The sequence below is a fragment of the Mycolicibacterium tokaiense genome (genome assembly GCF_010725885.1).
In the GTDB taxonomy this organism is placed as follows: Bacteria; Actinomycetota; Actinomycetes; order Mycobacteriales; family Mycobacteriaceae; genus Mycobacterium; species Mycobacterium tokaiense.
The window spans coordinates 344,256-571,959 of the sequence record NZ_AP022600.1; the positions used below are offsets into that span (position 1 = coordinate 344,256).

223 protein-coding genes and 5 pseudogenes (2 of these 228 only partly in view) are annotated in these 227,704 nt (G+C 67.7%); 106 read left to right on the top strand and 122 right to left on the bottom strand.

What is annotated here, in order from left to right; all coding sequences use genetic code 11:
* Positions 1 to 1,062 carry the 3' portion of a glycogen synthase gene (glgA, locus tag G6N58_RS01610; protein ID WP_115280006.1) on the top strand. The gene continues 93 nt to the left of window position 1, outside the view, so 1,062 of the gene's 1,155 nt are visible here — the last part of the coding sequence; its start codon lies off the left edge, out of view; it ends in the stop codon at positions 1,060 to 1,062.
* 49 nt (positions 1,063 to 1,111) lie between these two features.
* Here the strand turns inward: glgA and G6N58_RS01615 are convergent, their stop codons facing one another.
* From G6N58_RS01615 to log, 7 genes are all read right to left on the bottom strand, one after another.
* Positions 1,112 to 1,279, bottom strand: a complete 168-nt coding sequence (locus tag G6N58_RS01615) for a DUF3117 domain-containing protein (RefSeq protein ID WP_068918317.1) — start codon at positions 1,277 to 1,279, stop codon at positions 1,112 to 1,114.
* A gap of 123 nt (positions 1,280 to 1,402) precedes the next feature.
* Complete coding sequence (locus G6N58_RS01620) at positions 1,403 to 1,969, bottom strand: DNA-3-methyladenine glycosylase I (RefSeq protein WP_115280005.1); 567 nt, start codon at positions 1,967 to 1,969, stop codon at positions 1,403 to 1,405.
* Complete coding sequence (locus tag G6N58_RS01625) at positions 1,962 to 2,279, bottom strand: DivIVA domain-containing protein (RefSeq protein ID WP_115280004.1); 318 nt, start codon at positions 2,277 to 2,279, stop codon at positions 1,962 to 1,964. The genes G6N58_RS01620 and G6N58_RS01625 overlap by 8 nt, the downstream gene beginning before the upstream one ends.
* A gap of 83 nt (positions 2,280 to 2,362) precedes the next feature.
* Positions 2,363 to 3,316, bottom strand: coding sequence for a glucosyl-3-phosphoglycerate synthase (locus G6N58_RS01630; protein ID WP_115280003.1), 954 nt, complete (start codon positions 3,314 to 3,316; stop codon positions 2,363 to 2,365).
* Positions 3,313 to 4,188: a dihydropteroate synthase gene (gene folP / locus G6N58_RS01635; protein WP_115280002.1), complete on the bottom strand. Its 876-nt coding sequence runs from the start codon at positions 4,186 to 4,188 to the stop codon at positions 3,313 to 3,315. Before folP ends, G6N58_RS01630 begins: the two co-directional genes overlap by 4 nt.
* A gap of 141 nt (positions 4,189 to 4,329) precedes the next feature.
* Positions 4,330 to 6,117, bottom strand: a complete 1,788-nt coding sequence (gene fadD6, locus G6N58_RS01640; RefSeq protein WP_115280001.1) for a long-chain-acyl-CoA synthetase FadD6 — start codon at positions 6,115 to 6,117, stop codon at positions 4,330 to 4,332.
* Positions 6,118 to 6,184: 67 nt separating this feature from the next.
* A complete protein-coding gene (gene log, locus G6N58_RS01645) occupies positions 6,185 to 6,748 on the bottom strand; it encodes a cytokinin riboside 5'-monophosphate phosphoribohydrolase (protein ID WP_178057582.1) in 564 nt (187 codons plus the stop codon).
* Between the two features lie 23 nt (positions 6,749 to 6,771).
* Between log and G6N58_RS01650 the strand changes: the two genes are divergently transcribed.
* Positions 6,772 to 7,791, top strand: a complete 1,020-nt coding sequence (locus G6N58_RS01650) for a hypothetical protein (RefSeq protein WP_115279999.1) — start codon at positions 6,772 to 6,774, stop codon at positions 7,789 to 7,791.
* Positions 7,763 to 8,602, top strand: a complete 840-nt coding sequence (locus tag G6N58_RS01655) for a helix-turn-helix domain-containing protein (protein WP_115279998.1) — start codon at positions 7,763 to 7,765, stop codon at positions 8,600 to 8,602. Before G6N58_RS01650 ends, G6N58_RS01655 begins: the two co-directional genes overlap by 29 nt.
* Here G6N58_RS01655 and G6N58_RS01660 read toward each other — a convergent pair.
* Positions 8,553 to 9,479, bottom strand: coding sequence for an LLM class F420-dependent oxidoreductase (locus G6N58_RS01660; RefSeq protein WP_115279997.1), 927 nt, complete (start codon positions 9,477 to 9,479; stop codon positions 8,553 to 8,555). The two genes, G6N58_RS01655 and G6N58_RS01660, sit on opposite strands and share 50 nt — an antisense overlap.
* Positions 9,480 to 9,608: 129 nt before the next feature.
* Here G6N58_RS01660 and G6N58_RS01665 point away from each other — a divergent pair, with 129 nt between their 5' ends.
* Genes G6N58_RS01665 through G6N58_RS01675 form a run of 3 tightly spaced genes read left to right on the top strand, consistent with a single transcriptional unit; the run spans position 9,609 to position 13,346 of the window.
* Entirely contained in the window at positions 9,609 to 10,214 is a 606-nt protein-coding gene (locus G6N58_RS01665) for a (2Fe-2S)-binding protein (protein WP_115279996.1), read from the top strand.
* A gap of 1 nt (position 10,215) precedes the next feature.
* Complete coding sequence (locus G6N58_RS01670; protein ID WP_115279995.1) at positions 10,216 to 11,193, top strand: FAD binding domain-containing protein; 978 nt, start codon at positions 10,216 to 10,218, stop codon at positions 11,191 to 11,193.
* On the top strand, positions 11,190 to 13,346 hold the full coding sequence (locus G6N58_RS01675) for a xanthine dehydrogenase family protein molybdopterin-binding subunit (protein ID WP_115279994.1): 2,157 nt from the start codon (positions 11,190 to 11,192) through the stop codon (positions 13,344 to 13,346). The genes G6N58_RS01670 and G6N58_RS01675 overlap by 4 nt, the downstream gene beginning before the upstream one ends.
* Here the strand turns inward: G6N58_RS01675 and dapE are convergent.
* Positions 13,324 to 14,400 carry a succinyl-diaminopimelate desuccinylase gene (gene dapE / locus G6N58_RS01680; protein ID WP_115279993.1) on the bottom strand — a complete coding sequence of 359 codons (1,077 nt, stop codon included), beginning with the start codon at positions 14,398 to 14,400 and terminating at the stop codon, positions 13,324 to 13,326. The genes G6N58_RS01675 and dapE overlap by 23 nt on opposite strands.
* 38 nt (positions 14,401 to 14,438) lie before the next feature.
* On the opposite strand from dapE, the gene dapD reads away from it, so the two are divergent.
* Positions 14,439 to 15,392: a 2,3,4,5-tetrahydropyridine-2,6-dicarboxylate N-succinyltransferase gene (gene dapD / locus G6N58_RS01685; RefSeq protein WP_115279992.1), complete on the top strand. Its 954-nt coding sequence runs from the start codon at positions 14,439 to 14,441 to the stop codon at positions 15,390 to 15,392.
* 91 nt (positions 15,393 to 15,483) lie between these two features.
* On the opposite strand, the gene G6N58_RS01690 is transcribed toward dapD, so the two are convergent.
* Both G6N58_RS01690 and G6N58_RS01695 read right to left on the bottom strand, forming a co-directional pair.
* Positions 15,484 to 15,828: a VOC family protein gene (locus G6N58_RS01690; RefSeq protein WP_115279991.1), complete on the bottom strand. Its 345-nt coding sequence runs from the start codon at positions 15,826 to 15,828 to the stop codon at positions 15,484 to 15,486.
* On the bottom strand, positions 15,825 to 17,225 hold the full coding sequence (locus G6N58_RS01695) for an acyl-CoA synthetase (RefSeq protein ID WP_115279990.1): 1,401 nt from the start codon (positions 17,223 to 17,225) through the stop codon (positions 15,825 to 15,827). The genes G6N58_RS01690 and G6N58_RS01695 overlap by 4 nt, the downstream gene beginning before the upstream one ends.
* Positions 17,226 to 17,256: 31 nt before the next feature.
* On the opposite strand from G6N58_RS01695, the gene G6N58_RS01700 reads away from it, so the two are divergent.
* The 3 genes from G6N58_RS01700 (at position 17,257) to G6N58_RS01710 (ending at position 20,177) form a co-directional block, all read left to right on the top strand.
* A complete protein-coding gene (locus G6N58_RS01700; protein ID WP_115279989.1) occupies positions 17,257 to 17,796 on the top strand; it encodes an NUDIX domain-containing protein in 540 nt (179 codons plus the stop codon).
* Between the two features lie 64 nt (positions 17,797 to 17,860).
* Positions 17,861 to 19,516: a nucleobase:cation symporter-2 family protein gene (locus G6N58_RS01705; RefSeq protein ID WP_115279988.1), complete on the top strand. Its 1,656-nt coding sequence runs from the start codon at positions 17,861 to 17,863 to the stop codon at positions 19,514 to 19,516.
* A gap of 151 nt (positions 19,517 to 19,667) precedes the next feature.
* Entirely contained in the window at positions 19,668 to 20,177 is a 510-nt protein-coding gene (locus tag G6N58_RS01710) for an Rv2253 family sensor-like surface protein (RefSeq protein ID WP_115279987.1), read from the top strand.
* Here the strand turns inward: G6N58_RS01710 and G6N58_RS01715 are convergent.
* The 3 genes from G6N58_RS01715 to pruA are packed head-to-tail and all read right to left on the bottom strand — an operon-like array spanning position 20,165 to position 23,635.
* Positions 20,165 to 21,031: an alpha/beta fold hydrolase gene (locus G6N58_RS01715; RefSeq protein ID WP_197746390.1), complete on the bottom strand. Its 867-nt coding sequence runs from the start codon at positions 21,029 to 21,031 to the stop codon at positions 20,165 to 20,167. The genes G6N58_RS01710 and G6N58_RS01715 overlap by 13 nt on opposite strands.
* Positions 21,032 to 21,044: 13 nt before the next feature.
* On the bottom strand, positions 21,045 to 22,007 hold the full coding sequence (locus G6N58_RS01720; RefSeq protein ID WP_115279986.1) for a proline dehydrogenase family protein: 963 nt from the start codon (positions 22,005 to 22,007) through the stop codon (positions 21,045 to 21,047).
* Complete coding sequence (gene pruA, locus G6N58_RS01725; protein WP_163907827.1) at positions 22,007 to 23,635, bottom strand: L-glutamate gamma-semialdehyde dehydrogenase; 1,629 nt, start codon at positions 23,633 to 23,635, stop codon at positions 22,007 to 22,009. Before pruA ends, G6N58_RS01720 begins: the two co-directional genes overlap by 1 nt.
* 81 nt (positions 23,636 to 23,716) lie before the next feature.
* Between pruA and G6N58_RS01730 the strand changes: the two genes are divergently transcribed.
* Positions 23,717 to 25,285 (top strand): PucR family transcriptional regulator, encoded by a 1,569-nt coding sequence (locus tag G6N58_RS01730; RefSeq protein ID WP_115279985.1) that lies wholly within the window; start codon positions 23,717 to 23,719, stop codon positions 25,283 to 25,285.
* On the opposite strand, the gene G6N58_RS01735 is transcribed toward G6N58_RS01730, so the two are convergent.
* Positions 25,278 to 25,862 carry an acyl-CoA-like ligand-binding transcription factor gene (locus tag G6N58_RS01735; protein WP_115279984.1) on the bottom strand — a complete coding sequence of 195 codons (585 nt, stop codon included), beginning with the start codon at positions 25,860 to 25,862 and terminating at the stop codon, positions 25,278 to 25,280. The genes G6N58_RS01730 and G6N58_RS01735 overlap by 8 nt on opposite strands.
* Before the next feature lie 127 nt (positions 25,863 to 25,989).
* On the opposite strand from G6N58_RS01735, the gene G6N58_RS01740 reads away from it, so the two are divergent.
* Positions 25,990 to 27,093 carry a sulfotransferase family protein gene (locus G6N58_RS01740; protein ID WP_115279983.1) on the top strand — a complete coding sequence of 368 codons (1,104 nt, stop codon included), beginning with the start codon at positions 25,990 to 25,992 and terminating at the stop codon, positions 27,091 to 27,093.
* Here G6N58_RS01740 and dapC read toward each other — a convergent pair.
* From dapC to G6N58_RS01780, 8 genes and pseudogenes are all read right to left on the bottom strand, one after another.
* Positions 27,086 to 28,180: a succinyldiaminopimelate transaminase gene (dapC, locus tag G6N58_RS01745; protein ID WP_172545118.1), complete on the bottom strand. Its 1,095-nt coding sequence runs from the start codon at positions 28,178 to 28,180 to the stop codon at positions 27,086 to 27,088. The two genes, G6N58_RS01740 and dapC, sit on opposite strands and share 8 nt — an antisense overlap.
* A gap of 13 nt (positions 28,181 to 28,193) precedes the next feature.
* The gene (fdxA, locus tag G6N58_RS01750) at positions 28,194 to 28,517 is read right to left on the bottom strand and encodes a ferredoxin (RefSeq protein ID WP_115279982.1); all 324 of its coding nucleotides are present in this window, start codon (positions 28,515 to 28,517) and stop codon (positions 28,194 to 28,196) included.
* A 234-nt stretch (positions 28,518 to 28,751) separates the two neighbouring features.
* Positions 28,752 to 29,294: a sigma-70 family RNA polymerase sigma factor gene (locus tag G6N58_RS01755; protein ID WP_115279981.1), complete on the bottom strand. Its 543-nt coding sequence runs from the start codon at positions 29,292 to 29,294 to the stop codon at positions 28,752 to 28,754.
* Positions 29,295 to 29,560: 266 nt separating this feature from the next.
* Positions 29,561 to 30,109, bottom strand: coding sequence for a hypothetical protein (locus G6N58_RS01760; RefSeq protein WP_115279980.1), 549 nt, complete (start codon positions 30,107 to 30,109; stop codon positions 29,561 to 29,563).
* A gap of 164 nt (positions 30,110 to 30,273) precedes the next feature.
* Complete coding sequence (locus tag G6N58_RS01765) at positions 30,274 to 31,125, bottom strand: MPT63 family protein (protein ID WP_147289397.1); 852 nt, start codon at positions 31,123 to 31,125, stop codon at positions 30,274 to 30,276.
* 164 nt (positions 31,126 to 31,289) lie between these two features.
* Positions 31,290 to 31,838, bottom strand: coding sequence for a YceI family protein (locus G6N58_RS01770; RefSeq protein WP_115279978.1), 549 nt, complete (start codon positions 31,836 to 31,838; stop codon positions 31,290 to 31,292).
* 95 nt (positions 31,839 to 31,933) lie between these two features.
* Positions 31,934 to 32,299 carry a hypothetical protein gene (locus tag G6N58_RS01775; protein WP_147289396.1) on the bottom strand — a complete coding sequence of 122 codons (366 nt, stop codon included), beginning with the start codon at positions 32,297 to 32,299 and terminating at the stop codon, positions 31,934 to 31,936.
* Between the two features lie 16 nt (positions 32,300 to 32,315).
* Positions 32,316 to 34,898 (bottom strand): annotated as a pseudogene (locus G6N58_RS01780) (bifunctional FO biosynthesis protein CofGH).
* Positions 34,899 to 35,137: 239 nt separating this feature from the next.
* Between G6N58_RS01780 and G6N58_RS01785 the strand changes: the two are divergent.
* Positions 35,138 to 36,721, top strand: coding sequence for a serine/threonine-protein phosphatase 4 regulatory subunit 2 (locus tag G6N58_RS01785; protein WP_115279975.1), 1,584 nt, complete (start codon positions 35,138 to 35,140; stop codon positions 36,719 to 36,721).
* Here G6N58_RS01785 and G6N58_RS01790 read toward each other — a convergent pair.
* Positions 36,707 to 37,174 carry a hypothetical protein gene (locus G6N58_RS01790; protein WP_115279974.1) on the bottom strand — a complete coding sequence of 156 codons (468 nt, stop codon included), beginning with the start codon at positions 37,172 to 37,174 and terminating at the stop codon, positions 36,707 to 36,709. The genes G6N58_RS01785 and G6N58_RS01790 overlap by 15 nt on opposite strands.
* A gap of 171 nt (positions 37,175 to 37,345) precedes the next feature.
* Entirely contained in the window at positions 37,346 to 38,248 is a 903-nt protein-coding gene (mshB, locus tag G6N58_RS01795; RefSeq protein WP_115279973.1) for an N-acetyl-1-D-myo-inositol-2-amino-2-deoxy-alpha-D-glucopyranoside deacetylase, read from the bottom strand.
* Between the two features lie 23 nt (positions 38,249 to 38,271).
* On the opposite strand from mshB, the gene G6N58_RS01800 reads away from it, so the two are divergent.
* Both G6N58_RS01800 and G6N58_RS01805 read left to right on the top strand, forming a co-directional pair.
* Positions 38,272 to 39,528, top strand: coding sequence for a chloride channel protein (locus tag G6N58_RS01800; protein WP_115279972.1), 1,257 nt, complete (start codon positions 38,272 to 38,274; stop codon positions 39,526 to 39,528).
* Between the two features lie 825 nt (positions 39,529 to 40,353).
* Positions 40,354 to 43,509, top strand: coding sequence for a hypothetical protein (locus G6N58_RS01805; RefSeq protein ID WP_147289395.1), 3,156 nt, complete (start codon positions 40,354 to 40,356; stop codon positions 43,507 to 43,509).
* A gap of 82 nt (positions 43,510 to 43,591) precedes the next feature.
* Here the strand turns inward: G6N58_RS01805 and G6N58_RS01810 are convergent, their stop codons facing one another.
* Both G6N58_RS01810 and typA read right to left on the bottom strand, forming a co-directional pair.
* A complete protein-coding gene (locus tag G6N58_RS01810) occupies positions 43,592 to 45,544 on the bottom strand; it encodes an ABC transporter family substrate-binding protein (protein ID WP_115279970.1) in 1,953 nt (650 codons plus the stop codon).
* 17 nt (positions 45,545 to 45,561) lie between these two features.
* The gene (gene typA / locus G6N58_RS01815) at positions 45,562 to 47,469 is read right to left on the bottom strand and encodes a translational GTPase TypA (RefSeq protein WP_115279969.1); all 1,908 of its coding nucleotides are present in this window, start codon (positions 47,467 to 47,469) and stop codon (positions 45,562 to 45,564) included.
* Between typA and G6N58_RS01820 the strand changes: the two genes are divergently transcribed.
* From G6N58_RS01820 to G6N58_RS01830, 3 genes are all read left to right on the top strand, one after another.
* Entirely contained in the window at positions 47,425 to 47,691 is a 267-nt protein-coding gene (locus G6N58_RS01820) for a hypothetical protein (RefSeq protein ID WP_163907760.1), read from the top strand. The two genes, typA and G6N58_RS01820, sit on opposite strands and share 45 nt — an antisense overlap.
* Positions 47,692 to 47,761: 70 nt before the next feature.
* On the top strand, positions 47,762 to 48,034 hold the full coding sequence (locus G6N58_RS01825) for a hypothetical protein (protein WP_115279968.1): 273 nt from the start codon (positions 47,762 to 47,764) through the stop codon (positions 48,032 to 48,034).
* A 135-nt stretch (positions 48,035 to 48,169) separates the two neighbouring features.
* Positions 48,170 to 49,777 carry a PE-PPE domain-containing protein gene (locus G6N58_RS01830; protein WP_115279967.1) on the top strand — a complete coding sequence of 536 codons (1,608 nt, stop codon included), beginning with the start codon at positions 48,170 to 48,172 and terminating at the stop codon, positions 49,775 to 49,777.
* Between the two features lie 58 nt (positions 49,778 to 49,835).
* On the opposite strand, the gene G6N58_RS01835 is transcribed toward G6N58_RS01830, so the two are convergent.
* From G6N58_RS01835 to G6N58_RS01845, 3 genes are all read right to left on the bottom strand, one after another.
* Positions 49,836 to 51,239 carry an HNH endonuclease signature motif containing protein gene (locus tag G6N58_RS01835; protein WP_115279966.1) on the bottom strand — a complete coding sequence of 468 codons (1,404 nt, stop codon included), beginning with the start codon at positions 51,237 to 51,239 and terminating at the stop codon, positions 49,836 to 49,838.
* A gap of 152 nt (positions 51,240 to 51,391) precedes the next feature.
* Positions 51,392 to 51,778 carry a (deoxy)nucleoside triphosphate pyrophosphohydrolase gene (locus tag G6N58_RS01840; RefSeq protein WP_115279965.1) on the bottom strand — a complete coding sequence of 129 codons (387 nt, stop codon included), beginning with the start codon at positions 51,776 to 51,778 and terminating at the stop codon, positions 51,392 to 51,394.
* On the bottom strand, positions 51,745 to 52,404 hold the full coding sequence (locus G6N58_RS01845) for a DUF3159 domain-containing protein (protein ID WP_163907829.1): 660 nt from the start codon (positions 52,402 to 52,404) through the stop codon (positions 51,745 to 51,747). Before G6N58_RS01845 ends, G6N58_RS01840 begins: the two co-directional genes overlap by 34 nt.
* A 56-nt stretch (positions 52,405 to 52,460) precedes the next feature.
* On the opposite strand from G6N58_RS01845, the gene G6N58_RS01850 reads away from it, so the two are divergent.
* Positions 52,461 to 52,760: a 4a-hydroxytetrahydrobiopterin dehydratase gene (locus tag G6N58_RS01850; RefSeq protein WP_115279962.1), complete on the top strand. Its 300-nt coding sequence runs from the start codon at positions 52,461 to 52,463 to the stop codon at positions 52,758 to 52,760.
* On the opposite strand, the gene G6N58_RS01855 is transcribed toward G6N58_RS01850, so the two are convergent.
* Positions 52,723 to 53,949, bottom strand: a complete 1,227-nt coding sequence (locus G6N58_RS01855; RefSeq protein ID WP_115279961.1) for a mannosyltransferase — start codon at positions 53,947 to 53,949, stop codon at positions 52,723 to 52,725. The two genes, G6N58_RS01850 and G6N58_RS01855, sit on opposite strands and share 38 nt — an antisense overlap.
* Positions 53,950 to 54,089: 140 nt before the next feature.
* On the opposite strand from G6N58_RS01855, the gene G6N58_RS01860 reads away from it, so the two are divergent.
* Both G6N58_RS01860 and G6N58_RS01865 read left to right on the top strand, forming a co-directional pair.
* Entirely contained in the window at positions 54,090 to 54,605 is a 516-nt protein-coding gene (locus tag G6N58_RS01860; protein ID WP_115279960.1) for a hypothetical protein, read from the top strand.
* Between the two features lie 32 nt (positions 54,606 to 54,637).
* A complete protein-coding gene (locus tag G6N58_RS01865) occupies positions 54,638 to 55,714 on the top strand; it encodes an Rv1157c family protein (RefSeq protein ID WP_115279959.1) in 1,077 nt (358 codons plus the stop codon).
* Between the two features lie 54 nt (positions 55,715 to 55,768).
* Here G6N58_RS01865 and G6N58_RS01870 read toward each other — a convergent pair whose 3' ends face one another.
* Positions 55,769 to 56,341: an HhH-GPD-type base excision DNA repair protein gene (locus G6N58_RS01870; RefSeq protein WP_115279958.1), complete on the bottom strand. Its 573-nt coding sequence runs from the start codon at positions 56,339 to 56,341 to the stop codon at positions 55,769 to 55,771.
* A gap of 285 nt (positions 56,342 to 56,626) precedes the next feature.
* Between G6N58_RS01870 and G6N58_RS01875 the strand changes: the two genes are divergently transcribed.
* The 11 genes and pseudogenes from G6N58_RS01875 to G6N58_RS01925 form a co-directional block, all read left to right on the top strand.
* Positions 56,627 to 56,893: a hypothetical protein gene (locus G6N58_RS01875; protein ID WP_163907763.1), complete on the top strand. Its 267-nt coding sequence runs from the start codon at positions 56,627 to 56,629 to the stop codon at positions 56,891 to 56,893.
* A 35-nt stretch (positions 56,894 to 56,928) separates the two neighbouring features.
* Positions 56,929 to 58,359, top strand: a complete 1,431-nt coding sequence (locus tag G6N58_RS01880; RefSeq protein WP_147289393.1) for a multicopper oxidase family protein — start codon at positions 56,929 to 56,931, stop codon at positions 58,357 to 58,359.
* A gap of 50 nt (positions 58,360 to 58,409) precedes the next feature.
* Positions 58,410 to 59,591, top strand: a complete 1,182-nt coding sequence (locus tag G6N58_RS01885; protein ID WP_115279956.1) for a sensor histidine kinase — start codon at positions 58,410 to 58,412, stop codon at positions 59,589 to 59,591.
* Between the two features lie 16 nt (positions 59,592 to 59,607).
* Positions 59,608 to 60,372 (top strand): LytR/AlgR family response regulator transcription factor, encoded by a 765-nt coding sequence (locus tag G6N58_RS01890; RefSeq protein WP_115279955.1) that lies wholly within the window; start codon positions 59,608 to 59,610, stop codon positions 60,370 to 60,372.
* A complete protein-coding gene (locus tag G6N58_RS01895; protein WP_115279954.1) occupies positions 60,365 to 60,745 on the top strand; it encodes a hypothetical protein in 381 nt (126 codons plus the stop codon). The genes G6N58_RS01890 and G6N58_RS01895 overlap by 8 nt, the downstream gene beginning before the upstream one ends.
* A complete protein-coding gene (locus G6N58_RS01900) occupies positions 60,742 to 62,451 on the top strand; it encodes a sodium/solute symporter (RefSeq protein ID WP_115279953.1) in 1,710 nt (569 codons plus the stop codon). Before G6N58_RS01895 ends, G6N58_RS01900 begins: the two co-directional genes overlap by 4 nt.
* A 20-nt stretch (positions 62,452 to 62,471) precedes the next feature.
* Positions 62,472 to 62,972 carry a GNAT family N-acetyltransferase gene (locus G6N58_RS01905; RefSeq protein WP_115279952.1) on the top strand — a complete coding sequence of 167 codons (501 nt, stop codon included), beginning with the start codon at positions 62,472 to 62,474 and terminating at the stop codon, positions 62,970 to 62,972.
* Between the two features lie 108 nt (positions 62,973 to 63,080).
* The gene (locus tag G6N58_RS01910) at positions 63,081 to 63,458 is read left to right on the top strand and encodes a DUF485 domain-containing protein (RefSeq protein WP_115279951.1); all 378 of its coding nucleotides are present in this window, start codon (positions 63,081 to 63,083) and stop codon (positions 63,456 to 63,458) included.
* Positions 63,455 to 65,083: a monocarboxylic acid transporter gene (locus G6N58_RS01915; protein WP_115279950.1), complete on the top strand. Its 1,629-nt coding sequence runs from the start codon at positions 63,455 to 63,457 to the stop codon at positions 65,081 to 65,083. The genes G6N58_RS01910 and G6N58_RS01915 overlap by 4 nt, the downstream gene beginning before the upstream one ends.
* A gap of 105 nt (positions 65,084 to 65,188) precedes the next feature.
* Entirely contained in the window at positions 65,189 to 66,388 is a 1,200-nt protein-coding gene (locus G6N58_RS01920) for an MFS transporter (RefSeq protein WP_264036354.1), read from the top strand.
* A gap of 156 nt (positions 66,389 to 66,544) precedes the next feature.
* Positions 66,545 to 67,705, top strand: a pseudogene (locus G6N58_RS01925) (acyltransferase family protein); the annotation flags it as partial.
* On the opposite strand, the gene G6N58_RS01930 reads toward G6N58_RS01925, so the two are convergent.
* Positions 67,701 to 67,874 (bottom strand): DUF5302 domain-containing protein, encoded by a 174-nt coding sequence (locus G6N58_RS01930; RefSeq protein ID WP_163907832.1) that lies wholly within the window; start codon positions 67,872 to 67,874, stop codon positions 67,701 to 67,703. The pseudogene G6N58_RS01925 and the gene G6N58_RS01930 sit on opposite strands and share 5 nt — an antisense overlap.
* A gap of 44 nt (positions 67,875 to 67,918) precedes the next feature.
* Positions 67,919 to 68,362, bottom strand: a complete 444-nt coding sequence (locus tag G6N58_RS01935) for a PPOX class F420-dependent oxidoreductase (protein ID WP_115279948.1) — start codon at positions 68,360 to 68,362, stop codon at positions 67,919 to 67,921.
* A gap of 40 nt (positions 68,363 to 68,402) precedes the next feature.
* On the opposite strand from G6N58_RS01935, the gene G6N58_RS01940 reads away from it, so the two are divergent.
* Positions 68,403 to 69,236, top strand: a complete 834-nt coding sequence (locus G6N58_RS01940; protein ID WP_115279947.1) for a class I SAM-dependent methyltransferase — start codon at positions 68,403 to 68,405, stop codon at positions 69,234 to 69,236.
* Positions 69,237 to 69,242: 6 nt separating this feature from the next.
* On the opposite strand, the gene G6N58_RS01945 is transcribed toward G6N58_RS01940, so the two are convergent.
* Positions 69,243 to 69,605, bottom strand: coding sequence for an Rv1152 family transcriptional regulator (locus tag G6N58_RS01945; RefSeq protein WP_174904653.1), 363 nt, complete (start codon positions 69,603 to 69,605; stop codon positions 69,243 to 69,245).
* 37 nt (positions 69,606 to 69,642) lie between these two features.
* Here G6N58_RS01945 and G6N58_RS01950 point away from each other — a divergent pair, with 37 nt between their 5' ends.
* Positions 69,643 to 70,380, top strand: coding sequence for an NAD-dependent deacylase (locus G6N58_RS01950; RefSeq protein WP_115279946.1), 738 nt, complete (start codon positions 69,643 to 69,645; stop codon positions 70,378 to 70,380).
* On the opposite strand, the gene G6N58_RS01955 is transcribed toward G6N58_RS01950, so the two are convergent.
* From G6N58_RS01955 to G6N58_RS01965, 3 genes are read right to left on the bottom strand one after another with little or no spacing between them, the layout of a single operon-like run.
* Positions 70,357 to 70,965 (bottom strand): class I SAM-dependent methyltransferase, encoded by a 609-nt coding sequence (locus G6N58_RS01955; protein ID WP_115279945.1) that lies wholly within the window; start codon positions 70,963 to 70,965, stop codon positions 70,357 to 70,359. The genes G6N58_RS01950 and G6N58_RS01955 overlap by 24 nt on opposite strands.
* Complete coding sequence (locus G6N58_RS01960) at positions 70,965 to 71,645, bottom strand: TetR/AcrR family transcriptional regulator (protein ID WP_115279944.1); 681 nt, start codon at positions 71,643 to 71,645, stop codon at positions 70,965 to 70,967. Before G6N58_RS01960 ends, G6N58_RS01955 begins: the two co-directional genes overlap by 1 nt.
* Complete coding sequence (locus G6N58_RS01965) at positions 71,646 to 73,916, bottom strand: MMPL family transporter (protein WP_115279943.1); 2,271 nt, start codon at positions 73,914 to 73,916, stop codon at positions 71,646 to 71,648.
* A 150-nt stretch (positions 73,917 to 74,066) separates the two neighbouring features.
* Between G6N58_RS01965 and G6N58_RS01970 the strand changes: the two genes are divergently transcribed.
* Together G6N58_RS01970 and G6N58_RS31015 are read left to right on the top strand one after the other, a co-directional pair.
* The gene (locus G6N58_RS01970) at positions 74,067 to 74,594 is read left to right on the top strand and encodes a DoxX family protein (RefSeq protein WP_115279942.1); all 528 of its coding nucleotides are present in this window, start codon (positions 74,067 to 74,069) and stop codon (positions 74,592 to 74,594) included.
* A 126-nt stretch (positions 74,595 to 74,720) separates the two neighbouring features.
* Positions 74,721 to 74,846 (top strand): hypothetical protein, encoded by a 126-nt coding sequence (locus G6N58_RS31015; protein WP_264034565.1) that lies wholly within the window; start codon positions 74,721 to 74,723, stop codon positions 74,844 to 74,846.
* 83 nt (positions 74,847 to 74,929) lie between these two features.
* On the opposite strand, the gene G6N58_RS01975 is transcribed toward G6N58_RS31015, so the two are convergent.
* The 3 genes from G6N58_RS01975 to G6N58_RS01985 all read right to left on the bottom strand — a co-directional run bounded on the left by G6N58_RS01975 (position 74,930) and on the right by G6N58_RS01985 (position 77,833).
* Positions 74,930 to 75,922, bottom strand: a complete 993-nt coding sequence (locus tag G6N58_RS01975; protein ID WP_115279941.1) for an NAD(P)H-dependent flavin oxidoreductase — start codon at positions 75,920 to 75,922, stop codon at positions 74,930 to 74,932.
* Complete coding sequence (locus G6N58_RS01980; RefSeq protein WP_115279940.1) at positions 75,919 to 76,671, bottom strand: 3-hydroxyacyl-CoA dehydrogenase; 753 nt, start codon at positions 76,669 to 76,671, stop codon at positions 75,919 to 75,921. Before G6N58_RS01980 ends, G6N58_RS01975 begins: the two co-directional genes overlap by 4 nt.
* A 73-nt stretch (positions 76,672 to 76,744) precedes the next feature.
* Positions 76,745 to 77,833 carry a CaiB/BaiF CoA transferase family protein gene (locus tag G6N58_RS01985; RefSeq protein ID WP_115279939.1) on the bottom strand — a complete coding sequence of 363 codons (1,089 nt, stop codon included), beginning with the start codon at positions 77,831 to 77,833 and terminating at the stop codon, positions 76,745 to 76,747.
* Between the two features lie 91 nt (positions 77,834 to 77,924).
* On the opposite strand from G6N58_RS01985, the gene G6N58_RS01990 reads away from it, so the two are divergent.
* Both G6N58_RS01990 and tet(V) read left to right on the top strand, forming a co-directional pair.
* A complete protein-coding gene (locus G6N58_RS01990; protein ID WP_115279938.1) occupies positions 77,925 to 78,728 on the top strand; it encodes an enoyl-CoA hydratase in 804 nt (267 codons plus the stop codon).
* A gap of 101 nt (positions 78,729 to 78,829) precedes the next feature.
* Positions 78,830 to 80,089 carry a tetracycline efflux MFS transporter Tet(V) gene (gene tet(V), locus G6N58_RS01995; RefSeq protein WP_115279937.1) on the top strand — a complete coding sequence of 420 codons (1,260 nt, stop codon included), beginning with the start codon at positions 78,830 to 78,832 and terminating at the stop codon, positions 80,087 to 80,089.
* A gap of 72 nt (positions 80,090 to 80,161) precedes the next feature.
* Here tet(V) and G6N58_RS02000 read toward each other — a convergent pair whose 3' ends face one another.
* From G6N58_RS02000 to G6N58_RS02015, 4 genes are read right to left on the bottom strand one after another with little or no spacing between them, the layout of a single operon-like run.
* Positions 80,162 to 80,878, bottom strand: coding sequence for a CPBP family intramembrane glutamic endopeptidase (locus G6N58_RS02000; protein ID WP_115279936.1), 717 nt, complete (start codon positions 80,876 to 80,878; stop codon positions 80,162 to 80,164).
* Complete coding sequence (locus tag G6N58_RS02005; RefSeq protein WP_163907834.1) at positions 80,875 to 82,029, bottom strand: NAD(P)H-binding protein; 1,155 nt, start codon at positions 82,027 to 82,029, stop codon at positions 80,875 to 80,877. The genes G6N58_RS02000 and G6N58_RS02005 overlap by 4 nt, the downstream gene beginning before the upstream one ends.
* A 43-nt stretch (positions 82,030 to 82,072) precedes the next feature.
* A complete protein-coding gene (locus tag G6N58_RS02010) occupies positions 82,073 to 82,606 on the bottom strand; it encodes a gamma carbonic anhydrase family protein (RefSeq protein WP_115279935.1) in 534 nt (177 codons plus the stop codon).
* A gap of 15 nt (positions 82,607 to 82,621) precedes the next feature.
* Positions 82,622 to 83,212 carry a TetR/AcrR family transcriptional regulator gene (locus G6N58_RS02015; protein WP_115279934.1) on the bottom strand — a complete coding sequence of 197 codons (591 nt, stop codon included), beginning with the start codon at positions 83,210 to 83,212 and terminating at the stop codon, positions 82,622 to 82,624.
* Positions 83,213 to 83,293: 81 nt separating this feature from the next.
* Between G6N58_RS02015 and G6N58_RS02020 the strand changes: the two genes are divergently transcribed.
* Positions 83,294 to 84,334 (top strand): aldo/keto reductase, encoded by a 1,041-nt coding sequence (locus tag G6N58_RS02020; RefSeq protein WP_115279933.1) that lies wholly within the window; start codon positions 83,294 to 83,296, stop codon positions 84,332 to 84,334.
* On the opposite strand, the gene G6N58_RS02025 is transcribed toward G6N58_RS02020, so the two are convergent.
* On the bottom strand, positions 84,331 to 85,290 hold the full coding sequence (locus tag G6N58_RS02025; protein ID WP_115281883.1) for a GlxA family transcriptional regulator: 960 nt from the start codon (positions 85,288 to 85,290) through the stop codon (positions 84,331 to 84,333). The genes G6N58_RS02020 and G6N58_RS02025 overlap by 4 nt on opposite strands.
* Positions 85,291 to 85,373: 83 nt before the next feature.
* Here G6N58_RS02025 and G6N58_RS02030 point away from each other — a divergent pair, with 83 nt between their 5' ends.
* Positions 85,374 to 86,633, top strand: a complete 1,260-nt coding sequence (locus G6N58_RS02030) for an MFS transporter (protein WP_115279932.1) — start codon at positions 85,374 to 85,376, stop codon at positions 86,631 to 86,633.
* Here G6N58_RS02030 and G6N58_RS02035 read toward each other — a convergent pair.
* Positions 86,618 to 87,763: an ABC transporter permease gene (locus G6N58_RS02035; protein ID WP_232067695.1), complete on the bottom strand. Its 1,146-nt coding sequence runs from the start codon at positions 87,761 to 87,763 to the stop codon at positions 86,618 to 86,620. The two genes, G6N58_RS02030 and G6N58_RS02035, sit on opposite strands and share 16 nt — an antisense overlap.
* A gap of 194 nt (positions 87,764 to 87,957) precedes the next feature.
* Here G6N58_RS02035 and G6N58_RS02040 point away from each other — a divergent pair, with 194 nt between their 5' ends.
* Positions 87,958 to 88,731 carry a fasciclin domain-containing protein gene (locus tag G6N58_RS02040; protein ID WP_163907836.1) on the top strand — a complete coding sequence of 258 codons (774 nt, stop codon included), beginning with the start codon at positions 87,958 to 87,960 and terminating at the stop codon, positions 88,729 to 88,731.
* 71 nt (positions 88,732 to 88,802) lie between these two features.
* On the opposite strand, the gene G6N58_RS02045 is transcribed toward G6N58_RS02040, so the two are convergent.
* Together G6N58_RS02045 and G6N58_RS02050 are read right to left on the bottom strand one after the other, a co-directional pair.
* Positions 88,803 to 89,600: a crotonase/enoyl-CoA hydratase family protein gene (locus G6N58_RS02045; protein ID WP_115279931.1), complete on the bottom strand. Its 798-nt coding sequence runs from the start codon at positions 89,598 to 89,600 to the stop codon at positions 88,803 to 88,805.
* Complete coding sequence (locus tag G6N58_RS02050; RefSeq protein WP_115279930.1) at positions 89,597 to 90,754, bottom strand: thiolase family protein; 1,158 nt, start codon at positions 90,752 to 90,754, stop codon at positions 89,597 to 89,599. Before G6N58_RS02050 ends, G6N58_RS02045 begins: the two co-directional genes overlap by 4 nt.
* Positions 90,755 to 90,912: 158 nt before the next feature.
* On the opposite strand from G6N58_RS02050, the gene G6N58_RS02055 reads away from it, so the two are divergent.
* Positions 90,913 to 91,557 (top strand): SDR family oxidoreductase, encoded by a 645-nt coding sequence (locus tag G6N58_RS02055; protein ID WP_115279929.1) that lies wholly within the window; start codon positions 90,913 to 90,915, stop codon positions 91,555 to 91,557.
* A gap of 40 nt (positions 91,558 to 91,597) precedes the next feature.
* Here G6N58_RS02055 and G6N58_RS02060 read toward each other — a convergent pair whose 3' ends face one another.
* Both G6N58_RS02060 and G6N58_RS02065 read right to left on the bottom strand, forming a co-directional pair.
* Positions 91,598 to 93,325 (bottom strand): DUF3556 domain-containing protein, encoded by a 1,728-nt coding sequence (locus G6N58_RS02060; RefSeq protein ID WP_115279928.1) that lies wholly within the window; start codon positions 93,323 to 93,325, stop codon positions 91,598 to 91,600.
* Between the two features lie 36 nt (positions 93,326 to 93,361).
* On the bottom strand, positions 93,362 to 94,069 hold the full coding sequence (locus G6N58_RS02065) for an NUDIX hydrolase (protein WP_197746391.1): 708 nt from the start codon (positions 94,067 to 94,069) through the stop codon (positions 93,362 to 93,364).
* Positions 94,070 to 94,153: 84 nt separating this feature from the next.
* Here G6N58_RS02065 and G6N58_RS02070 point away from each other — a divergent pair, with 84 nt between their 5' ends.
* From G6N58_RS02070 to G6N58_RS02100, 7 genes are all read left to right on the top strand, one after another.
* Positions 94,154 to 95,155: an SPFH domain-containing protein gene (locus tag G6N58_RS02070; protein WP_115279926.1), complete on the top strand. Its 1,002-nt coding sequence runs from the start codon at positions 94,154 to 94,156 to the stop codon at positions 95,153 to 95,155.
* Positions 95,152 to 96,042 (top strand): NAD(+)/NADH kinase, encoded by an 891-nt coding sequence (locus tag G6N58_RS02075; protein WP_115279925.1) that lies wholly within the window; start codon positions 95,152 to 95,154, stop codon positions 96,040 to 96,042. Before G6N58_RS02070 ends, G6N58_RS02075 begins: the two co-directional genes overlap by 4 nt.
* 12 nt (positions 96,043 to 96,054) lie before the next feature.
* Positions 96,055 to 97,560: a class I SAM-dependent methyltransferase gene (locus G6N58_RS02080; RefSeq protein ID WP_115279924.1), complete on the top strand. Its 1,506-nt coding sequence runs from the start codon at positions 96,055 to 96,057 to the stop codon at positions 97,558 to 97,560.
* Positions 97,561 to 97,683: 123 nt separating this feature from the next.
* Positions 97,684 to 98,025 carry a nuclear transport factor 2 family protein gene (locus G6N58_RS02085; protein WP_232067696.1) on the top strand — a complete coding sequence of 114 codons (342 nt, stop codon included), beginning with the start codon at positions 97,684 to 97,686 and terminating at the stop codon, positions 98,023 to 98,025.
* Positions 98,022 to 98,861 carry an SDR family NAD(P)-dependent oxidoreductase gene (locus tag G6N58_RS02090; protein WP_115279923.1) on the top strand — a complete coding sequence of 280 codons (840 nt, stop codon included), beginning with the start codon at positions 98,022 to 98,024 and terminating at the stop codon, positions 98,859 to 98,861. Before G6N58_RS02085 ends, G6N58_RS02090 begins: the two co-directional genes overlap by 4 nt.
* 109 nt (positions 98,862 to 98,970) lie before the next feature.
* Positions 98,971 to 99,396: a nuclear transport factor 2 family protein gene (locus G6N58_RS02095; RefSeq protein ID WP_115279922.1), complete on the top strand. Its 426-nt coding sequence runs from the start codon at positions 98,971 to 98,973 to the stop codon at positions 99,394 to 99,396.
* 10 nt (positions 99,397 to 99,406) lie between these two features.
* Positions 99,407 to 99,595, top strand: coding sequence for a hypothetical protein (locus G6N58_RS02100; protein ID WP_147289392.1), 189 nt, complete (start codon positions 99,407 to 99,409; stop codon positions 99,593 to 99,595).
* Positions 99,596 to 99,603: 8 nt separating this feature from the next.
* Here G6N58_RS02100 and G6N58_RS02105 read toward each other — a convergent pair whose 3' ends face one another.
* Positions 99,604 to 111,390 (bottom strand): scabin-related ADP-ribosyltransferase, encoded by an 11,787-nt coding sequence (locus tag G6N58_RS02105; RefSeq protein WP_163907765.1) that lies wholly within the window; start codon positions 111,388 to 111,390, stop codon positions 99,604 to 99,606.
* Between the two features lie 61 nt (positions 111,391 to 111,451).
* On the opposite strand from G6N58_RS02105, the gene G6N58_RS30670 reads away from it, so the two are divergent.
* On the top strand, positions 111,452 to 111,616 hold the full coding sequence (locus G6N58_RS30670) for a hypothetical protein (protein ID WP_232068179.1): 165 nt from the start codon (positions 111,452 to 111,454) through the stop codon (positions 111,614 to 111,616).
* Here the strand turns inward: G6N58_RS30670 and G6N58_RS31160 are convergent.
* Positions 111,562 to 112,569, bottom strand: a pseudogene (locus G6N58_RS31160) (NUDIX domain-containing protein); the annotation flags it as partial. The gene G6N58_RS30670 and the pseudogene G6N58_RS31160 overlap by 55 nt on opposite strands.
* A 490-nt stretch (positions 112,570 to 113,059) precedes the next feature.
* Here G6N58_RS31160 and G6N58_RS02115 point away from each other — a divergent pair.
* Both G6N58_RS02115 and G6N58_RS02120 read left to right on the top strand, forming a co-directional pair.
* Positions 113,060 to 113,296, top strand: a complete 237-nt coding sequence (locus tag G6N58_RS02115) for a hypothetical protein (protein WP_163907767.1) — start codon at positions 113,060 to 113,062, stop codon at positions 113,294 to 113,296.
* A 284-nt stretch (positions 113,297 to 113,580) separates the two neighbouring features.
* Positions 113,581 to 113,730, top strand: coding sequence for a hypothetical protein (locus tag G6N58_RS02120; RefSeq protein ID WP_163907769.1), 150 nt, complete (start codon positions 113,581 to 113,583; stop codon positions 113,728 to 113,730).
* 1,110 nt (positions 113,731 to 114,840) lie between these two features.
* On the opposite strand, the pseudogene G6N58_RS31385 reads toward G6N58_RS02120, so the two are convergent.
* The 13 genes and pseudogenes from G6N58_RS31385 to G6N58_RS02185 form a co-directional block, all read right to left on the bottom strand.
* A pseudogene (locus G6N58_RS31385) lies at positions 114,841 to 115,194 on the bottom strand (WXG100-like domain-containing protein); the annotation flags it as partial.
* Positions 115,195 to 115,243: 49 nt separating this feature from the next.
* On the bottom strand, positions 115,244 to 115,543 hold the full coding sequence (locus tag G6N58_RS02130) for a WXG100 family type VII secretion target (RefSeq protein WP_115279920.1): 300 nt from the start codon (positions 115,541 to 115,543) through the stop codon (positions 115,244 to 115,246).
* Between the two features lie 3 nt (positions 115,544 to 115,546).
* Positions 115,547 to 116,014 carry a YbaB/EbfC family nucleoid-associated protein gene (locus G6N58_RS02135; RefSeq protein ID WP_115279919.1) on the bottom strand — a complete coding sequence of 156 codons (468 nt, stop codon included), beginning with the start codon at positions 116,012 to 116,014 and terminating at the stop codon, positions 115,547 to 115,549.
* A 90-nt stretch (positions 116,015 to 116,104) separates the two neighbouring features.
* Entirely contained in the window at positions 116,105 to 116,893 is a 789-nt protein-coding gene (locus tag G6N58_RS02140) for an ESX secretion-associated protein EspG (RefSeq protein ID WP_147289388.1), read from the bottom strand.
* Entirely contained in the window at positions 116,893 to 119,154 is a 2,262-nt protein-coding gene (locus G6N58_RS02145) for a HEAT repeat domain-containing protein (protein ID WP_147289387.1), read from the bottom strand. Before G6N58_RS02145 ends, G6N58_RS02140 begins: the two co-directional genes overlap by 1 nt.
* 99 nt (positions 119,155 to 119,253) lie before the next feature.
* Positions 119,254 to 119,583: a hypothetical protein gene (locus tag G6N58_RS02150; protein ID WP_147289386.1), complete on the bottom strand. Its 330-nt coding sequence runs from the start codon at positions 119,581 to 119,583 to the stop codon at positions 119,254 to 119,256.
* 78 nt (positions 119,584 to 119,661) lie between these two features.
* A complete protein-coding gene (locus tag G6N58_RS02155; protein ID WP_115279915.1) occupies positions 119,662 to 119,949 on the bottom strand; it encodes a hypothetical protein in 288 nt (95 codons plus the stop codon).
* A 15-nt stretch (positions 119,950 to 119,964) separates the two neighbouring features.
* The gene (locus G6N58_RS02160; protein ID WP_163907838.1) at positions 119,965 to 120,234 is read right to left on the bottom strand and encodes a WXG100 family type VII secretion target; all 270 of its coding nucleotides are present in this window, start codon (positions 120,232 to 120,234) and stop codon (positions 119,965 to 119,967) included.
* Between the two features lie 56 nt (positions 120,235 to 120,290).
* The gene (locus tag G6N58_RS02165) at positions 120,291 to 121,115 is read right to left on the bottom strand and encodes an ESX secretion-associated protein EspG (protein WP_115279913.1); all 825 of its coding nucleotides are present in this window, start codon (positions 121,113 to 121,115) and stop codon (positions 120,291 to 120,293) included.
* Positions 121,112 to 122,200, bottom strand: a complete 1,089-nt coding sequence (locus G6N58_RS02170; protein WP_115279912.1) for a PPE domain-containing protein — start codon at positions 122,198 to 122,200, stop codon at positions 121,112 to 121,114. Before G6N58_RS02170 ends, G6N58_RS02165 begins: the two co-directional genes overlap by 4 nt.
* A 73-nt stretch (positions 122,201 to 122,273) precedes the next feature.
* Positions 122,274 to 122,570 carry a PE domain-containing protein gene (locus tag G6N58_RS02175; RefSeq protein ID WP_115279911.1) on the bottom strand — a complete coding sequence of 99 codons (297 nt, stop codon included), beginning with the start codon at positions 122,568 to 122,570 and terminating at the stop codon, positions 122,274 to 122,276.
* Positions 122,571 to 122,581: 11 nt separating this feature from the next.
* The gene (locus G6N58_RS02180) at positions 122,582 to 123,835 is read right to left on the bottom strand and encodes a WXG100 family type VII secretion target (protein WP_147289385.1); all 1,254 of its coding nucleotides are present in this window, start codon (positions 123,833 to 123,835) and stop codon (positions 122,582 to 122,584) included.
* Positions 123,836 to 123,850: 15 nt separating this feature from the next.
* On the bottom strand, positions 123,851 to 124,129 hold the full coding sequence (locus G6N58_RS02185; RefSeq protein WP_115279909.1) for a hypothetical protein: 279 nt from the start codon (positions 124,127 to 124,129) through the stop codon (positions 123,851 to 123,853).
* 191 nt (positions 124,130 to 124,320) lie between these two features.
* On the opposite strand from G6N58_RS02185, the gene eccA reads away from it, so the two are divergent.
* Both eccA and G6N58_RS02195 read left to right on the top strand, forming a co-directional pair.
* A complete protein-coding gene (gene eccA / locus G6N58_RS02190; RefSeq protein WP_115281880.1) occupies positions 124,321 to 126,132 on the top strand; it encodes a type VII secretion AAA-ATPase EccA in 1,812 nt (603 codons plus the stop codon).
* Between the two features lie 33 nt (positions 126,133 to 126,165).
* Positions 126,166 to 127,149: a MinD/ParA family ATP-binding protein gene (locus tag G6N58_RS02195; protein WP_115279908.1), complete on the top strand. Its 984-nt coding sequence runs from the start codon at positions 126,166 to 126,168 to the stop codon at positions 127,147 to 127,149.
* A 19-nt stretch (positions 127,150 to 127,168) separates the two neighbouring features.
* On the opposite strand, the gene G6N58_RS02200 is transcribed toward G6N58_RS02195, so the two are convergent.
* Positions 127,169 to 127,834 carry a DUF5336 domain-containing protein gene (locus G6N58_RS02200; protein ID WP_147289384.1) on the bottom strand — a complete coding sequence of 222 codons (666 nt, stop codon included), beginning with the start codon at positions 127,832 to 127,834 and terminating at the stop codon, positions 127,169 to 127,171.
* Between the two features lie 58 nt (positions 127,835 to 127,892).
* Positions 127,893 to 129,650 (bottom strand): type VII secretion protein EccE, encoded by a 1,758-nt coding sequence (gene eccE / locus G6N58_RS02205; protein ID WP_232067697.1) that lies wholly within the window; start codon positions 129,648 to 129,650, stop codon positions 127,893 to 127,895.
* 138 nt (positions 129,651 to 129,788) lie between these two features.
* Between eccE and eccB the strand changes: the two genes are divergently transcribed.
* Entirely contained in the window at positions 129,789 to 131,306 is a 1,518-nt protein-coding gene (eccB, locus tag G6N58_RS02210; protein ID WP_163907840.1) for a type VII secretion protein EccB, read from the top strand.
* Positions 131,307 to 131,330: 24 nt separating this feature from the next.
* Here the strand turns inward: eccB and eccD (G6N58_RS02215) are convergent, their stop codons facing one another.
* On the bottom strand, positions 131,331 to 132,821 hold the full coding sequence (gene eccD, locus G6N58_RS02215; protein WP_163907842.1) for a type VII secretion integral membrane protein EccD: 1,491 nt from the start codon (positions 132,819 to 132,821) through the stop codon (positions 131,331 to 131,333).
* Between the two features lie 129 nt (positions 132,822 to 132,950).
* On the opposite strand from eccD (G6N58_RS02215), the gene eccCa reads away from it, so the two are divergent.
* The 4 genes and pseudogenes from eccCa to G6N58_RS30680 form a co-directional block, all read left to right on the top strand.
* On the top strand, positions 132,951 to 136,967 hold the full coding sequence (gene eccCa, locus G6N58_RS02220; protein ID WP_115279905.1) for a type VII secretion protein EccCa: 4,017 nt from the start codon (positions 132,951 to 132,953) through the stop codon (positions 136,965 to 136,967).
* Positions 136,964 to 138,355 carry a type VII secretion integral membrane protein EccD gene (gene eccD, locus G6N58_RS02225; protein ID WP_115279904.1) on the top strand — a complete coding sequence of 464 codons (1,392 nt, stop codon included), beginning with the start codon at positions 136,964 to 136,966 and terminating at the stop codon, positions 138,353 to 138,355. Before eccCa ends, eccD (G6N58_RS02225) begins: the two co-directional genes overlap by 4 nt.
* Positions 138,352 to 139,713, top strand: coding sequence for a type VII secretion-associated serine protease mycosin (mycP, locus tag G6N58_RS02230; protein WP_170314325.1), 1,362 nt, complete (start codon positions 138,352 to 138,354; stop codon positions 139,711 to 139,713). Before eccD (G6N58_RS02225) ends, mycP begins: the two co-directional genes overlap by 4 nt.
* Positions 139,714 to 140,194: 481 nt before the next feature.
* Positions 140,195 to 141,283, top strand: a pseudogene (locus G6N58_RS30680) (MinD/ParA family ATP-binding protein); the annotation flags it as partial.
* A gap of 19 nt (positions 141,284 to 141,302) precedes the next feature.
* Here G6N58_RS30680 and G6N58_RS02240 read toward each other — a convergent pair.
* From G6N58_RS02240 to G6N58_RS02310, 15 genes are all read right to left on the bottom strand, one after another.
* Positions 141,303 to 141,611 (bottom strand): hypothetical protein, encoded by a 309-nt coding sequence (locus G6N58_RS02240; protein ID WP_115279903.1) that lies wholly within the window; start codon positions 141,609 to 141,611, stop codon positions 141,303 to 141,305.
* Positions 141,608 to 141,925 carry a hypothetical protein gene (locus G6N58_RS02245; protein WP_115279902.1) on the bottom strand — a complete coding sequence of 106 codons (318 nt, stop codon included), beginning with the start codon at positions 141,923 to 141,925 and terminating at the stop codon, positions 141,608 to 141,610. Before G6N58_RS02245 ends, G6N58_RS02240 begins: the two co-directional genes overlap by 4 nt.
* 385 nt (positions 141,926 to 142,310) lie before the next feature.
* Positions 142,311 to 143,432 carry an RES family NAD+ phosphorylase gene (locus G6N58_RS02250; protein WP_115279901.1) on the bottom strand — a complete coding sequence of 374 codons (1,122 nt, stop codon included), beginning with the start codon at positions 143,430 to 143,432 and terminating at the stop codon, positions 142,311 to 142,313.
* A 33-nt stretch (positions 143,433 to 143,465) separates the two neighbouring features.
* A complete protein-coding gene (locus G6N58_RS02255) occupies positions 143,466 to 144,689 on the bottom strand; it encodes a WS/DGAT/MGAT family O-acyltransferase (protein ID WP_115279900.1) in 1,224 nt (407 codons plus the stop codon).
* Positions 144,686 to 145,591, bottom strand: coding sequence for an alpha/beta fold hydrolase (locus tag G6N58_RS02260; RefSeq protein ID WP_115279899.1), 906 nt, complete (start codon positions 145,589 to 145,591; stop codon positions 144,686 to 144,688). The genes G6N58_RS02255 and G6N58_RS02260 overlap by 4 nt, the downstream gene beginning before the upstream one ends.
* A 7-nt stretch (positions 145,592 to 145,598) precedes the next feature.
* Complete coding sequence (locus G6N58_RS02265; RefSeq protein ID WP_232067699.1) at positions 145,599 to 146,315, bottom strand: Rv1363c family protein; 717 nt, start codon at positions 146,313 to 146,315, stop codon at positions 145,599 to 145,601.
* Entirely contained in the window at positions 146,312 to 147,004 is a 693-nt protein-coding gene (locus G6N58_RS02270; RefSeq protein ID WP_115279898.1) for an Rv1363c family protein, read from the bottom strand. The genes G6N58_RS02265 and G6N58_RS02270 overlap by 4 nt, the downstream gene beginning before the upstream one ends.
* Positions 146,968 to 148,431, bottom strand: a complete 1,464-nt coding sequence (locus G6N58_RS02275; RefSeq protein WP_115279897.1) for an MCE family protein — start codon at positions 148,429 to 148,431, stop codon at positions 146,968 to 146,970. Before G6N58_RS02275 ends, G6N58_RS02270 begins: the two co-directional genes overlap by 37 nt.
* Before the next feature lies 1 nt (position 148,432).
* Positions 148,433 to 149,560, bottom strand: a complete 1,128-nt coding sequence (locus G6N58_RS02280) for a virulence factor Mce family protein (protein ID WP_115279896.1) — start codon at positions 149,558 to 149,560, stop codon at positions 148,433 to 148,435.
* A complete protein-coding gene (locus tag G6N58_RS02285) occupies positions 149,557 to 150,849 on the bottom strand; it encodes an MCE family protein (RefSeq protein WP_115281875.1) in 1,293 nt (430 codons plus the stop codon). The genes G6N58_RS02280 and G6N58_RS02285 overlap by 4 nt, the downstream gene beginning before the upstream one ends.
* A gap of 38 nt (positions 150,850 to 150,887) precedes the next feature.
* Positions 150,888 to 152,255, bottom strand: coding sequence for an MCE family protein (locus tag G6N58_RS02290; RefSeq protein ID WP_115281874.1), 1,368 nt, complete (start codon positions 152,253 to 152,255; stop codon positions 150,888 to 150,890).
* Entirely contained in the window at positions 152,252 to 153,280 is a 1,029-nt protein-coding gene (locus G6N58_RS02295; RefSeq protein ID WP_115279895.1) for an MCE family protein, read from the bottom strand. The genes G6N58_RS02290 and G6N58_RS02295 overlap by 4 nt, the downstream gene beginning before the upstream one ends.
* A gap of 33 nt (positions 153,281 to 153,313) precedes the next feature.
* Positions 153,314 to 154,798 carry an MCE family protein gene (locus G6N58_RS02300; protein WP_115279894.1) on the bottom strand — a complete coding sequence of 495 codons (1,485 nt, stop codon included), beginning with the start codon at positions 154,796 to 154,798 and terminating at the stop codon, positions 153,314 to 153,316.
* A 13-nt stretch (positions 154,799 to 154,811) separates the two neighbouring features.
* The gene (locus G6N58_RS02305; protein ID WP_115279893.1) at positions 154,812 to 155,660 is read right to left on the bottom strand and encodes an ABC transporter permease; all 849 of its coding nucleotides are present in this window, start codon (positions 155,658 to 155,660) and stop codon (positions 154,812 to 154,814) included.
* A 24-nt stretch (positions 155,661 to 155,684) separates the two neighbouring features.
* Positions 155,685 to 156,395 carry an MlaE family ABC transporter permease gene (locus G6N58_RS02310; protein ID WP_115281873.1) on the bottom strand — a complete coding sequence of 237 codons (711 nt, stop codon included), beginning with the start codon at positions 156,393 to 156,395 and terminating at the stop codon, positions 155,685 to 155,687.
* 491 nt (positions 156,396 to 156,886) lie between these two features.
* On the opposite strand from G6N58_RS02310, the gene G6N58_RS02315 reads away from it, so the two are divergent.
* The 3 genes from G6N58_RS02315 to G6N58_RS02325 all read left to right on the top strand — a co-directional run bounded on the left by G6N58_RS02315 (position 156,887) and on the right by G6N58_RS02325 (position 159,281).
* Positions 156,887 to 157,501 (top strand): TetR/AcrR family transcriptional regulator, encoded by a 615-nt coding sequence (locus G6N58_RS02315; protein WP_115279892.1) that lies wholly within the window; start codon positions 156,887 to 156,889, stop codon positions 157,499 to 157,501.
* 38 nt (positions 157,502 to 157,539) lie between these two features.
* Positions 157,540 to 158,382: an alpha/beta fold hydrolase gene (locus G6N58_RS02320; protein ID WP_276016510.1), complete on the top strand. Its 843-nt coding sequence runs from the start codon at positions 157,540 to 157,542 to the stop codon at positions 158,380 to 158,382.
* A gap of 260 nt (positions 158,383 to 158,642) precedes the next feature.
* Positions 158,643 to 159,281, top strand: a complete 639-nt coding sequence (locus tag G6N58_RS02325) for a TetR/AcrR family transcriptional regulator (protein ID WP_163907844.1) — start codon at positions 158,643 to 158,645, stop codon at positions 159,279 to 159,281.
* Here the strand turns inward: G6N58_RS02325 and G6N58_RS30425 are convergent.
* Entirely contained in the window at positions 159,248 to 159,409 is a 162-nt protein-coding gene (locus G6N58_RS30425; RefSeq protein ID WP_170314326.1) for a hypothetical protein, read from the bottom strand. The genes G6N58_RS02325 and G6N58_RS30425 overlap by 34 nt on opposite strands.
* A gap of 53 nt (positions 159,410 to 159,462) precedes the next feature.
* Here G6N58_RS30425 and G6N58_RS02330 point away from each other — a divergent pair, with 53 nt between their 5' ends.
* Both G6N58_RS02330 and G6N58_RS02335 read left to right on the top strand, forming a co-directional pair.
* Positions 159,463 to 160,140, top strand: coding sequence for a guanylate cyclase (locus G6N58_RS02330; protein WP_172545114.1), 678 nt, complete (start codon positions 159,463 to 159,465; stop codon positions 160,138 to 160,140).
* Between the two features lie 52 nt (positions 160,141 to 160,192).
* Positions 160,193 to 161,128: a DMT family transporter gene (locus G6N58_RS02335; protein WP_115279889.1), complete on the top strand. Its 936-nt coding sequence runs from the start codon at positions 160,193 to 160,195 to the stop codon at positions 161,126 to 161,128.
* Here G6N58_RS02335 and G6N58_RS02340 read toward each other — a convergent pair.
* The 5 genes from G6N58_RS02340 to G6N58_RS02360 all read right to left on the bottom strand — a co-directional run bounded on the left by G6N58_RS02340 (position 161,067) and on the right by G6N58_RS02360 (position 163,412).
* Complete coding sequence (locus G6N58_RS02340) at positions 161,067 to 161,501, bottom strand: ester cyclase (protein ID WP_115279888.1); 435 nt, start codon at positions 161,499 to 161,501, stop codon at positions 161,067 to 161,069. The genes G6N58_RS02335 and G6N58_RS02340 overlap by 62 nt on opposite strands.
* Before the next feature lie 7 nt (positions 161,502 to 161,508).
* The gene (locus tag G6N58_RS02345) at positions 161,509 to 162,081 is read right to left on the bottom strand and encodes a dihydrofolate reductase family protein (protein WP_115279887.1); all 573 of its coding nucleotides are present in this window, start codon (positions 162,079 to 162,081) and stop codon (positions 161,509 to 161,511) included.
* Positions 162,082 to 162,086: 5 nt separating this feature from the next.
* On the bottom strand, positions 162,087 to 162,467 hold the full coding sequence (locus G6N58_RS02350) for a VOC family protein (protein ID WP_115279886.1): 381 nt from the start codon (positions 162,465 to 162,467) through the stop codon (positions 162,087 to 162,089).
* A 71-nt stretch (positions 162,468 to 162,538) separates the two neighbouring features.
* Entirely contained in the window at positions 162,539 to 162,880 is a 342-nt protein-coding gene (locus G6N58_RS02355) for a DUF1801 domain-containing protein (RefSeq protein ID WP_115279885.1), read from the bottom strand.
* Between the two features lie 202 nt (positions 162,881 to 163,082).
* A complete protein-coding gene (locus tag G6N58_RS02360) occupies positions 163,083 to 163,412 on the bottom strand; it encodes a putative quinol monooxygenase (protein WP_115279884.1) in 330 nt (109 codons plus the stop codon).
* 187 nt (positions 163,413 to 163,599) lie between these two features.
* On the opposite strand from G6N58_RS02360, the gene G6N58_RS02365 reads away from it, so the two are divergent.
* The 21 genes from G6N58_RS02365 to G6N58_RS02465 all read left to right on the top strand — a co-directional run bounded on the left by G6N58_RS02365 (position 163,600) and on the right by G6N58_RS02465 (position 177,956).
* Positions 163,600 to 165,105 (top strand): recombinase family protein, encoded by a 1,506-nt coding sequence (locus tag G6N58_RS02365; protein ID WP_232067700.1) that lies wholly within the window; start codon positions 163,600 to 163,602, stop codon positions 165,103 to 165,105.
* A gap of 292 nt (positions 165,106 to 165,397) precedes the next feature.
* Complete coding sequence (locus G6N58_RS02370; RefSeq protein WP_163907846.1) at positions 165,398 to 165,706, top strand: helix-turn-helix domain-containing protein; 309 nt, start codon at positions 165,398 to 165,400, stop codon at positions 165,704 to 165,706.
* Positions 165,703 to 165,909, top strand: a complete 207-nt coding sequence (locus G6N58_RS02375; RefSeq protein WP_115279882.1) for a hypothetical protein — start codon at positions 165,703 to 165,705, stop codon at positions 165,907 to 165,909. Before G6N58_RS02370 ends, G6N58_RS02375 begins: the two co-directional genes overlap by 4 nt.
* Positions 165,910 to 166,049: 140 nt before the next feature.
* Positions 166,050 to 166,253: a helix-turn-helix transcriptional regulator gene (locus G6N58_RS02380; RefSeq protein WP_115279881.1), complete on the top strand. Its 204-nt coding sequence runs from the start codon at positions 166,050 to 166,052 to the stop codon at positions 166,251 to 166,253.
* A gap of 159 nt (positions 166,254 to 166,412) precedes the next feature.
* A complete protein-coding gene (locus tag G6N58_RS02385; RefSeq protein WP_163907848.1) occupies positions 166,413 to 168,515 on the top strand; it encodes an AAA family ATPase in 2,103 nt (700 codons plus the stop codon).
* A gap of 482 nt (positions 168,516 to 168,997) precedes the next feature.
* Positions 168,998 to 169,486, top strand: coding sequence for a KH domain-containing protein (locus G6N58_RS02390; RefSeq protein WP_115279879.1), 489 nt, complete (start codon positions 168,998 to 169,000; stop codon positions 169,484 to 169,486).
* On the top strand, positions 169,483 to 169,995 hold the full coding sequence (locus G6N58_RS02395) for a flagellar hook-length control protein (protein ID WP_115279878.1): 513 nt from the start codon (positions 169,483 to 169,485) through the stop codon (positions 169,993 to 169,995). Before G6N58_RS02390 ends, G6N58_RS02395 begins: the two co-directional genes overlap by 4 nt.
* Positions 169,995 to 170,141 carry a hypothetical protein gene (locus G6N58_RS02400; RefSeq protein ID WP_163907851.1) on the top strand — a complete coding sequence of 49 codons (147 nt, stop codon included), beginning with the start codon at positions 169,995 to 169,997 and terminating at the stop codon, positions 170,139 to 170,141. Before G6N58_RS02395 ends, G6N58_RS02400 begins: the two co-directional genes overlap by 1 nt.
* Positions 170,142 to 170,178: 37 nt before the next feature.
* On the top strand, positions 170,179 to 170,889 hold the full coding sequence (locus G6N58_RS02405) for a recombinase family protein (RefSeq protein ID WP_115279877.1): 711 nt from the start codon (positions 170,179 to 170,181) through the stop codon (positions 170,887 to 170,889).
* Positions 170,889 to 171,359, top strand: coding sequence for a hypothetical protein (locus G6N58_RS02410; RefSeq protein ID WP_115281870.1), 471 nt, complete (start codon positions 170,889 to 170,891; stop codon positions 171,357 to 171,359). Before G6N58_RS02405 ends, G6N58_RS02410 begins: the two co-directional genes overlap by 1 nt.
* Before the next feature lie 70 nt (positions 171,360 to 171,429).
* Positions 171,430 to 171,573 (top strand): hypothetical protein, encoded by a 144-nt coding sequence (locus G6N58_RS02415; protein WP_163907853.1) that lies wholly within the window; start codon positions 171,430 to 171,432, stop codon positions 171,571 to 171,573.
* A gap of 183 nt (positions 171,574 to 171,756) precedes the next feature.
* Complete coding sequence (locus G6N58_RS02420; protein WP_115279876.1) at positions 171,757 to 171,996, top strand: hypothetical protein; 240 nt, start codon at positions 171,757 to 171,759, stop codon at positions 171,994 to 171,996.
* Complete coding sequence (locus tag G6N58_RS02425; protein ID WP_115279875.1) at positions 171,993 to 172,652, top strand: hypothetical protein; 660 nt, start codon at positions 171,993 to 171,995, stop codon at positions 172,650 to 172,652. The genes G6N58_RS02420 and G6N58_RS02425 overlap by 4 nt, the downstream gene beginning before the upstream one ends.
* A gap of 47 nt (positions 172,653 to 172,699) precedes the next feature.
* Positions 172,700 to 173,464, top strand: coding sequence for a hypothetical protein (locus G6N58_RS02430; RefSeq protein ID WP_115281869.1), 765 nt, complete (start codon positions 172,700 to 172,702; stop codon positions 173,462 to 173,464).
* A gap of 2 nt (positions 173,465 to 173,466) precedes the next feature.
* The gene (locus tag G6N58_RS02435) at positions 173,467 to 173,685 is read left to right on the top strand and encodes a hypothetical protein (protein ID WP_147289382.1); all 219 of its coding nucleotides are present in this window, start codon (positions 173,467 to 173,469) and stop codon (positions 173,683 to 173,685) included.
* Positions 173,686 to 173,793: 108 nt separating this feature from the next.
* Positions 173,794 to 174,477, top strand: coding sequence for a hypothetical protein (locus G6N58_RS02440; RefSeq protein ID WP_115279874.1), 684 nt, complete (start codon positions 173,794 to 173,796; stop codon positions 174,475 to 174,477).
* Positions 174,478 to 174,557: 80 nt separating this feature from the next.
* Positions 174,558 to 174,824: a hypothetical protein gene (locus G6N58_RS02445; protein WP_115279873.1), complete on the top strand. Its 267-nt coding sequence runs from the start codon at positions 174,558 to 174,560 to the stop codon at positions 174,822 to 174,824.
* Positions 174,821 to 176,338, top strand: a complete 1,518-nt coding sequence (locus G6N58_RS02450; RefSeq protein ID WP_232067701.1) for a terminase large subunit domain-containing protein — start codon at positions 174,821 to 174,823, stop codon at positions 176,336 to 176,338. The genes G6N58_RS02445 and G6N58_RS02450 overlap by 4 nt, the downstream gene beginning before the upstream one ends.
* A complete protein-coding gene (locus G6N58_RS02455) occupies positions 176,335 to 176,619 on the top strand; it encodes a hypothetical protein (RefSeq protein ID WP_115279872.1) in 285 nt (94 codons plus the stop codon). Before G6N58_RS02450 ends, G6N58_RS02455 begins: the two co-directional genes overlap by 4 nt.
* A gap of 93 nt (positions 176,620 to 176,712) precedes the next feature.
* Positions 176,713 to 177,474, top strand: coding sequence for a hypothetical protein (locus G6N58_RS02460; RefSeq protein WP_147289381.1), 762 nt, complete (start codon positions 176,713 to 176,715; stop codon positions 177,472 to 177,474).
* Between the two features lie 41 nt (positions 177,475 to 177,515).
* Positions 177,516 to 177,956, top strand: a complete 441-nt coding sequence (locus G6N58_RS02465; RefSeq protein ID WP_115279870.1) for a hypothetical protein — start codon at positions 177,516 to 177,518, stop codon at positions 177,954 to 177,956.
* Between the two features lie 5 nt (positions 177,957 to 177,961).
* Here the strand turns inward: G6N58_RS02465 and G6N58_RS02470 are convergent, their stop codons facing one another.
* From G6N58_RS02470 to ychF, 3 genes are read right to left on the bottom strand one after another with little or no spacing between them, the layout of a single operon-like run.
* On the bottom strand, positions 177,962 to 178,303 hold the full coding sequence (locus G6N58_RS02470; protein ID WP_115279869.1) for a hypothetical protein: 342 nt from the start codon (positions 178,301 to 178,303) through the stop codon (positions 177,962 to 177,964).
* Between the two features lie 42 nt (positions 178,304 to 178,345).
* Positions 178,346 to 179,362, bottom strand: coding sequence for a hypothetical protein (locus G6N58_RS02475; protein ID WP_115279868.1), 1,017 nt, complete (start codon positions 179,360 to 179,362; stop codon positions 178,346 to 178,348).
* A gap of 8 nt (positions 179,363 to 179,370) precedes the next feature.
* Positions 179,371 to 180,471 carry a redox-regulated ATPase YchF gene (ychF, locus tag G6N58_RS02480; protein ID WP_115279867.1) on the bottom strand — a complete coding sequence of 367 codons (1,101 nt, stop codon included), beginning with the start codon at positions 180,469 to 180,471 and terminating at the stop codon, positions 179,371 to 179,373.
* Between the two features lie 83 nt (positions 180,472 to 180,554).
* Between ychF and G6N58_RS02485 the strand changes: the two genes are divergently transcribed.
* The gene (locus G6N58_RS02485) at positions 180,555 to 181,676 is read left to right on the top strand and encodes a DUF6542 domain-containing protein (protein ID WP_115279866.1); all 1,122 of its coding nucleotides are present in this window, start codon (positions 180,555 to 180,557) and stop codon (positions 181,674 to 181,676) included.
* Between the two features lie 3 nt (positions 181,677 to 181,679).
* Here G6N58_RS02485 and G6N58_RS02490 read toward each other — a convergent pair whose 3' ends face one another.
* A complete protein-coding gene (locus G6N58_RS02490) occupies positions 181,680 to 182,687 on the bottom strand; it encodes a 4-hydroxy-3-methylbut-2-enyl diphosphate reductase (protein WP_115279865.1) in 1,008 nt (335 codons plus the stop codon).
* 169 nt (positions 182,688 to 182,856) lie between these two features.
* Between G6N58_RS02490 and G6N58_RS02495 the strand changes: the two genes are divergently transcribed.
* The 4 genes from G6N58_RS02495 to G6N58_RS02510 are packed head-to-tail and all read left to right on the top strand — an operon-like array spanning position 182,857 to position 185,997.
* On the top strand, positions 182,857 to 183,411 hold the full coding sequence (locus G6N58_RS02495) for a lipid droplet-associated protein (RefSeq protein WP_115279864.1): 555 nt from the start codon (positions 182,857 to 182,859) through the stop codon (positions 183,409 to 183,411).
* Complete coding sequence (gene xseA / locus G6N58_RS02500; RefSeq protein WP_115279863.1) at positions 183,408 to 184,628, top strand: exodeoxyribonuclease VII large subunit; 1,221 nt, start codon at positions 183,408 to 183,410, stop codon at positions 184,626 to 184,628. The genes G6N58_RS02495 and xseA overlap by 4 nt, the downstream gene beginning before the upstream one ends.
* Positions 184,621 to 184,851 carry an exodeoxyribonuclease VII small subunit gene (locus G6N58_RS02505; protein ID WP_115279862.1) on the top strand — a complete coding sequence of 77 codons (231 nt, stop codon included), beginning with the start codon at positions 184,621 to 184,623 and terminating at the stop codon, positions 184,849 to 184,851. The genes xseA and G6N58_RS02505 overlap by 8 nt, the downstream gene beginning before the upstream one ends.
* Before the next feature lie 54 nt (positions 184,852 to 184,905).
* Entirely contained in the window at positions 184,906 to 185,997 is a 1,092-nt protein-coding gene (locus tag G6N58_RS02510; RefSeq protein WP_115279861.1) for a 3-beta-hydroxysteroid dehydrogenase, read from the top strand.
* A gap of 10 nt (positions 185,998 to 186,007) precedes the next feature.
* On the opposite strand, the gene G6N58_RS02515 is transcribed toward G6N58_RS02510, so the two are convergent.
* From G6N58_RS02515 to G6N58_RS02525, 3 genes are read right to left on the bottom strand one after another with little or no spacing between them, the layout of a single operon-like run.
* Complete coding sequence (locus G6N58_RS02515; RefSeq protein WP_115281867.1) at positions 186,008 to 187,351, bottom strand: MFS transporter; 1,344 nt, start codon at positions 187,349 to 187,351, stop codon at positions 186,008 to 186,010.
* Between the two features lie 37 nt (positions 187,352 to 187,388).
* Positions 187,389 to 189,080, bottom strand: a complete 1,692-nt coding sequence (gene ilvD / locus G6N58_RS02520; protein ID WP_115279860.1) for a dihydroxy-acid dehydratase — start codon at positions 189,078 to 189,080, stop codon at positions 187,389 to 187,391.
* Positions 189,077 to 190,477: an FAD-dependent oxidoreductase gene (locus tag G6N58_RS02525; RefSeq protein WP_115279859.1), complete on the bottom strand. Its 1,401-nt coding sequence runs from the start codon at positions 190,475 to 190,477 to the stop codon at positions 189,077 to 189,079. The genes ilvD and G6N58_RS02525 overlap by 4 nt, the downstream gene beginning before the upstream one ends.
* 60 nt (positions 190,478 to 190,537) lie before the next feature.
* Here G6N58_RS02525 and G6N58_RS02530 point away from each other — a divergent pair, with 60 nt between their 5' ends.
* The 9 genes from G6N58_RS02530 (at position 190,538) to G6N58_RS02570 (ending at position 198,254) form a co-directional block, all read left to right on the top strand.
* Positions 190,538 to 191,194 carry a GntR family transcriptional regulator gene (locus G6N58_RS02530; protein WP_115279858.1) on the top strand — a complete coding sequence of 219 codons (657 nt, stop codon included), beginning with the start codon at positions 190,538 to 190,540 and terminating at the stop codon, positions 191,192 to 191,194.
* Positions 191,195 to 191,270: 76 nt separating this feature from the next.
* Entirely contained in the window at positions 191,271 to 192,815 is a 1,545-nt protein-coding gene (locus G6N58_RS02535) for an arylsulfatase (RefSeq protein WP_115279857.1), read from the top strand.
* Positions 192,816 to 192,818: 3 nt separating this feature from the next.
* The gene (locus tag G6N58_RS02540; RefSeq protein ID WP_232067702.1) at positions 192,819 to 193,718 is read left to right on the top strand and encodes an HAD family hydrolase; all 900 of its coding nucleotides are present in this window, start codon (positions 192,819 to 192,821) and stop codon (positions 193,716 to 193,718) included.
* Positions 193,719 to 193,722: 4 nt separating this feature from the next.
* A complete protein-coding gene (locus G6N58_RS02545; protein ID WP_115279856.1) occupies positions 193,723 to 194,541 on the top strand; it encodes a formylglycine-generating enzyme family protein in 819 nt (272 codons plus the stop codon).
* A gap of 41 nt (positions 194,542 to 194,582) precedes the next feature.
* Entirely contained in the window at positions 194,583 to 195,644 is a 1,062-nt protein-coding gene (locus G6N58_RS02550; protein ID WP_115279855.1) for an NAD-dependent epimerase/dehydratase family protein, read from the top strand.
* On the top strand, positions 195,641 to 196,399 hold the full coding sequence (locus tag G6N58_RS02555) for an SDR family NAD(P)-dependent oxidoreductase (RefSeq protein WP_115279854.1): 759 nt from the start codon (positions 195,641 to 195,643) through the stop codon (positions 196,397 to 196,399). The genes G6N58_RS02550 and G6N58_RS02555 overlap by 4 nt, the downstream gene beginning before the upstream one ends.
* Positions 196,400 to 196,418: 19 nt before the next feature.
* Positions 196,419 to 197,609, top strand: coding sequence for an AI-2E family transporter (locus G6N58_RS02560; RefSeq protein ID WP_115281865.1), 1,191 nt, complete (start codon positions 196,419 to 196,421; stop codon positions 197,607 to 197,609).
* Positions 197,606 to 197,872: a YdeI/OmpD-associated family protein gene (locus G6N58_RS02565; protein WP_115279853.1), complete on the top strand. Its 267-nt coding sequence runs from the start codon at positions 197,606 to 197,608 to the stop codon at positions 197,870 to 197,872. Before G6N58_RS02560 ends, G6N58_RS02565 begins: the two co-directional genes overlap by 4 nt.
* 64 nt (positions 197,873 to 197,936) lie before the next feature.
* The gene (locus tag G6N58_RS02570; RefSeq protein WP_115279852.1) at positions 197,937 to 198,254 is read left to right on the top strand and encodes a hypothetical protein; all 318 of its coding nucleotides are present in this window, start codon (positions 197,937 to 197,939) and stop codon (positions 198,252 to 198,254) included.
* A 10-nt stretch (positions 198,255 to 198,264) separates the two neighbouring features.
* Here G6N58_RS02570 and G6N58_RS02575 read toward each other — a convergent pair whose 3' ends face one another.
* The 8 genes from G6N58_RS02575 to G6N58_RS02610 form a co-directional block, all read right to left on the bottom strand.
* Positions 198,265 to 199,335 carry a hypothetical protein gene (locus G6N58_RS02575; protein WP_115279851.1) on the bottom strand — a complete coding sequence of 357 codons (1,071 nt, stop codon included), beginning with the start codon at positions 199,333 to 199,335 and terminating at the stop codon, positions 198,265 to 198,267.
* Entirely contained in the window at positions 199,332 to 200,408 is a 1,077-nt protein-coding gene (locus tag G6N58_RS02580; RefSeq protein ID WP_115279850.1) for an ABC transporter substrate-binding protein, read from the bottom strand. The genes G6N58_RS02575 and G6N58_RS02580 overlap by 4 nt, the downstream gene beginning before the upstream one ends.
* Positions 200,409 to 200,443: 35 nt before the next feature.
* Positions 200,444 to 201,223 (bottom strand): ABC transporter permease, encoded by a 780-nt coding sequence (locus tag G6N58_RS02585; RefSeq protein ID WP_115279849.1) that lies wholly within the window; start codon positions 201,221 to 201,223, stop codon positions 200,444 to 200,446.
* A complete protein-coding gene (locus tag G6N58_RS02590) occupies positions 201,220 to 201,999 on the bottom strand; it encodes an ABC transporter ATP-binding protein (RefSeq protein ID WP_115279848.1) in 780 nt (259 codons plus the stop codon). Before G6N58_RS02590 ends, G6N58_RS02585 begins: the two co-directional genes overlap by 4 nt.
* A complete protein-coding gene (locus tag G6N58_RS02595; protein WP_115279847.1) occupies positions 201,996 to 202,889 on the bottom strand; it encodes an ABC transporter permease in 894 nt (297 codons plus the stop codon). The genes G6N58_RS02590 and G6N58_RS02595 overlap by 4 nt, the downstream gene beginning before the upstream one ends.
* A gap of 19 nt (positions 202,890 to 202,908) precedes the next feature.
* On the bottom strand, positions 202,909 to 204,105 hold the full coding sequence (locus G6N58_RS02600; protein WP_147289379.1) for an aromatic ring-hydroxylating oxygenase subunit alpha: 1,197 nt from the start codon (positions 204,103 to 204,105) through the stop codon (positions 202,909 to 202,911).
* 32 nt (positions 204,106 to 204,137) lie between these two features.
* Positions 204,138 to 204,560, bottom strand: coding sequence for a cupin domain-containing protein (locus G6N58_RS02605; RefSeq protein ID WP_163907855.1), 423 nt, complete (start codon positions 204,558 to 204,560; stop codon positions 204,138 to 204,140).
* A 250-nt stretch (positions 204,561 to 204,810) separates the two neighbouring features.
* Positions 204,811 to 205,314 carry a nuclear transport factor 2 family protein gene (locus tag G6N58_RS02610; protein WP_115279844.1) on the bottom strand — a complete coding sequence of 168 codons (504 nt, stop codon included), beginning with the start codon at positions 205,312 to 205,314 and terminating at the stop codon, positions 204,811 to 204,813.
* Positions 205,315 to 205,738: 424 nt separating this feature from the next.
* On the opposite strand from G6N58_RS02610, the gene G6N58_RS02615 reads away from it, so the two are divergent.
* On the top strand, positions 205,739 to 206,239 hold the full coding sequence (locus tag G6N58_RS02615; protein WP_147289378.1) for a hypothetical protein: 501 nt from the start codon (positions 205,739 to 205,741) through the stop codon (positions 206,237 to 206,239).
* Here G6N58_RS02615 and G6N58_RS02620 read toward each other — a convergent pair.
* Both G6N58_RS02620 and G6N58_RS02625 read right to left on the bottom strand, forming a co-directional pair.
* On the bottom strand, positions 206,232 to 207,032 hold the full coding sequence (locus tag G6N58_RS02620) for a dienelactone hydrolase family protein (protein WP_115279842.1): 801 nt from the start codon (positions 207,030 to 207,032) through the stop codon (positions 206,232 to 206,234). The genes G6N58_RS02615 and G6N58_RS02620 overlap by 8 nt on opposite strands.
* 12 nt (positions 207,033 to 207,044) lie before the next feature.
* Positions 207,045 to 207,707: a DUF4245 domain-containing protein gene (locus G6N58_RS02625; protein ID WP_407664102.1), complete on the bottom strand. Its 663-nt coding sequence runs from the start codon at positions 207,705 to 207,707 to the stop codon at positions 207,045 to 207,047.
* 55 nt (positions 207,708 to 207,762) lie between these two features.
* On the opposite strand from G6N58_RS02625, the gene glpX reads away from it, so the two are divergent.
* Together glpX and G6N58_RS02635 are read left to right on the top strand one after the other, a co-directional pair.
* Positions 207,763 to 208,809: a class II fructose-bisphosphatase gene (gene glpX, locus G6N58_RS02630; RefSeq protein ID WP_115279840.1), complete on the top strand. Its 1,047-nt coding sequence runs from the start codon at positions 207,763 to 207,765 to the stop codon at positions 208,807 to 208,809.
* A gap of 19 nt (positions 208,810 to 208,828) precedes the next feature.
* Positions 208,829 to 210,238, top strand: coding sequence for a class II fumarate hydratase (locus tag G6N58_RS02635; RefSeq protein ID WP_115279839.1), 1,410 nt, complete (start codon positions 208,829 to 208,831; stop codon positions 210,236 to 210,238).
* Between the two features lie 69 nt (positions 210,239 to 210,307).
* On the opposite strand, the gene G6N58_RS02640 is transcribed toward G6N58_RS02635, so the two are convergent.
* From G6N58_RS02640 to G6N58_RS02670, 7 genes are all read right to left on the bottom strand, one after another.
* A complete protein-coding gene (locus G6N58_RS02640) occupies positions 210,308 to 210,646 on the bottom strand; it encodes a DUF732 domain-containing protein (protein ID WP_068918456.1) in 339 nt (112 codons plus the stop codon).
* 36 nt (positions 210,647 to 210,682) lie between these two features.
* Positions 210,683 to 211,882, bottom strand: coding sequence for a cation:proton antiporter domain-containing protein (locus tag G6N58_RS02645; RefSeq protein ID WP_115279838.1), 1,200 nt, complete (start codon positions 211,880 to 211,882; stop codon positions 210,683 to 210,685).
* Positions 211,879 to 212,568, bottom strand: a complete 690-nt coding sequence (locus G6N58_RS02650) for a polysaccharide deacetylase family protein (protein ID WP_115281864.1) — start codon at positions 212,566 to 212,568, stop codon at positions 211,879 to 211,881. Before G6N58_RS02650 ends, G6N58_RS02645 begins: the two co-directional genes overlap by 4 nt.
* 71 nt (positions 212,569 to 212,639) lie before the next feature.
* Entirely contained in the window at positions 212,640 to 213,953 is a 1,314-nt protein-coding gene (gene phoH2, locus G6N58_RS02655; RefSeq protein WP_115279837.1) for an RNA 5'-3' helicase PhoH2, read from the bottom strand.
* 192 nt (positions 213,954 to 214,145) lie between these two features.
* Positions 214,146 to 214,973: an acyl-ACP desaturase gene (locus tag G6N58_RS02660; protein WP_115281863.1), complete on the bottom strand. Its 828-nt coding sequence runs from the start codon at positions 214,971 to 214,973 to the stop codon at positions 214,146 to 214,148.
* A gap of 87 nt (positions 214,974 to 215,060) precedes the next feature.
* Entirely contained in the window at positions 215,061 to 216,524 is a 1,464-nt protein-coding gene (locus G6N58_RS02665) for a glycine hydroxymethyltransferase (protein WP_115279835.1), read from the bottom strand.
* A gap of 27 nt (positions 216,525 to 216,551) precedes the next feature.
* Entirely contained in the window at positions 216,552 to 217,751 is a 1,200-nt protein-coding gene (locus G6N58_RS02670) for a DUF885 domain-containing protein (protein WP_115279834.1), read from the bottom strand.
* Between the two features lie 62 nt (positions 217,752 to 217,813).
* On the opposite strand from G6N58_RS02670, the gene coaA reads away from it, so the two are divergent.
* Positions 217,814 to 218,752 (top strand): type I pantothenate kinase, encoded by a 939-nt coding sequence (gene coaA, locus G6N58_RS02675; RefSeq protein WP_115279833.1) that lies wholly within the window; start codon positions 217,814 to 217,816, stop codon positions 218,750 to 218,752.
* 87 nt (positions 218,753 to 218,839) lie between these two features.
* Here coaA and G6N58_RS02680 read toward each other — a convergent pair whose 3' ends face one another.
* The 3 genes from G6N58_RS02680 to G6N58_RS02690 all read right to left on the bottom strand — a co-directional run bounded on the left by G6N58_RS02680 (position 218,840) and on the right by G6N58_RS02690 (position 221,459).
* Entirely contained in the window at positions 218,840 to 219,232 is a 393-nt protein-coding gene (locus G6N58_RS02680; protein ID WP_163907857.1) for a hypothetical protein, read from the bottom strand.
* 82 nt (positions 219,233 to 219,314) lie between these two features.
* Entirely contained in the window at positions 219,315 to 220,658 is a 1,344-nt protein-coding gene (locus G6N58_RS02685; RefSeq protein WP_115279831.1) for a hypothetical protein, read from the bottom strand.
* 3 nt (positions 220,659 to 220,661) lie between these two features.
* Positions 220,662 to 221,459, bottom strand: a complete 798-nt coding sequence (locus tag G6N58_RS02690; protein ID WP_115279830.1) for a (2Z,6E)-farnesyl diphosphate synthase — start codon at positions 221,457 to 221,459, stop codon at positions 220,662 to 220,664.
* Positions 221,460 to 221,660: 201 nt separating this feature from the next.
* Between G6N58_RS02690 and trhA the strand changes: the two genes are divergently transcribed.
* A complete protein-coding gene (trhA, locus tag G6N58_RS02695; RefSeq protein WP_115279829.1) occupies positions 221,661 to 222,386 on the top strand; it encodes a PAQR family membrane homeostasis protein TrhA in 726 nt (241 codons plus the stop codon).
* An 83-nt stretch (positions 222,387 to 222,469) separates the two neighbouring features.
* Here the strand turns inward: trhA and G6N58_RS02700 are convergent, their stop codons facing one another.
* Genes G6N58_RS02700 through mca form a run of 4 tightly spaced genes read right to left on the bottom strand, consistent with a single transcriptional unit; the run spans position 222,470 to position 225,962 of the window.
* Positions 222,470 to 222,838 (bottom strand): nuclear transport factor 2 family protein, encoded by a 369-nt coding sequence (locus G6N58_RS02700; protein ID WP_115279828.1) that lies wholly within the window; start codon positions 222,836 to 222,838, stop codon positions 222,470 to 222,472.
* Positions 222,839 to 222,848: 10 nt separating this feature from the next.
* Positions 222,849 to 224,819: a thioredoxin domain-containing protein gene (locus G6N58_RS02705; protein WP_115279827.1), complete on the bottom strand. Its 1,971-nt coding sequence runs from the start codon at positions 224,817 to 224,819 to the stop codon at positions 222,849 to 222,851.
* Entirely contained in the window at positions 224,809 to 225,099 is a 291-nt protein-coding gene (locus G6N58_RS02710) for a hypothetical protein (protein ID WP_115279826.1), read from the bottom strand. The genes G6N58_RS02705 and G6N58_RS02710 overlap by 11 nt, the downstream gene beginning before the upstream one ends.
* On the bottom strand, positions 225,096 to 225,962 hold the full coding sequence (gene mca, locus G6N58_RS02715; protein ID WP_115279825.1) for a mycothiol conjugate amidase Mca: 867 nt from the start codon (positions 225,960 to 225,962) through the stop codon (positions 225,096 to 225,098). The genes G6N58_RS02710 and mca overlap by 4 nt, the downstream gene beginning before the upstream one ends.
* A 117-nt stretch (positions 225,963 to 226,079) precedes the next feature.
* On the opposite strand from mca, the gene G6N58_RS02720 reads away from it, so the two are divergent.
* The gene (locus tag G6N58_RS02720) at positions 226,080 to 226,526 is read left to right on the top strand and encodes a DUF4307 domain-containing protein (RefSeq protein ID WP_115279824.1); all 447 of its coding nucleotides are present in this window, start codon (positions 226,080 to 226,082) and stop codon (positions 226,524 to 226,526) included.
* A gap of 229 nt (positions 226,527 to 226,755) precedes the next feature.
* Positions 226,756 to 227,250 (top strand): transcription elongation factor GreA, encoded by a 495-nt coding sequence (greA, locus tag G6N58_RS02725; protein ID WP_068918471.1) that lies wholly within the window; start codon positions 226,756 to 226,758, stop codon positions 227,248 to 227,250.
* Here the strand turns inward: greA and G6N58_RS02730 are convergent.
* On the bottom strand, positions 227,241 to 227,704 hold the 3' portion of the coding sequence (locus tag G6N58_RS02730; RefSeq protein WP_115279823.1) for a cystathionine gamma-synthase. It continues 718 nt past the right edge of the window; 464 of the gene's 1,182 nt are visible here — the last part of the coding sequence; the start codon falls outside the window, past its right edge — the gene reads right to left on this strand; its stop codon occupies positions 227,241 to 227,243. The two genes, greA and G6N58_RS02730, sit on opposite strands and share 10 nt — an antisense overlap.

Consider the following 227,704-nt stretch of genomic DNA (forward strand, 5'->3'; position numbering starts at 1 on the left):
TTGTGCGACGTCGATGTGCACTGCATGGGCGCACCCCGGGACGGCGCGTTCGTGCACCAGCCTGACCCCCAGCTCGCCGGCGCCAACGCCGCGCTGTCGATGCTGTCCACCGATCTGGTGATGACCAATGCCGCCGCCGGCGCGGACATCGCCCATTCCCACACCTGGTACACGGGGATGGCGGGGCATCTCGCCGCGCTGCTGCACGGCATTCCGCACGTGGTGACCGCGCACTCGCTCGAGCCGCTGCGGCCGTGGAAGGCCGAGCAACTGGGCGGGGGCTACCGCCTGTCTTCCTGGGTGGAGAAGACCGCCATGGAGGCCGCAGATGCCGTCATCGCCGTCAGTTCGGGGATGCGCAGGGACGTGTTGTCGGTCTACCCCGCCCTCGATCCCGACAAGGTGCATGTGGTGAAGAACGGCATCGACACTGCCGTCTGGTACCCCGATGAGCAGACATCCGTGCTGGCCGAACTGGGTGTCGACCCGTCGCGTCCGGTGGTGGCCTTCGTCGGCCGGATCACCCGCCAGAAGGGCGTCCCGCACCTGGTGGCCGCCGCCCACCAGTTCGACCCCGAGATCCAGCTCGTGTTGTGCGCGGGTGCACCGGACACCCCCGAGATCGCCGCCGAGGTCTCCGGCGCAGTGGAGCTGCTGTCGCAGTCGCGCACCGGCGTGTTCTGGGTCCGCGACATGCTACCGGTGCAGAAGATCCGCCAAATTCTTTCCGCGGCAGCCGTTTTCGTGTGCCCGTCGGTGTACGAACCGTTGGGCATCGTCAATCTCGAGGCCATGGCCTGCGGCACCGCGGTGGTGGCCTCCGACGTCGGCGGCATCCCCGAGGTGGTGGCCGACGGCACCACCGGCACGCTGGTGCACTACGACGCCGCCGACGCCCCCGGGTTCGAAGCCGGCATCGCGGCGGCCGTCAACGCACTGGTGGCAGACCCCGAGCGCGCGGCCCGCTACGGAGCAGCAGGACGGCAGCGCTGTATCGACGAGTTCTCGTGGGCCCGCATCGCCGAACAGACTCTGCAGATCTATCGCGCGGTGTCCGCGTGACGAACCCCGCGCACCGCGCGGGGTTCGTCACGTGAAACGAGGGTCGGCTTCAGCCGGTCACATTCTTCAACTCGTCGCCGAGCGCGGCGGCTTCATCGGGGGTCAGTTCCACGACCAGGCGGCCACCGCCCTCGAGCGGTACCCGCATCACGATGCCACGCCCCTCTTTGGTTGCTTCCAATGGACCGTCGCCGGTCCGGGGCTTCATGGCCGCCATCGAGTGCTCCCTCCAAGTTGGACTTCTCGTCCCCGGTACACAATCCGCCTCCGGCGCGCCGAAAGGCCAGTTCACGTATCCATTGTTCCCTATCGTCGCCGCTACGTGTGTAAGACCCGGCCGTTAGCGGTGCTCAACTGCCGGAACCCAACACGCCGCGATGTGGTCGTCGACCATCCCGGTGGCCTGCATCAAGGCGTAGGCGGTGGTGGGGCCGACGAACCGAAAACCCCGTCGCTTGAGTTCGCGGGCCATGGCGGTGGACTCGGGCGTGACCGCCGGGACGTCGGCCATGCTCGCCGGCCGCGGGCGACGAGCAGGAGCGTAGGACCACAGCAAGTCGGACAGGTCGACGTCGAGGGCCGCCACCGCGCGGGCATTGCCGATGGTGGCCTCGATCTTGGCCCGGTTGCGCACGATCGTGCTGTCGGTCATCAGGCGCTCGATGTCGTTGTCGTCGTAGGCGGCCACCGTGTCGACGTCGAAGCCTGCGAAGGCGGCCCGGAAACCCTCCCGCTTACGCAGGATGATCAGCCACGACAGCCCACTCTGGAACGCCTCCAGGCTGATCCGCTCGAACAACGCGACGGTGCCGCGCAACGGCCGGCCCCACTCGTCGTCGTGGTAATCGCGGTAGAGCTGCGGCCCCTGGTCAGCCCAGTCGCACCGGATCCGGCCGTCGTCAGTCACGCGCGTCGGCGGCGCTCTCGACCCGCTGGCTGCGCAGTGCGTCCACCTCGGCACGCAGGGAGTCGAGCTCCTGGGCCAGGCGGTCCAGCACCCAGTCCACTTCGCTGGTCTTGTAACCGCGCAGCGTCTGGCTGAACTTCACCGCCTCGACGTCAGCACCGGTGACACCGGAGGCGGGCAGGACCGTCGCCGTGGTCGCCCGCGGCAGGGGCGGCAGCTGCTCGCCGCGACCGAACACCACACTGGCCACGCCGAACAGCACGATGGCGATCAGGATCAGCACGACGACGTACAGCAAGACCATTGTCACGCCATCGATCCTGCCCTAAAGACCGAGGCTCTTCACCGCGGACTCCTCCGTCGCCGCGTCTGGACCTCGGTCGACCCTGTGAGCTACCGGAGAGGCCGCAGGGTGTTCATCGGCGGGCGGTCTTCGAGTGACACCTTGGACACCCGCGGGGTGAAGTCGTCGCCGTCGGCGAAGAACTGCGTCAGCCCCACTCCGGAGTCGGTGATGCCGCAGCGCGAGAGCAGGGTCGCCATCACCTGACGGCTCATGTCCCCCAGCGCGGTCAGCGGTTGGTTGCGGTGCACCCGGACGCCCAGGTTCACCTGGGCGATGGCGTCGATGCCCAGCTTGTCGTAGGTGTCGACCAGCAGTCCGATCTCCACACCGTAAGCCGGTGCGAACGGCAGCGACATCAGCAGCTCCCGGGTGCCGGCGTACTCACCGCCCAGCGGCTGGAAGACGCCGCTGAGCTCAGGACGCAGGGATGCGAGCATGGGGCGGGCCACCAGCTGGGTGACGCGGCCGCCGCCGTTGGCGTCTTCGCTGCCGCTGACCTTGAGCGGCCGGCGGTAGAAACCCTTGACCAGGTGGATGCCGTCGCGGGTGAGCAGCGGGCCCACCAGGTTGGGTACGAACATCGGGGACGGGTCGATGAGGTCGGAGTCGACGAAGACCACGATGTCGCCGGTGGTGGCGGCCAGCGACCGCCACAGCACCTCGCCCTTGCCGGGATTGGGGGGAAGTTCGGGCAGTGCCTGCTCGCGGCTGACCACCTTGGCGCCCGCGGCGATGGCGCGGATCTCGGTGTCGTCGGTGGAGCCGGAGTCCAGCACGATCAGTTCGTCGACCAGACCGCCGAGCATGGGTGAGATGGTGTCGATGACCGAGGCGACGGTGTCTTCCTCGTTCAGGGCGGGCAGGACCACTGAGATTGTGCGGCCCTTCTTGGCTGCCTCCAGCTCGGCGACGGACCAGTTCGGGCGGTTCCAGCTGTTTTCTGCGAGCCAGGTGTCGGTGCGCATTTTGTTCTCGATGGCCAGGTCAGGTGTTGTCGTCATGCCAGTCCCCTCACCGTGCGCGTCGGTGGACGCACTCCTTGGATCGACGCGACCATCTCCAGTACGCGCCGAGTGGGTCCGACTTCGTGTACCCGGAACATCCGCGCTCCGTCGGCCGCTGCCAGTGCGGTGGCCGCCAGGGTGCCGTCCAGGCGTTCGGTCAGACCCACTCCCAGAGTCTCCCCGACAAAATCCTTGTTGCTCAGGGCCATCAGGACCGGCCATCCAGTCTTAACAAGGTCTTTTACATGCCGCAACAAAGTAAGACCGTGGTAAGTGTTTTTGCCGAAATCATGAGTGGGGTCTATGAGAATCCGCTCACGGTCCACGCCTTTGCTCACAGCGTCCTGTGCCGCGGCAGTGACCTCGGCGATCACGTCGTCGACCACGCCACGGGTACTGGTGCCGTAGTTCACCCGAAACGGCCGTGTCCGCGGTGTGGCGCCGCCGGTGTGTGAGCAGACCAATCCCGCCCCGAACTCCGCGGCCACCTCCGGCAGACCGGGATCAGCCCCTGCCCAGGTGTCGTTGATCAGGTCCGCCCCCGCGGCGCAGGCCAGCTTCGCCACCGACGCACGCCAGGTGTCGACACTGATCAGCTGGTCCGGGAACGTCGCCCGCAGCCACTCGATGAAGGGCACGACGCGCGCCGTCTCCTCATCGGCGTCCACCACCTGCCCCGGCCCGGCCTTGACGCCGCCGATGTCGATGACGTCCGCGCCATCGGCCACCGCCCGGTGCGCGGCAGCCTTGGCCGCCTCGTCGGTGAAGGTGGCACCGCGGTCGTAGAAGGAGTCCGGCGTGCGGTTGACGATCGCCATGATGAGCGCCCGGTCGCCGGCCACCGGCCTGCCCATGAACATCGCCTGCACACAGCCAGGCTAACCGCGCGCCGACGGCACCGAGATTCACACCGTGGCGGGAAATTGAGCTCTGGCCCGCCCTGCTGTGAATCTCAGCCCTTCGGACGCTGCCCGTCCCTCTGGGTCAGCGCTCCTTCAGGGCTTCGTTCCTCAGCCCTTCGGACGCTGCCCGGAGGCAACCTCGTTCGGGTACTCGTCGTAGAACTCGACGTACCCCTCGTCACGACCTTTCAGCACGTACAGCGGGTCCTTGACGTCGGAGCCGTAGCCCTCCTTGCGCAGGTCGACCTTGCGGCTCTTGAACGTCGATGTGTGCTCCAGGGACTCCACCACCCGGACGAACAGCGGCACGGCATAGGCGGGCAGCTTGCCGTAGACCGCGCCGGCCAGGGCCTTGCCGTCGAAGGACGAGCCGTCGCGCAGCTTGATCGCCGCCATACCGGCGCGCCCGCCGGTGTCGGGCACCTCGACGCCGTAGACGGTGCACTCCTCGATGTCGTGCAGATCCACCAGGGCACCCTCGACCTGGGTGGTGGCCACGTTCTCGCCCTTCCACCGGAAGGTGTCCCCCAGGCGGTCGGCGAAGGCAGCGTGCCCCATGCCCTGCGGGTTCATCACGTCCCCGGTGTTGAACCAGACGTCGCCGTCTTTGAAGGCGTTGCGCACCAGCTTCTTCTCGCTGGCCTCCTTGTCGGTGTAGCCGTCAAAGGGCGACAGCTTGTTCACCGGGCTGATCAGCAACCCCGGCTGGCCGGCGGGCACCTTCCGCACGCGTCCCGAGGAGTCGCGCTTGGGCTCGCCGGTGTCGGCGTCGTACTCCACGTAGGCCAGCGGCATCGGGCTGATGCCGGTGCTCTTGGCGACGTTGAAGACGTTGATGAACGCGGTGTTGCCTTCGCTGGCGGCGTAGAACTCGGCCACCCGCTTGATCCCGAACCGCCTGGTGAACTCGTCCCAGATCTCAGGTCGCAGACCGTTTCCGGCGATCACCCGCACCTTGTGGGAACGGTCGGTCGGCTTATCCGGCTGGTTCAGCAGGTAGCGACACAGCTCGCCGATGTAGACGAAAGCCGTTGCCTCATAACGGATCACCTCGTCCCAGAACCGCGAGGCCGAGAACGACTTGCCCAGTGCCAGCGTGGCTCCGGAGGTCAGCGCCGAGGACAGCGCCACCGTGAGTGCGTTGTTGTGGTAGAGCGGCAGGCAGCAGTACAGCACGTCGTCACTCTTGAGCCGCAGCGCCAGCCCACCGAACCCGGCCAGGGCACGCAGCCACCGGAAGTGGGTCATCACACTGGCTTTCGGGTGCCCGGTGGTTCCGGAGGTGAAGATGTAGAACGCGGTGTCCTTGGCCAACACCGCCGAGGCCGACGCCGGATTGGCGGTGGGTGCCGTCTCGGCCAGCCGGTGCAGTTCCTCGATCGTGGTGGGCTCGGGCGCGCCGTCGGCCACCGCGCCGCACTCGACGATCGGTTCGATGAACTCCGTCTCGGCGATGATCACCGTCGCCTCGAGCAACCCGATGCTGTGCGCCAGCACCTCACCACGCTGGTGGTAGTTCAGCATGCCCGCCACGGCCCCGCACTTGACCGCCGCCAGCATGGTCAGAACCGCGTCGGGCGAGTTGCGCAGCATGATGCCGACGACGTCGCCGTGCCCGACGCCCTTGGCGGCCAACACCGCGGCGTAGCGGTTGGCGGTGGCATTCGCCTCGGCGTAGGTGAGCGTCTGATTCTCGAACCGCAGGAACGGTCGGTTGCCGTACTTCTCGGCCCGGTCCTGGAACACCTTGCCGATCGAGGTCTTCGACGTGGGACGTGCCAGAAAGCCCGTCGTCACCCCCCGGAAGATCTGCGGTGCGTCGGCAAGTACTGCCGGCACCTGCGTGACGATGTCGGCCAGGCCGACGGAGGATCGGGAACCGTTCTGTTCGGACATGCTCGTTCGCCCCTCGTCTTCAGCGGATTCGCAGGCTAGCGTAACCGGATCGAGACAACCGCCGTTGTCAGAGGGGTGCGCAGAGGTCGAGTGCCGCGCCGACGTCGCGCACCACCCGTAGCCGGTCCAGCGCCGCCGCGCCGACGTAGCCGGTGTCGACCAGACCCGAAAGCCACGTGCGCAACCCGTCGTAGTGCCCGTCGGGATCCAGCATCACGACGGGTTTGTCGTGCATACCGAGGTAACCGGCCGTCCACGTCTCGAACAGTTCCTCCAGCGTGCCGATGCCGCCGGGCAACGTCACGAAGGCGTCGGAGCGGTCCTCCATGATCTGTTTGCGCTGCCGCATGGTGTCGGTGACCACCAGCTCGTCGGCGTCGACGTCGGCCAACTCGCGGTGCACCAGGGCCTTGGGGATGACGCCGAGGGTCCGTCCCCCGTGCGAGCGGGCACCCGCGGCCACCGCGCCCATGGCCGAGACGTTGCCGCCGCCGGACACCAGGGTCCAGCCGCGGTCGGCGATCGCCGCCCCCAGCGCGGTGGCCAGGTTCAGCAATTCGGGGTGTCGGGGGCCGGAGGCGCAGTAGACGCACACGGCCCACTGCCTGTCGGATTCGCGGTCGGAGGACATCGGAAAAACCATAGACTCCGGCGGTGTCGATCACCGCGGCCGCCGAAGCGGCGCAAGCCTTGGCCTGGCAGGGTCGTGGCCGCGAAGCCGAGGAGATGCTCGCGGCGCTGGACACGACCACCGAGGCGGAGCTGCTGGAGGTGGCGTTGCCGCGGGCGGCCAACCAGTTCTGGATGCTCGGCGAGCCCGAACGTGCGACGGCCTATCTACGGGCGGTGCGCAACCGCATCAACGGCCCCGCCGGGCTGACGGTCGACGCCCTGCTGGCCACCTTCGCGATGAACGCCGGCGCCCCGGTGCGGGCGCTGGAGCTGGCCGCCGAGGTCCTGGCCGCTGTCGACGCCACCGATCAGGCGGTGGCGTGGGCGGCCAGCACCTCGTCACTGTGCGCGGCACGGGTGGGCCGGTTCGCCGAGGTGGACACCTTCGCCGAACGCGCGGAGGCCGCCGGACACCCGGGATTGTTGCGCTACACCATCGGACTGGCCCGCATCACGACCGCGACCATGACGGGCGACCTCGATCGGGCCGAGGCCGTCGCCAGGGACCTGACCTCCGATGCGCCACCGGGCGCGGCGATCGGCAGTGTGCTGCTGGCCTGGGTGTTGATGCGCCGGGGCGAGGACTCCGCGGCTGCCGAGCTACTGGCGCCCGCCGCACCGATCCTGGAGCGCACCGGCTATTCGTGGGGCCCGCTGTCGCTGACGCTGCTGGCCACGGCGCTGGCCCGCTCCGGCGCGCCGGCGGATGCGGCCAAAGCGTTGTCCCGAGCGGAATCTCGGCACGGCACCAAATCGGCATTGTTCGCCCCCGAGCTCGGATTGGCACGGGCCTGGCGCTCGGCCGCCGCAGCGGACTCCAGCGGCGCCATCGCGGCCGCCCGGCAGGCGGCCCAGACGGCGGAGCGCTCGGGGCAGCTGAGCATCGCGGTGCTGGCGTGGCGGGAGGCCGCCGAGTTGGGCGACGGACGCGCCGAGGCGGCGCTGCAACGACTCGCCCCGCTACTTTGGAGTGATGGCCACCAAACCCAATCACCTGGGTGAATACCTGCGCGCGCGCCGCGGTCTGGTGTCCCCCACGAAGGTCGGCATCGTCGATACCGGGGACCGCCGGGTACCCGGATTGCGTCGCGAGGAGGTGGCCATGCTGGCCGGCATCAGCGCCGACTACTACCTTCGGCTGGAACGCGGCCGTGACCGCAATCCGTCGACACAGGTCCTCGAAGCGATCGCCAACGCTCTGCAGCTCGACGAGGACAACGCCGACCACCTGCTGAGCCTGGCCGCTGACCGGCCGCGCCGGACCCGTCGCCGTACCATGGCCGTCAGCGCACCGGCCAGCATCCTCGGCCTGCTGCCTCAGCTGGCCCTGCCCGCCTTCGTCGAGAACAACCACTTCGATGTCTTGGCGTCCAACGCGATGGCTGCCGCCCTGTCCCCTCGACTGGTCGCGGGCCGCAATCAGTTGCAGGACATGTTCTGCGATCCCGAGGAGATAGCGCTGCACCCGGACTGGGACGGAACCACCGAGTGCCTGCTGTCGAGCCTGCGGCATTCGGTGGGTACGGATATCGACGACCCCCTGTTCGTCGAGTTCGTCGACGAACTGTCCCTGGCAAGCCCTCGCTTCCGGAACATGTGGGACCGCCACGACGTCGGAGCCCAGAGCGGGGCGCCGACCCTCTTCGACCACCCCACCGTCGGCCGGATGCACCTGTATCGGGAACGGCTCGCGGTGGCAGGTGCCGCAGGTGTGCATCTGGTCGTCTACCACCCCGAGGCCGGATCACCCGATGCCCACAAACTCACTCTGTTGGCGGCAACACCGGCGCCAGCGCATGCCCCAGCTCGGTGACGAGGCCGGGCACGTAACCGTGGGTGGGCAGGTTGACGACCACACCGCCGATACCGACGTCGAACACCCGGGCCTTGATCTGCTGGGCGATCTCTTCCGGTGCGCCGGTGACAACACGGCCGCCGTGCGCCTCACCCATGTCCCGCGACGGCACGCCGTCGACGATCGCCGTCAGCAGGGTGCTGGTGGCCAAGGTGGCCGGCTCACGGTCGATCTCCGCGCAACGTTGCTGCAAGACAAGCAGTTTGGCCGGCAGATCGTCCATGGGAGCGATGATGTTGAGGTGATCGGCGTAGCGCGCGGCCAACCGAAAGGTCTTCTTCTCGCCGCTGCCGCCCAGCATCACCGGGATGTGAGCGCGGAGTCTGGGCTCGTTGACGGCGTTCTCCGTCTGATACCACGTGCCTGAGAACGTCGGTCGCTCACCGTGGATCATCGGGATGATGATCTGCAGCGACTCTTCGAGCTTTTCGAACCGTTCGGTGAACGTGCCGAACTCGTAGCCCAGCTGCCGGTGTTCCAGTTCGAACCAACCCGCCCCCAATCCGAGTACGGCACGCCCACCACTGATCACGTCCAGCGTGGTGATCATCTTGGCCAGCAGCGTCGGGTTCCGATAGGTGTTGCCCGTGACCAGCGTGGACAGTTGCACACGTTCGGTGGAAGCCGCCAGAGCTGCCAGCCCGGTATAGGCCTCCAGCATCGGCTCGTCGGGTTCCCCCAGCCCTGGCAGCTGGTAGAAGTGGTCCATCAGCAGAACGGTGTCGAACCCGGCGGCCTCGGCCTCCCGGGTCTGAGCCGTCACCGCGGCAAAGAGTTCGGCGACCGGGGTTCCATAGGAGAAGTTGGGTATCTGCAAACCGAGGCGAATCGTCATGCTGGGTGCAAACTTCCGAGCACAGCGGAGAAATTTCCTTCCTGAGGGGCCCTGACAGGACCCCCTCAGCCCGGGGCGGGCGCTCATAGCTTGATGGGCAACCAGAACAGCTCGGGGAGAACACAGCTCATGACAGAGATCGACGACGCCCGGTCACCGGTCCCAACTCAATGCCCTTTCACGCTGAACCGCCGCACTTTTGTCGGGGCGTCGGCCGCCGTCACCGGAGTCGCCCTCCTGCCCGGTTGCACCACCCCCGAGGTCGGGGATGGCGCCGACACGCACGTTCTGCAGATGACGATCAACGGTGAACAGCGCGACATCGACGTGGACGTGCGGACCTCGTTGCTGGACATGCTGCGGGATCGCGCAGGACTCACCGGGACGAAGAAGGGCTGCGACCAGGGTGCGTGCGGTGCCTGCACCATCCTGCTGGACGGTGAGCGGGTGCTGTCCTGTCTGACGCTGGCGGTGATGCACGACGGGGCCGACGTGACCACCATCGAGGGCGTGGCCGACGGGGACCGATTGCATCCGCTACAGCAGGCGTTCATCGACACCGACGGACTGCAGTGCGGCTACTGCACGCCGGGCCAGATCATGTCAGGTCTGGGATGTATTGCCGAAGGACACACCGGCTCGGATGCCGAGATCCGAGAATGGATGAGCGGCAACATCTGTCGCTGCGGCGCCTACACCAATATCGTCCGCGCCATCTCGAACGCGGCGCAGTAGCATGCGGCCGTTTCGCTTCACCACCGCCGCCGACGAGCAGGCCGCCGTCGACGCCGGTGCCGATGGCGGCCGTTTCATCGCCGGGGGTACCACGTTGGTCGACTTGATGCGTGAGACCGTGGACCAACCCGGCGTGGTCGTCGACATCAACGCTCTGCCATACCGCGACATCGAACTGCGCCAAGACCGACTGCGTGTCGGCGCGCTGGTGCGGATGTCGCAGTTGGCCGCTGCTCCCGCTGTGCGCGAGTACTTTCCTGTTATCACCCAGGCACTGGAGAAGTCGGCGTCGGCTCAGGTGCGCAACATGGCCTCGATCGGAGGCAACCTCCTGCAGCGCCCGCGGTGTCTGTACTTCCGCGATGTGACCGCCCCCTGCAACCGCAGGACGCCCGGCTCGGGGTGTGCGGCCATCAACGGCCACAACCGGACCCACGCAATCCTGGGTGCCAGCGCATCCTGTGTGGCCACCCATCCCTCCGATCTGGCTGTGGCACTGGTGGCACTGGATGCCGTGGTGCACACGCGCGACCGCGACGGCGACCGGCAGATCCCGGTCGCCGAACTCTTCCGTCGACCGGGTGACACCCCGGAGCGCGAACACAACCTGGCTCCCGGCACGCTGATCACTGCCGTCGAGGTGCCCCGCACCCCCGAGGCCCGTCGATCCGGATATCTGAAAGTCCGGGACCGGGAGTCCTATGAGTTCGCGCTCACGTCGGCGGCGGTGGCCCTCGACATCACCGGCGGGCGCATCCGCGCAGCCCGGATCGCTGCGGGCGGCGTGGGTACCGTGCCCTGGCGGATGCACGCCGTGGAACGGGCCCTCATCGGCCAATTGCCGCGACCCCAGGTGTTCGCGTCCGCGGCGGCAGCCGCCGCGGACGGAGCGCAGCCGCTGTCCCACAACGCTTTCAAGGTCGACCTGATCACGCGCACCATCACCCGCCAGCTGGGCGCTGTTGCGGAGATGTCATGACCACGGTTCCCACTCAGGCAGCGGGTCAACCGCTGCCTCGGGTCGACGCCCGATTGAAAGTCACCGGTGCGGCCACCTATACCGCCGACAACACGATCTCCGGCCTGGTCTACGCCGCGGTGATCGGCAGCTCGGTCGCCGTCGGTTCCGTCGACGGCATCAACACCGCCGAAGCACGCAGGCACCCCGGCGTCATCGAGGTGATCACCGACTTCGCCGGCGTCACCCTCCCGCATCCCCCACCCCGGATCGCCTACTTCGGGCAGCCCGTGGCGATGGTGGTGGCGTCGTCCACCGAGGCCGCCGCACACGCCGCCACACTGGTGGAGATCCGCTACGGCAACCCCACCGATCCGCTGATCGACCCCGAGGCAGCAGGGGCCGTCGCCCAGCCGGGCACCACGGTCGACGACTATTCCCGCGGGGACGCCGACGCGGCCCTGAGCACCGCCGCGGCGGTGTCTGACCTGCAATACCGCATCACCCGCCATCAGCACAATCCGATGGAACTGGCCGCCACGGTGGCGCGCTGGGACGGCGACCGCCTCACCGTCTGGGACAAGGTGCAAGGCATCGGGCCGGCCGTCGAGGGTTACGCCGAGGCCTTCGGCATCCCGCCGGAGAACATCCGGGTCATCTCCCCGTTCGTCGGTGGCGCGTTCGGGCAGGCAGGCCTGGTATGGCCGCACCAGAGGCTCGCCGCGCTGGCCGCGCGACGGGTGGGCCGACCGGTCAGGCTGGTGTTGACGCGCAAGCAGATGTCGCATCAGCTCGGTTACCGGCCGGTCAGCGCCCAGCGACTTGCCATCGGCTCCGATCGCGCGGGCCGCATCGCCGCCATCGTGCATGACAGCCGGGTGGAGACCAGCCGGGACATCTCCTACGAGGACAACATCACCCCACCGCCGCGGTTCATGTACCGCAGTCCCGCCATGCGGTCGACGTACCGCGTCGTCCCGCTGGACGTCAGCCCACCGACCTGGGTACGCGGCGTCGGTAAGGTGACGTCCGGTTTCGCTCTCGAATGCGGTGTCGATGACCTGGCACACCGGTTGGGGATCGACCCCATCGAGCTTCGCGTGCGCAACGAACCCGACCGGGACATGGCCACCGATCTGCCGTTCTCGACACGACGTCATGTCGAGTGCCTGCAACGCGGCGCGGACGCGTTCGGGTGGTCGCGACGCAATCCCACCCCCGGGTCGGTGCGGGACGGCGACCAGCTCGTCGGCTTCGGGGTGGCCAGCGCCGTCTACCAGTCCTCCAGCAGCCCGTGCAGCGTCTCGGCCAGAGTTCATGCCGACGGCTCCGCCGATGTCAGTACCGCCAGCATCGACATGGGCCCCGGCACCTACACCTCGATGACCCAGATCGCGGCCGATGCGTTGGCCCTACCGGTCGGCCGGGTCCGATTTCACCTGGGCGACAGCACCTTTCCGAGTGCACCCATGCACGGTGGGCAACAGACGATGGCCAGCGTGGGATCGGGCGTCGCTCATGCATGCGGGCTCCTGCGCGACAAGTTCGTCCGCACCGCGGTGGTGGATCCCGCGTCGCCGCTGCACGGCGCCGCCGTCGCGGACATCGTCGTGGACGGCGGCCGGATGACGCATGTCTCGGGTCGCAGCGAGTCCTTCCAGGAGCTACTCCTGCGTCGCGGGTGGAACCATCTGGAGTCCGAGCACACCTGGAGTCCGCAGGCCCGCGTCGAGGACTATTCGGTCTGGTCCTACGGAGCGGTGTTCGCCGAGGTGGCCGTCGACGAACTGTTGGGGACGGTGCGGGTGCGTCACCTCGACGCCTATTACGACGCCGGGCGGATCATCAACCCCAGGCTCGCTCACAGCCAGGCGATCGGCGGCATGGTGTGGGGCATCGGCATGGCACTGCTGGAGGATTCACACATCGATCACCGCGACGGCCGGGTCGTGAATGCGAACTTCTCCGATTACCTGGTGCCCGTCAACGCGGATGTCCCCAGACTGGATGCCACCTTTCTGCCCGCCGAGGACGGCATCGCCAGCCCCATTCGAGTGAAGGGACTCGGCGAGCTGGTGATGATCGGCGTCGCGCCGGCCATCGCCAATGCCGTCTTCAACGCGACGGGGCGGCGCATCACCGAACTACCCATCACCCCGGAGCGGCTGCTGTGAGGTAGCTCCGTAACACGTCGACAGCCGCCGTGATCTGCCCGACGTGCACGTGCTCGTCGCGCCGGTGCGCCAGGTTGGGGTCACCGGGGCCGTAGTTCACCGCGGGGATACCGAGGGCGGCGAACCGTGCGACATCGGTCCAGCCGTACTTCGCGCGGGCCTGCCCGCCGGCCGCCCGCACCAGGGCGGCGGCCGCGGGCTCGTGCAGACCCGGCAGTGCACCGGCGGCGGCATCGGTCTGCTCGATCGTTACGTCCAGGCCGTCGAACACCGCGCGCACGTGGTCCAGCGCCTGGGCCGGCGTGCGGTCGGGGGCGAAGCGGAAGTTCACCGTCACGGATCCGGCGTCGGGAATGACATTGCCCGCCACTCCCCCGTCCACCCGCACCGCGGAAAGCCCTTCTCGGTAGACGCAGCCGTCTATGTCCACGTCCCGGGCCCGGTACTCCGACAATCGTGCCAGCACGCCGTGCAGCTTGTGGATGGCGTTGTCGCCCAACCACGATCGGGCCGAGTGCGCGCGGGTGCCGGTGGTGCGGACCACCACGCGCAGGGTGCCCTGGCAGCCCGCCTCGATGACGCCATCGGACGGCTCGCCGAGGATGGCGACGTCGGCCTGCAGCCACTGCGGCAACTCTTGCTCAATGCGGCCCAGGCCGTTGGCCGACGCCTCGATCTCCTCACAGTCGTAGAAGACCAGCGTGAGGTCGTGGGCCGGGTCGGCGACTGTGGCGGCCAGGTGCAGGAACACCGCGTCGCCGGCTTTCATGTCGACGGTGCCGCAGCCATGCAGGATCTCTCCGTCCCGGCGCGAGGGCACGTTGTCGGCCGCCGGGACGGTGTCCAGGTGCCCGGCCAGCAGGACCCGGGTGGGCAACCCGCGATGGGTGCGCGCGAGCACCGCGTTGCCGTTGCGGATGATCTCGAAGCCCGTGGTCTGCCCGCGCAGTGCGTTTTCCACCTCGTCTGCGATGCGACTTTCGTGGCGCGACTCACTGGCGATGTCGACCAGCGCTGCGGTCAGGGCCACCGGGTCGCCGCGTAAATCCAGCACAATGTGCCAGCGTAATGCCCCATGCGTATCCAGTAGCCTTGACCACCGTGACTGGAGCTTCGGGTATTGGGGTGGCAACGCTGGCGGCCAATGGAACGGTGCTCGACACCTGGTTCCCGGCACCGGAACTCGGTGAGGTCGACGCGCCGGGCACGGTGCAGCTCTCGGTGGCCGAGGCCACCGCCGAACTGGCCGAACTGACCGGCCGCGACGAGGACCGCGATGTGCAGACCGTGCTGGTACGCACCTCGATCGCCTCGCTCGACGACGCGCCGGCCGATGCCTACGACGTCTATCTGCGGCTGCACCTGCTCTCGCACCGCCTGGTCGCCCCGCACGGACTCAACGCAGGCGGGTTCTTCGGCCTGCTGGCCAACGTGGTGTGGACCAACTACGGACCCTGTGCGGTGGAGGGCTTCGAGTTCGTCCGGGCCCGGTTGCGCAGGCGCGGCCCGGTCACGGTGTACGGCGTCGACAAGTTCCCCCGCATGGTGGACTACGTGGTGCCCACCGGGGTCCGCGTGGCCGACGCCGACCGCGTGCGCCTCGGTGCACATCTGGCGTCGGGGACGACGGTGATGCACGAGGGTTTTGTGAACTTCAACGCAGGCACCCTGGGTTCGTCGATGGTCGAGGGGCGGATCTCGGCGGGAGTGGTGGTCGACGACGGCTCCGACATCGGCGGCGGGGCCTCCATCATGGGCACGCTGTCCGGTGGCGGCAGCGAGGTGATCTCGGTGGGCAAGCGTTGCCTGCTGGGCGCCAACGCCGGGCTTGGCATCTCCCTGGGTGACGACTGCGTGATCGAGGCGGGGCTCTACGTCACCGCGGGCACCAAGGTCACCTTGAGCGACGGCAAGACCGTCAAGGCCCGCGAGCTGTCCGGCGCGAACAACCTTCTGTTCCGCCGCAATTCGGTGTCCGGTGCCGTCGAGGTGGTCACCCGCGAGGGCAAGGGCATCACGCTCAACGAGGCGCTGCACGCCAACTGACGCCCCAGGGGTGCCCGAGCGTGCGTGTTTGTACGTCCACGCGCGGTGTGTCGCGTACAAACACGGGCGCTCGCGCAGAGGGGAAGAGAGGTCAGTGGCCGGCGAGCACGCAGAACTCGTTGCCCTCGGGATCGGCGAGCACCACCCAGGACTGCTCGCCCTGGCCGATGTCGACGTGCCGGGCGCCGAGGCCGACCAGCCGCGCCACCTCGGCCTGCTGGTCGTCGGGGGTGAAGTCGAGGTGCAGCCGGTTCTTCACACTCTTGCCTTCGGGCACCGGTAGAAACAGCCACACCGGTCCGCCGTCGGGCGGGGTCAGCTGCACGTCGCCGTCCTCGGTGACCTCCGACGGCCAGCCGAGCGCCTCGGCCCACCAGTGGCCCAGGCTGTGCACGTCGGTGGCATCGATGCAGAGCTCGCTGAACCGCAGACTCATCTCATCAGCTCCTTCTTGAGTACCTTGCCCATGGCATTGCGGGGCAACTCATCCACCACCCGCACCTCCCGTGGCCGCTTGTGCGCCGAAAGCTGCTCCCCCACATGACTTATCAGCTCCTCCGGGGTGGCGGTGCCCACCACGTAGGCGACGATCCGTTGCCCCAGGTCGTCGTCGGGCACCCCGACCACGGCGGCCTCGGCGACACCGGGGTACTCCAGCAGGGCGGTCTCGATCTCTCCGGCGCCGATGCGGTAGCCACCCGATTTGATCAGGTCCACCGATTCACGGCCTACGATCCGGTGCATCCCGGCGTCGTCGATGACGGCGATGTCCCCGGAGTGGTACCAGCCGTCGGTGTCGAGCACCTCCGCGGTGGCCTCCGGCCGGTTCAGATACTTGTCGAACAGCATGGGCCCACGAATCAACAACTGGCCCAACGTTTCTCCGTCATGAGCCACCTCGTTGCCCGCCTCGTCCACCAGCGTGGTCTGCACCCCGTCCACCGGCAACCCCACCCAGCCGGGTCGGCGGTCCCCGTCGGCCCGGGTGCTCAGCGTGATCAGCGACTCGGTGCTGCCGTACCGCTCGATGGGCGTGTGGCCGGTCAGCTCGGCGAGCCGGGAGAACACCGGTACCGGCAGCGCCGCGCTGCCCGAGACCAGCAGCCGCGCCGAGGACAGCGCGCGTGCCGACACCGGGTCACCGGCGATCCGCGACCACACCGTGGGCACCCCGAAGTACAGTGTGCCGCCGGCGGCCGCATACGCCTCCGGTGTCGGTTTCCCGGTGTGCACAAACGGGTTTCCGATCCGCAGTGATCCCAGCAGCCCCAGCACCAGGCCGTGCACGTGGAACAGCGGCAGGCCGTGGACCAGGACATCCTCGGAGCTCCACTGCCACGCCTGGGCCAGGGCATCGATGTCCGCGGCGATGGCGCGCCGTGAGGTCTGCACCCCTTTGGGCGCCCCGGTGGTCCCGGAGGTGTACATGATGTACGCGGGCCGGTCGGGGTGCGGCTCGGCATACCGGTGCCACGAGCGTGCGTGCACCCGGACGGGAATGTGCGCGAGCCCGGCCGGCTCGTCGGGCAGCTCCCCCAGCCAGGCCTGGGCGGCGGAATCGGTCAGGATGTGGGCCCGTTCGGCCACGCCGACGTCAGGAGGCACCGGAACGAACGGAACCCCGGCGATCAGGCAGCCGGCCACCGCCAGCACGGTCGTCATCGTCGGGGTGGCCAGGATGGCGACGCGGGTGGCGCCGCCCACCCGCTCGGCCACCGATGTCGCCGCGCCCAGCAGGTCACTGCGGCTCAAGGTGGTGTCGCCGATGGTCACGGCATTGGGGATATCGGCGCCAGCGGCGACCGCTGCGGGGTTCAGGGATGCCAACAGCACCCACAGGACGCTACCCGGCGATAATGGCCGCATGACCCACATCCGGCGTACCGGCACCCGCGAGGCTTACCGCAACGCCTGGATGACGTTGCGCGAAGACACCATTGCGCGGCCCGACGGGTCCGAGGGGATCTACGGGGTGGTGGACAAACCCACGTATGCGCTGATCATCGCCCAGCGCGACGACAGCGTCGCGCTGGTGGAGCAGTTCCGCTATCCCCTCGGCCTGCGCCGCTGGGAGTTCCCGCAGGGCACCGCGCCCGACCGCGCCGAGCTGGAGCCCGCCGAGCTGGCAGCGCGGGAGTTGCGCGAGGAGACGGGTCTGCGTGCCGGCACGCTGACGCCGCTGGGCCTGCTGGACGTGGCGCCCGGGATGAGCAGCCAGCGCGGCCGGGTGTTCCTGGCCACCGACCTCACCGAGGGCGAGCCGGAGCTGGAAGCCGAGGAGCAGGACCTGCGCAGCGCCTGGTTCCCGCGCAGTGAGGTCGAGGCGATGATCCGCGCCGGTGCGATCACCGACGCCCAGTCCATCGCGGCGTGGACGCTGTTGCTGCTGCACGAACAACGCTGATCGCGTAATACAGCGGTGACGCCGGCGGAAAGCCGGCGAAACGCACCGCACCAAGGATGGGCCGATGACCCTGGCAAAGATCGTCACCGAAGGTCGGCCGGCGCAGCGCCCGGTCGACGACATCCCCCCGCTGAAGCGGTTGCTGCCGCTGGGCATCCAGCACGTGCTGGCCATGTACGCCGGCGCGGTGGCGGTGCCGCTGATCGTGGGCGGCGCGATGGTGGGCGCCGGCCAGTTGCAGCAGTCCGACATCGTGCACCTGATCATGGCCGACCTGTTCGTCGCCGGGATCGCCACCATCATTCAGGCCGTCGGGTTCTGGCGGTTCGGGGTGCGGCTGCCGCTGATGCAGGGGGTGACGTTCGCCGCGGTGGGCCCGATGATCACCATCGGCACCGCCCACGGCGTGACGGCCATCTACGGCTCGGTGATCGCCTGCGGGGTGTTCATGATGCTGCTGGCGCCGGTCTTCGGCAGGCTCATCCGGTTCTTCCCGCCGCTGGTCACCGGCACCATCATCCTGATTATCGGGGTGTCGCTGATGCGCGTGGCGGCGGGCTGGTTCGGCGGCGGCACCGGCCCGGACTTCGGTGACCCCGCGGCCGTCGGGATGGGCTTTTTCACCCTCGTGGTGATCATCGCGATCGAGCGGTTCGCCCCGGAGGGACTGCGCCGCGTCTCGATCCTGCTCGGCCTGCTGATCGGCACAGTCGTTGCCGTCCCCCTGGGGATGACGGACTGGAGCCACATGGGCGACTACAGCTGGATCGGTTTCGTCACGCCGTTCCAGTTCGGCCTGCCGTCGTTCCAGATCAGCTCCATCATCGCGCTGCTGATCGTGGGCATCGTGATCATGACCGAGACCACCGGCGACATCGTGGCCGTCGGTGAGATCGTCGACGAGAAGATCACCCCGCGGCGGCTGGCCGACGGCCTGCGCGCCGACGGGCTGGGCACCGTGATCGGCGGTGTCTTCAACACGTTCCCGTACACGGCTTTCGCGCAGAACGTCGGCCTGGTGGCCATCACCGGGGTCAAGACGCGCCATGTGGCGACCGTGGCCGGTCTGATCCTGGTGCTGCTCGGGCTGCTGCCGAAGATGGCTGCGGTGGTCGAGGGCATCCCGTTGCCGGTGCTCGGCGGCGCCGGGGTGGCCCTGTTCGGGATGGTGGCCGCCAGTGGGGTACGCACGCTGACGAGGGTGAAGTTCGACAACACCAACATCCTGGTGGTGGCGATCTCGGTTGGGGTGGCGATGCTGACCGAGGCCAAGCTGTACTACACGAACAGGGCGATCGCCGACGCCCCGGTGAACGTGGCGCTGGATCTGTACGCGAAGTTCCCGGACTGGTTCCAGACCATCTTCCATTCCGGCATCTCGGCGGGTGCCCTGACCGCGATCGTGCTCAATCTGCTGCTCGGTCGCAGACACGGTGACTCCGAACCGGATTCGGAGCTGGCTGCACACGACGCACCGCGCGGCGCATTGCCCGATCCACTTGACGCGCTGCTGGCCGCCGACCCGTCGACATCGCCGGAACGGTTGCGTGCACTTGCCGAGGAACGCCCCGAATTGCACACCATCATCGTCACCAACCCGTCGGCCGACCTGGCCACGTGCGACTGGATCCGCGCGCAGGGCGATCCGAAGGTGATCGCCGTGTGCGAGAAGTGGGACAACGTGACCGAGGGCAGGTTCTCCCGTCGGGTCAAGGAGTGAGCGGGCGGGCTGTTTCCCCGCTCTGGCAACACCTGCGACACCGATGTGCATCGACTGCGTAACGACTGACGGCAGCGTCGATTCCCGGTGAAGAAGCGTCGGATTCCCCGATTACGGTGGTGTTTTCCGCACCGAAAGCTAGGGAAAGAACATGGCCGTCCGTCGTCTGCGCACCCGGGGGCGCGTGGTGATCGCCCTGCTGGCGATCATCGCAGGCATGGGCGCGTCGGTGGTCACCGCACACGCCGCCGGGCAGAACTGGTCGGGGCGGTTCACCGTGGTGACGTATGCCTCGCAGAAGGCGGGTACCAGCGCCGCGGCGCGACAGGCCGAACCCGATTTCAGCGCGCAGTACACCTTCCTCACGCAGTGCTCGTCACGGTGTGTGGCGACCGCGCTGGACGGTCCGGCCCCGAGCAACCCGACCATCCCCCAACCGTCCCGCTACACCTGGGACGGCAGTCAGTGGACGTTTGCCTACGACTGGCAATGGGAGTGCTACCACGGCGAGGGCGCCCCGCGGCTGTACAGCCCGGCCCAGTCCTGGGTGTTCTACACCCCGCAGGCCGACGGGTCGCTGCAGGGCACCTGGCACACCGACATCCTGTCGGGGGCGTGCCGCGGCAACGTGATCATGCCGGTGGCCGCCTACCCGGCCTGAGCGAGCTCACGCACCTGGTCGGCGATCAGCTCCGGCTCGCTGGTCGGGATCATGTGGCCGGAGGCGTAGGCGGGAACGTAGCGGCCGCCGGCATGCGAGCGGGCCGTCAGCCGGTGGGCGCGCGTCAGTTCGGCGCGCAACCGCCGGTCGAATCGCCCGACCTGCTGCCCGGAGAGCACCCGGATCGGTAGGTCGCCGAACGCAGTGGGGCGTTGCCGCAATCGGGAGAGCTCGGTGGTCACCTCACGGGTTTCCGCGGCGGCGGCGCGGGCAGCGCCGGGACGGTAGGAGGCCTCGGTGACAGCGCTGCGCACCGCGGCCGGCAGCCGGTGCAGGCTCGGGTCCGGCAACCGCGCCAGGAGTCCGGTACGTGCCAACGGCACCATCGTCGCGGCCTGCACCGCGAACTGCAGCCGGACCACCCGTTCGAAGAACATCGGGTCGTTCTCGTCGGTCTGATCCACCAGCACCAGTGCGCTCACGTCGCGACGCGCAGCAGCCGCCACCCGCACGATGGGCCCGCCCCAGCTGTGTCCCACCAGGATGAGCATGCGGTGGGGCACAGAGTCGATGACGGTGTGCAGGTCCCGCGCCAGCGCGTCCAGAGTGCGGCGTCCGGGCGCCGGGTCACTGCCGCCGATACCGGCACGGTCATAGGCGATCACACGAAAGTCGTTGTGCAACAACTGGACGACCGGGTGCCAGTACAATCCGCTGACTCCCAGCCCCGCCTCCAGCACCACCAGCGTGTCGCCGTCGCCGTCGCCGTCGACCATGGTGCGTAGCCGCCGGCCGTCGGGCGTGGTGATCAACACGTCGTGGCCCAGCAGGCCGGCACCGGGAAGCGAGGTCACCCCAGCAGGGTACTCAGCGGGTGCGCTCCCCCAGTGCCCGCAGGAAGAACGTCAGATTCGCCGGACGCTCGGCCAGCCGCCGCACGAAGTAGCCGTACCATTCGGTGCCGAACGGGACGTACACCCGGACATGGTCACCGCGGGCAGCCAGCCTGCGCTGCTCGGCGTCGCGGATGCCGTAGAGCATCTGGTACTCGAAATCGTCGGTCCCGCGGTGGTATTCACTGGCCAGCCCGGGAACCAACGCGAGAATTTCGGGATCGTGCGACGCCACCATCGGATAACCACGACCCTCCATCAGGATGCGCAGGCACGTGACATAGGAGTCGGTCACGTCGTCGGCATCGCGGAAAGCCACCGACGCCGGTTCGTCGTAGGCCCCCTTGCAGAGGCGAATCCGGGCGCCGGCGGCCGCGAACTCGGCGCAGTCGGCCCGGGTGCGCCGCAGATACGCCTGCAGAACTGTTCCCAGCCAGTCGAACTCAACCCGCAAGTCGCGCACGATCGACAGGGTGGAGTCGGTGGTGGTGTGGTCTTCGGCGTCGATGGTGACCCAGACGCCGGCTTCGCGGGCCTTCGCGCAGATGGTGTGCGCGTTCTCCAGCGCGATCTTGGCGCCGTCGCGCGGCAGCGCCTGTCCCAGTGCCGAGAGCTTCAGTGACACCTCCAGCGGCGCCGGACCGATGACCGCCTCGCCACGTGCGGCGAGCGCATCGAGTAGCCCGAGGTAAGCCGCCACCGTGGCGTCCGCAGTCTCGGTGTCGGTGACGTCTTCGCCCAGGTAATCGATGGAGATGAAGCGCTGCGAATCCCGCAGCGGGACCACCGCATCCAGCACGTCGCCGATGGTCTCCCCGGGTACGAACCGGTCGACCACTTTGCGGGTGAGCGGAACCCGTTGCGCGGTGCGGCGCAGCCCTTCGGATCGGCCGGCTGCCATGATGACCGGGCGCGCCACGCTGGTGAAGACGGACATCAGGCCTCCATGTGGGGATAGGTGTGCTGGGTCGGGGCCACGAAAGTCTCCTTGATGGAGCGCGCGGAGGTCCAGCGCAGCAGGTTCAGCGAGGAGCCGGCCTTGTCGTTGGTCCCCGAGGCTCGGGAGCCACCGAAAGGCTGCTGGCCCACCACCGCACCCGTCGGCTTGTCGTTGACGTAGAAGTTGCCGGCGGCATGGCGCAACCGCCGTTCCGCCGCCAGCACCGCGGCGCGGTCGTCGGCGATCACCGCCCCGGTGAGGGCGTACCGGGAGCCGGCGTCGATCACGTCGAGGATGTCGGTGTACCGCTCGTCGGGGTACACGTGCACCGCCAGGATGGGTCCGAAGTACTCCGTCGAGAAGGCCTCATCCCCGGGAGCATCGGACAACAGCACCGTGGGTTGCACGAAATAGCCCTCGCTGTCGTCGTATTCACCGCCGACCGCCACGGTGACACCGGCAGCCCCCTTGGCCCGCTCGATGGCGGCGACGTTCTTGGCGAAGGCCCGCTCGTCGATCAACGCGCCGCCGAAATGGGACAGGTCGGTGACGTCACCGTAACTCAGCGCCGCGGTGGCGCCCAGGAAGTCGTCACCCATCCGGGCCCACACCGAGCGCGGGATGAACGCCCGCGAGGCCGCAGAGCATTTCTGCCCCTGGTAGTCGAAGGCACCGCGAATCAGCGCGGTGCGCAACACCTCTGGGCGGGCGCTGCTGTGGGCCAGGATGAAGTCCTTGCCGCCGGTCTCCCCGACCAGCCGCGGATAGGTGTGGTAGCGGTCGATGTTGGCGCCCACCTCACGCCAGAGGTGCTGGAACGTGGCAGTGGACCCGGTGAAGTGGATGCCGGCCAGTCGCGGGTCGGCCAGCACCACGCCGGAGACGGCATATCCGTCACCGGCGACCAGGTTGATCACACCGGGGGGAAGCCCGGCCGCCTCGAGCACCTGCATGGTCAGGTAGGCCGACAAGGTCTGAGTGATGGACGGTTTCCACACCACGGTGTTGCCCATCAACGCCGGCGCCGTGGGCAGGTTGCCCGCGATGGCGGTGAAGTTGAACGGCGTCACGGCGTAGACGAAACCCTCCAGCGGGCGGTAGTCGGTGCGGTTCCACACCCCGGGGCTGCTGACGGGCTGCTGCGCCAGGATCTGGCGGGCGAAGGAGACGTTGAAGCGCCAGAAGTCCACGAGCTCGCAGGGTGCATCGATCTCGGCCTGATACGCGGTCTTGGACTGGCCCAGCATGGTGGCGGCGGCGATGGTCTCGCGCCACGGCCCGGACAGCAGATCGGCCGCCCGCAGGAAGACCGCGGCCCGCTCGTCGAACGGCGTGTCCGCCCAGGCCTCCTTGGCCGCCAGCGCCGCATCGACGGCGGCGGTGGCCTCGGCGGTTCCGGCGTTGGTGAGGGTGCCCAGCACCGCCTGGTGCCGGTGGGGTTGCACCACGTCGACGCGTGCTCCGTCACCCATGCGGTGCTCACCCCCGATGACGTGAGGGAGGTCGCGGGGGGCGGATGTCAGTTCGCTCAGCGCGGTGGTCAGGCGCTCACGTTCGGAGGAGCCGGGTGCATAGTCGTGGACCGGTTCGTTGGCAGGTGGCGGAACTGCGGTGATGGCGTCCATACGAACACATTCCCGCACCGACCTCTCTGCATGCTTGGCGAGTCGGACAAACCTCGACTCGGCCGATAGTACGATCGGCTAATGGGCTCCCCCGCCGGCCTGAGTCTCGGGCAGCTGCTACTGGCCCTCGACGCCACCATGGTCAGCCTGGTGGACGCACCGCGCGGGCTGGACGCCGCGGTGTCCTCGGCGGCGCTCATCGACACCGATGACGTCCGGCTGGGTCTGGCGCGAGCGGCCAGTTCTGCCGACGTGTTCCTACTACTGGGGCTGGGCGACGACGATGCGGTGCAGTGGCTGCGCCGCGAGACCCGCGACCGCGCTCCCATCGCGGTGTTCGCCAAGTCGCCACCCCCGGCACTGGTGGAGGCCGCCGTCGGAGCCAGCACCGCGGTGGTGGCCGTCGATCCCCGAGCGCGCTGGGAACGGCTGTACCGCTTGATCATTCATGTCTTCGACCACCATGGTGCGCCGCTGCACGAATCCGGCACCGATCTGTTCGGCCTGGCCCAGTCGATCGCCGACCGTATCCACGGGATGGTGAGTGTCGAGGACGCCGAGTCGCACGTGCTGGCCTATTCCGCCTCCGACGGCGAGGCCGACGAGCTGCGCAGGCTGTCGATCCTGGGCCGGGCCGGGCCGCCTGAACACCTGGCCTGGATCGCCGAACGGGGCATCTTCGACGCCCTACGCTCCAGCGACGATGTGGTGCAGGTGGCTGCGCGCCCGGAGCTGGGACTGCAGCCGCGCCTCGCGGTGGGGATCCGCCCGCCGAACCCGGACAGCAGACGCGCGCGGCAGTTCATGGGCACCATCTGGGTCCAACAGGGGTCGCAGGCGCTGGCCGAGGACGCCGAAGAGATTCTGCGTGGGGCGGCGGTGCTGGCCGGCCGCATCATGACACGGTTGGCCACCACCCCGTCGACGCACACCGTGCGCCTGCACGAGGTGCTCGGCCTCCGCGACAGCGACGTCGACATCTCGGTGGTGGCCCGCGATCTGGGCATCGCCTATGACGGCCGGGCGGCGTTGATCGGCGTCGACACCTCCACTGCCACCGCACGATTGGCCGAGGTCCTGGCGTTGAGCGCCAGCGCATTTCGTGCCGACGCCCAGGTGGCACCGCACGGCTCGCGGGTGTACGTACTGCTCCCGCGCGCGGCGCGCCCGGCGGCGGTGAGGTCGTGGATCCGCGGCACCATCGCCGCGCTGCGTACCGAGCTGGGGTTACATCTGTGGGCGGTCATCGCGGCACCGGTGGCAGGACTGTCTGCGGTGGCCGCTGCGCGCGCCGAGGTGGACCGGGTGCTCGACAGCGCCGCGCGACACCCAGGCATGCAGGAGTCGGTGACATCGCTGGCCGAGGCGCGCACCACGGTGCTGCTCGATGAGGTTCTGACGTTCCTGAGCGGGCGCGACCACCTGATCGATCCGCGGGTGCGCCACCTGCGCCACACCGACGCCGCCCTGGCCGAGACACTGCGGTGTTACCTCGACAGTTTCGGAGATGTGGCCGCGGCGGCGCGCGAACTGCACGTGCACCCCAACACGGTGCGCTACCGGGTCAGGAGAATAGAGGAGATCCTGTCCACGTCGCTGGCGGATCCCGACGTCCGCCTGGCGCTGGCGTTGAGCGTGCGGATCAGCTGATCGTGACGGCCGCCAACGCCTGCTGCACCCGGTCCGGCAGCGAACCGCCGTGCTCCAGCCAGGTGTCGAGAGCCGTGCGGACCGAGGCCATTGCCAACGCACCGAGAAGTCGCGGACGGGGATCGTCGGGGCGAAGGTCCGCGAACCGCGGAGCCACCAGCTCGGCGATCGCGGTCTCGTAACCCACGTACACCTGCAGCGTCCATGCGCTCAGAGCCGGTGACGTGCGGGTCAGTTCGGCGAATGCCCGCACCTGGTCTTCGATGGCGGTGAAACCCTCCCCGAGGCCGGCGAATGCGGTGCGCACCGCCTCGGCTGCGGACAGCCCGGGGGGCGCTGCGCCCACCGCCTCGGCGATCCGGTCCAGCCACTGCCGGGCAATGCCCTCGGCGACGGCCGCCTCCTTCGAGTTGAAGTAGCGAAAGAAGGTTGCGCGGCCTACGTCGGCGTTCTCGGAGATCTGCTCGACGGTGGTGCCGACCAGCCCGTTGGCCGCGACCAGTGACGCTGCGGCGAAGGCAATGCGTTCACGGTTGGCGACGCGTTTGCGTTCGGACAGGGTCAGGGGTGCGCGCATCGGGCAACTATACGCGCCGGCAATCTGGCGAAAACCTTGCTGAGACGAAGTCTCATGAGTGATGCTGTCTGTCGTGGTTGACGATAGCGATAATTTCCGCTTCGGGCACACAGCAGGGCGGTACGGCATGACGCTGCAGGACCGCTTCGACCCCGATGAACTGATCGACGTGGCGTGCGAGGCCGCGGGCGGACGCGACTTCGGCAATGCCTACGGCTGGAGCGACGGTTTGGAGCTGCTCTGCGAGGGACTGGTCGACGAGGCCGGACTGTCACCGCTGGGCGTGGAGATCGCCCACGCCCACATGGTCCGCGCGCTGGTCAATCGGTTGCAGGTGTTCGCCTGGCGCACAGCGCATCCCGAGGTGGCAGACCGGCGCATCCACCAGCCGGTGGTGATCCTGGGCCAGCCGCGCACCGGCACCACCCTGCTGCATGACCTGCTGTCGCTGGATCCCGGCTTCCGCACTCCCCTGACCTGGGAGGTGGACAACCCCGTGCCCCCGCCCCGGCCACAGCAGACCGTGCCCGGATCGCCGCATCCGGCGGGGGCGCGCAGGGGTCAGGAGTGCGGACGCATCCTCAGCAGTCAGTTCGCGAGCATGATCTTCTCGGTGCAATACCGCCTGCCCACCTACTACAGGTGGCTGCTCTACGACGCCGACTGCTCCGGCGCCTACCGGTTCCACCGGATGTTCCTGCAGCACCTGCAGTCCGAGGTTCGGTGTCAATGGCTGCTGAAGTCCCCCGCGCATCTGTGGCAGCTGGACGCGCTGCTGGCCGAGTACCCCGATGCCGTGCTCGTGCAGACCCACCGCGACCCCCTCAGTGTCGTCTCCTCGATGAGCGCGCTGACCCATCACCTGCGCCGGGTGGCCACCGACCGAAGCACCATCGCCGAGTGCGCTGCCCAGGCCTACGAGGAGATCGTGGTCGGGCTCGAGCGGGCCACGCGGGTGCGCGAAGCCACCGGGGCGCAGGTCCTCGACGTGGTGTTCAACGATTTCGTCCGGGACCCGTGGACCACCATCAAGTCGGTGTACCAGCAGTTGGGCCGCGACCTGCTTCCCGACGTGGAGGCGCGGATGCGCGCGTATCTGGCCGCCCACCCGTGCGGTGCCGGGCCTCGCCGGTACACCTGGGCGGACACGGGTCTGGACGCCGGAGAGGCCCGCGACCGGGTGCGCGGCTATCAGGAGCGCTACAACGTCCCCGACGAACGGCTCAGGTGAGCGCGGCCAACCGTTGTGCGGCCGCCCCGATGCGTTCGTCGGTGGCGGTCAGCGCGATCCGGACGTGCCGGGAACCGCTGGCGCCGTAGAACTCTCCGGGCGCCACCAGGATGCCCTGCTCGGCGAACCAGGCCAGGGTGTCGCGGCAGGGCTCATCGCGGGTGACCCAGAGGTACAGCCCGGCCTCGGAATGGTCGACGCGTAACCCGGCGTCCCGCACCGCAGGCAACAGCACGTCCCGGCGGCGCGCGTAGCGCTGCCGCTGCTGCTTCTCGTGGGCATCGTCGTCGAGGGCGGCCACCATCGCCGCCTGGATGGGGCCGGGCATCATCATCCCGGCGTGCTTGCGCACCGCCAGCAGCTCACCCACCAGTTGGGGATCACCGGCGACGAAGCCGGCGCGGTACCCGGCGAGTGACGACGTTTTCGACAGCGAGTGGATAGCCAGCAGGCCGCTGTGGTCGCCCCCGCAGACGTCGGGGTGCAACACCGACAGCGGTTCGGCGTCCCAGGCCAGACCCAGGTAGCACTCGTCGGATGCCACAACGACGCCGCGCTCCCTGGCCCAGTCCACCACCTTGCGCAGGTGCTCGACCCCGAGCACCCGTCCGCTGGGGTTGCTCGGGGAGTTGAGAAACACCAGGGCAGGGGTCCGCGGCCCGATCTGGGTCAGCGAATCCGCCGCCAGCACGCCGGCACCGGCCAGCCGAGCGCCCACGTCGTAGGTGGGATACGCCAGTTCCGGTACCACCACCAGGTCGGCTGCGCCCAACCCGAGCAGCGTCGGCAGCCACGCGATCAGCTCTTTGGTGCCGATGACGGGGAGCACCGCGGCCTCCCCCAGGCCGGTGATGCCGTAGCGCCGCTGCAACGCGGACACCATGGACGCGCGCAGAGCCGGGGTGCCCGCGGTGGTGGGGTACCCCGGCGCAGAAGCGGCCGCGGACAACGCCTCCTGGATGACGGGGGCCACCGGGTCCACCGGGGTACCCACCGACAGATCGACGATGCCGCCCGGATGTGCGCGCGCGGTGGCTGTGACGTCGGCCAGGGTGTCCCAGGGGAAAACCGGCAGGCGCGCCGACACCCGGGTCAGGGGATCAGTCCTCACCCTGCGGCGGCAGTCCCTTGATGGCGGCGGGATCGTTGTCGGTCTGGCCCACCTTGGATGCGCCACCGGGCGAGCCCAGTTCGGAGAAGAAGTCCACGTTGGCCTGCGTGTAGCTGCTCCAGTCGTCGGGCACGTCGTCTTCGTAGAAGATGGCCTCGACCGGGCAGACGGGTTCACAGGCGCCGCAGTCCACGCACTCGTCGGGGTGGATGTACAGCATGCGTGCGCCCTCGTAGATGCAGTCGACCGGGCATTCCTCGATGCATGCCTTGTCTTTGACGTCGACGCAGGGTTGAGCGATCACGTATGTCACGGGGTCTCCTCGGCTCCTGTCAAGAGGTATCTGGGGGCTGTGCGGTGCTGCTCGTTCTCGGTGGGTTGTGACCCAGTATCCGGAGGCTGAAACCGGACATCTGTGCCAGTGTGCCCTAACTTGCGCACCCCGGAGATCAGGACACGCGTTTACTGATACTAGACGTCGCATATACACGCTGCGCAACCGACCGATGACGTTTCTGGCAACGCCGCGGGCGCCCCTCTCACCCCGCTATGCGCACTCCCCGAGCAGCGACTCGCGAAGCCGGTTGCGGCCCCGGTGCAGGCGCGATGCGACCGTTCCCACCGGGATCCCGAACATCACCGCGATCTCGGTGTTGCGATAGCCCTGGACGTCGGCGTAGTAGATCACCTCACGCAGGTCTTCGGGCAGATCGCGCAACGCCGCGGTGACGGCGCCCGGAACGTTCACCAGCACCTCGAGCTCTGCCGATCGGGACGCGAAGCGTGTCAGTTCCATCTGATTCGAAATCTGACCGTCGGTGAGATCGCCGCTGAGCTGCTCATCGGGTCGCCGCTGACTCTGGCGGTAATTGTCGACCCAGGTGTTGACCAGGATCCGATAGAGCCACGACTTCATGTTCGAGCCCGTGCGGAAGGTCGCGAACGACGCGTACGCCTTGAGCATGGCGTCCTGCACCAGGTCTTCGGCGTCGTGGCGCTGCTTGGTCAGGGATTGGGCGTGCCCCAGAAGGTAACCGGTGAACGGAATGACTTCGCGCTCGAATCTCTCGGCATGGGCGGACAATCGCATCCGGGTGTTTGCCTGACCATCAATCCTGTTCGCAGCAAGCATGATTGAGTTATCTCCAAGGTGTCTCGTCCGAAGTGATCTGACAGGTTCGAATGCGGCGACGCTCTGCCGCGTGGTGATTTCCATCCTGTCGAGGTCGGGGCGTCCGAACTTGGAGAGAGTGTGGAGATCCAATGGAGAATGGGGCGACGATGGAGGCGACAGTTGTACTGCGTTGCGGTGATCGAGAATTATTCCCGCACCGTACTTTTCGCTGCCACCAGCCGTTACGACTGCCGGGACCACCACTGGAACAACTCGGCCATGGAGGATCCCCGGCTGTCGGCGGCCACGACGCTGAGGATGTGCGTCTCCAGCTGGGTCCAGCCCACCACGGGAGCCTCGCCGTCGAATCCGCACACCAGGATGCCGCGGGCCTGCTGCGGACCGGTGCTCACCCGCCACGGTCCCGGCGACTGGATGTCGCCTGGGCAGTCGACCAGCGCCAGACGGCTGACCAGCTCGTCGAACCCGTCCGCCATTGCCTGATCGCCACCGAACAGCGTGAAAGTCGCCGAGTCAGGCCCGTTGGGGGCCGCACCGGGACCACACTGCACAACAGCAAGGGACGCTGATCCGGCGGCGACGGCCACGTCGACGCAGGACTCCGGGGCGTACCCCGAGGGAAGCCCGGCGCGCAACTGCCCGGAACGGGCCTGATCGACACTCGTGGCCGACTCCGGGGACACCGGACCACCGGTCTCCGACGGCGGCCAGGCGGCCCATGCCAGCACCGCGCCGATCACCGCGACCGCGCCCGCGGCGGCGACGGCCACCCTACCCCGCGAAAAGTGCTGCGAATGACATTCTTTGGCTCGGAAACGGCCGGCGGTTCCGGTTCGGAGAACAGAGTCCACCATTGCGCGTCATCGCCACCCGCTGCAGAGGTGTCGGACGACAGGGGCGTTCGTCCGTGCTCGTCAGACATCGGGTCTGCAGGTCAGCGCGCCGGTGGTTCCGACGGGGCGAAAGGCGCTACCGTCTCAGCCGGCATCGGCTGTACTGCAACTGGCTCCGGAGCGGGTGACGGCGCAGGGGTCAGGGCTGTGCCGCGCCGGGCAGGGTCACCGGTTGCCGGGGTTCCCACCCATTCAGGCGTGGGATCCGCCGGCGGCGGTGTCACTTCCGGGATCGGGGTGCCCTGGCGGGCGGGCGATTCCTCCGCAAGCGGGGTGCCCTGCCCCAGCGATGGCGGTGCCATCGCCGCGGCGTCGGTGTCGGCGGCCGGCGGTACGGCCTCGGCAGCGGGCGCAGGACTTTCCGCGGCCGGCGCGCGGACCGGGGTCGACGCCGCACCGGACGAGGGGCCGGCGCCGCCGGGTTGCTCGGCGTTCCAGATGAGCAGGTCCCGCCCGCCGGCGGTGTAGGCCACCTGGTCCGGCACATGGCCGGTCACGTCGAAGTACAGTTTGCCGCTGACTTTGTGGCCCGGGGTGAGAGTCCCGGGATTGACCCCCTGGGGCGTGGCCACCTCGAACAGCACCCGGTAGGACTCGCCGGTGCGGGACCGGGCGCTGAAGTTGGGGATCACCGGTACGACGTTGCCCTGCAACGCCTCATCGGTGGCCTCGGCCTCCCACAGCACTCCGCGCACCGGGTACGGGATAGCGTCCGCACTGGGCCGTAGTGCAGTGACGGTCCAGCTTTGCACGACAGCTCCATCAACCAGTTGCAGTTGGTGGCCGAGCTCGTCGGAGGCCGGCCCCTCGACCGCGTGGGCCGCGGGAAGGGTGGCCGTCGCAAAGCCTGCCGCAGCCAGCATCACCGTCATGCACACTTCTGTTCTCTTCACTGCGTCTCGGCTCCTTCGAAGCGTCGCACCGGTGCTCTCAGTGGGATAGACGTCGGCGGCCCGCACTCCGTTCACGTGTTCAGCTGTTGTTCACCTACCGAAACAGCGTCGGCGGCGGGCAGCTGTGCTGCCCGCCGCCGACGGCCGTGGTGGTCACGCGTGAGTCAGGCCTGCTTCAGCGCCTCGATCTCGAGGGTGATGGTGACCTTGTCCCCGACCACCGCCCCGCCGGTCTCCAGCGGCATGTCGATGTCGATGCCGAAGTCCTTGCGGTTCAGCACCACGGAGGCCTCGAACCCCGCCACCTCGCCGTGTCCCATGCCCGGGTTCACGCCGTTGAACTCCAGCGCCAGGCTGATCGGCTTGGTGATGCCCTTCAGGGTGAACTCGCCGTCGAGCACGTACCCGTCACCCTTTGCCTGCACGCCCGTCGACCGGAAGCCGGCGGTGGGGTACTTCTCCACGTCGAAGAAATCGGCGGATTTGAGGTGTTCTTCGCGCTGCTCGTTGCCGGTGTTGACGGATGCAACGTCGATCTCGGCCGTTACCGACGGGGTGCCGTCCTCGGCCACGGTGATGGCGCCGCTGAACGAGCCGAAGGTTCCCCGGACCTTGCTCACCACGAGGTGGCGGACCGAAAAGGCAATCGACGAGTGCGCCGGGTCGATGGCCCAGGTGCCCGCGGTGAGGCCGGCGGCTGCTGCAGTGGTCATGAGTTCTCCTCAGAACGTGTGGGTGACGGCCCTCCCGGCACCCTCACGCGATTAAACGGACCATGGTCCGAATCTATTCCGGGTGCGTCGGGCGGTCAGTAATGGCCGAGTAGAGGCAGGGCGGCCAGGCCGGTGTAACAGCCGCCCATCAGCAGCAGCGACCCCACGGTGGCGGCCGGCCGGCTCCCCGCGGGATGGAAGATGGACACCAACGCACAGAAGATCCCGATGATCAGCAACACCGTGGACGCCGTGGCGGATGTGCCGGCGCCGGCGGTCCGGGTGCCGTTCTCGAAATCCGTGGCGAAATCCGCAGACGCGTACACCGAGACCACCAGTGCGGCCGCGACGAACTGGCAGAACGCGGCACCGCCGCACCACACCCAGGCGGCTGCGGCGGACCGCGTGTTGAGGTCGATGTCCATGACATCGATCCTGTCTGCGGCAGCAACCGCGGACATGCGTAGGACTACTCGATCAGGCTGCGCGCTCGGTGTAGGTGGTGGTGCGTTGTCGTGCGGGGCGGCCGATGCCGGCGGCGATGGCTTCGAGTTCGGCGACGGTTTTGGCTGAGCCGTTTTCGGAGCCGGCCATGCGGGAGATGGTTTCTTCCATGAGGGTGCCGCCGAGGTCGTTGGCGCCGCCGTTGAGCATGATCTGGGTGCGTTCGACGCCGAGTTTGACCCAGCTGGTCTGGATGGAGGGGATGCGGCCGTGCAGCATGATGCGGGCCAGGGCGTGCACGGCGCGGTTGTCGCGGTGGGTGGGTCCGGGGCGGGCGGCGCCGGCCAGATACAGCGGGCTGGACTGGTGCACGAAGGGCAGCGGCACGAATTCGGTGAAGCCGCCGGTGGTGTCTTGGATGTCGCGCAGGATGTTGAGGTGTCCCACCCAGTGTTTGGGGGTGTCGACGTGGCCGTACATCATCGTTGAACTCGACCGCAGCCCGACCTGGTGGGCGGTGGTGATGACCTCGATCCACATGCTGGTGGGCAGTTTGCCTTTGGTCAGCACCCAGCGCACCTCGTCGTCGAGGATCTCGGCGGCGGTGCCGGGGATGGAGTCCAGGCCCGCTTCGCGCAGCGCGGTCAGCCACTCCCGGATGCTGGTGCCGGCGCGGGTGACGCCGTTGGCGATCTCCATCGGGGAGAACGCGTGCACGTGCATGCCGGGGACGCGGGCTTTGACCGCGCGCACCAGGTCGGCGTAGCCGGTGACGGGCAGCTCGGGATCGATGCCGCCCTGCATGCAGACCTCGGTGGCGCCGGCGACGTGGGCTTCCCAGGCCCGGTCGGCGACCTCGGCGGTGGACAGGGAGAACGCATCGGCGTCGCCCTTGCGTTGGGCGAAGGCGCAGAACCGGCACCCGGTGTAGCAGATGTTGGTGAAGTTGATGTTGCGGTTGACCACGTAGGTCACGTCGTCGCCGACCACATCGCGGCGCAGCGCGTCGGCCAGCGCAGTCACCGCCTCCAACGCGGGCCCGTCGGCGCTGGCCAAGGCGAGGTACTCGTCATCAGAGCACCCGGCGGGTCTTTTCCGCCGAGCGCAGCGCGGCCAGCACGTCGGTGTCGATGCGCTCGGGGGCGCGGGCGGCGAGCTCGGTGACCTTGTCGCGGATGGACTCCCAGTCCCCGAACGCCGAGTCCAGATCCGAGCGGGTATCGGTCAACCGGCCCTGGGCGTCGATGGCGGTGTGCAGATCGACCCGGCCCAGCGACTCGGTGGCCTCATCGGGTTCTTGCCAGGGCAGGCCCACCGGGTTCACCGCCCGGCCCACCCGGTGTCCGGGTCGGCCAGTGCGTCGACGTGCGCGCGGACCCGCGGGTCGATCCACGCCGCGCCGGCCTGGACATAGCGCGGTTGGGCGGTCAGCCGGGCCACCAGGTCATAGCCGGCTTCGGCGGTCACCGCGGCGAGGTCATCGAGGGCCGGCCAGGGCCGCTCGGGGTTGACGTGATCCGGGGTCAGCGGCGACACCCCACCCCAGTCGTCGACCCCGGCGCCGATCAACGCCAGGCACTCGGGGCGGGAGACCAGATTCGGTGGGGCCTGGATGCGCATCTTCGGGCCCATCACCAGCCTGGTCACCGCGACCGTGGCCAGGAAGTCCTCGATCCCGGCGTCGGGGGTCGCGGCCATCGCGGTGTGCTCCTTGGCCCGGAAGTTCTGCACGATCACTTCCTGGATGTGGCCGAACTCCTTGTGCACCCGGCGGATCGCGTGCACGGTCTCGGCGCGCTCGTCCAGGGTCTCCCCGATGCCCACCAACAACCCGGTGGTGAACGGAATCGACAGCCGCCCCGCATCGGTCAGCGTGCGCAGCCGCACCTCGGGGTCCTTGTCCGGGGACCCGTAATGGGCCTGGCCCTTGTCCTCGAACAACCGCCGCGAGGTGGTCTCGAGCATCATGCCCATCGACGGCGCCACCGGCTTGAGCCGCGAGAGCTCCGCCCACGACATCACACCCGGATTCAGATGCGGCAGCAGCCCGGTCTCCTCGAGCACCCGGATCGCCATCGCCCGCACATAATCCAACGTCGAGTCATACCCACGCTCATCAAGCCACTGCCGCGCCTCGGGCCAGCGCGCCTCCGGCCGATCCCCCAGGGTGAACAACGCCTCCTGACACCCCACCTGCGCACCCCGGCGCGCGACCTCGAGGATCTCATCGGGCTCCATGTACATGCCCCGGCCCGCAGCACGCAGCCGACCCGGCACCGTCACGAACGTGCAGTAATGACAGGTATCACGGCACAAATGGGTGACCGGGATGAACACCTTGCGCGAATAACTGACCGGCAACCGCCCACCCGCACCGCGGCGCCCCTCAGACTCCAGGCCCGCGTCACGCACCCGCGCCGCCGACGCACACAAACCCACCAGATCATCACCACGCGCCGTCAACGCCAACGCAGCCTCATCCACATTGAGCGCCACCCCATCCCGCGCCCGCCGCAACACCCGACGCAGGGCCGGATTCGACGACGAGGGTTGGGCGGCGGACTTGGGGACGACCGGACTCGGCAGAAATGTGCCGTGTTGCTGGTTCAGAGCCACTCCTCTGTAACCGCGATGCGATCGCGGTTCATCCTCGCATCTCACTATCTGGAACGACGGCATCCGCCACGACCGCCACAATAGCCCTCACCGGGCGCGCGCCGTGGGCTGCCGTCGGGAGCTCGACACGCGGGCCGGTGGCTATTCCGCAGCGGATCACTTGTCGCCCGCGTAAGTTCTTCGCTGGGCTCGGGGGCCTGGTGATCTGGAGAGTGGTTATGCGCGTTTCACTGCGTTCGATGCTCGTTGCCGGCGCGAGCACTGTCGCCATCAGCGGTCTGGCTGCGGCGCCGGTCCGTCCGCTGCCCGCCGAGCACCCGACGGCGCTTGTCGCCTCCGCACCGGTGCAGCTCGCGGCTGCCGTCACGCCGCTGAGCCCGCCGGACGTGTCGTCGGCCATGGCCGAGCTGGCGCTGCCGGTGCCGGGCGCCGGTGACATCAGCACGCAGAACGCGGCGTCGGACTTCGTCAACTGGGTGTACGCCGGGATCGTCGAGTGGTCGATGTACCTGGCGCTCGAGTTGGCGCCGTATGTGCTGGGCTTCCTGCCCGGTGGCTGGCTGATCTCCGATCAGATCTATGCCTTGTACTACCCGATACTGCAGTTCACCGACAGTGTCGTCTTCGACCTGATCGACCCCGTGCTGAACGATCCGCTGAATCTCGAGGTCTGGGCCAACGGGATCAGCGCGGTGGCCTACACCGCGGTGGCCTCACTGCTGAATGCAGGCATCAACGAGGTCAACCTGGTGATCGACTACTTCCTCAGCTGGTTGCCCCCGCTGCCGCCGATCCCCCCGTGGCCGCCGTTCCCCGGGGTCGCAGCGGCAGCGGACGTCACGGCGCAGGCCGCGGTGCCCGGCATCGTCGGCGGGCCGCTGTCGTTGATCGCCGACGTCGCGGCCGGTTTGGCACACAATGCCGTCAACCTCTGGTACCCGCCGTCCGCCGCGGTGGACAGCGGCGTCGGGCTGGTGAGCTCGGTGCTCGACGGTTTCTCGTTCGTGCCGGGGGTGGGCGTGGCCAACTTCCAGCTCAATGAGTTCTGGGGCCTGATCCACTCCCAGGGCAACAATGCGGCCGGCCTGGCGAACGACCTCATCAGCATCGTCAACGATCTCGTGACGAACACGCTGTCGCAGGGACTGGGCCCGGCCGTCGAGGACGCGTATTACACCGCGCTGCTCTCGCTGCAGAACCGCGGCGAGGTGGCGGTGCAGTCCCTGCGCAATTTCACCCTCGATCAAGTGCAGTACCTGACCGGTGTGTGGGTCCCCCATGTCACCAGCCCGCGGGTGGACCTGCCGCAGGGCCCGCCCGATGAGATTCGCTTCACCACGCCGCAGGTGCTGCGCGATCTTCTCGGCCCGCTGGCGGGATTGGTGCCGTCCGGCACGCTGGGGTCGACGCCGTTGGCCGCCGCGAAGGCAACACCCGAGGTCGAGCAGGCAGAGTCGGAGGACGCCCCGGCGGTCGAGGACCCGGTCGTGGTCGAGACCGACGACGCCGCCGTCGACGAGGACACCACCGACGAAGGCTCCGAGGACTCCCCCGAGGAGACCCTGGAGGAGGTCACCGACGACGACCTCACCGGGGAGGCCACCGACGAGCCCGCCGTGACCGACGAAGAGGTCACCGATGAAGACGAGTCGGCAGCCGATGACGGCATCACCGATGAGGACGAGTCGGCAGCCGATGAGTCCGAGGACACCACATCCTCCGACACTGCATCCTCCGAGACTGCATCCTCCGACAAGCCATCCGAGGATCGGACATCGGCGGAGAAGGACGCCGGGTCCGCTGCGTCGTCAGCGGATGACTGAACGTCGCTGACTGCGCACCCACAGCCAGAACGCAGCGGGACCGGCGCCGAAGAGGATCATCAGAACGGCTGAATAGGCAAGCACGCCGGTGCCGCCGAAAATCACGTCACCACCTGGTCCGCCGAAGGTCAGCAGCGCCACCGTGGCCAACCACGTCCACAGGGGCAACGCGGCGAGCCCACCCGATCGCGCCCAGTAGGACGCCGCCCACACCAGGCCCAGATTGACGAGGCCGGCGACCACCGCGCTGATCGGCATCGGGACGCCACCCACCCGGTACGGGAGCAGCAGGGCGGCTGCGACGGCACAGAGCACGCCGTCCACCGCGAGCAGGATCAGGATCACCACCCGCACGGAGTTGTCCACCGCCACCGGGTCTTCGGGGGCGGCGCGCGTGGGGGTGGTCAGGTCGGGATGCTGTCCAGCAGACCGGACAAGGAACCGATGACCCACTGCAGGTTGTCGAACCGGTCCTGCCAGTGCTGCAGATTGGGGTCCAGATCTGGGTCCACTGCCGTCCCTTCCGTCGTGCCGGATTGGTGGAGCTTACCGCGCTGCGCTGGTCGGCAGGGGGCAAGTAGCGGTTACCGGAATCATGACGATCGTGTACCGCGGTGTCACGGTTCAGGACAGCCGGAGCCCGGCCAGCAGGTCGTGCTCCCACCCGCGATCGTCGCGCTCTCCGGGGGTGCCCGCGACCAGCACGTAGTGTTCGTCACCCAGGATCGGCAGAGCCAAGTCGTTCGACAGCGCGCACACCCGGCCCGTCGGCCCCACCACCACCTGGGTGGCGTGTGCGGCCAGCGCCGCCGCCTTCGCCGGCTGCGAATCGGCGGCGTGCACCACGGCGGTGATGGCGTCGTCGGTGAACCCGAGCTCGGCTTCGTCGGTGTCCAGCGTCCAGTGCGGCAGCAGATCGGCCGGCTCCAGTGTGCTCACGGCGCCATGAAAAGCGCTGCGCGACATCACCGTCCAGTAGAACTTGGGCACCGACCACGGCTCGCCAGGATGGTCGCCACCGGCCGCGGCCGCGACTGCCGCAGTGGTCACCTGGTGCGCCCGGATGTGGTCGGGGTGACCGTAGCCGCCGTTGGGGTCGTAGGTGACGACGACGTGCGGTCGCAACGTCCGCAGGATCGCCACCAGGGCGCCGACGGCTTCGTGATCGTCGGAGTCGACGAAGCGGTGCCGGGTCGCGTCGGTGTCGGTTCCCGCCATCCCGGAGTCACGCCAGCGTCCCGCTCCGCCCAGGAAGACCGGTGCGCTGACGCCCAGATGACCGAGGGCCGCGGAGAGTTCGGCGATCCGGTACCCACCCAGCTGGTCGGCGTGGCCGACGGCCAGTTGGGCCCAGCGGTCACCGATGACCTCCCCTTCCTCGCCGAGGGTGCAGGTCACGACGGTGACCTCGGCGCCTCTGGCGGTGTAGTGGGCGATGGTGGCGCCGTTGTTGAGGCTTTCGTCATCAGGGTGGGCGTGCACGAACAACATCCGCGGAGATTCCGCGGACAGCGCGGCGGACTGCATCGGCCCACCATAACGTTGCGCCGGTGACCCGACATCACCTCGAGTACAGCTGTGCGGTCGTCGTGATCGGCGTGCTGGCGGGCGTCGCCGGCATGGCCACCACGCTGGTGCTGCACGGGATCGAACACGTGGCGTTCCACTACTCCTTCGGCTCGCTGCTCGACGGGGTGAGCGACAGCAGCCTCCTGCGGCGGGCGCTTGCGCCGACCATCGGTGGCGCCCTGGCGGGCGCGGGGTGGTGGCTGCTGCGCAGGCGCACCGCGGTGCCCGGGCTGGGTGACCTGATCCACGGTCATCGTCCGATCCCCCGCACAACGCTGTCGCTGGACGCGGGACTGCAGGTCCTGGTGGTCGGGTCGGGCGCGTCACTGGGGCGCGAAGGCGCACCGCGGCAGCTGTCCGCGGCGATGGGCGACGCCGGGACGTCGCGCTGGACGCTGACCGCCCGCGACCGGGAGATCCTGTTGGCCTGCGCGGCCGGGGCCGGGCTGGGGGCGGTGTACAGCGTGCCGCTCGGGGGCGCGCTGTTCGCAGCGCAGATCATGCTGAACTCCTGGCACCCTCGGGTGCTCGGCACGGCACTGATCACGTCCAGCCTGGCCGTGGCCGTCGCCGCGCCGGTGACCCACGACGCCACTCCCCTGCCCTGGCCGGATCCGAGCCTGTCGTATCTGCTGCTCGTGGTCGCCGTCCTGCTGGCGCCGCTGGCCGTGGCGGTCGGGTCGGCATTCACAACTCTGATGCATCGGGCCACCCCCGCGCAGTTGATCACCTCCTGGCGGTTGATCCCGGCGATTGCAGGTGCCGGCCTGCTGATCGGAATCGGCTCGCACTACTGGCCGGAGCTGCCGGGCAACGGCAAGAGCATCCTGACGGTGACGCTGAACAGCGAGCTGACGCTGGCGGGCGCGGCCGCGATCCTGATACTCAAGCCCCTGCTGACCGCGGTGTATCTGCGTGCAGGTGCGGTGGGCGGGATGCTCACCCCTGCTCTGGCCACCGGCGCCGCACTGGGCTCCCTGCTCGCGATTGCGGCGAACACCGGTCTGGGCTGGTCGGTGAGCGTGCCGGCGGTGTCACTGATCTGTGCCGCCGGGGTCCTGGCCATCACGCAGCGGGCGCCCCTGTGGGCGGCCCTGTTCGTCTGGGAACTGGCCCGGCCGCCGTGGTGGCTGTTGGTGGTGTTCGCAGTGGCGGCGTGGAGTGCCTACGGCCTGCATCGGCTCCGGCATCGCCACAGTCACGACGACTCGTCACAACCGCATCAGAGCGCGCCGTAGAGAAGTTTGCTGGCCCCTCAGGAATCGCTAAGTTTCGGTGAGTAACCGATTTACGCGAGGGTCAAACCTGCTGTCACCGACTTGTTATCTAGCTACTACATCGCCAGGCAGGCGCCCAGCGTTACATGGACCTGCACACCCGCGTACACAGGTCATTCTCAGCGGGGACAAATCTGTGCTGGGGAAGTCGCTGGCAGAGTGCGGTGGGGCTAGACCCCGATACCCGATCTGCGAACTCTCAAACCTAGGAATTTCAGACCACCCCGGGCCTGCGACAAGTCCATGGACAGCCGCCGCAACCCGCCCGACCAGCACCGCTGCCCAAGAAAAATCTGAGTGAATTGCTGAGCCGGTGAAACCCGGAGTTTGTCGACGCAAGGTAAATTCCAGCGAACTCGCAGCTAGACCCACATCATCATCACAATCGTTGCCACAACACTTCCGTGGTCCAACCACGCAAGTGATTTGGATGCATATCGCCGCTTTTATGGCCGCAACCTTGCAATCGGGGCGAATATTGTCATCACCGTCGATCCATTTTCCCCTGGTGAAACCCCGCAATGAGGGCATCACAGCTACTTCTCTACGGTAAGTAACCGGTTTGCGACACGTCCTGGCCCACCACACCGTGAGGTTTGCCAGCCAGGGGCGCGTAGAGAGCGGCGGCCACTGTGAGCTACTGCCACGGAGATCGGACCCCGAGCAAACACCCGACGCAGTGAAGCACGCGAACCGAAAAACCCGCAGAGATGCGTTTGTTACTTAGTCAGTTCTCAGGTAGCTTTTTGCTACGTCGGGTTCAGCCTTCACAGCCAGGGGATCTACATGGATATTTCTGTCCGGTCTTATCTGACCGCCGGAGTCGCGGTGGTCGGTGCCACCGCCATCACGCTTGCACCTGTCAAAGTCCTGCCTACGGATCTCGAGATCCGCGGCGAGAACATGGCCGCCGTGCTTCAGGACGTCTCACTGTCCTCCCTGGCCGACCTGATTGCCGCCGCGCAGCAGGCCGTCGCCCCGATCGGTGCCGGCGTCGAAGCCGGCGCCATCAATGCCGGTAACGCGATCCGCGACGTGGGCGTCGCGCTCAGCGAGGCGCTGGGCGCCGGTGTCGCCGGCGGCGGTACCGCATTCCGCTCCGTCGTCGATGCGCTCCTGGCCCAGGGCAGCAACCTGGCCGTCGCCGTCGACGCCGCCATCGCCGCCTTCCCCAGCCCGCAGGCATTCATCGACGCCCTGGTCTCCGCGTTCGCATCGGTGGACCTCGACCTCTCGGTCGCGTTGCAGCTCGCGCTGCAGGCCGCCATCGACCTCGGCGTCGACATCAACGCCGAGGCAATCGCCGAAGCCCTGGTGGCTGCCGGCGCCGACCTGGTGGCCGCATTCAACGCCGCAGTCGCCAACTTCCCCACCCCGGCAGCCTTCGCCGCCGCTGTCGCCACCGCGCTGTCCGGCGTGTTCCCCGGCCTCAGCGAGCTGGTGACCGACGGTGGAGTGGCCCTGGCCAACCTGGTCACCACCCTGGCCGCCACCCTGGCATCCGGAATCGACCTCACCGGTTCGGCTTTCGACATCCTGGTCGCTGCCCTGCAGAACGGCGGCAGCGCGCTGGCCCAGGCCTTCGCCGCCGCCATCGCGTCCTTCGCCAACCCGGAAGCCTTCGTCGACGCCTTCATCGACATCCTCGCCGCGGTCAACGCCCCGCTGGCCGCGGCCTTCGATGTGGCTCTGGACATCGCCCTGAGCCTGGGCGTCGATCTCGATGTGGCCGCCATCGTGGAGGCACTGCTGACCGCCGGGGGCGACTTCTCCGCTCTCCTGCAGGCTGTCATCGCGAGCTTCCCCACCCCCGGTGACCTGCTCGCCGCGTTCGGTAATGCACTGTCGGGCTTCCTGCCCGGTCTGCAGAACCTGACCAGCTTCGCCGCCACCGCCATCGCCAACCTGTCGGCCGCGCTCGCCGACATCTTCGGAAACGGTCTCGCCTTCGGCGCGGACGTCTTCGGGGAGATCATCGCCGGTCTGCAGAACGCGGGCAGCCAGCTGTACGCCGCCTTCGCCGCGGCCATCGCTGCCTTCCCCACCCCGCAGCTGTTCATCGATGCCTTCGTCAACGCGTTCGCCAGCATCAGCGCCCCCTTCGGCGCTGCACTGGAGGTCGCCCTCCAGGCGTTCGTCGACGGCGTGGAGATCCTCAACCCGATCAACATCGCCAACGCATTCCTCGAGGCCGGCGCCCAGTTCGCGGGTCTGTTCGAGGCCGTGATCGAGGGCCTGCCGACCCCGGCGGACATCTTCGCCACGTTCAGCTCCGCCTTCGCCGCCGTGATCCCCGGCTTCGAAGCCCTGGCCGCCGCCGGTGTGGCAGCCCTGGGTGACCTCTCGGCCGCTCTGACCGCGGCCATCGAGGCCGGAATCGAACTGGGTGGCACCGGTTTCCAGGCGCTGATCGACGGGCTGCTGGACACCAACAGCGCGCTGTACGCCGCCTTCGTGGCAGCCATCAACGCGTTCCCCACTCCGGAACTGTTCATCGACGCCTTCATCGATGCGTTCGCCGCCATCGATGTGTCGCTGGGTGCCGCTCTCGAGGTCGCCCTCGAAGCGTTCATCAACGGCGCCGAGCTCCTCAACCCGGTTGCCATCGCGGAGGCCCTGATCGACGCCGGCGCCGATCTGGCTGCGACCTTCGGACTGGTTCTCGACCAGTTCCCGTCCCCGGCCGACCTGGTGGCCGCGTTCGCCGATGCGTTCACCAGCTTCGTCCCGGGTGTCGAGTTCATCGCCGCCGCTGCCGCAGCGGCCATCGCCAACCTGTCGGCCGACCTGGCCGGCGTCATCGAAGCCGGCATCGGCTTCGGCGCACAGGCCTTCGAGTCGCTGATCAACGGCATCCAGGGCATCAGCGGTGACCTGGCCGCCTCGTTCCAGGCCGTGCTCGAGCTGTTCCCCTCGCCGCAGGCGTTCGTCGAGGCGCTCACCAACGCCTTCGGCCAGATTGGCCCGGTGCTGGCCAACCTGGGTGCGAACCTGGTCGCCGGCATCCAGACCGGTATCGATCTGGGCGCCGAGGCCATCGCGGCCCTGGGCAACATCTCTGCCGACATCAGCGCCTCCATCCAGGCGTCGCTGTCGCTGGCACTCGATGGTCTGCCGGACGTGGTGGGTGCCGTCAGCACGGTGGGTGAGGCCATCGTGGACGCCGCCGCCTACACCGGTGACACCATCCGCACTGCCATCGACAACTTCAGCTCGGTGGCCAGCGCAGTGGTTGTCGCCTTCCGCGACACCGCCGCCGCGGCGATCGCCAACGGCCAGAACTCCCTGGAGGCTCTGGTCAGCGGAATCAGTGCCGCTGCAGCGCAACTTGCGGCCGGATTCAACTTCAGCGGTGGCGTGGACGTGGATGTCGACGTCGAGGCAGGCGCAGGCGCAGGTGCCGGCGGCTCGTCCTCGGCCGATGTCGCCAGCAGCTCGCTGGGCTCGGGCCCGGTGGTCACCCTGGCCACGCCGAACGCCGGCAAGACCGTCACCGAGGAGACCCCCGCGGCAGCGCCGGTCACCGAGGAGGGCGTCGCCGCCCCGGGTACCGAGGGCGAGGGCAAGGTTGCGGCCAAGCCCGCCAACCCGTTCGAGACCGCCGCACGCGACACCCAGTACACGCTGAACAAGGTCGCCGTTGACACCCAGCACACGCTGAACAACGCCGGCAAGCAGATCGGCGCCGGCCTGGATCAGACCCGCAAGCAGGTCGAGAGCGGCATCAACGGCCTGCGCGACAACGTGGAGAAGGCCCTCGGGGTGAAGAAGCCCGCGAAGTCCGACTCCAAGAAGGATGACGCCAAGTCCGACAGCAAGTCCGACAGCAAGTCTGACAGCAAGTCCGACTCCAAGTCGGAGTCCAAGTCGGAGTCCAAGTCCGACAGCAGCAAGAAGTCCGACTCCAAGTCCGACAGCAAGAAGTCGGACTCGGGCGAGTAAGTCCGACCACACCGATCCGGCCCCGTTCGCAGCAGCGAACGGGGCCGGATTGTTGTGTGCGACAGTCCGTGTCAGCGCATCGTCACTGGGGCGGCTTCACCCAGTCAGCAGCCTGCCCGACGATGCCCACCGGCACGGCCCCGGTGAGACTCACGTTGAGCATGGTGGGGCCGGCCGCCACGATCGTGGTGTCCTGCAGAATCGGTAGCACCGTCGCCATGTTCCACAGCCGCGGCTCCACGGCCCTGATCACCTCGTCGATGCCCGTCGCACCACCCAGGGCGGCATCGATGTTCGGCTGAATGCTTTCGTCACACAGCCCGGTGATGTTGGACGGTGCCTGCACCAGGGCCTCCTCGTCCGAGGCCGGCGGTGTGGTGGTGGGAGTGGATTCCGGGGCCGGAGTCGACGTGGACGTCGGCTCCGCTGATGCGGTCTCGGACGTTGTGGTCTCAGACGCAGTGGTTTCCGACGCTGTGGACTCTGCCGGCGACGGCTCCGCCGTGGTGAGCTCGATCTCCTCCAGCGCCCGGCAGCCGTACCGTGACGCCAGCGACGTGGCCAGGTCACCGCCGGCCCGGTGCCAGCCCACGACGGCGTCGACGGTGTTGTCCCGCAATGCTTCTCCGTACAGCACCACCGGGTCCAGCGCAGATACCGACGCCGCGATACCGACGTTGCGCAGCTGGTCGGCTGCGGTATTGGCCACCGCCACCGAGGTCGGATCATTGGACGCGACGCCCAGCACCAGGCTCAGCTGCTCGCCGTCCTTGGTGACGGTGCCGCGGGTGGTGACCGGCGGCGGCTCCGGAGTGGCGGAGGTTCGCGAACCCGCCGACGGCGTGGGTGTGCTCGACGGCTCGGCGTCCGGTGCCACCACGTATCCCGCCCGTTCCAACAACCCGAGGGCCTCGGCCTGCGGCATCGCCGGTGGCGCGGTCGGCACATAGCCCGGATCCGACGGCGCGCGGACCTGCGCCTGCGCCAACGTCACGGTGTTGTCGCTGCCCGCGCCGACGGCAGCCAGCAGGTCCACGTCCAGCAGCCCGAGAATGGCTCTGCGCACGTCGGTGTCGGCCAGCGCGGGTTGCTGCGCGCGCAGCGACAGCTGCATCACCCGCGGCGTCACGATGCGCGCCGTCCGCACGTCGGGGATGGCCGACAACTGCGCGAACGCGGCTGCCCCACCATGCACCTGGGCTACCTGGGTGTCACCGTTGCGGATCGAATCAGCAAGGGCTGCAGCCGATCCCGCCCGTCGAAACAGTATCTGATCCGGCTTGGCCGGTCGTCCCCAGAAGCGGTCGTTGCGGGCCAGCAGGATCTCGTCACGCTGCGGGTCGATGGTGTCGACGCGAAAACTACCGCCGGTCACCGGCAGCGCCCGGGCCAGTCCGGCGGCGAAACCGCCGGGCACATCCTTGACTATGTGGGCAGGCAGGATGTCGCTGAACAGTTCCCGCCAGGCCGGGTACGGCTGCGAGAACGTCACCACCGCTGTCTTGCCCCCGTCGATGGACTGCACCCCGGTGATGAGGTCGTACCCCGCGGGGTCCACGACACCCGGCTGACTGACCATCTGCCGCCACAGGTACCAGAAGTCGTCGGCGGCAATCGGGGCGTTGTCGGTCCAGGACGCCTCGGGTCGGATCTTGTAGGTGACGGTGAACTCGCCGAAATTGTCCGTCTGTTCGGCGGACTCCAGCAGCGTCTCGTCCATCACCCACCGCGATCCCGTCGGCGTGTCCGGATCGGGTACCGGCCGGAACGCACTCGGCAGCACCAGGGAAGCAATGGCAGCGTTCACCGGCGACTGGTCCGAGAGCAGGTGCGGATTGAACCCGGGCCCGATGTTGTCGATGCCCATGATGATCTGCGTCGCCTTGGGCGGTGGCGGGGGCGTGCTCTCGGTGGTCTCGGTGCTCTGCGGTGCAGGTGGCGGACTGACGGTGCATCCGCCTGTCAACAACACCGACGCCACCGCACCGATGGTCAGGAGGCGGGAGCGGCTCTGCACGTGCTTCAGGGTAGCCATCCCCGTGGCGTGGCCCGTCAGCTCTTCGCGGCCGCTTTCGCCCGTGACTTCGCTCGGGCCCGCAGGGTGGCTGTCAGCTCCACCTTGCGCACCCGCACGATCTCCGGGGTGACCTCGACACACTCGTCCTCGGCACAGAACTCCATCGCCTTCTCGAGGTCGAGCTCCAGCGGCCGGGCGAGGGTCTCCATCACGTCGGCCGTCGACGACCGCATGTTGGTCAGCTTCTTCTCCCGGGTGATGTTGATGTCGAGGTCCTCGGCACGCGGGTTGATGCCGACCACCTGGCCTTCGTAGGTCTCCTGCCCCGGCTCGACGAAGAACTGCCCGCGGTCGGCGAGCTGGATCATGGCGAACGGGGTGATCTGCCCGGAGCGGTCCGAGACCAGCGACCCGGTGTGGCGGGCGCGGATCTCCCCGGCCCAGGGGCGGTAGCCCTCGAACACCGCGTTGGCGATGCCGGTGCCGCGGGTGAGCGTCAGGAAGTCGGTGCGGAAACCGATGAGGCCGCGGCTGGGCACGATGAAGTCCATCCGGACCCACCCCGCCGCGTGGTTGGCCATGTCCTCCATGCGGCCCTTGCGGGCGGCCATCAGCTGGGTCACCGCACCGACGAACTCCTCGGGGCAGTCGATGGTCATGGCCTCGAACGGCTCGTGCAGCTTGCCGTCGATGGTCTGGGTGACCACCTGCGGCTTGCCGACGGTCAGCTCGAACCCTTCGCGGCGCATCTGCTCCACCAGCACCGCCAGCGCCAGCTCACCGCGGCCCTGGACCTCCCAGGCATCCGGGCGGCCCACGTCGACGACCTTGATCGACACGTTGCCGACCAGTTCGGAGTCCAGTCTCGATTTCACCATCCGGGCGGTCAGCTTGTGCCCGGACACCTTGCCGGCCAGCGGCGAGGTGTTGGTGCCGATGGTGACCGAGATGGCCGGCTCGTCGACGGTGATCCGCGGCAGCGCGTGCGCGTGCTCGACGTCGGCGAGGGTGTCGCCGATCATGATCTCCGAGATGCCGGCAACGGCCACGATGTCGCCGGCGACGGCCTCGTCGGTGGGCGTGCGCTCGACACCGACGGTGACCAGCAGCTCGGTGATCTTGGCCGAGGTGATGACGGGGTGGCCGTCCACCTCACGCATCCAGGCCACCTGCTGGCCCTTCTTGAGCTTGCCCTTGTAGATGCGGATCAGCGCGAGGCGGCCGAGGAACGCCGACGCGTCGAGGTTGGTGACCAGCGCCTGGAACGGCGCCTCGGGGTCGCCCTGCGGCGGCGGGATGTGCTCGAGCAGCACGTCGAAGAGCGGGTCCAGGTTCTCCCCGTCGGGGTTCTCGCCGTTGGCGGGTTCGACGGTGCTGGCGATGCCGGCGCGACCAGAGGCGTAGAGCACCGGCAGACCGAGCGCGAACTCGGCGGCCTTCTGCGCCTCGTCGTCGAGATCGGAGGCGACGTCGAGCAGCAGGTCGTGGCTCTCGGAGACCACCTCGGCGATGCGGGCGTCGGGCCGGTCGGTCTTGTTGACCACCACGATCACCGGCAGGTGTGCCGCGAGCGCCTTGCGCAGCACGAAGCGGGTCTGAGGCAGCGGGCCCTCCGAGGCGTCCACCAGCAGCACCACGCCGTCGACCATGGACAGCCCGCGCTCCACCTCGCCGCCGAAGTCGGCGTGGCCGGGGGTGTCGATGACGTTGATCACCGTCATCGTGCCGTCGGGGTTCTGCCGATGCACGGCGGTGTTCTTCGCCAGGATCGTGATGCCCTTTTCCTTCTCCAGGTCACCGGAGTCCATCAGGCGTTCGATGGCGTCGTCGCCGCGATGCCTCAGCGCGCCGGATTGCCGGAGCATGGCGTCGACGAGAGTCGTCTTGCCATGGTCGACGTGAGCGACGATCGCGACGTTTCTAAAGTTGGGGCGAGAATCCACGTCCCTGATTCTCGCAGTGCAGGGAACCAATCGCGAAAACGACGAAGGGAACAGTCGATTTCCAGCAAGTACGCCGACCTCAAGGCGAAGAAGAAATGCTGTCGGTCCAAACCCCGCTGCAAGAAGTGCCCGCTGGTGCTGCACAAGGTCCGCAAAGCCGAGTTGGTGGGCATCCACGGCAAGGATCTCGACAAGGTCTACAAGCGCGCGCGTAAAGCCTGAGAAGCACCTTTGACCTGGCCGGACGAGTATCGTGACAGTATCCGTCGGCTCTTGTTGGAGGTCGAAGATCATGACGGTTTACGAAGCTTTCACCGTCGCGGTGATCGTCGTGCTGGCGTTGGCCACCACGGCGGCCATTTACCTCGGATTGCTCAACTGGATGGGCGCCTTCTACGTAGTCAGGTGTGGCGCATGCCACCATCTGACGTTCGCCGGCACAGACCGGACGCCACCGTCGTGCCCGCACTGCCGGCACCCCGTACTCCTGCATCCGCTGCATGCTGCCCACCATCCGCGCACCGCATCTCAGGTGCGCGTGGTGGGCGATCGCCTGCGGTACTGAGCATCCGACAACACCGCTGGACGGCAAACGCCGCCCGGCGGTGACATCGCGGTGTCGATTCGGCTCCGGGGGTTCACCTGACTGTGCGAGCATCCCCTCAGCCGGTAGTCCTGCCGGCTGATTGGAGCGGCTCCCATGCGTTCATTTATCCGGACCCTGACCGTCACCGCCATCGCGCTGATCGCCGCGGTGGTCCTGGCTCTCGGGTCCACCCTGACCACCACCGTCGCGCTGACCGCGACCACTGCCCTGATCATGGGCGGCACCGGCAGACCCAACCCCGACGACTTCCCGGGTTATGTACCCAATGTGGCGCAGTACTACATCTATCCGAACACCGTGTGCGCGCCGCCGGGCTGCGATCTGGAGGCCGTGTACACCCCGGAGACCGCGTGGCCGTTGTACGGCGGGCCCGATGCGCCCACCTGGAAACAGTCGATCCTGCAAGGCACCGCCCTGTTCGGGGAGGCTGTGGACGCGCAGCTGGAAACCCTCGGACCCGACGACAACCTGGTGCTGTTCGGCTACTCGCAGAGCGGGGCCATCCTGGCCTATCAGAAGCGGGCCCTGGCGGATCTGTCGGATGAGGAGAAGGCGCAGATCGAGTTTGTCGTCATCGGGAACGTGTCCCGGCCCAACGGCGGCCTGAACACCCGGTTGCTCGGCTTCTCGGCGCCTATCGTGGAGTTCCCGTTCGGCCCGTCCATGCCCACCGACACCGGCATCGAGACCACCGACATCGCGATGAAGTGGGACATCATCGCCGACGCACCGCTCTACCTCACCAATCCCCTGGCGATGATCAACGCGATCCTGGGCTTCGAGTACGTGCATGGCACCTACCCGCAGCCCACCGAAGCAGATCCCGACGAGACCCCGGGCGGATACACCGCCGAACAGTGGCAGTGGATGATGGACAACCCGGAGCTCTATCCCGAGCTGGTCGACGTGCAGCAGCGCGGCGACACCAAGTACATCACCGTCACGCCGACGGTCCTCCCGCTGGTGGCCCCGCTGCACGACATCGGCCTGAAGCCGGTGGCCGATCTGCTGGAGCCGGCGTTGCGGGTGCTGATCGAGCAGACCGGTTACGACCGGAGCCTGCCCTACGGGCAAACCACCGGTTTCCGGCTGATCCCCATCTTCAATCCGGTGACGCTTGCCGTGGACCTGCTCAAGGCCGTCCCGCAGGGTGTGGATCAGATGCTCAGAGGCCTGCGGGGCGAGCCGACGTGGATCGTGCCGCAACCGCCCGAGACGCTGACGGACGGCGACGATGATGCTGCGGACAGCGCTGCTGCACAGCGCGTTTCCACTGCCGCGGTGTCCGAGCCGGAGAAGACCGAGAGTGCGGAGCCGGCGAAGTCCGAGAGTGCGGAGCCGGCGAAGTCCGAGACCGTGGTGTCAGATGAGCCGGTGTCCGAGGACTCCGAGCCGGTGGCCACCGATGACTCGACCACGGACGAATCCAAGCCCGAGGCCAAGCCGGCCAAGAATCCGTTCACCGAGATGCAGCGTGGGCTCCGCGACTTCGGTGACCGTATTCAGGCCGCGCTGAACCCGCGCAAGGCGACCACGGACGACAAGACCGGCGACGACGACAAAGCCGACGAGAAGAGCGACGACGACTCGACGGGCAACGACAACTCGAAGGCCGACGACGACAAGGGGTCTGACGACACCAAGTCCGACGACAGCAAGTCCGACGACAAGTCGACCGAGAAGGCCTCTGCGGCAGCCTGATCCGCACCGATAGCCGGCGGCCCTGGTGGGTCGTCGGCTTTTCGGTTTTTCAGTGTGCTCACGGGTCATCGCCGGGTGGGTCGTCGTCGGGTTCGTCGGGGGCGAGGATGCGGTCGGGGTGGTGGTAGGGGTTGGTGCGGGATTGCCCGCAGTCGAGCGCTTTCGGGGGGATCCATTCGGTGACGCCGTCATCAGGACGGTTCCTCGTAATCCAGCCGGTGGTCTCGACCATGCGATTGTCCGGCCCGCACGCCAGAGTCATGTCCTCGACGTCGGTGTTGCCGCCGTCTTTCCAGTCTTTGTTCGCGTGGTGGACCTCGGAGTGATAGCCGTCGGCGGTGCAGCCCGGGGCGGTGCAGCCCCGGTGCTGAGCCAGCAGCACGATGCGCTGCCCCGGTGAGGCGACGCGGCGGGTACGCCCCAGATGCAGCGGCACACCCTTGCCGTCGAACAGCGCCAGCCAGAGGTACGCGTGGGAGGCCATGCGGATGACGTCGCGCATCGGAATCAGGGTCCCTCCGGCGGTGAGCCCGTGCCCGGCCGCCTTCTCCAGGTCCTTGAGTTCGGTGCGGATGATGATCGTCGCCGGCAATCCCTTGTGTTGGCCGAGATCACCGGAGGCCAGGACCGCGCGCCCGGCGGCCAAGAACGCATCATGGTCGCGTTGACTCTGGGTGCGGGCGTCTCGGGCCGCGTGCTCGGGGTCGGGTTCGCCGTCGACCTGCGGGGCATCGTCGGCGGGGTTGCACATCCCGGGGGCGGCGAGTTTCGCTTTGACCGCTTCCCAGGTCGCTGCGGCTTCGGGGGTGAGGTATCCGGAGATGGGGACGGTGCCGTCGGGGCGTTGTTTGCCCAGGCGCAGCCCGCGGCGGGCTTGGCGGTCGGTGTCGGTGAAGGTGCCGTCTTGGTCGAGCAGGTACTTCAGTCGGTCGGCGACGGCGGTGAATCCGTCGGCGCCGAGGGTGCTGGCGTGGTGGGCGAGGTCGGTTTCGGCGGCTTCGCGGGCTTGGAAGTCCACTGATTGGGGCAGGGTGCGGAAGAACGACTTGATTTCGCTGACATGCTCGGGCCCGATCTGCCCTTTCGCCTGGGCGGCAGCGACGTTCGGCAACGCCGGGGGCATCGGCTCACCGGTCAGGGCGGTGCGCGGGCCGAGCAGTTCGGCGTTCTTGAGGCGCCGGAAGGCTTCGGCTTCGCTGATCCGCAGCCGGGCGGCCAGAACTTTGGTGTAGCTGCTGGCGCCCAGTTCTTTCGGGGCGCATTCGGCGCGCAGACGGTGGTAGACCTTGTGATCGAGCACGGGCTGTAACCAGGCCAGGGTTTCGCGGCGCTGCTGCAGGTCCAACAACTCCAGTGGGGTGAAGGCATCGATGGACAGTGAGTTCATCTGCGCTTGCAGGGTTTCCATCTGGGTCAGGGCAGCCAGCATCGCCTCACGATCGGCGACAGCTGACGTTCCCATGCCTCGAAACTAGACCTGGCCACCGACAAGAACCGGCGCAATGTGACAGCAGATACTCAAGTGGCACAGGGATTTTCGGAACAGATTGAGAATGACACCAGACAACAGAAAAGCGCGAGATCCTCGTCTGGTGTCTATCTCAACCGCGCCCGCTACGCCAACGCGGCGGTGAGGTCCGGCAACCACGCCGTGTCGGCCGGCACCCAGGCGAGTGCGTCCAACTCGGCCCTCGAAACCCACCGCAGCGAGCGGTGATCCAGAGCCACCACGGTGCCGCCGATCTGGCGCACCCGGTAGGCCCGCAGCGTCATGGTGGCCGTCAGCGGCACGTCGGAACCGAGCTGTTCGCCGACCTCGACCTCGACGCCCAGTTCCTCGCGCAGTTCCCGGATCAGGGCGTCGGCGTCGGACTCCCCCGGCGCCGCCTTTCCGCCGGGCAGCTCCCACAGGCCCGCCAGCTCCGGCGGACGGGCGCGCTGTGCGACCAGCAACCTGCGCTCACAGATCAGGGCACCGGCGACGACGATCTGGAGGGACACGCCGCTGACGGTAGCCGTTGCAGCCCGGCCCGCGCCGAGCGCGTCACCCAGACCGAGACCAGCAGCGCCGCCGCCGTCAGCGGCAGCCCCATCCCGATCCGGGCCACCCCCAGCCAGGTGCTCTCGTCCGCAAGGTAGAGCTGCTGCTGCACGACGAACCGTGCGCCGAACACCGCTGCCCAGCACAGGGTCACGACGGTGAAAGCCGCCTTGGCGCGGGAGTCGAGCCGCCAGGACGCCGACGCGCCCGCCCCCCAGGCCCACAGGTGACCCGCCAGCGGACGGCGCACCAGCACCGAGGCCAGCAGGGCGACGCAGTTGACCAGCGAGTGCCAGATACCGATCAGATAGAAGTCGCGCCCCTCCCCGGTCACCATCGCCACTGCCGCGGCGGCGGCCACCCCCAGGAACCCCGCCCAAGCCGAGAATCCGGCGTGCCCGCCCAGCATGCGCACCACCGCCAGCGCGGCGGCCACCAGCAGCGCTGCGAGCAGGGCAGGGATCAGTTCGCCGAGGCTGGACACCGCAGTGAACACCATGACCGGGACCACCGCTGCGACAACGCCCCACGGCCCGCCGAATCGACGCAGGACAAGCACGGCCGGGGGCACGGTTGGATCAGACATGCGCCCAGTGTCGTCAACGCGGCGTTGGGTGGGCGTGAGGCGGGTACGGTCGAGTGATGGCTGTCTTGACCGATGACGAAGTGGACGCCGCCGCCGCCGAACTCGACGGATGGGATCGCGCCGACGGTGCGCTCCGCCGGTCCATCAAGTTTCCGGCGTTCCTCGACGGGATCGAGGCGGTGCGCCGTGTCGGTGCGCACGCCGAGTCCGAGGATCACCACCCGGACATCGACATCCGTTGGCGCACAGTTACCTTCGCGTTGGTGACGCATTCTGAAGGCGGCATCACCGACAAGGATGTTCAGATGGCCCGCGACATCAACGGGATCGTCGCAGAGCTATCCAGCCCAGAGTGATCAGCGTTGCCACCGGATAGACGGTGCCGGCCCAGGCCAGGTACCACGGCCTGCTGATCTCCCAGATGGTCGGCTGCGCGAAGCTCAGCAGCCACGGCACGCCGATCGCGGTGAGCACCAGCCACCCGTACCCCAGCACCCGGGCGCCGGTCAGCGCGCGGTACGGGCCGTGCAGCAGCCAGATCATCAGCGGCACCAGCCACACCCAGTGGTGGGTCCACGAGATCGGCGAGAGCAGCAACCCGAACAGGCTCACCACCACGATCGACCCCAGCCGGTCCAGGTCCTCGCCGAACGCCCCGACGCTGCGCCAGGCGAACCAGGCCAGCACCGCGGTCGCGGCGATGCCGGCCAGCACCAGCGGGCCCATGCCTGCGTCGTAGCCCAGAATCCGTGACACCGCGCCGCGCCAGGACTGGTTGAACGACGTCGCCACGGGGCCGATGCGCTGGGCGTCACCGATCAGGTCGGTGAAGTAGCGCAGGGCTTCGCGGCCCATCACCGCCAGCGACAGCGCGATGGTGCCCACGAACACCACCGCCGAGAACACCGCCGCACCCCAGCGGCGCGCGCCCAGGAAGTGCAGCCCGGCGACCGCCGGCGTCAGCTTCACCCCGGCGGCCAGCCCCACCAGCGCACCCGAGATCCACCAGCGGTTGCTCGCCACTGCCAGCAGCACGGCGAGCACCAGCAGCACGTTGATCTGGCCGTAGTCGAAGGTGCTGCGCAACGGCTCCAGCCAGATCGCCACCGCGGTCCAGGCGAACGCGACACGCCGGGCGTCGACGATACCCAGCAGATGTTGACTGACCCGCACCACGCCGTAGAGCGCGGCGATGATGCCCAGCTGCCACGCCAGGGCCACCAACCAGAACGGGAGGAAGTGCAGCGGATAGAACATCACGGCCGCAAACGGCGGATAGGTGAACGGCAGCGGGAAATCCGGCGTCTGGTCGCCGTAAACGTAGTCGTAGACAGCACCCGGGCCGTCCACTTCGTCACCCCCGCCGATGTAGACGTGCAGGTCCACGAAGTTTGCGCCGTTGGGCACCAGGTAGGTCCACGCCAGCCGCGCCGCGATGCTGAGCGCCAGCAGCAGCGGCGCCAGCGCGGTCAGTCGGGTGGAGGTGTTGGTGCTGATCCCGCCGACTCTAGGACCGGGGCGAGCCAACGCAAACTCTCCGGCCATCGGCTGCGACGCGCCCGCTGCCGGGTCACCTCTGTCCAACGACCCCGTAACGGTTGAATAAATGCCACACGTGTCACTCGAGTAACTCCAGTAACGGCACTACCTTCGGGCACAGACCACATCGCCGAGTAGGGAGAGCCATGTCTCGATTCAGAAAACTGTTCACCGGAGCCGCACTCGCGGCCGGCACGTCAGCGGCCGCGCTGCTGACCGCCGGCGCAGCCAGCGCCGAACCGGCCCCCGCACCTCCGGCACCGGCAATGCCGGGCATGGACATGATCCAGCAGTTCGTCGCCAACCCGGCGGGTGCCCTGCAGGCCGCGTCCTCGCTGCTCACGAACTTCAGCGGCGCACAGGCCGCCCCGGCCGCGCCGGCACCGCTGGCCACCGCCTCGCTGGCGGTGCCCAACCCGACCACCGGCGCCATGCCGGTGGCCAACGCCGCAGCACCGGCACTGAGCGTGCCCAGCATCCCGGGTGTCCCGCTGCCCGCCGGTGTGTCACTGCCACCGAACCTGACGTCGCTGATCCCGATGGGCGAGGCCAACGGCATCCCCACCCTCGGTAACTCGACGACGGTCCCGGGTGCGGTGCAGCCGCCCACCCCAGCGGCACCCGGCCTGGGGCCGCTGTTCCCCGTCTCCGCCCTGCCCTGACCCACCCCTGAAACGGATTGGACCTCCCTGTCATGTCACGGACGCTGTTCGCCACCACCGCCGTAGCGGTCGGATCGTCGGCCGCGCTGCTGTTCAGCGGTATTGCCACCGCTGAGCCCGCCGCGCCGCCGGCCCCCGCCCCGATCGACGGTCTCCAGGCGCCGGGACTGACCGCGGTGCAATCCCTGAGTCCCGCCGTTCAGCAGGCCGCCGCAGATCCGAACAATGCGGCGTCCATGCTGATGGCGGCGGCCTCGGCGTTCGCGGGCAATTCGGCGGCGTCCGCGGATTCACAGAACCTGGCGGCCGCGGTCAGCCAGTTCGTGTCCAACCCGGGGGCGGCGTCGATGTTGCCGGCCTCCCTGCCGGGCGGCATCCCGCTGCCCAGCGGCGCGGTTCTCCCCACCCCGGTCCCGACGGCAGGCGGCGACGCCCAACACCTGCCGCCGGCCGGGGTGGTCCCCGGCTTCGAGGCCCACCTGCCGCCGGGGGTCAACCCGGCCAATGCGGTCGGTCCGGTCCAGCCGGAACCGCCGGTCGAGGTGCCCACCACACCGGTCTCCCATCTTCCGGACGCCGCTGTAGAAGCCGCACCTGCTGTCGAGGCAGCCGGGGTGGCACCGGCACTGCCACAACTGCAGGCGCCCTCGGCGCTGCCCCCCGGCCCGCCGAGTCCGGCCGCGACGGCTTTCGGGGCCGATGCGCCTCCCACGCAGGACTTCATGTACCCCTCGATCGGCAACGGCTGCCTGGCCGACGGCGGAAACTCCATCGCCACAGCCATTTCCGTCGCCGGACCGGCGACCATCCCCACCCCGGGCCCCGGCGCGGGGCAGACCGCCTACGTGTTCACCGCGGTCGGCACCGCCGGCCCGGCGGAGGTGCAGAAACTGCCGCTGAACGTGACGTGGGTGAACCTGTCCACCGGAAAGTCGGGCAGCGCCACCCTCAAGCCGCGCCCGGACATCAACGCCACGGGGCCCACCACGCTGACTGCGATCGTCGACACCGGCTCGGGCAGCATCATCTCCACCATCTTCGGACAGGTGACCACCACCGAGAAGCAGTGCCAGTTCATGCCGACCATCGGCTCCACGGTGGTGCCGTAACCAGTCAGATCTTTTTCGCAAGAAGCCACGTGCCCAGGCACGTGGCTTCTTGCATCACTTGGCCTTTGCCGCCTGCTTCGCGGCCTTCTTGTAACTGCGCACCTTGTCGAGCGAGTCCTGGTCGCGCACGTCGGCCACCGACTTGAAGGTGCCGTCCGGGCCGTAGTCGCCGGCGGCCTCCCGCCAGCCCGCACCGGTGAAGCCGTACTGCTTGCCCAACAGCGCCAGGAAGATTCGCGCCTTCTGGTCACCGAAACCGGGCAGCCGCTTGATCCGCTGCAGCACCTCACGGCCATCGGGGTTGCCCTCGGTCCAGATGGCGGCGGCGTCACCGCCGTACTCGTCGACCACCACCTGCGCCAGTGCCTGCACCCGCTTGGCCATGGAACCCGGGAAGCGGTGGATGGCAGGGGTTTCCGAACACAGCGCGATGAACCTGTCCGGGTCAAAGCCCGCAATCAGCGCGGCGTCGACGTCGCCGATGCGGTCGGCGATCTTGCGCGGGCCGGCGAACGCCGCCTCCATGGGGAACTGCTGATCCAGCAGCATCCCCACCAACAGCGCCATCGGGTTCTCGCTGAGCAGCGCATCAGCGGCGGGCTCTTGCACCAACTGCACGTTCGGCATGCCAGGCAGTCTATGGCTTCGAGGCAGCCGAACACATCGATGCGGCTGTCCAGGCACCGTTGGCCGGCAGGAGAAAGGACCAAGGCCTCTAGAACGCCGCGAGGACGGGCCACACCCTTGGATGAGGAGTTGTCCCGGCAACCACGGACGTACACAGGGTTGAAGGCGAGCAGTGACATGGATGACGACAGGGCCCCGGCCCCGCCCGAAAGGCCCTCACCAGCAGTTGATTCGGATGACCGCGCGCACCGACGGCCAAGTGGTCATCATCAGGCCCTGGTCTGGGTGGGCATCGCCGCGGGCGTTCTGCTCATCGTCGTCGTGATCTTCTTCTCGGGCTATGTCGCGGGCCGACCGTCCGGTAACTGGCCAGGTGAGCAGCGCGGCGGTCCGATCGGGTCCTACGGATGGATGTACACGTGCCCGATGATGCTGCCGGGCGCGGGCATGATGAGGCCGGAAGACATGATGCCGGGCGGCCGGATGAATCCCGGACAGCTCAGCCCGACAACCGGACCGCCCATGCCTCCGTTCACCCAGCGGCCTTCGTAGTGCCTGCGGTGGTCGACCGCCGGACGTTCGTGCGGATGACCGCGCTCTCCTGCCTGGCCGTGGCGGCCTGTGCCCAGGTGAACACACGACCGGTCGCAGGAACTCCCCCCGATGTGATCGACGAGGCGGAGGCGGCACGGCCGCACACCGGCCGGACCGTCACCGCGACGCTGACAGCACAGCCCACCACGATCGATCTCGGTGGGCCGGTGGTCCACACGCTGGCGTACGGCGACAGCATCCCGGGTCGGTTGATCAGGGCTGATGTCGGCGATGACCTCGCGGTCACCGTCACCAACCGGCTGGACCAGCCCACGTCGGTGCACTGGCATGGCATCGCGCTGCGCAACGACATGGACGGCGCGGAACCGGCCACCGCCGACATCGCTGTCGGAGAATCCTTCACCTACCGCTTCTCGGCGCCCCATTCGGGCACCTACTGGGCCCACCCGCACACCGGCCTGCAGGCCGACCACGGGTTGTACGTCCCGGTGATCATCGACGACCCACGGGAACCGGCCCGCTACGACGTGGAATGGATTGTCGTCACCGACGATTGGACCGACGGCGCGGGAAGGTCACCTCAGGCGATCTATGACCAGTTGCGCGGCGGCATGCCGGCCATGGGGTCCGCAAGGATGGGTGGCGGCACCAGCCCCCTGCTGGGCGGCGACGCCGGTGATGTCGTGTACCCGTACTACGTGCTGAACGGACGCATTCCCGAGGCACCGAGCACACTGCGCGCCCGACCAGGCCAACGCATCCGTATCCGGTTGATCAACGCCGGCTCAGATACCGCGTTCCGGATCGCTCTGGCGGGACATTCGATGACGGTCACGCACACCGACGGGTATCCGGTCGTGCCCAGGGACGTTGACGCAGTCCTGCTCGGGATGGGGGAACGCGTCGACGTGATCGTGACCGCCGGCGACGGCGTGTTCCCCCTGGTGGCGTCGGCGGAGGGCAAGAACGCGATGGCGCGGGCCCTGCTGGTCACCGGAACGGGCAGCGCACCCGGTGCCGAATTCCGACCTCGCGAGCTCGAACAGCGCGTGGGAACCGTCGAGGTGTTCACCTCCACCCCGGAAGAAGGCCTCGGAATCACGGCCGCGGAGGTCACCCTGACGGCGGCTCTCACCGGCGGGATGATGCACTACAGCTGGGGCATCAACGGGCGGCCCCACCCCGACAGCCAGCCGCTGAGCATCACCCGCGGGCAGACAGCCGTGCTGACATTCGCCAACCGGACCATGATGTGGCATCCGATGCATCTGCACGGGCACACCTTCCAGATGCTCGATGCCGCCGGCGGCCTGAGCGCGCGAAAAGACACCACCATCGTCCGGCCCCGGCAGGCTGTCAGCGTCGCACTCGTCGCCGACAATCCTGGCACCTGGATGCTGCACTGCCACAACACCTACCACCAAGAAGCCGGGATGATGACGAGCCTGGACTACACCGCCTGACCACGGCTTCGGCCTGCCACTCGTTACCCGCGACGCGCTAGTGTCAGGACATGTCGGGCGAGTTCGCGGTCGTGCTGGCCGCCGCGCTGCTACTGGTCGCGGCGTTGGCCGCCGTCCTGGTGGTGCGGACCCGGCGGGTGGTCACCACCCCCACCGAGCGGGCCGTGCACGCCGCGCTGCACACCGCCTCGCTGGCCGCCAGGGCGCTGCGGCAGGGGCTGGACGCCGACTCGGCCGAGACCGCGGTGCCGTACCTGCGTGACCTCACCGGCGCCGATGCGGTGGCCCTCTACGACAGCGACGGCAACCGGCTGGCCCGCGACGGCGCCATCTGGTCGGCCGCCCTCGATGACCGCTGCGACCGCGCCGCCCATGCGTCGCTGTCGGGTCAGCGCCGGGTTCTCGACGGTGCCGACCTGCCCGCGCTGATCGCGCAGCCACTGTCCCCGGAGGACGGCGGCACCATCGGCGTCCTGGTGGTGGTGACCGCCGCTGCACCCGGACCGGGCATGCTGGGTGCCGTCGGCGAAGTGGCCCGCTACGCCGCGAGCCAACTGGAACTCGCCGAACTCGATGCGTCGCGGGCCCGGCTGGACCGCGCCGAGGTGCTGGCGCTGCGCGCGCAGATCAGCCCGCACTTCGTCTACAACGCGCTCAACACCATCGCCTCGTTCGTGCGCACCGATCCCGACCGAGCCCGTGAGCTGATCCTCGATTTCGCCGACTTCACCCGCTACTCGTTCCGGGCGGCCGGGCCCTACACCGTACTGGCCGACGAACTGCGCAACATCGACCGCTACCTGACCCTGGAGCGGGCCCGCTTCGGCACCGCACTCGACGTCAAGCTGCAGGTAGCCCCCGAGGTGCTCAACGTCGTCGTCCCCTTCCTGGCCCTACAACCCTTGGTGGAGAACGCCGTTCGGCACGGCCTGGCCGGACAGCGCGGCGGCACCATCACCCTCGTTGCCACCGACGAGGGCATCGACACCGTCATCACCGTCGAGGACGACGGCGTGGGCATGGACCCCGAGGCGCTGCGCTCGGCCCACGCCGACGCCCTGGGCCCCGACGCCAGCGGCGACCACAGTGCGCATGTCGGCCTGACCAATGTCGACCATCGGCTGCGCGCAGCCTTCGGCAACGATTACGGTCTTGTGGTCGAAACCGCGGTCGGGGCGGGCACCAAGGTGATCATGCGGGTGCCCAAGTTCGCTGCCGGGGTGCACGTGTGATGCGAGAGGACGGCCCGTGACCCGGTTGCTGGACGTCCTCGCCGTCGACGACGAGGCTCCCGCGCTCGACGAGCTGACCTATCTGCTGGGACAACACCCGTGTGTCGGCAACGTCTACGGCGTGGGCGACGCCAATGCGGCACTGCGGGAGCTGTCCGAACGCCCGCTCGACGCGCTGTTCCTCGACATCAACATGCCGGGGCTGTCCGGCCTGGAACTCGCTGCCGTGCTGGCCAACTTCTCCCACCCGCCCGCCGTGGTGTTCGTGACCGCGCACGAGGACAAGGCCCTGGCCGCGTTCGAGGTCGGGGCCACCGACTACCTGCTCAAGCCGCTGCGCACCCAGCGACTGGACGAGGCGGTGCGCCGGGTGCTGGCCATCCGCACAGCCGAGCCGACCCCGGTGGACGACGGAGACGAGGTGCTGCCGGTGGAACTGGGCGGTGTCACCAAGCTGGTCCGCCGCGACAGCATCGGCTGGGTGGAGGCCGAGGGGGACTACGCCCGGCTGCATTCATCGTCGGGCTCGCATCTGGTGCGGATACCGCTGTCCACCCTGGAAACCCGTTGGCGCAACCGCGGATTCCAGCGTGTGCACCGGTCCTACCTAGTGTCGCTGCACCTGGTCACCGGGTTGCGCAGCACCGACGGCGGCGTGCTGGTCCGGGTGGGCGCCAACGGCGAGTCCCCGGCGGTGGAGCTGCCGGTCAGCCGCCGGCAGACCCGGGAACTGCGCGACCGGTTGGTCCGCGGTCCGATGCGCAACTTCCGCGATGAGTGAGCCGACGCCGCGGCGCGAGCGCATCGTGCTGGCCCACCGCCGCGGCGCGCGGATGGTGCGCACCCGGGTGGAGGTGCAGGAGCAGACCGAGGTGGGTGATGCCCTGGTCCGCGGGCTGGTGCGCGCACAGCTCGGGCTGGCGCTGCGGCTGGCCGCCGTGGTGGTCACGGTCATCGTGGCGATCCCCCTGCTGGGCAATGCCTTTCCCGCCTTCGAGCAGTTGACCGTGTTCGGCATCAAGGTCAACTGGCTGATTCTCGGCGCCCTGCTGTACCCGATGTTCTACGGCGTGGGCTGGCTCTACGTCCGGTTGGCCGAACAGAGCGAGCGCGACTTCATCGGCATCGTGGACGAAGGGTCCTCCGAACCGTGAACGCGCTCACCCCGCTGACCGCTTTCGCATTGGTGGCCGCTGCGCTGGCCACGGTGCTGGTGGGCGCTTATGGCGGCCGGTTGTCCCGCACCACCTCGGACTTCCTGGTGGCCTCGCGCACCGTCGGCTCCCGCTGGAACGCCGCGGCGATCTCGGGTGAATACCTCTCGGCCGCATCGTTTCTCGGGGTGGCCGGACTGGTGGCCAAGTACGGGGCCGACGCCCTCTGGTACCCCATCGGCTTCACCGCCGGATACCTGGGACTGTTGCTGTTCGTCGCCGCCCCGCTGCGCCGCTCCGGTGCGTACACGGTGCCGGATTTCGCCGAATTCCGGCTGGGGTCACGGCGATTGCGCACCGTCGCGATGCTGGTGGTGGTGGTGATCTGTGTGTTCTACCTGGTGCCGCAGTACCAGGGCGCCGGCCTGACCCTGAACATCCTGCTGGGGTTACCGGTGTGGATCGGACCGGTGGCCGTGGGCGCCATCGTGATCGCCAACGTGGTGGGCGGCGGCATGCGGTCCATCACGTTCGTGCAGGCATTCCAGTACTGGCTCAAACTGACCGCCATCGCCGTACCCGCGCTGGCCTTGTTAGGGCTGTTCCTGTCCGACCGGCCCGAGCTGGGTGCACCGGTGCCGCCCACGGTGGCCCAGCAGACCACCGTCACCGTGGACACCGATGTCGTGGTGCAGGTGGACGAACCGGCCGGGGTGGCCGTCGACGGCGCGGCGCTGCCGGCGCCGGGACGCTACACCCTGACCGAGGGTTCGGTCATGACGTTGGCGCCGGGAGCGGCGACGCCGGTGGTGGCCGGTGCTCCCACCACGGGTGCGGAGTGGATCTCCTCCGGCGGCGGTCTGGGTGGCGATCATCCGCTGTACCAGGTGCTGTCGATCATCGTGGCCACTTTCCTGGGCACCATGGGCTTGCCGCATGTGCTGGTGCGCTTTTACACCAACCCCGACGGCCGGGCAGCCCGCCGCACCGCGCTGGCCGTGATCGCGCTGCTCGCGCTGTTCTATCTCTTCCCCACCCTGCTGGGCGTGTTCGCCCGCCTCTACGTCCCGCAGTTGCTCGTCACCGGCACCGCCGACGCCGCGGTACTGCTGCTGCCCGACGCGGCGATCGGCGGGGTGATCGGTGCGGGGTTGGCCGCGCTGGTGGCCGCCGGTGCCATCGCCGCCTTCCTCGCGACATCCTCGGGGCTGCTGGTGAGCATCGCCGGCGCGCTGTCGACCGATGTGCTGCGGGGCCGCATCCGGGACTTCCGGCTGGCCGCGGTGGTGGGCGGGCTGGTGCCGATTCCGTTGGCCTTGGCGGCATCCTCACTCGAGCTCTCACGCAGCGTCGGACTGGCCTTCGCCGTGGCGGCTTCCACCCTGTGTCCGCTGCTGGTGCTGGGCATCTGGTGGCGTGGGCTGACCAGCGCCGGGGCCATCAGCGGGCTGGTGGTCGGCGGGGTGCTCTCCGGTGCGGCCACCACCGTCGCGGTCACCGGGGGCATCGACGACACCGGCTGGGCGGGCGCACTGATCGGCTACCCCGCGGCGATCACGGTGCCGCTGGCGTTTCTCACCATGATCGTGGTCAGCCGGTTCACCGCCGCCACCGCGCCGCCGGACGTCGCACGCATCTTCGCTCGCATGCACGTTCCGGAACGCCTGGGCATGGGTGTGGAACGGCTGCCCCGCGATCCCCGCTGACCCGCGTTGTACCGTCGACCGTGCACGAATCCCCCACACCGTTGCAGTTCATCGCCATCGCCCAGGATGATCCCCGAGCCGCACCGCTGCTCGATGCGCTGACCTTCGAATACAACTCCCGGTACGGAGCCGGATTGCCCGCCGAGTACCGGGACATGCGGGCCTATCCGGCCGAGGAGTTCGCGCCGCCCGGTGGGGCACTGATCCTGGCGTTGCTGGACGGAATCACCGTGGCAGGCGGCGCGTTTCGCCGCTACGACGAGACGACGGCGGAGCTCAAGCGGATCTGGACGGCCTCCGAACACCGGCAGCGCGGGTACGGCAGACTCGTGGTGGCCGAACTGGAACGCCTCGCCCGGCAGCGCGGTTATCGCCGCGTCTATCTGACCACCGGTCCGAGCCAGCCGGAGGCGGTGGCCTTGTACCTGGCGGCCGGCTACCGGCCGCTGTACGACCGGTCACTGCCCAGCCTCGAGGTGGGCGCGCACCCGTTCGAGAAGGATCTGGTGGACCCGGCCTGACCGTTCGTCGCCATGGAAGGACCGCTCACCGCACCAGTCCCCTGTTTCACCGGTTCACCTGCGCGAACCCTTCGGTTGTGACGTGAGTCTCAATAGGCTCACGACTACATGCGGAACACAATCGACCAGTCAGGAGCACCCGCAGTGCCCACCACTGATAGCAGGCCGGCGCCGACCGGCCAAGAATTCATCGCCATGCAGGCGAGCCCTGAATTCCAGGAGCTGCGCAGCAGATTGCGCCGGTTCGTCTTCCCGATGACGGCGTTCTTCCTCGTCTGGTACGGCCTCTACGTACTGCTGGGCGCCTTCGCCCACGATTTCATGGCCACCAAGGTGTTCGGCGACGTCAACGTCGGACTGCTGATCGGCCTCGGACAGTTCCTGACCACCTTCGTGATCACCGGTCTGTACGTGCGGTTCGCCAACCGTGAGCTGGATCCGCGCGCCGCCGCCATTCGCGAAGAGCTGGAAGGGCCGGTCCAGTGAACTATCTGGCAGCAACCGAGACGGTAGGCAACCCCGTCGCCAACATGGCCATCTTCGGCCTCTTCGTCGTCGTGACGATGGTCGTGGTGATACGGGCCAGCAAGAAGAACGCCACCGCCGCCGAGTTCTTCACCGGCGGCCGCGGCTTCTCGGGTCCGCAGAACGGCGTGGCCATCGCCGGTGACTACCTGTCGGCAGCCAGCTTCCTCGGCATCGCCGGCGCCATCGCGGTCTACGGGTACGACGGCTTCCTCTACTCCATCGGGTTCCTGGTGGCGTGGCTGGTGGCGCTGCTGCTGGTGGCCGAATTACTGCGCAACACCGGCAAATTCACCATGGCGGACGTGCTGAGCTTCCGGCTCAACCAACGCCCGGTCCGGGTGGCGGCCGCGACCTCGACGCTCACCGTCTCGCTGTTCTACCTGCTGGCCCAGATGGCCGGCGCCGGTGGCCTGGTGGCCCTGCTGATGAACATCAACAGCAAGGGCGGCCAAGCTCTCGTCATCGCCGTGGTCGGCATCCTGATGATCGTCTACGTCCTGGTCGGCGGCATGAAGGGCACCACCTGGGTCCAGATCATCAAGGCCGTACTGCTGATCGCCGGCGCCGGCTTCATGACGGTGATGGTGCTGACCAAGTTCGGGCTGAACTTCTCCGAGATCCTCTCCTCCGCCCAGACTGCCATCTCCGGCGCGACCACCGAAGGTGTGGCCAGCCGCGACGTGTTGGCTCCCGGTGCGCAGTACGGCGGATCGCTGACCAGCCAGATCAACTTCATCTCACTGGCGCTCGCGCTGGTGCTCGGCACCGCCGGCCTGCCGCACGTGTTGATGCGGTTCTACACCGTGCCCACCGCCAAGGAAGCGCGTCGCAGCGTGGTGTGGGCCATCGCGCTGATCGGCGCCTTCTACCTGTTCACCCTGGTGCTCGGCTACGGTGCCGCAGCGCTGGTGGGCCCCGACCGCATCCTCGGCGCCGCCGGCGGCGTGAACTCCGCCGCGCCGCTGCTGGCTCTGGAGCTGGGCGGTGTGGTGTTGCTCGGCATCATCTCCGCGGTGGCCTTCGCCACCATCCTGGCGGTGGTCGCGGGGCTGACCATCACCGCCTCGGCGTCGTTCGCCCACGACATCTACGCCTCGGTGCTCAAGTCGCACAAGGTGACCGAGGACGAGCAGGTGAAGGTCTCGCGGATCACCGCGGTGGTGCTGGGTGTGCTGGCCATCGGGCTGGGCATCCTGGCCAACGGTCAGAACGTGGCGTTCCTGGTGGCCCTGGCCTTCGCCATCGCCGCGGCGGCCAACCTCCCGACCATCGTCTACTCGCTGTACTGGAAGCGGTTCAACACCCGCGGTGCACTGTGGAGCATGTACGGCGGCCTGATCTCCACGCTGGTGCTCATCGTCTTCTCCCCCGCCGTGTCGGGTGCGAAAACATCGATGATTTCGAGTGCGGACTTCTCCTGGTTCCCGTTGGCCAATCCCGGCATCGTGTCGATCCCGCTGGCGTTCCTGTTGGGCATCATCGGCACGCTGACGTCGAAGGACACCGGCGATCCGGCGGTCAATGCGGAGATGGAGGTGCGGTCGCTGACCGGTGTCGGCGCGGAAAAGGCGGTAGCGCACTAGTCATCCCCACCCACGGCGGCGGACCCTCTCCGGTCCGCCGCCGTTTTTTCTGGGTATGTGCTGTAGACGGGAAGTACCGCACCTCGCGCCGCGTTGCACCGCAGCGTGTCGACACTGCAGGAAGAGAAGACCCTCATCACCGGACGCTTCGGTTTTGTCCTGCTGACGTATGCGCTGACGGCGGTCATGGTGGGGGCGACCCTGCCCACACCGATGTACGAGCTGTACTCCGAGCGCATGCAGTTCTCGGTGCTCACCACGACGGTGGTCTTCGCGACGTACGCCGGCGCGGTGCTGGCCGCCTTGCTGCTGTTCGGCCGCTGGTCCGACGTGCTGGGCCGCAGGCCCGTGCTGCTGGCGGGCATCGGGTTCGCGGTGGCCAGCTCGGTGGTGTTCCTGTTCGCCGACTCGGTGCCCACGCTGCTGCTGGGCCGGGTGCTCTCCGGGCTGTCGGTGGGTGTGTTCACCGGCACCGCCACCGCGGCCATCCTCGAAGCCGCCCCACCGCAGTGGAAACCGCGGGCCGCGGCCGTGGCCACCGTGGCAAACCTCGGCGGGCTCGGGCTCGGCCCGGTGGTGGCCGGTGTGCTGGTGCAGTACGGCCCGGCACCACTGCACCTCAGCTTCGCCGTGCACCTGGTGCTGGTGGCCGCCGCGGCGGTGGCGGTGTGGCGGGCACCGGAGACCTCCGAACGCAGCGGACGCCTCGGCACGCAGCGGCTGGCGGTGCCGCCGCAGACGCGGACGGTGTTCGTGGTCGCGGCCACCGCCGCCTTCGCCGGTTTCGCCGTCAACGCCTTGTTCGCCTCCGTCGCACCCACTTTCGTCGCCGACCTGATGGGCATCGGCAATCACGCCATCGCCGGGGCCGTCGCCGGGCTGATGGTCCTGACCGCTGCCGCCACCCAACCGCTGGCACTGCGGGTGTCGCCGGCCCGTTCGGTCGCCGTCGGCAGCGCCATGCTGGTGGTGGCCATGGTGATGCTGAACGTCGCCTTGCACTACACGTCGCTGGCCGGACTGATCGCCGCCGCGGTGATGGGCGGAGCCGGTCAGGGGTTGAGCTTCGGTCGCGGGCTGGCGGCGATCTTCGAGCTCACCCCCGCTGATCGCCGCGCCGAGGTCAGCTCGGCCTACTTCCTGGTGGCCTATGTCGCGCTGTCGGTGCCCGTCATCGGCATGGGCGCCGCGGCCCAGCGCTGGGGGCTGCAGACCGCGGGCGAGGTGTTCGCCGTGATCGTCGGGCTGCTCGCGGTGGCCTGCCTGGCCGCCATCCTGCGTCTTGGGCGCGCGCGTAACCGCTGAGCGGTTACCAGCGCGCCGGAATCACGGGTTTTTACCTAGGCGGGCGGCCCTAGATTCGGCGGCACGGGAATTCCCTCGCCTGCCGAGATCGCCGCGCAGACGCCGCCGCACCGCGACCGCGCCATCGATGTCATCCGCATCGGCGCACTCGTGGGCGTGGTGGTCGGCCACACCGTGATGGCCACCAGCATGATCCGCGACGACGTCTTCCTGTGGGGGAACCTGCTCACCACCTCGCCGGTGCTGCAGGCGCTGACCTGGATCTTCCAGATCATGCCGCTGTTCTTCTTCGCCGGTGCCGCCGCGAGCGTCACCTCGTGGCAACCGGGCACGGCGTGGGGCGCCTGGCTGATGCAGCGGTGCCGGCGCTTGTTCCGTCCGGTGTTCTCCTATCTGCTGTTCTGGGCGGTGACGCTGGCAGCGCTGGTGCAGGTGCTGCCGGTGCACGTGTATGAACCCATCGCCGGCATCTCGGTGCAGCTGCTGTGGTTTCTGGGCGCCTATGTGCTGATGCTGGCGGCGATGCCCGCCCTGGACCGCATCACCAGCACCGGACAGCTGGGCGCCGCGGTGGCGGCGGTCTACGTGCTGGTGATGGTCATCGACGCGGTACGCCTGCACCATCCGGGCCTGGCTGCGCTGGGATTTGCCAACATGACGGCCTGGTTGATCCCCGGCATGTTCGGCGTGGCGTACCGCCGGGGGCTACTCGAGGGACGGGCCGCGCTGCGGCTGGCCGCGGCCATGCTGGCGGTCAACCTCGTGCTGGTGCTAGGGCCTTACGAGCTGAGCCTGGTCGGCATCGAGGGCCAGCAACTGCCCAACATGGCACCGCCGTCCCTGCTGATGGCCGGCCACGCAATCATGCTGTGTGCGTTGGCGACTGCCGCGGCTCCGGCGCTCAGTCGGTGGGCGCAGCGACCCCGGGTCTGGTGGTGCACTGCGATCGGCAACTCAGGTGCCATGACGCTGTACCTGTGGCACATGCCGGCGCTGCTGCTGATGCACCTGGGCTTCGATCTGGTGGGCCTGCACCGCTACCCGGGACAGCCGAACCCGCTGATACTGAGCGTGATCCAGCTGGCGGTGATGGCCGGACTGGTGGCGGTGGCCTTCCAGGCGCTGCGGCCTCTGGAGAACACCGCGCTGCCGTGGTGGGATGCCCCGGTGTCGACCCGCCACAGCGCCGCGACGGGGACGGCGCTGTGCGTGGCGGGTGCTGCGCTGTTGATGTCGGTGAAGTGGGGACTCAAGGACAACGGCCTCTACTGCATGGCGGTGATGCTGGCCGCCCTGGCCACCGCGCGGGTGCTCAGCCGCTCTTGCGCCGGAACTCCCGGCGGTTCTCCACCGGGCCGTGCTGCTTGGCCTGCTTGGCTCCGCCGTCGCGGTGCTCGGCACCCGAACCGGACTTCGCCTTCTTCCGCTCCAGAGCCTCCCGGAACTTGCGCTTCGTGTCGTCCTCGGGGACTGCTTCCTCGGCCATGACCGTCAGCCTAGCCCCCGCTGCCGCCGTCGCCCTGCCTATTTTCAGCGCACACCCGGCGGCATGCCGTACAGGTGCGCGATGGGCAGGGTCAGCACCACCCGCCGGTCGGTCACCATGGCGTCGCGGTATTCGTCCCAGTCCGGGTGCTCCCCGGCAATGTTGCGATACAGCGTGATCAGCGCTTCCACGGTCTCGTCTCCCGCGTCGGCCGCCGGTGGGGTCAATTCGGCATCACCTTCGGCGACGGCGTAGGACCATCCGTCATCGGAGCTCACCAGGATCGAGGCCCGGGCATCACGTCGCAGATTGCGGGTCTTGGCGCGGGGTTCGGTGACCGACACCTGCAACGCCACCGCGCGGGCATCGAACCAGTACGACACGTTGGACAGCTGTGGTCGACCGTCACGTTTGATCGTCGCCAGCACTCCCAGCGAGTTGCCGCTGATCAGGGCAAGGAGCTTGTCGTCGAAAACCTGTCGGGCCATACCACGAAGCGTACTGCGCCCCTCGGTAGTCTCGACGTCGATGAACGAGAGCACCAGGCACAAGGCCGAACTCAGCGGAGTCTCTGAGACCGCCCTGCTCACCCTCGCCGTGCGGGCCAGCGAAGCGCGCCGCCCCGACGGGCTGATCGACGACCCCGTAGCGGTGCGCCTGCTGGACTCCCTCGACGTCGACTGGGCCAAGTTCGGGCAGACCGGCCGCCAGGACATGGCCATCCGGGCCAAGGGCTTCGACCTGGCCACCGCCGACTATCTGCGCCTTCATCCCGAGGCCACCGTGGTGGCGCTGGCCGAAGGCCTGCAGACCAGCTTCTGGCGCCTGGACGCCGCCCTGCCCGACGCGCGGTTCCGTTGGCTGACAGTCGATCTGCCGCCGATCGTGGAGATCCGTGAGCAGTTGCTGCCCGCCTCGCCGCGGATCACCACCAGGGCACAGTCCGCCCTGGAGTACAGCTGGATGGACGCGGTGGACACCCGCGACGGTGTGTTCATCACCGCCGAGGGCCTGTTGATGTATCTGCAGCCCGACGAAGCGCTGGGGTTGATCACCGAATGCGCCCGCCGTTTCCCGGGTGGCCGGATGGTGTTCGACCTGGCGCCGCCGTGGTTCGCCGCCCTCGCAAGCAAGGGCCGGCTGCGCCCGTCGCGCCGCTACGTCATGCCCGCGATGCCGTTCGCGCGGACGGTCCGCCAGGTGGCGGACCTGACCTCCGCCATTCCCGGGGTCACCGCGGTGCACGACCTGCCGACCCCGAAGGGGCGCGGCGTGCTGATGAACGCCGTGATCACCACGATCTTCAACAATCGTGTGTTCGACCCGATCCGTCCGTCGTACACCCTGCTCGAATTCGGCTAGTTCCGGTCACTCGAACGCCAGCTCGAGATACCGCAGGGCGGCGAGCTTGTCCAGGCCCAGGGTGCGCGCAGTCTGGGCGTAGGTGTGCGCGGCCGCCGCCATCGCCGCATCCGCGGGATCCGCCCGGGCCACGAAACTGCCGAAGCGGCCTCGGGTTTCAACGATGCCCGCCGCTTCCAGCTCCCGGTACGCCCTGGCCACCGTGTTGACGGCCAGGCCGAGCTCTCCGGCGAGTTCGCGCACCGTCGGCAGCCGGGTACCCGGCGGCAACCGGCCGTCTCGGATCCCGTCGATCATCTGTGTCCGCAACTGTTCGAACAGCGGTTTTGCCGCCCGCTGGTCAACGCGCAGCCATTCCCCCAACTCCACAAAAACCAGTATCCAACAGGCCAGCTATTTTGGTTGGGTGCGCATAACAGTGCTCAGCGGCGCGGGCATCTCCGCCGAGAGCGGGGTCCCGACGTTTCGTGACGACAAACTGGGCCTGTGGGCGAAGTACGACCCCTACGAACTGTCCTCCACCCAGGGCTGGCAGGAGCATCCGGAGCGGGTCTGGGCGTGGTATCTGTGGCGTCACCACCTGGTCAAACAGGTCCAGCCGAACGACGGTCACCGGGCCGTGGCGCACTGGCAGGACATCGCCGGCGTCGAGCAGGTCAGCGTCGTCACCCAGAACGTCGACAACCTGCACGAGCGGGCGGGTAGCCGACCGGTGCACCATCTGCACGGCAATCTCTTCGAATTTCGTTGTGACAGTTGCGATGCCGTGTACAACGGCCCGCTCCAGGAAGTGCCCGAGCCGGTACTGGAGCTGACGCCGCCCACCTGTGCGTGCGGCGGTCTGATCCGTCCGGCCATCGTGTGGTTCGGCGAGGGCCTGCCCGACGGGCCGTGGAATGCCGCCGTGGCGGCCGCCGCGGCCGCCGACATCCTGGTGGTGGTCGGCACCTCGGCGGTGGTCTACCCCGCCGCAGGGCTCCCGGAGTACGCCCTGGCCCAAGGCGCGGTGGTGGTAGAGGTCAACCCGGAGGAGACACCGCTGTCGAGCAGCGCGACGGTGACGGTGCGCGAGAGCGCCGGCACCGCCTTACCCACCCTGCTGCAGCGATTGCCCGAACTGCTACGGGCGGCACGCACGTCCTAGGGCGACTTCCGAGGTCGGTAACGGCACCCACGCCGGCAGCATCGCCTCGCGGCGGGCGTTGCGTACGGCGAAGCCGGTGGCGCGGATGGTGAGTTCGGTGTCGCGGTGGGTGTGGCAGTTACCCAGAATCCGCGGCCACACGGTGGCGTCGGCCGCGCGCTGCAGAGCGCCGCGCGGGCCGGTCACGGCCACGTGCTCCAGATAGCGCAACTCACCGCCGGGGCGCAGCTGCGAGAACAATTGCCGCAGAACATCTTCTGGTGAGTCGACGGAACACAACACCAGTGAGCACACCACGGCGTCGAAGGTCTCCGGGCCCATCTCCTCGATGGTCTGCTCGCGGACGTCCACTGGCACCGAGGCTGCGGCAGTCCGGGCCACCGCCGCCAGCCGCGGCTCGGGTTCCAGCGCCACCACCTCGGTGACCGTCGGCGGATACAGGGCGAAATTGGTGCCGGTGCCCGCCCCCACCTCGAGCACCCGGCCGCTGAGCCCGGCCAGGTTCTCCCGCCGCAGCCTGGTGATGGACTCCGGTTCGTGTGCCGAGATCGCCGTCCACAACCGTGCGAAGAATGGATTGTCCATCACGACCGTCCCATCAGCCAGTCCACCGTCTGCGCCGGTGTCGATTCGGGTCCCACTATGCCCGCCACCATCCTGCCCGTGCACAGCGCGCTGAACACCCGGTCGGCGAACACGTCGATGTCGCCGAACGGCAGGTAGGGCTTGGCGATCAGCAGCGCCACCACGCCGTGCGCGGCGGTCCACAGCTCCAGTGCCGCCGCGGTGGGATCCTCGCGGGCGTAGATGCCCTCGTCCATCAGCCGTTGCACCGAGTCGCGGATGTGCCCGAAGGCCGCGCTGACCAGCGTTTCGTCCACCGCGCTACCGGGGCGGCCCTCACCCATCGTGGCGATGCGGTACAGCTCGGGGGTCTGGGTGGCCAGCCGCACGTAGGCCAGACCCTGGGCGCGCAGGATCTCCAGCGTGCTGTTCTGCCCCGCGGCGGCGGATTGCATCTCCTCGTCGAGTTTCTCGAAGTAGCGGGCACAGACCGCATCCAGCAGCGTGTCCTTGTCCGCGAAATGCAGATAGATCGACGGGGACGTCACCCCGGCGCGTTCAGCGACCGCCCGGATGGACACGTCGCGCGCATGGCCCGCGGTCAGCAGCAGCTCGGTGGCTGCGTCGAGAATCTCATCACGCAGCAGCTCACCGGAGCCACGCGGCGCGCGGCGGCGCCCGCCCAGCCGACCGACGCCCATCTAATCCCTGCCCGGTTCCGCCGGGGCAGGCACCGGAACCGGTGAGCCCGATTCACTGATCCCGATTTTCTTGTGCAGCGCCACCAGCGGCCGCGGTGCCCACCAGTTCCATCGGCCGAGCACATGCATGAACGCCGGAACCAGCATCATGCGCACCAGGGTCGCGTCCACCAGCACCGCCAGCGTCAGCCCCAACCCGAACATCCGCATGAACGACACCTGCGCGGCGATCAGCGCGGCGAACGAAATGGACATGACCAGCGCGGCGGCCGTGATCACCCGAGCGGTGCGGGCCAGCCCGAGCGCCACACTCTCGTCCACGTCGGCGTGGGTCTGTCCGCTCTCCAGCCAGTACTCGCGGATCCGGGAGATCAGGAACACCTCGTAGTCCATCGACAGACCGAAGGCGATGCAGAACAGCAGCACCGGCATGTTGGCCACCAACGTGCCCGTCGAGGTGGTGCCGAGGGCGTTGAAGTGCCCGTCCTGGAAGATCCAGACCAGTGCGCCGAACGCCGCCGTGAGCGAAAGAACGTTGAGCACAAGGGCTTTGAACGGGAGCACCACGCTGCCGGTCAGTAGGAACAGCAACGCGAAGGTGATCACCGCGATGATGCCCAGCACCAGCGGCAGCCGCTCCATGATTGCGTCCACGGTGTCGGAGTTGGCCTGCGCGATACCGGTGAACTGCACCTGCCGGTCACCCGGAGTCGGCACCCGGTGCAACTCCTGCAGCTGTTGGGCCGAGGCGTCGGAGAACAGCGGCGCAGAACTGCCCACTGTCAGGTACGCGCGTCCGTCGGCGAATCCGGCGCCCGCCTCGGGCGGCCCGACCTTGCGGCCATCGACGAAGCTGCCCGTCGGCACGCTCACCCCGGTCACATCAGCCACCTGCGACAGGGCGGCGGCGTAGCCCTCGAGGTCCGGCGGGTTGAGCCCCGAGACGTCGGGCAGCACGACGGTGACCGCCGTGTCGGAGTTGATGGCGAAGTCCTCGCGCAGTTGATCGCCCACCTGGTGAGCCGAGGCCGACGCCGGCAGCACCCGGTCATCGGGCATGCCCCACTTGACGCCGAGGAACGGCACCCCGAGCAGCAGCAGAAACGCGACGCCCGCTACGCCGATCAGCAGGGCCCGTTTCATCACGGCCTTGGTCGAGCGGTACCAGAAGTGCTCGGTGATCGGGGTGGGCACCGGTTCGGGGCGGCGCAACACCCGGCGCAGCAGCCGTCGCACGTCGAAGGCGTCGATCTTGTCGCCCATCACCACGATGGCCGCCGGGGTCACCACGATGGCCGCGAAGGCGGCAAAAGCCACCGTCGCGATGCCGGCGTAGGCGAACGACTTCAGGAAGTACATCGGGAACAGGACCATCGCCGACATCGACAACGCGACCGTCACCGCCGAGAACAGCACGGTGCGCCCGGCGGTGACCATGGTGCGCACCAGCGCCTGATGCGGGTCCACCCCGTCTGCCAGTTCGTCGCGGTAGCGGCTGATGATCAGCAGGGTGTAGTCGATGGCCAGCGCCAACCCCATCGCGATAGAGAGATTGAGCGCGAAGATCGAGACGTCGGTGAAGAAGGTGATGCCGCGCAGCACCGCCATGGAGCCGACGATCGCCAGGGCGCCGACGGCCATCGGCACGGCCGCGGTCAGCAGGCCGCCGAACACCCAGACCAACACCAGGAAGCTCAGCGGCATCGCGATGGATTCCATCCGCAGCAGGTCGTGTTCGGTCTGCGTATTGATCTGCGAGTAGACGATGGCGGACCCGCCGGTGGTGACGGTCACGTCCGGGTGCTGGGGCAGGACGTCGGCGTTGATGGTGTCCATCAGCGACTCGGCATACTTCTGGGCATTGTTCTCACCGCCGAACAGGCCCGCGACCACCAGGCCCGCGGACTTGTCCCGGTTCACCAGGTCCTTGGCCACTGCCGGCGGAGACGTCCACGCCGACTGCACGCCGGCGGCGTGCGGCGAGGCCTCGATGACATCGACGATGTCCTGCCCGACGGCGCGGGCGGCCGGATCGTCGGCGCCGCCGGGTCCGCTGATACTGAGGATCAGCTGCATGTCGCCCACCTTGAAGGTGTCGGTCAGCAGCTGGGTCGCCTGCGCCGACTCCGACGTAGGGTCCTGGAAGCCGCCGGCCGACAGGCTCTTGGTGACCGGGACACCGAACACTGCGGCGGCGACCATCAGCAGGAGCGCAAGGGCAAGGATTCGCCGAGGAGCGGCGATGGCCAGCAGGGCGATGCGGTGCAGCACGGTGGCTTCCTTCCGACACCCGGCAGCTGCCGGACTTATCGGCGATAAGTTATCGGCGAAAATATAGCGGAGGCTCACCTGGTCCGGGCGGCTACATCTCGTCCACCTCAGAGTGACAAAGAAAGCTGAGCGTCAATAAGGTTCTCTCACATGGACGACGACATCGAGATCCGCACCAACCCGGCGACCAGTGACTTCGGTGTCCTGATCCTGCGCATCGGCGCGGGGGCTGCCGTGATCCAGGCCGGCGCCCTCAAGGCCCTCGACTTCGGAACCGTCGTCGACTTCATGAGCCAGGCCGGATGGAGCCCGGCGACGCTGGCCGCGACCATGGTGATGTCCACCGAGTTGCTGGGCGGGCTGGCCCTGCTCCTGGGCGTGCTGACGCCGGTGGCGGCGTGCGCGGTGAGCTCGGCGATGATGTGCGCCTGGGCGGCCGACGTGGCCGGAGACGCATTCTGGGCCAACCCGTTCAATGTGCCGTTTCTGCTGGCCATCGCCGCGATCGCGGTGCTGTTCACCGGTGGCGGGCGGTTCTCGCTGGATCAGTTGTTGTGGTTGCGGGCGCAGTGGCCGACGGTGATCCCGGTGGTGCTGCTGGTGCTGGCCATCGGCGCGGCGGTGGCGACCTGGTGGCTGCTCAACGGGGAGAACCCGCTGCACCTCACCAAACCCTGATGCGGCGTGATGCATGTCACTTTTGACATCTGACTCTGGAGTCAGGCTACTCAGAAGTAATAATTGCCATGATTTTCCGAATCGTGACTCAATGATCTCTTAATAGAGACCCATACAGTTCTTGGCATGTGGATCGACGACACCAACGCTGATGTCATCAAGATTGACTTCGACGCCCTTTACCACGGCGATTACCTGGTGGAAGGCGAGACCTCGGAGCAACTCGAAGACTGGCATCCGCTCGCCAGCTGACAACCCCCCAACTACCAGAGGGCGCGCCCCCACATCCGGTGGATGTGTGAGCGCGCCTTTTCTGTGTCTGTTTGCCGCAGCGGCTAGACGGCCACCTTGTCGCCGACCACCATGTCGGCCAACCGTCCGGTGATCAGCTGCTCGGATTCGGCCACGATCCGCGACACCAGATCGCCGACGGTGGGGATGTCGTTGATCAGGCCCATGGCGGTACCGACGGTCCAGATTCCGGCATCGATGTCGCCGTCGTCGAACACCTTGCGCCCGCGCACACCGGCCACCAGATCCTTGACGTCCTCGAACTGCCCACCCTTGCGCAGGATGTCCACCACCTCGCGGGACACCTCGTTCGAGGCGACGCGGGCGGTGTTGTGCAACGTGCGGAAGATCAGCTCGGTGCCCCGCTCGTCACCGGCGACGATGGCGTCCTTGACGTTCTGGTGGATGCAGGACTCCACGGTGCACATGAAGCGCGAACCCATGTTGATGCCGTCGGCGCCCAGCGCCAGCGCGGCCACCAGGCCGCGGGCGTCGGCGAACCCGCCGGAGGCGATCATCGGGATCTCGATCTGTTGGGCCGCCGCCGGGATCAGCACCAGACCCGGGATGTCGTCCTCACCGGGGTGACCGGCGCACTCGAATCCGTCGATGCTGATGCCGTCGACACCGAGGCTCTGCGCCTTCACCGCGTGCCGCACCGAGGTGCACTTGTGCAGCACCTTGATGCCGTTGTCGTGGAACATCGGCAGATGCGGCGCCGGGTTGGAACCGGCCGTCTCGACGATCTTGATGCCCTCGTCGACGATCACCTGGCGGTACTCGTCATACGGCGGCGGGTTGATGGCCGGCAGGATGGTGAGGTTGACGCCGAACGGCTTGTCGGTGAGCTCGCGCGTCTTCTGGATCTCTTTGGCCAGATCCGCCGGCGTCGGCTGGGTCAGCGCGGTGATGAATCCCAGTGCGCCCGCATTGGCAACGGCGGCAACGAGTTCCGCGCGACCCACCCACTGCATACCACCCTGGGCGATGGGGTGCTCCACCCCGAACGCCTCGGTGAACTTGGTCTTCAGGCTCATCGCGGCGCCATCCGGATCGCGCCGTCCAGGCGGATCACCTCACCGTTGAGCATCGGGTTCTCGACGATGTGGGTGGCCAGAGCGCCGTACTCGTCGGGGTCGCCCAGGCGGGCCGGGTGCGGAACCTGCTTGCCGAGGGAGGCCTGCGCCTCTTCGGGCAGCGATCCCAGCAGCGGGGTCTTGAACAGGCCGGGCGCGATGGTGACCACCCGGATCAAATTGCGGGAGAGATCCCGGGCGATCGGCAGCGTCATCCCGACGACGCCGCCCTTGGACGCCGAGTAGGCAGCCTGACCGATCTGGCCGTCGAAGGCGGCCACCGATGCGGTGTTGATGATGACGCCGCGCTCTTCACCGATGGGGTCGGTCTTGGCGATGCGCTCGGCGGCCAGGCGCAGCACGTTGAAGGTGCCGATCAGGTTGACCTCGACCACCTTGCGGAAGCCGTCGAGCGGGAACGGTCCTTCCTTGCCCAGGGTCTTGATGGCGTTGCCGATGCCGGCACAGTTGACGTTGATACGCACCGGGCCGAGCTCCTCGGCCGCGTCGAGGGCGGCGCTCACCGACTCCGGGTCGGTGACGTTGGCCTGCACGAACTTGGCGCGCGGACCGAGTTCGGCCACCACCTCTTCGCCCTTGAGGTCGATGACCAGCACCGACGCGCCGCGGTCTAGCAGACGCTTGGCGGTGGCCAGGCCGAGGCCGGACGCGCCTCCGGTGATGACTGCTACCGAATCCTTGATCTCCACTGGCAGTGTTCCTTCCCGGCCGACGATGCCGACCTACTGGTTGGTTGAGTCTTTTGTAGCTGGTGGACGGCGGTTACGTCCAGTCCCGCAGGACGGTCTCGTTGTCCTCGCCGGGGGTGCGCGGCGGCGTCGGCTGGTCGGGCACGCTGCGCGAGAACCGCGGCGCGGGTGCGGGCTGCAAGCCGCTGGGGCCGGCGTCGTAGAAGGTGTCGCGCTCGGCGACATGTGGTTCATCGAGCACCTCGGCGAACGACAGCACCGGCGTCACGCAGGCGTCGGTGCCGGCGAACACCTTCGTCCAGTGCTCCCGATCGTGGGTGAGAAAGGTGTCGGTGAAAATAGCCTTGAGCTCCGGCCAGCGGCTGATGTCATTCTGGCCCGGCAGTTCGGCCGGGTCCAGCTCGAGCCCGGCGAGCAGCTGGGCATAGAACTGCGGCTCGATCGCCCCCACCGCGACGTAGCGGCCGTCGGCCGTCTCATAGGTGTCGTAATACGGCGCACCGGTGTCGAGCATGTTGGTGCCGCGCACGTCCGACCACATCCCGCTGGCGCGGAACGCCCACATCATCTGGGCCAGCACACTGGAGCCGTCGACCATCGCGGCATCCACCACCTGGCCCCTACCGGAGGTCTGCCGTTCCCACAGGGCCGACAGGATGCCCAGCAGCAGGAACATCGAGCCGCCACCGAAGTCACCGACCAGGTTCAGTGGCGGCACCGGCCGCTCCCCCGCCCGGCCGATGGCGTGCAGCACGCCGTTGAGCGAGATGTAGTTGATGTCGTGGCCGGCCTGCTGTGCCCGCGGGCCGGTCTGACCCCAGCCGGTCATCCGGGCATAGATCAGTCGTTCGTTGACCGCCGCACAATCCGCCGGCCCCAGGCCCAGGCGTTCGGTGACACCCGGACGGAAACCCTCGATCAACACGTCGGCCTTGGCGATGATCTTCAACAGCAGCTCGCGGCCTTCGTCGGACTTCAGGTCTGCGGTCACCGAACGGCGGTTGCGCAGAGTGGCATCGGGACTGGTGGCGTCCATGCGCTTGCCCGGCCGATCCACGCGCACGACGTCGGCGCCCAGATCGCCGAGAATCATCGCGGCGTGCGGGCCGGGCCCGATCCCGGCCAGTTCGACGACTCGAAGTCCTTGCAATGGTCCGGCCACGGTGTTCCGCCCTTCATGCGAGTGTCTGGTCCCTGCATCTTGTCAACCGCTCCCAACCAACCGACGGGTGGGCTGCCTTTACAGTGTGAGCATGACAACAGCTGATGCCAGCGTGGACGGACTCCTCGTCGACCTCACCGACGGTGTGCTGTCGGTGACCATCAACCGCCCCGACAGCCTGAACTCGCTGAACGCCGCTGTGCTGACCGGTATTGCCGACATCTTCGAGGCGGCCGCCGACGATCCCCGGGTCAAGGTGGCGCGCCTTGGTGGGGCCGGCCGCGGCTTCAGTTCGGGGGCGGGCATCGGCGCTGATGACCCCGGCAGCAGCGAATCCGGCGGCGATCCAGTCGAGGTCCTGCACCTGGCCAACCGGGCCGTACGCGCCATCGTCGCGCTGCCTCGACCGGTGGTGTCGGTGGTGCAGGGACCCGCTGCGGGGGTCGGGGTGTCGCTGGCGCTGGCCGGTGATCTGGTGCTGGCCGGCGACACCGCGTTCTTCATGCTGGCGTTCACCAAGATCGGCCTGATGCCCGACGGCGGCGCCTCTGCTCTGGTGGCCGCCTCGGTGGGCCGGGCCCGGGCCATGCGGATGGCGCTGCTGGCCGAGCGCATCTCCGCCGCTGACGCTCTGGCGTGGGGGCTGGTGAGCAACGTCTACCCGGCGGCCGACCTCGAGGCCGAGGTGGCCGCGGTGCTCGACCGGCTGCGTCACGGGCCTGCCGTGTCGCAGGCGCTGACCAAGAACGCGATCAATGCCGCGACCCTGACCGAGTTCGAGCCCGCACTGGGCCGCGAGACCGAAGGCCAGATCACGCTGCTGCACGGCACCGACTTCCGTGAAGGCATCAAGGCCTTCCAGGAGCGCCGCACCCCCACCTTCACCGACACCTGAGCGATTCGTGGAGTGCGACCGGCGGTCAGCGCCGGTGAGACTCCACAGACCGCCCGAAAATCGTTGGACGCCTTGGCGGTCGGTCCGGGACCATCAAAGCCATGAGCATCGAGACCGACCACCGGGTCAGTGGCTGGCGTGTGCTCGCACCCTTCCGGATCCGCGAGTACCGACTGCTGATCGCAGCGGTGTCACTGACCATCCTCGCCGAAGGCATGTGGGCGGTGGTGATGGCGCTGCAGGTCATCGCGCTGAACCCGGATCCCGCCGCACTGTCGTTCGTCGCCGCCTGCCTCGGCGGCGGCCTGGTGGCGTTCGTCCTCGTCGGCGGTATCGCCGCTGATCGAATTCCTCAGCGCACCATCATCATCGGCGTCCAGGTGGTCAATCTGATCGCGGTGTCGTCGGTGGCCGTGTTGGGTCTGCTGGACCTGTTGCGGGTGTGGCACATGGCGGTGGCCGCCGCCGTGCTGGGCATCGCGGCGGCGTTCTTCTTCCCCGCCTACAGCGCCTACCTGCCCCGGATCCTGCCGGCCGACCAACTGCTGGCGGCCAACGGCGTCGAGGGCGTGCTGCGGCCGGTGTTGCAGCGTGCGGTGGGGCCGGCGGCGGCCGGTCTGCTGATCGGCGCGACGTTCCCCACCCTCGGCGCGGTGATCGTCGCGGTGATGTTCGCCATCGCGCTCGTGCTGTTGTTCTGCACCACCGGGGTACCGAGGGCGGTACCGACGGTACGGACGCACCCGCTGGCCGATCTGCGCGACGGGTTCGCCTTCATGGTGCGCACCCCGTGGCTGTTGGGGACGCTGCTGTTCGCCAGCATGTTCGTGCTGTTCGTCATCGGCCCCATCGAGGTGCTGTTGCCGTTCATCACCGAGGCGCGCTTCGAACACGGCGCGCAGATGTACGGCTTTGTGCTCGCAGCCTTCGGGGTGGGCAGCGCCCTGGGCGCCATCGGGGTGTCCTCAGGCCGACTGCCGCGACGCTATCTGACCGTCACGATGGTGGTGTGGGGTGCCGGCTCGTTGCCGTTGGTGATCGTCGGGTGGACGCATTCGTTCCCGTTGATGATGTTGGCGACGTTCGCCGTCGGGGTCACCGACGGTATCGGCATGGTCATCTGGGGCACCCTGCTGCAGCGTCGGGTGCCGCCGGCGATGCTGGGTCGGGTCTCGAGCCTGGACTTCTTCGTGTCGTTGGCGTTCATGCCGGTGTCGATGGCGCTGGCGGGCCCGCTGTCGAAGGTGATCTCGATGGAGGTGATCTTCCTGGTGGCCGGGGTGGCGCCGGTGGTCGTCGCAACCGTCGCGTGGTGGGCGGCGCGGATGCGTCACGACGAGATCGCCCACCCCCTTGACTGAGATTGCCGAGCAGACGCGAACTCGGGTACCAAAGCGCCCACGCACCCGAGTTCGCGTCTGCTCGCGAAACCGCTACACCCCGAACAGCGGGGGCAGTGCCAGCACCATGATCAACCCCCACACGAGGTGGGTCAGGATGGGAGCCAGCACGCCACCGGTGGCCCGGCGCTCCAGCGCACACACCGTGCCCAGGATGATCGCCGCGAAGCCCAGCATCGGGTTGCCGCTGGCCAGGGTGGCGATGATGTACATCACCGTGGAGATCAGCACCGGCGAGTGCCCACCCAGGGCGGTGTAGAGGGAGCCCCGGAAGTACAACTCCTCGGCGAAACCGTTCACCAGGGTGATCACCACCACCAGCCACAGCGCACCCTGGTTGGCGAAAACCAGCACCCGCGTGATGAATTCGGCGATGGGGTCGATCTGGCGGACGATCAGCGCGCCCACCACGAACGCCGCGCCCAGGGCCAGGCCCAGACCCAGCCCCGTGAGCACCGGGCGTCGCACCTCGCCGCGGAAGCTGATCCCGCCCAGATGCAGTGGACCGGAGGCCCACGCTCCGACGGCCCAGATCGCGGCCAGCAGAAAGGTCAGCCAGTAGAACGACGCATCGCCGGGTTCCTGGTTCAGCGACAGCCCGAGGGTGGCGGCGCCGAGCACCAGCACCACGCCCACGATGATCCGGCGGCGGCGCACCACGGGGCGCGATTCGTCGTGGGGGGCAGCCTTGCCGGTGAGCACGTTGCGGATGTCGTCCCGCAGTCGGGTTGGCCGGGTGGTCTCGGTCATGCCAGACCCATCCCGGGCAATCGCCGGACCACCAGGTCCAGGCTGGTGCGGGCCACGGCTGCAAGCGGTTTGGGCACGGCGCCGATCAGCGACAGCGCCGGCCGGGCGAGGTCGGGGGTGATGCAACCGAGGAGTCGGTGCAGGCGCAACTGATCCCCACCGGCCCAGGTGGGGTCGCTGTCGGCGAGATGATGTGGGTCGGCCAGTTCGTCGACCGGCCGGGGCGGCGGTGAGGTGACCGACGCGGCGATGGCCTCGTCGATCGGGGTCAGCCCTCCAGGCGGGTCCGCCACGATATTGCGCAGCAGGTCCCCCGACGCGGTCATCGGATGATCCAGCGAGGCGATCAAGTCAACCGCCAGGCCGGTGGGCACCGGAACCACGTTCCCGGCCACCCAGGCGGTCAGCGCCTTCGGGATCAGCGCCTCCTGCCACCCGGCCAACGGCAGGCCGGCGCGGGGGTTGCCGGCTGCGTGGACGTAGCCGCCGATCAGGCCGCGGTAGGTGGTGGTGCCCGGGCCGGTGATGTCGTAGGCGCCGGCGGGCACCGTATCGGGGTCGGCGGCGGCCGCCAGGTAGTACAGGACGTCCTTGATCGAAATCGGGTCGATGGCGTGATCGGCCCACGACGGCAGCGGAATGAGCGGCAGCCGGTCACCGACGTAGCGGACCATCTCGAACGAGGTGGACCCGGCTCCGATGATCACCGCCGCACCCAGCCACACCACTTCCGGGCCTCCGTCGACGGACAGCGCCTCGGCCACTTCCGCCCGGCTGGCCAGGTGATCGGACAGGGTGTCGTCGTCGGGTACGAAGCCACCGAGGTAGACGATGCGCTGCACGCCCGCCTTGCGGGCGGCTTCGGCGACGTTGCGGGCCGCTTCCCGGTCGCGCGCGCGGAAGTCGGGTTGGCCGATTCCGTGCACCAGGTAGTAGATGACGTCGACGTCCCCCGCCTCGGCCATCGCCAGCGCCGCCGAGTCCGCCGACCCCGCGTCCAATGTGACGGCCGTCACGTCGCCGCGCCAGCCGAATCCAGCCAGCTTGTCGGTGTTGCGGGTTGCCACGACGACCTCGTGGCCGTCGGCCAGCAGCGCTGCGACCAGCCGCGACCCGATGTAGCCGGTGGCGCCGGTGACCAGGATGCGCATCGATTTCACGATAGGGGGTTACCCAGCCGGGCCCTCGGCTACGTCAGTGAGTTGTCCCACTGACGCCGGCATCCCCGTAGATCGAGATGCGCTCCTGGTACCGCAGCGCTGCGTGCCGATTGCCCTCGACCTCCTCCTCACGCAGTTCGCGGATCACCCGGGCGGGCACCCCGGCGACCAGAGAGCGTTCCGGGATGACCATGCCCTGGGGCACCACCGCCCCTGCCGCGACCAGCGATCCGGCGCCGACGACCGCACCGTTGAGCACCACCGAACCCATACCGATCAAGGCGTCGTCCCCGACGGTGCACCCGTGCAACACCGCGTTGTGCCCGACGCTGACCCCGGCGCCGACGACGCACGGGAAGCCGGGGTCGACGTGCACGCACGCCCCGTCCTGAATGTTGCTGCCGGGCCCGATCTCGATGGGTTCCGCTTCACAGCGCAGGCTGGCCGAGAACCAGATACTCACCCGCGCACCGAGTTTGACCTCCCCGGCGACCGTCGCGTTCGGGGCGACCCAGGATTGCGGGTGGATGTCGGGGCTGCGGCCGGCAACAGAGATGATGAGCGCCATGCCGCCATCGTAAGGTCAGGGTCGCACAAAGACGCCCGCGTCCACCGCTGCCATCGCGGCGGCGACGCTGCGGTCGGCGTCAGCTGGGGTCAGCGGCCTTGTGCTGGTGAGGAATTGGTAATACAGCGGGGCCGAGACGTAGCGGATGACCTCGGCGGCATCGGTACCGCCAGGAGCCTCCCCGCGGGCCACCCCGTCCTCGACCATGGGCGCCAGGGCGCGCAGCCGGGTGTCGTAGAAGTCCGCCAGGGCGGCCGCGGTATCGGGATTGCACGTGGCCGCGGCGATGATCGCCTTGAACAGCCGGCCCTGGCGGGGATCGGTCAACGTGCGGCGGATCAGGTGGGCGCTGGTGGACAGGTCGTCGCACAGGGCGCCGGTGTGCGATCGGGGGGTCGAGGTCTCGGCCATGTCGACCAGCAGATCGGCCACCAGCGCCGGCACGGTCCCCCACCGGCGGTAGACCGTGGACTTGCCCACCCCGGCGTGATCGGCGACCGCGCTCAATTCCACCCCGGCCAGCCCCTGTTCGACCAGGAGGTCGCCGGTGGCGCGCAGCACGGCGTCGCGCACTGCGGCGGTGCGGCCGCCGGGACGTGAGGACATCGCCTCAGCTTAACGGGACTGCAGTTCCATTAATATGCTACGGTCCTAAAGAGACTAGATTCCCATTAAGGAGATGATGTGATGGACTACCGACGGGTGGGCAGGTCCGGACTTGTGGTATCCGAGTTGAGCTTCGGCGCAGCCACTTTCGGCGGTGCAGGCGAATTCTTCCAAGCCTGGGGCGAGACCGGGGTGGACGAGGCCAGGACCATGGTGGATCTGTGCCTGGAAGCCGGGATCACACTGTTCGACACCGCGGACGTGTACTCCGACGGCGCCTCCGAGGAAGTGCTCGGCGCTGCGCTGCGCGGCCGCCGCGACGACGTGCTGATCTCGACCAAGGCGGGCCTGCCGATGGGCGCAGGCCCCGGCGACTGGGGCACCTCCCGATCTCGCTTGATCACCGGCGTGGAGGCCGCCCTCACCCGGCTCCAGACCGACCGCATCGACCTCTTCCAGCTGCACGCTTACGACTCCTACACCCCCATCGACGAGGTGCTCGAGACACTGGATGTGCTTGTGCGCCAGGGCAAGATCCGCTACACCGGCGTCTCCAACTTCAGCGGATGGCAGCTGGCCTCCTCGCTGGCGCGCGCCGACGCCGCCCACCGCACCCGCTATGTGGCACACCAGGTGTACTACTCGCTGGTCGGCCGCGACTACGAGTGGGAACTGATGCCGCTCGGTGTCGCAGAGGGCGTGGGAGCGCTGATCTGGAGTCCGCTGGGCTGGGGCCGGCTCACCGGCAAGATCCGCCGCGGCGCCCCGTTGCCCGAGCGCAGTCGGCTGCACACCACTGCCGCGGCCGGTCCACCGGTGGACGACGAGCTGCTGTACTCCGTGGTCGACGAGCTGGCGGCCATCGCCGCCGAGACCGGCAAGACGGTGCCGCAGGTCGCGTTGAACTGGCTGCTGCGCCGCCCCACGGTGTCGTCGGTCATCATCGGCGCACGCACGCCGGAGCAACTGCGCGACAACCTCGGCGCCGTCAACTGGAAACTCGACGCCCAGCAGATCGCACGACTGGACGCGGTGAGCACCAAAGACGCTCCCTACCCGTACTTTCCGTACTTCCGCCAGGAGGGAATCGCGAAGCTCAACCCACCGCTGCTCACCCCTTAAGCCCTGCCCTGGAACACCTTTCGGTAACTGGACGGAGACATGCCCAGGCCGCGCCGTAAGTGATGGCGCAGGTTCGCGCCGGACCCGAGCCCGGACTGCCGCGCGATCTCGTCCACCGGAATGTCACGCTGCTCCAGCAGCTCCCGGGCCCGGTCCAGACGGCGGGCCCGCACCCAGGCCCCGGGCGACTCGCCGGTTTCCTCACGGAAGCGGCGGATGAACGTGCGCGGACTCATCCCGGCGTGGCGGGCCAGTTGGTCGATGCTCAGCGACTCGTCGAGGTGCTCCAGGGCCCAGGTGCGCGCGCCCGCAGTGGACGCGCCGCCGGCGGGCTGCAGGTGCCGGTCGATGAACTGCGCCTGACCGCCTTCGCGCCAGGGCGGCACCACGCAGTAGCGGGCCACGGCATTGGCCACCTGGGCGCCGTGGTCGCTGCGGATCAGGTGCAGACACAGGTCGAGGCCGGCCGCCAGCCCCGCCGAGGTGAGCACATCCCCGTCGTCGACGAACAGCACGTTCTCATCAATCGTCACCTGCGGGTGCATCTCGCGCAGGGTGTCGGCGTGCTGCCAGTGGGTGGTGGCCGGTCGCCCGTCCAGCAGGCCGGCGGCCGCCAGGACAAAGGCCCCGGTGCAGATGGACACCACTCGGGTGCCGGCCCGGATGGTGTCCAGTGCGGCCCGGACGTCGGGCCCGAGAACTCCGTCGAGGCGGGCGGGCGGGTATTTGGTGCCGGGAACGACGACGGTGTCCGCGGTGGCGAGCGCCTCCGCGCCGGTCTGCGGCACCATGGCGAGGCCGTGGGTGGACAGCACCGGTTCCGCGGTGATCCCGCAGGTCACCACGTCGTAGAGTGGCGCGCCGGTGGCATCGGTGGCAGCGCCGAACAGCGTCGGCGCGATGGCGGCGTCGAAGCCGATCACCGGCTCGAGCAGCAGGACGACAACACGGTGCATGCCCGCCATGATGGCATGAAATTTGCGGATAACGGCATTCTTGCCACTAGGCGCAGAACGGCGGTCTCCGCGATAGTCATCCGGTGACCGTCACCCGCGCCGCTGGAACCCGCCTGCACTGGGCCTGGGTGGTAGCCGCCGTCAGCTTCGTCGCCCTGCTCGGGGCCGCCGGTTTCCGGTCCGTGCCCGGCGTGATGATGAATCCGCTGCACCATGAGTTCGGTTGGTCGCACGGCACCGTCGGTCTGGCGATGTCGGTGAACATGACGCTGTTCGGCCTGACGGCGCCGTTCGCCGCCGCGCTGATGGACCGGTTCGGCATCCGTCCGGTGCTCGCCGCCGCTCTCGGGCTGATCGCCGCCGGCAGCGCGCTGAGCGTGACGATGACGGCCAGCTGGCAGCTGGTGGTGTTCTGGGGTGTGCTGGTGGGCACCGGCACCGGCGCCATCTCGATGGGCTTCGTGGCGACCATCGCCACCCGCTGGTTCGAGGCGCAACGCGGCCTGGTCACCGGTGTGCTGACCGCGGCCAGCGCCACCGGGCAGCTGATCTTCCTCCCCGTCGTGGCGGCCGTCACCACCTCGCACGGTTGGCGGTGGGCATCGATCATCGTGGCCGCGGCGGCACTGGCCGTGGTGCCGTTGGTGCTGGTGTTCATGCGGGACTGGCCGCGGGACAAGGGCCTGCTGCCGTACGGTGCCACCACCGCCGAAGACACTCCGAAACCGCCCGGCAGCAGTTTCGGCGCGGCATTCTCCGGCCTGGTCACCGGTGCCCGCGTGCCCGCATTCTGGTTACTAGCAGGCAGTTTCGCCATCTGCGGGATGACCACCAACGGGCTGATCGGCACCCACTTCATCCCCGCCGCCAACGACCACGGCATGCCGACCACGGTAGCCGCCGGACTGCTGGCCGTCGTCGGCGTGCTCGACGTCGCCGGCACGGTGTTCTCCGGCTGGCTCACCGACCGGGTGGACCCGCGGGTGCTGCTGGTCGTGTACTACCTCGGTCGTGGGCTCTCTCTGGTCGCCCTTCCGGCGCTGCTGTCCCCGCACGCCGACGCCGGCACCTGGGTGTTCATCATCTTCTACGGCCTCGACTGGGTGGCCACCGTTCCGCCCACCATTGCCCTGTGCCGCAACTACTTCGGCGCCCAAGCCCCCATCGTCTTCGGCTGGGTGTTCGCCTCACATCAGGTGGGCGCAGCGGTTGCCGCCGCCGGCGCGGGGTGGATCCGGGATCTACAGGGCGATTACGACCTGGCGTTCTATCTGGCGGCCGGTCTGTGTGTGCTCGCCGCGCTGATGTGCCTGTCGGTGCGCAGGGTTCAGCCCTTGCGGTAGCCCACCATCTCCCGCGACAACACCCGGCGCAGCCGGGGTTCACGGCTGCACGCCACGGCGAACACCGTCAGCAGCACCCAGGTGGTGAGCGCGCTGAGCAGCACCAGCACGAACGCCGCCCACGCCCCGCCGGTGATCTCCTCATTCGCCTTGTACCGAGCCCACAACCGCCAGTAGATCATCAGATTCACCGTCAGCCCCACGCCGTAGGACACCACAAACGACAGCAGGAAAGGCTTCCAGGTGCCGTCATGCAGACGCGCCGAAATGGGTTCGTGCCGTAGCGGATACACCACCGACAGCACGTTGCCCACCCCGAGCCAGATGAACACCATCGTGACCAGTTGGTCGATCAGCGCCACCGGGTTGCCGCCATCGGCCACGGTCAGGAACACGACCACCGGCAGCGCCGCCAGCGTGACCATGCACGCCATCGCGAGGTTCTTGGCGATCAGGATGCGCCACAAGCGTTCGCCGCTGCCCAGCTGCGCGCGTATCCGGTCGGCCTCGAAGCACAAGGCGTTGGTGCACACCACGCTGCCGACAACCGCCGAGAACAGATAGAGGGTGAGCCGTCCCGCGTCGTCGTAGCGGGTCACGCCGGTGAGGTGGTGAACGACCACCAGCGACAGCGCGATTCCCAGTGTGATGGCCAACCGCACCAGGATGGACCGGCTGCGCCGGACGTGCCGGATCTCGGCGCCCACGCGGCTGACCAGGGCGCGCAGGCGCGGCCCCAGATCTGCCACCACGTGGCGGCGGGCGGGCTGCGCACGGTCGGTCAGCTGCCGGGCGCGGTAGACGGCCAGGATGGCTTCGGCGACTGCACCTCGGGCCAGGCCCACCGCCAACACGGCGTCGGCATCGGCGTGTCCGGGTGCACCCGCATCGCGGGTCAATGCGCTCAGGCGTTCGTGTTCCGCGGCGCGGGTCCGCCAGCCGGGCGAGGCATGGGCCCCCGCGATGTCGACCGACGGTGCGGCGGCCAGCTCGGCCGTCGCGGCCACGGCAAGGCGCTCCAGCGCGCTGTCGTCGGACCACGCCGCGGCCGCGCCTGCGGCATCCACCTGCGTCATCAGCTGCGCCAGCCCGCGCAGCTCGTCGAGGGCGGAATCGGGGTGCGGGCTCACGCGTGTTACTGAACCACAGCGCTGCGGCACCGACACTGACCTGCGTCTTTTGAGCGAAAGTCAAGCTCACCGTACGATCTGACCTGGCTTGATGCGCGCTGCGTCGCGTCTCGCCGACCGGATGAAACACAGCTTCTGTGCGTAACGGCCGACGGTGGCTTGACGACGTAAGAGGCGAGAGGAGCCTGCCCAACGTGACGACTCGATCGAAGACACTCGGTGTGGCCGCGGCCTTCGCCGCCATCACCTTCTCCATCCCGACCGCGGTGAACGCGTTCGCGGAGCCGTCCCCCAGCCCCACCCCGCCGCCGATTCCGCTGCAGACCTCCAGCGTCCCGCAGCCGGAGGGCCCGGAGTGTGGCACCTACAAGGAGTCCCAGGCCACCGGGTCGTTCGACTCCACCCCGGCGCTCACGGCATCGGCGGCCATCGCCTCGATCCCCGAGCTCAGCACCTTCAGCCAGGCCATCTCCGGCCAGGTCAACCCCGCCGTGAACCTGGTCAGCGTGCTGGACAACGGGCCGTACAACGTCTTCGCCCCCACCGACGAGGCGTTCGCCAAGCTGGACCCGAGCGAGCTGGAGCTGCTGAAGTCCAACCCCGAAGAGCTGACCAGCGTGTTGTACTACCACATGGCGCTGGGGTACCTGAGCCCGGAAACCATCGAGGGCAAGCTGACCTCGCAGCAGGGTTCGCAGCTCACGATCACCGGCAGCGGCGGTGACATCAAGGTCGACGACGTGGCCAAGGTGGTCTGCGGCGGCATCACCGCCCAGAGCGCGAAGATCTACATGATCGACACCGTGCTCAGCCCGGCCGGTTCGCTGCCGGGTACCGCGACCACCACGACGTCGCCCACCAGCACGTCGGAAACCAGCACCACCGAGACCACGACCACCTCGGCGACCTCCACCGAGACGCCGGCTCCCACAACGAGCCTGCCGGCTGAGGCTGCTCCGACCGCCTGAGCTACGCCGAGCAGACGCCAACTCGGATCGCCATTCGCCGCGATCGCCCGAGTTGGCGTCTGCTCGCCGTTCTACCGCGCCTTCCAGACCGGCTGACGTTTCTCGGCGAAGGCCAGCGGCCCCTCCTTGGCGTCCTCGGACCGGAACACCCCCACCATTTCCTTCATCGTGCGCGACCAGCCGTCCTTCTCGACGGTGACGACGCCGTCGTCCACGCCGTAGGCCACCCGCTTGCTGGCCTGCACGGCCAGCGGTGCGTTGCCGGCGATCCGCTCGGCCAGCGCCACCGCCGCGTCCACCACGGTGCCGTCCGGCACCACCTGGTTGATCAGCCCCCACTTGAGCGCGTCGGCGGCGGTCATGGGCTCGCCGGTGAGGACCAGCTCCAGTCCCACCTTGCGGGGCAGCTGGTCGACGATGCGGAACACCCCGCCGGCGGCGGCGATCAGTCCTCGTTTCACCTCGGGCAGCCCGAACTTGGCGCGTTCCTCGGCGATCACCAGGTCACTGGCCAGCGCCAGCTCCGTGCCACCACCGAGCGCCGTGCCGTTGACCGCGGCGATGGTGGGTTTGTCGATGAAGTGGCTCACGTAGCCGGCGAAGCCGTACTCCGGGTGTTCGGGGTGAAAGAGGTTCTCCCGCCGCGAGATCGCCTTCAGGTCCGCCCCCGCGCAGAACGACTTGTCCCCTGAGCCGGTGATGACGACCACCCGCACCTCGGGATCGGCCTGCGCGGCGGCCATCGCGTCACCGACGGCGGTGCTCACCGCGGCGTTGACGGCGTTGCGCGCCTCAGGCCGGTTGATCGTGATGATCAGGACGTTGCCGCGGCGTTCGGTGAGGGCGCCGGGTGCTTCGACGTCGCTCACAGCAGCTCGAGGATGGTCGCGTTGGCCTGGCCGCCGCCTTCACACATGGTCTGCAGGCCGTACTGAATTCCCTTGTCCCGCATGTGGTACAGCATCGTGGTCATGATGCGTGCGCCGGAACCGCCGAGCGGGTGGCCCAGCGCGATGGCACCACCGTTGGGGTTCAGCTTCTTCTCGTCGGCGCCGATGTCCTTCAGCCACGCCATGGGCACCGGCGCGAACGCCTCGTTGACCTCAAACACCCCGATCTCGTCGAGGCTCAGGCCGGACCGCTTGAGGACCTTCTGCGTTGCGGGGATGGGCGCGGTCAGCATGATCACCGGGTCTGCACCGGCCAGCGTGGCGGTGTGCACCTTGGCGATCGGCTTGAGTCCCAACGACTTCGCCTTCTCGGCGGACATGAACAGCAGCGCGGCCGAGCCGTCGGAGATCTGCGAGGAGTTGCCCGCGTGGATCACGCCGTCCTCCTTGAAGGCCGGCTTGATGCCGGCCAGCTTCTCCACCGATCCACCGCGGCGGATACCTTCGTCCTTGGTGATCGCGACCTCGTTGCCGTCGGCGTCCTTGGTGCGGATCCCGACGATCTGGTCATCGAACGCGCCAGAATCCTGGGCAGCGGCAGCCTTTTCGTGTGAACCGAGCGAGAACTGGTCCAGCGCGGTGCGGTCGAGACCCCACTGCTCGGCGATCATCTCCGCACCGATGCCCTGGTTCGGGGTCTGGCTGTACCGGGTCCGGAACGCGTCGGGGTAGGGGTGCCCGCCGTTGGCCAGCGAGGAGCCCATCGGGGTGCGCGACATCGACTCGACGCCACCGGCCACCACCACGTCATAGTGGCCGGCAACCACGCCGGCGGCGGCGAAGTGCACCGACTGCTGGCTCGAACCGCACTGCCGGTCGACGGTCACGCCCGGAACAGTCTCGGGCCACCCGGCCGCCAGAACGGCGGTGCGGGCGATGTCGAGGGCCTGCTCCCCAGCCTGCATGACGCAGCCCCAGATGACGTCCTCGACGAGCGCCGGGTCCACCCCGGCGCGTTCCACCAAACCGTTGAGGACCTGCGCCGACAGTTCCGCCGGGTGCACCCCCGACAGACCACCATTGCGCTTTCCGATGGGCGAACGCACCGCCTCGACGATCACGGCTTCTGCCATGGACCTCTCCTCCCAGATCGACTTCCGTCTTCCCAACCGATTAGTTGGTTGCCTGCATCGTTCTTAACACTTCGCGGGGGTACTCGGTATGGGTGGGTCGGAATTTCCGGCCCGGAGCCGCGGGTTGCAACCACGACGGAGCGAGACGAAGGAGAGTTATGTCTGCCATCACCATCATCGGAGGCCACGGCAAGGTGGCCCTGCACCTGGCCCGGATCCTCACCGCCGACGGCCACCAGGTCTCCTCGGTGTTCCGCAATCCCGACCACGCCGACGAGGTGGCCGCCACCGGTGCCCGACCGGTGGTGGCCGACATCGAGAGCTCATCGGTCGACGAGCTGGCAGGACTGCTCAGCGGACAGGACGCGGTGGTGTTCAGCGCGGGTGCCGGCGGCGGTGACCCGGCGCGCACGTACGCCGTCGACCGCGACGCCGCCATCCGGGTGGTCGACGCGGCCGGGCAGGCGGGGGCGCGGCGTTTCGTCATGGTGTCCTACTTCGGTGCCGGCGCCGATCACGGTGTGCCGGAATCGAACTCCTTTTACCACTACGCCGAGGCGAAGGCGGCCGCCGATGCCCACCTGCGGGGCACCGACCTGAATTGGACGATCTTGGGCCCCGGAAGTCTCACCCTCGATCCCGGCACCGGCCGCATCGCAGTGGGCAAGGAGGGCAAGGTGTCCCGCGAGGACGTCGCCGCCGTGGCCGCGGCCACCCTGGCCGAGGACGCCACCATCAAGCGCACCATCGAGTTCAACAACGGCGACACCCCGATCGCCGAGGCAATCAGGGCCGGTCGATGAGCTCGAGGCACGAGAGCGAGGGAGGGCCGGACGCAGAAAATCAGGAGCTGACCGAACGGCTGCCCGTCACGTGCACGGGGACGGTGTCGTCCCAGGGTTGGCGGGTCACCATGTCGGCGACCTCGAGGTAACCGCGCTCGAACTCGCCGGTGGCGGCATCCACCAGCCGGTACTGCTGGGTCTGGCGGTGGATGGGCTGGGCGTCGAGCATGACGATGCGCACTTCGCCCGGTTCGAAGTGGCAGCGGCTCTGCAGGGCGGCCACCAGCTGCTCGTTGCTCATGTGGCCGTCGCCGAAGTTCCAGCCGATGGCGGTGGAGACCATCCGCTCACCGTCGGTCAGGGTGTACTCGTCCTCGTTCTGCCCGGCCATCGCACGGTGTGCCAACGTGAACAGCGCCCTGCCATGGGTGTTGAACGCACGGAATGCGTATCCCATGTACATCGGGATCTGAGCGGCTTCCTTGCTGCCGTAGAACCGCTCGAGCTGGGCGGCCGGCATGCTGGCGATGGCCACGATCCCCCGGGCGATCTTGGCTTCGGCCGAGGGTTTGATGCACCACAGCGAGGTGTCCCAGTTCCCGGCGTAGTACCGCATTCCCGGCAGGAAGGACACCTTGCGCGGGAACAGGTTCCCGATCACGACGGTGCCGGCGACGACCAGGAAGAGCACGATCGGCAGCGGGCTCTGCATATCGGCCAGCCCCACCTCGGGGTGACCGACGAACAGCGCGAGCACCGCGAACATCATGAAGACGTTCCACTCCAGCGGCACCCCCATCGGAATGGACGAGAGGATCCCGAAGTGGAAGATCAGCATGATGGCGGCAGCGATGGTCCCGACCCAGCCGCCATGGGAGAAGAACAGCACCAGCGGCACCAATCCCTCGATGGCCGTGGAGAAGTGGGCCAAGAACCGCGACCGCGCCCCGGGACGGAGGTCGTCGGGGAAGCGCTCGAAGAACTTCCGTTTGATTGCCGGTGAGCGGAAGACGGGGTTGTTGCTCATCATCGTCGAGATGACGAACGGGAAGTGCTTGTTGAGCTTCGAGGTGGCCGCACCCAGCCAGATCACCAGGCACACCAGCTTGGCGGCCAGGATCATGTCGATCACGCTGTAGGACGCGAACACGCACGCCACCGCCAGGGAGCCGTACACCTCGCCGCGGGCGGCCAGGAAGATCACCTTGTCCCGCAGTCCGATCAGTGCCAGCAGACCGAGCACGGCCCACAATTGCCAGGCCGGCAGCACCCCTGCGCCGGGGCCCGCGCCGTCGGAGAACAGCGCGATCATGAGCACCACCAGCAGTGCCCCGTAGACGGCGGCGTCGAACGGGGTGCGGTGGTCACCCCGGGTGAGCGGGATCCGGTTGGGCCACGGTGGCAGCCGGATGGTGCCGGGGCGCAGCCAGTAGAGGATCGAACCCATCGGCGGGAAGAACCGGTTGTTCAGCGGGCCGAAGCCGCAGCCCAGGCCGACCACCTCGAAGAGCATGGTGTAGAGCACCACCTTCTGGAACACGATGGGCTCGTTGAACCATTGCGCGACGTTGGTGAACCCGTCGACACCGCGGGTGGTGAGGACCACCAGCCAGGCACCCAGGATGTAGGCCAGGATCTTGATCACGTAGAACAGGTGCAGGGCCACCGGGGTGCCGAAGCCGACTTCGGCCCAGTGCCGGGCCATCGGCACGATCTTCTCCGCGCGGGTGCCCTTGCTCCACTGCTCGAAATCGATCTGCGGGGTCGTCTGCTTGAGAAATCCCATGCAGGTCAGATTAGAACGTGTTCTAGTCTGACGGAATCAGTTCGTCGATTCGGCGCGGAGCATCGGCGGGTGCAGCAGGCGCAGCTCACCCCGACGATACAACTGCGCGGGCCTGCCGCCGTCGCGCGTGGTGGTGGCCCCGGTGGGCACCAGGAAGCCGTCCGCTCCGGTGACCTTGCGGTGAAAATTGCGACTGTCCAGGCTTGTGCCCCAGACGATCTCGTAGACCCTGCGCAGTTCGGCGACGGTGAACTCCGGGGCGCAGAACGTGGTGGCCAGCGGGGTGTACTCGAGTTTGGCGCGCGCCCGCTCGAGGCCGTCCGCCAGGATCTGGTTGTGGTCGAACGCCAGCGCGGACGCCTGCAGGTCCACCACCGGCGTCCACCGCGCTCCCGCCGCATCACCCCCGGCCACCGGCACCGGCAGGTCGGGCGCGAGGCCCAGGTACGCGACGGTCACCACCCGCATTCGGGGATCACGTTGTGGCGCACCGTAACTGGCGAGCTGTTCGAGATGCACCCGGTCGGCGGGCAGGGCGGTCTCCTCGTAGAGCTCGCGGGCCGCGGCGGCGTCCAGGTCCTCGCCTGCGCGGACGAATCCGCCCGGTAGTGCCCACCGGCCGAGGAAGGGCTGTTCGCCCCGGCGGACCACCATCGCCACCAGGGCGTCGGCGCGGATGGTGAGGGCCACCAGGTCGACGGTGACGGCGACGGGCGGATACGCGGTGGGGTCGTAGCGCGTCACCCGCTCACCATAATCGTCGTGTTGACGAAAAGCCATCATGTCACTTATCGTCAGTACGACGATAACGATCAAGGAGGTGGCCCCATGGCCGTCATCAGCAACTATCCCTTCGTCCGTCACCTGCGTGTTTCACCCACGGCGCACATCCGTGCCCTGAGCCGCGGCAAGGTGGTCCACGACGGTCCCGGGCTGGCATTCTGGTTCCGTCCGCTGCCCGCCTCGATGTCGGAGGTGCCGCTTGACGACCGTGAACTTCCGCTGCTGTTCCACGCCCGGACCGCCGATTTCCAGGACGTCACGGTCCAGGCGACGGTCACCTACCGGATCGTCGACGCCGGGCTGGCCGCTCAACGCATCGACTTCTCGATCGACACGGCCAGCGGTCGCTGGCAGGGCAGCCCGCTCGAACAGGTTGCGGGCCTGCTGACCGAAACCGCGCAGCAGCACGCGCTGGACCTGCTGGCCCGCACCACCCTGGTGGCGGCCCTGGCCGATGGCATCAGCGCCGTCCGGGCCCGGATGAGCGACGGCCTGGCCCGCGACACGCGCCTGGCCGAGACGGGCATCGCCGTCATCGGGGCGCGTGTGGTGGCCATCCGCCCCGAGCCGGAAGTGGAACGGGCGCTGCAGACTCCGACCCGCGAGCAGGTGCAGCAGGACGCGGACAAGGCGACCTTCGAACGTCGGGCGCTGGCCGTCGAACGCGAGCGGGCCATTGGCGAGAACGAGCTGCAGACCAGGATCGAGCTGGCTCGCCGCGAGGAGGAACTGGTGGCGCAGAAGGGCGCAAACGACCGGCTCAAGACCCAGGAGGAATGGGCGGCCGACGCCATCGCCACCGAGGCCAGGGCGCGCCGCGACGTCCAGTTGGCCGAGGCCACCGCACAGGCCACCCGACTGGTGGGAGCTGCTGAGGCCGACGCCGAGGTGGCCAAGCTGGCGGCCTACCGCGATCTGGACGAAGCCGTGCTGCTGGGACTGGCAGTCAAGGAACTGGCCGCCAACCTGCCCAACATCGAGCACCTGGTGCTGACCCCCGATCTGCTGGCCCCGGTGCTGAGCAAGCTGGGAGCGCGGGCATCATGACGCTCGCGCCTCGGGTGGTGTTGGTGCACCGCCGCACCGAGCTCGACGACGCCCTCGCCCGCCACGGCACCCACGGCCAGGCGTCGTTCTTCCTGACCAGCCGCGGCCGTGACATCGGCGAGCTGGAGACCCGGCACGCGCTCAACGACGCCGCGCTCAAGGCGGTCTCCGCCGCCATCCCGGCGGTCTGGCGCCGTGGCCGAGTCGAGCGGGCCGACCTGTCGCGGTTCCTGTTCGAGCCGGAGGACGTGGTGGTGGTCGTCGGACAGGACGGGCTGGTGGCCAACACGGCGAAGTATCTGGACGGCCAACCGGTGCTGGGCATCAACCCGGACCCGGAGCGCAATCCGGGTGTGCTGGTGCCGCACTCCCCCGTCGCGGCCCCCTCGCTGATCAGCCGTGCGCTCGACCCGCGCAGCGACGTCGAGTTGCGGGCGATGGTCCAGGCCCACACCGACGACGGTCAGCGCCTGCTGGCCCTCAATGAGATCTTCATCGGGCATGCCGGTCACCAGACCGCCCGCTACACCGTGGCGTTGGGTGACGGGCGCGCCGAAGCGCAGGCCTCGTCGGGGCTGATCGTGTCGACCGGCACCGGCGCCACCGGATGGTGCCGATCGATCTGGATGCAGCGCCACAGCAGCGTCGCGCTCCCCCAGCCGGTCGAGCCGCGGCTGGCGTGGTTCGTCCGGGAGGCCTGGCCGTCGCCGGCCACCGGGACGACGTTGACCGAGGGTGAATTGTCGGACTCTTCGCTGGCCATCTCGGTGGAGTCGGACCGGCTGGTCGCCTTCGGCGACGGGATCGATGCCGACGCACTGTCCCTGTCCTGGGGGCAGCGGGTGACCGTGCGGCTGTCCGACCGGCGGCTGCGACTGCTGTACTGAGACCATGGTCGGGTGCGATACGTTCTGTTCCCCGGCCGCCACCACGTGCTGACCCGGTTCCAGGCGCAGTACCTGGCCGAGTTGAGCGGTCCTGACACCACGGTGATCTGGGCCGTCACCAGTGCCAACCATCAGAACACCCGGCGCAATCCGGTCCCGGCCCACCGTCGTGAAGCGGCGATCGAGCTGTTCTCGCAAGCCGAGGGGATTCGCTCGCTGGTGGTGCCAGTGGTCGACGTTCCGCCGGATCGGCGGTTCGCCGAGATCACTTGCAAGGCCGTCGCGCATGCCACCGGGCTCACCCCGAGCCCGGCCGACACCGTGGTGGCCTGTTCCACGCCCGCGGTCGCCACAATGTATGAGCGCCTCGGCTTTTCGATTGCACCGGTAGAACGTGATCACCCAGACAACCCGCCGTACCCGTGGCAGGTGTTGGAGCAGATCGCGACCGGCGCTCCGTGGCGCGAGGACGCCCATCCCGCCACAGTGGACGTGTTCGACCGCTACGGCCTGGCTGAGCACATCCGCACCCTCAGCGCCGACCCGATCGTCAGCAGTGAGGGCGCACTGACCGACACGCGTGATTACCGTTCCTACAGTGCGGCTTTCGACGCCGCCGCCGAGCGCAAGTGGGCGCAGGCCCGGCCGTATGTACAGCCGGGACGCATCGTCGACATCGGGTGCGCAGCTGGCGCCATGCTGGAACTGGTGGCCGCCGACCCGCAGTTCGCCGAGTCCGACCTGTATGGGATCGAGGTGGCCCGGCACCTGTTCGAGGAGTGCGAGCACCGCAAGTCCCAGGGGGTGTTCGCCAATCCCAACACGTTCTTCTACCAACGCAACATCCTGGCGGGGACGGTGTTCCCGGATGCCAGCGTGGACACCACGCTGACCTTTGCCCTCACTCACGAGATCTACAGCTACGGCGACGCCGCCGCGTCGCTGCGGTTGTTCGCCGACACCATCGCCCGCCACACCGCTACCGGCGGGGTGTGGATCACCTCCGACGTCTGCGGCCCGGATGACCCGGACCGTCTGGTGCGCTTGACCTTTCACGAACCTGGCGTCGGGCACCCGACTGTGGACCTGACCGCCCTGCCCGCGATTGACGTACACGACCACCTGAATGCGCTGAACCCCGCGCAGCGCTTCGGGCAGTTCGCCGTCGACTTCCGACGCAACGCCAAAGTGCCGTTCGCCTACGACGTCATCGACGATCACACCGTCCGGTTGCGCCTGGCCGACGCCATGGAGTTCCTCACCCGGTTCAGCTACACCGACAACTGGCTGTCGGAAACCCACGAGCAGTTCTGCGGATTCTCCTGGGCCGACTGGGTACAGCTGGCCGGCGAGGTGGGCTTGCAGGTGGATCCCCGATCCGGGCCGTGGCGCAACGAGTGGTTGGTGGCCAACGTCTTCGAGCCCGCGGCGGCGTTGTTCGACGACGATGGCAACTCGCTGGACTGGCCGGTCACCCACGTCTTGTTGGCTGCCCAGGCGGGCGTGGGCGGGCGGTAGCCCCGGTATCAGTCCGAGTCGGAAGGCGCCGCGGGGTCGATCAACGCCCTCCGCAGGGGACTTTCGGGCACGCTGAGACCAGGGGTTGACCTTCCCCTTATGGCAACCTCCATCGTGGTGCCCATGACCAACACAGAATGGGAAACACTCCCAGACACCGTGAAAACGTTCATGACCGCACTCGACGCCCGGCAGGTGGAACAAGCTCTGGCCACCCTGACCGCCGATGCCGTGGTGACCGATGACGGCCGCGACCACACCGGCACCGACGAAATCGGCACGTGGGTGGCCACCGAAGGCGCCCAGTTCACCTACACCACCGCGTTCACCGGTGCGTCCAGCACCGAGGCCGGGGTCGTCGTCGGGCAGCATCTGGAGGGCAACTTCCCCGGCGGCGTCGTCGACCTGAACTACCGGTTCACCCTCGACGGCGGCCTGATCAGCCGCGTGGTGATCGAGCCATGAGCCGGCGGTGGTTCATCACCGGTGGCACACCCGGCAACTTCGGGGTGGCGTTCGCCGAGACGGCGCTGCAGGCCGGCGACCGGGTGGTGCTGACCTCCCGGCGCCCACAGGAACTGGCGAGCTGGGCCGAGCAGTACGACGACCGCGTGCTCGTCGTCGCGCTCGACGTCACCGACCCCGCCCAGGTTGCCGAGGCGGTGCGGACCGCCGAGGAGCATTTCGGCGGTATCGATGTGCTGGTCAACAATGCCGGCCGCGGCTGGTTCGGATCGATCGAGGGGATGGACGACTCGGCGGTGCGGTCGATGTTCGAGCTGAACTTCTTCGCGGTGCTGTCGGTGACCCGCGCCGTGCTGCCGGGGATGCGCGCCCGCGGCACCGGGTGGATCGTCAACATCTCGTCGGTGGCCGGGCTGGTGGCGGCGACCGGATTCGGTTACTACAGCGCGACGAAGTTCGCCGTCGAAGCCGTCACCGAGGCGCTGCGCACCGAGGTGGCCGATCAGGGCATCTCGGTGCTGGCCGTGGAACCGGGCGCCTTCCGCACCAACGCCTACGCCGGCTTCGCCGACGAGCCCGTCGCCGAACCCATCCCGGAGTACCACGACATGCTCAAGCAGGTCCAGGCCACCTTTGTGGAGATGGACGGCGCTCAGCCCGGTGATCCGCACCGCGGCGCCCGGGCGGTCATCGCGGCGATGGAACAAGACACCCCGCCCAAGCGGCTGGTCCTGGGCAACGGCGGATACGACGCCGTGGTCGAGACCCTGGAAGGCGCCCTGGCCGACATCCGGTCCGGCGAGGCCCTGTCCCGCACCACAGATTTTCCCGAGTGATGGGGTGCAGGGTTCATCGAAGGACGCAAATGCGTGAGGTTCCTACGAGTGGATTCTGGAAGCGTGAGCCGAAAGTCGGATCGCGCCTTGCGTTTTGAGGAGGATATCAATGAATCAATCAAATGCTTATCTCGTGGTGAAGAACCTTTATGACGCTTACGATCGTGGTGATGAAGAGGCGTTCTTTCGTGATTTGTCGCCTAACCTCACCTGGGTCGAGAGTGTCGGATTTCCGGCACCGGGAATATTCCACAACAGAGCAGAGATCAGGGCCAACGTTTTCGATGTTCTAGAGCGAGATTTCACGGTGTTCCGATACAGTCTCGACACCTTGATAGATGGTGGCGAGTTCATCGTTGCATTTGGCACTTATCGGGGAACTCATCGCGTGACGAAGAACAACTTCGAGTCGCGAGCTGCCCACGTCTGGCATGTCCGCGAGAATCTGATCGACAGTTTCGAGCAGTTTGCTGACACCGAGGTCATCCAGCGTGCAGCGGCTCACGATCCCGGTGATCCGAAAGAGAGTTCCTGAGCGATCCGTCATGTCCAGAGGCATCGCTGACAGTGGGTGTCCGGGGACTTCGGTGATGGTGGTGCAGGGGTGGGTCGGTGACGACGACTCCGCCGTCGATGCCAACGACGATGCCCTGTGCGTCAACGACGGCCACCCGCTGGCCTGGCCGGTCACCCGCGTCCTGTTGGCCGCCACGGCCGTTGCCGTCGGGCGATAGCCCCGGTATCACTCTGAGTCGGAGTCCGAGTCGAAGCTCAGCCAGCTCTTCCCGGGCCCCCGCGAGCTGCGGACGTCTAGGAAGAAACCGCCCTCGATGGGGTCACGGCCAAGCGAGCTGCGACCGCGCGACGACGATGCCTGCGGCCCGCGGCTTTGGGCCTCACGATCGATGGACTCGTCGTCCAGGACCGCAATCGGCGGCGTCAGCGTGGAGGTGGTGGCGGGTGCAACACTCGCTTCTGCAGACTCTGAGCGGGCAGCCTGCAGCGGAAGATCATCGAGCCTCGGAGGATCGGACGCGTCGACCTCCTGATGGCCCGTCGGCACCTCCGCCAGCCGTACCGTCACCCGGCGTGTTGCCGGCGCATCCGTGGCCCGGTTGCCGGACGCGGGAGCACCACCGGGCAGGGTCTTCCCGCGCGACGTGGGTTGGTCGAATCGCACCATGCTGGGGTGGATTCCGCGCTCGCCGAGGCGTACCCGTATCGCGGTTTCCAGGAACTCCAGGGTGGCGCGCGCGCGCTCCATGCCGACCGAATCGGCCTTGTGCAACACATTGCCGCCGTTGCCACCACCATCCGCGTGCACCACCACAGCACCTTGGCTTGCTACAGAACGGCGAACCGCCTCATTGACCACATGGTCGAGGAAGGGTTGGAGTTCATCGCGCTGCACGTCGCCGAGCTGGGTGCTCCGCTCGGCGAAGTCGACGTGCACCTCGCCATCGGTCACCGGAGCTTCTTCCTCGGTTCGAATGACGACCACCCGGCGCGCCGTCTCGTCCGACCCGAAATCGTGCGGCCTGCCGGCGGTACCGGGTATTCCCCGTCCCCGCGATTCCGCCCGGAACGTCACCTGCGACGTCGGGACTCCGCCATCTCGGAGCTGACGGTGCACCTCTTCCTCCAGGACCCTGTGGATCTCGGCGGCCCGCCGCTCACCCACGGTGGTCGGCCTGCCGTTGTACGGCCAGCCCTGGAAGGGCCAGCGGCGCCCGTTGCCACCGACATCGACATACACCACCAGCCGGGTCGAAGCGGGGTTGGCCTGGTATCGCTGCGTGGCTTGCAGGGCGATCTGCGTGGCGCGAGCGTGAACGGTGCGAACTTCCCGATCATCGAGCGTCTTGGCCTTCTCTCGGAATTGCAGCTCGATGGGTGCGTCCACGTCCAGCGCCCCGTTGTCTGAATCACGTTCTGATCCAGTGGTGTTCGCGTCGGGAGTTGTCGCCGGCGCACCCCAATTCAGGCCCCACCACCGGCGACCTGCCGACGGCTCGATGGCGGGCTCGTGTGTCCGTCCGATCCCCAGAAGCGGCCGTCCGGTGACACGGTGATCGTCACCGTCGAGTCCGTCCTGGCGGCCGGCCACGATCCGCCCGAAGTTGGTCAGCGACTGCGACCGCGATCCCATCGCGTCCAGGTAGCGGTAGTACGAGGTATGGGTCATCACGGTGGACATCTCATCCATGGACCTCGGGAACTCCGAAGCCAGGCGGCGTGCACCGAACTGCTGCAATGCGGGATCGATGCCTTGGCCGATCATCGCACTCGGATCCGGTGTGCGCCCCAACGCGGTGACCGGATCCCGCGATGAGCTGGCGACAAAGACATTGGTCCCGATGCCGAAATCGGCGGCGGTGCGCTGCGGCCCCGCTCCCGGAGACCCGAGCAAGGTGATGGTCCGCACCTGTTCGGCCAGTCGACCGTCGCGACCCGCAAACGACGTGGTGGTCGAACCGTAGGAGTGCGCGAATACGTGATTGTTCGAGAACCTGCTGCCGTCAGGGGCGTTGGGATCCCGCCCTGCGTTGAAGGCGCTGATGTCGGCGTGCAGAACTTCCCCGCCCGCTTCCGCCAAACCCCTGCCCGTCACCCGGACAGAACGCCACCCGCTGGGTGCGTCATAACCGATCCACACGATCACCACGGGATCGGGCGCCCCTTCGGCGCGGGCGGAATCCACCAGGTTCATGGCGTCATCGAGGAGATTACCGAGGCTCGCCATGGTGGTGGTCATGCCCGGCACTATCCATGACACCGAGGACGCGCGGTACGGGTCACCGCCGACGGCGACGAGGATGCGGCCGTCCCGGGAGTAGGCCTCGGGCTCGAAGCTCAGCACCATGGGGCGCCCGCCGTCGCTCGCCTGCGAACGGTGTCCCGCATGACGCAGTGCACTGTGGACCGCGTCGAGCCGCGTGATGAACGCCGGCAGTCGCGAAGGATTGGCGGCCTCGCGCGCCCTCGCGTCCGCCAACGCCTGACGGTTGGCCTCGTCACGAACCTGCGGTGGTAGCCCTTCGGCATTTCCCACCTGCTCTGGATAGGCGGTGATCATCGCACGACGTTCCTCCCCCGACAGTGCCTGCCACCAACGGGCATTCAGCCGCGCGGTCGCAGCGCTGCCGCCCGCGTTGCCGCGCGGCGGTCGGATCAGGTTTGCGTCAACGAGCCTGTCTGGACCGACGAAGTGTGTGTCCGTCGGGGAAACTCTCTTCCTCAAGGCCTGCCGCGAGAGCGCCCGAGTGGACCCGTCGACTTCACGGTCAGGTTCGAAACGTGGGATGTCCCGAGCCATGACGTGCTCGCTGCGATCCTCCGGCATGGTCAGGAAGCTGACACCTGCTCCCGGGGCGCGGCGCGGTGCGGACTCAGCCGTGGGCTTGGATTGTCGTCCCTCCCCCTGCGACTTCTCCTGACGCTGATCATGATCGCCGGTCGGCGAATGGTCGTCAGAGTCCTCGGCGTCACTGGGCAAGGCGAATCGCACGCGGCGAACTCTGTCCGAATCCTTCGTCGGTTCACGATCATTGATGCGCGTAGCGGTCGATTTCAGCGCCGACCACGTGTCAGGGCCCAACAACGAAGGTCGGGCCAACGGTCGCGCGACCGGGGCTTCGGGTGGCCGTGTGCGCGTGTCTGCTGCCTCGCGGACCGCACTCCGGGGCTTGCTCTGCGACGCCAAGTGCGCACTCAGTGCACCCAGGTCCCTGGCCGCCTCGGGGCGCTCGGCGAAGGCCGGTGTGTCGGTGGCAGAACTCAACGAGAAACCACCGGGTACCCCCACGGCTCCCCATTCTTCGTCCAGATCGTCGACATCCTTTGATGCGACGTCCTGTGATGGTGCACCCCGTGACTCTTCCTGAACGGTCGACCCGTCCGCGGCATCATCGGAAGGGGACCGAGGCGGCGCCGGATGACGCGGATCGGGCGTGAAACCTCCCGGCACGCCTGCAGCACCCATCGACTCCGGGGATTCCTCTGCGTCACTCGATGAGTTGGTCTCGGCAGGCGCGATCTGGCCGGTCGGTGTGGAACTACTGCGCCATGAGGTGACCGCCGCGAGTGCCTGCGGCAGATATCGTTGGCCGGCCCCAACTGCGGAGGACGACAACCACGCCACACCTTCAGCGAGCCGGTCTGCGTAGGTCGCGCTCATCCCGAGTGTGTACAGCAGCCAGGGATAGGCATTGTCGATAGACCGGAACGTCTCGCCTCCGCTGAGAGCATTGACCACACCGGGAAGGATCGCCACCAGCGCCGGAGGCGTGAAGTGGATGAACTGCTTGGCTGCATCGGCGGCAGTGACGCTAGGGTCGAGCATCTCGGTGACGGTGCGCACGATGAGGTACGTCGAAGCCGGAACCACCGTGGACATGGCCAGGGGGTTGCGCGCCAGAACGGACGCCGCGATCCCGCCTCCGCGAACAGTCGCCGTCACAAGGGCGTAGCCGAACTTCGGCCAGAAATCCACGTTGCCCACGCTGGGCGCCGGCGGTACATCCACCAACTGGGCGGCCAGGCGCTCCAGTTGCAGGATGTCCTTTCCGATCAGGGAGATCTGGCGCTCCGTACTCTCCGAGACATGGGCGCCACGTTCTTCGAACAGGTGCTGGGCCCTCTCGATCATCGTGAAACGAGAACGTAGTGAACTGATACGTCGCGACAGCGCTTCCTGGGTCAAGTACACAGGCTGGCTCTCCACCGCACCGGCATCGGCCGCGCGGGAGGAGTCAGAGTCCGAGAGGAGCCGCAGCCGGCCCTTGGCCAGAGCGATCCGCTCGGTTTCCGGCATCGGAAGGCCCGCGCCGACGGCGAGCGAGAGGACTGAGTCAGCCAGGCGCGGAAGGTAATCGGCGAATCCCGCCGCGAAGAAGACGAGTCCCTGTAGGGAGCCGGAGATGGCCGCCCATTCGCCGACCGACAACCTGGGGTTCTCGCCGGTCAGCAGTGAACGGTCCATGATGGGGCCGAGATTGACGAACCCCGGGACGTTGAGCGGAAGCACCAGATCGAATGCAGTTTCGCTCATCAGGCGCGCACTGTAGGTGGCGTGCCGCGCCAGGCCCCCCATGGTGAGTGCAGCCTTCGTATGGGTACCGGCAATGAGAGAGACGAAGTTCAGCGCCTGTGGGTTCTGCAAGACCGGTGCGATATAGGGCGGTGCCATCAACACGATGGGCAAGAGGGCATTTCGAGCCCGGATGAGCCGACCTTCATCTCGCAGCAATCCCTGGACCGAGCCCATCGCCTTGCCGACGATGGCCCCCGCTACGTTGTGCAGCATCCGGTAGGCCGTCTGTTCCGACTCGGAGAGTGAGCGTCGTGGGTGCGCTGCTGCCAGCGCATGGAGATCTTCGAGGTCCTCCATGAGGCTCGCCAGAACCGGCCTCCCGGTTTCGGGGTCAGTCAGGTCCTGTCGGAGGATCTGGACAAACGCCGCGTCGTCGCGGTGAGCGACGTCTCTGTAGATGGTGGTTGCTGTGGCGAGGGCAACCGCCGGGGGGACGGGGTTCGCCCGACCCAGCGTGCTGGTCACCCCACTGCCGGATGTCTCCGGCCGGGTGGCTTCTTCGACGTCCCGGGCGGGTAAGGCCGCATCCACCGTCCGTCGAATGTGGTCGTCCAACGCGCCGTCGGGGTTGTCGCGCTCGACAACCGGCAGATTACCGTCGTAGTGGTTATGGCCGTTGTAGCGGACATCGACTGTGCGAGAGGTATTTTCCGGTCCGACCCTCGATCCGTTGACCACGTCGTGCACCTGCACGTTCAACGTGTGGGCCACCAGGGTGGAGAACATGTCCCCGAAACTCGACGTCCAGCCCCACTCCCCCCACGATTCCACCGCCTCGAGCAGGTGGGCATACTCCATGTCGGTCAAGCGCCGGGTACTGGCGGTGCGCACCGCAACACGCAGGTCCTCGATGCCGCGGAGATCGCCGATCGTGGGCACTCTGCCGCGATTCCGCAGGTACTCGAACTGGGCCTGCTGCCCGACCTGAGGTTCCGCGTTTCGCCTGCCGTCGGCCTCGATCCCCGCCTCGTGACGAGCCAGTCGTTGCGCCTCTGCCCGGCCGCGGCTGCGGGTCAACTCTCGGGTCCGCTCGGTGACATAACGCTCGCGCAGTCCGTCGGGAGAGAGCCACTCTTCGGACTCCACCCGATGGTTCTCGTCGAGACCCAGTGCCGAAAGGCGCTCCCGGAGTTCTGGCACGCCGGCGGCGGCCACCCAGTTCTCCAGCCGCGTCCGTTCCGCGTGGTTGCCGCGGAACAGTTGCACCGCTCGGTCCGGTAACCCGCGGCCACCACGATCCAGGACGAACTGACGAACCTGCGCGTACAACGCGGAGCGGGCATGCTCCAAGGGCCCGCCCGCCAAGGCAGATGGGTTCCTGCTGCGGGCCTGGTCCAATGCTGTCGAGTGTGCCTGCGCTGCGGTCATCGAGTCCGGCACCCATGCCGGTGGCCACAGTTCCGGCGGCGTGCTTAGTGTGACTGCGTTGAGCAGGCACCACCCGTCACCGGGGACGCGAATCAGGTTCTCGGCGTCTGCTGGGGCGGCCTTGACCTGTTGTTCCTTGGGGGCCCCTCCGCGCAGACTCACCACCTTCTGGCGTGCCGCGAAATCTCGTGCCGCGGTCTCACCCGAGCGATGCCACATGTACAGAACGCGCAACGCCGCCTGCGCGGCCGGTTGGTCGCGGTACGCATCCAACCGATAACCCTCTTCGGTCAGCTCACCCCCGCCCGGCGACAGCCACCGATGGACCGCCTGCAGCCGTTCCCGGAAATCCGGGTGCTCTCGCACTGTCTCCCAGTGCGAATCGATCCACCTGAAGTCCCTCGGAGCGACCATGTCTGACATTTCTATGGGCGACCCTGCCTCGGCTACCTCGGCGGTGGACTCGGTGGCGCGGCCTGTAGCGGCGAACAGTCCAGACACAAACGACGGCATCAACGACGCGACCGCAACAAACCAACTGAAAGCAGCAGGCAACCGGGATATCCCCGCCGCGAAATGGTTGGCCATCCACTCGCCGATCCAAGCCGCGTAGGTCATGCTCAACAGTCCGTAGGCCGCCATCACCACCGGATAGGCCCGCGGGTTACCCCAGACCGCTTCTTTCTTGCCCTGCAGCGTGGTAATGATCGTCGCAAGGTCCACCAGGACGCCCGGCAAACCCTCCGAGGTGAGGTTGGTGAACACCTCACGGGCGTCGTCGGCGGACCGGGACGGATCGAGAACCACTGCGATGGCCCGTGAGAGCACATAGGCCGCGTCCGCTGTCGACGAGGCGAACGTCAGCTTGTCTGAATACCATCCGGCCGCAGGCGCGATGGTGTGGACCAATAGATGGGGCAGCAGGAACGCCGCTTTCGCGAGCCACTCCGGGTTGGCCTGCGACCAGAACCGCGTCGGCTTGATGCCTTGCAGGCCGTCGAGCCACTGTCGCGCCCATCGCACATCGTCGTCGACAAACTGAATTTGTGTCCGCAAGTTCTCCGAGATGGCCTGTCCGCGGTCATCAGCCTGGAATTGCTGTACCGCCTCGCGGAGTACCGCGACGGCCCGGTCAAGTCGCCGGGCAGGTGCAACCAGATCTTCGCGCGCCATCGGAGTTCCGTCGCCGATATCAGCACGCGATGGCAGTGCCTCATCCCCGGTCCGGACAGCGCGCTTGGACGTAAACGGCAGCGATCCCCGCCTCTGCCATGCACTCGGACCGTAGCCGAGTGAGAAGTACCACAGGATCGCAACGCCGAACATGGTCCAGCCGAAAGCTTTGCCGTCCTCCAGTTTTGGATAGCGAAGGGCGAAAGCCCAGGGAGCCTCCGACAGCCACGGCAGAGTGGAGTCTCGCGCGTAGTTGGCCAGCAACCTCAAGTTGGCGTAGGGATAGAGCAACATTCCGATGTCACGCGGGATCACCTTCGAGAAGCCCGACACCAGTGCTGCAATGTACGCGCGCTCCTTCTCCGATACCGCGTACACCCACGGTGCTACCGACAAAACAGTCATCCCCGCTGCCACGCCCAGCGTCTTCAGAGATCGCGGCCAGTCATAGACCGGTCTGTTCCTCAGGACGTCGGCACTGCTCGCCGCGTCGCGCAGAGCAGGCGCAACCGATGTGCGCATCCTGACATACGTCTGGCGGTGTGGGCCGTCGCTCGGTTGAGCATTGGAAGTAGATGCCTCGACGTCACGCGAGTCCATTTGCCCGGCCAATGCCGACAATTCATCACTCAAGAATTGCAGCAGGGGTACGTCTGTTCCCGGGAAGGTCAGCTGACCGAGGAACTCCATGAACTCCGCATCGTCGTGCGGCGCAAGGTCCTGGTAGGCCGAGGTCGCCTCCATGGCAGCCCGCCACCGCCCCTTGCCCTTGGTCGGCCTCCCGCCGCGCTCTTGATCACCATTCGTGCGGGCGGCGTCGTGGCGCGCCAACGCCTCTCGCACGTGGGCGGCGTCGTCTGGATCGGTCTCGGACGGAGGCTCCGGCTTCGGGTCCGGCTCGGGCTTCGGGTCCGGGTCCGGCTCGGGCTTCGGGTCCGGCTCCGGCTTCGGGTCCGGCTCCGGCTTCGGGTCCGGGTCCGGCTTCGGCTTGGGCTCGAGCTTCGGGTCTGGTTTGGGGTCCGGCTCGGGCTTCGGGTCTGGTTTGGGGTCCGGCTCGGGCTTCGGGTCCGGTTTGGGGTCCTGCTCCGGTTCCGTTTCGGACTCAGGGCCGGACTTCGGCTTCGGCTCGGGGTCTTGCTCCTGCTCCGGGCCGGACTTCGGCTTCGGCTTCGGCTCGGGGTCTTGCTCCGGTTCCGGCTTCGGTTCGGCTTCGGGCTCAGGCTTGAAATCCGGCTCCGGGTCTGGTTTGTTCTCCGGGTTTGGTGTGCTCTTCGTAGCGGAATCAACCTCGCTTGCGGTGTCGGACTCGACGGGTCGAGCGGCATCGTAATGGCTTGTGCCGTTGTAGAAAACATCCACCGCTCGCCCCGTGGCGGCAGGACCCACATCTTGCAGGCCGGCGTTGTTGCGGTTGCGTATCCGCACCCCCAACGTATGCGCCACCAGTGGAAGGAACATCTCACCAAAGTCGTTGTTCCACCCCGCCGAATTCGGCTTCCACCGCTGCAACGCGGCCAGCAATCCGGCATGCTCAGGCGCCGTCATGGGCCGAGAAACCATGGTGTCGACATACACGGCCCGTAAATCCTCGTCGTCCAACTCATTCGCGCGGATCACGACACCGTTCCGCTGCAGGTACTGGACCACGCTGCGTACCCCGAGCGACGTGTCGGCCAACACCAGACGGCCCTGCGGATCCCGCACCATCGCCACCTCGGCCTCGGCTTGGAGCAACGCCTCTGAGGCCGGCAGTCCGTTTGTGTCCCGCAACTCAGCAGCCCGCTGGCGTACGTACACTTCCTGTAAGGCAGTCAACGACAACGAATCCGACGGTGTCACCACCGCGGCGCTCAGGCTGTTCAGCCGTGCCAGTAAGTCCGCACGGCCCAGCGAAGCGGCCTCGCGCTGCAAGGCGCGCATCCGCTCCTCGCTGCGCCGGAACGGCAACACCACCTCACCACCCCACCGTCCAGGTGGACTGTCACTCACGGCCCGCACAACCAACCCGTGAAGTGCCCTCGCCGCGCGCCCCAATGGCGAAGAAGCCGGCACCTCTCCGCGTCCGCGGGTGAATTCGAGCTGCGCACGCGCCGCCGCATGAGCCGACGCTGGGTCGACGAAGTCGCCCCGCATCTCCACCGGCCAATCCCGTGGATCCAGACCAGCCACCACCGCGTACAACAGACACCAACCGTCGGGATTGACCGGTAGCGGCTCCACCGCAACCAGCTCCAGCTCCACATCCTCTGAACCCTGCCGCGGGGGCAGGAGGGAATCCCGTTTCGCTTCCGACTCCGACTCGGATTCCGCGTCCAACTTCGGATCCGATTCGGGCTCGGGTTCCGGCGTCGAATCCGGCTCCTCGGGCGTGGACTCCGCCTTCAGCGTGGTGTCAGCCTCGACGGGTCGAGCGACGTTATCGCCGGCCGGCTGTCCCCACACGCGCGACGCCGCGCTCTCGTGGTCATCGAGCACTCGATCGGTCGAGGCTTCGGGCGCCGCCTCGGCACCCACCGCGAGCCGGTTTGCGATCAGTCGCGACTGACCGGTCAACGTCCGCCAGCGGTCGAAAGGCTCTAAATGTTCTTGCGCGTTGCGTACCTCGGCTGCGGAAAGCTCTCGCCCGGCCCGCTGTTGTGTCGCGTCTGTGAGCTCGGACAGCTCACCGGCGGTCAAGTTTGATGGCGCCACCGGGCCGCCCGGCCGCCGGGACAGCGGCCCACCCAGGGTGCGGTAGAGCAGATCGATCTGGTCATCGAGTTGTGGATCTGCCGACGATCGGCCCAGCAACCGGCCCACACCGGCCTCCGCGACAAACTCCGAAGGATTCACCCGAGCATAGGGACTGACTGCACCCACCGTTGCGCCATGGTCATCTCTGAAGCTTGTCTGGTACAGGTCAGCGAACAGGGCCGGGTTCTGCTGCCAATGCAGTTGGTGCATCAGCTCGTGCAAGACGATGCCCAGCCCGCGGTGTCGGAGTTCATCGGCAATACCCGGTCGGACACTGCCTTCGGGTGGCGCGGTGATCGCCGGAGAAGTCACGATCAGTGTGCTGGGCGCAACGAATGCGGCCATTTCGCCACCTTCGCGGGACAGTATCGGTCTCGCGGTGATGTCCAGATCGACAACTCGGCCGGCGTTGTCGGTCACGGGTCGTACCTCAACGACACGGTGATACGGCGGCAGATAGACCTCGAGCGTGGTCGCAGGCAGATCGAAACCGCCCTGCTCCATGACGTTCAGCGCATCCATGACAAGCCTTTGACGCGGCGCAGCGGTGGGGTCGTCCGCAGAGTGGTGAAACTCCACCGCTGCGCCCCGCCGGGTCAGCTCCACTCCCACCTGCACCGCCGGGCCAGCCTTGGCCAGATGTGTCTGCAACTCCGGAAAAGCCGCAAGATGACGCGGGTTCGCTTCGATCAGCCTGGCGAGGGTGTCGTTATCGATGTCTGTCAAGATGACCCGGGCGCTGCGTTCCACGTTGGCCATCCGGCCTTGGAAATCCGACGTCGCGTTGAGCTGGTAGTGCTCGATTGCCCGCTCCGACAACCCTCCCTCCTCGGTACGAGGGAAGATACTGAGGAACCGATCGTCCAGCGAGAGACCGGTCGCCGGAAGGGGGTTGCGCACCACGATCTCCGACAGTCGCGGCGCCACCGTCAGGTAAGCCGCGGGCTGATCGGCGACCGGCACCAGCTCGCCCTGGCTCGCACGCTCATCATCGCTGAACTCACTGTCCGACTCGAACTCCGTTGTCGGCACACGCAGTTCACCCCCGCGACCCTCTGACGGCAGCGCACGAGCAGCTGCGGGTGCACGCGCCGGCTGTTCTTCGACGTGTGCGACCACCATGCGACGGCGGGCGTGTTTGTCGGTACCAGGAATGTGCTCGGGCACCGCCTTTCCGCGTGACGTCGGATTGCTGTACGCCACAGCGTCATTGGGTAGGCCGCTCCGCAGCAACCGTTCTTCGATCCGTGGTCGGAGCTGCGCCAGGACCGCCTGGGCGCGCTGCTGCCCGACGACGCCCGCTCCGGCACTCACCCATCCATCGTTGCCACCGCCCTGCACATGCAAAGTCACGCCGGGTTGTCCCGCCACGTGGCGGCGCTGCGCCTGCGCCACAACATGGTCGGCGAATGCGTCGATTGCCTGGGTATAAGCCGCACCGACAGTCTTGCCCGTCTTGGGAAACGGCACGTACAATCTTCCGTCCCGCACGCCGTGATCCAGCGGTAGCGCTTCGTCCGACGCGGAATCGAGTCCCATATCGGCGAGGTACCGATCCCACGGGTCACGCTCGTCCGTATCGGTGTCGACGATCTCGTCGTCACGCCGGAACTGCATACTCTCCAGGTCGCTCTCAGGAGAGTCGGATTCCACGTCCGTGAGGTCATCGCGACCTCCCACGGGCCCCATCAGCAGCGGAGGTGCACCGTCGTTGGGCAGGTCGGGATTGAAGTGCTCGGTGTTCATCACAACGGGCCCATAACGCAGCCGCGACGGCCCCTCACCCTCGCTGTCGGGCCCGTCCGGTGCGAAGACCTCGACGGCGCTGACGATGTTCTCTCGCCGGATCCCACCGGGGAACGAGATCTCCGTTTGGTAGTCTGATGACCGGATACCGACGGTCCTGTTCACATCGACCCCGCCGGGCGCGTCGATGGTGTAGCGATACACCGGGCCCTCTGGCGTTTTCGTTCTCAAGTAGCCGAGGTGGGGGTCCCGGGTGGTGGAGATGAAAAGCGTGTTCTTGCTGTTGTGCCGGTAGTCCTCGCGGATCGCGAAGCCCTCTTCGAAGATGACATCGGGGGGTCGACTGTCCTCCCGGTACAGGAGACCGTCGTCGTCGCGGAAGTAGATCGCACCCTCGGGATTGCCGATCCCGTACAACCCGCTCACGTCGGTCGGGTCGACGGTGTGGTCGATCTGAGGACTGGGTCGCGGAGGCGGCATGGGACTGGCCTCCATCTGCGCGCGAACATCGTCCCAGCTGGCCGCCAACCCCGGGTGCAGCGGCAGGTCTGCCACCTCGTCGATGCGCACCCAGCGCAACCTGCCCTCACCGTTCGACGTGGCCCTCATCGGATACGGGACATCGGCGACCACGGTTGAATAGGTCCAGTCGATCCCCGGTGCCGTAGCGGTGACGGCGTGCGCGCGCACCGTGATCCGGTCGGCCGGCACGCCCGCTTCTTCCTGTGTCTCGCGCAGTGCCGCCTGCTCCACGGTTTCGTCGCGGTTCCTGGCTCCACCGGGCAGCCCCCAGGTGCCACCCTGGTCGGACCACTGCGCACGTTGTTGCAACAGCACCATGGGTGCACCGTCGTGGCCCCACGCCCGCAGGAGCAGGCCCGCGGCGCCGTAGCGGCCCCAGTGCAGAACGCCGTCGGTATCCCTCACCCACCCGTCGCCGTCTGTGTCGTCGGGGTTATCACCCTTCGGTGCGCGTGACGTTTCCCGAGGCTGGTCGTCGGGGTCGAACTGCCTTGGCGCGGCGGATGTACGCGCGTTGTCGGCCGTCGTGAGCCACCGCGGGGGGATCGAAAGCTGGCTGTTGGCAGTGCGTTCCACCATCCACAGGTGTCGCGGGCGCAGACGCGGATCGTGACCCAGCACGTCCGACGCCATCATTCCACCGTCCCCGTCGTGCACCCCGGTGTTCCGGGTACGCCGACGTAGCGCGATCCTCGGATCAAGCCCTTCATCGGGCACCCCGAGGTAGTGCAGGATCTCGTGGGCCAGAACATTCTCGGTGGCATCCGGATGCCACGAGGTCTGTGTGGTCTCGTCGAAATTGCCCACGCGCACTGCGGCGTGGGCGCCCGTGCCGGTGAACTCGACACGGACGCGGAACTCGTCCCCGCTGGGCAGGCGGTGACCTCGGTTCAGCAGCCTGTCGACCCCGGCTTCGGCCTTGCGCTGCACGTCGGCCAGAGTGTCAGGCCCGAGAGCGGGGTCGTGCTCCAGCGACAGACTCAGCTTCACCGTGTATTCCTGCACGAACTTGTCGGGAGCCACCTCGATACGCCGCAGGTCATACCGGATCAGGGTGGTGTGCGGGGTCGGCATGCGAGTGGGTGTGCTGTCGGAAAGCACATTCGCGACTTCGGTGTCCACGGTCTGAACGAACACATCCGCACGCTGGGCGTCGATGTGTTCGCGCGGCGTCGGTTCCACCGGGTCGAACCAGTCCGCCGTCGCGTCGGAACTGTGGCGCCATGTTTCGTCGTCGGGCACATCAACATTCGATTTATGTTGCGCCGCTGTCGACGTGCGGCGAGATTCCGGCTTGGGGGGTGTGACAGCCTGCGGGGGTGTGGACCCACCCACCAGACCGACGACGACCTGAGGTTGTTCGTCGGCCGTCGTGCGTGATGTCGCTGGGGAGGCCGCACTGGTTGCCACGCTCGACACAGCCGTAGGTGCTGAGTTCACCGACGCACCCGGCCCTGCGAGCGATGCTTTAGCCGGCGAGCCAGGATTGGCGGTACTGCTCTGGTTCGAAGCACTGCCCTGATTCGCGGTACCGCTCTGATTCGCGGCACTGCTCTGATTCGCGGTGGCGGCAGCGTTGGCCGCACCGCTGTGGTTGGCCGCCCCAACAGGGGTGGAGGAGGGTGAGGGTGTCGATGCAGACGAAGGCGACGTTGCAGTGGGCGGTGTGGCGGGGCTCGGAGTGGCCGCCACGCTCGGTGTGGTTGCCGGTGGTGGGGTGACGCCGAGTGGTGTCGTAGCAGAGGTGGCCGTGGGCGGTGGTGTTCCGACCACGGACTCGGCAGCAGGCGACGTCACCTGACTCGTACTGCCGCCCAGGTCGGTTGACGTCGACCCGGCGCGCGGGGCGGCACCGTCCAGCGACGTAACGGGAAGCTGTGAATCGCTCTGCGGCGGAGGTGCATCGGTAACAGGCGAAGAGTTCGACGGCGAACCCTCGTCGGTCGAGGCACCCTGATCGACCGTCGAGCGCTCCGTTGAGGCGGGAGGCGTCGATTGTGCATCAGGCGACGCCGCAGTGGCATCCGTTGTGAGCGGCGCCGAGGAGGTGCCCGGTTGCCGCTGATCAGGTCCCGGGCTCGACGTGTGGCCAGGCTGGGAATCGTGCTGGCTCCGGGTCGAGTCACCGGGGTCGCCGACGAGATGCACCGCGGCGTCTCCGGGACTGCTCACGGTGGCGTCACCGGAGTCGCTCACGCCGAGGTTCAGGCCGTTCTGACCCGCCGTCTGCGGTGACACGGTGTGATTGCCCGTGTGTTCAGCCGATGTGCCCTGCGGCGAAGAATGGACGCCGCGCTCGTCCGTGTGCTGCGATGACGAATTCGATTGAAAACCAGACTGTTGAGCCTGGGCACCACTGGACTCCTGCTGAGACGCCGACTGGTCGGCACGCCCGCTTCCCTCGGCCGTTTGCGGATTGCTCGGCGCGCCCGTCTGGCTGCCCGGCGACGGCTGCGAGCCGGGCCGTTGCTGACCTTCGCCACCGCCATGCACCGTAGACGGGTTGTCGCGGGTCTGGGGTGTATCGGCAGGCGGAGGTGTGCTCGTCGAACCGTCCGCTGTCGCTGAGGGCGAATTGGCAGGGTTGTTGGTGCCGAGTTGGTCGTAGCGCGGGGGCGACCCGCTGGGATCGTCCTTGGCATACGGAGGCGGTACGTCGGAGGGGTCGGATTCACCAGAAACCTTGGCCTCCGGCCCCTTGCCGTCTGGACCCTTGCCATCGGAATCGAAGGCATGGCTCTTGCCCGCGTCCGGATCGATCGGAGCATTCTCCGCGGCGGAGTTCTTTCCGCCGTGCGAGCTCTCGATGCCGCCCGAGACCGCGCCCAGGGCTCCGCCGGCGAAGATCTCGCCGGCATCCAGGTTGCCACCCACGGCCACGGCGCCGACGGTGCCGGCCACGACTTCAGCTCCGTAGGAAGCCCCGGCACCTGCGGCGGCGTTACCGATTCCGCTGCCGCCGTGTTTGCCACCCAACGCTCCGAACGCCGGGCCGTGAAACGCCCCGGCCGCCGCCCCACCCGCAGCTGCGCCCTTGGCCGCGTCACCGACGTCGTCCCAGTCGATCTCGTCCTTGTGCCCCTGGTCGATCTGGTACTTCTGGATGGACAAGTTGATGATGAGCTCTTCGGCGATCTCCTGCGCACTCTGTGTCGCAACCTGACCGAGCAGACGGGACACGGCGGTCTTGGTCAGGGCCTCGATCACCTTGCGCACCAACGCGCGCATCAATTGACTGAACAGCATGCGGATAGCCGCCAAGGTGAGCACCTCGATGACGGGTATCCACGCCAGAGAGCCACCGAATGTCCACGGCGCCATCGCGATCGCGTACAAGATCTCCGCTGCCGCCATGGCCAATCCAACCAGGATCTCGATTTTGGAGGCCTCTATCTGGGTGCCGGCCGCACGCGCCGTCTCGCCCAGCGCCTCCATCGCTTCGACCAGCTTGTCCACCGAGTATTCCCCGTCGAAGAGCTTGGCGAACTCCTCCTCGGCGGTGGCGGCGGTCTCCCCCGTGATGACCGACATGGTTGCGCTGCGGACTCGGTTCAAATCGGGAATCAGGTCCGACATCTCCGAGGCCGAGGCCTTCCAGTGCTCACCGATGCGCCACAGACCGTCCTCATCGCCCTGAGGCCACTTGCTGCCTGCGAGGTATGAGATCCACTGCAGTGAGGGAGGAATGTCGATGGACATGACGATTCAGGCGCCCTCGGACCACGATTGCGCCGACGGGACCGCGCAGCTAGATGTCATCCGTCTGCTCGAGGGTGTTCGCGCCGGTTCGCAGGCCCTCGGAGTACTGGTCGAGCAACTGAGCCTTGACATCCACCGACCCTTCCACCCAGTCCCGCTGCGATTCGTACCCGTTGTTGTTGTCGCCGTGGCGAAATTTGCGGCCGCTGTCGTCATCACCCCACGGCGCCCCTTCAGCGGCCAAATTGAGTGACAGCCGGGACATCACCCCCTTCATCCGGGAGCTCACATCCGCGAGATCATCGGCTGTGGAGCGCAACTCGTCAGGTCGGACACCGAATTCCGGCATCGATCAACTCTTGATCGTGGGAAAGGACGAACCGTCATCGCCCGAGTGGTCGGTCGACTTCGGTTGCGATTGGGGCGATTCACCCATTGCACGCACCGCAGCCAACGCCTCGCGGAACCCCGGTAGATCGATGACGTTGCCTGCAATGTCCGACACAGCCTTACGTCGCTCGTTCATCGGTGCCAGCAGGGCCTCGGAGCGTTGATCCATCTGACGGGCCGCCGCCTGTGCTGCATTGGTCACGTGCGAACCGAGTTCGGCGAGATCGTGATCATCCAGATATGCCTCGTCCACGACGGTCTTCACGACCGTCCGCGCTGCGTTCAGGGTCACCTCGACCATGCCGTCGGCGGCAGTGGCCGTCGCCGTCATCACCGATCTCTTCTGTTGGATGTCGGACAGGTCCCGCATCTGTTCCTGCACCAGGGCCAGCACCTGACCGAACTCATTCCGCATCGAATCGTTGTCCACGTCCAGCCTTCCGGGTCTGTCTGCAATCGGTTCTCAACTCTTCAAACGCGTGTGCAGAGAGGATCGTTCGCGCGTCGACGCGAGGCGTTGTCATTCTCCGCGGTTCTCGCGCAGCGTCTCGATGTCGTCGGCAATCAGTGCGTCGATGCGCTCGCACAGGAGAGCGACGGTCAGGGGAATGCCGCCACTGTGGTCAGGCACGCCCAGATAATCACCGTCGTCTCTGATCCGCATCCAGGTGAGCGACTCCTTGCCGGGGTCGATGCCCCACTCTCCAGGGGGTCGCCAGGTGCTCTGCACCTTTCCATAGGCCGACATCCTGGATGCCGACACCTCGACCCCGGACGTTGCGAACACCTCATGGCGCACCACGACGTGGTCGTTGTTCATGAACGCCGTTGGCGCGGTTGCGTACTCCGGAATGGTTATACGCCGATGACGTCCGGGCTGCTCGAGGCACACGGCGTTCGCGACGGCCGCACCCAACTCGAACGGGGAGACCGCGTACACATCGGCGAGGTCGGCCTCGGCCCGTTGCTGCAGCAGGTATCCTGCTTGACCGGTGCGAAAGGCCAGGACGCGAATACTCGGGGTGTCTGCGGGGATGTACTGGACATGCCCGGCGACGGTGACATCCGCACGCGCCCATGCCTCCAGGCACCGGGCATAGGGGCCCAGGTCACCCGAGTGCAGACGTTCCGGCAACTGCGCTGCGTACCCGGCCATCTCGTCGACGAATTCGAAACGGGTGGGCCGCGTCAGCATGAACGGATACGGCAGAGAGTCGCTGCCGTGACGTTGGTTGATGAGCAGCAGGTCGAGCAGGTCCAGCGACCCGATCTCGCGTCGCGCCGCCGCCACGGGTACTGCATTACCCATCAGGTGTCCACGCTCCATCCGGGTGTATCTACGTCGCCGCCGTCCCCGATGACCGAGACCACAGCGTCAGGTTGACCGATCAGATCCTGCCCGTGCTGGCTGCCGCGAAGCGCTTTGTTGCCCTTGTGATCTTTGCCCTCGCCACCCTTGCCGCCGCTTCCGGGGCCGCCGCCACCCATCGGGGCTCCACCGGCGCCGGATCCCGACTGCGTTGGGTCCGCCATCGCGTTGGAGGCAAAGGGGTGCGCGGGGGTGGCGAAGTTGGCCGCGACCGGTGCGCCGGCGCCTGCCAGGTTCAGCTTGCCCGGTCCGGCGGCGCCACCACCCCCGCTTCCGGCCCCCGACCCGGGTCCGCCGGCTCGGTCGGCCGGCCCGCCGATGGGGCCGTCGCCCCCCACTCCGCCACCGAATCCGCCGGGTTGTGGGTTGGCCCCCTGTTGGGCGGTCTGCACGATCTGATTGACGCCATCGAATACCGCTCCGATCAGGCCGCCGAGACCGTCGGACCCGCCGCCGGTCGCGGACAGGCCGGGAACTGCGCTGGCGTTGTTCAGTCCGGGTTGGCTCAGCAGACTACGGTGGGGGTCCGCCGCTTTCGTTCCGTCCGCGGGGTCGAACTCCGGCGGTACCCTCCCGTCCAGGGCACCGGAGTCTTTGAGGCCCTTGGTGATATCACCCACCTGGGGATCGTCGAGCAACTGTTGGGCGGCCTTCGCGGTCTGGGGATCACCGAACAAGGCCTTGGCCGCGTCGGCTGCCTCGGGATCGCCGAACAGGGTCGCGGCTGCGTCGAGCGCTTTCGGATCGCCCAGCAGACCCTCGGCTCGGTCCCCGAAGAGGGTTTTCGCCGCCTCGGCGAGCTTGGGATCCCCGAAGATCTTCTTGGCCGCCTCCGCCGTCTTCGGGTCGTCGAAGAGCTTCTTCGCCGCGTCGACCGACTTCGGGTCGTCGAGAACCTTCGACGGGTCGAAGGTGGGGCGCGAACCGGGAGCTCCCCCCGGTATCGACGGATCGTCGATACCATCGAGATCAGGTGGCCGCGGTGCATTCGCCCCGAGACCGGGCATGGACGGAGGGCCGCCACCGGGCGTGTCGGTGTCGGTGGGCGATCCGCTGCCGGGCCCATCCCCGGTTTCCGAAGGCGGCTTCGGGAGTTCGAGTTTCGGCGGGTTGAACGATTGCCCGGGTGTGTTCTCGCCACCGGACGCTCCCCCCGTGGGTGATCCACCACCACCCGATCCGCCGGTGGGCTCGTTGGCGCTCAGATTGGGCGGCGAGAAAGGCGGCGGCGTGAACGGAGGGGGCGAACCCTTGCTCCCGCCGCCATTGTTACCGCCACCTTCATTACCGCCACCGTTGTTGCCGCCACCGTGATTCCCGCCGCCCTCGTTACCGCCCCCGTAATTGTTGCCACCGCCGTTGTTGCCGCCCCCGTTGTTGTTGCCACCGTTGTTGTCGTCGCCGAATGCATCCCCGACCTCCGGGGTTTCCTCGGCATCCAACGCCGGCTGATGACTGGCGATGTCGTTGATCTGGGGTGAGTAGTAGTTCTTCATGACATCGCGGGCGAAGTTGTTGAAATACTGTTTGACGGTGTCGGTTTCGTTCGGGTAGTACGACAAGCAATCCTGATAGGTCTGCCACTGGTCGAGGATGTTGTGTTTGTTGGTCGACATGGTCTGCGAGTAGTACTCGCTCAGAACTCCCAGCGAGAACGCACCCTTGCGGAGTTCTTCGGGGACCGCGTAGGACTGCGTGAGGTTGGCCATCGCCGCATCGTGGGTTTTGCCCTTCCACCCGCCGTCGCTCTCCAAAGTCTCGAGACGGCTCTGCAGGTCCGACACGCCCTTGACGATCTGTTGCGCGACGCCGCGCAGGGTGTCGTTGTAACCGGGAGCGATGTTCTCTGACACATTCATCATGCGGTTGCGGATCGTCTCGTAATCCATGCCGTCGAAATTCTCCAGAACCACCGGCGCTGCCTGCACTCGTGCGTCGTTGCCGCTCAACTCGCCGAGGGTGGCATCCGGCTTGTTGTTGCCTCCGCCGTGACGCGGATCGCCGTTGTTGTCCTTGATCTTGCCGTCGACGTGGTCGCGCTTGTAGTCATCGAATGACTTGGCAGGTGGGGTCTTCTTGTCCCCTCCGGGATCCACCCAGCCTTCAGGAGCCACGAAGCCGGGCTCCCCGGGTGCCTTGCCGGGGTCCCAGTAATAGGTGTCAGTGCCAGGCCACTTTTCGCCATTCTTGGGGTGTGTCACAGGCATGAGGATTCCAATTCTGGAGGTGGGGACAATGGTGGACGGTTCGCCGGGAGCCCGTCTTTTGGGTCTGGACAAGCGGGCTGGCGCCCGCGGGGACTAACCCGAGTGGATGAGGCGCTTGCCTGCCTCTGTGACCGTGTCGGCGAAGGCATCGAGGTACTTGGTGTACTCGCCGATCACGCGCTTCAGGTCGTTGATGCCGTGCTGGAGGTTGGTTTTGGTCTGCAATGCCGACTGGAGGTCCCCCGGTTCGCCGTAACCGGGCAGCGCATTGATCTTCTTGAGTTGCTCGTTGAGGAGATCGCGGAGATCGTGAACGGCTTTGATGTAGGCATCGCGCACCTCCGTCGTGAGCTTGAGGTCCGGTTCCCCGTGTTTGGCCACGTCGGTGAGGCCGTTCATGCTGTCGAGCCAGTTGTTCTGCAACGCTTGACCTTTCCTGCGTGAGGGTGGCGGGGCCGTGGGGCCGGGACCTGTTCAGAGGTCCCGGCCCCACGCTTCGGGTCAGAATGACGCGGCGTTCGCCCTGTCCAGGGACTGCATCGCGTCCTGCTGATCCTGGGCCTGCTTCTGGGTGTTCACGGTGGTGTTCACCGCTTCGTCCAACATCTGATCGATCTTCTGGTGCGCGGCGCTCAGTGCAGCGGCGCCCTCACCCTCGTACACGCCCATCAACGTGGTGAAGATCGTGCCGATGTCCTGGCGCACTTCCTGGATGTTGTTCAGCATCCCGTTGATGTCGGTCAGCGAGCCGGCATTGGCGCCGAAGTTGTAGAGAATGTTTTCTGCCATGTTCGTCCCTGTCTCTTAGCCGTTGTCCATGTTCGCGACGGCTCGCAGATGCTCCGAGCCCTTCTCGACGGTGTGGTCGAGCGACCGGATGATGTCGTCGAACTCCTCACGCTGTGCGGCCGAGGTCTGCCGGTAGGTGGTGGCGCTGCTGCCCTGCCAGTTCGCCGAGAGCATCTGCTCCTGCGCGTCGCTGATCTGGTTCAGCTTCTGGACAGCCTGTGCGCGGGCCTCCTGGATCTGCTGGATTTTCGCCTCGGCCTCCGCCGGGGTGAGTGATACGGTCATGTATGGATCTTCCTTCCTGGTCATCTCTGAAAGTCATTGGCAACAAACAACTCTTCCTATATGGATCCGGCTACCCCCTCCCATCGGTGTCCAGAGAGTTCGGCGAGCTGGCTGATGGCCTGACCGAATACCTGATCGGTTCCCGGCTTGAGCGTCGACCACAGTTGCCCGGACGGTGACGTGCTGGGTACGGCCATCACGCGCCCTCGCGTCGTGTACAGGACGGCGACGGCTGCGGGCGCACGGACGGTCAGATCGTCGCCGTCGACCAACGCGTTGTAGACGATCTCGGCGAAGGCCCGGCGCGCTCCCAACGTGGCGCCCAGCAACGCCGCGGCACGTTGGGATGTACCCAACGCCCTGATCCGATCGGCAAGCACCAGTGGATCGTGGCTGACCGACAGTGCCTCGGACATCTCCGACAGCGGAGCACCGATCGGCTCGATCGCCGCCGGGCCGGATTTCGGCAGCTCGCCCAGCAGTGTTGCTGTCGAATCGGACAGCGTGACGTTACTGCCCAGCACCCGCACGTCGAGTTGCTCACCCAACCGCCGGGCGCCCACACACAGCGAACCCCGACGGACGACGCTGAAACGCCCGATTCCGTCCGGGGTCACCCACCGCATCATCAGCTCGCGGTCGGGCCGTTGCAGCGCACCGAACACCGTGGCGACCTCGGGCTCGACCACGCCGTCGGCGATGACACCGCGCCGGGTGAGGGTGTGGACAGCGCGGTTACGGGCGTCGTCGCGGGCCTGCACCGTCGCGTGGCGCGGCCGTAGCCCCAGCGGCATGCGGGATCCGGGTCCAGTGGTGCGTAGCGTCACTGCGCTGACTTCGTCTGCGGTGAAGGACCACATCTGCGTGACGATTCCGGTCATGCGCTGTTCTCCGATCCGCGTCCGATGACCGGCGGGGTGACCCAGTGCTCGGACACCTGCTCCAGAGTGGATTCCGGCGGTCCGGCGTGCTCCGGGACCTCAGGCTCGGACGGGACGACCAGGCTGTCGAACGCCGAACTGCCCCAACTCACCTTCGACACCAGCGTCGGCGCCTCGGCGGTCGCCGTGGTGGGCAGCCAGTTGGTGCCACCGTCGGCCAGGCCCGCCGCCCGCTCACCGCCGCCTGGCAGGGCGTCGGTGACCAGTGCCGGCTCGTGTTCGCGCGAATTGTCGCCGCGGGCCGCGCCTGCCGCCATCGGGCCGTACCCCCCCATGCCGCCCATGCCGGCTCCGGCGCCTCCCGAGGTGCCGTTTGCCGCTGCGGCCACCAAAGTCCGTTCCTGGCCGGTGATTTTCGCCTCCCTGACCTTGAAGGCTCCGAGCGGGGCCGGGGGTACCGCGACCCCGCCGCCGGTCCCGACTGCCCCCGTTCCGGTGTCCGCGGCGGCGCGCGTCTCGAGCTCGGCGGCGCGCGCCGATCCGCTGCTGACCTCAGGCGGGGGCGGCTGGTCCCACGGCTCGGCCAGGTCCGCGCAGGAGTCTTCGTAGGTCTGCATCACCGCGGCGGCGTTGGCCTGGTCGGCGTCGGCCGCCTCGTCGAACTCGGCGAACCGCCCGTTGAGGATGGCGCCGTTGTAGGCGGCCAGGGACGCCATCACATCACGCGTCGTCTGCAACTCCACGGCCTCGGAGACCGTCGGCATGGCCAGAACCGCGACGCTGTGCGCCACTGCGGCCTCCTCGGCTCGTTGCCCGTTGCCGGCCGCGCTGAGACTCATCGCCTGTAGCCAGTCGCCGAACTCATGGAGCCGACGGACCACCGCGTCGGCCCCACCGCTGGTGAACGCACCTGTCAGCTGGTCGGCCAGCTTCTGGTAGTCCTCGGCCACCGCGGCCAACTCGTTGGCGACACGCACCCAACTGGCGCCCGCCTGGCCCGCGGGAGTGGGACCGGGCCCCTCGGTCAGGTCGCGGGCGAGCTGCTCGGTGCTGCGAGATTCCCACGCAACGTTCGTGAATCCCATGTCCTGACCTCCTTCCTGGAGTGACCGGTGAGTGACGGGTGATGTGGTCGAACCGGGTGAGCAGAGCCGACGGTCAGACCGTGAAGCCCTGGTCGAGATGCGTGAGGTCGTCGGCCTGGGAGCGCAGCGTCGAGGCCGTCTCGCGCATCTCGGTGACACCGCTGCGGGCCGAGGTCTGGAACGACTCACCAACCGCATTCAGGGTGGTCGCGACCCGCTGTGACACCTCGTCACGCGCGCCCCGCTGCACCGCCAGGTTGGGCGTCTCGGTGTCCAACAGCTGTTCCACGCGGCCGGCCAGCGCATCCAGCTGCGCGGAGACCTCCGAGACCTCCGTGGGCTGCATCCGCAGAATGTTGTTGTCTGCCATGGTGTGTCCTCCTACCTGATCCGCAGTCCGAGCTGGGGACTGTCCAGTGGGTCCTTCTCACCGATCACCCGTGGGGCGACACTGCCCAGATCACCGACGATCTCGTTGCCTTGGTCCGAGGTGTGCAGATAGTCGGCCGCGGTGTGATCAGCGGCGCCCGCCTTGCCCTGATGGCCCATCGGACCCGCTCCACCCATCGGCGCGCCGGCTGCGCCGGCGCCAACGGGCTTCGCCTGCGCCGTGGTGGCAGCGTCGGCGGTCGCCACCGGAGCTGCCGCACCGGGCGTCCGGCCGGCCGGCGCTGCAGCCGTGACGGTGGCCGCCAGTCCGCCTCGGGCCGCACCCGCAGCCCCGCCGCCGGCGGCTCCACCGCTCGCGGTGCCCGAGGTCGGCGCCCTACCAGCCGAGGCAGCCGATGCGTCGGCCGGTGCGCCCGCGTCCGGTGCCGCGCTCGATGCCGAACCGATCGCCTGCATCACCGGTGACGCCGACGAGGACGCCATCTGCATCAACGGACCCAGCCCCTTCGCTCCCGACCCCAGGGCAGGCATCGCCGTGACATCAACCGGTGCACCGGCTGTTGTGACAGCGGCGGCCTCGGCACCGAGAGTTGCCTCGGTCTGCGCCATCACCGCGCTGGTGGACGTGACGGCCTCGGTCGCTGCGGCAATGGCCGCGGCGATGCCCCACGGGAAGATGATGTTCGGACCGATGGCGGCGATCTTCGCCCAGAACACGTTGATGATCTCGATGATTCGTGCCTGCGCGTCCTGCACCGCAGCTGTCGCCGTGGCGAGGCTCGAACGCAACGCCGCAGCCTGATCGGCCACCTGGGCCCCCTGCGCCAACGCGTCCCTGGTGGTGGCCTGCGCGGCGGTGGCCGCCTCACCCTGCCAGTCCTGCCCCAGGCTGGACAACGCCTGTTGCACCTGGTTTCCGGCGGACTCCAGGGCACCACCGATGCCGTCGAACGCTTGGCGTGGATCGGGTTGGCCCAGTTCCCCCGAGCCCAGGCTGCTGAGCGCCTCGGTGACCGGTTGGATCATCTGGGACAGACCAAAATCGTCCGACCCTGCGCCGGGGTGGTCCCCACCGCCGGGCACATCACCGCCGCGGGGCTGCGGCGGCGAACCGGCGGGACCACCGGACTGTGCCGGATCGGCGGGGTCGGCCGGCGCCTCCGGACGGAAGCGGGAAAGCAGCGCTCGCACCGGCTCGTTCAAGTAACCGTGCAGATCGGTGTACGCCGCATCCACGGATGCCATCGAAGTGGTCCCCGCTCAGCCGTTGTCCGCGGCGATGAACGAGTTCTTCGCCGTCTGCGTCGCCGCCGCGATCACGGCGTGCAGTTCTGCCACAGCCAACGTCGCGGCGAAGTTGTTCGCCTGGGCGGGACCGTAGGCAGCGATGAAGACCGCGCCGATAGGCCCCAGAGCCGCTGTGGCCGAAGCCAGATTCGCAGCATTGTCTGCCGAGCCCGCTGCCGCCACCGACTGCGCGGCGGCGGAGTTGGCGGCCGAAAACCCCTCGAGCCCTGAAGGTGTCACTGAGAGCGACATTCGACTTCCTCTCGGAAATGCCTGCCGAAGGCAACGTCGGGAACATCTACGGGATTGAAAACGGTCGCCGGTTCAAAAGCGTTCACGCGCTGTGTCGAGACATCGGATGAACGTTCGCGACGCTCGCCACGTTTGACAGGGAGACGGCGACGCCGCGACGGATGGACTGGCATGAAGGAGATGTGGACCCGATGAGTGGTGACAGCCGCGACGCCCAGCAGGTCTTCGACGCCGGGGTGTTGTCTCTGGGCATTCCCATCGAAGGTCTCGAGATCGAACGGGACCTGCAGTACGCGGCGTCAGCCTTCCGGCGCGCGACCGAGTACGACCCGGGCATGTGTGATGCCTGGCTGGGGCGCGCCACCTGCGGTGAGAACACCGCCGAGGTGCTCCACCACCTGAACTCATGCGCACACAACCTCGGCCGCGAGCAGCGGCGACTCGGCCTGCCGCCACGCTCCCTGGCGGGTCGGTTCGAAACCGGACTCTATCTCGACTATCCCCTCAGCTCGCTGCCGGAGATCCGAATCGGCTACGCCGCCAGCCTCATTCAGGGCAGAGACTACGGCGCCGCCGAAAAGATCCTCGACGATGCGAATGCTGCGGGCCGCTCGGCCGCCGATCCTTCGACCGACCAGATCCAGGCCTATGTTCGCGGGGTCCTGCACTTCACCACGCAGCGCTGGCCAGACGTGCTCACCGCACTGGCCGACTCGGCCAAGTACGACGATGACTACATCGCCGCCGGATGTCATCTCATGGTGGGGTCGGCGTGTGCACAGATGGGATTGTTCAGCGAAGGTATCCGCCGTCTCGATCAGGCAATCGACGGACCGATTCCCGCGGCGCGGCGTGCCGCGGAATTCTGCAAGGGCCTCACCCTGCGCGAGATGGGTGAAGAGTCCCAGGCGCGCCGCATCTTCGAGCGCATCTACAGCGAAGAGCCGGATTTCGCGGCCAACTACGCCGCCCTGCAGGATCCGAAGTTCCGGTTGGTGATCAGCACCAAGGAGTCCATCGAGTCCCGGCGGGACAAGTGGGATCCGGCGAGCGCCCCCACCAGTGCGGACGTCGACGCCGAGGAACACGCCGAGCGCAGCAATCAGCACCTGCGGGCGGCGCAGGAGGAGCTCGACCGGCAGGTCGGCCTCACGGACGTCAAGCTGCAGGTGGCCAAGTTGCGCTCCGGTGTCACGCTGGCCAAGTTGCGCCGGGACAAGGGGCTGAGCTCGTCGTCGAGCAGCCTGCACCTGGCCTTCACCGGCCCGCCGGGAACCGGAAAGACGACCATCGCGCGGATCGTCGCGCAAACCTATTGCGGTCTGGGCCTACTCGAATCCCTCAAGGTGGTCGAGGCCAAGCGGCAGGACTTCGTCGGACAGCATCTGGGCAGCACCGCCATCAAGACCACCGAACTCATCGACTCCGCGTTGGGCGGGGTGCTCTTCATCGACGAGGCCTACACCCTGATCCAGACCGGGTTGTCCGGAGGCGACGCCTTCGGCAAGGAAGCGGTGGACACCCTGCTGGCCCGCATGGAGAACGACCGCGACCGCCTGGTGGTCATCATTGCCGGCTACGACTTCGAGATCGACCGTTTCTTGGCGGCCAACGAGGGGCTCTCGTCGCGGTTCACCAAACGTATCCGTTTCCCCTCCTACACCCCGAACGAGCTGGGTGACATCGGCCGCCTGATCGCCAGTTCGCGGGACTCAGAGCTCTCCTCGGAGGCCTACGATGAGCTGGTCACGGCGTGCGCCGAACTGTACTCCGGGTCATCCGCCGACGGCGAGGGCAATGTGCGTAAGAACATCGACCTCGCCGGCAACGGTCGGTTCATCCGCAACGTGATCGAGGCCGCCGAGGAGGAACGCGCGTTCCGGCTCACCGAGAGTTACGGCATGGCACTGGACGAGATCGACGAGACCGCGCTGGTGCGCCTCGAACCCAGTGATGTCAAGGGCGCCCTGAGCAACATCCTGCAGACCCTCAACCTGCGCTAGCCGACCGTCCGACAGCACGAAAGTGGGCTTTTCATGACCGATCCGGACCATGCCGAGGTGTCTCCCCGGTTCACGACCAGCTTCACCGCCGGGAATCTGGGCTCTGTCGCCCCGCGTGCGGGGGACTCCCCGTCGGATACCGAGCTGGGGCTGCACCGCCCCGACCGACACCGGTCACCACACGGATGGCGTAGCGGTGTGCACCGGGCGCTGGGTGAGACCGTCAGCATCACCGACGACACCGGCAACAGTTCCGATCAGATTCCCTCTGCGGTTGCGTCACAGAGCATTTCCAGCATCGCGGTACTGTCCCTGAAAGGCGGGGTGGGAAAGACCACCACCACCGTGTGCCTGGGTTCCTCCATCGCGACCATGCGTGGTGACAGGGTGATCGCCGTCGATGCCAATCCTGATCTCGGGACGCTGGCCCAGCGTGGACCGGACCAGACTCGCTCGACCGTGCGGGACCTGTTGGCCAGCAGGACGATCACCCGCTACTCCGACGTCCGGCAACACACGTCGCAGAACTCCAGCCGACTGGAATTCCTGGGTTCCGCGCGTGATCCAGCGGTGTCGGAGGCCTTCTCGGAGACCGACTACCTCACCGTCCACGGCGTACTGGACCGGTTCTACAACGTGGTCCTGACCGACTGCGGCACCGGCCTGACCCACTCGGCCATCCAGGGCGTGCTGAACACCGCCACTGCGCTGGTGGTGATCGCCTCCCCGGCAATCGATTCCGCGCGCAGCGCCCTGGCCACCCTGGACTGGCTCGAACACCACGGTTTCGGCCACCTGGCGGGGCACACGAGCATCGTCATCAACTCACCGTGGGCCGGGGACACCTCGATCGACATCCCAGCGCTGAGCCGGTACCTGCGCAGCCGGGCGGACAACGTCGTTGTCGTGCCCTACGACGAGCACCTGGCCGAGGGCGGCGAGATCCGGCTCGAGCGGCTCAACCGCAAGACCCGGTCCGCCTATGCCGCACTGGCCGCGACGCTGCCGTCAACCTGACCCGAGGCCGAGCCGGCCATCAGGTGCCGGGGACGGTCGGCGTGGAGCCCACCACGGCCGGGCCCGGCACCTGATGGGTTCGATCTGCCCGCATCACCGACGGCACAACGTGACTGACGCTGACTCCACCGTCGCCCTGCCCTCGGTGCTCCGAGGCAGGCGTCGCGGGCGAACTCACGTACTGGGCATATTTGTCCTGCGACCAAGCCCACGCGTCCTGCTCGCCGCGGGCGTCACCGGTGGCGTATGCGTCGTCGCTCTCCGGGGCGGCGTACTGCACCGTCGCCTGCGCGCCGTAGCCGAGCGCGTAGTCCTGGTAGGCGCGCACATAGCGGGCATACGCGGCGTACTCATCCTCCGGTGCTGCCGCTGCTCGCGGTTCGAGCAGGAGAGCACCGATGGACACCACCACCTGCAGGGCCGTCAGCACATCCACCACGGTCAGGACCCACCCGGCCCCCACAGCGGTCGCTGTCGTGGTGCCGGCGGCAGCCAACGCCGAGACGGCCACGGCGACAACGAGCCAACCGCGCACCTGCTGGCCGGGCAACAGCCCGGTGACCGCAAGTGCACCCGCCAGCACCGCACCGGTGGCGATCAGGTGCTGCGGTGCGGCAGCGATCAGGCACACTGCCCACGTCGCCAGGCCGAGTGCACCGGTGCAGGCCCAGAGTATCTTCTGCACAACGGGATTGACGGACCCACGGGCCGACTCCGACTTCGGCGCCATCCACCCACCATGGCTATCTGGTTCTTGGCTCATCGCTGCTCCTGTTCTCTGTCCGGTCCTGGTCGAGTGACGACCCGATGAAGCGCATCTCCTGGTCACTGGCCACCATCGTCACCGTGGCCGAACCGGTTGCCGTGGTCACCCTCACGACGTCGCGGTCCACGTCTATCAGCTGCAATCGGACGTCGGCGGCCGTTGCCACCGGGCTGTGGGTGGGGCTGACCACGATGACCGTCATTCCTCCGCGCGCCGACTGCTCGGACACCCCGTCGTACATCTCCACCGAGTAGTCCCGACGCGGACCCCGTTCAGCCGCAATGCTTTCGGCACTGACCGCGTGCAGCCGGCCCGCGTCGCCCACCGCGTCGACCATCTCTTGCCACGCGCCCGGCCGCCGGGTGTGCACGCGGACCCGGGCCCCCAGCGCCAGCGAGCGCAGGATCACCTGTTGAGCCAGGTGGAGTGTGCCGTGCACCTGCACCCGGGTGATGCCGGGCCCGAAGAGCGGCACCGCGACCGCGTGGCCGAGATCGTCGGCGCCGACCACCTGACCGCATCCCGAGGCGGGCAGTTCGAGGCCGGTCAAGGCTGGAGTTCCCTCGCCCGGGACTGTCAGCCACCGCCCGACCTGCCGTCTCGGTGCGGGTAGCGGGGAAGCGCACACGAGCGCGTCGTGCTGGCGCCCGAACAGATGGCGCAGGCCGGCGATCGCCGTCCGCCCCCGATGGCGGCCGAGTGAGTCCAGGCGCACGATGCCACGAACCTCGACCGCCTCACGCTGCGGGTGGCAGCGCAGTGACAGCGTGACCGTGGTGGAGCGGCTGGGCAGGGTCCACAGTGACGAGAGCCCATCGGCGGTGCACAGCGCAGGTTCGAGTCCGCTGCTGGACAATTCGAGCCGACCGTGATGGCATGCCGACCAGCTCTCCTGCACCGAGTCGAGATCCAGGGCGCCGGTGAGCTCGGTGACCGCGCGGAGCATGTCCGAGGCGGTGGTGGTGTCGGCCTGTTGTCCGGCGTCACGCAACCGGTTGGCCACCCGCCGCGTCGCAACGGCGGCGGTGCGCAGCGCCGCGTCCCACCCACCACCGCGGGCGCGGACCGCCTCGGGGCAGCGCGCCGGATCCAGCCGAACCGCCACCCAGACCGCGCGGTGGGCGATGGCAGGCAGTGGGCCGAGCAGGCCTTCGTACATGTCGGCGAGGTGTCCGTCCCCGGCCGAGCGGGCTCCCCGGCTGATCACGTCGATCGCCTCCAGCGTGATGTCGGACTGCCGCAGGCACTCCCCCAGCACGCCCACGGGCACGGTGTCACCGGTCACGGCTCGACCCGGCTGAAGCACCGTCAACGACGGCGGCGGCGCGACAACACGGATCAGCGAGGTCAGAGTCTCGCCGTCCCAGGAGAATCCGATGGGCGCGGCGTCGGACTGCTCGTGGTCGAATGGGGCCCACGTGATCGTCGAGCGACGCCGTCGGTCCCGCCAGAAGCGCACCCGCGCAAGCACCCGCCGCGAGAGTGACCGCCCGTCGCCCGGCACCACGAGCACCAGTGCGACAAGCACTCCGCACAGCACTCCCCACGCAAGCGGGCGGTCCAGGAGCAGCGCGGCCGTCAGGCCGGCAGCTCCACCCGCCTGGACCAGGGTCAGGTCGACCAGAGGCATCACCCGCTCGACCAGGGGCCGGTCGGCCGAGGCGAATGCCGTCACCGGCGGAGCCGGCGACACCGGGTTGCGCACACCGCGTCGACGCGTGGTCGTCCTGCTCAACGGCTGGTCTCCATCCAGAATGGTGGCGCTGTGTCGGGCCGCGCCGTGAATGCTTTCGCGGCGAACTCAGTTCTCTACAGGTGAGTACGTTCCCGACACGGCAATCCTTCGGGACAGCACAGGCGGAGGAAGGCATACATGCCGGCACAGGTGACCACACGCGCCCAGGTGAATGGCTACCGCTTCCTGTTGAGACGGTTGCACCATGCGCTCATCCGGGCGGACTCGCGGATGATCCACGACCCGATGCGAGGGCAGATGCGGGCCCTGCTCACCGGTGTGGCCACCGCTCTCCTCATCGCCGGAGCGGCCGGGATCCTGGCCTTCTTCAAGCCGGTGCCCGACTTCGGGAACTCCTCGATCATGTTGAGTGAGAGCGATGGAGCCCTGTACGTCCGGATCGGCGAGAGGTTGCATCCCGCGCTCAACCTGGCGTCGGCGCGGCTGGCGGTGGGACGCAACGAGACACCGGGCCGGGTCGACCGCAGATTCCTCGACACCGTCGCCCGCGGCCCGGCGCTGGGCATCATCGGTGCGCCCAACGCCATTCATTCCGGCGAGGACCCGAACTCGTCGGCGTGGGCGGTCTGCGATTCGACGGTGACGCCACCTGTGACGACCACGGTGGGCGCGGCCTTCGTGTCGACGACGGTCCTGGCGAGCAATCCCGCCCTCAGCCCCGACATCCGGCCTGCCGGTACCGGTCAGGCGCTGCTGGTGCGCTTTGGTGACGCCACCTATCTGCTCTACGACGGGGTCCGTGCCCCGATCGATCCCAGCGATCCGGTGCTTGCCGCGGCGCTGCACTCCGAGGGTGTCGAACCCAGGGAGATCTCGGTGGGGCTGCTGAATGCGTTCCCCCTGGTCGCACCGATCCGGCCGATCCGTATCGACGGGATCGGCGCGGCCACTACGTATCTGGGTGAGGAGTATCCGGTGGGTTCGCTGGTGAGCACCACTGACTCGCGGGGCGATCAGCTGTATGTCGTGTTGGCCCAGGGCCTTCAGCCGGTCTCAGCGCTGACCGCCGACATCATCCGATACGGCAATCCCGAATCCGCCGCCGGGCGCACCCCGGCCACCCTCTCACCGGCGATGCTCGGCCGGCTGCCGATCGTCGACGTACTGGAGGTCGGCGACTATCCCTCCACGACAGTGGAGGTGGTGACCGCCGAGTCCGCGCCCGTGGTGTGTCTGTTCTGGGAGCGCCGCGTGGGAGACGCCGCCGCAACCACGACGGTGCTGCTGGGCAACCGGCTGCCGTTACCGTCCGACGCCCGGCCGGTGCAGCTGGCCGGCGCCGACGGCGGTGGGCCCGGCGTCGACGCGGTGTACCTCAAGCCGGGCACCGGCCAGTATGTGCAGGCCGTCAACCCGGGCTCGGGGCCGGCGCTCGGTGAGCTCTTCTACGTGAGCGACGTGGGCCTGCGGTACCCGGTCAAGGACGCTGCGACCGCGGCGGTGTTGGGTCTGGCCGGAGTGCGCGAGTCACGCGATACCCCCGAGCACGCTCAGCCGGCACCGTGGCCGATCCTGTCGCTGCTGCCGCCGGGCCCGCGACTGTCGCGGGAAGCGGCGTTGATCATTCACGACGGCATGGCCGCGGACCCGGCCGGCGCTCCCGTGCTGACGGCGGGCAACACCCCGCCGTCCTGACCACGGCGGGCGCTACGGTGGCCCTCAGAGCCGCAGCCCGCGGAAGAACGCATACACGCCGATGATCCAGCACGCCAACGGTAGGATCGTTCCGACGGCGAGATACTCACCGAGTTCGACCAGGCGCCGCATCACCGGGGAGAACTCCACCCGGGGCGCCAGCAGGCCACACGCCACCACCACAGTGGTCACCACGATCAACGCCAACGCGGCCCAGACCCGCATCTCGGGCAGGAACACCGCGACCTCGGCGACGAGCAGCAGCGCGGTGACCAGGCCGCCTCCGATCAGGGCGGCGGCCTGCACCCGGTCGTGGTGACTGCGTCCCCGCAGGCAGAGCACCGTCGCCACGGCGACGCCGAACGCCGCTCCGGGCCAACGGAATCCATCGATGGCACCGAAGGCCAGGCATGCGCCGGTGACGGCCGCGACCGCGGCCCCGGACACGATGCCGGTCAGGTACTCCGAGGCCCGGGAGAGGCGTTGGACCATCCCCTCCTCGGTGGGGACCACGCGGCTGATCGCGCGCAGCGCATCCACCCCGTTCACCGTCGTCCCGCCCTGGATTTCGATGTCGTCCAACGGTTCTCCCGCCGTCGGGACACGGGGGACCGGCAATCGCGACAGCATGATGGTGATGCCGGGCGCCAGGTACACGACGACGACGGCGACCGAAGCCAGGATCGCCCCGAGGGTCGGCGGCGCCGGATCGGCGGTCAGCGCAGCCAGCGAGGTCGGGATCCCGAACGCCGCCAGCGTGATGATCCCGCTGAACAGGGCTCCACCGGTTCCGGTGCACAACAACAGGAGCAGCGCGACCAGTGCCGTCACCGCGAACGCGACCGGCAACCCCCCTATCCCCTGCGCGGCGGGCACAACATGGAGCAGCCCGCCGACCAGCAGGGGCGCCACCACCGCGAAGAGCCCCGCGGCGCTGACCCGAGTCCCGGCCCGCCGAGCCCCGATTCCTGCCGCTCCCGCGCCGAGGAGGCCGATCAGGACCAGGACCATCGCCGCGACGGGAACATCGAAGAGCAGGGGCGCGGAGGCGAAGGCGGGCAGGACCAGTGCCGCGGCCATCGACAGCAGCGCGCCCGCCGCGTACCACCCGGTGGCCGCCGGCCACCGCGACCGGGGGGCACCGCCCGGTTGCACACCGAGCCCCGGCACCTCGTCGACCAACACCGACGGGGCAGGCTCCCCGACCTCCCGGATCAGCAGGACATCGCCGTCGAACACGTCGGCCTCGGCCAGGGTGCGGCGGGGGTCGATGACAGCGCCACCGATGCGGGCGAAGGTCCACCGCCCCGCGTTCGGCACGTCATCCTCGCCGTGGCCGTCCACCTCACCGAGGTTGGCCATGGTGATGATCTCGGCCGCCAGGACGGAGGCGCTCACCGTGGTGGGCAGACCCACATCGATGAGGTGGGCACCGACGACGACGGTCACGCGGCTCAACTGCTGGTCGTCGTCGGACTCGCCGTCAGGTGGGGACAGTGTGGTCGGCAATGTCATGGTTCGGTCACCCCTCGGCGTTACGTGTCGGACGACATCCCTTCTCAGACCGAACGAGTCGGCCGAACTTTTCGTTCTTTCTGTCATGACCGGGTTCAGACCGTCAGGGCCCGACCCACAGGAGGTGAGATGACCAGGCAGGGCTTCATCCGTCGCATGCGGTTGTCGCCGCCGCGCATGCCGGGTGGCGAGGTGAGCCTGCAGTCGCCGCCGGAGGTGCCGCGGGTGATCCCCGGGAATCTGTTGATGAAGCTGCTCCCGATCATCATGTTGGTGGCGGTGATCGGGATGATCGCGCTGCTGATCACCGTGGGCGGCCGCAACATCAGCCGCAATCCCATGTTCCTGCTGTTCCCGATGATGATGATCATGTCGATGGCGGGCATGTTCATGGGGGGCGGCAAGTCCGGCAAGGCCGCGGCCGAACTCAACGAGGAGCGCAAGGACTTCTTCAGCTACCTGGCCGGGTTGCGCGACGACGCCGAGCAGACCGGCGCAGGGCAACGGGCGGCACTGCAGTGGAGCCATCCCGACCCGAGAACCCTTGTCGATCTGGCGGGCACCCGCCGCATGTGGGAGCGGCGACCCAGTGACAACGACTTCTGCCACGTGCGCGTCGGCCTCGGCACACATCGCCTGGCCACCCGTCTGCTGGCCCCGGAGACCGGACCCCCCGAGGATCTGGAACCGGTGTCCACCATGGCGCTGCGCCGCTTCGTCGCCACACACTCGGTGGTGCACGCCCTGCCGACGGCGGTCTCCCTGCGGGCATTTCCCACCATCAGCTTCGACGGCGACCCCGCCGAGATCCGACAGCTGGTGCGCTCGATGGTGCTGGAGCTGTGCACCTTTCACGGTCCCGACCACCTCCGGATCGCGGTGGTGACCTCGAACCCCGACAACGTGCACTGGCGGTGGGTGAAGTGGCTGGCCCAGGCCCAACACGAGACGCTGCGCGACGGCTGCGGCACAATGCGGTTGCTGTTCCCGACGCTGGAGTTGCTGGAGAGCGCGCTGGAGGCCGACCTTGCTGAACGTGGTCGCTTCAACCGGAATTCACAGCTCGCCGAGGGGCAGCGGCATCTGGTGGTCGTCATCGACGACGGGTACGTCAGCGGTGACGAGCGGTTGATCACCGACGCCGGACTCGACAGCGTCACCGTGCTGGATCTCAACGGTCCCCGTGAGGGCGCCGCATCGCGGCGCGGTCTGCAACTGGTGGTCGACGGTGACGACGTGGCCGCGCGGACAGCCGCCGGCATCGAATCCTTCGCCAAGGCCGATGAACTGAGCCTCGCCGAGGCCGAGGCCACGGCGCGCACATTCAGCCGGTTCCGGCCCGGGGGCGCCGCCCACATCGTCAATCTCGAAGCCAACGCCAGGTCCACCGATCCCGGTCTGATGGCGCTGTTGAAGATCTCCGACGCCGCCGAGATCATCCCGGAGGAGGTGTGGCGTCCCACGTCGGCACGTAAACGACTGCGGGTCCCGGTCGGCGTCACCCCCTCGGGGCAGCCGCTGGAACTCGACATCAAGGAGGCCGCCGAGGGCGGGATGGGCCCGCACGGACTCTGCATCGGCGCGACGGGTTCGGGCAAGTCGGAGTTCCTGCGGACTTTGGTGCTGGCCATGGTGACATCACACTCCCCCGAGGCACTCAACCTCATCCTCGTCGACTTCAAGGGTGGTGCCACTTTCCTGGGGCTGGACGGGCTGCCCCACATCGCGGCGATCATCACCAACCTCGAGGAAGAGCTGACGATGGTCGACCGCATGCGAGACGCGCTGGCCGGTGAGATGAACCGTCGCCAGGAACTTCTGCGTTCGTCGGGCAACTTCGCCAATGTCGGCGACTACCAGCGCGCCCGGGCTGCGGGCGCACCGCTCGACCCTCTGCCTGCACTGTTCATCGTGGTCGACGAATTCTCCGAGTTACTCTCGCAGAAGCCGGATTTCGCCGAACTATTCGTGATGATCGGGCGGCTGGGCCGCAGCCTGCACATACACCTGTTGCTGGCCTCGCAGCGCCTCGAGGAGGGGAAGCTGCGCGGCCTGGATTCCCACCTGTCCTACCGGATCGGCCTGAAGACCTTCTCCGCCGGTGAGTCCCGCAGTGTGCTCGGGGTTCCAGATGCCTATCATCTGCCCAGCGTCCCCGGGTCGGGGTTCCTGAAGTGCGACGCCAATGAGCCCGTGCGCTTCAACGCCTCCTACGTGTCCGGCGTCTACTCCAAACCACGCCTCACTGCCGGCGGTGGTCGCCCGTCGTCGCTGGGCAACCGGGCACCCAAGCTCTTCACCGCGACGCCCGTGGAACGCGACTCGGATCCCGTCGCGGTCCCGGAGGCCGAGCCCGAGCAACCCGAGCAGGAGTCCTCGACGCCAGCCACCCTGCTCGACGTCGTGGTGTCGCGGTTGCACGGGCACGGCAGGCCTGCCCACGAGGTGTGGCTGCCGCCGCTGGAGGACAGCCCTGCGGTGAACTCCCTGCTGCCCGACTCCCGATGGGACGAGCCGCGAAACATCAATGGCCGTTTGCTGATCCCCGTCGGCATCGTGGACCGGCCCTACGATCAACGCCGCGACGTGATGGTCCTCGACCTTGCCGGAGCGAAGGGCAACGTGGCCATCGTCGGCGGCCCGCAGTCGGGCAAGTCCACTGCCCTGCGCACGCTCATCATGGCCGCGGCGGCGACCCACACCCCAGAGCAGATCCAGTTCTACTGCCTGGATTTCGGCGGTGGCACGCTGGGCAGCCTGACCGGCCTCCCGCACGTCGGCAGTGTGGCCGGCCGGATGGATTCGGACCGGATCCGCCGCACCGTCGCCGAGGTGACCGGCCTGCTGCGAGCCCGGGAGCAGCGGTTCCGCGAGTTGGGCATCGAGTCGATCCGGGACTTCCGACAACGCAAGGCGCGGTTGGCGGCGCTGCCACCGGAGGAGGCAGCGCTGGACCCGTTGAGCGCCGACCACTTCGGCGACGTGGTCCTCGCCGTCGACGGGTGGGCCACCATCAGAAGCGATTTCGAGACGCTCGAGCCCGCCCTGCAGTCCATCGCGATCCAGGGCCTTTCCTACGGTGTTCATCTCGCGATCACCGCCACCCGCTGGATGGAGATCCGGCCGGCGGTCAAGGACATGATGGGCACCCGGGTCGAGCTGCGGATGGGTGATCCCATGGACAGCGACGTCGGGCGCAAGTTCGCCGAGCTCGTTCCGGTGGGCCGTCCCGGCCGAGGGATGAGCGCCGACCGGCTGCATATCCTGATCGGCCTGCCCAGGCTGGACTCGTCATCGGACGTCGAGGATCTGCCCGCCGGTGCCGCCGCAGCGTGCGAAGCGGTGCACACGCACTACGGTGACCGCGAGGCGCCGCGGGTCCGGATGCTTCCGCACGACGTCGATCTCGACGCGGTCACCGCCGCCGCGGCCGCCGCAGGCGCCCTGGGCAGGAACAAGGTGGCCATCGGCGTCAGCGAGTCGGAGCTGGCACCGGTGGTGTTGGACTTCGACGTCCAACCGCACCTCGTCGTGTTCGGGGACTCGGAGTGCGGCAAGACCGGGCTGCTGCGCACCGTCGCCACCGGGCTGATCGCGAATGCGACACCGGAGGAGTGTCAGCTGGTCGTGGTCGACTTCCGGCGCACGCTGCTGGGTGCGGTCGACAGCGACTACCTGAGCGCCTACGCCACCGCGCCGCAGTCCTGCGGTGAGGCCATGACAAAGCTCGCACAGCTGTTGGCCACCCGGCTGCCTCCCGGTGATGTCACCCAGCAACAACTGCGGGACCGGTCATGGTGGCAGGGCCCCGACATGTACGTCCTGATAGACGACTACGACCTGATCCCCGGCGGATCGATGAACCATCCACTGGGCCCGCTGCTGGAGTACCTGCCCCAGGCCCGTGACGTCGGCCTGCGGGTAGTCATCGCGCGCCGGATCGGCGGGGCCGGGAGGGCCATCATGGATCCCGTCATCGGGCGTCTGAAGGACCTGTCGTGCCACGGTCTCGTGATGAGCGGCACCAAGGACGAAGGAGCGTTGTTCGGTGTCAAGGCCCAGCCCATGCCACCCGGTCGGGGCATGCTGATGTCACGGTCGGTGAACTCCGACGTCGTTCAACTGGCACGGATGCCCGACCTGTGACTGACATCGCGCTTCCCACCTACGATCTCGGGTTCAGCAGCACCGGCACGGTGTCCCCGCTCGCCGAGCTGGTGCGGGTCGCCGTCACCGGGCAGGACCGCCAGATCGACCTGTCCCTGCCGCTGGACGTTCCCGTCGCGCTGCTGCTGCCCGAGATCGTCCGGATGTTCAGCGACGCAAACGAGCCCGAGGACCGGCCCAGAGACGTTGTGTGGGTGTTGATCCGAGCGGGAGCACCGCTCGAGCCGGGTGACACCCTGCGCGACGCCGGGGTGGCACGCGATGACGTGATGAACCTACAAGGCCGCCGCACCCACACCGCGCCCACGCTGTACGACGACGTGGTGGACGCCGCGGCCCGGCTGAACCACTCGGGGCATCCCGGCTGGAACCCGGCGGCCGCCCGCGTGCTCGCCTACGTCGGGATCGGCCTGGTGACCGCGGCGTGGATCCACCTCGTGGTGACCGACGCATCGAGTCCGCGGCGGGTGGCGTTGATCGGACTGACCGCCTTCGTCGCGGGGGTGTTGCTGGTGGTGGCGACGATCCTCGCGCGCTCAGGTGGGGCAGCTCAGGACGGCGCCGCGCTGGGCTGGGCCGCCATCCCCGTCGCCGCAGCGGGTTGTTGGGCCGGCGTGTCGCCCCACGGAAGCTGGGCGCTCACCGCGGCCGCGTTGGCGTTGCTGCTGCTCAGCGTCGCGGCCTACCACCTCGTTGGCTCCGGCCTGGCCGGTTTCACCGCGCTCGCGGTGTTCTTCACCTGCGGCGCAATCGCATTCGCTGTGCACGCGGCGGGTGTCGACGGTTTCGGCGCGGCCGCGGGCCTGGCCGCCGGTGCCACGATCGCGACCGCCGCGGTCCCTCGACTGACCGCGCGTCGGGAGTTCTCGACGTCCGCCCCCGCCGACGCGGAACCGGCCGCCGCCGACGACTTCGCGCGGCGGGCAGTGCGGGCCCGTTCGCTGCGTGCCGGGCTGTACGCCGGGCTGGCCGCGGGCACCTGCGTCGCGGCGACGGCCGCGACCTGGCTCGCCCCCGCGCCGGCGTGGTCCACGTGGGCGTTCGGCGTGGTGTGCGCCGCCGCCCTGGGGTTGCCCCGCCCCACAGCTCCCGCCGGCCTGGTGCGGGCGATGGCAGGCCCACCTGCGGTGGTGCTGTTCATCGCTGTCGCAGTCCACGCCGTAGGAGGTGATCAGCCGATCTCGCTGTTGGGCGCCGCCACGCTACCGGGCGTTGCGACGGTGCTGGCCGCCGTCGGGACCCGGGCCGCCGCACCGCGCCGCGGCCGGGGAGCGCTGCTCCCGGCGGTGTCCTACCTCGCCTGGGCTCTGGTGGTCCCCACCGCCCTGTGGGCAGTGGGCGCCCAGGCCGGCTGGAGTCTGACGTGAAGCGCTGGAGCAGGCTGGTGGCCGCGGCTCTCGTCCTCGGGGGCATCGTCGTCTGGCCGGCGCCCGCGGCGGCCGTCGGGCCACCCGTCATCGCGCCGGGACCGCCGCCGATCGGCCCGGTCGCCCCGCTGGACCCCACCGAGCAGAAGACGGTGTGCGCGCTGCCCACCACCCTGCCGGGCACCCGGTACGAGCGCCGCCCCGCCGCCGACATGATGCTGGACTACAGCGCAGTCTGGCGGTTCTCCCGGGGCGCAGGCCAGAAGGTGGCCGTGATCGACACCGGAGTCTCCCGCCACCCCCGGTTGCGTGACCTGCAGCCCGGCGGCGACTACGTCTCATCCTCCGATGGGCTCAGCGACTGCGATGCCCACGGCACCCTCGTGGCCGGGATCATCGCCGCAGCACCCAGTCCCGACGACGGCTTCAGTGGAGTGGCACCCGAGGCGGCCATCCTGTCCATCCGGCAAAACAGCGGCGTGTACTCGGTGGAGGGGGCGGGCACCGCCCAGGACGATCCCAACGCGACGTCGGCAGGTTACGGCAACACCCGGACGCTGGCCTACGCGATCGTGCGGGCGGTCGACCTCGGGGCCACCGTGATCAACCTCTCCGAAGCCGCGTGCGCCCCGGTGCAGATAGGCATCGACGACGACGCGGTGGGACAGGCGGTGCGGTACGCGTTCGAGCGCAATGTCGTGGTGGTGGCCGCGGCGGGAAACATTGCCTCACAGGGCAAGTGCTCCGTACAGAACACGGGGGGCGACCCGAACCTGTCGGTGACCGACACCTGGGGATCGGTGCGTACCGTCGCCAGCCCCGCATGGTTTTCCGACTACGTCCTGACCGTGGGTGCGGTGACGACGGCCGGGGAGCCCTCGGAGTTCTCGCTGCACGGACCGTGGGTGGACGTGGCGGCGCCCGGCGAGCAGATCACCTCACTCAGCCCCGCTGGTCCTGGTCTGATGAACGCCTGGCAGGACCCGACCGCCGGGCCGGTGCCGGTGGCGGGCACCAGTTTCGCTGCCCCTTACGTCGCCGGCGTGGTCGCGCTCCTGCGGTCACGATTTCCGGAGATGTCCGCCGGTGAGGTGATGGACCGGATCAAGCGTACGGCCCGCATGGCCGCGTCGGGCCCCGATGCCGCCGTGGGCCACGGCGTCATCGACCCGGTGGCCGCACTCACGTTCGAGGTGCAGAGCACCTCGACATCCGCCACCGGACGCCCACTCCCCACCCCGGCGCCGGGCGAGACGGCCGATCACCGCGCCCGCAACCTCGGGCTCGCGGTCCTGCTCGGATGTGTGGTGCTCGGGGGCATCGCCATCGCCACGCTGACCATGCCGACGCCGAAATAGCGCCGGATCCGAAACACTCTCAACGACAACAGGAGCGACCGTGACCGACGTGAACGAACTAGTCCAGCATCACGACACCCCGGACCGCGTACCGGTCACCGATGACGTGGACAGCCGTGCGGCCGCACTCATGGCCCGCCTCGCCGCGCGCGCAAGCGGACCGGATCCAGCTCCCGAGCCCGCGCTCAGCGCGTCGGTACCTGGTCCGTACGACGAGGACATCGCGCCACCGAGCCCCGAGCTTCCCCTCGAGGACACGCCCGCGGTCGAGGATCCCGCGTGGCCGTCGGAGGACCGGTCTCCCACCGGGCGGCGCATGGCCGCACCACCGTGGCAGTCACCCGTCGATCCGGTGCACGAAACCTTCCCCCCGCGGCCGGACCACGGCGTGCCTCTCGAGATCGCGACACATTCGCCCGCAACGGAATTCGACGACAACCGGCAACCCGAACTTCATTCGGACCAGGCAACCGGTCCCCGTCCGCCGCTGCCGCCGCCGCCCGGCTGGATCCCGCTGCCTCCACCTCCGGGCTGGCCGGGGCAGACACTGTTGCCGCCTCCGGCCCGGCAGATCCCGCCGGCAAGATCGGCCGCCCACCGCGGTGTGCCCCCGGCTGTTGCCGAACCCCGGCTGCCGGTGACGCTGCCGGGTGGTCACCTCCGTGACATCACCACGTCCCCCGACGCGGACGAGGTGGCACCCCAGTTCGGCTGGCGCCGGGCCGTTTACCGCGCCACCAGGGGGCGGGTCAACCCCGGGGTGTCTGCGGTGGACCGGGAGTTGCAGACCCTGCTGAACACGGTCCGACAGCCGTTGGCCGGCGACTTCCGGGTCGCGGTGCTCTCGATCAAGGGGGGTGTCGGCAAGACCACCACCACCATCGGCCTCGGTTCGGCGTTTGCGATGGCGCGTTCCGATCGTGTGATCGCCGTCGACGCCAATCCCGACCGCGGCACGCTCGCCGAACGCATTTCGGACTCATCGACCACCTCGACGGTGCACGATCTGCTGCTGGATCCGAACGTCGCGCGGTACGCCGACGTCCGGCGACACACCCGGCTGGCCCCGAGCCGCCTCGAGGTACTGGCCAGCGTGCAGGATCCCGCGGTGGCGGAGGTTTTCGGTGAGAGCGACTACCGGCGCGCGATCGAGATCCTGCAGCCGCACTACAACATCATCCTCACGGATTGCGGAACCGGGATCATGCACTCGTCGATGGCGAGTGTGCTCGAGCTGGCGCACTCCCTGGTGCTGGTGAGCTCCCCGGCGGCGGATGCCGCGCGCAGCGCCGCGGCCACACTGGACTGGCTGACCCAGCACGGTCACGGGACTCTGGCCCGGGAGTCGCACATGGTGTTCAGCGGCGTCCGGGCCGGCTCAGTGTCACCGGTGTTCGACGAGGTGTACCGCTACTTCGAAGCCAGAACCGGTTCTGTCCACGTCGTCCCGTTCGAATCGCACCTGGCCCGGGGCGCCGACGTGGACTTCTCCATGCTGTCACCGAATGCGGTGCGCGCGTACCTCGATCTCGCCGGCGCTGTGGCCGGCGGGTTCGCACGGGTGCGGTAGAACTGCGCCCGGCGAGTGTCTACTCGCCGGGCGCGGGGACGCTTCGGGCACGTTCACCGAATTCCCTCAGCAGAAACACCTGTCGATCAACAACCAATTCGGCTGCGGTTCTCGAGATCTCGACGATCTGACCGGCCAGCGCGCCCGAGCCATCGCGGTAGGCGCGTTCGTGCAACCACAACCCGGTCAGAGCGCCCCACCCATCGACCCGCACGCGCACCGACCCGTCGGCGTTACTGACCTCCACCGACAGCGAGTTGATCTGCTCATTGAGGTCCAGTACGAGGTCACGCTGCTCGACCAGACGGCTCGGAGAATCCGCGTTCACAGGGGACCCGACCAGTCGTCGTCCTCGTCGCCGTCGAACTCGGTGAGCCCGGCTTCGGTGCGTTCCAGGTCAGCGGCTGTGGCGAGGTCCAGCCCCTGGATGACCTCCGGGCTGACCCCGTGGGCCACCAGATCTTGGCGGCGCGAGACCTGCAGGCGCTGGGCCGAGAGCTGACAGAGCAGAAAGATCTCGGCCGCCAATTCCGCTGCAGGCCGCCCGAGTTCGCGTTCGTGGATCGTGAGGCCCACCGGGAGGCCGCGTTCGGTGGTGCGCACGGCAATACCGCCACCTGGGGAACGCAGGGCGCCGTTCATGTCAGTGACCTCTTTCGGGATTTACCGTACTGACCTATGACCGTTGTGACGCAATACTTTTCGCCGCAATTCGCAGCTCCTCTGTCACGATCGTACGCCACCGTGCGCGTCCGGCGCGGCGACGATCCGACCCGGGTTCGACCACCACGATACGATCGCGCCGGTACCTGACGGCAGTCCGCTCCCGAAAGGCACAGAACGCGCGGCGGAGTCGACTCGCCCGGCGATCTGCACCCAGCCGAGCCACGGGCTCCTCGCCAATGGATGACACGAGATACAGACCGGGGCGATTGGTCGCTGGCATAACTTCATGGTGCACCGCTGGACCGGAGGGATCTTGGAGATCACGTGGAGATTGTGCAGAGATCGTCCGGCGAATGGACTGTCAACGCGCGACGGTCATCACCCTACTGGTTGTCACGGTAGCCGGATCCATGGCGAGCCAGGTGGCCTCGGTCTCGGCCTCCGCGTCGGCGCAGGCATCCGGACCGACGAAGACCACCACGTTGTTGCCGGGCCCCTGGGTGCTGGGGAACATCAACCCCTCGACATGCTCAGGGAAGGCGTACCGCACGTACTCGGTGAACACCTGGGTGGGCACGTAGTCGATGTGCTCCCGGCCGTCAAGTTCGACCGGCAACGTGACATCACCGACGAACTGCTGCAGGAACCGCAGGCCGAAGTACTGCACCCGCCCGGCAGGATCGAAGATGCTGGGGGGCTGCGGAATGTTGGTCAAATCGATCAGCCTGATGGGCCGTGTCGGAGTGAACTCCGCAGTGACCACGTACCGGTACGAGGTGTGTGAGCCGGCCTCGGCGATGGCCGTGGCCCGGTCGGTGGCGCCGTAGAAGATGCTGATACCCGCGGGGCTCATGCGATTGGCCGCCGCCCGGTCCGCCGGCGGCGGCCCCAGCTCCGCCGCATGCACCCACTGCGCTGCTTCGCTTTCCGACAGAGCCATGCGAGCGCGGTACAGCGGCACCGGGCAGGACACCGGCCACACCTGCTCGGTGTGCTGACCCACATCGGAAACCACCTCGAGCAGCCGTTCGGCGGTCATGCCACCGGAGCCGGTGGGACTGCTGGCGAAGAAGTACCGCATCTCGTACTTCACCAGGTGCTTGAACGTCTCCCAGCCGTCGGAGAGCTGCTCGATCTGGCTGCCCTCCCGGTGGTCACGACGCCACCACGTTGTGGTGCCGCTCAATCCGGCGGCGACGTCTTCACTCAGACCGGAGTGAGTGACACCCGCAGCGGCCAGGATCTCGCGGGCGACCGCCCGCGGCGTCTGCTCGGCGGTGGAACCGTTGGTGGCTCCGGGCTGAAAATGCAGGTCGACGCCCACCTGCAGGGCCGCCATGAACGCGTCGAAGGCGAGGGCGATGGGTGTGGGAGCCTGCGCCACCGGGGTGCAGTAGTGACACTGCAGTCGCGTCGCGTTTTGCTGGATGTGAGTGCGCAGGAAGAGATCGGACACATGCGACGGGCAGACCGCGGTCAGCATGGCGCACAACACCTCCCGATCCAGAGAATAGGCTCAGCTCAGGGCGTGGTCCAGTCGATCCACGTAATCATCGATGTCACCGACCGATTCGGCACCGTGCACACTGATCGCCACCACATCACCGAGACCGTGCACGCCGTGCACCAGCGACATCATCGGCGACAGCCCCGGGTAGCCTGCGGTGAACAACACCCGGGCCGCGCCGAAGAACAGGTCGGCCGGCCCGCGGTTCACGCTTGTCACCACCGTGTTGCCCGTGACCGCCGCCGGGCGGACGCTCGGGTCGAACTGCTGCACACCCCAACGCAACAGCGGTGCGGGTACCGCGGCGAAGGAGCGTCGGGCAGCCAGCGCCGCGGGGTGATCTGCCCGCGCCCTGGCCGCGGCCAGATCGGCGGCGATCAGCGCGTGCCGATCGGGTTGGCCGGGGTACAGCCCCACCCCGACGTTGCCGAAGTGGTTTCGTGCAGCACGGTTACCGCTGTGCGCCATCGGCACCTCCGCCGCCAGTTGCGAGACATCGGCACCACGCTCGCCCAGGTAGCCTGCAAGCGCGGTGCCCACGGCGGACAGCGCGGCGACGGTGACGGTGGGCCCGTGCAAGGCGCTCCGGGTCCTGAGGAGAGTGCGACCATGCCGCCTTCCCGCGGGAGCAGCGTTGCTCAGCAGAGGCGGGCGCGGCGCCGGGGGCGGCATCAGCACCCCGGCAGCGACATCGCGCAGTTGTTGCCGGTGCGCACGCGCCGCGGTCACCGAACGGGCCAGCAGGCTACCGCGGCGGCCCACGATCACCGGGGCGACGGGCTCCGCACGGCCGAACAGCCACCCCGCCAGGGCGGCACTGCGGGTACCGTCGGCCAGGGCGTGCGACATCTGCAGCGCGACAACGGTGGCCGCGCCCGACGCACCGGGTGCGCCGTCGACGGGGGTGAACACATGCAGCCGCCACGCAGCCTCTCTGGGGTCCAGGGATTGCTCGCCCAGCATTGTGACGGCGTGCAGGCACGCGCCCCAGGTCATCCCGCCGTGTTCGACGAACGCCGGCACGTCGGCGAACACCCAGCGCGGCGCCAGCGCCGGGTGCTCGTCGAAGATCCGCAGGCGCAGATCGTGGCACACCGCGGCCCGCCGCCGGACTTGCGCCAACACCGGGCCTGCCGCGGGGGCACCGTCGAAGACATAGACCAGTACCTGGTCATTGGGGATCTTCGCCGACAGCCAGTACGACTGGGCGTCGACCGCGGCGAGCCTGCTCACCGCCCCGCTGTGAAGTCGGCGATCAGGGCGGCCACCGCATCAGGCTGTTCGAGCTGCAGGAAATGTCCTGCGTCGGCGACGATCTGGGAACGGCTGCCCTCGGGCAGGATCCTGGCGACCCATTCGGTGTAGTCGGCGGAGGCACAGCCGTCGTCGCGGCCATGGAGGTAGAGCACGGGTATCTGTGGCGCCGAGAGCCAATGTCGGTGCAACTCGGCATACTGCTGCGGCGGGGTGTAGTTGCGCACCGTGGCCCGGTAGGGGCCCAACGCAGCGCGCCACCGCCGTGGTGCGCCGATGGCCGCCACGACGTGGCGCAGGTCTTCACCTGCGTCGTACCCGGGTGACCACTGCCGCCACAGTCGGGGCACCACCCAGTTTGCGGAACGTTCAGGCAGCCAGGGTAATTGGAAGTACATGATGTACCAGCTCCGCATGAGCTGGTGAGGAAGGCGGGCGGCCAAGCGGGCCGGATGGGGAACACGACCGAGGGGCCGGAACGACGCCGCGGGCGGCACCGACATGATGACGGCCCGGCGGAACGGGGTGTCCGGCATGGCCGCCAGCCCGGTGGCCGCGATGGCGCCCCAGTCATGGCCGATCAACAGATCGTCGGGTGCCGCACCCACAGCGTCGCGCACCCGTAGCGCGTCGTCCATCAGCGCACCCACATGGTAGGCGCCGTCGACCGGGAAACCCGACGGCGCATAACCACGCATCATGGGGGCCACCACCCGGTAGCCCGCGGCCACCAGAAGCGGAGCCAACTTGCGCCAGCCGAAGGCGGTGTCGGGAAAACCGTGCAGGCACAACGCCATCGGCGCGGTGTCCGGCCCCCACGTCAACGCCTTGAGGGTCACTCCCGAAGCGGCGACCTCGATCCAGCGGGCGTCGGTGGTCATGGCTGACTCAGACCGGATTAAATTCGGAGATCAGCCAGCGATCCCCCACCCGGTCCATGGTGACCTGGACGCTGGAGGTGGTCGCGGTGGGCGCGTCGGCCCCCACCACCACGGTCTGGTTGACGAAGACCAGGACCACGGCTTTGTTGGGCTCGGCAGACACCGACGCCGCGGCGGGCACGGTGGCCGTTGCGGAGATCTGCTTTTCCTTGGAACCCGGGATCACCACGTCGTTGATCAGCTGGGTGTAGGAATCGCGGAACTCACCCGTGAGCAGATCCCGGGCAGAACCGAGGTCCTGCTCCACCGTATCCGGTTGATAGGACAGCAGTTTCACGGTGGCATCCTTGGCCACCTGGACCGATTCGATGCGAACCACGTCTTCGCTGCGCACCGAGTTGTCGAGCCACTTGAGGTATCCGGCCACCCCGCCGAGAACGAGGGCCAGCGCGGGCAACACGGCGAACACGAGCACCCGGGGCCAGGTGCTGCGGGTCTCCTCCGCGGGCGTAACCGCCTCGGACGTGGCCGGCTCCTGGATATCTGTCGGCTCTTGGACATCGGCCGGCTCATCGACCTCCGACGACTCGTCGACCTCCGACGGCTGCAGCTCCTGGGCGGTGCTGTCGGTCAATTCGCCAGAATCCGTGGTGGTTTCGGTGGGCACGCCGGTGGAATCCTCGGCGGTGGTGTCGTCGTTGATCTTCTTGTCCTCGGTGCTCACGGCACGAACTCCACGTTCGACACCTTGGTGTCCTCACCCACCTTCTTGACCGAGATCCGCATCCGCCAGGCCCGCGGTTCCTGTTCGGGCGCGCCGACATTGGAGGTTCGCACCGTGATGGCGACCAGGACCTGCGCCCCTTCGGCGTCCTCGGACTCCAGCCCGGCAGAAGTCACCTCACCGACGGACCTGGACTGGGCCTGGCGCACCACGTCCACGAACGGTTGGGTGCGAGAGGAGAAGTCGTCGTAGAACGAGTCGGTCGCCGAATCCAGGATGCGTTGCACGTCGGCGTCCACGGTAGCGACGTCGATGGTGGTCAGGTTCAGGGCAGCCTGCCTGCCCACCTGGAGAAAGACGTCGCGTTGCTCAGCGAGTTGGCGCGACTCAGCGGTGCGATAGCCCAGCCAGCCGACTGTGGCACCCAGCGCCAGCACCACCACCACACCGATGACGGCGGCCAACTTCACCGGCGACATCGGCTCTTTGGCCGCGACCGGCGCAGCCGGTGTCTCGGCACCGTCGGTCTCGGGGAAGTCCTCGACCTCTGACTCGCTGGTCGCGCTGTCTTCTACATCGTCTCGAGGCGATTCCGTCGCACCCTCCGGGGCTTCGTCGGCCTCGGAGGTCTCCGGATCACCGGGGTCCCCCTTCAGCTTCCCTTCGGGGGCAGCAGCATCGTCTGCCATGTTTGCTCCTCTGCGGCGCCGCGGGCCAGATCGGCTTGCTTGTACACATGCCCGTCGGGTCCAACGTACGTGCCGGTGTTCGGGTCGTATTCGGCGGCTGCGATAGGCGGCAGCGCCGGAGCGGGCGGCGGCGCGGCTTCTGCAGGTGGCATACCCGGCGGGACGTCGGGGATGGCCTGACCCGAGTTGGTGGCGTTCGGGTCGCCCTTCCAGTTGAAGCCGTTGTTCAGCGGGGCGTACACCTCGTCGCTCTCGCATTCGCGCACCGACGCCGCACGTTTGCCCGGGACCGTCACACAGGGGACGTTGCGGGCGCCGCGCACGTTGAACGACGAGTCCTGGGGGATGCGACAGTACAGGTTGCCCGCCACCCGATCCGGAGAGTCCACCGCCGCGGGCGGACGCTGCTGCTGCGCGGGCAGGAAGCCGGTGGTGCAGGGGGGCGGCAGGTTGAGGTTCAGGTTGAAGCTCAGGTAGGCGCCCTTGTAGTCCTGCTTGGTGTGCCGGTTGGCCACACCCGTGGCCGAGGTGACCGCGGTGCCCTGCGGCAGCAGTACCAGCAGTTGCTCCAGGTTGGGCTGATAGGTGATGGCCACCTCGCCCACGCTCACCAGGTTGGCCAACAGCACCGGCAACGACGGCTGCAGGCGGTCGAACAGAGCGCGCACCTCGTCAGCGGCTCCCGACCCCTCGTTCAGCACGCCGCGGACCGCGGGATCCTGATCACGCAGCTGCCCGGTGATGCTGTCCAGGTGCGCCGCCCAGGCTTGGATGGAGTCGGCGGTATCGGTCTGCGAATCCAGGACGGGCTCAGACTCATCGATCAGCGCGGTCAATTCGTCCAGGTTGGCGCGGGCGTCGATCGCCAGCGACGTCGACCCCTTGATGAAGCGGTTGATTTCAGGGCCCAGACCGCCGATGGCGATGTACGCCTCGTCGATCGCCGTCGTGAGGTTGTCGTTCGGGATCGCTTGCAGACCACGGTTCGTCGCGTCGAGCAGCGTGTTCACGTCGGTGGGCACCGAGGTGCGGTCCATCGGGATCACGTCACCGTCGGCGAGGTTCGGGCCGTCGCCGTTGCGGGGCAACAGCGTGATGTACTGCTCGCCGACCGCCGACTGGCTGTGCACCTCGGCGTCCAGATCGGCGGGGATCTTCTGGTTCGACCGCAGCACCAGCGTGGCCGCGACACCGTCGTCGGTCAGGCGCACATCTTCGATGCGGCCCACCTCGGTGCCCCGATAGGTCACGTTGCCGCGCTGGTAGATGCCTGCGGCCTCGGGCAGTTCGATGGTGACCCGGTACTCCCCGACACCGAACAGCATGGCGGGCAGGTTGATGAAGTTGAAGATCATCACTGCGCCGGCGGTCACCGCGATCAGGATGAAGATCATCAGCTGCGTCAGGATCTTCTTGCTCAGATGCATGTCAGCGCCCCTGGTCCCAACGGTACGGAGCGATCAGTGGATTCGCGCGGGTGTACGGGCTGGGCAGCTGACCGATGGTGCGGCCCCACTGCAGTTCCAGCTCGGTCAAATCGCCTTCCCAACGCGTTCCGGTGAAGAAGCCGCTGTCGATGCGGCTGAGCGTCAGATCGAAGACCAGGCTCAGGTTGCCGTAGTCGCCGCGCATCCAGTTACTGATGGTTTCTTTCGGCCACGGGAAGGTCGGAAAGAAGCTCAGCGAGCGGGTGAGTGCGGGCCCGGCGTCGGCCAGCGACTGCAGGACCGGTCCCAGGTCCTTGAGTTCCTGGACCAGTGCCTCGCGGGTCTGGTTCGTCGAGTCGGCGGCAAAGGCACTGAACTTGCCCAGCTGCACCAGCGCCTCGGACAGCTGGTTGCGCTGATCCTTGAGCACATCCAGGGCATCGGGGATGGTGCGCAGCGCTTCGTCGACCACCGGCTTCTGCTCGGCGATCTGTCCCACCAGACTGTTCAGACTCTCGGCCGCGGCGATGATGTCGTTCTTCTGATCGTTGTTGTACGCGATGAACCTGTCCAGCTGTTCGATCAGCGAGCGCAGATCGGCCTCCCGGCCGGTGAAGGCGGTGCTCAGTTCCAACGTGATGTCCTGGACCTGCGAGATACCGCCCCCGTTGAGGACCAGCGACACCGCCGCCAGCGTCTGCTCGGTGGTCGGATAGGCCCCCGCCGACGACAGCGGGATCATCGATCCCTCCGTCAGACGACCCTCCGGCGCAACGTCTTTGGGTGGCGCCAGTTCGATGTGCAGGGACCCGAGCAGGCTCGTCTGCCCCACCGTGGCGGTGGCGTTGGCCGGCAACTGGACGTTCTCGTTCAGGGTCATCGTCACCAGCGCATGCCAGCCCTGGCGTTCGATCTTGCTGACGTTGCCCACCGTGACGTCACCCACCCGCACCCGCGAGTTCTGCTCGATGTTGTCGACGTCGGGCATCTGCGCGGTGATGGTGAACGCACCGGGACCACTGCCCTCGGTGCCCGGCATGGGCAGCGAGTTCAGGCCCGTCCACCCGCCGCAGCCCGAGAGCAGCAGCGCTCCGGCAGATGCGGTCGCCACGGCAACTGTGCGTCTCATGAGCCACCTCCGGGCACCATCAGTCCGGGCAACCCGGCCGCGGGGTCGGTCGGCACCGCTTCGGCGGCCAACGGCGACGTGGGGGCCGGGGCCGGCGCGCTCTCGGCCGGCAGCGGAGCCACCGGCGCAGGTGCAGGCGCGGCCGGCGGCGTCGGCGGGATGTAGTCCGGTCGCAGCCAATCTTCGCTGAAGGTCACCTCATTGGGCCGTGCCTGGGTGCCGACGAACAGGTTCTGACCGATCGGCAGGAAGTTGTACTGCCTGTTCTTGACGATCGGCGCCAGGTACTGCACACACAGCTTCGACGACTGCTCGGCACCCATCCGGGAGGCTGCCTGGATGGCGCCGCACAGGAACGAGATCGGGTTGGAGAAGTTGTTGATGGCGAGCACGCTGGTGGCCGCACCCTGAGCAGGTTGGTAGATGTTGACGTAGTTCTGCAGCGTGTTCGGCGCGATGTGCAGCAACTGCTCCACGTCGTCGAGGTTGTCGTTGAGGATCGACGTCACCGCGGCCAGCTTGTCCGACGTGGTGCCCAGGGTCTCGCGGTTCTCGGCCACGAACGACTGGACCTCACCTACTGCGGTGTTCAGATCGCGGATGGCCGACGAGATCTCGTCGGGATCATCGGTCAGCAGACCGGTGACGTCGGCCAGGTTCTGGTTGAGCTGGCGCATCAGGTCGGTGCTGTCCTGCAGCGCCGAGACCAGGATCGACAGGTTGCGCACGGTGGAGAAGATGTCCGTGGAACGGTCACCGAGCGCCGAGAACGCCTGCGACAGCTTGATCACGGTGTCGCGGATGTTGGCGCCCTGGCCCCGCAGGTTGTCCGCCGCGGTGTTGATGGCCGAGCCCAGCGTGCTCACTCCGCCGGGTTCGGTGGGTTGCAGGGTTTCGGTGAGCCGCTCCAGCTGCATCCGGAAGGTGTCGTACTCCACCGGCACCGCGGTGCGCTCGAGCGGGATCACGGAGTCGGACTCCAACACCGGGCCCCCGGTGTAGGCCGGGGTCAGCTGAATGGCGCGGCCGGTGACCAGTGCCGGCGACAGGATGGCGGCCATCGCATCGGCGGGCACGTCGTGGCTGCTGTCGTACCAGAACGAGATCTTGACCCGCTCGGGCTCCGGTTCGATCTTGTCGATCTTGCCGACCGTCACACCGAGGATCTTCACGTCGTCGCCGACGAAGATGCCGTTGCTGTTGGCGAAGTACCCCACCACGTTGGTGCGGTTGGCGGGACCGCCTGGCCGCAGCAGCACAGCGATTCCCGCGATCAGGATCAGCACCATCACGATGCCGACGCCGATTCTGGAGTTCCTGGAGAGCGTCACTGTCCACCTCCGGGAGCGGCGGGCGCGGCCGGGGCCGGGACCTGACCGGGGGCCGGGACGGCCACCGGCGCGACCGACGGCACCGGGGTGGTGGCAATTCCCGGCGGAGCGGCGGCCGGAGGTCCGGGCGGCGGGCCGCCGGGGGCCGGGGCCGGGCCGGGATCGCGGAACGGATAGCAGCCGGTGGGGCCGGGCAGCGGGATGCCGGGCGGGCCGCAGCCCTGGTCGCCCGGATTGCCGGTGATGGCGTCGGGCAGGTTGAGTCTGGGATCGCCACCTTGGCCGGTACGCGGGAACGGCACCGGCAGCGCGGGGGTACCCGGCTGACCGATCTGCGGGTCGACGAGTTCGGTGGGCAGCAGGGTGTTCGGGTCGAGTCCGAGATCGGAGAACGCGGCGTCGATGAACGGCTGGCTGAACTGCCCGGGGATCAGGTTGGCGATGTAGGACTTGAAGAACGGCCCCGCGGCCACCGATTCGCCGAGCGCCATCGCATAGGTGGACAGCATGTTGATCGACTTGGCCACCCGGTCCTTGCGGTTCTCGATGGTGGCCAGCACACCGTTGAGCTTGTCCAGCGCGGGCCGCATGGTGGCGCGGTTCTCGTCGATGAAGCCGACCAGCTGCTGGCTCAGCGCCGAGATGTTGTTCGAGATCTGGTCCAGAGCGCTGCTCTGCGTCTGCAATTCGGCCAACAGCGCGTTGGTGTTGGCGATCAGCGAGACCACCTGGTCGCTGCGCTCGGCCAGTACGGTGGTGGCCTTGTTGGCATTGCCCAGCAGCTCGCGCAGCTGCGCGTCGCGGGCATTGAGCGTCTCGGAGAACCGGGCCACGCCTTCGACGGCCAGCCGCAGGTCCGGCGGGGTCTCGGAGAAGGTCTCCGAGAGCACCCGCAGTGAATCCGAGAGCTGGTTGGTGTTCAGGCCGCTGATGGTGGTGGTGAGATCGCCGAGAGCATCCGGGAGTTCGTAGGGCGGGGTGGTGCGATCGGTCGGGATGGGCCCTTCGAGCTGGCCGTCGCCGCGCGGGGTGATCTCCAGGAACTTGGCTCCCAGAAGGCTTTTCGTCTTGATGGCCGCTTCGGCGCGGTCACCGAGGCGAACGTTGTCGGCGACGTTGAAGCTGATCAGCACCTGCGCGCCGTCCAGCTCAACACCGGTCACCTGCCCTACCTGCAATCCGGAGACCTGCACCGGTGAACCGCTGCTCAGGCCACCTGTCTCGGCGAAGTAGGCCGAGTACGAGCTGGCGGAGTTGATCAGGGGCAGCTTCTTGTAGTTCAGCGCCAACAGCACGATCGCGACGATGCTGACGATCCCGACCAGACCGATGATGAACGCGTTGCGTTCTGCGAAGGGTTTCATCGCGGCGCGCACCTCCCGGTGCTCTGGCCGGCCACCTTCACATACACCGGCTGGCCTCCCTTGCCGTTGAGCTTCAGTGCGATGTCGCACAGATAGAAACTGAAGAAGTCGCCGTACATGCCTTGCCTGTTCAGGACCTGGTAGGCATCCGGCAGGGTGTTGAGCAGGTTGTCGAAATAGTCATGATCAGCCAGCACGATGCCGGCGCTACGATCGGTTTCGGTGATCACCTTCTTCAGCGGCGGGCGCGCCTCCGAGAGCAGCGCGGTGATGGACCCGGCAGCCTCATTGGTGTAGGCCAGGCCGGTGGCGATCTCATCCCGGCGCTCGGCCAGTCCGGCCACCAGGTCCGACAACGCGGTCACCGCCTTGCCGAACTGATCACTCTGTCCGGCAAGAGAACCCAGCACGTCGTTGAGGTTCACGATGACCTCGCCGATCAACTGATCACGGTCGGCCAGGGTGTTGGTCAACGAAGCGGTCTGGGTCAGGAAGGACCCGATGGTCGCCCCCTGGCCCTGTAGTGCGCTGATCAGTTGCCCGGTCAGGGCATTCACCTGGTCGGGATTGAGCGCCTGGAACAGCGGACGGAAACCGCCGATCAATGCGTCGAGGTCCAGGGCCGGTTCGGTCTGCGCCAGCGGGATGGTGTCTCCGGGACTGAGTGTCCTGGTGCCGCCTGCACCTTCGACCAACTGCAGGTAGCGGCCGCCGATGAGGTCGTCGTACCGGATCACCGCCCGACTGCCCTCGGTGAGCACCACCGAGTCCTGGGCGGTGAAGTCCACCACCACGGTCGAATCATCCTGGATGGCAAGGTTGGTCACCTTGCCCACCTCCACGCCGGCGATGCGGACGAAATCGTCGGCTTTGAGGCCCGTGACATTGCTGAACACCGCGCGGTAGCTCTGCTCCTTCTCGAAGCGCAGCTGACCGAACACCGCGAACAGCGAGAACATGCCCAGCAGACAGACAACCAGGAAGATGCCCAAGCGCCAGATGGCGCCTCCCAGGTTGTCTTTCACGGTTACCTCTCGCTGGTGGAACGGACGGGTGGTCTAGGAGCCGGGGACGACCGGGTTCGGGGTGGGTGTCGGCGGCAGCGGCGTCGGGGTCTGCCCGGGAGCCGGAACGAAGAACGGTTCCGATCCCGGCGTCGGCCCCGGATCGCGAGGCTGTCCCGGCGGCGGCGCCGGCGGCAGGTTGTTCCACAACGGCGTGCCGTCCGGGGCGTACATCCGTGCGCCGTAGGGGTAGTCGCCCGGTTCCGGGATGACCTTGGGCGGATTGCCGACGTTCGGGCCCGGTGCCGGACCGCCGAACAGGTTGCGCACACTCGGCGGCTCGGGGATGCCGCGTGTGACGGGCAGGTAGTTCGCATAGCCCGGGAACCCGATGCCCGGGTTGGGCCGGATGTCGACTCCCCCACCCCAGCCGGTGTTGGTGACCAGCGCACGCACCGGCCAGTTCTGGTCCGGGATGGGCAGCGATCCGCAGCCGGGCTGCCCGCCGGGGCCGCCCTTGGCGCCGATGATCGGCAGATGGTCAGGGAACCGGTACTGGTCGTCGCCGGCCAGAGCGCCGCCGTCGACGATGAAGGACTTGCCGTTGCCGCCGGTCGCGTCGTAGGCCCCGTTGTCCAGCAACCACTTCGCTCCCACCAGCATGCAGGTGTACTCGGGGTTGTACTTGTACAGCAGGTTGGTGGTGGGCTCCAGGTTGTTGATGCCCTTGATCAGGTTTTCCTGGTTGGGCGCTAGCAGAGCGATACCGCTGTTGGACAGGCCGATCACGTTGAGCAGCAGCGCATCCAGCGGCTCGGCGTTCTCCACCACGGTCTTGCTGGTGACCGAGGCCGCGTCGAGGGTGCTCAGGATGTTCTGTGCGGCACCGGCGTAGGCGTCACTGAAACCGGCCAGAGCCTGCCAGTCCCGGCGGATGGTGTCGGCGCGGGGATTCAGCGCCAGCAGCACCTGATTGAAGTCGGTGGTGGCCTGCCCGATGCGCTCGCCCTGTCCGCGTACTCCCTCGGCCAGCGCCGAGATGACCGCGTTGAGCTTCATCGGGTCCACGTGGTCGAGCACGCCGACAAGATTCTGGAAGACCGTGTTGACCTCGGTGGTGACATTGCGCGACCGGACCACTGCGCCGGAGGCCAGCCGTTCGGAGCTGGGGTCGTCCGGGTAGATGAGGTCGACGAACTTCGCCCCGAAGACGGTGGTGGCGCGGATCTCGGCCTCGATGTTGGCCGGGATGTGCTCGATCTGGTCGGGGAAGATCTCGAGTTTGAGGCTCACCGGCTCGGTGCCGCCGGTGATCTGGCTGACCCGGCCGACCTGGACCCCGCGCATCTTGACCTTGCCGCCGGTCTCCATGACCAGACCGGCGCGGTCGGAGGTGAGCGTCACGGGAACGTAGGTCTTGTAGGACCCCGAGAACAGGGCCGCGGTGCCGAACACCAGCGCAGCGATCACCAGCAGGAGAATGGCTGTCCACCACCCCGGATGCAGGCCCTTGCCCTGTTCCTTCTCCGCGAAGTCCATGACGTGTCCCCGCCTATCCGGCCAGGTTGAAGTTGCCGGACTGGCCGTAGACGGCCAGTGAGATCATCACGGTCACCAGGGCGGCGATGATCAGCGAGGTACGCACGGCCCGGCCCACGGCTTCACCCACGCCGGCGGGCCCGCCCGAGGCGGTGAAGCCGTAGTAGGTGTGTACCAGCATGATCACCAGGGCCATCATGATCGCCTGCAGGAACGACCAGATCAGGTCGACAGGGTTCAGGAACGTCCGGAAGTAGTGGTCGTACACACCGGTTGACTGCCCGTAGATGAAAGTCGTGCCCACGCGGGCGGCCAGGAAGCTCATCAGCACCGCGACGCAGTACAGCGGGATCACCACCACCACACCGGCGATGACACGCGCCGAGGCCAGATAGGCGATGGTGCGGATACCGATCACCTCGAGGGCATCGATCTCCTCGTTGATGCGCATGGCTCCCAGTTGCGCGGTGGCGCCGGCCCCGATGGTCGCGGCCATGCCGACCCCCGCTGTCAGCGGGGCGATCAAGCGCACGTTGAAGAAGGCAGAGGCGAAACCGGTGAGCGCCTCGACACCGATGGTGGCGAACTGGTTGTAGCCCTGCACGGCGACCAGGGCACCGGTGGACAGCGTGAGGAACCCGACGATGGCGATGGTGCCGCCGATGACGGCGAGCGCCCCGGCGCCCAGGCCCATCTGCGCGATCAGCCGGATGATCTCGGTCTTGTAGTACAGGAAGGCATCCCAGATGCCTTTGAGGGTGTAGCCGTAGAACTTGGTCTGCAGGCCGATCCGGTTCCACCCGTCGGCCCAGCTCCGCAGCGTGCGCTGCAGGCGCGGGTTGTTTCCGTGGACGGCCGTCATGCTCGCACCCTCATGCTGTGTACCTCATACGTCGGCCTCCACGCCCACTGCGGTCGCGAGCACGTTGATGACGAACAGCGCGATGAAGGTGAACACCACGGTCTCGTTCACGGCGTTACCCACTCCGGCCGGACCACCACCCACGGAAATGCCCTTGTAGCAGGCGATCAGGCCGGCGGACAGGCCGAACAATGTGGCCTTGACCAAGCAGATGACGACGTCGGCCGGGCCGGTGATCAACGTCAGGCCGGCGACGAATGCGCCCGGGGTGACGTTCTGGACGAACACGGAGAAGAAGAATCCGCCGGCGATGCCCACCACCACCACCGAGGCCGACAGCATCAGCGCCACGATGGTGGCCGCCAGAACGCGGGGGACGACGAGGGCCTGGATCGGGTTGATGCCCATCACCCGCAGCGCATCGAGTTCTTCGCGGATGGTGCGGGCGCCCAGATCGGCGCACATCGCGGTGGCGCCCGCGCCGGCCACCACCAGCACGGTCACGATGGGTCCGATCTGGGTGACCGTCCCGATCGCGGCTCCGGTCCCGGAGAAGTCGGCGGCCCCGAACTCCACCAACAGGATGTTGAAGGTGAAGACCAGCAGCACGGTGAAGGGGATGGACAGCATCAGAGTCGGCACGATCGAGACCCGCGCGACGAACCAGGTCTGCAGGATCAGCTCTCGCCAAGCGAAGGGGCGCCGGAACATCGCGACGAAGGTGTCGAGGGTCATCGCGAAAAAGCCCCCGACGGAGCGCACCGGCTTGGCGATCAGCTCCGGGGTGGCCACGCAACGATCCCTTCCGCGTCGGCGACCTGGCCCGTGTCCGCCTGAGTAATCGACCGGACGCGTATCAAACGCATGAGCCGCTGATTTCCCTCCGACACCGAACCTCTTCCTGCGAAATCTGTGACTCATGACACAGACCGCCCGAAGAACGTACACCACGCTTTTCGGGGCGAGCAACACTTCGCACAAGTCGTCGAAGCATTGCCCACAGCCACTCTGTGACGCCTGAGATCTTCGCACACGGAGTCCACTGACGTGCACGGTCTGGGCGATCTGCGTCACACCGGTTTCCGTGGCCACGGACCAGCAAATTGTGACCCGAAAAGAACGTCTCGGAATTGCCAAATGACAAATAGGTACGACAATTGGTCACAGTTCTAGAACGCTATTTCGCAAACGGCAGCGAATTGCATTTGCAGCGTTAGCGTCGGTATATGTCCGTGTCGGTCACCGCCGGAGGCTTTTCCGGCAACCCATCGGGATTGACACGTGTCAAGATCAGGACCCGACGGTGGGCGAAGACCACAGCGACCCAACAACGCATTCTCGATGCCGCGGCTGCGGTATTCCGCGAGCACGGTTTCACCGCTGCCACCATCGGGGATGTGGTGAGCACTTCGGGTGCCAGCATCGGCAGTATCTACCACCATTTCGGCGGGAAATCAGAACTGTTCCTCGCGATCCACGAGAAGCTCAGTGACACCATCGGGGCGCAGATGGCCGCCGCCGACTCGCCGACAACATTCGACCGCCAGGCCCGGGGCTATCTGGAGGCCATCTGGGAGCATCGTGACGTCGCCGTCATCCTGGCCTCCGACGATGTGCCGCCGGGATACGAACGCATCCGCCGCGACAGCATGCAGGCCTGGTTTCACCATCTGCTCGCCGACCAGGACCTGGACATCTCTGCGCACGACGTCCTGCTGATACGGGTCCTGATCGCCGTGCTGACCGAATCAGCCGCAGAGGTCATGACCTGCACCGACCACACGTCTGCCGCCGCAGTGATGGACGCCGCGGCAGCTCACCTGGGCCGACTGCTGGCCTGAGGTCGTACCGTCGGATATCCGCGGTATCGAGAGGACGCCTGTTGAGCACACCCAGCACAGTCGGGTTCACCGGCGCCGACGGCCTGACCCTGGTCGCCGACGAGTGGAACCGGGGCGCCCCTGGCCAGAGCATCCTGCTGCTGCACGGCGGTGGCCAGAACCGGCACTCCTGGAAGAAGACCGGCCAGATCCTTGCCGACAAGGGCTTTCATGTCGTCGCCGTCGACACCCGCGGACACGGTGACAGCGACCGCTCCCCCGACGCCGACTACGCCGTGGAAAGCCTGGCCGCCGACGTGCACGCACTGATCGAGGACGTCGGGCCGCCGGTGGTCCTCATCGGTGCCAGCATGGGTGGGCTCACGGGCATCCTGGTGGCCAGTCAGGCCGGCCCGCAGGGGGTCGCCAAACTGGTGCTCGTTGATGTCGTTCCCCGCTTCGAGAAGTCCGGCAGCGCGCGCATCCGCGACTTCATGTTCAACCACGTGCACGGCTTCGATTCCCTCGAGGAGGCCGCCGATGCGGTGGCCGATTACCTGCCGCACCGCACCAGGCCTCGCAACCCCGAGGGCCTCAAGAAGAACCTGCGCCTGCGTGGCGGTCGGTGGTACTGGCACTGGGATCCTGCGTTCCTGACCAAACCCGCCGACGATCCGTTCGAACGGACCGACAAGCTCGAAGAGGCGGCCATGGGCCTGCAGATCCCGCTGCTGCTGATCCGCGGCAAGCTCTCCGATGTGGTGAGCGCCGAAGGTGTGGACGATTTCCTGCAGAAGGTGCCCCGCGCCGAGTTCGTCGAACTCGCCGAAGCCGGGCACACCGCCGCCGGTGACGACAACGACGCCTTCAGCGAGGTGGTGGTTCGGTTCGTCACCCGATGAGTGGTCACGACGAGTGGCCCGGTGAAATCAATTGGCTCGCACTGGGCATGCGGCCCCTGGGTGAACATTTCATTGCGAAGAAAAATTGTTCGAGGAATTGTCCCCGGCATCGTCTCCGTTGTCGACGAAACTTGCCGCGGCCGACGGGATGGTTGAAAGCGACAGTTGATGCGCAGTCCGCGCGGTCTGCGGTACGTTGCGACAAACGCCGCGAGGGCCCCGTCATCCCGATCGGACCCCACGACACAAATGCGAACTGGATGCCGAAACCACGCAACGCTCCCCGACAGCAACGGTCCCGCGCGACCTATGAGCGCGTCCTGGATGTCGCGGCCAAGACATTCGAGGAACTGGGCTACAGCGGAACCACCACCAACAAGGTTGCCGAGGCCGCCGGGATCTCGATCGGCACCCTGTACCACTATTTCCCCGACAAGGACGCGCTGCTGTACTCCCTGGCCGAGCGCCACCTGGCAGGCGCCAGGACCTCGATGATGGAGGCGTTCGAGCGCTTGCGCGACGAGCGTCCGTCCCTGGAAGATTCACTGCGCGCCGGCATCGAAGCCAACGTCCGACTGCACATCGAACATCCGCAGCTCCACCGACTGCTGTACGACAGCGCGCCGCGCGCCGAGGCGCTGCTGCAGCGCCTGCGCGCCGCCAACGCCACGATCGCCGAGGAGGTGGCGCGGCACTTCGAACGGCTGGACGTCGCCCGCGGCAACCGCCAGCTGGTAGCCGCCATGCTGGTGGCCGGGATCGAGGCGCAGGTCCATGCGGCCACGCTCGATTCCGGCGCGCCCGTCGATCCCGAGCGGTTGGTCGACCTGTTGACCAACCTGTGGACCAAAGCGCTGGCCACCGATCAGGAACCGGACTCCGACTCCGCCAGCCGCTGATGCAGCCGCGCTCGAATCTCGTTCGGCGTGTACGCATTTCGCCGACGTTGATCCCGCGCTACCAGGACGCCGCCGGCCGCCACCCCGACCACACCGGCCAGCCCGATCCACTTCCACACGTTGCGCACCCCGACAGTGTGCCTAAGCTGCCGGGGTGAGCGCGAGCATCGGTAACCACAGCGTGTCCCTGAACGAGGCACTCGAAGTCACCCGCACCGGCGACATCTGGCTGTTCCGCGGCGGCTCCGGGCCCGACCGGGCGATCCAGACCATGACCAACGCTCCGGTGAACCACGTGGGGATGACCGTAGCCATCGACGATCTGCCGCCGTTGATCTGGCACGCGGAGTTGGGCGACAAGTTGCTGGATCTGTGGACAGGGACCAACCACCGCGGTGTGCAACTCAACGATCTGCGCGCCGCGGTGGAGCAGTGGATGGTCAAGTACGAGCAGCGCTGCTGGCTGCGTCAACTCACGCCGCATGCCACGCGCGCGCAGGAAGATGCCATGCTCAAGGTGATCGCGCGGATGAACGGCACCGCCTTCCCCACCACCGCACGCCTGACCGGACGCTGGATGCGCGGCAGGCTGCCCACAGTGAGCGACTGGACTCGCGGAATTCCGTTTGTTCACAAGAAGGTTCGTGAATCCGCCGAACGCAGCAAGGCCACCCGCCGCGACCGCCTGGAAACTGCCTACTGCGCTGAGACTGTGGCCATCACCTACGAGGAGATGGGCCTGATCAACACCGAGAAGCGGGAGAACTTCTTCGACCCCGGTTCGTTCTGGAGCGGTGACGAGCTTACCTTGACGCCGGGTTACGAACTGAGCAAGGAGATCTCGGTTCTGCGGCCTTGACCGCCCGGAAAAGCGCGCGACGCGCCCGCGCTGCAACCGCTAGGTTGTCCCCGTGACAGCGGAGGCCGGCAGCAGTCGACTGGGCCTGCTCTACATCAGCACGGCCGGGGTGCTTTGGGGCACCGGGGGTCTGGTGGCCACCGTGCTGCACACCCGCGACGGGCTGGGCGCGATGACCACCAGCGCCTGGCGGATGCTCCTGGCCGCGGCGGCGATACTGGCGTTCCTGTTGATCATCCGGCGGTGGCGCACCCTGATCGCGACCTTCCGCGCCCATCCTGTGCGCACGGTCGCGGTGGGCACAGGAACAGCGACCTACCAGGGGCTGTACTTCCTCTCGGTGCTGATGGTCGGCGTCAGTGTGTCCACGGTGATCGCGCTGGGGCTCGCGCCGGTGCTCACCGCGGCGTGGGAGCACGCGGTGCGCCGGACCGTGCCCTCGCTGCGCGATGTGCTGGTGTTGGCCGCGGCGCTCACCGGGCTGGTGGTGGTTAGCGTCGGCGCCGACCACGTCGCCCCGACGGCCGGGGGCAACACCGCGCTGGGAATCGGGCTGGCCATACTCTCCGGCGCGACATACGCGGCCACCACCGTCCTGGGGCATCACCTGGCGGTGCGGGTGGATGCGGTGGCGCTCAACGCCTGTGCCACCACTGCCGGAGCGGTGGTGCTGGCACCGTTCCTGGTGTTCGCCGTCGCGAGCGGGGCCCCCGTACTGCCCGGCGACGGGGTGTCCTGGGCACTGCTGATGTACCTCGGGGTCGCCACCATGGCCGTCGCGTACGGGCTGTTGTACCTGGGGCTGCGAACCACGCCCGGGTCGGCCGCAACGGTGGCGACCCTGATCGAGCCGGTCTCGGCGGCACTGCTGGCGGCTGCCGTGCTGGGCGAGCGGCTCACCTGGCTCACGGTGGTCGGCGGGCTGCTCATCCTGTCGGCGGTGGTGGCTCTGCGGCCGTCGCCGGAGGAGCCGACAGCTGGTCTCTGACGGCCTGGGTGTCGATCAGAGAACGCACGTCCACGATCTTGGCGTCCACCATCCGGTAGAAGACGTGCTCGGCGAAAGACACCTGCGCACCCGTCGGCTCGGCGCCGAAGATGCGGCGACGCGGGGTGCAGCAGAAGACCAGACGGCAGGACACCGCATCACCATCGGCGAGCAGGATCTCGGGCACGAACTGCAGATCGGGGATGTTGTCGACGTCGGCTTCCAGCATCGCCCGGTACCCGGCCAGCCCCACTGGCTCGCCGTTGTACCGCACGTCGTCGGCAACGAACCTGCCGAGATCGTCCCAGCGCCGCGAATTCAGACACGCGAGGTAGTCACGGTAGACGGCCGACAACTGCTGCGGTTCAGACATCACACCATCATGGCTGTGTCCGCTGTGCCTCGTAGCGCAGCAGCACGGTTCCGCCCGGGAAGGTGCGATTCTCCAGGAGGCGCAACGGGATCCAGGACGGCAGGCTCGGAAAGAACGGGGTGCCCCCACCCACCGCAGTGGGTGAGACCACGATCCGGTACTCGTCCACCAACCCGGCACGCACGAGCGGCGCCGCCAGCGTCGCGCCGGCCACCTCCAGCTGCCCGTCGGTCTCGGCCTTGAGCGTGCGCACCGCGGCCACCGGGTCGCCGCGCTCCAGCCGGGAGTTCCAGCCGACCGACTGCAGCGTGCTGGAGAACACCACCTTGGGCATGGCGCACCACACGTCGGCGAAGTCGCGGATCATCGCCGTCGCGTCCGGGTCCTGGGCGGCCGTCGGCCAGTACGCGGACATCAGCTCGTAGAGCCGCCGCCCGTAGAATGACAGGGCCGTCTCCCGCTCGAAGTCGTTCCAGTACTGGTGTAGTTCCTCGCTGGGATCGGACCAGTCGATGTTGCCGTCTGCGTCGGCGATGTAGCCATCCACCGAGATGCTCATGCCGTAGATGAGTCTGCCCATGCTGTTCAGACCTCCTGCAGGTAGACGAGCACATTGCCATCGGGATCGGTGAACTCGAACATCGGCGGAGCGAAGTCCAGCCGTAGCACCTCATCGCGAACCGAGGGATCATGGGCCTTGATGACCCGATGGGCGGCATCGGCGTCGGGCACCGCCATGCGGACGCCGATCGGGATCTCGCCGTCCCTGTCCAGCAGCGACAGCACCACCTCAGACCCTGGAAGCCCGACCTCGATCAGGCGCGCACCTGGCCACAGCTGCTCGTCGATCAACAGGTCGAACCCGAGCAGATCGCAGTAGTACTGCTTTGCGCGCTCCTGGTCCGACACCGGGATCGACACCGAGATGATCCGCGTGGTGGCGATGGGGGCTGGGACGTCAGTCATGGCGTGCCTTCCTTCGATGTACCGACAACAGTTCGACTGCTGTGATCGAGGAAACTCACCGCCGGACCCTGTTAGGTGCGGTTGGCTCTCACTGCCTCGTGTATCAACGCGGTGAAGGCGTCAGCGTCCAGGTGGTCGTTTTCGTGCAGATCGATGGCCCGCCGGACACCCGCGTCGAGACTCGCGTTGAACAGATGGTTCGGGTCGTTCAGGGACGCCCCTTTGGCGAAGGTCATCTTGACCTTGTCCTTGTACGTCTCCACGGTGCAGATCAGGCCGTCCAGGGAAAACGTCGGCACACCGTCTGGGTTGGACGGCTTGCGCCACTTGGACTCCTCGATGACATCGGGTTCGGCTTGTTTGATCAGCGCGCGTAGTTCGCCAACCCGATCGATGCGCCAATCCCCACTCACCGCCGCCAATGTACTCGGCAGATCTGGCTGTGAATGCGTAACCCCACCGAAATCCGCAGCCGGACAACGTCGGTCATCGAGCAGTGTCATTCCCGCCTCCCCCGTGGCGGTGGTTCTCACCACGACACCTCCGGCAACACCGGCGCATTCCATGCTGCCTCAGAGGCATCCGCCCAGCTGCATTCGAACAGCGACGATCCAGTCACGAGGAGGGCGCAGCCCGAAAAGTCAGTTTCGTCGAGTACACCGCAGGGTGCGGTTCTGCGCCCAACGCTGCCATCCTGGAGGCGATCTTCTTTGCTGCATCGTCCTGGCGCGCCGCCGCAAGGTCGTCGTGCCCGCGCCACGTCGTGACGTTCAGAACGTGAGTTCCGTCGTCGCTCGGCAAAATTGCGCCGTCGAGGTAGCCCGGGCGGCGGCTCAGTACGTCAGCCAGGCTGGAACTCATCAGCTCGACCAGCTCTGCCTGGTTTTCGCTGGGCACGTCGAAGCGGATGACGATGGTGATCGGTTGGCCGCTGGGTTGGGTCATGCTGGTTCCTCCTGTGGGAAGCGATCGCTCGGCAGGATTGCAGTCACCACCAACACAACGGCATGAGATATCCAAAGGCTTCACACCGCTGCGACCGGAACCACAAGTCTCACGCGCAGATGTTGAACGATCCGACTACACGTTGAAGCGGAACTCCACCACATCAAAATGTCGATAAACTAGTCGTGTGAGCAGCCAATCCGCCCCGGCCAAGCGCCGGAAAGCCTTCATCTACCTGCGGGTTTCCCGCGACATGACGGGCGAACGCCTTACCGTTCAGCGCCATGAGAAGGACTGCCGGGCGCTGTGCAAGCAGCGCGGCTGGGATGTCGCCCAGGTGTTCACCGATAACTCGGTGTCGGCCAAAGGCACCGCCTACCGAGCACAGTTCAACGCCATGCTCGCCGCTATACGGCAGGGCGGCGTCGATGTAGTGGTGGCGTGGGCGCTAGACCGCTTCATGCGCAACGCCCGCGACCGGCTGGCGTTGGTGGAGGCCTGCCGCGAGCACGGGGTGATGATTGCCCTGGCGCGGGGCGGCGACATGGACCCGACCACCGCCACGGGGCGCATGACCATCGACGTGATCGGTGCGGCGGCTCAGATGGAAATCGACATGAAATCTGAGCGCCAGATAGCGGCAGCCGTGCAGCGCGCCGAGAACGGCAAGCCGCCGCTGGGCGTGCGGTTGACCGGCTACACCGCCCGGGGTGAGCTGGTGCCCGATGAGGCCGAGCTGGTTCGCCGGGTGTTCAAGCTGTTTCACGCCGGGGAGTCGCTGCGCGGCATCGCCCGCACCCTGACCGATGAAGGTCTCACCGCCCGCAGCGGGAAGCCGTGGAATCCGTCCACCGTCTATGGCCTGTTGTCGAACCCGCGCTATGCGGGCCGGTCGACATACCGCCGCCACGAGGCGTCCAGGGCCGCCCGCCAGGCCCGTTCGCGCGGCCAGGCCGTGGATGCGCTGGCGGTCACTCATGGCACCTGGGAGGCGCTGGTCACCGACGATGTGTTCGATGCCGTGCAGGCTCGCCTGACTGACCCCCGGCGGGTCACCAATCGCGTAGGCACCGACCGCAAGCACCTGGGCTCGGGCTTGTTCCTGTGCGATGAGTGCGGCCAGCCGGTGGTGAGTTTCAGCGGTGGGCGGTATCGGTGCAAGGCGGCGTGTGTCAACCGCGCCCACGGACCCCTGGACCTCGCCCGCGTGCGGCAGATCATGGCGGACCCCGAAGACGGCCAGCAGGCGCCCCCGGCGCGCGGCGTGGACGAGTTCGTGACCGCGTTGGTGGCTGAGCGGCTGAGCCGCGCTGACGCCGCACACCTGTTGGCCCCGCCTGAGGTCGACACCGCTCCCCTGCGCGCCGAGCGTGACAACCTGCGGGCGCGGCTGACCAACTTCGAGCGCGACTACGCCGCCGGGGACATCACCGGGCGGCAGCTGCGGGAGGCCACCGAGAAGGTCAATGCCGAGTTGGACGCGGTGGACGCCCGACTTCGGTCAATGACGCCCGGCGGGTCGGGGCTGGATGACGTACTGGCCGCGCCCGACCCCGCCGAGGCGTTCCTGGGGGCGTCGCTGATGTCGCGGCGCAGCGTGATCTCCGCGCTGTGTGAGGTCAGGTTGCGCCGGGGCACGCGCGGATCAAAGACTCTTGACCCCAACACGATTCGCGTCGAGTGGCGGTCGTAGACCCGGCGACTGAGAAACCCGAGTGAGTCGGGTATCTAAATAAGTTGCACCACAATGTCTTTCACCTAGACATTGTGAGTGATCATGAGCTATCTTTGCCTCAGCGTGCCGCGTCAACGCCGCCCAGTCGCCAGCGGCACGCCCTGACCGATCCGCCCGATGCGGTGAACTCAGGACGAACTACACAATGGGCACCTCCCAGAGGTGTCCGAGCGTGCTCCTTGGCAGGCCGAGGACTGGGGGCCTCGATCAAGTAAGTACGCGGAACCGAGCAAGCCATTCGGAGTTCCGCGTGCCCGCTGCACCCCTTGCCACCATTGCGACCGGCGGCCTTTTCACCACCGAAGAGATCGCCCGCAATCTGAGGCGTTCGACCCAGACCATCCGCCGATGGGTGGTCGAGGGAATGCCCGTCCATAGGGTCAACCGCCGATTGCATTTCGACCCCGCCGAGGTTGACGCGTGGATCCGCGCCCGCAACGACGAGAACCCGGCCAACGATCACCGCACCGCCATCAAGCGTTTGGTCGACGCCGCGCCGGAGCTGACTGCTGAGCAGGCCGAGCGCATCCGCGCCGTGCTGACGGGCGGTGCCGCGTGAGCCTCTACGACTACCGGGCGTCTCAGCAGATCGGGTCCACCGACCAGCCGTTCTACGCGCTGATCATGGCCGCGATCCGCAAGGCCGACACTCAGAACGCCGCCCGCCTGAGGATGGCGTTCCCCGAGGTGCACGCCGAGTTCACCGCTCGCTACGACGCCCCCGGCGGGATGTTGCCCGTAGACCAGGCGAGGACAAGCTGAGTGACCGGCTGCCGTGATTGTAAACCGATTGGGCCACAACCCCGTCCGACTCGGACGACTCAACTGTTGCTCACCGGGGGTCTGCACGGTCGTGTGCTGTATTTGCCCGTAGATGCACACCACCTGAGAGGAGATCAGCCATGACGAACACCGTCACCGACAGCGACCGATTCATCGGTCTACGTGAGGCTGGGGAACGGGTCGGCCTGTCGCCGTGGTCGATTCAGCGCCGAATTCGTGAGGGTCTGTTGCCCGCCTACCGAACCAGCCCTACCTCGGCGCTGCGCGTCAAGGTCAGCGATGTGGACGCGCTGCTCACGCCAGTCCGCCCCGGCGATGCGTGAACGAGAGGCCCGCAGCGTGAATGACCCCTTACAGCAGTGATGCCGCCCGGCTCCGCGCGGTTGGCTTCGGCGCGATGTGAGCCGGGGCGGCATCACCCCAACGACGACCCGCTCCAGTGGGTCAAGCCCTCCGAACCGACCAAAATCCGAAGGAACACTGTGAATAATACCGCCAACCCCGGCGACGAAGCCCGCTCGAAGGTGAACGGCGACAACGTGCATGAGCTGTTCGCCGACGTGGCCGACCCCGATGCGGACGGCCACGCCAAGAGCCCGTATGCGCAGCGCCCGGTCAAGCTGGCCGAGGACGCTCAGTTCGGCTCGCCTCAGGCCGCGACCACCGTGGGCGGGCTTTACGCCGCCGAGCACGGCAAGGCCCGAGGCACGCTGACCGACGGCGGGTACAAGGCGGTGGCGGCGTTGAGGTCGGTATCCGTGGTCGACGCCAAGAGCCTTGGCCTGATTGACCACACGCCCTCGGAGGCCGATGTGGCGCGGTGGTACCACGAGGGCGGTTACGGGCAGTGGGAGCCGACCGAGGCCAGCGTGCTGCGCGCCGGGATGAAGACTGCGATGAAGGGCCTGGACGCCACACGCAAGGTCGCGCTGACGACGGTTGACGCCTTGGCCGGCAACGGTGTTCCGTGGGCGGTGAGGGCCGCCGCCCGCGCCGCCGCAGACAACCTCGACTCGGGGGTCAAGGCCAAGACGTATTCGTTCACCCTGACCGAGCTGTACAACGACTACGACGCCGCCACCGAGGATCTGATCGGCCTGCCGCCGATGACGACCGAGACCCGGTTGGCGTCGTTGCGGTTGCTCAGGACGTGGTTCAAGGCTGAGGATGCCCGTGCGCTGTCTGAGGGGCGCGAATTGGAGGCAGCACGGGCGATAGGTGAAGTGCCCGAGTGGGAGTGGTTCAAGCCGAACAACCGCGCCAACGACCGCGCCCCGCACCTGGTGGCGGGTCTACTCAAGGGGGGTGAGGCCTCGTCGGCGCTGCTGGTAGCCCAGCGCAAGGCCGGGAAGTCGACCGCGTGCGATGAGATTGCACATGCGCTGGCAACCGGCGGGCGGGCGTTCGGTCAGCTGGCCACCGCTTTGCCCGATGGGTGGCGGGTGGTCGTGCTGGACACCGAGATGGCCGACGAGGACATCATCGACACCTATGCGCGGTGTGGACCGTTGATCAACGCGGGCCGGGTGCTGTACGCCGACCTGATCGGGCGCGCCGCGTTGCTCGACGTGCGCACCGAGAAGGCCCTGGCCTACTGGGATGACAAAATCCCCGAGCATTCGGTCATCATCATCGACTGCCTCGGGCCGCTGCTCTCGGCAGCGGGCATCAGCGAGAATAGCTCCGACGTTGCGATGATCCTTGACGGACTGGTCACGCTGGCCAAGCGCCGCCGCTCGGTGCTGGTGGTGGTGCACCACCTCGGCAAGGACGAGACTCAGGGCGCACGAGGCCATTCCAGCATGGAGGGCAAGTTTGGCGCGGTGCTCAAGCTGACCTACCACGGCGACGAGCCCGGCGATAATCAGCCCCGGTTCCTCAGCGCGTACGGGCGGCGCGGAATCGGCCTGGGCGGACGGCGCAAGATCACCCGAGACGCCGATGGTCACCTGGTGATGGACGGTGACGCCACGGCCACCGCCGGTGCCGCGCATGCCGAACAGCGGCAGCTCGATGAGTCGATCTTCGAGCTGATCAACATGTACCCGCTGCTGTCGGTGACCGGGCTGGCCGAGACGCAGGCCGCCAAGACAAGCAAGTGGAGCGGCGAGGCGATTCGCTCGGCGCTGGACCGGCTGGCGTCGGCGGGGCGGGCCGTCAACCTCGGTAACGGCGGCGGGCATATGTGGGTGCCTCAGTGGCTGCGTGACCCGACCGCCGACCACGACCGTCACATGCACACCGCCGAGACCGCGAACAGCATCGCAGTGGAGGGCTCCACCGCGCACGAGGCGGCGGTGCGGGTGTGCGTTGAGGCGGTGTGCGCCTTGGTGAAGCGTGACCCCACGCAGGCGGGCCTGCCGGAGACCAAGATGCTGACGGCGGTGCGGAAACCGGGCTACCCGCCGCGCAAGGTGCATATCGTCGCGTGGACCCGGTGGAAGGCCGCATGCGACGCCGCCAGCGCGGGTCAGCTGAGCCCCGTGGTGATCACCGACCCCGATCAGGTGCTGAGCCTGCCGACTCCCGAGTGGAGCAAGGGCCAGGGCGTGTACCGGCTCGGTGTCGGCCCGAGTGACAAGTAGGGCGCGGTGGCTCGCGCGGGCTTGCCACAGGCGGTCTCATTGGCGGAATCGGTGACCTTGGCTTTTGGGTTTGGCCGGGTCCGCGAGAGCGATCCCAAACCCGCAGTTCAGGGAGGTGACGATTTGAGGGTTCGGGCAGGGTTTGGCCCCAAACCCCAAACCCTCAGTTCAGAGCCGGTTTTGGTCGAATTTGGCGGTGGGTTTGGCCGAAATCGAAGGGTTTGGTCACCGCCGCTTGGCCAAACCCAAACCCTCAGCTCAGAGGTAGTTTTGAGGCCAATTGAGGCACAGGGTTGGGTTTGGTCTCGTCAGGGTTTGGTCTTGGGGGGGTGTCTAGGTACCCCCCAAACCCTGAAACCTCAAACCAAACCCGAACCCGTCAGGAGAGGCGGCGGGAGAGCTGCGGTAGACGCGGTGACTGTCCCACCCGGCGTCCATTGGCGCGCCAAAGGGTCTGCACCCCATCAGGACATAATCAGGACATGCCTCCCGTGATGAATCGACAGGACGCCCGCGCCCGCGCCGAGGAAGCGTTCCGGCTGCGGGCGGCGGGGCGCACCTGGGCCGAGATCAGCCGTGCGCTCGGGTATCGCGGACGACAGTCCGCGCAGGACGCCGTGCGCCGTCTGTTGGACCGGACGCCGCCCGAGACTCCCGGCCAGGCCCGCGCCCGCGCCGACGAAAGCCTCCGCATCACTCAGTCGGTTCTGTTCGGGCGGTTGGCGGCGGCGACCCAGAGCGGCGACGACGAGACCCTGACCAAGCTGGCCAAGGAAATTCGCGCCACCGTGGCCGAGCGGTCCAAGTTGGCCGGGGCCTACGCCCCTCAGCGCACCGAGGTCGACGTGACCGTTAGCGGCGACCCGACCGCGATCATCGCCAACGCTGAGCGCGAGCTGTTGGCCCTCATAGCCGAGCGGCAGCAATCGCTGCCCGCCGCACCGATTCTGGAAGCCGAGGTAATCGAATGACCCCCACCCTGATCACTACCGCCAGCGATGTTGTGACGGCGGCGATGGGCATCGCCAAGGACGCCGCCGAGGGCCGCCTCGGTCCAACTGATCTGGAGGCTGAACTCCAGGTCGAACTGCGAAACCTCCTCGGCGTCGTCGTCGGCCCCGACGACCCGGCCTGGCCGGTCCAGCTCGACGTCGCACGTGCTGTCATCGCGGCGGGCGGCATCCCCACCGACGAACTCAGCGAGTGGGTGGCCGTGCAGCGCCGCCGTGAGCGCCCCGACGAGGTTGATCCCGCCCAGACCCCGCCCGAGCCGGTTTCGGCGCCCAGCGGGTCACACAGCCCCGAAGCCGATGCCGCCGAGGCCATCACCGAGACCCCCGCCGAGCCCGAGGTGGTGGCCGGGCTGACCCTGGTGCCCGATCCCAAGCCCGCGCCCGTGGCCGCGCCGCCTGTCCAGGCTGACGGCGGTTCGTACGATCCGTTGCGAGGTTGGCAGCCCGGCGGAACTCGGCGGCGCTGATGGACCCCGCCGAGATCGCCATCACCGCTGGACAACTGCGGGGGGTGGTGGGTGCCATCGAACGCTGCGAGCTGGAGGCCACCACGCAGCAGGCGGCGTATCTATCGGGCGCAGCCGATGCGCTGGAGGCTCTGACCGAGGGCTAGATTTATGTGAAACGGTCATTTCACGTTATTGTTGAGTATGACCGCGCCCCGCCGCCGCAAACCAGTCGCCCCCGCCAACACCGTGGTTGCGTACCTCAGGGTCAGCACCGACGAACAGGCCGTCTCGGGCCTGGGCATCGAAGCCCAGCGAGAGACCATCGCCCAGTACGCCGTGCGCAAGGGTCTGACCGTGATCGGTGAGCACGTAGACGCCGGTATCAGCGCCAAGTCACTGACAGGTCGGCCCGGCGCTCTCGCCGCCCTGGAGGCCGTCCGCACTGGACAAGCTGCGGGCCTGCTGGTGGCGAAGATGGACCGGCTAAGCCGATCAGTCCACGACGGCGCGGGTCTGATGGACGAGGCGCGACACGCTGGGTGGGCGCTGCACTTCGCCGACCTCGACATAGACACCAGCACCCCCGCTGGCGAGATGGCTGCCAACGTGATCATCTCGGCATCCCAATACGAGCGCCGCCTGATCAGCCAGCGGACCCGTGATGCTCTCGCTGCCAAGCGCGCTCGGGGAGACCGGCTTGGCCGTCCGAGCAAGACACCGCCCGAGGTGACCCGCCGCATCGTGGCGGACCGGGCAGCGGGCATGTCGATGCGCGTCATCGCTGAGACGCTGACCGCCGAGGGCGTGCCGACAGTGCGCGGTGCTGCCGTCTGGTCCATCAGCACGGTCCAGTCGGTGCTCAAGTCTCAGGACGCCGCGCGCCTCGCACCGACCGGAGCGGCGTCGGCGTGATGACCGCTGGCCCCGTTGACCTCTCCACCTTCGCCGGGTGGCTGACCTTCGCCGAGTTGGCCGACACCAGCGTGCCGAGAGACGCGGGCGTGTACGTCATTGTTAGGCCCACCGACGACCCACCGCAGTTCCGTCCCGACGCGCCCTACCGTGGTGACGCGCCGCTTCCCCTCACCGACCTTCACGCACGCTGGGTAGTCGGTGAGCGGCTGGTCTACATCGGGATGGCCAGTCTCGGCGCCAAGAGAGACGGGCTCCATCGTCGCCTACGCCAGTTCCGCCGGTACGGAGAGGGCCACGCGGCCAGACACTCTGGTGGACGCCGCATCTTCCAGTTGGCCGACCACACCGGCCTTCTCGTCGCCTGGCGCGTCACCGATGACACTGAGGCCCGTAACACCGAGCGCGCGATGATCGCCGCGTTCCAGACCCATTACGGGGTTCGCCCGTTCGCCAACGACGCCGACTGACCGCCCGATTTTCGGTTATCACAAATTGGCGCAAACGATCTGGCACACCTGGCGGTGACACACTGGTGTCATGGCCAATGACACCAGCACCCCTACCCCGAAGCTCATCTCCGACTGGCACACCCGGCAAGACGACGAAGGCGGGCCGATGCCCCAGACCCCGCCGACCGATCTCGGTCAGGACTGGCGCCCGCGCCAGAACGGTCTCGACTAAGCGCCACCTGACACGCCCGACACGCCAACGACCCCGGTTCGATTCCCCGAGCCGGGGTTGTGGCATTTTCGCAGGTTGTATGCACCCACATATCCGACCCAATCGGTGAACTAATCTGCGCCGCAATACGTTTCGAATTCGCACCGTCGCACCGTCGCACCCTCGGGGTCTACCGTGGGCCTCATGACAGCAGTCGCATCCCCGGTCATCGACCCGGCTGAACGCACAGCGGCCAGCTGGTCGGCCACGCTGGCTTCCCTCAAGAGTCGCGGCGTACCCGATGACGATCCCCGCGTAGTCACCGCCCGAGAGGGCCTGGCCTATCACCGGGTGCATCGGGCCGTCACCGCCGAGTCCGGCCACCTGAGCGCCGCCGGTGTTGACCGCCTGGTCGCTCAGCTGCGCCAGGGGGTCTCGGCGTGACCGTCAAGGCGCTCAACCGAACACCTGCCGCCCTGGCAGCGCGGCGGCCTGCGCCCACCCGAACGTTTAGCCAGCCCGAGCAGCGGGAGCGGCGCCAGCAGGGTCTCGTCGTCCAGCTCACTGGAACTTGGTCGCTGACTGATGAGATCCGTGACATCTGCATTCCCCTGGCTGACCGGGTTGCCCAGCGCCGCTCGCCACGCGCGTACCTCAGATACGCCGAGGATCTCACCGACGCGGTGGGCGAACTGATCTTCGTCGCTGGCGGTCTGCTGGCTGAGGCGAAGGCGCAGAACCAGACTCGGCACCTGAGCCTGGAAGAGCGGGGCCGGGCAATGGCGGCGGTGCGTGCGTTGGCCCAGCGGCCCCGGTTGCCCGAGATCACCAGCGAGGCGCTGGTTGAGGGCGTGTGGGGCCACCAGCTGACAGCAGCGGCAGCGACCTACGACCGTAATCTGGCCCGCCTGTTGGGCAACGCCCTCACCGGCGCCGTGAGCGACCGGTTACTGCGCGCTCTCGCCGGGGTTGACCACGCCGCCCGCGCGCTGGGGCGCCGCCTCGACCGTGACGCTCAGACCCCCGCCAAGGCCACTGAAACCGTCTCCGACACCGACCGCGCCCGAGCTGAACTCGCCCGACTAGGAGTGACCCTGTGACCGCCTCGACTTCTCTGCCTGACTTCCTGGTCCAGACCTACGACCACATGGTGCCGGTGCCGTTCACGCCGCCGCCGCTCAGCCCTGCGCCCCACGGCTTGTACGGGGCTACTCAGTGGGTGCCCGAGACCGGGCCGACCCGCTGGCTTGACGCCGGTGTCCAGATCCGCCCGGCGGGAAATTACGGCGGCGCTGAGTCTTTCGGTGTGTGGAACGCTGGCTGGTGCGCCAGCCTGGACGATCTCACCCCCGAGGACCGCAAGATCGGGCTGCGGCCCGAGGTGCCCGAGCCTTTCGACGCCATGACCGTCTGGGGGGCGGACGGCTGCGATCTGACTGAGCCCAGCCGGGCCGAGGTCGAGACCCGCGCCGCCCAGGTGTTCCGCCTGGAAGAGCACAACGCCGTGGAGCGTCAGTTCGCCGCCCGGTTGCTGACCGACGCCGTGGCGCCCGCTGAGGCCAACGACATCGTTGCCGCCGTGTCCGCGTTGGAGATTGCCTTGGGGCGCACCAACACCCTGGGGTTCATCCACGCGTCCAGCGGTTGGGCGGCCCGGGCCGCTCAGGCCAACTTGCTGATCCGCGCGGGCGCCGGGTACATCACGCCGCTGGGTCACCGTTGGGTGTTCGGCGGCGGCTACATCGACGGTCTGACCGACACGCTGGTGGCCACCAGCCAGCCCTACGGGTGGCGTTCTGAGGTCCAGCTGCGGACGGCGGTGGATCAGCACGTCAACACCTTCATCGCCATCGCGGAACGCTCCGTGGTGGTCGGGTACGAGCGCCTCCTCGGCGCGGTGGAGATCGGCTGACCGTGGCCGCTGACGTCGAGGGCACCACCGCACCGCGCTGCTGGGAGTGCGGCGGGCCGTGCCTGACCTACCGGGGCAGCGTCCACGGGTGGCGGTGCTCGACGTGCATCGACAGATACCTTGCCGCCGGTGCGGCCCGCGCCGACATCAAGGACCGCCTAGCCCGCGAGCGCCTGACCCGAAACCACCACGCCCCGGCGCCTTCTCTGCGGTCCGGTTGATGGCCAGCGTCGGGACGGTGGTGCTCCGCGTTATGTACCGACCACCGTCCCGGCGCTGGCTCCGAAACCGTGATGACCCGTCAGCACTCCCTCGAAAGGACTGTCCCCATGAACCAGGCCGAGCTGATCGCCACCGTGGCGGGTGCGGCGGTCAAGGCGACCCTGAGCGCCAGCGCCAGCCCAAAGACCCTCAAGCCGCCGACCACGGCCAGGCCCAGCGTCAAACCCCTCAGCGCCCCGACACCGATCAAGCCGCCCCGGCGCGCGCTCACCGCCGCTGACCGTGATCGCCTGGCTCTGGCAGTGCACGAGAGCGGCCACTGTGTCGCGGCCACTCTCTACGGGGCGCAGGTGTTGAGCAGCGTCGTCTATGAAGCGGGCGACGGCTTCAACGGCATGACCACCTACCACGGCGACACCGTGCCGCCGGGCCGCGAGCTGGAATTCTGCTACAGCGGTCCCTACGCCGAGGCCCGTTGGCTGGCCGGTGGTCAGCATCCGACCGCGCGCCAGTTCCATGACGTCTGGAGCGGTCACGGTCGCAAGGACGCCGCCACTCTGAATCTGGCCGGTGGCACTCATCAAGGCGCCGGAGTCGCCCCGCTCATCGCCCACTGCTGGCCCTCGGTACAAACCCTGGCGAAGAAGCTCTACCGGGCCGGTGAGATCCACCATGAGGACGTCTTGGCGGCGCTCGGCGTGAACCCGAAGCGCCCGATCGGCTCCCAGCTCAGTTCCATCCGCGCCGGTACACAGACCGTCCCGCCGTTCATCCCCAGCACACCGGTCTGAACCCGTTCGACCAACACACCCACCACCACCTCGGACCGCAATCCCAACAATCAGCCCCCTACCGAGAAGGTGAGACTGTCATGACCACTCAGACCGAGACACGCCAGGCCAGCCCGTTCGATCAGTTCTGGCTGCCCGACTACTGCCCGGAATGCAATCCGGCGGGCCACCACGCAGACAACTGCACCCGCCAGTGCACCCAGACCGAGCCCGAGGCGGTGACCTGGAGCGGCGGTCGAACCCTGCTGTGTGAGTACGTCTGCGGCAGCTGCGGTCATCGGTGGCGGCGCGCCGACCTCTGGACCGCCGAGAACCTGGGCTTCGTGCCCGCGAGGAGCGCCGCGTGACCGCCATCGCCGCCCTGGCCACAGCCCGCGCCCTCAGCTCGGCCAGAAGCCGGCGAAAGCCCGCCTCACCCGCCGAGCTGGCCCGCCGGTTGATTCCCGGCTACGTGGTCACCCCGGCCATCCAATTGCTGTCCGATGAGCTGGTGCGCGCGGTCGAGACCCCTGACTCCCGACTGATCGTGACCATGCCGCCCCGAACGGGCAAGAGCTGGCTCACTTCCCAGGTGTTCCCCGTATGGCAACTGTCCCGTGACCCGGACGCCGAGATCATCGTGAAGTCCTACGGTGACGCCCTGGCCGAGGAACACAGCGCCGCCGCCCGCCGCCTGATCGCGGATCACGCCGAGGTGGTCGGCATCGAGCTTGCCCAGGACAAGCAGGCGGTGGGCCGTTGGCGCGTGGCCGGTCACCGAGGCGGCATGTTGGCAGGCGGCGTCCTTTCCAGCACAACGGGCTTCGGCGCCACCGTGCTCGTAGTTGACGATCCGATCCGTGGCGCCGCCGACGCCGATTCCGACGCCTACCGGCGGCGGCTGGCGGCGGGGTTCAACGCCGACCTGATGACCCGGCTCATGCCCGGCGGGTCGGCCATCGTGGTGACCACCCGGTGGCACCGTGAGGACATCGCGGGCCGGTTGCTCGACGCGCCCGGCAGCCGGTGGCGGTGCGTCAACATCCCGGCCATCAGCACCGCCGGGGTGCCCGACGCCCTGACCCGAGACCGCACCGGCGTGGCCATGACCAGCGCCGTGGGCCGCACCGCCGCCCAGTTCCGCGAGATCGAGGCCGAGGTGGGTTCCCGCGCCTGGGCGGCGATGTACCTCGGCGCCCCCAGCACGCCCTCAGGTGGCCTGATCAAGACAGCGTGGATCGAGCAGTGGCGGCTCCCGGCAGCACCGCCCGGCGTCGTCAAGATCGTGGTGGGCGTGGACCCTGCCGATTCCGGTGAAGGTGACGAGACGGGCATCATCGCCGCCAGCCTCAGCGCCGACGGCGTGGTGTCCCTGATCGCTGATGTGAGCGGCCAACTGACCAGCGACCAGTGGAGCCGCCGCGCCGTCGAGTTGGCCCGTGATGTCGGGGCCAGTGAGGTTGCCATTGAGGCGTTCTCAGCGCGGACCACCTACACCCGGTTGGTGACTGAGGCGCTGCCCGGGTACGCGCTGAACCGCCCTGTGCGGGTGACGGGTTGGCCACCCAAGGGCACCGACCGAGGCAAGGGTGATGCGGTCACACGGGCCACAGGCTTGCTGGCGGCGCTCGAAACGGGGCGGGCCAGAGTGGCGGGGTACCTGCCCGAGTTCGAAGCCCAGGCGGTCACCTGGGAGGCCGGGCAGCACCAGCCTGACCGTGTGGCGGCGGCGGTGGTGGCCTACGACGTGCTGGCGCACTCCATCGGCGGCCAGGTGACCATCGCGAGCCCCATCGACACGATTCGTCGTCACCGTGAGGGTCGGATGCCCCCGCCGCCCGCCTGGATGCGCCGCAATATCGGCAACGGGTGGGTGGGATGAGCGCACCGACGCCGTGCCGCCCGGCCCCGGCGGGAGGTCGGCTGGCGCTGCTGGGCCGGGCGAAGCTGCGCGCCGAGATGACCACGCCAGGAGAGTCTGCCGGGTGTGACTGCCCTCGGTGCTGCCCGCCGCCGCTGACCGACCTTGAGGCCCAGGCCGCGCTGCGCCACGTTTCCAACGCCGACGCGGTGGCCCTGGCCCTCGGCCGGGTAACCCTGGTGGGGTTCTACCTCTGCGAGAGCTGCGGCGGCTGGATCCCCAGCTTCACTGAGACCACGTAGCGCGTCGGAGGCCAGTCGTACAGTTCGGCCATGGCACCGCAACCCACGCCGCAGACCATCATCGAGGGCTTCATATTGCGCACCCGCCGCGTGATGGCCCACTCGCTGATCCGCGAGCAGGCGGCGCTGATGCACAAGCTCCACAAGGGTGAAATCACCATTGTGGTCACGGTCAACACCAAGACCGGGGAAGAAAGCCACCGGCGGACAGCGGAGTACCCACCCGAAGAGGCGTTGGAATCGCTGGCCAGCCGAGTTCGCCCGCTGATTCTGTCGTCCGAGCCGATCTACTACGAGAAGGCTCTGGACGCGCTGGTCGAACTGGTTGGCGCCGAGGTGCTCAACAACGAGATCGACCTCACCTGGTGGAAAACCTACTGGCACCACGCCATCGACGGGAACCTTGATGCGCAGGCCTACTGGGTCGCCACGCCCAGCGGCACAGTCACCGACCGGAAACTGATGTACGCCTGGCTTTATGGCGACGTCATTCACGCGAAGTCCCCCAGGGCGGGGGTAATCCGTGATCTCGACATCGACCAGCGTTACTACGCCGCTGCCCCCGGCATCGCGCGCATCTGCGACCGGGTGATCTACACCAACATCATGCTCACGGGGCTGATCGAGAAGGGCCTGCTGACGGTGGCTCCCGAGGTGCGCAACGATCCCGTGGTGGTCACCAGGACCACCGTCGATGAGGCTGTGACGGTTCTCGTGTCAGACATCGGCGTGCCGATCCCCGACGACCTCACCACGGTCGGCCCTGACGCCCTCGACCCCGAGGTCTGGCGGACACTTCACCAAGACACCATCGCCCAGCGGGAGCAGAACTCCGTCGATCCGCCGACCGTTTGATCGCTCCTGATCTGTCGTGGCGCCTTGGCATACTTCGCGCCATGACCGCAGATAGATGGAACACCCGAGACCTGCCGGTGCTGAAAGCGGCGGTTGAAATCTTCGATCAGAAGGGCCGCAACGCCAGTGCGGCCGAGCTGGGGGAAGCCACCGGCTTTGACCACGAGACGGTGCAGCAGGCGCTGCGGGCTCTCTACTTGGAGCCATATTTCGAGAAGGGCAGAAACGCTTTCAGCGGGCACATTCTGAGCGTGGGAGCCCCCACTGGAGATGCATTCCGTGTAGCCGGGCTATGGCCGACGCCCGAGACCCTGTTGGAGCGCATGATCGCCGCGCTGGAAGCCGCCGCCGACGACGACGACCGCCAGCCCGAAGAGCGGAGCCGTCTCCGCAGCATCGCTCAGTCACTCAAGGGTGCGGCGTACTCGATAGCTATTGGTGCGCTCGGGGGCGCAGGCGGAAACATGATGACCGGCGGGTGAGCCTGTCAGTCGTCATCGTCGTCGTCCTCGGCGTCTAGCGACTCGTGGCCGCCGCCCGGCCCGCGAAGCGGCAAAGACAACGCTCGCTGGAAGCCCTGAGCCGGTGTGACGGTACTGATCGGGAGGTCTCCGATGTATACGTTGACCCGATAGATGGCGTCTTGGAACTTCTCTTCGGTGGCCGTGATGAGGTAGTCCCGCTCATCGTGATCCTCGCGGTCAGGGTCCGCAGGTGTCAGGTTCTTGAGTTCTTCGCCCAGGCCGTGTACGTCGGCATTCGCTTTGCCCCAGGCCAGCTCGGCGCGATTCCACCTGACTAGGCGGACCTCTTTCTTTTCGTCAGTCACAACTCGACATTGTGCTGGGATGCGCCGCCGAGAGCATAGAAATCAGTCGAGCTTCTCGAAGGACGGCCTTGGGGCGATGATCGGCGTGCGTTTCTCGTTGATGTGCAGCCACTCAGGTGCTTCCACCGACATCAGCCTCCGGTCCACGGCTATGAGATTCTGCTGTGCAGCGTCGTTCAGGGCCTCGAGAATTTCGACCACCTTCACCGTGCCGTACTTCTCCAACTGCTTCTGGATCCTTTGTGCCTTTGCACTCGGCTTATAGAAGTACAGCCCGCGATCATGTCCACCGACCGTCAGAATGGCCTCGGCCACCGCTTCATATGCGTCGTTGAATAGGCCCATGAAGCCATCTGGGTCGGGTAGCGCGACGAGATGGAGAGAGTTCCACCGGCTGTAGCCGGGGCGGAGATCCACCGCCTGCGGGACGATGGCCACCCGAAGGCCGTTGCCATCTTCGAGATGATGCCAATTGCTCTTAATCGTGGTTGCGGCGAATCGCGACTTGTCTGGCCCACTCAGGAAGATGTCGGTCTTCCACACCTTCTTGATACGCGTCGCGAGATCGGGCTCAGCCGCGACACCCCGTGCGGCGATCGGAACCCACGACCCGAAGGCGAACGGTCTTCCCGACCCGTCGGGCAGCAGCACCGCATCGCCGCTTGCGTTGCTGACGACCGCATCGGTGAACCCGAGGTGCCGTGCCCGTTCGTGACCAAACATCAAGGAGTGTGGTTGATCGAGATCCGCAAACCCCTTGGGACTCACCTTGCGAAGCGCTTCGGCGACAAGCTCAGTCACACGAGGCTCGCCCCCCAAAATCGCTTCGTGCACCGCCCACTCGAAGCCATCGCCGCGCAACCCCTTGTCTCGGTGCAGACGAGCGAGCTTCGCCAGCTGACGGAACGTAACGTCGGGCTTGTCGCAGTTGAGATCAACGAGGTCGGCCTGGGACAGCTCATCGAAGTGAGCCCGAAGAATCGACCGTGACACGGCGTACAGGGCACGCCCGTACTCGTCTACGGGTTCGTTCTGGCTGAGGAAGGTAACGTCCGCCATCCCGAAACCTACTTAGCCGCCGCTTTGCCGCCAGACGTTGTTTGAAATCGGAACTCCACCACGTCGCCGTCGGCCATCACGTAGTCCTTGCCCTCCATCCGCACCTTGCCCGCAGCCTTGGCGGCGGCCATGGACCCGGCGGCCACCAGGTCGTCGAAGGACACGATCTCGGCCTTGATGAAGCCCTTCTCGAAGTCGGTGTGGATCACCCCGGCCGCCTTGGGCGCGGTGTCGCCCTGATGAATTGTCCACGCCCGCGCCTCTTTCGGCCCGGCAGTCAGATAGGTCTGCAGCTTCAGTGTGTGGAACCCGGCGCGCGCCAGGGCATCCAGACCCTTTTCGGTCTGCCCGATGGATTCCAGCAGCTCCATCGCCGATTCGTCATCGAGCTCGGCCAGCTCGGCCTCGATCTTCGCGTCCAGGAACACCGTGTCCGCCGGGGCCACCAGCGCCCGCAGCTCGGCGATCTTCGCTTCATCGGTCAGCACCGACTCGTCGGCGTTGAACACGTACAGGAACGGCTTGGTGGTCATCAGGTTCAGCTCACGCAGCAGGGTGGCGTCGGTACCGGCCGAGAACAGGGTGCGCCCGGCATTGAGCACCTCCTGCGCCGCCACCGCCGCCTCCAGCACGGCCTTGCGGTCCTTGTTGTTGCGGGCTTCCTTCTCCAGCCGCGGGATGGCCTTCTCCAGCGTCTGCATGTCCGCCAGGATCAGCTCGGTGTCGATGATCTCGATGTCGGACTTCGGATCGACACGACCGTCGACGTGCACCACGTCGTCGTCAGCGAACACCCGCACCACCTGACAGATGGCGTCGGACTCCCTGATGTTGGCCAGGAACTTGTTGCCGAGTCCGGCGCCCTCGGAGGCACCCTTCACGATCCCGGCGATGTCGACGAAGGTCACTGTGGCCGGAACCACTTTTTCCGACGAGAAAATCGCAGCCAACTCCTGTAGGCGCGGATCAGGCAGCGGCACCACACCCTCATTGGGTTCGATGGTCGCGAACGGATAGTTGGCGGCCAGCACGTTGTTGCGCGTCAGCGCATTGAACAACGTCGATTTTCCGACGTTGGGCAGGCCCACGATTCCCAGGTTCAAGCTCACAGGACCCAAAGTGTAGAGACTCGACATGCGGAAGCGACGGCCGCTGGGCGTCCTCTCGCATACAAAGCCGGTACGGTCGTCGTGTGTCAGCACAGCGAGCGAGGCCGACGGTACCGGCCGACCAGCGCTCGGTGCACCCGAATTTCCGCGGTGTGCCGTGGTGGGGAGCCATCGTCATCGCTGTCACCGCCACTGTCATCGGCTTCGCGTTCGACGCTGGGTCCGGCAACAAGGAGCTCACCTCCGTCTTCGCAAGCCTCTATCTGATCGGCTGTGTGGCGGCGGTGCTGGCGGTGCAGCGCAGTGGTCTCTTCACTGCCGTGGTGCAGCCGCCGCTGCTGTTGTTCGTGGCTGTCCCGGGCGCGTATTTCCTTTTCCACCAGTCCGCGATCGGTGGGCTGCGAGACGTCGCGATCAACGCCGGTTATCCGCTGATCGAGCGTTTCCTCTTGATGCTCACCACGTCAGCGCTGGTGCTGCTGATCGGGGCGGTGCGCTGGTATCTCGGTTCCCGCGGAGCTCCGGAGACCGCCGACGCAGAGGTCGAGAGCGACACCGCTGCCCCCGGCGGTCTGCGAGCCAAGATCTCGGCACTGATCAACGGCACCGATCCCGAGGATGTCGACGACGGCGCCGAGCCGGCGCCGGCCCACGGTGTCGACCGGTCCGCCGCTCGCAAATCCACGCCCCGCCGGTCGTCGACCGGCCGGGACCCCAACCGTGCGGCACCCACCCGCTCACGGCACGCCCGCCCGCCCATCGACGATGCGGACGCCGAACCGCCCCGCCGTCGTCGCCCCGTCCGGGACGAGGATCCCGCTGCGCCGCGCCGCCGTCCCCGGGAACCCCGCGAGCCGCGGCAGCCCGGTGCACGGTCACGCGACTACCGCCCCCGGGACCGGGAGCCTCGGGAACGGGATCCGCGCGAACGCGCGACCAGGGAGCGGGATCCGCGGGATTCCTATGACCGGCCGCGCCGACGTCCGAATCGCTACGAGTCCTACGAGCCGTACCCAGCCGAACCGTCCTATGAGGCGCCGCGCCGACGGCCCACCACCAGCGGGGACAGCTCCCATCACCCTGTGTCGCGGGTGCGTTACCGGGGAGCTCCCGACGATGGCGACGATCGTGCGGAGCACCGCACCCGGCCGCGCACCGGGGCCAGGCACAGCCTCGATTCCGACCGGTGGCGCTACGACGCCTGAGCGTCAGTCGGTGCGGCGGGCCGGACGGATCTCGCGGGGCAGCGCGAACACCAGCGTCTCGTTGGCGGTGGTGACGGGCTGCACGGTGCCGTACCCGTACTCGGCGAGCCGCTCGAGCACACCCTTGACCAAAATCTCGGGCACCGATGCGCCGGAGGTGACGCCGACTGTGGTGACGCCATCGAGCCACGCCGGATCGATGTCCTCGGCGTAGTCCACCAGGTGGGAGGCCCGGGCGCCGGCGCCGAGTGCCACCTCGACCAGACGCACCGAGTTCGAGGAGTTCTTCGAACCGACCACGATCACCAGCTCGCATTCCGGTGCCATGGCCTTGACGGCCACCTGACGGTTCTGGGTGGCGTAGCAGATGTCATCGCTCGGCGGATCCTGCAGCGTGGGGAACTTCTCCCGCAGGCGCCGCACGGTCTCCATGGTCTCGTCGACGCTGAGGGTGGTCTGCGACAGCCAGATCACCTTGTCGGGATCCCGGACGGTCACCCTGTCAACGGCGTCGGGATTGTCGACCACCTGCACGTGATCGGGTGCCTCGCCGGCGGTACCGACCACCTCCTCGTGGCCCTCGTGGCCGACCAGCAGGATGTCGTAGTCGTCGCGCGCGAACCGCTTGGCCTCGTTGTGCACCTTGGTGACCAGCGGGCAGGTGGCGTCGATGGTCTGCAGGTTGCGGGCCGCGGCCTCCTCGTGCACCGTTGGCGCGACGCCGTGGGCGGAGAACACCACGATGGCGCCCTCGGGCACCTCGTCGGTCTGCTCGACGAAGACGGCGCCCGCCTTGGCCAGCGTGTCCACCACGTAGCGGTTGTGCACGATCTCGTGCCGGACGTAGACCGGGGCGCCGTGTTTCTCCAGCGCACGCTCGACGGTCTCGACGGCACGGTCGACGCCGGCGCAGTAACCGCGCGGCTCGGCGAGCAGGACTCGTTTGCCGCTGACCGGTGCGACAACCGACAGAGTGGCTCCGGGAATACCCATGTTGACGGTTGGCGGCATGGTGCCCAGGGTACGTTCCCGCGGACTCGCCAGGCCACTTGACGGCCAGAGGTCACGTCTTCACCCCATGTTCGACGGGGATCGTCATCCCCGCGGAGTCATGCGCCCGGCCCTCTCTCCCCCCTCGTTCCTCGCGGCTCGTCGACCGGGCGGAAGTACTCTTGCTGGCATGTCGACTGCACCTTATGGAGTGCGGCTGCTGGTGGGTGTGGCCGCCACCGCCGTCGAAGAGACCTTGAAGCTGCCACAGACCATCGCCACGTACCCCATGACCGTCGTCAGCCAGATGGCGCAATTCGTCATGAAGGTCCAGCAGGACGTCGCCGACCTGGTGATCAAGGGCGACGAAACGCTGGAGAATTTCTTTCCGCCCAAGGAAGAGCAGCCCGAGTGGGCCACCTTCGACGAGGACGACGCACCCGCGACGGCCCCTGAGACCAATGGTGAACGCCTGACCGAGGGCCGGTTTGCGCTGTACTCGGTCTCGGAGGAGGAATCCCCGGCCAACACCACCGCCCCGGCCGCAACGCCGGAGCCGGACGCGCCGGCGGTGGTCGCCGACATCGACTACACGTCGCTGACCCTGGCCCAGCTGCGGGCCCGGTTGCAGTCACTGTCGGTCACCGACCTCGAGGCGCTGCTCACCTACGAGGAGGCCACCAAGGCCCGCGCGCCGTTCCAGACCCTGCTGGCCAACAGAATCACCCGCGCGTCGGCCAAGTGACCGAACCCGAACAGGGAAAGTCCCCGGACAACCCCTGGCCGGTGCGGGCGGTGGCCACGCGGGTGGCCAAGTACATCGACCGGCTCGGTTTGGTATGGATCGAAGGGCAGCTGACCGAGCTCAAGATTCGTCACACCACGGCCTGGATGGTGCTGCGCGACCCCGCGGCGGACATGTCGCTGACCGTGAGCGCCCCGCGCGACCTGGTGGCCAATGCCCCGGTGCCGCTGACCGAGGGCACCCAGGTGATCATGCTGGGCCGGCCGCAGTTCTACACCCGCAACGGTTCGTTTAGCCTGCGTATCAGCGAGATTCGCGCAGTCGGGATCGGTGAGCTACTGGCCCGCATCGAGCGGCTGCGCCGATTGCTGGACGCCGAGGGGTTGTTCGATCCGCGACTGAAGCGCCCCCTGCCGTTCCTCCCGTCGCAGATCGGTCTGATCACCGGGCGGGCCAGTGCGGCCGAGCACGATGTGGTGACCGTGGCGACCACGCGGTGGCCCGCGGTGCGATTCGCCATCCGCAACACCGCGGTGCAGGGTCCGTCGGCGGTGGCGCAGATGGTGGAGGCGTTGCGCGGCCTGGATCGCGACCCCGAGGTCGACGTGATCGTGCTGGCCCGCGGCGGCGGCAGTGTCGAGGATCTGCTGCCGTTCTCCGACGAGACTCTCTGTCGGGAGATCGCCCGGTGCACCACCCCCGTGGTCAGCGCGGTGGGTCACGAACCCGACAACCCGTTGTGTGATCTGGTGGCCGACCTGCGCGCGGCCACCCCCACCGATGCCGCCAAGCGGGTGGTACCCGATGCGGTGGCCGAGCAGCGCCTGGTCGCCGAGCTGCGCCTGCGCAGTGCCCGGGCCCTGCGCAACTGGGTGCACCGCGAAGAGCACCACATCACGCAGCTGCGCAGCCGGCCGGTGCTGGCCGATCCGCTGCGGGCCATCGACGACCGCGGCCACGAGATCAACCGGGCCCGCGCTGCGCTGCGCCGCGACGTCACCCGGTTCCTGGCCGCCGAGACCGACCGGGTGGGGCACCTCTCGGCGCGGCTGAGCACCCTCGGCCCGGCAGCGACGCTGGCGCGCGGTTATGCCGTGGTACAGGCGGGCTCGTTGGTGTTGCGGTCGGTGGCCGATGCGCCGCCGGGAACGCAGTTGCGGATCAGGGTGGCCGACGGGGCTGTGACGGCGACCAGCGAAGGAGTGTGCGATGAGTGATGATACGACGGCCATTAGTGAGCTCGGGTACGAAGAATGCCGGGACGAGCTGGTGGAGGTGGTGCGCACGCTGGAACAGGGAGGCCTGGACCTGGATGCATCGCTGCAGTTGTGGGAACGGGGCGAGAAGCTGGCCAAACGTTGCGAGGAGCACTTAGCGGGCGCCCGTAAGAGAGTCGAGGATGCCTTGGCCGCGGAGGACGGTACCACCGACGGGGAATGACCCCCCTTCCAGAAAAACTAGAACCTGTTCCAGTTGGTCACGTATGCTGCTCGCATGGGTGATGCAACGTTGAGCACCGAACTCGGCCGCGTCCTGGTCACCGGGGGCTCCGGGTTCGTCGGCGCCAACCTGGTGACCGAACTACTGCGGCGCGGACTGCACGTGCACTCCTTCGACCGGGCGCCGTCACCGGTGCCGGACCATCCCAATCTCACGACCTTCGTCGGTGACATCTGCAGCACCGACGACGTGGCCCGGGCCGTCGAGGGCGTGGACACGATCTTTCACACCGCTGCCATCATCGATCTGATGGGCGGCGCGTCGGCCACCGAGGAGTATCGGCGCCGCAGTTTCGCCGTCAATGTCGAGGGCACCAAGAATCTGGTGCACGCCGCTCAACGGGCCGGGGTCGCGCGGTTCGTCTACACCGCCTCCAACAGCGTCGTGATGGGCGGGCAGAACATCGCCGCCGGCGATGAGACCCTGCCCTACACCGACCGGTTCAACGATCTCTACACCGAGACCAAGGTGGTGGCCGAGAAGTTCGTCCTCGGTTCCAACGGCGAACACGGCCTGCTCACGTGCTCCATCCGCCCGTCCGGCATCTGGGGCCGCGGCGATCAGACCATGTTCCGCAAGGTGTTCGAATCGGTGCTGGCCGGACACGTCAAGGTGCTGGTGGGCAGCAAGGACGTGAAGCTGGACAACTCCTACGTGCACAACCTGGTGCACGGCTTCATCCTCGCTGCCGAACACCTCGTCCCGGGGGGCACCGCGCCCGGGCAGGCGTACTTCATCAACGACGGTGAACCCATCAACATGTTCGAGTTCTCGCGCCCGGTGGTGCAGGCCTGCGGACAGCCCTGGCCCACCGTGCGCATCCCGGGCAAGCTGGTGCACGCGGCAATGACGGTGTGGCAGTTCCTGCACTTCCGCTTCGGCTTCCCCAAGCCGCTGCTGGAACCCCTTGCCATCGAACGCATTACGCTGGACAACTACTTCGCCATCGACAAGGCGCGCCGCGACCTCGGGTATGAGCCGCTGTTCACCACCGAGCAGGCCCTGGCCGAATGCCTGCCGTACTACACCGAGTTGTTCGCCAAGATGAAAGCAGCTGCGGGCGAGCCGGTTCCGGCGCGGGTGTAGCAGGCCGGACTCACCCCGAGGTGGCTGCCGTCGAGGTCTGTTCGCTCGGATCGGCGACGTCCACGATGTCTTTGCGGTTGGTCTCGGGTCCGTACGCCAAGGCCACGAGGGTGAGCGCAGTGAGGATGCCGAGGTAGACCACGATCACCCACCAGTGCCCGAACGCGGCGATCAACGCGGTGGCGATCAGCGGCAGGAACCCACCGGCCAGCACCGAGCCAATCTCGCGGGCAAACGCGAAGCCTGACAACCGGGTTCGGGTGTCGAAGAGCTCGGCGAAGTAGGCGGCCTGGGGTGCCAGCATCGCGGGATACAAGATGCCGAGCCCGACCACGAAGCCCAGGATGAGCAGCGGTGTGCTCAAGGTCTCGAGCATCAAGAAGAACGGCACCAGCCAGAGCACCGACAGCAGCGCGCCTCCGGCGTAGACGGGGCGGCGGCCCACCAGGTCGCTGACGTGCGCCCACAGGGGAATGAAGCCGACCTGGACCGCCGAGGCGATCACCACGGCCAGCAGCGTCGTCTGGCGATCCACACCCATCGAGTTCACCGCGTATCCCACCGCGAAGACCGGGAACAGGTAGGCAAATCCGTTCTCTGCCATCCGCGCTCCGATGACCACCATGAAGTTTCGGGGGCTGCGCCGGATCGACTCCAGCACAGGGATCTTGGTCTCTTCCACGGCTCCGGCGGCCTCCGCCTGCACTGCGTTCTCGTACGCCTCGGTCTCGTCGATGTTGCGCCGGATGAAGTATCCCACGATCAGCAGCACCGCACCGAGCAGGAACGGCACCCGCCAGCCCCAGCTCTGGAACGCCTCGTCCGGCAGCAGGGTTGCCAGCTGATACACCCCGGTGGACAGCAGCGTCGCCAGCGCGAATCCGACCGGCGCCCACGATCCCGCAAGGCCGCGGCGTTTCTGGTCGCCGTGCTCGACGGAAAGCACCACTGCGCCGGCATATTCGCCGCCCGCCCCGAAACCCTGCAGCAGCCGCAGCAGGATCAGCAGGATCGGCGCCCAGACCCCGATGGCGGCATAGTTGGGCAACACGCCGATCAAGGTGGTGGCCACGCCCATCAGCACGATGGTGAAGACCAACATCTTCTTGCGGCCGACCTTGTCCCCCATGTTGCCCAGGACGATGCCGCCGAGCGGCCGGGCCAGAAAGCCCACCGCGTAGGTGGCGAACGCCGCGAGAGTGCCGACGGTGGGGTCGGCGTTCGGGAAGAACTGGCTGTTGAGCACCAGCGCCGCAGCGGTGCCGTAGATCAGGAAGTCGTACCACTCCAAGGTGGTGCCGACCAGGGCGGCGATGCCCGCCTTGCGGGCCTGATTGAGAGGCTTGGTTGCCATGATGCGGTTGTCCTTGGTCCGAGGGGTTGATGAGGTGTCAGTGCGCGGGTCGACGCAGAACAGCGCCGCCTTGGATCGGGCCGACCAGTTCGGCGTATTGACCGAGCCAGCCGCGTTCGGCGGCGTCCCCCGCCGCGCGGACCGGCGCACCGTTGCGCACCGGGTGCACGTCGACCCGGCGGGCGTCGAGGTCGATGCTGATGGTGTCCCCGTCCTGCAAGCCGGCCAGCGGACCGCCGTCGGCGGCCTCGGGCATCACCTGGCCGACGACCAGGCCGTGGTTGAGTCCGGACAGTTCTCCGTCGGTCACCACCGCGACGTGGCCGCCCAGTCCCGCCCCGTTGAGCGCGGCGACGAAGCTGGCGGCGAACACCGTGCCCGGTCCCCCACGCGGCCCCATCCCCCGGAGCACGATGACGTCACCTCGGCTGATGCCGCCGTCGCCGAGTGCGGCAATGGCGGCGTCCTCACCGACGAAGACCTTGGCCGGGCCGGAGAAATCGCGCCGGGTGGCCTTGCCGACGCCGGCCACCTTCACGATCGAACCGTCGGGAGCCAGGGTGCCGCGCAGAATGATCAGCCCCGGTTCGGGATTGATCGGATTGTCGAGTCCGTGCAGGACGTCCCCGTCGGCGCTGCGAGCCTGCTCGGCGCGCTCGCCCACGGTTCGCCCGTCCACCGTCAGTGCCTCTGCATGCAGTCGCGGCAACAACGTGCGCATCACCGTCTGCACCCCGCCGATACCGTCCAGATCCCAGACCTGGTGGGCGCCGTTGGGGCGGATCGCCGCCAGCTGCACCGCATCTCGTCCGAGCTTCTCGAACAGAGCTACCACATCGAGGTCGAGGTCGGCCTCGGCGGCAATGGCCGTCAGGTGCCGGATGCAGTTGACCGAACCTCCCAGCGCCAGAGCCACTTCGGCGGCGTTGCTGATCGCGGCCTCGGTGATCACCTGCCGTGCCGTCAGGTTCTCCTGGACCATCGACACGATGCGACGCCCTGCGGCTTCGGCATTGGCGAGCATGGCGTCCGAATTCGCCCGGGTGGGCGCTGATCCGGCCACCGTCATCCCCAGCGCCTCGGCCATGCAGTGCATGGTGTTGGCGGTGGCCAACCCAGCGCACACCCCGGGCCCCTCGATGGCCTGGTCGGCGAGCTCACCGAGTTGATCCACGGTCATGGCGCCCGAGGCGATGGCACCCACCGACTCATAGACGGTGTCGATGTCGACCGAGCAGCCACTGTAGCGGCCACCTTTCTGGTAGCCACCGATCACCACGATGGCGGGCAGGTTCAGCCGCGCCGCCGCCATCAGGTGGGCCGGAGTGGTCTTGTCGCAGGAGGACAGGAACACGATCCCGTCCAGCACCGCCCCTTCCACCGCTGCCTCGACATCGTTGACGATCAGGTCGCGGGTCGGCATGAGGTAGCGCGCCTTGCGGCCGGCACTGGTCACGAAATCACTGGGTGCGGTGGTGCGGATCTCGAACGGCAGTCCGCCGGCGGCGCGGACGGCATCGGCCACCCGCACTGCCACATCGTCGAGGTGGATGAAGCACACCGAGAGCTTCGACGACGTGTTGACGACGGCGATTTTCGGCTTCTGCTGGTCTTCGACACTGATACCCATCGCACTCCACTGAGCACGGCGTACCGCCCAGCGGGTGCTGCCCGGGGTGAAGTTGCTGCGCAAACTGCCATCGGTGGCGCGTTCGAAATTGTCGGTCATGCTTCCCTTTCCGAGTGCGCCGGGACGCCTGCCCCGGACTCGAGCGCACTTCCGTTGGCGATCATGCGGGTCTGGATGGCACGCACGTCGAGATCGCGGTAGGCGATCCCGGAGTCCAGCGAGGCCAATGTCGCCACCGCGGCGGCGTGGCCGTATTCGAAGCACTGCGCGGTCACTCGTGCCGAGGCCAGCGCCTGATGCTCGGCCGACAGGCAGCGTCCGGCCACGATGACGTTCTCACCGCGTTCGGGAACCAGCGTGCCGTACGGTACGTCGTAGTAGTCGTCCAGCAGCCAGTGCAGTTTCGGGCGGTTACCGTCGTGCAGTTCGATGGGCCAGGGTGACCGGCAGATGCTGTCCGCGCGTTTGGCGCCGTCGACGACATCGAGGTCGGTCAGCGTCTGCACCCCGGTCACGGTCCGGGTCTGGCGGATGCCGGCTTCTACACCGGTGTCGACCACGAAGGCGTCAGCACACCCGGGTACGGCGTCGGCCAGGAAGCGGGCGTACTCGCGGACCTGGCGGCGGCCACCCACCTCGGCGAGCGTGAAATCGGCCGGGTCGATCACGTTGAGCATGCGACCGTCGGGGCCGGTGAGCCGGGTTGCGTTGACCAGCAACTCATTCGGCCGTGTGGTGTCGAAGATCCAGATCTTGTTGCGCGGCAGGTCGTGTCCGCCGGCGCGGGCAGCCTCGATCGCCTCACCTACCCAGGGTGCGCTGATGGTGTCGTCACCCCACGCTGCCCAGAACTTCTCGAGGTCGACGTTGCCCAGGCGAAAGAACATGGTGGGGTTCTGGATGCGGCCGTGATCGCCGTATCTGTAGGCACCGCCGCCGCGCGCGATCACCGCCCCGTCCCCGGAGGCGTCGATGATGCGGGCCGCGTGGATCACCGCGACACCGGCGCTGGAGGCCACCACCAGGCCGCGATACCGGTCGGCGTCGGCGAGCACGTCGATCACCTGGGTGTGATACAGAATTCGCGCGCCGGCGGCCGACAGCAAGGCATCAGCGGTCTCGCGCCACACCAGCGGGTCATGAGCCGAGGTGAACGTCTTGCCGTATTGCTGGGGCGGGGTGAGCCCGCCGCGCGCGGTGAGTTCCCCGGCGAACCTGTCGGTGAAGCCGAAGACCACCTGCTCGGGCGGCGCGGGGCCATCCGATGCCAGGTACATGCCGCAGATGGTGCCCGACATTCCCGCGACGGCCGCTCCACCGGCGAAGCCGTACTTCTCGATGATCAGAACCGATGCCCCGCCTTCAGCGGCCACGGTGGCTGCGGCTACGCCGGCCGCCCCGGCTCCCACCACCACGACGTCGACGTCGGCCAGGACCGGCCATCCCGAGGTGTCGACCTCGGTCGACAACCGCCATTCAACCGATATATCAGTCATGGACGGAACGTACACGGGCTGTCGCGATAATGTCTACCCCGTGACACAGAGAGCATCGCGATGACGGGCGTCACCCCGAACAAGGCAGATCAGGCATTCATCGACATCGAGCGCATGATCGTGCTGCAGGAACTTCCCCCCGGCACGCTGGTCTCGGAGAAGCAGCTCATGGAGCACACCGGGCTCGGCCGCACGCCGGTGCGCGAGGCGCTGCAGCGCCTGGCCCGGGAACGACTGGTGGAGATCCACCCGAACCGGGGCGTGCTCATCCCGGTGGCCTCCATCGAGGCCCAACTCAAGCTGCTGGAACTGCGTCGCACGCTCGAGCCGTTCGCCGTGCGATTGGCGGCCCTGCGGGCGTCAGTACACCAGCGCGCCGAGGCCCGTCGCCTGGCCGACCATGTGCTCAGCGGACCGCTGTCGGTGGACGACTTCGCCCAGTTCCTGCGTTCGGCGCATCTGCTGGTGGTCAGCTCCACCGGAAACGAGTTCGTCGAGGTCGCCATGGCTCCGCTGCAAGGCCTGTCCCGTCGTTTCTGGTTCGGCAATCTCAGCGCCCCGGCCGACGATCTGGCCACAGCGGCGAATCTGCATCACGACATCCTGGCCGCGATCGCCGACGGTGACGGCGACGCCGCCGAGGCCGCGTCCCTGGCATTGAACGACTACCTCGTCGACTTCACCTATGCGACATTGCCGCAACGGCAGAGCCGATAGTTGGTGAACTCCCCACCTGAGGAGCGCCGCGGGAATATCGTTGACCCCGACGTCACAAGAGGAGACGGAGGCTGTCATGCCGAACGGAAAGCCGAACATTCTCGTCATCTGGGGCGACGACATCGGGATCACCAACCTGAGCTGTTACAGCGACGGTCTGATGGGTTACCGCACCCCCAACATCGACCGCATTGCCGCCGAGGGCATGCGCTTCACCGACTCCTACGGCGAGCAGAGCTGCACGGCCGGTCGCGCATCGTTCATCACGGGCCAGAGTGTCTACCGCACCGGGCTTTCCAAGGTCGGCATGCCCGGAGTCGACATGGGACTGTCCCCGGAGGATCCGACCATCGCCGAGCTGCTCAAGCCACTGGGGTATGCCACTGCCCAGTTCGGCAAAAACCACTTCGGTGATCTGAACAAGTATCTGCCCACGGCCCACGGGTTTGATGAATTCTTCGGCAATCTCTACCACCTCAACGCCGAGGAAGAACCAGAGAACCCGGACTACCCCACCGAGGAGGAATTCCCTCGCCTTCGCAAGATGCTGACCCCCCGCGGGGTGATCAGATCGTGGGCCACCGACGACGCCTCCGACGAGGTGGATGAACGCTTCGGGCCTGCGGGTAAGCAACGCATCGAGGACACCGGACCGCTGACCAAGAAGCGGATGGAAACCATCGATGACGAGACGACTGCCGCATGCATCGACTACATCAAACGCCAAGTAGACGGCGGCACACCCTTTTTCGCGTGGATGAACACCACCCACATGCACTTCCGCACTCACACCAAGCCCGAGAGCCTGGGCCAAGCCGGGCGGTGGCAGTCCCCCTACCACGACACGATGATCGACCACGACAAGCACGTCGGGCTGCTGCTCGACTGCCTCGATGAACTCGGCATCGCCGAGGACACCATCGTCATCTACTCCACCGACAACGGACCACACGCCAACACCTGGCCGGACGGCGCCACCACACCCTTCCGCAGCGAGAAGAACACCGGCTGGGAGGGCGCTTTCCGGGTACCGGAGATGATCCGTTGGCCGGGGCAGATCAAGGCGGGCACAGTCTCCAATGAGATTGTCCAGCACCATGACTGGCTGCCCACCCTGCTGGCAGCCGCCGGCGAACCGGACATCGTCACCAAGCTCAGGCAGGGCCACAGCATCGATGACACGACCTACCACGTGCACATCGACGGCTACAACCTGCTGCCCTACCTGACCGGCGAGGTGGACAAGAGCCCGCGACGTGGCCTGATCTATTTCAGCGATGACTGCGACGTACTCGGCTTGCGGTTCGAGAACTGGAAAGTCGTGTTCATGGAGCAACGCTGCCAGGGCACGCTGCAGATCTGGTTCGAACCGTTCACCGAATTGCGGGCCCCGAAGATCTTCAACTTACGTACGGACCCCTTCGAACATGCCGACGTCACCTCGAACACCTACTGGGACTGGTTCCTCGAGCGCGACTTCATCGCCTTCTACGGCAATGCGATCGTGCAGCAGTTCCTGGAGACGTTCAAGGAATTTCCGCCGCGGAAGGAGCCTGCGTCGTTCACCATCAGCGACGCGGTGAAGAAATTGAATCATTACCTCGAGTCGGTGGGCGGCTGAGGGTTGGCGCTGGATTCCTGGAACGACGGGCCGGCCAAAACGGCGATCGTCGAGTTCGTCCATCGCGCCGCCGCGGAGGTGACGCCCGAGGACCGGATTGCGGTGTTCGACAACGACGGCACGCTGTGGTGCGAGAAGCCGGCCTACATACAGCTCGATTTCCTGGTCCGACGGCTGGCCCAGCAGGCGGCCGCGGATCCCGACCTACGAGACACCGAACCGTATCGCGCTGCTGCACAGGGTGATCTGAGTTGGTTCGACGTTGCCGTCACCAAACACTACAACGGCGACAATTCCGATCTGGCGGTGCTGGCGCGCGGAATCCTGGCGGCCTACGCGGGTCTGCGCGTCGAGGAGCACGCTGAGAAGGTCCGCGACTTTTTCGCCGAGGCCCGACATCCGACCCTGGGCCGCCGCTACACCGGTTGCACCTACGCGCCGATGGTCGAGCTGTTGCGCTACCTCGAGGCGGCGGACTTCACCACCTTCATTGTCTCCGGTGGTGGCCGGGATTTCCTGCGCCCGGTCACCGCCCAGCTCTACGGCATTCCACCGGAGCGGGTGATCGGCAGCTCGGTGGGGCTGGACTACGCCGACGGACACCTACGCACCACGGCGCAACCGGAGTTCCTCGACGACGGGCCGGTCAAACCGGTGCGGATCTGGGGGCGCACCGGTCGGCGTCCCATCTTTGCGGCGGGCAACTCCAACGGCGACATCGAGATGATGGAGTACACCACCGCAGGCCGGTGGCCGTCGATGGCGCTGCTGATCCACCACGACGACGCCGACCGCGAATTCGCCTACACCGCAGGGGCGGAGCGGGTGATGCAGCGCGCCGCCGAGAACAGCTGGATGGTGGCCAGCATGCGTGCGGACTGGAGCCGGGTCTTTGACGCCTGAGGGCATGGTGTGGATTCCGGGGCAGACGGCCACGCTGGGTTCCGATGACCACTACCCGGAGGAAGCACCCGCCCGGCAGGTCGCCGTCGCCGGGTTCTGGATGCACACCCACCAGGTCACCAATGCCGAGTTCGCGCAGTTCATCTCGGAGACCGGCTACGTCACCGTCGCCGAACGTCCGCTGGACGCCGCCGCGTACCCGGGCGCCCCTGCCGACAACCTGCAGGCCGGCTCCATGGTGTTCCACCGCACCCCTGGCCCCGTCGACCTGCGGCACCTGTCGCAGTGGTGGACGTGGACTCCCGGCGCATGCTGGAACCATCCTCGCGGTCCGCGGTCTGGTCTGACGGGCCGAGAGCGCCACCCCGTGGTGCACATCGCGTTCGACGACGCTGCGGCCTATGCCCGGTGGGCCGGCCTGGACCTGCCCACCGAATCCGAGTGGGAAGTGGCGGCCCGCGCCGGCCTGCCCCACACCACCTACACCTGGGGCGACCATCCTGAGCAGCCCGGCCAACGGCTGGCCAATTACTGGCACGGCGAGTTTCCCTACCTCCCTGAGAAGGGATACGGCCAGACCGCCCCGGTCGGCAGCTGCACACCCAATGCCTACGGCCTGTTCGACATGGCCGGCAATGTCTGGGAGTGGACCACCGAGCAGGCCAGCACCGACCCGCAGTCGGGCGTCGCGCGACGCATCGTCAAAGGCGGGTCCTTCCTGTGCGCCGACAGCTACTGCATGCGGTACCGCCCGGCTGCCCGCCGGCCCCAGGCGGTCGACACCGGCATGAGCCACATCGGGTTCCGCTGCATCCAGCGGTAGTAAGGTCTGCAACACGTTCTAGTTCGGGCTGAGGGAGACGCATGACAGTACTGGTCACGGGAGCCTTTGGCCTGGTCGGCTCGGCCACGGTGGCGCACCTGGCACAGCAGGGCCGCCGGGTGGTGGCCACCGACCTCGACATCCCCGCCAACCGGCAGGCGGCCGCGGAGCTGCCGTCGGGAGTGTTGGTGCGCTACGCCGACCTGACTGATCCGACTGCCGTCGACGCGCTGTTCGCCGACGTCGTACCGACCTCGGTGATCCATCTGGCCGCGGTGATCGCACCGCACTGCTACAGCAGGCACGCACTGGCGCAGAAGGTGAATGTCGGAGGTACCGCCAACCTGGTGGCCGCCGCCGCCCGGCAAGCCGACCCACCGAGGTTCGTGCTGGCCTCCAGCGTCGCGGTGTACGGCCCGCGCAACCCACACCGCCTCACCGACCTGCTGACGGCGGACACCCCGGTGGCGCCCTACGACATCTACGGCACCCACAAGGTCGAGGCCGAAGCGCTGGTGCGGGCATCGCAGTTGGACTGGGCGATCCTGCGGCTCGGCGGAGTCCTCACCGTGGCACTACGTTTGGACCTGAATCCCGACTTCATCTTCTTCGAGGGACTGCTGCCCACCGACGGCCGGATCCAGACCGTCGACGTGCGCGATGTGGCCCGGGCGTTCGCGAACGCCACCACCGCGGACTGTGTGGGCGAGACCCTGCTGATCGGCGGCGACAGCAGCCACCGCCTCACCCAAGGCGACATCGGCCCGGCGACCGCCGCGGCCATGGGCTTGGTGGGTGGGCTGCCCATCGGCCGCCGAGGCGACCCCGACAGTGACACCAAGTGGTTCGCCACCGACTGGATGGACACCACCCGATCGCAGGAACTCCTTGGTTTTCAACGATATTCATGGTCGGACATGCTGATCGAGACCGCGGAGAACGCCGGCTGGCGGCGGCCATTGATCCGGCTGGCCGCCCCCATCGCCCACCAGATCCTCACGCGGCGCTCGGCGTATCACGGGGTCGCAGGCAGCTACGCCGACCCCTGGGGTGCCATCACCGCCAAGTGGGGCGACCCGCGACCGGAAGGGGCACGGACATGACCCGCCAGGCTGTGGTGATCGGCGCCGCCTCCGGCATCGGCTGGGCGACCGCGCAGGCGCTGGCCGTTGATCACACCGTCACCTTGGCCGACCGCAATGCCGACGGCGCCCACGCGCGCGCCGAGGAACTCGGCGCCCCGCACAGCTCGGCGTACGTCGATGTCACCGACGAGGAGTCGGTCGCCGCCCTGTTCGACGGGACGGAGCCCGAGGCGGTGGTCAACTGCGCCGGGTTCAGCGGCTTCAGCCCCATCATCGACCTGCCCGTGGAGCAGTTCCGCGAGGTGGTCGATGTGTGCCTCACCGGCGCGTTCCTGGTGATCAAACATGCCGGGCGGGTGATGACCACCGGCGGATCGATTGTGTCACTGACGTCGCTCAACGCCCGCCAGCCAGGGGTGGGGATGAGCGCGTATTGCTCGGCCAAGGCCGGGCTGGCGATGCTGACCGAGGTGGCCGCGCTGGAGCTGGGACCCCGCGGGATCCGCGTCAACGCCGTCTCCCCCGGCTTTGTGCCGACCCCGCTCACCGAGGCCGCCGCACTCATCCCGGGGGTGGTCGAGGAGTACGTGGAGAACACCGTGTTGGGCCGCACCGGAACCCCGCAGGACATCGCGGATGCGGTGGCGTTCCTGAGTTCGCAGAAGGCGGCATGGCTCACCGGCGAAGTGCTCGATCTCAACGGCGGCGCGCACCTCAAGCGTTACCCGAACATCCACCAGCACCTGATGAAGTTCGCAGGTCAAGCCCAATAGCCGCCTAGTATTGGGCGCGATGATCAACGACTTCACGGTCACGCAGAAGCGCGCGCTGGCCGTCTTGACGGTGGTGGCGCTGGCCTTCGGTGCGTACTTCCTGCGCACCTACTTCGTGCTGATCGTCATCGCCGCGGTCGCCGCGTATCTGTTCACCCCGCTGTTCCGTCGGTTCCGCCACCGGATGGGGCCTGGCCTGGCAGCCACCTGCACCCTGTTGTGCGCCATCGTCGCCGTTGCCGTGCCCATCACCCTGGTGATCGTGCTGGCCGTGGTGCAGATCTCTGAAATGGTTGAGGGGATCAACAATTGGGTGGCCACCACCGATCTCGGTGCGCTGGGCAACAGGTTGCTGGGGTCGGCCAACGAGCTGCTCGGGCGAATACCGTTCCTGGACATCACGCTCACCATGGACTCGATTCGCGACACCATGGTCCGGGTGGGCCAGACGGTGGGCGAGGCCGTGCTGCGTTTTGCCGGGGACACCGCCGGGTCGGCGCTGAGCACCCTGACCTCGGCGATCATCTTTCTCTACGTGTTCTTGTCGCTGCTGATCGGCGGCCACAAGGTGATCGATCTGATCAGGCACCTGAACCCGCTGGGCGAAGAGGTGTCCGATCTCTACATCGCCAAGATCGGCGCGATGGTCAAGGCCACCGTCAAGGGCCAGTTCATCATTGCCGTCTGCCAGGGCGTGGCGGGCGCCATCTCGATCTACATCGGCGGCATCCACGACGCGTTCTTCATGTTTGCGATCTTCTTGACCGCGCTGTCCTTCATCCCCTTGGGCAGCGGCATCCTGGCCATCCCGGTGGGTATCGCAATGGCGCTGTTCGGCAACGTCGTCGGCGGTGTCTTCGTGGTGGTCTTCCACATCGTCGCGACCACCAACATCGACAATGTGCTGCGGCCGCTGCTGGTGCCGAAAGAGGCGCATCTCAATGCTGCGCTGATGCTGCTGTCGGTGTTCGCCGGCCTGCAGATGTTCGGTTTCTGGGGCATCATCCTGGGCCCGGTGCTGATGATCATCATCGTCACCACCCTCAGTGTCTATCTCGCGGTCTACAAGGGTGTCCAGCTGGAGCACCACCACATCGGCACCGAGGCCGAAGCGGAGGTGGAGCCCCGCACCTCCCTGTGGAAGTCGTTGGTCACCCGGTTCACCACGCGCAAGCAACCAGCCCAACAACCCGTCGAGGAGGACGCATGACAACCGGGATCGCCGGTGGCGTGGTGCACGAGCTGCCCGCCGATCTGCACGCCGCATTGGCGGCCAACCCCACGGCGCTGGCGGCGTGGCAGGACATCACACCGTTGGCCCGCAACGAGTTCATCTGCTGGGTGGAGGACGCCAAGCAGCAGAAGACCCGTGAGCGACGGATCCGGCGGACGCAGGAGGAACTCGAAGAGGGCAAACGCCGGCCGTGCTGCTGGCCGGGGTGCATACACCGGGAGCGCACCGGCACGGCGTAACGCTTTCGGGGTGGTGGGACACAACAGATCATCGGTCCCATCACAAGAGAGCAGGAGTCAGAACATGAAGAAGTTCGTCACCGCCGCTGTTGTCGCCGCCGGACTGTCCACCGCCATCGGACTCTCCGCACCGAGCTACGCGGCCCCCACCACGACTGGAACCGCCCAGCAGACAATCGACAACCTGCAGTCGCAGGGCTACCGGGTGATCGTCGGCCGGCTCAGCGACACCCCCCTCGACGAGGCCACCGTCGTCTCCATCGGTGAGGGGCCGACCTTCTCCCACACCCGCTCCGGTGCCCGCAACCGGGATGACTACACCGATTACGACCGGCAGTTCATGCCCATGAACCAGATGACGATCCACCTCAAGGTCCGGTGACCCCGGGGTCTCACAGCACCACGCCGTGTCCCCCGGAGACCATGGCGACCACCGCACCCAACAGCTCCAGTCCCACGTACGGGTTCCGCATGTCCGCCCCGGTCTCGAGCCCGACCGGTGTCCGGGCTGCGGGGTCGACGATGACGGTGGACGGTTCCACAAAGGCGGCGGTACCGAAAATCGTTGCGGGAGCCTCGGTCACCTTGGGCCAGAGACTGCTCAGCGGAATGTCCTCGACCTGGGCCAGCGTCAACAGCGCCGACACGAGGTACCGCTGGCTGGACAATCCTGGGCCGGTGGCACCGTGGATGGGTGCGTTGTCATCGGTGGCGATCATGTCGATGTGGGTGTCCAGGACATCCAGCAGCGACGTGCGGTCGGCGCCACCTGGCACCGGCGGCAGGACATGCAACCGCTCGGCGCGCTCCGGTGCCAACTCCAGCAGGTAGTGCGGCGACGTCTGGGTGGTGGCCCCGGGCGTCGATCGCATCAGGTCCGCCGACACCTTGGACCGGGCGTGCCGGTGGTGCAGCGGCCCGCCACGCAGATCCACCACCCAGTCCAGTGCGGTGTCGTCCCAGGCATACACCACCGCCTTCAGCCCGGCTCGCCAGATGGCCTCGATGTTGGCAGTGAAGTTGGGGTCGGGCGAGTACAACTTGCACACCGGTGCCCAGGTGGTCCGGATCAGCTCACCGTGTTCGGCCAGCCAACCGGCGAAGTCGTCGGTGTCCTCGGGTTCGATGGACAGCACCGGAATGTACCGGGGCAGCCGCGTGGATGCGCAGAACCGGGCGATCTCGCCGACGTCGGCATGGCGCACCTCCTGCCACTGCAGTGCGGTGTTGACGTGCGAGACCCCACCACGAAGCGGACTGTGGATCTCCTGATGCCGCAAGCCCTGCTTGAGCAGAGGAACGTGTGCGTCTCCGTCGTAGATCGCCGGCAGCGCCCACAGGTCCGTGCCATCGATCACCGCGGGTGTGGACATGGCCGGCGACGGGACCGCCATGGGCACCGAGGAGCGGGTGCCGGTCAACGGGTGGAGGACGTTCTCGAAGAAGACGGTTCGAGTACTCACGGCGCGACGTTCTCCAAGGGCGTGAAGGTGGCGTTGGAGAGATCGGTGTCGCCGAGCTTCGTGACAGCCTGGTTGTAGATGTCGGTCTGCATCAGGGCCCCGAGATCTGGTGCGTTCTGGATGACTCCGGTTTCCGAGAGCACGTCCGCCGTCTGCTGGAACGCCGCTTCGTCGAGGGTGCCCAGCGGTGCGTCCGAGGACCAGATGGACTTGTTCATCTCGTTCATCTGCCACAGCATGAAATCGGCGTCCATGGTGGACCCGGCCTCGCCGACGATGCGCACGCAGTCCTCGGGGTTGTCCCGGCAGTAGGCCTGGCCTCGCAGCGTCGCGGCCACGAAATCCACTGCCTGCTCCGGATTCGCTGCCACGTACTCGCCGTTGCCGAACAGTTGGAGTCCGATGGTGTCGGTGTCGTCGGAGGCGTAGTTGTAGACCAGCACATCCTGCTCGGGCACACCGGCCTGGTACACCTGGCCGACCTCGTTGTAGCTGTAGGCCGACGCCAGGTCGAGTTGGCCGTCGAGGAACTGCTGCATGTCGAAGCCCTGTTCGACGAGCGTGACGTCGGTGTCCTTGTTCATCCCGTGCTTGGCCAGCGAGGCGTACAGCGAATTCACCGACGACCAGATGCCGATCCTCTTGCCGCGCCATGATTCCGGCGTCGTGAGGCCATCCTTGGCCCAGGACAGCAGCCGCAGTGACGATTCCTGCTCCAGCTGGGCCAGCGACACCAGCCCGGTGCCGACGTCGTTGGAGGTCAGCACATTGCTGCCGGCGTCCATGCCGAACTGGGCGCTGCCGGCACCCACCAGCTGCTCGGCGTTGACGTCGGGACCACCGGGCTGGATGGTCACGTCCAGGCCCGCCTCCTGGTAGTACCCGAGCGCGTCAGCAGCGTAGAGGGACGCGAATTCGGGTTGGATCACCCAGCCGGTGACAACGGTGACGGCACCGTCGGCAGCGGCCCCCGTGTCGCCACCCCCACCGCCGCATCCCGCCACCAGTGCGGCGGTGGCGAATCCGGCGATTGCCGCAGCCACCGGCTTCCTGCGTTGCTCGAAGATCGACATTATCGGACTCCTCTGGTGTGTGTTCGAATGACGGGTCAGGACGGTTGACGGGAGCTGTGCCAGCGCAACGCCCACCTGTCGAGCAGGGCCAACGTCCCGTAGAGCAACAGTGCGAAGAGAAAAGCGACCAGTGCGGCGCCCCACATGTCAGCCACTCGCGACTGCACCGCTGTCGATTTGATGAAGGTGCCCAGAGTGGTCAGCTCGCCGCCGAAGAACTCGGCGACGATCGCGATGGAGAACGCCGTGGGCACCGCGACCCGCAGTGCGCTCATCGCAGATGGCAGCATCGATGGGACATAGAGCGCCACAATGGCTTTCATCGGCGAAACAGCCATGGACCGGAACGCCTCGATGAGGCCGTGGTCGGTGGCGCGCAGACCGGCGAGCAGAAAGCTCACCGCGATCGGGTACACGGCCACCGAGACCACAAAGATCCGCGACGCCGGGGTGAGTCCGAAGAACACGTTGGACAACGGCACCAGGGCGACCATGGGCAGCGCCAGCAGTGCGGCCGCCACCGCTTCGGTGACCTGGCTCAACGCCCGGGTACGGAACACCGCCACTGCGGTGACTGCGCCTGCAGCACAGCCGAAGATCAGACCCGCCAACGCCTCCTCCAGGGTGTTGACACCCAACCCGAAGAAGAAGGTGGGCCGCTCGATGAAAGTCGCCCACACCGCCAGCGGCGTCGGCAGCACAAACGGTTTGATACCGGCCGCGGTCACCCAGAACTGCCACAGGGCTATCAGTGCGCCCACGGTGACAGCGGGCCCCAGAAACATCCCAGCCGTTCGCAGCACCGGCGCGGTCATGTGCCCGCTCCCACCGACAGCTGACGCCTGACTTCGGTGGTGATCGCGAAGAACGACTCCGTTTCCGCCAACTCGGGGCTGCGCCGACGGGGCAACTCCACCGGGATGTGCGCGATGATTCGGCCGGGATTGCGCCCCATCACCAGGATGTCGGTCGACAAGGCAACAGCTTCGGCAATGCTGTGGGTGACGAACACGATGGTCTTGCCGGTGGCGGCCCACAGCTCGTGCAACTCGTAGTTCAGCCGTTCCCGCAGGATTTCGTCCAGGGCGCCGAACGGCTCGTCCATCAGCACGATCCGGGGATCGCTGACCAATGCCCTGGCGATCGCCGCCCGTTGCGCCATGCCGCCCGACAGTGTGGCCGGATTCGCGTCGATATGCTCCCCGAGACCCACCCGGCGCAGCTCTCGGATCGCACGCTCCTTACGCTGCGTCGCGGGTAGCCCCATTCCCTCCAGGGGGAGTTCGACGTTGCGCCGCACCGAGCGCCACGGCACCAGGTTGGGTGACTGGAAGACCATCGACATCGTGTGCCCCAACCGTGCGGCCTCGGGTGTGCCGGCACCAACCCCGATACGGCCCGAGGTCAGCGGTTCCAGGTCGCCGATCATCCGCAGCAGCGTCGACTTCCCGCAGCCGGAGGGCCCGATCAGCGAGACGAAGGACCCGGGCTCGACGATGTGGCTGACCCGATCGAGGATCAGCGTCGACCCGTAGTATTTGACAACATCGTCCAGCACGATGGCTTCCGAGGTGGCCAGGCCGGCGGTCATCGTGACTCCTTCGGTTCGACGGGTATGCGCAACGCCCATCGCGCTGCCGCAGAGGACAATCCGGACATTGCATAGACCAATACGAGGCCCCCTGCCATGGCGGCCAGCGCGGCGCACCACAGCGCCTCGGGATCGGTCAGGTAGTACGACGCCGCCGACAGCAGCATCATCGAGATGCCGTCCGGCCTACCGCTGGGCAGTTCCGCGACAATCGCCCCCACCACAGCCAGTGCGGTGGCCGTCCGAAGGGAACTCACCACCGCCAGGGCCGCGCGCGGCAGCTCCAGGCTGGCGAACACCCTCACCGCGGGGAGACCACAACTGCGGAACAGCTCGCGATGCGCCCTACTGGTGTCGGTGATGGCCCTGGCCACAGACACATAGATCGGGAAGAACGCCAGAATTGCGGCAATCAGCGCCAGAGACACCCAGCCGTCACCGAGAATGATCACCAGCGCCGGCACGATCGCCACCAGCGGAAAAGTCTGGGTGGCAACAAGAACCGGCGTCAAGGTGAACGACGCGAATCGCGACTTCGCCGCCAGCACCCCGACACAGCCGCCGATTGCCACGCCTACCCACAACCCCACGGTGGCCTCCAGGAGTGTGACGCTCAGCGCCTGTACCAGCGCCAGGGCGCGGTTGTCCCCGTTGGGCAGAGTGTCACCGAAGGCCCCGACAATCGACCAGAGGTGAGGCATGGTCGCGTCCGGAACGGCGAAGGCCGCCTTGGCCACCTCCCACACAGCGACGACGGCGCCGAACGCCCCGAGCACCCAACCGACGCAGCTCGCCACTGCCCGGCTGCGGCGCGTGCCGGCGACAACAGCGATGGTGCGTCGCGCCGCCGGCACCAAAGCATGCGGGGTGGTGAGCTCGCCCACCGTCATGGTCAGCCTCGCCCGGGGATCATGCGTCGGCCGACAACGACTTGGCGTGCGCCTGGTAGCGCAACGCAAGCCACCGATTGACCTGCGGCAGAGTGGTTTCCTGCCAGCTGTAGCGGCCGCGCTTGGCGTAGCGGGAGCGCTGCCCGTTCTGCATCCGCTCGTTGGTAACCATGTCTTGGTCGTTGATCACCTGGTTGACGGCGTTCTGCATCTCGAAAGCCCAGTCGAACCCGGGGGCCTTCTTGGTGGAAGCCGGAAAGAGCCAGGCCACCCGCAGCGTCATCTTGTTGGCGCCCTCCGGGGTGATCAGGAAATAGAACACCTGCTCGGGGCTCAGCGCGAAGAACACCGTCGGCAGCACCGAGGCGAACATGATGCGGCTGCGACGCAGATCGTCGAGACCGGGAAGGATCGGCAGGATGGCTTTGCCGGTGGGATTGAAACCGGCGTCCATGTGGCGGTAGTTGGTGGGGTGCATGATGACGTTGTCGGAGTCCTCGAACTGGACGAACTCGGCCATCGACGCCGGGGCCACTTCGTGGTAGCCCATGTGCACGAAGGAGGTGTGATACGGCTCGAGTGCGTTCTCGTGCATACCCTTCCAGTTCCACGGGAGACCGGGGAATTCCTGAGGCGCAGTGATCTCGAGGTTGGCAACGTCGTAGATCTCCATCTCGGGGGCCAGTTTTATCAATTGTTCGGCCAGCGGCGCCGCCTCGATGTCCATGTTGGCGAAGATCATGCCGTACCAGATCTCCACTTTGAGATTGGGAAGTGCTGTCTCCGTGCGCAGTTCGGAGATGGGGCAGGTTTCTTTCATTTCCGGTGCCGCCACCAGTCCACCGTCCAGTCCGTACGCCCAGTAGTGATAGGGACAGCGGAACTGCTTGGTGTTGCCTACTTCGCTGGCGTCCACCACGGGGTAGCCGCGATGCTGGCAGATCGATGACATCACCCGGACCGCGCCGTCGGTGTCGCGGGTGACGATCAGCGGTTCATCGCCGACGGTGATGGAGAAGAAATCACCCACCTCGGGTATCTGGCTGACATGGCCGAGGCACAGCCACTCCTTGGCGAAGATGGCTTCTTTTTCGAATTCGTAGAATTCCTCGGAGGTGTAGACCTCCGTGGGCATGGTGCGGGCGGTGGTGACGTCGGCTTCGGGCAAGCCGAGGCGGTCCAGAACGTCACGCACCAGGGGCGGGATTTCATTCACTGGAAAGTCTCCTCGAGGGCTGTGGGAGGGGCCTACACGTTGCAGACAGTCGGCTTCTCGCTGTTACGGGTCACCACGCAGAGACACTCGACGGCCAGGTCGTTGAACTCTTCGTGCACCAGACCGCCTGGGATCACGGCAATCTGGCCGGCGGAGGCGGAGAACTCCTCGATGCCGTCAGGACCGTGCACCCGAAAACGCATGGCGCCGCCGACGATGCACACCAGTGACGTCTGATCGGCGTGATGGTGCGGCACGGATGAATGGCCGGGGGGAAGCTTGCTCACCCCCATCCACATCCCACCCGCCGACGCGGCCGATCCGCGCGCCAGGGATCCCGAACCGCCGCCGGCAGCTGCGGAGTTGTCCGCAACGAGTCCGGAATCGACGACGCTGCAACCACTGGGATAGGTGACCGTGTCACCGACGGTGACACCGACAATGTGCTCTGGCATGTTTCCTTCTCGGAACGGGGTACGAAAGTTCCTGCGGTGCAGCCATTGCGGCGCGACAGGAGGCATGAACCCGAACTCGACCTGACGTGGTCGGTCAGCGGTGTGTTGAAGACGGTACGGCGCTCACCGGGATACCCGGCACCGGCGCCACTGCGGTCGGAGAGAAGACGCAGCGCGGATCAGGAACCGCGGTCGAGGCGGAAGCCCTGGTGTACGCGCAAGGGATCGTCGACCCCGGCACGCCCGGTCGTCATGACTGCGCGCTCTCGAGGAACGGTGCCCGCAGCCAACCCTCGTGGTAAGGGGTCTGGAAATCCAGGGTCAGGCGCAGATGGCTGATCTTCCACACGCCGTCACGCCGCTCGAAGTCATCGATGTAATGACCGCCCTGCCACACTGCGGTTTCATCACGAACAGTGCAGGGCTCCAGCAGTTTCCACCTACCCACCGCGGTGTCACCGACGACGGTGATCTTTTCGTTCGTCAGGTAGTGGACGGTGAAGGAGAGTCGGTCGGGACTCTCGTTGAACATCTGCGCGATGGCATCGCGCCCTACCCACCGCGCGCCGGGGATGGTGGCGCCGCCGTGGTCGAGTTCCTCCCACACGGCGTCGTCCCAGAAGAGTTCTCCCATACCCAGGCGCCGCTTCTCGTCCGCCCATTGCATGTAGTGGGCTTTGACCGCCCGTACGGCACGCTCGGACTCCAGGAGGTCCAGCCGACGCAGGACATCCTGCAGATCAGCTGTCTCCATGACCACTCCCTAGGTCTTGCCGGCTGGCTGGCGCGCGGCGAGGCAGCCCGTCATTGCAGATCGACGTTGAGCGCAGATAATGGGGCTGATGGGTCCAAGTTAAATTCGATTGAAGTCCTGCGCAACTCGAAACAGCCGATACGGCACGTCGGATGCGGACGGCTCATTACTGCCAGCAGTGGCGCAATGACTGCCAACCGGAAATCCGGACGCCGATCGCTCTGTTGCACCCTCACAGAGTGAAACGTGATCGAGAGGGGCCGTGCGGTCCGCCTGGACCATCTCTCGCCAGGCGGGCCGCACGGGCAAACATATTGCTGCACGCCAATTTTGACTTCTCACGCTAATCTCAGCCATTTCTCACGTGTGCGACCCTGACGAAGGGGAAACCTTTACCTGGTCTACGAGAGAAGGAGAATTGTTGATGTCCCGCATACGTGACGCAACGTCGGTAGCGTGCGGCGTGGGGTTGGCCGCGGTGATCTCCGGGTGCGGCACTGACGCAGATGTTGAGTCGTCCAACCGGGGGTCGGGTTCCGATACAGCGCAGACTTCGGTCCTGAACGCATACATCGTGCCGGCGCACCTCGCTGCCCAGTGCGCCCTGCAGGTCGACGCAGGCGGGGTGTTGGTGTTTACCGTCACCAACACCCGCGAGGACTCCGCTGATCGACTCGAAGCCGTAGCCGTGGCCGATGGGGACGCGCAGTCGCTGGCCACGCCCATCGAGATCCCAGCCGCCGGATCCGTCGGCTTCGGGGAGCCGGTGGACGGTGCCATTGCCCGGGCACCGCTGACCCTCGAGACGATCGACCCGCAGTTGGAGGCGGGCATGTCGACAGATGTCACGTTCAGGTTCACCGAAGCTGGCGACATCGCAGTGCGTACGCCCGTCGAGGCGTGTCCCACACAGTCGGTCAGCTGACCAGACGCTCGGTGAGGAACTCCACCACCCGCTTGCGCGCCTCATAGGCCGGGTGACCGTCACTCTCACGCACCTGGTCGGTGAGCACCGAATGCGCAGCCCTGGAGAAGCCTCCGGAATTGCCTGGCGCGGAATTGATCTCGATGACCTCAAAGGCGTCGCCGAGCCGCTTCTTCAACGTCACGAACCGATCGCCCGGGCTCATCCAGTCCTCACTGAATCGCAGACCCAGCGCACAGAGCCCTTCGGTGGTTGCGCGCTGGGAGATGATCTCCAACTCGCGTTCGGAGACCCCGGCATCGCGCCGCTGCCGTGGAGTCAGCGGCAGCGGCAGCGACGGCTGGCTGAGCACCGGCGCGAGCACACTCTCGTCCACCGCGGCCGCCAACGCGAAGCCCCCGGTGAAGCACTGCCCGATCACCCCGACGCCCTTACCGGGCGTGCTGGCGTTCAGGTCGCGGGCCAGCGCGCGCAGGAACCTGGCCACCGGCCGCTCCTTGTTCGTGGCGAACGCCGCGAACTCCTTGGCGATGCAGCCGCGCACCAAGGTGGGTACCGCCGACGGGTGCAGCGCCGGTGCACCGGGGGTGCCGAACAGCGACGGCGCTGCCACCGTGAAGCCGTTGTCGACCAGATGGTTACCCAGCGCCAGCACACCGGGGTGCAGGCCGGGCATCTCGGGGATCAGGACCACGCCGGGGCCGTCACCCTTGCGGTAGACGTCGTAGGTGAATCCCTCGCCGGTGAACGGCGCGCACGCCCAGCCGGACAGGTCGGCAACGGGTGCGCTCATGGTTCTCCTCGCCTAGGTCGACGGCAGCGGTGACTGCGCCTGGGTCGCTGCGGCCAGCGTCTGGAACTGCTCCGGTGACCCGGCGCCGGTGATGGCCAACTGCGTGGCCCCGATTCTGGTGGTCCACAGCGGTTCGTTGCGGCCGTTTTCCGATACCGCCTCGTAGACGACCCACTGGCGACCGCCCACCTCGGCGGTGCCGGTCGGGTAGGCGCCCGGCAGGATCGACGCGACCAACCGGTCTTCGTCGGCGTTGCTCTGGGTCAGGCTCATGTACTTCATATCGGGCGTCAGGTAGCCGACGTTTGAGATCAGCGCCCGGGTGCGCTGCCCGGTGGCGGGATCGGTCCGGGCACTGTCGAGGCCGTCTCGGCGCCCCGAGTTGGGCTGCCACCCTTCGGGCAGTTCCGGGAGCCGGATGGGAAAGCCCAACGTCTTGGCGTCGGAGCCCAGCGCGGCGGGGGCGTCATAGGTCGGCACCGGACCCTGGGTGGGGCCGCTGAGCTGGAAGGAACACATGCCCAGCAACCCGGCCAGCAGGATGCAGCCCACCACCAGCGGCGCCATGGACCAGAACATGTCGCGACCGTCCTGCAGCAACCGCGGCTTGGCCTCTTTGAGCGCCGGGACCGCCTGGCCCTCGTCGCCGGGCGGCTGGTCCGGTTCGGTCGTCACACGACCAGTATCCCAGCTCCCACCATGACATCGGCTTCTGGGACAATGACTGCTCATGAGTGCACCGTCCGAGCCGCCTGCCCGCCGCCGCGAAGCCCCTGACCGCAACCTCGCCCTCGAACTGGTACGTGTCACCGAGGCCGGCGCCATGGCCGCAGGCCGGTGGGTGGGCCGCGGCGACAAGGAAGGTGGCGACGGCGCCGCCGTCGACGCCATGCGTGAGCTGGTCAATTCCGTGTCCATGCGCGGCGTCGTCGTGATCGGTGAGGGCGAGAAGGACAACGCCCCGATGCTCTACAACGGCGAAGAGGTGGGCAACGGCGACGGGCCGGACTGCGACTTCGCCGTCGACCCGGTGGACGGCACCACGCTGATGAGCAAGGGCATGCCCAACGCCATCTCGGTGCTCGCCGTCGCCGAGCGCGGCGCGATGTTCGATCCGTCCGCGGTGTTCTACATGCACAAGATCGCCGTCGGACCCGATGTGGCCGACTTCATCGACATCACCTCACCCATCTCGGCGAACATCCAGCGCATCGCCAAGGTGCGCAAAGCGTCCGTCGCCGACGTCACGGTGTGCATCCTGGACCGGCCTCGGCACGCCAAGCTGATGGAGGAGGTGCGTTTGGCGGGCGCGCGCATCCGGCTGATCTCCGACGGCGACGTCGCCGGCGCCATCTCCGCGTGCCGGCCGGAGTCGGGCACCGACATGCTGGTCGGTATCGGTGGCACCCCGGAGGGCATCATCGCCGCGGCGGCCATCCGCTGCATGGGCGGCGCCATCCAGGCCAAGCTGGCACCCACCGACGACGACGAACGCCAGAAGGCGATCGACCGGGGCTACGACCTGGACCGGGTATTGACCACCGAAGACCTGGTGTCCGGGGAGAACGTCTTCTTCTGCGCCACCGGCGTCACCGACGGCGACCTGCTCAAGGGCGTGCGCTTCTTCGGTGGCGGCTGCACCACACAGTCGATCGTGATGCGCTCGAAGTCCGGCACCGTCCGGATGATCGAGGCCTACCACCGGCTGTCCAAGCTCAACGAATACTCCGCGGTGAACTTCACCGGGGACAAGTCCGCCGCCTATCCACTTCCGTAACGACCAGCAAAGGGAGCCAATGACCGCCGACGACGCCGTCGAGTACCGCATCGAGCACGACACCATGGGTGAAGTGCGCGTCCCCAAGACCGCGCTCTGGCGCGCGCAGACCCAGCGGGCCGTGGAGAACTTCCCCATCTCCGGACGCGGCCTGGAACGCACCCAGATTCGCGCGCTGGGGCTGCTGAAGGCGGCGTGCGCACAGGTCAACAAGGACCTCGGGCTGCTCGACGCCGAGAAGGCGGACGCCATCATCGCCGCCGCCGGTGAGATCGCCGAGGGTCTGCACGACGATCAGTTCCCCATCGACGTGTTCCAGACCGGCTCGGGCACCAGCTCCAACATGAACGCCAATGAGGTCATCGCGTCCATCGCCGCAGCCAACGGTGTGACGGTGCATCCCAACGACCATGTGAACATGTCGCAGAGCTCCAATGACACCTTCCCCACCGCCACTCATATCGCGGCGACGGAAGCTGCTGTGCGGCATCTCATTCCGGCGCTGGAGGTGCTGCACGAGTCGCTGGCAGGCAAGGCCCGGCAGTGGCGCACCACGGTCAAGTCCGGGCGTACGCACCTGATGGACGCCGTACCGGTGACGCTGGGCCAGGAGTTCGGCGGGTACGCCCGACAGGTGCAGGCCGGCATCGAACGAGTCAAGGCGACGCTGCCCCGCCTGGGTGAGTTGGCCATCGGCGGCACCGCCGTCGGCACCGGCCTCAACGCGCCGGACGACTTCGGCCCCAAGGTGGTCGAGGTCCTGGTGGCCGACACCGGTCTGGCCGAATTGCGCATCGCCGAAGACCATTTCGAGGCCCAGGCCGCTCGTGACGGCCTGGTCGAGGCCTCCGGCGCCCTCAAGACCATTGCGGTGTCACTGACCAAGATCGCCAACGACATCCGCTGGATGGGCTCGGGCCCGCTGACCGGTCTGGGCGAGTTGCAGCTGCCGGACCTGCAGCCGGGTAGCTCGATCATGCCGGGCAAGGTCAACCCCGTCATCCCCGAGGCCGTCACCCAGGTGGCCGCGCAGGTGATCGGTAACGACGCCGCCGTCGCCGTCGGCGGTCTGTCCGGCGCCTTCGAGCTCAACGTCTACATCCCGATGATGGCCCGCAACATCCTCGAGTCGTTCACGCTGCTGGCCAACGTGTCCAAGCTGTTCGCCGGACGCTGCATCGACGGTCTGGTGGCCAACGAGGCACGCCTGCAGGAGCTGGCGGAGTCGTCGCCGTCGATCGTGACGCCGCTGAACTCGGCCATCGGCTACGAGGAAGCCGCCGCGGTGGCCAAGCAGGCGCTCAAGGAGAAGAAGACCATCCGGCAGACCGTGATCGACCGCGGCCTCATCGGCGACAAGCTGTCCGAGGCCGAGTTGGACAAGCGCCTCGACGTGCTGGCCATGGCCAAGGTGAAAGACGGCGACTGATCATCCGTTGACACTGCGTCCACCGCGATGTTCTCTCGAACTTCTTCGCGGTGGACGCAGTGTCAACGTCTAGGGCTGGGGCGTGTAGCCGGCCGCGGACTGCCGCAACGCCCAGATCTGGGCCGGGCACAGCTCGCCGGTGGCCTGGCTCAGCAGATACGACGCCCCGTACTCGTCGGTGCGGAAGTAGTCCTTGATCGACTGCGCCAGCATGGGATAGGGCTCGCCGCCGCGGATCCGGTCACACAACAGATAGCCGTACTTCAGGGCGGCATCGGCATTGGGGAAGTTGTAGCCGGGCTTGACGGTGACATTGACCAGGTAGCCGATCTGATCCGCCGAGGCGGCGGGCGCCGTCCCGATGGCCGCCGCAGCCAGTGCTCCACTCAACGCCAGCGCCCACCTCATAGCCGCTGAGCGTAGAGCATCCACGGCAGCGTTGTGTCAGCGATGGGCCAACCGGTCCGGCTGTACCAGCCGGATTCCCAGCGGGGCGGTGGCGCTGTGCACCACCAGGCTCAGCGTGACGGCGACGACGACCGTTTGAGTGATCAGGTCCACCTGTTCGATGGCTCCCTCCTGCACCACCAGCAGACCCAGCACCAGCGTGCCGATGCCGCGGGGGCCGAACCAGCCCAGGAACAGTCGGCTGCGGGTGGGGACATCGGTGCGCAGCAGCGCGAACCACACCGCGACCATGCGGACGGCGAACACTGCCAGCACCGCGAACAGCACCACCCGCCAGTCCGCGTCGCGCCAGCCCACGATCACCGCGGCCGCGCCGAACATGGCGAACACCAGCAACTCCAGCAGGTGCCCGGCGGCGTCGGAGACCTTCGTGGGCACCTCCGCGCGGGTCCGCTGCGCCACCACCGCGCAGGCCAGCCCGCCGGCGAAGGCCGCGACAAACCCGCTGCCATGGAACATCTCACCCACCTGGAAGCACAGCAGCGCCACCGCCAGCGTGGCGAGCTGGGCCCAGGTGTCACCGATCCAGTCACGTTGATAGGACCGGGCGATCAACAGCGCACCGACGCCGCCCACCACCGCACCCGCGGCCAGCGACAGCACCTCGGCGCGGAACAGGAACCAGCCCCAGCTCTCTTCCGCCGAGCGGTCGGAAGCCAGCGCCAGCGCCGCGAACAGCGCAGCGAGCGCGAACCCGTCATAGCATCCACTCTCCATGGCCAGCGCGTGGCGTACCCGTTCCGGTATGCGACGGTCCTCCAGCAGTGCCTCGATCAGGCTCACTTCCAGCGGGGCCACGATGGCAGCAAGACACACCGCCTCCCACACCGGCATCACCGGCAGGATCAGCAAGGCCGTGGCCGTCCCCAGCCCGATGGTGAGCGGGATGCCGATCACGATCAGCCGGAAACTGTCGTGCCCGCGCCGCAGAATGGAGCGCAGGTCCAGCTCGGCGGCCTGATTGAACAGGATGACCGTCAGCGCCAGCTGGGCCACCACGGTGAAGGTGCCCGTGTCCGCGCCGATTTCGATGACGCCCGCACCATCGGGCCCCAGGAGTACGCCGGCGACGATGAAGATCAGCGCGGGCGCCACGTACCAGCGCGTCACCAAACCGGACACCACGGCGTACCCCAGCACCATCAGTGTCAGGACGAAGGCGGCCTCTGTGGTCATGGCAGGTCTTGTAGCACGTTCACCGCCGGGCCGTTGTCGCGACCGCCGTAACTGCTACCCGGGGCCCGGGCGCCCAGCAGGTCGCTGACCGTGACGAGGTGATACCCGTTGGCGCGCAACACCGGCAGGAACTGCGCCACCAGGTCCACCGTGGAGGCGAAGGTGTCGTGCAGCAGCACCACCGAGCCGGGCCTGACCTGTTCCATCAGCAGGGCGCGGGATGCCGCGAGGTCGGTGTCGTGGATCCAGTCATACGGCACCACGTCCCAGTTGATCGCCGCCATCCCCTGTCGGCCCGCCTCGGCCAGCACGGCGTTGTTGATCGCTCCGAACCCGGGCCGCATCAGGGTGGGCCGCACACCGGTGGCTTGCACGATCGCGTCGGTGGTCCGGCTCAGTTGAGAAGCCACCTCGGCCGGCGGGATGGTCGTCAGGTCCGGATGGCTCCAGGTGTGGTTGCCGATCTCCATGCCCGCCCGATTGATTCGGGCGGCCGCCAACGGGTCTGCGGCCACCTTCTCCCCCACCAGGAAGAACGTCGCCTTGGCGTCGGCGGCGGTGAGTACCCGCAGCAGCCGGTCGGTATGGGGACCCGGCCCGTCGTCGAACGTCAGCGCCACGCATCTGTCCACCGCGCAGTCCACGTCACCCGCAGATGCCACCGGCGCCGCCACCAGCCCCGCCATCAGCACCACCACGAGGGATTTGGGCGCGCTCACAACCGCCCAGCGGTTACGAGCGCGCCCAAATCGCCGAATCACGGCAGGGCGCCGGGGCTGATCTCCTCCAGCATCTCGGTGACCAGCGCAGCGATGGGTGAACGCTCGCTGCGCAGCAAGGTGATGTGGGCGAACAACGGGTGACCCTTGAGCTTCTCGATCACCGCGGCCACCCCGTCATGGCGACCCACCCGCAGGTTGTCGCGCTGGGCGACGTCGTGGGTGAGCACCACCCGCGACCCGGAACCCAACCGCGACAGCACGGTCAGCAGGACATTGCGTTCGAGCGACTGCGCCTCGTCGACGATCACGAAGGAGTCGTGCAGCGACCGGCCGCGAATGTGGGTCAGCGGCAACACTTCCAGCATGCCGCGACTGAGCACCTCTTCCAGCACGGCGGGGCTGGCCAGACCTTCGAGGGTGTCGAAGACCGCCTGCGCCCACGGCCCCATCTTGTCGCTCTCGCTGCCGGGCAGGTAGCCCAGGTCCTGGCCGCCGACGGCGTACAGCGGCCGGAAGACCACGACCTTGCGCTGGGTGCGACGCTCCAGCACCGCTTCCAGGCCGGCGCACAACGCCAGGGCAGATTTGCCGGTGCCGGCCTTGCCGCCGAGCGAGACGATGCCCACCGACTCGTCGAGCAGCAGATCCAGTGCCACGCGCTGTTCGGCCGACCTTCCCCGGAGGCCGAACACTTCGCGGTCACCACGGACCAACTGCACCCGCTTGTCGGCGTTCACCCGGCCCAGCGCCGCGGAGCTACCACCGAGCAGCCGAACCCCGGTGTGGCACGGCAGATCTCGTGCCTCTTCCAGATCGACCTCGCCGTCGGTGAACATCACGTCGATGTCCTCGCTGGCCACGTCGAGTTCGGCCATCCCGGTCCAGCCCGAGGTCACCACGTCCTGGGCGTGGTACTCGTCGGCGGGCAGGCCGACGGCGCCGGCCTTCACCCGCAGCGGAATGTCCTTGCTGACCAGTGTGACGAGTTTGCCCTCGGCAGCCAGATTGGCAGCACACGTGAGGATCCTGGCGTCATTGGTTTCTGTCCGGAATCCCAGGGGCAAGACGTTGGGATCGCTGTGGTTGAGCTCGACCTGCAGCGTACCGCCTTGTGTCCCAACAGGAATGGGTTGATCGAGACGACCGTGCTCCAACCGGAGATCGTCGAACATGCGCAACGCCTGCCGGGCGAACCAGCCGAGTTCGTGATGGTGGCGTTTGGCCTCCAACTCGCTGATCACTACCAGGGGAACGATGACCTCATGTTCGGCAAACCTGGTGCACGCCCAGGGATCCGAGAGCAGAACGGACGTATCGAGCACATAGGTCCGGACCGGCGAATCTGTCACTTGGCGCTCCTCGACTCCAGCGGCCCCGCGGAGTCATGTCGGCGGGCGCTGCGGCACCAGGACCGGGACCGGTCCTGCCGTAGGAACTACGGGAGTACCGCCCGGATAGCAGAGCAATGTCGCTAGCCATCGACTGCGACGCTACCCCCGTTGTGGCGTTCCCGCCGCGCAGGCGCGCGAGACTTCGCGTGACTACTTCGTTACGAACTCGGCCAGTCGGGGCTCATCGGCCAGACCCAGCGCAGCGATCTCGTCGGAGATGACCTGTCGCAGCTGCTCAGGCCCGAAAATGCCGGCCTCGGCCACCACCGTCAGCTTGTCGGCATAGGCGTCGATGTCGGCCCCGGGAACCTGCAGACCGGCGGCACGCGCCGCGATGGCGTCGATGGTCTCGTCCTCGTGGTATTCGAGGCACCAACGCACCAGATTGGAGAAGAACAGTTCGTGGCGTTCCTCGTCGATGGCCATCTTCTCGACCATGGCCTTGAGCACCGGCTCGTCGATCTGCTCGGCGAGCCGGCGACAGAACACCCCGAACTCACGCTCGAACAGCGCCATGAACACCAGGGTCTCGATCTGACTGAACTGGTCGGCCCGGTAACCCTTCATGACGTGCTCGACGCGGACGTCCTCGTTGGCTGTGGGATCGAAGTTGCGGGTCACTACGAAGTAGTTGCGCAGCACCACGGCGTGCAGGTGCTCCTCGGCGGTCCACCGACCGAGCCAACGGCCCCACTTCCACTCCAGGATGAAGTGCTCGACGAGCTCGCGGTGGTAGCCGGCGAGGTTGTCCTTGGTGATGAGCAGGATCTCGCAGGCGTCGACGATGTGCTTGGGCAGGGTGACCTCGGACTGGTCCCAGTCGGTGCCACCGAGGAACGCGAAGTTCTTGCCCTGGTCGAAGGGCACGTAATCATGCGCGAACCACACGTTGGCGGAGTCGACGTGTCGCTGGTAGTTCTCCGCGACAACCGGTTCCAGATCCAGTGTCAAGGCGTTGGCGACGGGTGTTTCAGCCATGAGATAACCGTAACCCGAGTTCACACGTTCTCTGAAATCGCCGCCAGCGTGTCAGGCGAACTAGGGACTTAGGTCCCTAGTCGCACGTCAGAGCTGCAGGCCGGGGTACAACGGGTTGGCCGCCAACAGCTCCGAGGCAGCCGCGTGCACCCGGGCCGCGACACCATCGGCGATCGTGTACTTGGCCTTGGACGAGCCCTCGGGCTGAGTGTTGGACAGCACCTCCACCACCAGCTCGGCCACCCGGTCGAAATCGTCGGCGCCGAATCCGCGGCTGGTCAGCGCAGGCGTGCCGAAGCGGATCCCGCTGGTGTACCAGGCGCCGTTCGCGTCGGCCGGAACGGCGTTGCGGTTGGTCACCACGCCTGAGTCCAGCAGCGCGCTCTCGGCCTGGCGGCCGGTGAGCCCGAACGAGGTGACGTCCAGCAGCACGATGTGGTTGTCGGTGCCGCCGGTGACCAGCGTGGCGCCCCGCTTGAGGAAGCCGTCGGCCAGCGCCTTGGCGTTGTCGGCGATGCGCTGGGCGTACACGCCGAACTCCGCCTGGCGGGCCTCGGCCAGGGCCACCGCCTTGGCGGCCATCACGTGCGAGAGCGGGCCGCCGAGCACCATCGGGCAGCCCTTGTCGACGAACGGGGCGTACTCCTCGGTGGCCAGCACCAGACCGCCGCGCGGTCCGCGCAGGGATTTGTGCGTCGTCGTGGTCACGATGTCGGCGTGCGGCACGGGGTCTTCGTCACCGGTGAACACCTTGCCCGCGACCAGGCCGGCGAAATGCGCCATGTCGACGAACAGCACCGCGCCCACCTCGTCGGCGATCTCGCGCATCTTGGCGAAGTTCACCCGCCGGGGGTACGCGGAGTAGCCCGCCACCAGCACCAGCGGCTTGAATTCCCGCGCGGCGGCGGCCACCGCGTCGTAGTCCAGCAGACCCGTCTGCGGGTCGGTGCCGTACTGACGCTGGTGGAACATCTTGCCGGAGATGTTGGGCCGGAAGCCGTGGGTGAGGTGACCGCCGGTGTCCAGCGACATGCCGAGCAGGCGCTGGTTGCCGAGCTTGCCGCGCAGGCTCTCCCAATCCGCCTCGGACAGGTCGTTGACGTGCTTGGCGCCCAGGTCGGCCAGCCCGGGCGCTTCGACCTTGGCAGCCAGGATGGCCCAGTAGGCCACCAGGTTGGCGTCGATGCCGGAGTGCGGCTGGGCGTAGGCGTACTGCGCCCCGAACAGCTCACGGGCATGCTCGGCGGCCAGCGCCTCCACGGTGTCGACGTTCTGGCAGGCGGCGTAGAACCGGTGCCCCACGGTGCCCTCGGCGTACTTGTCGGAGAACCAGGTGCCCATGGTCAGCAGCACCGCGGGCGAGGCGTAGTTCTCGCTGGCGATCAGTTTCAGCGAATCGCGTTGATCGGCAAGCTCTTTGCGGGTGGCATCGGCAACCCTCGGCTCGACGGACTCGATGACGCGCAGCGCGGCCTGGTAGGCCTCGCTGGCGGTGGCGGCGTAATCGGCTCCCGGAGCGACGTAGGAGGCGGCAAGAGACTCGGCAGTCATGCCCTCCAGAGTAGTCTCCGGCGGCGCTCAGGCCGCCCGCAGGCTGGACGGGATCAGGGGCTCGTCGAGCAGGCGGGTGAACTGCGCCGTCAGGCTCACCTCGGCGGGCCTGTCGTCCAGCCAGCCCCGCAACAGGCGGTAACCCTCGATGTAGGTGCTGGTGTACGCGCGCCACAGCGGCGAGGACAAGAACCGCAACGCCTGCCGGGCGCGGGCGTCGTTGACCAGCAGCCACCGCTGCAGGAAAGCGGCCACGTCGTCGACGTCACGGTGCTCGTCGTGCAGCATCAGCGCGGCGTCCTGGCGCACGTCGGCCAACTGTGCAGACGCCTCGGAGATGGCCTCGGCCCGCTCCCCGTCGAACGTCAGTCCCAGATCGGCGTAGATCTCCGCCGCCCAGGCGCCCCAGCCCGGGCCGACGACCGCGTGCAACGCCAGGTCGGCCAGTCCCTCCGCCATCAAACACTGCGGGGTGTTGACCAGGAAGATCGTCTGTTCCAACTGGCCCTGCTTCTCCACCAGGCCGGCCTCTTTGCGGCAGTGCTCGGTGTGATGCCCCGGATAGGACTCGTGGGCCACCAGCCGGGGCAGGTTGGACATCTGCTGCTTGAGATCGGCGTTGACGGCCACCGTCGAGCGGTAGTCGCCCTCGTAGTAGTTGAACCCCGACCACGGTTTGTCGGTGACGATCTCGTAGGTGATGGTCTCGCGGGCATCCAGTGGGAACTCCGCGCGCACCCGGTCACGCAGCGCGCTGGAGAAGGCGTTGATGCAGTCAGCGAGGCGCTCCGGCGGAATCTCCTCGGCCGCGCGGTAGGCCTGCATGCGCTCGCCGAGCGGCCCGCTTCCGCCGAGCGCGGCGTCGAGTTTGGCGTGCGCCTCCCGGTACCGCTCGGGATCCCCTTTGGTGATGGACACGTCGAAGTAGTCGCGCACCTCGTCGACGAATCCGACCGGCTCGCCGGCGAACTTGCGCCCCGCGCAGTCCAGCGCCCGCAGGTGCGCGCGCAGGTAGTCCGCGCGGGGGCGTTCCAGCGTGGTCTCCTCGAGTGCGGCCAGCAGGTGGCGCGCCTGACGGCTCAGAGCGGCCGGATCGGGCGCCGGCTCGTCGGCCACGGCCCGGCGCAGCGCCTGATCGCCGGTGAAGGAGTCGACGTAGCCCTGCTCGATGCGGTCGAATCGCAGACCCAGGAGCAGGTACTCGCGGATCAGGGTGTCGGAGTCCATCTTCGACACCGTAGCGGCCACCTACCGTTCATGCGGAAGTGCCGATGCGGTAAGAACTACGCATGGCGCGCCTGAGCGAGCCGAGCCCCTACGTGGAGTTCGACCGAAGTCAATGGCGGGCGTTGCGCATGTCCACTCCGCTGAAGCTGACCGAGGAAGAAGTGCTGGGTCTTCGCGGCCTCGGCGAGCAGCTGGATCTGCTGGAGGTCGAAGAGGTCTATCTGCCGCTGGCCCGATTGATCCACCTGCAGGTGGCCGCGCGGCAGCGGCTGTTCGCCGCCACCGCGGAGTTCCTCGGTGAGCCGCAGCAGAATCCGGACCGGCCGGTGCCGTTCATCATCGGCGTCGCGGGCAGTGTGGCCGTCGGCAAATCCACCACCGCCCGCGTGCTGCAGGCGCTGCTGGCCCGTTGGGGGCATCACCCCCGCGTCGACCTGGTGACCACCGACGGGTTCCTGTATCCCAACCATGAGCTGACACGCCGGAATCTGATGCATCGCAAAGGTTTTCCGGAGAGTTATGACCGTCGCGCCCTGATGCGCTTTGTCACCACGGTGAAGTCCGGGGCCGACCAGGTGTGCGCGCCGGTCTATTCGCATCTGCTCTACGACATCGTGCCCGACGAGTTGCACGCGATCCGGCATCCGGACATCCTGATCCTGGAGGGCCTCAACGTCCTGCAGACCGGGCCCACCCTGATGGTCAGCGATCTGTTCGACTTCTCGGTCTACGTCGACGCCCGCATCGAGGACATCGAGCAGTGGTACGTTTCGCGGTTTCTGGCCATGCGCGCCGGCGCGTTCGCCGATCCGGCGTCGCACTTCCATCACTACGCCACGCTGACCGACGAGCAGGCCCTGTTCGCCGCCCGCGACATCTGGCACTCGATCAACCGGCCCAACCTGATCGAGAACATCCTGCCCACGCGGCCGCGGGCCACCCTGGTGCTGCGCAAGGACGCCGACCACTCGATCAACCGCCTCCGCCTTCGCAAACTGTGACTTCGGCGCGCTGGTAACCGCTGTGCGGTTGTGAGCGCGCCGAAATCACGAGGAGAACGCGACGTGACCTCTCTCGTCGCGCCGGTGTCAGCTCATACGCCTCACCCCCGCCCACTGCAACGCTGCGAAGGCGGTGGTGTACACCGCGCTGAACCAGAGGCCCGCCAGGCCGAGAGTCGTCAGCGGCAGGACACCGGACACTGCCACTCCCGCCGCCAGCGCGGTGCCCACCAGGTTGGCGATCACCACGCCAATTCCGGCGCGACGTACCGAGTGCATCCGGGCCAGCGAGAACACCACCACTCCGTAGAACACCATCCCCGCGCCCACCACGTACTCCTGGGTGGGGGTGAAACCGGACAGCGACGACAGCGGGTCGGCGAACGCGGCCAGCGCGACCCCCACCAGACCGCTGAGAATCGCGTCGAGGCGGAGAGCCAGCCGGAGCAGGGAATCGGTGGGTGCGGAGATGACGGTCATGGGGGTGCTCCTCCGTATCAATGGGGTGATACAGAAGATGCTGGTCAGCGGCCACTGCCAGATCCAGGCACGGCACTGCCATCTACTGCCAGACGCTCACCTGGGCCCTCAGATCGGCCGCTATCACCCGAGCCGCCGCGTTCTGCCAGTTGTGTAGCGAGCGCTGCGGCACCTCGGTGACCAGCCACTGCCAGGCCTGCCGGGCCACGGGGTCCAGGCCGGCCGCGGTGGCGTTCTGCGCGTAGGCCCGCACCCCGGCCACATACGGGAAGTACAGCGAGTTGTAGTGCCGCCACTGCTCGGTGGTGCCGAAGTCACCGCCGTCACGCGGCTTGAGCGCGGCGATGCGGTCGGCCAGCACGGCCTTGAGTTCGGCGGCACGCTCGAGCGGCTGGTCGGGTGCGCCGCGGGCGGCCAGCCGCTGGTCGATGACGGGCAGGGCGGTCAGAGGGCTGGCAACCAGCTTGGACAAATCGCCGTAGTGCCCCAGCGCCCGGCGGGTCAGCCGCGCGAAGGTGTCGTCGTCGAGATCATCGAGCGGATTCGCCGCCCGCAACGGCAGCGCCGCCTCGGTGCGGCGCAGGGTCGCCCGGTCCTTGCGCAGCTGCGGACCGAAGGCCACCCGGTCCAGTACCCCGGCCAGCGGGTCGGCCAGCACCGTGATGGCCAGGGCGACGGCCAGGCTGGTGAACAGCAGCACCAGCACCACCACCCGCCCGTCGCTGCCGACCGCGGCCAGTCCCAGCAGCGCCTGCCCGCCGAACACCACCGCCACCAGCACCGAGCCGATGAACGACCGCAGCATGTCTGCGCGCAGCGCCTGGCCCTCGTCGAAGGCGTCCCACACCGCGACGGCCACTCCGAGTAGCAGCACATCGAAACCTGTGGAGGCCAGCGCGAGCCAACTCGGCACCAGTCCCAGCGGGATCACCACGATCGCGTTGCCGAGCGCGAAGAACAGCGTCGCCACCACCAGCACGCCCATCACCGAACCCGGCCGCTGCGGCCGCCGGTACGCGCGCACCATCGCCGTCAGCGACGACACCGAGATGGCGACGAACATCACCCAGTGACCGGCGCGCAACGGTCCGTCCACGCTGCCGGCCAGCGCCGCGCCCGCCCATGCCACCGCTGCCACTGCCGCCACTGCCGCGATCTCGCGCGGCCGCCAGCGTTCCCCGGGCCGGGCCATCTCCAGCAACACCGCGAACCACGCCACGCCGGGCACCACCACGAGGTAGATCTCGATGCGGCCCAGCGTCTGCGCCGACGCGGCCAACCGCACGGCATCCAGCGCCACCACCACCGCGAAGCTGCACAGCCCCACCGCAGCGAGGACCAACAGGGGCTTGCGCGGATCGCGGGCCAGCAGATACAGGCCCAGCCACCAGCTCAGCGCGAACACCACGGCGGACAGGGCGGCCACGGGTCAGACTCCGAAGCGCCGGTGCCGTCTGGTGTAGTCGCGCAGCGCCCGGAGGAAGTCCACGCGGCGGAACGCGGGCCAGTGCGCCTCGGTGAACCACATCTCGGAGTAGGCGCTCTGCCACAACAGGAATCCCGACAGTCGTTGCTCGCCGGAGGTGCGGATCACCAGGTCAGGGTCTGGCTGGCCGGAGGTGTACAGGTTCTCCGAGATGGCCTCGACGGTGACGGCGTCGACCAGCTTCTCCGGGGCGGCGCCGTTGGCCAGCTGCTTGGACAGCAGCGACCGGACGGCGTCGACGATCTCCTGCCGGCCGCCGTATCCGACGGCGACGTTGACGTGGAAGGCCCCGGACTGTGCCGTGCTCGCTGTGCCTTCGACGGCATCCCGGACCCGGCGGGCGGGTTCTTCGCCGAGCAGCGAGAGGTCGCCGACGGTCCGCACGCTCCACCGGTTGGCCGGGGCGCAGATCTCCTCCACCACGCCGGTGATGATCTCGATCAGCGCCGCCAATTCGTCGTGGTCGCGCTGCAGGTTTTCGGTGGACAGCAGATACACCGTCGTCATTTCGATGCCGGCTTCCTGGCACCATCGCAACATCTCCGCGATCTTGGCCGCACCCACCAGATAGCCGTAGCTCACATCGTCATATCCGGCGTCGCGAGCCCACCGGCGGTTGCCGTCGCAGAGCACTGCGATGTGGCGCGGCAGCTCGGATCTGGACCGCGTGAGATCCTGGCGCAGCCGCAACTCATACAGCCGATACATCGGCTCTTTGAGTCGCGGGGGGATCAGATCCATGGGAACTACCGGTCTCTTCTACGTCGTCGGGCGTGCACTGCGCACCTAACAAAAGTACGGCACCAGCGGGTGTTGATCCCCCGACCCGGGACAACAACCTCGGTCCTTCCTGCGGTGAGCGCCACACCGTCGGACCATGGAATCGCCCGGTAGCGCCGACTACTGTGGAATTCGGCCAAGCCCGCTGCTGAAGGAGGTCGCATGTCCGCACCGCTCGGCACCGACGACCCGCGGCGACACAGCCCGGAGGACCTGCCCGAAGCCATCGCGGACGGCGTTGCCGAGGTCCTCGGCAAGCCTCGCGCCAGGGGTTGGATCCACCTGTACTCCGCCATCGTTGCCGTGATCTGCGGCGCCGCGCTGGTGTCGGTGTCCTGGGCCGGGGATTCCAGCCGAGCCGGCATCGCGACGCTGATCTACACACTCACCATCGTGGCGATGTTCGCTGTCAGCGCCACCTATCACCGGGTGCACTGGCACTCCGCCACCAAGCGCAAGTGGATGAAGCGCGCCGACCATTCGATGATCTTCGTCTTCATCGCGGGCAGCTACACCCCCTTCGCCGTGCTGGCCCTGCCCGAGCAGGACGGCCGCCTGCTGTTGTGGATCGTCTGGAGCGGTGCGCTGGCCGGAGTGCTGCTCAAGATGTTCTGGCCGTCAGCGCCGCGCTGGCTGGGTGTACCGCTCTACATCCTGTTGGGCTGGGTGGCGGCCTGGTTCATCGGGCCGATCATGCACGGCGCCGGTGTGGCAGCGGTGGTTCTGTTGATCGTGGGCGGCGCGCTCTACAGCGTCGGCGGCGTGCTCTACGCGCTCAAGTGGCCCAACCCGTGGCCCCGGACATTCGGCCACCATGAGTTCTTCCACGCCTGCACGGCTGTCGCGGCCATCTGCCACTACATCGCGATGTGGTTCGCGGTCTTCTGAGTGATTCGGGCGCGCTGGTAACCGCTCAGCGGTTGCGAGCGCGCCGACCGCTTGCGCCGCCTCGTCGCCCGACGCCGAAATCGCTACAGCTGCTTCATGTCCGACGGGCCCCAATAGGCCTTCATCGAGGTGATCTCCCCCGCGCTGTTGAAGTTCATGACCTCGATCGGCTCGACGCGGATCTTGGTGTCGCCCATGGTCACGGTGATGGCGAAGGCGAAAGCCGCCTCGTGGCCGCCGGTCCGCAGCTGCAGCAGCTCGGTGGACACCTCGGCGTTGGCCGTCATCGCGTAGAACCCGGCGATAGCCTGCCTGCCGATGTGCACCTCGCCGCCGCCCACCGGGTCCTCCAGCGTGGCGTCTTCGGCGTACAACGCGGCGACGTCCTCAGCCGATCCTGACACCACGGTGTCGAGGTAACGCTGGACCAGGGCTGCGGGATCGAGACTCATGGGCGGCACGCTACACGGACATACCCAGGGAGACAGCGAGTTCTCCCACCGAGAGGACAGGCAGATCGCACGTCCGGCCCCGGCACACGTAGGCGGCATCGCGCCCGTTCACCCGGTCCCGTCCGGTCAGCAGCGGCGCGGAGTCCACGGCTCCACCCACCACGATGGATCCCCCGGGTGCCAGCTGCCGGGCCGCGGCCAGCAACTCGGAATCCGGGTCGCCGGCCACCGCGATCTGCAGAGGTCCGCGCACAGCGGCTTCGGCCACGGCCAGCCAGTGCCCCGCGGAACGGGGTGCGGCGGCCAGCAGTGCCGAATGCGCCGCCAGTGTCTGCGCCGCGGCGTGGCCGTAGCGTTCCGAGCCGGTGATGTGCGCGGCGGTCAGTAGCGCTTCGGCCATCAGCGACGCGCCAGACGGGGTGGCGCCGTCCAACGGGTCGCCCGGACGCATCATCAATTGCTCTGCGTCATCGGCACTGTCGAACCAGCGGCCGGGTTGCTGCGGATCGGTGAAGTGGGCCAGCGCGACGTCCAGCAACGCACAGGCCTGGTCGACGAACCGCCCGGTCAGCTGGTGCAGGCTGAGCAGGCCGACGGCCAGTGCAGCGTGGTCTTCCAGCGTGGCCGCCCCCGCGCCGATACGCCCACCCAGGCTGGTCCGGCGCAGCCTGCCGTCGACGAGGTGACCGTCGAGCAGCGCCTCGGCACAGCGGAGAGCGGCGTCCACCAGAGCGGGCCGGTCCAGCGCCACCGCCGCCTCGCACAACGCGGTGATGGTCAACCCGTTCCAGGACGTCACGATCTTGTCGTCGCGGTCGGGCTGTGCCCGCTGCCCACGCGCCGCCAGTAGTGCCGCGCTCACCCGCTGTAACCGGTCCACGTCGGGCGCTACCCGTAACTGCAGCACCGAGGAGCCGTGCTCGAACGTCCCCTCAGCGGTGACACCGAAAATAGTTGCGGCCCAACGTCCGTCGTCATCACCGAGTACGTCGCACAGCTGGGCCGGCGTCCAGACGTACGTGGCACCCTCGACACCGTCGGTGTCAGCGTCCAGCGAGGAGATGAACAGGTCACCGTCGCGCAGGTCGCGCAGCAGGAAGTCAGCCGTCTGAGCCGTGACGCGCTGCGCCAACGGGTCCGAGGTCCGGCGGGCCCAATGGCCGTAGAACCGCAGCAACAGGGCATTGTCGTAGAGCATCTTCTCGAAATGCGGTATCACCCAGGCGGTGTCGACGCTGTAGCGGGCGAATCCACCTGCCAGTTGGTCGTAGATGCCACCGCGCGCCATTGCCGCACCCGCCCGCTCCACCGTGGCCAGCACCTCGGCCGCGCCGGTGCGTTCATGGTGCCGCAGCAGTGCTTCCAGCAGCGCGGACGGCGGGAACTTGGGCGCCGCCCCGAAGCCGCCGCCTGCCACATCCTCGTCGGTGAGCACGGTTGCCACGGCCTGGTCGCACAACGCAGCGGAGAGGTCGGGCCCGGCACCGGGCAGCGCGCCGGTCATGCTGCGCAGTTCGCCGAGGATCTGCTCGGAGGCGGTCAGCACGTCGTCGCGGCGGGTCCGCCAGGTTTCGGTGACAGCCGAGAGCAGTTGCAGGAACTGGCTTTTCGGATAGTAGGTGCCACAAAAGAAGGGGCGGCCGTCGGGGGTGAGAAAGCACGTCATGGGCCAGCCGCCCTGCCCGGTCAGGGCGACGGTGGCAGACATGTAGACGGCGTCGAGATCGGGGCGTTCTTCGCGGTCGACCTTGATGCAGACAAAGTTCTCGTTCGCCGCGGCGGCCACGTCCTGATCGGAAAACGACTCGTGGGCCATCACGTGGCACCAGTGGCAGGCGGCGTATCCGATGGACAGCAGGATGGGCACGTCGCGGCGGGCCGCGCCGGCCAGCGCGTCTGGCGACCATTCCACCCAGTGCACCGGGTTACCGGCGTGCTGGCGTAGATACGGACTGGTCGCCGAGCCGAGCTTATTGACCACCGGGCTCCCGGGGCGGGGTCGCGGAGTCGGCTTCCACGGATTCGTTGTGCACGGAGTCGGCGTCCACGGTGCCCTCGTCCACGGCCTGGTCCGGTTCCGGGTGCTCCGGGTCGAACGACTCCGGCAGCCGCTTGAGGTGCCGGTTCATCGACCACACCAGCGCAAAGGTGCCGGCCAGCAGCAGCACGACGACGAGCAGGCCGAAGGGGCTGGCCTTGCCGAATTCGGGACCGGTGTTGCGGGGGGCCTCCTCGGCCAGCCACAAGACCAACTCGTTCACGGCGCTATCCCCGCGAACAGGTCGTCTTCGGGCAGGGTCACCGGCACCCGGGACCGGGCCAGCTCATACTCCTCGGTGGGCCACAGCCGCTTCTGCCATTCCATCGGCGTGGTGAAGAAGAAGCTCTTGGGATCGATCTGGGTGGCGTGCGCCAGCAGCGCTTTGTCCCGCACCTCGAAGAACTCCGAGCATTCGATACGGGTTGTCACCCGCTTGGCGAGCAGGTCGTCGTCCGGATCCCAGTTCTCCAGCCACTTGGCGAACGGGCCTTCCTGGCCATTCTTGGTGAATTCGTCCTGCAACACCTGCATGCGCTGCCGCAGGAATCCGTGGTTGTAGTAGAGCTTCGACACCTGCCACGGTTGACCGGCGTCGGGGTACAGGTAGTGGTCGCCGGCCGCTTCATACGCCGCCACCGAGACCTCATGGCAGCGGATGTGGTCCGGATGCGGGTAGCCACCGTTCTCGTCATAAGTGGTCACGACGTGCGGCTTGAAGTCCCGGATCAGCCGCACCAGCTTGCTCACCGGCTGCTCCAGCGGGACCAGCGCGAAAGCGTCCTCGGGCAGCGGCGGCAGCGGGTCGCCCTCGGGCAGTCCGGAGTCGATGAAGCCCAGCCACTCGTGCTCGACTCCCAGGATCTCCGCAGCCCGCGCCATCTCCTCGCGGCGGATCTCGTGGATACGTCCGTGCACGTCGGGCAGGTCCATCGCGGGGTTGAGGATGTCGCCGCGTTCCCCACCGGTCAGTGAGACGACCATGACGCGGTGTCCTGCGGCCGCGTACTTGGCCATCGTTGCGGCACCCTTGGAGGACTCGTCGTCCGGATGCGCGTGCACCGCCATCAGCCGCAGTTGGGTCACCGTTCGCCTTCGTTTCGCTGTTGTCCGGGTGCCGATACGATCGGCACTCCTTCTTAATACTTCCATCCCGGTCGTCGCATTCCGCGGGTCGGGACCCGAAAGTACGGTGATCCACTGATGGCCGACGGCCAACTGCTCCGCTCGGAAGCGCGCTACGGACGTCAGCGCATGTCACGGCAGTCCCGCCGCCGGTTCGCTGTCCTGCTGGCCGTTCTGGTGGTCGTCATCGGCGGCATCGTCGCCGTGATCGGCTACCAGCGGATCAACAACTCCGAGGTCAGCGGGGAGATGGTGGCCTACCGCCTGATCGACGAACAGACGCTGGAAGTCACCTTCAACGTCACCAGAACCGACCCGCAGGCAGCCGCGGTGTGCATCATCCGGGGACGCTCCCGTGACGGCAGCGAAACCGGCCGCCGCGAGGTGCTGATCGCCCCGTCGACCGAGAAGACCATGCAGGTCAGGGCCATTGTGAAGACCAGCATGCCGCCGGCCGTAGGGGACGTCTACGGCTGTGGCACCACGGTCCCGGACTACCTGGTGGCACCCGAGCCGGCGCCCTGAACAACCGAACGGCGGACGTCCAAAACATGAAAATCGGCTGGACCGCCGGTGGTATGCTGGCTTGATACACGGTCCTGCTGGGACCGTGTATTGCGTCTATAGCGCGTGCACCGCGGCTGTGGGATGGCAATACACGCGGCTGCCGCTGGCTCAGCAGCCTCGCCCGGCACCTCCGTCACAGACTGCCCGACGCGAACATCGCGGACCACACACACGACAGGAGCGCGAGATGACTGATACCCAGGTGACGTGGCTCACCCAGGAGTCCTATGACCGGCTCAAGGCCGAACTGGACCAGCTGATCGCCAACCGGCCCATCATCGCCGCCGAGATCAACGACCGTCGCGAAGAGGGCGACCTGCGTGAGAACGGGGGCTATCACGCCGCCCGCGAGCAGCAGGGGCAGGAAGAAGCCCGCATCCGCCAGCTGCAGGAACTGCTGAACAACGCCAAGGTCGGCGAAGCTCCCAAGCAGTCCGGTGTTGCGCTGCCCGGCTCCGTCGTCAAGGTCTACTACGACGGCGACGAGTCCGACACCGAGACATTTCTCATCGGCACCCGCGAACAGGCGGTCCAAGACGGCAAGCTCGAGGTGTATTCGCCCAACTCACCGCTGGGCGGCGCGCTTCTCGACGCCAAGGTCGGCGAGACCCGCACCTACACCGTGCCCAACGGCAACACGGTGAAGGTGACGCTGGTCAGCGCCGAGCCGTATCACGCCTGACGGCTCAGCGCCTGCTCCAGATCGCCGATCAGGTCGGCGATCTCCTCGATGCCGACCGACAGCCGCACCAGGTCCGCAGGGACCTCCAACTGCGATCCGGCGGTTGAGGCATGCGTCATCGCGCCGGGATGCTCGATCAGTGACTCCACGCCACCCAGCGATTCGGCGAGGATGAAGATCTCGGTGCCTGCACACAACTCGCGCGCGGCCTCGATGCCACCGCGCATGCGTACCGACACCATGCCGCCGAATCCGCTCATCTGCCGGGCCGCGACGTCGTGGCCGGGGTGGCTCGGCAACCCCGGGTAGAGCACCGAGCTGACGGCGGGATGCTCCTGCAGGAATTCCGCGACCGCAGAGGCGTTTTCGCTGTGCCGCTGCATCCGCAACGCCAGCGTCTTGAGCCCGCGCATGGTCAGGTACGCGTCGAAGGGACCGGGCACGGCGCCGGCAC

Bases quoted from the DNA above. Each gene is read 5' to 3' on its own strand.
- G6N58_RS02580 (WP_115279850.1), bottom strand. From the start codon at position 200,408: ATGTCGATCTTCGAGCAACGCAGGAAGCCGGTGGCTGCGGCAATCGCC.
- G6N58_RS01880 (WP_147289393.1), top strand. From the start codon at position 56,929: ATGACCGCGCTCTCCTGCCTGGCCGTGGCGGCCTGTGCCCAGGTGAAC.
- G6N58_RS01940 (WP_115279947.1), top strand. From the start codon at position 68,403: ATGAACGAGAGCACCAGGCACAAGGCCGAACTCAGCGGAGTCTCTGAG.
- G6N58_RS01710 (WP_115279987.1), top strand. From the start codon at position 19,668: ATGGCCGTCCGTCGTCTGCGCACCCGGGGGCGCGTGGTGATCGCCCTG.
- G6N58_RS02440 (WP_115279874.1), top strand. From the start codon at position 173,794: ATGAACCAGGCCGAGCTGATCGCCACCGTGGCGGGTGCGGCGGTCAAG.
- G6N58_RS02645 (WP_115279838.1), bottom strand. From the start codon at position 211,882: ATGACCACAGAGGCCGCCTTCGTCCTGACACTGATGGTGCTGGGGTAC.
- G6N58_RS02495 (WP_115279864.1), top strand. From the start codon at position 182,857: ATGTCGACTGCACCTTATGGAGTGCGGCTGCTGGTGGGTGTGGCCGCC.
- G6N58_RS02585 (WP_115279849.1), bottom strand. From the start codon at position 201,223: ATGACCGCGCCGGTGCTGCGAACGGCTGGGATGTTTCTGGGGCCCGCT.
- G6N58_RS02660 (WP_115281863.1), bottom strand. From the start codon at position 214,973: ATGGCTGAAACACCCGTCGCCAACGCCTTGACACTGGATCTGGAACCG.
- G6N58_RS02085 (WP_232067696.1), top strand. From the start codon at position 97,684: ATGACCAACACAGAATGGGAAACACTCCCAGACACCGTGAAAACGTTC.
- G6N58_RS02415 (WP_163907853.1), top strand. From the start codon at position 171,430: ATGGCCAATGACACCAGCACCCCTACCCCGAAGCTCATCTCCGACTGG.
- G6N58_RS02555 (WP_115279854.1), top strand. From the start codon at position 195,641: ATGACCCGCCAGGCTGTGGTGATCGGCGCCGCCTCCGGCATCGGCTGG.
- G6N58_RS02195 (WP_115279908.1), top strand. From the start codon at position 126,166: ATGACCGATCCGGACCATGCCGAGGTGTCTCCCCGGTTCACGACCAGC.
- G6N58_RS01690 (WP_115279991.1), bottom strand. From the start codon at position 15,828: ATGAGTCTGCGGTTCAGCGAGCTCTGCATCGATGCCACCGACGTGCAC.
- G6N58_RS02430 (WP_115281869.1), top strand. From the start codon at position 172,700: ATGGTGCCGGTGCCGTTCACGCCGCCGCCGCTCAGCCCTGCGCCCCAC.
- G6N58_RS02690 (WP_115279830.1), bottom strand. From the start codon at position 221,459: ATGGATCTGATCCCCCCGCGACTCAAAGAGCCGATGTATCGGCTGTAT.
- G6N58_RS01655 (WP_115279998.1), top strand. From the start codon at position 7,763: ATGGCCACCAAACCCAATCACCTGGGTGAATACCTGCGCGCGCGCCGC.
- G6N58_RS01660 (WP_115279997.1), bottom strand. From the start codon at position 9,479: ATGACGATTCGCCTCGGTTTGCAGATACCCAACTTCTCCTATGGAACC.
- G6N58_RS02300 (WP_115279894.1), bottom strand. From the start codon at position 154,798: ATGGACTTCGCGGAGAAGGAACAGGGCAAGGGCCTGCATCCGGGGTGG.
- G6N58_RS02455 (WP_115279872.1), top strand. From the start codon at position 176,335: ATGAGCGCACCGACGCCGTGCCGCCCGGCCCCGGCGGGAGGTCGGCTG.
- G6N58_RS02160 (WP_163907838.1), bottom strand. From the start codon at position 120,234: ATGACCGTATCACTCACCCCGGCGGAGGCCGAGGCGAAAATCCAGCAG.
- G6N58_RS01865 (WP_115279959.1), top strand. From the start codon at position 54,638: ATGTCACGGACGCTGTTCGCCACCACCGCCGTAGCGGTCGGATCGTCG.
- G6N58_RS02390 (WP_115279879.1), top strand. From the start codon at position 168,998: ATGCCTCCCGTGATGAATCGACAGGACGCCCGCGCCCGCGCCGAGGAA.
- G6N58_RS01700 (WP_115279989.1), top strand. From the start codon at position 17,257: ATGACCCACATCCGGCGTACCGGCACCCGCGAGGCTTACCGCAACGCC.
- G6N58_RS02275 (WP_115279897.1), bottom strand. From the start codon at position 148,431: ATGCATCTGAGCAAGAAGATCCTGACGCAGCTGATGATCTTCATCCTG.
- G6N58_RS02060 (WP_115279928.1), bottom strand. From the start codon at position 93,325: ATGGGATTTCTCAAGCAGACGACCCCGCAGATCGATTTCGAGCAGTGG.
- ilvD (WP_115279860.1), bottom strand. From the start codon at position 189,080: ATGACCGACAATTTCGAACGCGCCACCGATGGCAGTTTGCGCAGCAAC.
- eccD (WP_163907842.1), bottom strand. From the start codon at position 132,821: ATGACATTGCCGACCACACTGTCCCCACCTGACGGCGAGTCCGACGAC.
- G6N58_RS02360 (WP_115279884.1), bottom strand. From the start codon at position 163,412: ATGACCCAACCCAGCGGCCAACCGATCACCATCGTCATCCGCTTCGAC.
- G6N58_RS02075 (WP_115279925.1), top strand. From the start codon at position 95,152: ATGACGCTCGCGCCTCGGGTGGTGTTGGTGCACCGCCGCACCGAGCTC.
- G6N58_RS01775 (WP_147289396.1), bottom strand. From the start codon at position 32,299: ATGTCCGCGGTTGCTGCCGCAGACAGGATCGATGTCATGGACATCGAC.
- G6N58_RS02650 (WP_115281864.1), bottom strand. From the start codon at position 212,568: ATGGCGGGGCTGGTGGCGGCGCCGGTGGCATCTGCGGGTGACGTGGAC.
- G6N58_RS02285 (WP_115281875.1), bottom strand. From the start codon at position 150,849: ATGGTGCTGATCCTGATCGCGGGAATCGCTGTGCTGCTGCGGCCAGGC.
- log (WP_178057582.1), bottom strand. From the start codon at position 6,748: ATGTCCTCCGACCGCGAATCCGACAGGCAGTGGGCCGTGTGCGTCTAC.
- G6N58_RS02345 (WP_115279887.1), bottom strand. From the start codon at position 162,081: ATGGGCAGACTCATCTACGGCATGAGCATCTCGGTGGATGGCTACATC.
- G6N58_RS31015 (WP_264034565.1), top strand. From the start codon at position 74,721: ATGTGGATCGACGACACCAACGCTGATGTCATCAAGATTGACTTCGAC.
- G6N58_RS02185 (WP_115279909.1), bottom strand. From the start codon at position 124,129: ATGTCGCTCTCAGTGACACCTTCAGGGCTCGAGGGGTTTTCGGCCGCC.
- G6N58_RS01830 (WP_115279967.1), top strand. From the start codon at position 48,170: ATGCGTTCATTTATCCGGACCCTGACCGTCACCGCCATCGCGCTGATC.
- G6N58_RS02340 (WP_115279888.1), bottom strand. From the start codon at position 161,501: ATGTCTGAACCGCAGCAGTTGTCGGCCGTCTACCGTGACTACCTCGCG.
- G6N58_RS02595 (WP_115279847.1), bottom strand. From the start codon at position 202,889: ATGACGGTGGGCGAGCTCACCACCCCGCATGCTTTGGTGCCGGCGGCG.
- G6N58_RS01825 (WP_115279968.1), top strand. From the start codon at position 47,762: ATGACGGTTTACGAAGCTTTCACCGTCGCGGTGATCGTCGTGCTGGCG.
- G6N58_RS02245 (WP_115279902.1), bottom strand. From the start codon at position 141,925: ATGAACGGCGCCCTGCGTTCCCCAGGTGGCGGTATTGCCGTGCGCACC.
- coaA (WP_115279833.1), top strand. From the start codon at position 217,814: ATGGCGCGCCTGAGCGAGCCGAGCCCCTACGTGGAGTTCGACCGAAGT.
- G6N58_RS02305 (WP_115279893.1), bottom strand. From the start codon at position 155,660: ATGACGGCCGTCCACGGAAACAACCCGCGCCTGCAGCGCACGCTGCGG.
- G6N58_RS01785 (WP_115279975.1), top strand. From the start codon at position 35,138: ATGCTCGTTGCCGGCGCGAGCACTGTCGCCATCAGCGGTCTGGCTGCG.
- G6N58_RS02025 (WP_115281883.1), bottom strand. From the start codon at position 85,290: ATGCACCGTGTTGTCGTCCTGCTGCTCGAGCCGGTGATCGGCTTCGAC.
- eccA (WP_115281880.1), top strand. From the start codon at position 124,321: ATGAGTGGTGACAGCCGCGACGCCCAGCAGGTCTTCGACGCCGGGGTG.
- G6N58_RS01955 (WP_115279945.1), bottom strand. From the start codon at position 70,965: ATGGACAATCCATTCTTCGCACGGTTGTGGACGGCGATCTCGGCACAC.
- G6N58_RS01860 (WP_115279960.1), top strand. From the start codon at position 54,090: ATGTCTCGATTCAGAAAACTGTTCACCGGAGCCGCACTCGCGGCCGGC.
- G6N58_RS02130 (WP_115279920.1), bottom strand. From the start codon at position 115,543: ATGCCGGAATTCGGTGTCCGACCTGACGAGTTGCGCTCCACAGCCGAT.
- G6N58_RS02615 (WP_147289378.1), top strand. From the start codon at position 205,739: ATGTCCCGCATACGTGACGCAACGTCGGTAGCGTGCGGCGTGGGGTTG.
- G6N58_RS01730 (WP_115279985.1), top strand. From the start codon at position 23,717: ATGGGCTCCCCCGCCGGCCTGAGTCTCGGGCAGCTGCTACTGGCCCTC.
- G6N58_RS02290 (WP_115281874.1), bottom strand. From the start codon at position 152,255: ATGAAACCCTTCGCAGAACGCAACGCGTTCATCATCGGTCTGGTCGGG.
- G6N58_RS01935 (WP_115279948.1), bottom strand. From the start codon at position 68,362: ATGGCCCGACAGGTTTTCGACGACAAGCTCCTTGCCCTGATCAGCGGC.
- G6N58_RS02180 (WP_147289385.1), bottom strand. From the start codon at position 123,835: ATGGCATCCGTGGATGCGGCGTACACCGATCTGCACGGTTACTTGAAC.
- G6N58_RS02680 (WP_163907857.1), bottom strand. From the start codon at position 219,232: ATGACCGTCATCTCCGCACCCACCGATTCCCTGCTCCGGCTGGCTCTC.
- G6N58_RS02270 (WP_115279898.1), bottom strand. From the start codon at position 147,004: ATGGCAGACGATGCTGCTGCCCCCGAAGGGAAGCTGAAGGGGGACCCC.
- G6N58_RS02395 (WP_115279878.1), top strand. From the start codon at position 169,483: ATGACCCCCACCCTGATCACTACCGCCAGCGATGTTGTGACGGCGGCG.
- G6N58_RS02380 (WP_115279881.1), top strand. From the start codon at position 166,050: ATGACGAACACCGTCACCGACAGCGACCGATTCATCGGTCTACGTGAG.
- pruA (WP_163907827.1), bottom strand. From the start codon at position 23,635: ATGGACGCCATCACCGCAGTTCCGCCACCTGCCAACGAACCGGTCCAC.
- G6N58_RS02620 (WP_115279842.1), bottom strand. From the start codon at position 207,032: ATGAGCGCACCCGTTGCCGACCTGTCCGGCTGGGCGTGCGCGCCGTTC.
- G6N58_RS02260 (WP_115279899.1), bottom strand. From the start codon at position 145,591: ATGACCACCGACGCCCGCTGGATCGAGGTCGCCGCTTCGGGAGTGACC.
- G6N58_RS02055 (WP_115279929.1), top strand. From the start codon at position 90,913: ATGTCTGCCATCACCATCATCGGAGGCCACGGCAAGGTGGCCCTGCAC.
- G6N58_RS01805 (WP_147289395.1), top strand. From the start codon at position 40,354: ATGGATATTTCTGTCCGGTCTTATCTGACCGCCGGAGTCGCGGTGGTC.
- G6N58_RS02175 (WP_115279911.1), bottom strand. From the start codon at position 122,570: ATGGCAGACAACAACATTCTGCGGATGCAGCCCACGGAGGTCTCGGAG.
- G6N58_RS02000 (WP_115279936.1), bottom strand. From the start codon at position 80,878: ATGACCGAGACCACCCGGCCAACCCGACTGCGGGACGACATCCGCAAC.
- G6N58_RS02050 (WP_115279930.1), bottom strand. From the start codon at position 90,754: ATGGCAGAAGCCGTGATCGTCGAGGCGGTGCGTTCGCCCATCGGAAAG.
- G6N58_RS02095 (WP_115279922.1), top strand. From the start codon at position 98,971: ATGAATCAATCAAATGCTTATCTCGTGGTGAAGAACCTTTATGACGCT.
- G6N58_RS02280 (WP_115279896.1), bottom strand. From the start codon at position 149,560: ATGAGACGCACAGTTGCCGTGGCGACCGCATCTGCCGGAGCGCTGCTG.
- G6N58_RS02410 (WP_115281870.1), top strand. From the start codon at position 170,889: ATGACCGCTGGCCCCGTTGACCTCTCCACCTTCGCCGGGTGGCTGACC.
- fadD6 (WP_115280001.1), bottom strand. From the start codon at position 6,117: ATGTCCGAACAGAACGGTTCCCGATCCTCCGTCGGCCTGGCCGACATC.
- G6N58_RS01810 (WP_115279970.1), bottom strand. From the start codon at position 45,544: ATGGCTACCCTGAAGCACGTGCAGAGCCGCTCCCGCCTCCTGACCATC.
- G6N58_RS02490 (WP_115279865.1), bottom strand. From the start codon at position 182,687: ATGCCGCCAACCGTCAACATGGGTATTCCCGGAGCCACTCTGTCGGTT.
- G6N58_RS01615 (WP_068918317.1), bottom strand. From the start codon at position 1,279: ATGGCGGCCATGAAGCCCCGGACCGGCGACGGTCCATTGGAAGCAACC.
- G6N58_RS02565 (WP_115279853.1), top strand. From the start codon at position 197,606: ATGACAACCGGGATCGCCGGTGGCGTGGTGCACGAGCTGCCCGCCGAT.
- G6N58_RS02515 (WP_115281867.1), bottom strand. From the start codon at position 187,351: ATGGCAACCAAGCCTCTCAATCAGGCCCGCAAGGCGGGCATCGCCGCC.
- glpX (WP_115279840.1), top strand. From the start codon at position 207,763: ATGAGTGCACCGTCCGAGCCGCCTGCCCGCCGCCGCGAAGCCCCTGAC.
- G6N58_RS01930 (WP_163907832.1), bottom strand. From the start codon at position 67,874: ATGGCCGAGGAAGCAGTCCCCGAGGACGACACGAAGCGCAAGTTCCGG.
- G6N58_RS01665 (WP_115279996.1), top strand. From the start codon at position 9,609: ATGACAGAGATCGACGACGCCCGGTCACCGGTCCCAACTCAATGCCCT.
- G6N58_RS02530 (WP_115279858.1), top strand. From the start codon at position 190,538: ATGACGGGCGTCACCCCGAACAAGGCAGATCAGGCATTCATCGACATC.
- G6N58_RS01960 (WP_115279944.1), bottom strand. From the start codon at position 71,645: ATGGGCGTCGGTCGGCTGGGCGGGCGCCGCCGCGCGCCGCGTGGCTCC.
- G6N58_RS02140 (WP_147289388.1), bottom strand. From the start codon at position 116,893: ATGGGTAATGCAGTACCCGTGGCGGCGGCGCGACGCGAGATCGGGTCG.
- G6N58_RS01835 (WP_115279966.1), bottom strand. From the start codon at position 51,239: ATGGGAACGTCAGCTGTCGCCGATCGTGAGGCGATGCTGGCTGCCCTG.
- G6N58_RS02525 (WP_115279859.1), bottom strand. From the start codon at position 190,477: ATGACTGATATATCGGTTGAATGGCGGTTGTCGACCGAGGTCGACACC.
- G6N58_RS01990 (WP_115279938.1), top strand. From the start codon at position 77,925: ATGACAACAGCTGATGCCAGCGTGGACGGACTCCTCGTCGACCTCACC.
- G6N58_RS01670 (WP_115279995.1), top strand. From the start codon at position 10,216: ATGCGGCCGTTTCGCTTCACCACCGCCGCCGACGAGCAGGCCGCCGTC.
- G6N58_RS02700 (WP_115279828.1), bottom strand. From the start codon at position 222,838: ATGAGTCTCGATCCCGCAGCCCTGGTCCAGCGTTACCTCGACACCGTG.
- G6N58_RS02405 (WP_115279877.1), top strand. From the start codon at position 170,179: ATGACCGCGCCCCGCCGCCGCAAACCAGTCGCCCCCGCCAACACCGTG.
- G6N58_RS02010 (WP_115279935.1), bottom strand. From the start codon at position 82,606: ATGGCGCTCATCATCTCTGTTGCCGGCCGCAGCCCCGACATCCACCCG.
- G6N58_RS01975 (WP_115279941.1), bottom strand. From the start codon at position 75,922: ATGAGCCTGAAGACCAAGTTCACCGAGGCGTTCGGGGTGGAGCACCCC.
- G6N58_RS01735 (WP_115279984.1), bottom strand. From the start codon at position 25,862: ATGCGCGCACCCCTGACCCTGTCCGAACGCAAACGCGTCGCCAACCGT.
- G6N58_RS01740 (WP_115279983.1), top strand. From the start codon at position 25,990: ATGACGCTGCAGGACCGCTTCGACCCCGATGAACTGATCGACGTGGCG.
- G6N58_RS01850 (WP_115279962.1), top strand. From the start codon at position 52,461: ATGGCTGTCTTGACCGATGACGAAGTGGACGCCGCCGCCGCCGAACTC.
- G6N58_RS02325 (WP_163907844.1), top strand. From the start codon at position 158,643: ATGCCGAAACCACGCAACGCTCCCCGACAGCAACGGTCCCGCGCGACC.
- G6N58_RS02610 (WP_115279844.1), bottom strand. From the start codon at position 205,314: ATGGAGACAGCTGATCTGCAGGATGTCCTGCGTCGGCTGGACCTCCTG.
- G6N58_RS02465 (WP_115279870.1), top strand. From the start codon at position 177,516: ATGACCGCAGATAGATGGAACACCCGAGACCTGCCGGTGCTGAAAGCG.
- G6N58_RS02505 (WP_115279862.1), top strand. From the start codon at position 184,621: ATGAGTGATGATACGACGGCCATTAGTGAGCTCGGGTACGAAGAATGC.
- G6N58_RS02570 (WP_115279852.1), top strand. From the start codon at position 197,937: ATGAAGAAGTTCGTCACCGCCGCTGTTGTCGCCGCCGGACTGTCCACC.
- G6N58_RS02070 (WP_115279926.1), top strand. From the start codon at position 94,154: ATGGCCGTCATCAGCAACTATCCCTTCGTCCGTCACCTGCGTGTTTCA.
- G6N58_RS02350 (WP_115279886.1), bottom strand. From the start codon at position 162,467: ATGACTGACGTCCCAGCCCCCATCGCCACCACGCGGATCATCTCGGTG.
- G6N58_RS01675 (WP_115279994.1), top strand. From the start codon at position 11,190: ATGACCACGGTTCCCACTCAGGCAGCGGGTCAACCGCTGCCTCGGGTC.
- G6N58_RS01755 (WP_115279981.1), bottom strand. From the start codon at position 29,294: ATGCGATTGTCCGCCCATGCCGAGAGATTCGAGCGCGAAGTCATTCCG.
- G6N58_RS01885 (WP_115279956.1), top strand. From the start codon at position 58,410: ATGTCGGGCGAGTTCGCGGTCGTGCTGGCCGCCGCGCTGCTACTGGTC.
- G6N58_RS02100 (WP_147289392.1), top strand. From the start codon at position 99,407: ATGTCCAGAGGCATCGCTGACAGTGGGTGTCCGGGGACTTCGGTGATG.
- G6N58_RS02400 (WP_163907851.1), top strand. From the start codon at position 169,995: ATGGACCCCGCCGAGATCGCCATCACCGCTGGACAACTGCGGGGGGTG.
- G6N58_RS01845 (WP_163907829.1), bottom strand. From the start codon at position 52,404: ATGTCTGATCCAACCGTGCCCCCGGCCGTGCTTGTCCTGCGTCGATTC.
- G6N58_RS01705 (WP_115279988.1), top strand. From the start codon at position 17,861: ATGACCCTGGCAAAGATCGTCACCGAAGGTCGGCCGGCGCAGCGCCCG.
- G6N58_RS02640 (WP_068918456.1), bottom strand. From the start codon at position 210,646: ATGAGGTGGGCGCTGGCGTTGAGTGGAGCACTGGCTGCGGCGGCCATC.
- G6N58_RS02420 (WP_115279876.1), top strand. From the start codon at position 171,757: ATGACAGCAGTCGCATCCCCGGTCATCGACCCGGCTGAACGCACAGCG.
- trhA (WP_115279829.1), top strand. From the start codon at position 221,661: ATGTCCGCACCGCTCGGCACCGACGACCCGCGGCGACACAGCCCGGAG.
- G6N58_RS30670 (WP_232068179.1), top strand. From the start codon at position 111,452: ATGGGACTGGCCTCCATCTGCGCGCGAACATCGTCCCAGCTGGCCGCC.
- G6N58_RS01855 (WP_115279961.1), bottom strand. From the start codon at position 53,949: ATGGCCGGAGAGTTTGCGTTGGCTCGCCCCGGTCCTAGAGTCGGCGGG.
- G6N58_RS02535 (WP_115279857.1), top strand. From the start codon at position 191,271: ATGCCGAACGGAAAGCCGAACATTCTCGTCATCTGGGGCGACGACATC.
- G6N58_RS02545 (WP_115279856.1), top strand. From the start codon at position 193,723: ATGGTGTGGATTCCGGGGCAGACGGCCACGCTGGGTTCCGATGACCAC.
- G6N58_RS01970 (WP_115279942.1), top strand. From the start codon at position 74,067: ATGGACGACGACATCGAGATCCGCACCAACCCGGCGACCAGTGACTTC.
- G6N58_RS01770 (WP_115279978.1), bottom strand. From the start codon at position 31,838: ATGACCACTGCAGCAGCCGCCGGCCTCACCGCGGGCACCTGGGCCATC.
- G6N58_RS01895 (WP_115279954.1), top strand. From the start codon at position 60,365: ATGAGTGAGCCGACGCCGCGGCGCGAGCGCATCGTGCTGGCCCACCGC.
- G6N58_RS02720 (WP_115279824.1), top strand. From the start codon at position 226,080: ATGGCCGACGGCCAACTGCTCCGCTCGGAAGCGCGCTACGGACGTCAG.
- mshB (WP_115279973.1), bottom strand. From the start codon at position 38,248: ATGCAGTCCGCCGCGCTGTCCGCGGAATCTCCGCGGATGTTGTTCGTG.
- G6N58_RS02665 (WP_115279835.1), bottom strand. From the start codon at position 216,524: ATGACTGCCGAGTCTCTTGCCGCCTCCTACGTCGCTCCGGGAGCCGAT.
- G6N58_RS02590 (WP_115279848.1), bottom strand. From the start codon at position 201,999: ATGACCGCCGGCCTGGCCACCTCGGAAGCCATCGTGCTGGACGATGTT.
- G6N58_RS01870 (WP_115279958.1), bottom strand. From the start codon at position 56,341: ATGCCGAACGTGCAGTTGGTGCAAGAGCCCGCCGCTGATGCGCTGCTC.
- G6N58_RS02460 (WP_147289381.1), top strand. From the start codon at position 176,713: ATGGCCCACTCGCTGATCCGCGAGCAGGCGGCGCTGATGCACAAGCTC.
- eccCa (WP_115279905.1), top strand. From the start codon at position 132,951: ATGACCAGGCAGGGCTTCATCCGTCGCATGCGGTTGTCGCCGCCGCGC.
- G6N58_RS01910 (WP_115279951.1), top strand. From the start codon at position 63,081: ATGCGGAACACAATCGACCAGTCAGGAGCACCCGCAGTGCCCACCACT.
- greA (WP_068918471.1), top strand. From the start codon at position 226,756: ATGACTGATACCCAGGTGACGTGGCTCACCCAGGAGTCCTATGACCGG.
- G6N58_RS02550 (WP_115279855.1), top strand. From the start codon at position 194,583: ATGACAGTACTGGTCACGGGAGCCTTTGGCCTGGTCGGCTCGGCCACG.
- G6N58_RS02020 (WP_115279933.1), top strand. From the start codon at position 83,294: ATGGACTACCGACGGGTGGGCAGGTCCGGACTTGTGGTATCCGAGTTG.
- G6N58_RS02510 (WP_115279861.1), top strand. From the start codon at position 184,906: ATGGGTGATGCAACGTTGAGCACCGAACTCGGCCGCGTCCTGGTCACC.
- G6N58_RS02560 (WP_115281865.1), top strand. From the start codon at position 196,419: ATGATCAACGACTTCACGGTCACGCAGAAGCGCGCGCTGGCCGTCTTG.
- G6N58_RS02155 (WP_115279915.1), bottom strand. From the start codon at position 119,949: ATGGCAGAAAACATTCTCTACAACTTCGGCGCCAATGCCGGCTCGCTG.
- G6N58_RS02165 (WP_115279913.1), bottom strand. From the start codon at position 121,115: ATGACCGGAATCGTCACGCAGATGTGGTCCTTCACCGCAGACGAAGTC.
- G6N58_RS02170 (WP_115279912.1), bottom strand. From the start codon at position 122,200: ATGGGATTCACGAACGTTGCGTGGGAATCTCGCAGCACCGAGCAGCTC.
- eccB (WP_163907840.1), top strand. From the start codon at position 129,789: ATGCCGGCACAGGTGACCACACGCGCCCAGGTGAATGGCTACCGCTTC.
- G6N58_RS02005 (WP_163907834.1), bottom strand. From the start codon at position 82,029: ATGCGCATCCTGGTCACCGGCGCCACCGGCTACATCGGGTCGCGGCTG.
- G6N58_RS02310 (WP_115281873.1), bottom strand. From the start codon at position 156,395: ATGACCCTCGACACCTTCGTCGCGATGTTCCGGCGCCCCTTCGCTTGG.
- G6N58_RS02475 (WP_115279868.1), bottom strand. From the start codon at position 179,362: ATGGCGGACGTTACCTTCCTCAGCCAGAACGAACCCGTAGACGAGTAC.
- G6N58_RS02635 (WP_115279839.1), top strand. From the start codon at position 208,829: ATGACCGCCGACGACGCCGTCGAGTACCGCATCGAGCACGACACCATG.
- G6N58_RS02445 (WP_115279873.1), top strand. From the start codon at position 174,558: ATGACCACTCAGACCGAGACACGCCAGGCCAGCCCGTTCGATCAGTTC.
- G6N58_RS01630 (WP_115280003.1), bottom strand. From the start codon at position 3,316: ATGACGACAACACCTGACCTGGCCATCGAGAACAAAATGCGCACCGAC.
- G6N58_RS02250 (WP_115279901.1), bottom strand. From the start codon at position 143,432: ATGCTGACCGCGGTCTGCCCGTCGCATGTGTCCGATCTCTTCCTGCGC.
- G6N58_RS01720 (WP_115279986.1), bottom strand. From the start codon at position 22,007: ATGTCCGTCTTCACCAGCGTGGCGCGCCCGGTCATCATGGCAGCCGGC.
- G6N58_RS02670 (WP_115279834.1), bottom strand. From the start codon at position 217,751: ATGGACTCCGACACCCTGATCCGCGAGTACCTGCTCCTGGGTCTGCGA.
- G6N58_RS02090 (WP_115279923.1), top strand. From the start codon at position 98,022: ATGAGCCGGCGGTGGTTCATCACCGGTGGCACACCCGGCAACTTCGGG.
- G6N58_RS02015 (WP_115279934.1), bottom strand. From the start codon at position 83,212: ATGTCCTCACGTCCCGGCGGCCGCACCGCCGCAGTGCGCGACGCCGTG.
- G6N58_RS02605 (WP_163907855.1), bottom strand. From the start codon at position 204,560: ATGCCAGAGCACATTGTCGGTGTCACCGTCGGTGACACGGTCACCTAT.
- G6N58_RS02315 (WP_115279892.1), top strand. From the start codon at position 156,887: ATGTCCGTGTCGGTCACCGCCGGAGGCTTTTCCGGCAACCCATCGGGA.